The organism is Ulvibacterium sp. (assembly GCF_028285715.1).
GTDB lineage: Bacteria > Bacteroidota > Bacteroidia > Flavobacteriales > Flavobacteriaceae > Ulvibacterium.
In genome coordinates, this window is sequence record NZ_JANQOO010000020.1 from 57,672 (window position 1) to 288,357 (window position 230,686).

A 230,686-nucleotide genomic window follows, 5' to 3' on the forward strand; every position below is an offset into this window, starting at 1 on the left:
AAGATCCCGACGGACACACCGTAGAGCTGACTACCTTGGTAGTGGATGGGAATACATTTTATTCCCATCTCTCCAGTACGGATTAACGAACGGATTTCTGGCAAATCATCCTATTTCCAGGTGTTTTCTTCACAGTTTTACTATCCAAAAAATCTTTTTTGGGAGAGGGTGTCCAGTTTCGTCCTATCCGATCGTCTTAGAGTAAATGAACCGATTCAAATCGATGCGTTATGAGAGACTTGGCAATTAATATGGAAAATGGGACAGAAAAGTTCAAGTCCTTGCAAAAACAAATCTCCTTAAAATACTGGGTAGGATGGGCCGGTGGCTATGGCATATCGCAAAGAACAATCAACGTCTCAAAAGAAGAGGTGTGATAGTTTCTTCCTATTATTTCCCTATTTCCTCTCTTCTACTGTCTTTATTACACTTTATCCGCCACTACTTTATACGTAGGATCTTCCAAAACATTTACCTCGATAATATCATCCGCATTTTTGAGCAGACGGATACAGTCCTTGCTCAAATGCCGTAAATGTACCTTTTTACCCACTTTTTGATAGCGTTCCGTAATCTTGTTCAAGGCTTCAATAGCGGACATGTCCACTACCCGGCTCTCCTTAAAATCAATGATTATCTCATTGGGATCATTAAGTACATCAAATTTTGAGGCAAACAATGTAGTAGAACCAAAGAATAGCGGGCCATAGATTTCATAATGCTTTACCCCTTCATCGTCTAGATACTTTCGTGCACGAATACGTTTGGCATTGTCCCAGGCAAAGACCAAAGCGGAAATAATAACCCCTACCAATACGGCCAAGGCAAGATTGTGGAGAAAAACGGTAACTAAGGTAACCAGTACCATCACCAAGACGTCCGATTGTGGCATGCGACGAAAAGTACGTAGGCTGGCCCATTCAAAAGTACCTAGGGCAACCATGATCATAAGTCCCGTTAAAGCGGCCATGGGAACCCGTTCAATGAGTCCGGCACCGAACATAATAAATACCAAAAGCATTACAGCCGCGACAATCCCGGAAAGTCTTGCCCTGGCCCCGTTGGAGGTATTGATCAAACTTTGCCCGATCATGGCACACCCGCCCATCCCGGAAAAAAATCCGGAAAGGATATTGGCGGTTCCTTGTGCTACTGCCTCTTTGTTGCCCCGACCACGCGTTTCGGTTATCTCATCAACAATATTTAAGGTCAATAAACTCTCAATCAATCCCACTCCAGCTACAACAGCGGCATAAGGAAAAATGATTTGTAATGTCTCAAAGGAAAATGGAATTTCCGGAATATGGAAAGGAGGAAAGCCCCCCTTAATAGAGGCAATATCACCAATAGTACGGGTGTCGATATCAAAGAAGACCACAATACCAAAAATGGTAAGGATGGCTACCAAGGAGGATGGCACTACCTTACTTAACTTTGGAAGGCCCCAAATAATAAACATGGTCAAAAATACCAGTCCCAACAAAACATAGAGTTGCATACCGGAAAGCCAGTTGCCTTCCGTATCCTGAAACTGTACCAACTGTGACATGAAGATAATGATGGCCAAACCGTTTACAAAACCAAAAATAACGGGATGTGGTACTAATCGCATTAACTTGCCCAACCTAAGGAATCCCGCTGCCATTTGAAGAAGGCCCGCCAATATTACTGTGGCAAAAACATATTCTATACCAAAGTCTTTGGCTAAGGAAACAATAACTACGGCTACGGCCCCGGTAGCCCCTGAAATCATCCCTGGGCGACCTCCTAGAATTGAAGTGACCAAGCCCATTACAAAAGCAGCATACAAGCCTGTTAATGGGGAAAGACCGGCAATCAACGCAAAGGCAATGGCCTCGGGCACTAAGGCCAAGGCCACGGTAAGCCCCGAAAGGATTTCCGTCTTATAATCTACTTCCTGTGAAAAATCGAAAAGATTGAGATATTTCTTCAAACCTTATGAATTTAAGGCCGCAAAAATAGGGTTTATTGTACGCTCTCCATAGGTTTTACATTTTAATGTTGAGATTTTGATTTATTTTTAAAGGTCCGTTGCAAAACCGCTCCAAAAACTAGGAATACAACAACGTTCTCCTCAAAATATCCGTTATTATGAAAAAGGCTTTTATTATTCTGTCAGTATTCATCCTTCCGTTTTTAAACTATTCACAGGAGAAGGAAGACACTTATTTTGTAGCGCTATATACCTTGGGGGACCTCTGGGATTCCAACAAATCTCCTGGGGAACAAACTCATTTTAAGGAGCATTCGGCCCATCTCTCCAAATTAAGGTCGGACAGCATTATCGTTATAGGGGCCCGGTATAGCGATACCGGTATGCTTATCCTAAAAAGCAAAAATTTGGCCGAAGCCAAAAATTTGCTTTTGGAGGATATCGCCGTAAAGAATAATCTATTCCAAGTTGAAATCCATCCCTTTCAACCTTTTTATAAAGGCAAGTTAGAGTGATCCAAAATAGGGGATTACCAAGTTTTAAGTCCCAACAACCGCTCTCCAAGTGGTGATAGTTTAGCGGTTTCATATCTGGTCTGCTCCCAATTTCTTGGATCTCCCGGAAATGCATATCCTTCGGGGGCAACCCTGTTTTTCCAAGAATTGACGCGCCAGTCCCGTAGTTCCGGGTTATCTTCCTCTGCTGGCATCATGGAAATATATTGTGCGATCCGTACTTTGTCCTTTGATTTATTGGGTCGTATCCCATGGGGTTCGGTACTATTGAAAATCAATAAATCACCCGCTTCCATTTTTACCTTAACAATCTTATCTTCTAAATCAGAGATATCCGGTTGAAACCTGTCCCTGTCCTCTGGCTGGGTGAGTTTCCAACTATCGTAATTTCTATAGAGCCAAGGGATACATTGAAAACCTCCCATGTTTTCGTCCGTTTGATCGGCCAGTGCCAATACCCCTTGAACGTTCTGGGGTCTGGTTTCAGGGTCGTAATCCCAATGGATGAAGCCTTTTTTGTCTACACCCGGTGGTAAAGGAAAATTGAGATTGGCCCGATCTATGGTTACCCAAAGCTTTTCTGTGCCCCAAACATCTACAAAGGCATCATAAACCCGCTGTGCCTGACGGTTGTTCCATAGGTGTTGATGGTTATAAACTTCTACCATCCCGGTACCTGTCAATTCCTTCATTTGCATTTCGGCCCTAGCAGGAGCATACCAGGTTTCGGGGTCATTTGGATTTTTTTCATCGAATTCCCAAATGAAGTCGGCTGTAGCTTGAGCCTGTTCCCTAGGAATTGCATTTTTGATTACGATGTAACCATTGTGTATCCAAAACTGCCAATCCTCTTCGCTCAAAACGCGTAAAGGTTTCCCATTTGATCTGTCGTTCAAATTAATTTTACTACTGGTGGCCGTGGACGGATTCCCTGGAATTTCTTCATGGGCCTTGTTGGCCATTTCCAACTTTGTTTTTGTCTGTTGCATAATATAAATGTTTATTGATGTAATAGAATAGATAGGGTAAAACTACTCCGGTTCATTTCAAAAATCCACCTTCATATTGACCATTATTTGAACAATATTGATATTTTTCTATTTAAAATCATTTCTACATGACAATTTTGTTATATTTAATTATGAAAATCCAGCTGGAAAACATTCATTCAGACTCCAAAAGTCCCTTTCGGCTTTTACATGATCCCAAGTTAAACCATCTTTTTTACTGGCATTTTCATCCCGAATTTGAATTGGTTTATATTGAGGGGGCCAGTGCCACACGGCACGTTGGTGATCATATTTCGCAGTTTACCGACAGTGATTTGGTATTGATCGGTTCTAACATTCCCCATCTCAATTTTGACCATGGGGTCACTACTTCGTATAGAAAGGAGGTATTACATATTAAACCCACATTTAAGCAGTCGATTATAGCGCAAATGCCAGAGCTACAATCTTTGGATCGCCTCATGGAGCTTTCCAAGTATGGATTGGCTTTTACCGGTGCCACCAAGACAGAGATTGGTAAACGGATGAAGAAACTTCATACATTGCCCTCCTTTGAGTTTTTTTTGGAGATTCTTTCTATCCTCAGGTTTTTGGCAGGAAGCAAGGAATTTGAATTGCTTCATAGCAAACCCTTCGTCAATAAGTATAGCCATAAGGAGCAGGCACGAATCCGGGAAATCTACGCCCTGATCGACGAACGTTATCAAAATAAAATACCATTGGAAGAAGTCGCTGCCCTTTGTAGTTTAAGCAAACCGGCCTTTTGCCGCTATTTCAAGAAAACCACAGGAACCACTTTTACCAATTTTTTAAACCAATACCGTATTAGTCAGGCAAAACGCTTGCTACTCCTCGGCAAAAACATTAGCGAGACCTGTTATGAATGTGGGTTTGAAAGCCTTTCTTACTTTAATCGCATTTTTAAAAAAGTAACCCAAGAAAATCCCTCGGAATTTAAGCGAAGACACCTAATGCCATCCTGATAAAAAGAATCTATCTTCTTGTTGGGTTCAATACGAATATTTCATAAAAAATCGCCCCAAATCCACGAATTGGGACCAGGGCGATTCCTAACTAAATAACCAACCAAAAAATCTTTATCTATTTCTTTTGCGTTCTACCTTCATAATAGGATTTGAAGTCTTTGTTCTCTTTTTGGCTACGGAGCCCTTAACAGATTTTAAGTACTGCTGGTATCCTTTACCACGAAACTCGTATACCGTTCCGCTATTGGGGTGATACAATTCAATTGTACTATCATTGATAACGTATAGCTCAAAGTAATCATTGCCCATGAAGTCATAAGCGAGTGTTAAAGTTTTGAGCGTTTCATCGTTTTCTACGTCATAAACCTGATAATCACCCTCAAAATCCCACTGAAGATTTGAAATCGGTGTCCCTACAGCATCTATTGAAGACCGAAAGAAGTCCGGTAAAAACTGTAAAAAGTTTTCATTATCAAAATCATTGATAACCCCTTCCTCGCTAGTATATACTTTTTCCCAGGCATCATACTCCTGTATGAAGTAGTTGATATTGTCATAAAAGACCAGGTCATAGTCAAAATTGTTTCGCTGATATCCCCTTAAGACATAGGAGGTATTGGAACGACCATCATATAATTCAATCGAATTTCCGTTAATGGCAAATACTTCCAAGAGCCAAGGACCATCCACATCGTGGTCAATTTCCACCGCACCGCGTAAAGTGGAATAAAACCCAACGTCTATTCCCAAGCCATTTCCCGTTTTACCTATACCTACTATATTGTTGTTGGCATATACCACCCCGTCATCAAAAGAAATGGTAAAGGCCCGTTGTAGGAAGGGAACCTCGCCATTGCCACGGGTTTGGTTGATATCCACATACCAAAGGTCATAGGACTGTAATACCAAATCGGTGTTAATGGCTGAATCCTCGATAAACTCATCTTCTACAATTACTTCCGTGTAGCAAGAAGTCACTAAGGTTCCTAATAGAACCATCCCAAAAAGTAGTTTTGCCCTCATAACCTATGGTTTTATAATTTGATTGGTATAAAACAACCACTGTGCCAAATTTTTTAACCATTTGATAATCAAGGATTAAGCCCAAGGCGTTTATTTTAGGTATTTTTGGCCTGTAAATTAAAGATTGGCTTGGTCCAAAAAAGATTCATGGATAAAGACTTGAAATTCGCTGTGCTCGGTGGGGGAAGTTGGGCCACGGCCCTCATAAAAATGCTGACTGAAAATTTGGGCGACGTAATCTGGTACATGCGAAACCCGGATGCTATCGGATACATCAAAATCCAAGGACACAATCCTAATTATTTATCTTCTGTAGAATTGGATTTGGACAAGCTCCAATTGACCCATACTATCGATACGGCAATATCCAATGCAGATGTGTTGATTTTCGCTATTCCCTCGGCTTTCTTGGAGAGTGAACTCCAAAAGTCCACTCTTCCACTTGAAGACAAAATTGTTTTTTCGGCCATAAAGGGTATCGTACCCGAAACCGGATTGATCGTTGGGGAGCACTTTCATGAGAAATACAATATCCCATTTGAGAATATAGGGGTCATTACCGGTCCCTGCCATGCCGAAGAAGTGGCCTTGGAACGACTTTCTTATTTGACCATTGCCTGTGCGGATGATAAGAAAGCCAAATTAATGGCGAAAAATCTCAGTAGTCATTATATTAAAACAAAGATTACCAAGGACATCATCGGTACGGAATATGCAGCTATGCTTAAGAATATTTATGCCGTAGCAGCAGGAATTGCCCATGGACTTGGCTATGGTGATAATTTTCAAAGTGTCCTAATGAGCAACGCGATACGTGAAATGAAACGTTTTACGAAACGCATTCACAACATTGATCGTAACATCAACGAATCCGCCTATTTGGGCGACCTGTTGGTCACGGGCTATTCTATTTTTAGTCGTAATAGAATGTTCGGCAATATGATAGGTAAAGGTTATACCGTAAAAAGTGCCATGATGGAGATGAACATGGTGGCAGAGGGGTATTACGCGACTAAAAGCACTTATGAGATTAAATCCAAACTCAAAAAGAAAGTAAAGACCCCAATTATTGACGCCGTTTACGAAGTGCTATACGCTGGAAAAAACCCAAAAAAGTCCTTTAAGGCCTTGACCCATAAATTGAATTAATTCCACTGAAGGTCAGCCTAGAAGCAAATCGTCGTTTGCACTGCTTCCCCGAGGGATGAATTGATTCTGAACCTCAACCGAATTTAAATCGTAAGACTTTATATGGTCCTTGTTTACAATATAAGAGCGATGTATTCTCCGAAAATTTCCGGGAAGGGCAGATAGTGTACTTTTTATACTCCCATAGACTGTTATCTTGGAGTTGTCCAAAAGGTGATAGGTTACATAATTTCCCAAGCCCTCTATATACAGAACGTGCCCAGAAGACACTCTGTGAATCCTTCTGTTGGCCTTAAGCTCCAAGATTTTTTCATTATCCCTTTCATTTTTTTCCCGTTCCAGTATCCAGAGTTGAAAAAGTTTTACACCCATTACAAACAAAACCGTAGTATTGATCAATACCATAGCCCGTACCAGCATTCTGATGCTAAATAATCCAGTACTAAAATCATTGAGCAACAGTTCCTCATAAAAAAGGTGGATGAATACTCTTTGAAGTATCCCCGCGGATACCAGCATAATCATATATCCCACTAAAAACTGAACGTACTTTCGTTTTAATAGGAATTTGGGCATCAAAAAATAGAGGGTGGCGTATACAGCCAAAATACGGATGGGCAGTAAAACAAACTCCAAATAAAAGGATGCCATATATCCTTCTTGGCCCGCCCAAAGCAATCCGAATAGCGCGTAATATCCTACCCAAAAAATAATATGTGTCGCTATCCTAGAGTTGAACAGGTAGAAATCAGGTACACTTTTCATCTTGCTAAAAAATTAAAATCATGTACAGTACGCTTTTCACATAAAAAGAGCAAGGAACCACATAATTCCTCGGAATCTTAAAGTTAGGCAATCTAATTTTAAGGAAACCAAAAAATTGTACTACCATGAAAATTGAAGTTAAAAGCTCTGGGCCAATCCTCATAGTCTTTTTGTTGACCGCTTGTTTGTTAAGTGCACAAAATTTGGGAAGAAGGGCAGTTTGGCAAGCAAAAATAGCACCATCCAATGCAGCCCCAGGGGCTATTATACAATCTATTGAAAAAAATAGCCCTTTGGAAAAGGCTGGGTTTTTACCAGGAGATCGGCTTATCCGGGTAAATGGAGTTTCCATTTTGGACGAGGAAATCTGGAGCGACATTTTCTATGGACTAAGAGGGGATACCCCCATAACCATAGAGGCGGTGAGGGACAACTCGCTATATAAAAAGCAGCTTCGTTTTGAACCACTTGAAATGGAATCCCATACGAATCTGGAAACTTTTTACGAAGAGATTACCAGTGCTTACGGGATAACCCAAAGAATCATAATTACAAAACCTCGGAAAAAGGGAAGACAACCCGCCGTCGTATTGATAGGAGGTCTTAGTTGCTCCAGCATTGAAACGTATCCAGGACGAAAGGGAAATTGGGTACAGACCATCACCGATTTAGTGGAAAAATCAGGAATGGTGGTCATGCGCATAGAAAAACCTGGCGTTGGAGATAGCGATGGAGATTGTGGTCAATCCGATTTTCTCATGGATCTTGAGGGTTATCGAGCTGCCATACGAAACTTAAAATCAAAGTCTTATGTAGACCCTGATAAAATTGTGATCTATGGCTCCAGTATGGGAAGTGCGCTTGCTCCATTGTTGGCCAATGAGTTCAATTTGGCCGGAGTAATTTCTGATGGTACTTTCTTTAAGACATGGTATGAGCATATGCTGGAAATAGAACGTCGTATTCTACAGTTTCAAGGGAATACGGAAGCAGAAATTGTGGAGAAGATGAACAACTATTTCATTCCATTATATTACGGGATGCTCATTGAAAAGAAGACCTATCAAGAAGTGGTCAATACCTATCCGGCCTTGGCCCAATTCAATTATCACGGTCCGGCCCATATGTACGGGAGACCGGTACGTTATTATCAACAATTGCAGGATTTCAACTTGGCCGGTCAATGGGAAAAACTCAAGGTTCCCGTAAGAATCCTAAGGGGCTCAAACGATTGGATCATGTCTGCCTTTGACAACAAAATGATATTACAGGTCCTAAAAAGAAATGGGCATTCCGACCACGCATTATTGGAATATCCCGGATTAGATCACTGGAACACCATTCACAAAACGTCAAAAGATTCCTTTGAGGGCAAAGCCGGAAAATGGGACGAAGGGACTGTACTCGTTATCATAGAATGGGCACAGGAAATGGCAGGCATACAACCTTAGACCCGCTCCAGGCTAAAATTTGAATGCTCTTCAATTTCGTGCAAAAGCTCCTCCTTCCATGCCAGAATCTGGGAATCACCAACGTTAAAAATTGACTTGAACTCATCCAACACGGAATCCATGTAATTACGTACCCCATCAATATCAAAATACAATCTACCGGTCCTACGGATGAAAAAATCCATGGGATTTTGGACCATTTCATACTGGATACCAAATCGGAGCTCGGCCTTAATCATTTTGATACGATTATCTATATCCTTTAATTCGGCATAGGTCTCTAAAATAGTCTCGGTCTGTTTCCCATAATTGGTCACCAGGAACCAGGCATCGTAGGCCGTAAACCCATCTTCTTTTAGACGATTATGGATCTCCGAAATATATCGCTTTACGTGCTTGAACTTTTTAAAGCCCACATTACCGCACAGGGGAATGGCATCCGTGGTACATTCCTCAACTTCGGTAGCATGATCTTCCTCCAGTTTTTTGGTGATGCGATCGACGACACGTTCGGCCATTTTTCGATATCCCGTAAGCTTTCCACCGGCAATACTGAGCAAGCCGGTATCCGAGGTAAATATCTCATCCTTTCTGGAAAGTTCCGAGGCCGATTTGCCTTCTTCATGAATCAAGGGCCGCAGTCCAGCCCAGGAGGAGACAATATCATCCATTTCCAGGTTAATACTGGGGAACATATTATTGACCGCAGATATCAGATAAATGGCATCGGCCAGATCTGTTCGAACGTTGTCCTTATCCTTATTAAAATTGGTATCGGTAGTTCCTATATAGGTTATTTTTCCACGTGGGATGGCAAACATCATGCGCCCGTCCGGTATATCAAAATACACGGATTGTTTTACGGGGAGTTTCTCATGGGGAAACACTAAATGAACTCCTTTGGTCAAGTGTAATTGTTTTCCTTTCTTGGAATTGTTCATCCCGCGAAGTTCATCGACCCAAGGGCCAGCGGCATTGATTACATATTTTGATTTAATATCGAATTCCTTCCCCGAAATCCCATCTGCAATTTTTACCCCCGCAACTTGATTATCGGTATACAGAAAGTCAGTGACCTTGGCATAATTCAAGGCCAGTGCACCAAATTGAAGACTTGTCTTTATGTTTTCAATGGTAAGGCGGGCATCATCGGTTCTATATTCGGCATAATAGCCTGCCCCGTTCAATATTTTTTTAGGTAACAGAGGCTCCAGTTTCAGGGCTTCCTTTTTCTCCAGCATCTTCCGTTTGTCATCCCCTGAGACCTGTGCCAAAATATCGTAGACCTTTAATCCAATGGAAGTCAACCATTTTCCATAGGAGCCGTTCTCAATAAGAGGTAGCAACATCTTTTCGGGCAGTACCAGATGTGGCGCCAGTTTATGTACAATGGCCCGTTCCGAACCTACTTCTTTTACCAGCCAAAAATCGAACTGCTTTAAATAACGTAACCCGCCATGAATCAATTTTGTGGATTTGCTACTAGTCCCCGAGGCAAAATCCCCCTTTTCCACTAAAGCTACCTTTAAGCCCCTTGATGCTGCGTCCAAGGCAATGCCCCCTCCCGTGATACCTCCTCCAATAACGACAAGATCAAATTCGTCCTTGGACAGATTTCCAATCATCTTTGTTCTATCTAGATTTGAGAATTTTAGGTTCATGTTGAACGTATTAGAGTATCTTTTTATTGATTTTTCATTCCTAATCTAAAAGTAGGTACAAATCCTATTTCATCATAAGGTTTTCCCTCCATCAAACGACAAATCCAGAAATGGTCACGATTCTTCCCAACCCTTGGTGCGCTCTACGGCTTTTTGCCAGTTTTTATACAGACGCTTTCGTTTTACACGGTCAAAAGTAGGCTGAAAAACACGGTCCATCGGCCGGTTTTGATCAATATCTTCCTGTGTCCAAAGCCCTACCTGGATTCCTGCTAAAAATGCAGCGCCCATGGCGGTGGATTCAATGACTTCGGGACGATGTACCTCGGTATCTAAAATATCGGCTTGGAATTGCATCAGATAGTTATTGGCGCAAGCCCCGCCATCTACCCTAAGGTTTTCCAATTGAATTCCAGAATCGTCCTCCATAGCCTTGAGTATATCCTTGGTTTGATAGGCCAAAGACTCCAGGGTCGCTTTTGCCAAATGGGCCTTTCCCGTATCGCGGGTTAATCCAAAAATTGCACCACGGGCATACATGTCCCAATAAGGTGCACCGAGACCCGCGAAGGCCGGTACCACATATACTGAGCTTTCCCCTTCAATGGAGTTTGCCAATGCCTCCGTTTCCTTGGCGTCCTCAATAACTTCCAATCCATCACGTAGCCATTGTATGGCCGCACCAGCTATAAAGATGCTTCCTTCCAAAGCATAGTTCACCTTGCCGTCCAACCCGTAGGCAATGGTAGTCAAAAGTCCATTCTTGGAAAATTGAGGGTCTTCTCCGGTGTTCATCAACATAAAACAACCGGTGCCGTAGGTGTTTTTTGCGGTTCCTTCTTTAAAACATCCTTGGCCAAAAAGTGCGGCTTGTTGATCTCCTGCAATTCCTGCAATAGGAATTTGTACCCCGTCAATTTCATAGTCCCCAAAATGGTGTGCCGAAGGTTGAACCGTAGGTAACATGCTTTTCGGAATCCCCAAGGCATTCAATAGTTTATCGTCCCATTTTAAATTTACAATGTCGTAAATCATAGTCCTGGACGCATTGGTATAATCCGTTACATGATTCTTTTTGTCCGTCATGTTCCATATCAACCAAGTATCCACGGTACCCATGAGCAAATCTCCATTATCCGCTTTTGCCTTGGCTCCGGCAACATTGTCCAAAATCCATTTTACCTTGGTTCCCGAAAAATAGGAGTCGATGACCAGACCTGTAGTCTTCCGAACGTGTTCGGTGTATCCTTCATTTTTTAAATCCTCACAGATGTCCGCTGTTCGCTTATCTTGCCATACAATGGCATTGTACACTGGTTCCCCGGTATTCTTGTCCCAAACCATAGTTGTCTCCCGTTGATTGGTTATTCCTATGGCCCTAATATCCACTGGCGCTACCTTTTCTTTCTGTATTAATTCGTTGAGTACTTCCATCTGCGATTCCAGAATTTCCATGGGGTCATGTTCTACCCATCCCGATTTCGGAAAAATCTGTTTGAACTCTTTTTGTACCATGCCCTTTATTTTACCTTCCTTATCAACAAGAAGGGCTCTAGAACTTGTGGTCCCTTGATCTAATGCAATGATGTAGTCCATAATGTGGTGGTTTTATTGCCCAATACACCCCAAATTGGCATAAAAGAAGCAACGCAATGATATAAATATACTTGATTAAAGAGGAACGGCAAAGGGTTGGAAATACTCTATCGTTGTAGTTAGGGAAAGTTTAAAATATAGGAATCCGCATCTTCTAAAATTAACTGTATCCAAAACTAAAATCTTATTTGATGGCAAAAGCTTTCTTAGAGAAATCATACTCCCACCCAACCTTGCAAACCTGTGCTTTATACCAATTGTACCAATCCCCTATTCCCTTTTCCTGTGCAAATTGGTGATTGGCCTATCTTTCAAATCTAATAACGGATTTTAAGGTTTTCCAATAAACCACTGAGATACCAACCTCCCTCCTTGCGCTTTCAAATCTTAAAAATCCAGGTTGTTTTGAGACGAGGTTTTCCATTTCCTTGCCATTTCCAAATAACCGTGGTCATTGTTGCTAAGGGCCGATACAAAGATTACGGCATAGTAGGAAATGTCTTTGCACATTTGATATGATATGTTTGGATTTCCCTTTTTCCTTGGCCGTTAATTCGTTTGGTTTGCGGGTTTGTCAATTTATATAGGCCTTCTCTACAAAATAGTTGACTATGGCCTCCTTCATCAACACCGATTGCTCGCCGGCCTTTAAATGTGGCAGGGCTTCCTTCATCGTGTAATGGGGCCAACCGTCCTCATCAAAAAAATCGAATTCATAATAACCATAGGGTTCCAATAGCCTACAGATGGCGATATGCATTAAATTGAGTTTTTCGTCCTTTTTGTAGGTCTTGTGATATTGTCCCAACTCCTGCACACCGATCAAGTAGATAATGGCATCCAGCTCCAAAAGATCTCCATCGGCAAATTGGGCAGATAACTTCTCCACCAAAACGTCCCAACGTTCCTTAAGTTGTAAATCCCTGGACATGCTTTTTTTGAATTCTTTCTTTATAGTCAGCGGGATAAAGGTACAAATCAAAAATGTTACTTTTGCTAAAACACTGCCAGTATGAATTTCTTGGATATTGTTCTGGGATTATTATTGCTTTGGGGACTTTGGAAAGGCCTTAAAAATGGACTTTTCCTAGAGATAGCCTCTATTATTGCACTTGTAGCCGGAATTTTTGGAGCCATTCACTTCTCCTACTACGCCGGTGATTACCTTTCCCAAAATATGGACTGGGACGAACGTTATATCAACATTGCCGCTTTTATAATAACCTTTTTCGCAATTGTGCTTATCGTGCATATAGCGGGAAAATTCCTGACCAAAATTGCGGATTTTGCCATGTTGGGTCTATTGAATAAAATTGCCGGTGCCATTTTTGGGGCGTTAAAGGTAGCAGTAATACTGGGAGCACTTCTTATTTTTTTTGAACGGGTAAATTCTTCTACAGGCTTTATCCAAAACGATACTCTAAAAAATTCTGTACTTTATGAGCCCATTAAGGAAATAGGGGCCTTTGTCTTCTCAAAGGTTTTAAAGGGAAATTCAGGAAGTGAACCCGAGCTACAGCAACATCAGGTGGTTTGCAATACCTTTTCATTAATGACTTGAATTTCATTTTTGCATGTAATAGCGATGCCTATAAAATTACCGATGTGGATTAAAAAGTGCCTTTTATCGAAAAAAGGAATTTTTTAAAAGTTGAATTGGATAATTTTCTCTATTATTATCCCGTTGAATCTCTCCCCGTTCAACTTTTATTTCCACTTTTCATCGGGAATAATCCCCCCACTTATCCAGACCTACTTGCGTGAACACCTGCTTACAATTTAGAACATTGTATGAAGCTGAAGTTAAACTCTGTGAATAGAAGAGTTGGCTATACTTTTTTGGTGTGCTTGGCATTATTGTCCACAGCCTGTACCAAGGAGTCCGATGCCCTTGCCGAAATCCCTAATATTCCCGAGGCCGAAAATGTGGTCGAAGTGGAACAGGAACTTATTACCGTAGTTAATAATCATAGAATATCTATTGGCTATGCCGCCTTACAATATAGCCCCATAGCCCATGAATATGCCAATAAGCACAATGATTACATGATAGCCCAGGGCGATTTGAGCCATGATAATTTCAGCGCACGTGCCTCAGGTATCGCAGCCGAGGTCAATGCTGAATATGTAGGTGAAAATGTGGCCAAGGATTATGACACCGCTTCCGAAGCATTCCAGGGTTGGTTAAATAGTACTAGTCACAAAAAAACCATGGAAGACGAGTTTACGCATACTGCCGTAAGTGTAAAAAAAGACGCCAGCGGTAACTTTTATTTTACCCAACTCTTCTACCGCTAGCTTTCCGATAAAGCCAATTTCTTTTCTTAAATTTGATAAAATCGGTTGACGGTTATTTGTTCCCGATATGGAAACAATTGTTGGACAACCAAAAACTATCAACAAAGAAATATGGCAATTTCACCCCCCTTTAACCTCAATAAATGGCTCGAGGAAAATAGAGATACCCTAAAACCTCCCGTAGGCAACAAAAATTTATACAAAGATGCCGGAGACTATATCGTTATGATAGTTGCGGGGCCCAATGCCCGAAAGGATTATCATTACAATGAGACCGAAGAGCTTTTTTATCAATTGGAGGGAAATATCGAAGTTCACATTCAGGAGGACGGGAAGAAGAAAACATTCAAGTTAGGACCAGGGGATATGTATCTGCATCCCGCCAAAATACCCCATTCCCCGGTTCGGCACGAGGGGTCGATTGGTTTAGTGGTAGAACGTAAACGAGCGGATATGAATGTGGATGATGGACTCCTTTGGTTTTGTGATAATTGCAATCACAAGCTCTATGAGGCCTATTTTACATTAGAGGATATCGAAAAGGACTTCTTGGCCCATTTTAAACATTTTTATAGCTCCAAAGAATTACGTACCTGTTCCAATTGCGGAACTGTGATGCCGGTAGATGAACGTTTTATTGCCAAGGATTAACTATGGAAATAGCGATTAGGATACTAATAGGATTGGTTGCCCTTTTCCATCTTTATTTTTTATGGTTCGAGATGTTTGCCTGGACCACACGGGGCAGAAAAATATTTCGCAGTTTTCCCCCTGAGCTTTTTGAACCCACCAAACCTTTGGCTGCAAACCAAGGTCTTTACAATGGTTTTTTGGCCGCTGGACTGATATGGACATTCTTTATTAAGGATAAAATTTGGGTGGATTCTATTTCCCTTTTCTTTTTGGGGTGTGTTTCCATAGCCGGAATCTATGGAGCACTGACTGCCGATAAGAAAATATTCTTTGTACAGGCCCTTCCTGCGCTGGTTGCCATTCTTCTCATCTTTTTAAAATAAAAGAGGGCTTCAACATTAATACTTTCCAAGACAGGAAAACGGTTAATATTCGTAGCTTTGTCAAAATTCTAACAATTCATTCTTAAAAAGTTATAAAAATGTCTGTAGTTGCAACCGATTTTGGGATACAAAAAGCCTTGGACCAGTTAGGTGTCCGAGATATCAATATGGGAACCTCAACAGGTTCGGAAAATTTCGGCTCAGGCGATACTATTACGTCTCATTCCCCTGTTGATGGCGTGTTAATCGGAAGTGTTACGAGCACTACACCAGAGGATTATGAAAAGGTAATACGTACTGCCGAAGCAGCCTTTACATCCTGGCGCAAAACCCCGGCCCCACAACGCGGAGAAATCGTTCGCCAATTCGGTGAAAAACTAAGACATCTCAAAGAACCTCTGGGAAAACTGGTTTCCTATGAAATGGGCAAAAGTTATCAGGAAGGTCTGGGAGAGGTTCAAGAAATGATTGACATCTGCGATTTTGCGGTTGGTCTTTCCAGACAATTACATGGCCTTACGATGCATTCGGAACGTCCGGGGCATCGCATGTATGAACAATATCATCCATTAGGGGTGGTTGGTATTATTTCGGCCTTTAATTTCCCGGTCGCCGTTTGGGCATGGAATACGGCCTTGGCCTGGGTCTGTGGTGATGTATGTATTTGGAAGCCTTCGGAAAAAACGCCTCTATGCGGTGTCGCCTGCCAAAATATCTCCGCAGAAGTCCTAAAGGAAAATGACTTGCCCGAAGGGATTTCCTGTTTGATCAATGGGGATTACAAAGTGGGAGAGTTCATCACAACCGATAAGAGGGTCCCCTTGATTTCTGCTACTGGGTCCATTCGTATGGGGAAAATAGTAGCACAGGCGGTTGCTGCGAGGTTGGGAAAATCGCTCCTAGAACTCGGAGGAAACAATGCCATAGTTGTTACGCCGGATGCCGATATAAAAATGACAGTCATCGGAGCGGTATTTGGAGCTGTAGGAACCTGTGGACAACGATGTACTTCCACCCGAAGATTAATTGTTCATGAATCCATTTATGATCAGGTAAAAAATGCGGTAGTCGATGCCTACAAGCAATTGCGTATCGGTAATCCTTTGGACCAGAGCAATCACGTGGGCCCGTTAATCGATACGGATGCTGTGGGAATGTATAAAAGGGCTTTGGAACAAGTTGTTGCGGAAGGTGGAAAGCTAGTAGTAAGCGGTGGTGTTCTTGAAGGTGAAGGTTATGAAAGTGGTTGTTATGTAAAGCCTGCCATTGCAGAAGCCAAGAACGATTTTGAAATCGTTCAACATGAAACTTTCGCTCCAATTTTGTACTTGCTGAAGTATTCCGGCAATGTGGAAAATGCCATAGCCATTCAAAACGGCGTGGTACAAGGGCTTTCATCCGCAATAATGACCACCAACTTAAGGGAAGCTGAAAAGTTTCTTTCCGCATGGGGAAGCGATTGTGGTATTGCCAATGTAAATATTGGTACTTCAGGTGCCGAAATCGGGGGTGCTTTTGGCGGCGAGAAAGAGACAGGCGGCGGTCGGGAAAGCGGTTCGGATGCCTGGAAAGTTTATATGCGGAGGCAGACGAATACCATTAATTTCTCTGATCAGTTGCCATTGGCCCAAGGAATATCATTTAAATTATAGGAGTGCAATCCTTCCGTTCCATTTTTCATGTATCGGTTGCAGAGCCGCATAAAAATCTACCGTTTGATGTATAGAACGACAGACCCATCGACCCCTTAACTCCTTGATTTGCCATCGGCGAACCGGTTTAAAGATTGGCGGGCCTTGAGACACATCTTAAACTAATGTAAGCATCCGTTTTTAATCGAATGGGCATACCAAATCAACAGGTCAAGATAAAGCTATCTATTTGTTTTTGGTTTCTACCGGTTTCGGTTCCTTTGCGGTCCAACTTCCATGTAACAAGGACTGCAGGCCCAAGACCAGGAACATACATAGAAAAGTGACTGCTTTTATGATTTCTGTTTTCATATTCATGGGGTGTATTGGTTCGTTGTATTCAAAATTATGTTCCAAACTGCCATATTCCGCATAGTAATGTACTTCTTACCTAACTCTCTGTATAATTTTCACATTATCCATTAAGGTTGACAGATTCCCGATATCGTAAATTACTAGATATTCGATTCATACGTAACGGTAAACCCGCTAGGTCCAAGTCTGGAACCATAGCGGGTTTAAAACCAACCAAACTAACTAACTCAAAGTATTCTTAAAACCCTACCTCAATGCCAGAACCTTGTTGGGAGAGGTAGGGTTGCATTGCAAATATTTGTGGCAATTTCCTAAATATTTCCACAACTGGAACTGTACTTTTTATAAGTGGTTATGAAAATTGTATGACTTGACCTAAAAAGCCTATGCCTTGTAATCCTTACCGCACCGGTTTCTAGGATTTACTATATCATTTTAACATTTTTTAAGATTTTTTTAATACATTGTAGTCCAAACACTTAAATGAATACCGACCGTGACACGTAGAATTACAAACCTGCTTGGAATCATTATCACCATTCTAGCCGGTATTTGGTATTTTATGATGCTCTGTAGCGAATGCAGTCCTGTATTTTAATCGAAAGCTTAAAAAGGATAGAAATAAGTACCACAACCAAAATATTTTGTCATCCCCCGATAACCGCTGAGATTATTTAAGGAGAGGTAAAGTTGTAAGGCGGTAATGACCTTAAATTAAGTCATTAACTATAAACTACTAAGAAAATGGATTTTTCAACTATGAACATCTGGTGCTTCTTGATTCCTCTACTAGTGGGAATATTATGTGCTTATTTTGGTTATCTCATTGGAAAAGGAAAGGATAATTCAAAGGAAATCCAAACTTTGCAGGGAAGCAATGCAAAATTACAGGCCGAACTAAACGATTGCAACAACAAATTAAAGGAAGCGACCATGCCCGCACTGATTCCCTTTGATGCGGCGAAGGCAAAGGCCGCTTTTGGAAAGACGATCAAACAGGACGACCTTAAAGTAGTAGAGGGTATTGGCCCCAAAATACAACAAATGTTCCAAGACGCCGGGATAAAGACTTGGAAGGATCTATCCGAAACAGCAGTGGCCCGTTGCAAGGAAATTCTTGAAACGGGTGGCGAACGCTATAAGGTCCATGACCCTGCTTCTTGGCCCATGCAGGCGAAGATGGCCTACGAAGGCAAGTGGAAGGAGCTTTTTAAGTGGCAGGAAGAACACGACCATGGAAAGCTATAGTCTCTTCCAAGAAGAGCATAAAAAATCCCGCTTTAAGCGGGATTTTTTTTAAAGTGTTCCATTGGCCTCTACCCACTTAAATCGGTATTGATCCTCTGGAAATTTCATACGCTCCTGAATACGCTGTAATCTTTCAGGTAACTTCATGAGATAGTCCCGGGCTCGTTGGGCATCATCGGAAAGTCCTCGAATAGCACCAATTTCCCAATATGTATTCAATTTTTTAAGAATTTCTATGTAATCCAATGCGGTGTATACACCCATGCGTTGGGCACAGTTCGAAAAATTTTCAAAAGCTTCACCTATCACCCCTCCCGATTCCCTTAAAAAATGGGCCGGCATTACTATTTTCTTCTTCATCATATCTGTAAAGGCCAACATCATTCCACTGGGGTCCTCCCCGAAAATGGTCTTTACAAACTCGCGGTAGGCCAAATGGTGTCGCATTTCATCCCCGGCAATGATGGTACACATCTTTCCCAATAGCGCATTGCCTTTTTTCTTGGCCAGTTGCCCCACTCTCTTATGGGAAATATTGGTGGCCAATTCTTGAAAGGTAGTATACACAAAATTCTTGTAGGGATCTCGGTCCGTACCAATATCAAACCCGTCATTGATCAAATGTTGTGTCGTAATCTCCACCTCGCGCATATTTACCCTACCCGAGAGATATAGGTATTTGTTCAAAACGTCCCCATGACGGTTTTCCTCAGCGGTCCATGCCCGTACCCATTTAGACCAGCCGCTTCCTCCTTCAACGTGTTGATTTATGCCTTCAACATCCATTAGCCAGGATTCATACGTGGGCAACGCTTCTTCTGTTATGGTATCGGCTACCATGGTCACCCAAAAATCATACCCCAATTCCTTGGATTCTTCACGTACCTGTTCAATATCATCGGAAAAACTTTCGCTTTGGGAATCGGGTAAGAAGTCCGAAGGTTGCCATATCTCCTCTATAGGGATCAAAAAAGAGTCCATAAATCCCTCAACTTGCGGCTCAATGGCCTGCATTACCTCCAATCTAATATTCTTCTCGGGCATATTCTATTTTTTTGTAAAGATCGTTATAAAATACGGAACTAGGCGGTTTAAGAGGGATTTTCAATTGCGTCCGTTTTCATTTGGGTATAATTCATACACGGGATCGCTTTGCCAAAATCTCTTGGTATCTACATCCAAGGCCGTAAGTGGGCCCTTAAATGCCGCTCCCGTATCAATATTCCAGACAATGGCGGCCTTTTGCGGCTCAACCGCCTTGACTTTAGAGATAGGGGTATGGCCGATGTATATCTCACTGTAGTGCGTCAATCGTTTGGGATAGGTCGAGTCATCCCTTGTTAGCTTAGGATTTAAAGATTTTGCCAATTCCCATAAGGTACGGTCCCAATAAAAGGTCTGTTTGAAATATTCATATGCAATACCCCTTAAATTTGTGAAACCTGCATGCAAAAACAATCTGTTTTTTTCGTCCAGATGGTAATTCCTTAAATCCTGATAGAATAGCATATGAACATTTTTGGTTTCGGTGTCCGTTTTTTGATATGATTCCATAGTGGCACTTCCCCCGTGTTGCAGCCAAAGAGGGTTATCTTCCCCGCCCACAAGCCAATCATAACAAAGTTCGTCATGGTTGCCCCTTAAAAAAACGCAATCGTGGGTCTTTGAAAGCTTTATCAAAAAATTCACGGTTTCCACGGCGGTACTCCATCCGTCCACATAGTCTCCCAAAAAAATCAATCTATCCTCAGGGGTTACCACCGCTCTCTCCAATACCTGCTGCAGAGCCTTTAATCCTGAGTGTATGTCACCGATGACCAAAGTTCTTTTTCTATTCATTGTGCAAAAATCGCAATAATGGCCATGATGACAAGGATAAAAAGCACCAAAAAGAAAATTTGCAAGAATGAATACGGTTTCGGCATTTTCCAAATACCAAAGGGCACTGGAAAAGAAAACCAATGATTTATCATTTAATTTGAAAATCCCATAAAAATTTTGGGCCAAGCGATCGTTTGTGATTACCTTGGGTCTTCCAAGTAATCCATGATGAAATCCATATACTGTATCGGGGAGCTCTTAATAGACTTTGTGGCAGAAGCTCAGGGAAATGATCTTTCCAAAGCAAATACCTTTACCAAAAAACCTGGGGGGGCACCCGCAAATGTGGCTTGTGCCATCTCCAAATTGGGCGGAAAAAGCAAGTTTATCGGCAGTGTGGGCTTAGATCCCTTTGGAACATTTTTACTACAGGTGCTCAAGGAGAATAATGTAGATGTTTCCTTGGCACAACGTTGCAAAACTTTCACCACACTAGCCTTTGTTTCCTTGGCAAAAGATGGGGAACGCGACTTTGTTTTTAGTCGTGGGGCCGATAAAAAACTGAAATACGACTCTTCGGCGAAAAGAAATTTCAAAGGGAATATGGTCCATCTCGGAGCCGCAACAGCCTTACTTGGAGGTGGTCTTGAAGAGGCATATGGCCGTTATTTTTTTGACGCACTTACTCAGGACTCCTTTATCAGTTTTGATCCTAATTATCGTGCAGATCTATGGCGAGATGCAGAAGAAACCTTCGTAAAAAAGTGTATGCCTTTCATAGAAAAATCGCAATTATGTAAATTTAGCCTGGAAGAGGCCCAATTGCTGTCCGGAAAAGAAGATTTGGAAGCTTGTTGCGATTTTCTACACGACGTCGGCACCCAAATCATTACGATAACCCTAGGAGGTGAGGGCACCCTCTTAAGTACCAAAGGTATGCGGAAAACTATCCCCAGTATTCCCGTAAGCCCATTGGATACGACAGGGGCCGGTGATGCATTTATTGGCTGTCTTTTATACCAAATCTCCGCTTTAGACAACCCTTCAAGGGTTTTGGATGATTTTGAAATCCTGACAAAAATGATTGAAAAGGCGAATGTGGCCGGAGCAATTACTACTACTGGCTTCGGGGCCATTCCTTCATTACCAAGCTACAAGGAGGTTTTTGGCTAGAACCGGACCTCTACTTCACTGCTATCTCCTATTTTTTTTCAGGTAATGGCTTTGGCTTGTCATATTTTTAAGGGACCGGTAACTAATGTATTGGAGACCGGTCACACCTATGGACAAAGACCTTAAAGACATCTTTTTGAATGCGTTGGAAGAGCACCAACAGAAGCTGTTGCGCATCTGTTCCGTCTATGCCAGGGATGACGATGATACCCAGGATCTGTTTCAAGAGGTACTGATAAATGTTTGGAGGGCTATGCCCTCTTTTAAAGGAAACGCTTCAATAGGGACATGGATGTACAGGATTACCCTTAATGTTTGTCTTCGTATTCGATCCAAGGAAATCAAAAAGCAAAGGAAGATGCTACGGCTGGACAGTATTCGCGTAATCAGCCTCCAAAACGAAAGTAGGGACAATGGTATGGATGCAAAGTTGATGAAGCTCAGGAGCTGTATCAAAACGCTGAACGATGCGGACAAGGCGGTGATTACCCTGTATTTGGAAGAGCTTCCTTATAAACAGATTTCGGTCATAACTGGTCTCAGGGAGAATACCGTGGCCGTTAAGATAAAACGGATCAAGACCAAATTGTTGAACTGCATAAACGAAATGTCGTGATGGAAGATGAATTGATAAAAATCTGGCAGTCCTCCCCAAAAGTGGAGCAGGTAAAATTTGAAAAATCCAGGTTGATACTGGATTTGCAATCAAGTTTGCTCAGTCTTAGTCGACTTGCGAAGTACGGCATCTTGGTAGAGCAAATAGCGGTCATCATCATTGTACCGGTGTTTTTGTATTCTATTTATTGGGTACCTCACCTCCTTTCAAAAATTGGCTCCCTTTGGATTGTTGCCTGGAGTATCTGGTATATGTCCCTTTTGAGAAGGATAAAACGGGATAAACCCCAAGAGCAAGACCAAACCTATCTGGACTACCTAAATCAATGGAAAAGCTATTTAGGGCAAAACAAAAAATTAACGGGTTCCGCGTTATACTGGTACATATTGCCGCCCATAACTGGATGTATCCTCTTTGCCCTAGGGTTTTACTTGGGGAATGCTATGGGATTTCAAAGATTTGCAGTACATATTGGTATATTCCTGATTTTAGCAATCATTATTCATTTCTATTTTAAATGGATCATTAGAACCGTATATAATCCAAGGCTTTCAAAAATTGATAAACTTATTCAGGTAATGGGGGAAGATTAACTCATTTTTTTGGATTAGCTATACCTCACTTTTCTCAAAATCCGCAGGGACTCCTTAAGGGAACGATAAATCCTTCCATCTTGTTTTTTTAGTAAGGGTCGGGCGGCCTCCATTCTTTCCTTGGCCTCTTCAAATCCATTTAGGTAACAGATCAAATAGGTGTCCGGCAGATGTTTTAAATCGATTTCCTCGGATGGTTTTAAGGTACTGTTCCTTTCTATTTTCTGAAGTAGCGCATTATTGGTGTTATAGATATGGAATAGTGTCTTTTTATCATACTGGGGCGGTTCAAAAACAAGGTCGCTTTGAATTTGGTAGGTGCCATTTTCCTCAAAGTTGATGACCACTTTCTCCAAGGGGTAGTATGTTTGTTTTGTACCTAGCCCCAGTTGTACGTACTCCATCGTGGTAAATGAACTTTCGTCATAAGTGAGCGTAACCTCATCGAAAATGGAGTAGAACAACTTTACTTGTTCGTTGATCAACTCAATGTCCACCCTGGAATAGTATGTTTTGTTTCGCACTTTTTTTTTCTTCCCGGCCCAGCAAACCACAAACTGTTCCTTAAAAACCTTATAGTCACTTTCAAGGTCTTTATGCCTGTAATTTATAAAATCAATGACCCCGTCCAAAGTAAGCTCAATATTATTCCGGGCGTGCTGTTCTATAGTGGCCACGGCAGCGGAATTGATATTCTTCAGCTCAATATCAAAGGCTTTGGGAAGGCTTATGCTTCCTTCCCTAAAAAAAACCGCTCCACCATAGTATTTCCAAATATTCCGGCGAAGTGCACACACCTTGCCGTTGGATTTGATTGTTACCAATCCCACCACTTTGTCTTCGGGCAAGTGTGGAAAGGGAATGTTTTCATAGGAAATTAGAGGCGGGTTATCCAAATAGGCATTAACCAAGTTTTGAATCTTACTATCATCAAAAAAATCGACCCCAATAATTTTGTTATCCTCATCTTCTACCCCAATGACGATAAAGGAATTATTCTTGGGGTTACTATTGGCCAGAGCACAAACATGCTTTAAAAACTTGGCCTTGCCTTCTCTTTGACCAATATCGATAACACGCTTTTTGTCATAAAAACTGTTCTCGTCATTATGGGCGAGAAGGTTTTTTACAAGAAGACGTTTGTTGATCATTTTCCCATATTGAAGCTATCGTATTGTAAGGACATATATTGACTTACAAACTTTTATTCCAAATAGTGGCAGAAGCCTGTGCCGTTGGGGTAACCACAAGATCCGCGATGTTTACATGGGGCGGTCTGGTGACTAGAAAAAGTATGGTCTCGGCGATATCCATAGGGTTCAGGGGCTCAAACCCCTTATACACATTATCGGCCCTTTCATCGTCTCCCTTAAAACGTACATTGCTAAACTCCGTTTCCGCCGCTCCCGGATTTACCGCACCTACCCGTATTCCATAGGGATTTAAGTCGATTCGCATACTCTGATTTAAAGCGTCCACTGCATATTTGCTGGCACAATACACATTCCCCTTGGGATATACTTCCTTTCCGGCAATAGATCCAATATTTATGATATGGCCTGATTTTCTTTCAACCATTTGTGGTATAACCGCTTTGGATACATAAAGCAATCCCTTGACATTAATGTCTAGCATAGCATCCCAATCGTCCATGTTTCCCTTATCTATGGGATCCAGACCATAGGCATTCCCCGCATTATTGATTAGAATATCGATTTTTGAAAAATCGCTTGGTATGGACCCTATAGCATCGAAAACAGCCTTTCTATCCCTTACATCAAAACTTAGGATATGTATTTGTGTGTCGCCACCTAATTCCTCCTTTAGTTTCTGCAATCGTTCTGTACGTCTTCCACACAGGATAAGACGAAATCCTTTTTCTGCAAAAAGTTCTGCCGTAGCTTTTCCAATACCACTTGTGGCGCCTGTTATCAATGCTGTTTTAACCATACTATAAATTATTAAGGTACCTTATGTCCTTGACTTGCTTCCAAAAGTATAAACCAATCTTCTAAATCCAGTTGTATTTCCTTGGCCTTAATGGCAGCTTCCAATCTGGATTTTGTTGTTGTACCCACTACGGGATGTATATGAACAGGATGGTTCATTATCCAAGCCAATAATAATTGATCCGGTGTGGCATCATATTTCTTTTGCATTGAGGTCATGGCCTTTTTTATACGTTCCGTTTGTTCGTTTGCCTCTTTAAAATAACTTCCAAGTGGACTCCATGACATGGCCGTCCTTGTATGAATCAAACAATCATCCAAGGTGCCATCGTACATTACACCTTCGGAAGTCAGTGAAAATTCGACTTGATTTGTCGAAACCGGAACCCTGGTCTCCAAAATGGCGATTTGAGAAGGTGTGAAGTTCGATACACCAAATTCCCTGATTTTGCCTTCTTTTTTAAGTTTTCCAATGGCCTCCGCTATCTCGTCCGGCCGCATCAATGGGCTAGGCCGATGTAGTAAAAAAAGGTCCACGTAATCCGTTTGTAGATTCCTTAAGGATTGTTCTGCAGACCATATGATATATTCCGAGGAATAGTCATAATGTTTTATGCGGTTCCTTCTTGCCTCACAAACATATTGGATGCCAGATTTGGTGATAAGTTGTATCTTTTCTCGTGGAATCCCACTGCTTGAAAAGCCTTCCCCAAAATCCGTTTCATTGGTATATCCTCCGTAAATATCCGCATGATCAAAGGTAGTTATTCCCAGTTCCAGACAATGGTTCATTAAATTGGCCATTCCCTTTTTTGAAAGCTGTTTTCCCCACTGGCCCCAGGTCATGGCTCCGGCTATAATACGGGAATACTCGATCGTATTTTTCATAAGCATTGAAATTAAAAAGAAATCCCTAAATACTTTATAAAACTTGGGGGTTTCCGTAATTTTTAACCAATCGTTAACAGGCAATGAATAAATAAATTTTCAATTTGCGCCATGCTTTAAAACCAACCTATTGATAAACAATTACTAATAAAGCTTTATGGAAGAAAATGCTACCGTAGATATCGGCGCTGTGAATGAGAAAATTGCCCAGGAAAGTGCCTTTATTGACCTACTGCTGTTAGAAATGAACAAGGTAATCGTTGGCCAAAAACATATGGTAGAACGATTGCTTATCGGACTTTTGGGACAGGGCCATATTCTTTTGGAAGGCGTTCCCGGACTGGCAAAGACTTTGGCCATAAATACTTTGGCCAAAGCTGTGAAGGGAAGTTTTAGCCGTATACAATTTACTCCCGATCTTTTACCCGCGGATGTTGTGGGAACCTTGATATACAATATTAAGGAGAATGACTTCTCGATTAAAAAAGGGCCTATTTTTGCAAATTTTGTGCTAGCGGATGAAATAAACCGTGCTCCGGCCAAAGTACAATCGGCACTGTTGGAAGCGATGCAGGAAAAGCAGGTTACCATCGGCGATGAGACATTTGTGCTGGACAAACCTTTTTTGGTGATGGCCACACAAAACCCTGTTGAACAGGAGGGTACCTATCCGTTGCCCGAAGCGCAAGTGGACCGTTTTATGCTAAAGACCGTAATCGATTATCCAAAAATGAACGAGGAACAATTGATAATGCGTCAAAATCTGGCAGGAGCCTACGATGCCGTAAACTCTGTAGTGACCTTAAAACAAATCCTAAGCGCTCAAAAAGCGGTACGTGAGGTCTACATGGACGAAAAAATCGAAAAATATATCCTAGATCTTGTATTCGCTACCCGATATCCCGAAAAGTATGGTTTGGAAAACCTAAAACCGTTGATCAGCTTCGGGGCTTCACCAAGGGGAAGTATCAATCTGGGCAACGCCGCCAAATGTTTCGCCTTTATAAAGCGTAGGGGATATGTAGTTCCTGAGGACGTACGGGCCGTGGTACATGATGTTTTGCGACATCGTATCGGTATTACCTACGAGGCCGAGGCCGAGAATATCACTTCCGAGGAAATCATCAATAAGATCGTAAACGAGATCGAAGTCCCCTAAACCAGCGGACAGCTCGCAGTTGTAGTTGGTAGTATTTTTCAAGACTTCCCTGATAGCAACTGCTTTCTGCCACTTATCATTGCTAACTGGAGAAATGGATACCAAGGAATTACTTAAAAAGGTTCGCAAGATAGAGATAAAGACCCGTCGTCTCTCCGATCACATCTTTGGTGGGGAGTACCACTCTACCTTTAAAGGCCGTGGTATGACTTTTAGTGAAGTACGGCAATATCAATTTGGTGACGATGTTCGGAGTATCGATTGGAACGTAACTGCAAGATACAATGAACCCTTTGTAAAGGTATTTGAGGAGGAGCGGGAATTGACCATGATGCTCATGGTAGATGTAAGTGGATCAGAACTGTTTGGAACTACCAATCAGTTCAAAAAGGGAATTATTACGGAGATTTCGGCAACTTTAGCCTTTTCGGCCCTTCAGAACAATGATAAAGTGGGCTTGATACTCTTTTCCGATGAAGTAGAACTCTTTATTCCTCCTAAAAAAGGAAAAAGCCACGTGCTCCGGATTATAAGGGAACTCTTGGAATTTAAACCCGTCAGCAATCGGACCAATATTGCCGAGGCCTTGAAATACCTCTCTAACGTACTAAAGAAAAAAGCCATTGTATTTGTATTATCGGATTTTATGGCGGACGATTATGAAAGGACCTTAAAGATTACGGGCAACAAACATGATGTAACCGGTATTCGTGTCTACGATGAACGCGAGGCACATATTCCAAATTTGGGAGTAGTACAAATGCAGGATGCGGAAACAGGTGCCGTAACCTTGATCAATACCCAATCCAAAAAAGTACGGGCGGCGTATGGAGCCTATCACAAAGAACGGGTGACGTATTTTGAGGAGACCTTTACTAAATCAGGTTGCGGTATTCTAAGTTGTCGGGTGGACGAAAGCTATGTAAAGAAACTATTGGGCTACTTCAAACGTAGGGGATAATGGCAATGAAAAATGAAAAATCACAACTGAGGAATCATACATCGCATCTGTTGCGATGCCTCTTTCTGTGGTTTGTTTTTACTTTCTCCTTTAACGGTCTTTCCCAGACCGACCCGAAGATCACTTCTACAGTGGATACCACTTCAATTAAAATCGGGGAACAGATTCGATTTATGGTAATGGTAGAAGCCGATACCACGGCCCAGGTAATTTTTCCCGAAGGACAGACCTTCTCGCCCTTGGAGACGGTAGAGGCCTTTATGACCGACACCACCCGAAAAAAAAATCGATTTACCCTACAAAAGACCTATGCCCTCACCCAATTCGATTCGGGTTCCTACAAACTTCCGGCCCAACGCATAGAGATTGACGGCAAAGGTTATTTCACGGATTCCCTTCGCATTGAAGTCGCTACAATTCCTGTGGATACCATAGCCCAGAAAATGTACGATATCAAAGAATTGATGGTCGTTGAAAAAAGTAATGCCCGATTCTGGAAAATACTTCTAATCGTACTCCTGATACTAGCCATAATCAGCGGGCTTATTTATTGGTTTGTATTTCGAAAAAAGCCCTTGACCGAAGCCGAGAAAGAAGCCTTATTACCTCCTTACGATAGGGCGCTTTTGGAGTTAAAACGCTTGGAAAATTCAAAATATCTGATCCAGGACGAATACAAACAATACTACTCGGAATTGACTAACATTGTAAGATCTTATTTGGAAGAGGACGTTCATGTGAGCGCCCTGGAAAGTACAACGGACGAGCTCATTTCAAAGTTGGAAATGTTAAAGGATGCCGGGGAGCTGAAAATCGATAATGAGACCTTGGGACATTTCAAAAAAATACTCCAGACAGCCGATCTGGTCAAATTTGCGCGCTCCAAACCTCCTACATCGGTAGCCGAACAAGATAGGAAATCCATTGAGCAAATTGTCATTAAGACCCATGAAGCACTACCTGAACCTACAGAGGAAGAGCTTATGGAACAAGCGGAATATCAAGAAGAACTTGCCCGTAAGGCGTATCATAAAAAATGGATTTTGACGGGTAGTATAGCTTTGGGGGCACTATTGATTTCCATGGCTTCGTTGTCCGCCTATTATGGTCCAAAATATGTCTGGGATACAATTACCGGACATCCTTCAAAAAGACTTTTGGAAGGTGAATGGATATCCAGTTCATATGGGTACCCTCCAATAAATTTGGAAGCCCCAAGGGTTTTGGTCCGTCAAAAAACTAAAATCCCACCGGAGGCCAAGGACAAAGTAAAAGAATTACAAACCTTTGCCTATCGGGATGAGGATGCACTATTTACCGTAGCTGCCACTTCTACCACTTTTACGCAACCTGCTGAACCAGAGTTTGAGCAGACCATTGAGCAGCTGATCCAAAACTTTGAACGAAATGGCGCAAAAAATATAATCACCAAACAAGAGGAGTTCACAACTATTAGTGGAGTTAAGGGAATCAAGACCTACGGAAGTGGGAAGTTCAAGGTTCCGGAATCCAAAGAACTGGTAAAAGGCGAATATGTAATCCTAAGTTTTGGAGGGAAAGGTTTTCAACAGCAGATTCTCCTAACTTGGCTGGATGACGACATCTATGCCCAAGAAATTGTGGATAGGGTGCTAAAAACACTGGAAGTAAAAACAGAGGTATAAATGTTGGACAATGTGTCTTTTGCGAATCCTGAGTTTTTTTGGTTGCTACTTTTGCTTCCATTGGCCCTTCTATGGTACTTTTTTAGGCGAAAGGAACAAGTGGCTTCGCTCAAAATTTCGAGCACCAAAGGTTTTACGGTAAATAGCCTACTCACAAAATTGAAACCGTTACTCTTTGCCCTTCGTTTACTTGCTCTGGCCGCCGTCATAATTGCCATGGCACGTCCCCAAACCGAGGAAGTATCTACACGAACCAAGACAACAAAAGGGATAGACATCGTTATGGCCATTGATGTTTCTTCTAGTATGCTCGCCAGGGATTTAAAACCCAATCGGCTTTCTGCCCTCAAGGAAGTAGCCGCGGATTTTATTCGGGAGCGCCCCAATGACCGTATAGGACTGGTGGCCTATGCGGGAGAAGGATATACCAAGACTCCTATAACCAGTGATAAATCCATAGTTCTTAGTGCTTTACGTGAAATTACCTATGGACAATTGAATGATGGTACGGCCATTGGAATGGGTCTGGCCACCGCAGTTAACCGGTTAAAGGAAAGCAAGGCCATAAGTAAAGTCATTATACTGCTAACGGACGGAGTGAACAATTCCGGATTTATCGAGCCCCAGACGGCTGCCGAACTTGCCATTGAATTTGGTATAAAGGCATACACCATAGGTTTGGGAACCAATGGCAATGCCCTGTCTCCTATCTCCTATAATTCGGATGGTTCATATCGATATGGTATGCGTCAGGTGGAAATCGATGAGGATTTGCTGAAGAATATTGCCGAGACCACCGGAGGAAAGTATTTTAGGGCCACCGACAATGAAAAGCTAGAGGCCATTTATGATGAAATAAATAAGTTGGAAAAAACCGAAATAGAAGAGTTCAAGTATTATAGGTATGAAGAAAAATTTAGGCCGTGGGTCCTTTTGGCAGGGGCTTTACTTGTAATGGAATGGATTCTACGAAATACTCTTTTTAGAAGTTTTATTTAATTGCAGGACATCTTAGGCTTAAACGACCCAATGTCCTTAAGCGGAGAACTTAAAATGATTCAGCTAGACGAAAAAATATACTTTTATCTCCTGTTCATCATTCCGGTGATGATCGTGCTTTTCCTTATGCTGCAATTCTGGAAAAAAAGAACCCAGAAAAAATTTGCGGATCTGTCCTTGTTAAAACGATTGACGCCGGACAAGTCAGATTTTAAGTCTTACTTAAAATTATTGCTGTTTACCTTAGGTATCGCCTTTTTGGCTTTGGGGTTGGTGAACCCTAAAATTGGTTCAAAATTAGAGACCGTAAAACGGGAAGGGGTGGATATTGTTTTTGCCGTGGATGTATCCAAAAGTATGTTGGCCGAAGATATTGCCCCAAATCGGTTGGAAAAATCCAAGCGATTGGTATCCGAGATCATAAACCAATTGGCAAGTGATCGGATAGGCATCATAGCCTACGCAGGGCAGGCCTTTCCGCAATTGCCCATTACCACGGACTACGGTGCTGCAAAAATGTTCCTGCAAAGTATGAATACGGATATGCTTACCTCCCAAGGAACCGCCATTAATGAAGCCATAGAGCTTGCTACCACTTATTACAATGATGATGAACAGACCAACAGGGTGCTGTTCATTATTTCCGATGGAGAAGACCATTCCGAAAATTCTACTTTGGAAGCCGTTGAGGAAGCGGTTGAAGAGGGCATCCGTATTTTTACGATCGGGGTAGGCAGAAGTAAGGGAGCCCCTATACCCCTTAAACGAAATGGGGTTGTGGAAAGTCTAAAAAAAGACGCTCAGGGAGAGGTGGTCATCACCAAGTTAAACGAAGAGATTTTGGAAGAGATTTCGGATGAGGGTAACGGTGAATATATTAATGGCTCCAATACTGAGGAAGCCGTGGAATTTATTAGGGAACAATTGAACCAAATGGACAAGACCGAATTCGAGGCAAAACAGTTTGCAGAGTTCAAGGACCAATTTCAATGGTTTTTAGGTGCCGGATTGTTATTTTTATTTTTGGACATCTTTGTTTTGGATAGAAAAACAAGATGGCTTAAAAAATTAGATTTGTTCAATGAGCATAAGGAATAGGCAAGACAAAAATGGTTTAGCGGTACTATTAAAGTTTTCTAAATCATAGGTTCTATGTTCTTTTTTCTGTTTTCTTTTATTTAATGAAAGTGAATACAAGAGTTATTATGAAAAACATTCTCGTATATCCATTCTTGATTTTGGGGGTATTTTCTATTGCCCAAGAGGACAAGCAAATTGATGAAAGTGCCTTGACCGAATCCAAAAACCTCACTTGGGAAGCCAATAAAGAGCTTTCCGAAAATAATTTCATTACAGCCGAAGTCGATTATAGAAAAGCCATCTCCAAAAGTGGCAAAAATGTAGCGGCACCCTATAACCTAGGGAATGCATACTATAACAAAGAAACGTATAGTGAAGCTTTTGGGCGCTTTAAACAGGCCGGTGAAATCGCAGAAAGCAAACCGGACAAACATAGGGCCTACCACAATATGGGGAATGTGTTCATGAAACGTAAGGACTACCAAAAAGCCGTGGAAGCCTACAAAGAGGCTTTGCGCAATGTACCTACAGACGAAGAGACCCGTTATAATTTAGCCCTGGCCAAAGAACTTTTGAAAAAAGAGCAGGAGCAGAACGATCAAAACGAGGAGAACAAAGATCAACAAGACCAAAATCAGGATAACAAGGACGAAGGGGACAACAAAGAGGAAAATAAAGATCAGCAAAAAAAAGATAAAGAGGATAAGGGAGACCAGGGTAATGAGAAAAAGGAGGATAACAAAGAAGGTGATGGGGAGCAAAAAGAGGAACAAAAAAAACAACCCAATCAAGGAGATCAACCCGAGGAACAAAAACAACCACGCCCCAGTCAGTTGAGCAAACAACAAATACAAAACTTGTTGGAGGCCATGCAGAACGAGGAGAAAAAAGTACAGGAAAAAATTGACGCCGAAAAAGTAAAAGGTGCCAAGGTAAAAAATGAAAAGGATTGGTAATGCCCAAAAACTTCAAATACATTCCATTTTTACTTTTTTTAAGTGTAGTCTTTACGTCACGTGGGCAGGACAAGGACGCGGTTACCTTTGCGATGAATCTCAGTAAGGAAAAATTGGGAATCAACGAACGCCTACGTGTGGATTTTACCATGAACAAGGATGGGGATAACTTCAACCCACCGGATTTTGAAGGTTTTAGGGTCCTTATGGGGCCATCCCAATCCATAAGTTCCTCTTGGATCAATGGAAAGCGGAGTTATTCCAAGACTTATTCCTATACCCTGGCTCCCACCGCGCGGGGAAAAGTCACCATAAAACAAGCAACCATTACGATTAGTGGTAAAATCTATAAGTCACTTCCAAAACAAGTTGAAGTAACCGCTGCGGTTGACAAACCTAGCGATCAGATGACCGTTGATGATATTGCTGATGAAAGCTTGTTTTTGGTGGCCGAGGTTTCCAAGATAAGTCCATACCTCAATGAGCCTTTAAGCGTTGTCTACAAATTATATTTTAGTTCTACCATCGGTATTACCAATTATAGGCCTTTGGACAATCCAAAGTACAATAACTTCTGGAGCCAGGATATTCCAGTTTCCAGGCCTGTACCACAAAATGGAACCTATAAGGGAAAAGCTTTTAGATATGTAGTACTCAAAAGGGTAGTGCTTTACCCCCAAAAAGCTGGAAAATTAGAGATAGAACCGCTATCCTTGGAAGTCTCCTTGGAGGTGCCAACAAACAAAAAGGGCTTTTTTGGGGACCGCATTTACGCCCAAACCAATAAGACTGTCTCGGCAGGAAGACGCACCATAACCGCAAAGGAGCTACCTATTGCGGGAAGACCTGCCGACTTTAGCGGTGCCGTAGGAAGCTTCGATTTTTCGGTGTCCACAAGTAAGACCCAACTAAACGCTTCTGAATCCTTGCAGGCCACCGTAGAAGTCAGTGGGAAGGGAAATCTAAAACTGTTCCAGTTACCGGAACCCGATTTACCCAGTTCATTGGAAGTATACGAGCCCGAATTTGACGAAAAGGTCCGCACTACATTGTCCGGTATGCAAGGAAAAGTTAGTAACAACTATACCATAGTGCCCTCATTTAAGGGCAAATATCCTATACCAAGTATTTCCTTCAGCTACTTTGACCCCAAAACTGAAAAATACAAAAGATTGGATTCGGATGAAATCCTTATCGATGTAATTCAAGGTCCGACCAATAGTGCAATAGCAAACAACAACGCCGTTGGCACAAATAAACAAAGTGTAGTTGTTACAGGTAGTCAATTCAATTTTATAAAGCTTAAACCAAACCTTAAGGCAATTGGCGCGGACTACTTTTTTGGGTCTACCCGTTTTTACCTTTGGTTACTTTTGCCCCTTTTGTTAATTCCCTCGGCTGTCGTATTTGGAAAAAAACGCGAAGCTATCGCCAGTGATGTTGTTGGAAATAGAATTAAAAGAAGAAACAAATTGGCAAAAAAATACCTTTCCAAAGCCAAAAAGGAGTTAGGGAACAAAGATGATTTTTATATTGCCTTGGAAAAGGCCCTGCACCATTATTTAAAGGCTAAGCTCAAAATAGAGACGTCTGAATTTAGTAAGGATAAGATAGAGGCGCTATTGGCTCAAAAAAGTGTTGACGAAACTACCAAAGACGGCTTTATTGGACTACTCAAAAATTGTGAAATGGCCCGCTATAGCCCTTTCTCGGACGTGCAAATGCACCAGGATTATGATAAGGCGAGTGAAGTAATCTCATATTTGGACAAACAACTATGACGCGGATGAAGGGATTGGCAGGCTTCGTGCTATTTTGGATAGGTTTTTGGACATATGCCCAAAATGAAGCCATCTTTGAGCAGGCCACATCTGCCTATAACGAGGGAGATTACGAAACTGCCATCACTTATTATTTGGAAATTTTGGGTAATGGGGAACACTCTGCCGCACTTTATTTTAATTTGGGCAATTCCTATTACAAAATCAATCAAATTGCCCCCAGCATCTATTATTATGAAAAAGCGTTGCTTTTAAAGCCCAATGACCTGGAGATAAGGAATAATCTGGCCTATGCCCAAAATATGACTTTGGACGCTATCGATAAAATGCCGGAAACGGGATTCTCAAAAATTTATAATAGAATAACGGGGATTTTATCCTTTGATCAATGGGCCATCGCTGCCGTGGTTTTCACTATCCTCTTCGTACTCCTCTATATTGCATTTTTCTATTTTAGATATTCGTCCCGTAAGCGTATTGCCTTTATTTCAGGTATGATCTCCCTGATCATGGCCCTAATTTCCATGACTTTTGCCTTTATTCAACACAATGATTTCAAAAGTGATAGACCAGCCATCATATTTTCAGAAGAAGTGACCGTAAAATCAGAACCAAACGACAGAAGTCAAGAAGTTTTCACTTTACATGAAGGAACTAAAATTCATGTTTTGGACTCCCTCAACCAGTGGAAAAAGATACGTATAGGAGACGGTAAAACGGGGTGGCTAATGGATACGGACATTAAGATGCTCAAGGATTTTTAAACTTTCCTTAACAATCTGGCAATAGCATTACTATTATATTTGTTTTAATGGCTTCCAATATGAAGATGATTGCCCGTAAACTAATGCTTTCCGTTTGGCTATTCGGTGTCCTTGTGCCAAGTGCGGTTACCTTAACTGGTGATGATCAGGTAATCGTCATTAATATAAATGAGGAAGAGCAACAAGAAGGTGCCAAAAAAGTACAGGCCGAAGAAGATCTTATCAATGACAATTCCTATGGCCTGTTTTCGTTGATAGTACAATCCAAAACATGGACGACCAAAATTCATGAGTCCTTGGTTCATAACGATTTTAACTTGGAAATTTTACTTCCCCCTCCTGAAGGCAAGAGCTAGTATTCCTGTTTTCAACCTATTGCGTTTTTCTGCCTAACCAGTCTTCAAAACAAATTGAAGACACAACCTCTTAAAAACATGTTCAATCATTTAAAAAATGACCTGCCTGCAAGTATTGTAGTATTTTTTGTGGCCATACCTCTTTGTCTTGGTATTGCATTAGCGAGTGGAGCGCCCTTATTTTCCGGTCTTATCGCTGGTATTATAGGCGGTATAGTGGTGGGGGCGTTGAGTGGTTCCCATATTGGTGTCAGTGGTCCGGCAGCTGGTCTGGCCGCCATAGTATTAACTGCCATTGGTGCTTTGGGTAGCTTCGAAAATTTCTTACTTGCCGTGGTTCTTGGCGGGGTAATTCAATTGGTCTTCGGATTTTTGAAGGCAGGTGTTATAGGTTATTATTTTCCATCTTCGGTTATTAAAGGTATGCTTACGGGCATCGGAATCATCATAATATTAAAGCAAATTCCACACTTTTTTGGATATGACCCCGATCCGGAGGGCGATTTCGCATTTTTCCAGGTGGATGGGAAAAATACTTTTTCCGAAATTATCGATACTTTCAACAATATAAGCCCCGGAGCGACATTGATCGCCATTATCGGTCTTTCTATTTTGATTCTTTGGGACAGCGTCCTTTCGAAAAAAGGCAGATTTTTTCGGTTAGTACAGGGCCCCCTTGTTGCGGTTATAGTGGGAATAGTTTTCTACATTTTGACCAGGGACAGCGAAATTTTTGGAATAGCTGCGAATCACTTGGTAAGTGTTCCGGTCCCCGAAGATGCCTCATCATTTTTGGCGCAGTTTAGCTTCCCGAATTTTGGTGAAATTGGAAATACCGAGATTTGGATAACCGCATTCACCATTGCACTGGTCGCCAGTCTTGAAACATTGCTTTGTGTGGAAGCTACGGATAGGCTAGATCCTGACAAAAGGGTTACACCTACCAATAGGGAGTTGTTGGCCCAGGGAACGGGAAACATCCTTTCTGGAATGATTGGCGGTTTACCCATTACACAAGTAATCGTACGAAGTTCCGCAAACATACAATCCGGAGGAAAAACAAAAATGTCGGCAATAATACATGGCCTTTTGTTATTGATTTCGGTAATTCTGATTCCTAGATTGCTTAATATGATTCCATTATCGGTGTTGGCCGCTATTCTGTTCATTGTAGGTTACAAACTAGCAAAGCCTTCCCTGTTTAAAAAAATGTACAATCTAGGTTGGAAACAATCCATCCCATTCTTTGTCACCATTTTTGGTATCATATTTACGGACCTGCTCGTTGGAATTGGCCTTGGGTTGGGTGTAGGTATCGTGGTCATTTTGTTGAAAAGTTATCAAAATTCCCATTTTCTGCATATTGAGGATAAGAGTAACGGAAAGCACAAGATTAAAATGACCCTTGCCGAGGAAGTGACATTCTTTAACAAAGGGGCTATTCTAAAAGAATTGGACAGTCTACCAAGAGATACCTATTTAGAAATAAACCTTCTTAACACCAGGTATTTGGATAACGATATCATTGAAATTTTGGAAGATTTTGCATTCAAGGCCAAAGAACGGAATATTGACATAAAGTTGGTCTCAAAACGTGGTACCGTAGAAAACCCTTCCAGTTTTATTGCATTTTTTGAAAAGAGACCAAAATCAAACTTAAGTTTGAATTAAATGTCATGCAAAAAAAGCAATACAAAATTGTTGTTCTTTCAGATTTATCCAAATCCTCAGCTGCAATACTAAGGAATGCCGTTACTATTGCCAAAATAATTAATGGCCGAATAGAAATATTCTCTGTAAAAAAGCCTACGGATATTGTGAAGATTGACAATCAATTATCGGCCATGCGAACTATTAATAGCGAACACAAGGCCATTAACAAAAAAATGCGTAATCTGGCCACCTCTATTTCCGAGGAATACGATATTGGTATCACCTATTCGTTTGCGTTTGGCAATGTAAAAAGTGAAATAGAGGAATATCTAGCAGATCAAATGCCGGATGTGGTGGTACTAGGTAAAAGGAAATCCAAAACGTTTAACCTTATGGGCGATGGCATTACGGATTTTATCTTGAATCGTTATAGCGGCACTATAATGATTGCCGTCCATAATAACAAACTGGAGCCTAATAAAGAAGTAACCTTAGGGATGTTGAATAACCCAAAACCATCCACTAATCTGGCGTTTGCCGAAGATTTGATGCAACATGCCCAAAAACCCTTAAAGTCGTTTAAAATCGTAAAGAATACAGCGTTATCACAAAAGCAACCTTTCCCGGAAGGTAGAAAAACAATAGAATACGTTTTTGAGTATAGCGATAATATCATTAAGAACTTTTCCACTTATCTTTCCAAAAACAATATTAACCTGTTATGCATGGATCGGATAAACAAACAATCCAGGGCAACAAGACATTTAACGGCTTCCGATGTTAAGGAGGTAATGGGAAAGTTGAATGTTTCCCTCCTAATACCCGGCACATTACAATCTTAGGATAACCATTGAAAATACGCTCAGTATGGCCCTGTTCTCAAAGAAATGGAGGAAAACGTAAGGGCAATGCATAATGTTAGAGATGGAAAGGTGACCGTCATGACCTAAAAAGCAAAATTTGTAAAGGCACGTCGGCAAAGGGATTTCGGTTTTTTATTTACAAAAAAATTCTACCTTGGCCGTTCTAAAGGCAAGGTGCGTTTATGAAAAAACTATCCATCGATCTTAAAGGCGACCTTTTTGGTGGAATTACCGCGGGAATAGTTGCCCTACCCTTGGCCCTGGCCTTTGGCGTGAGTTCAGGTCTTGGTCCAAGTGCCGGGCTCTACGGAGCCATTTTCATTAGTTTTTTTGCTGCTCTTTTTGGAGGTACAAACACCCAAATATCGGGTCCTACTGCACCCATGACTGCTGTAAGTATGGTCATAATCGCAAATATAATTGCGGTTTATGATGGCAGTGCAGAAAAAGCGTTGCCTGCAATTTTAACGGTATTCCTACTAGCGGGACTTATGCAGATCGGGCTGGGATTATTGGGAATAGGCCGGTATATTAGGTATATCCCCTATCCCGTGGTATCAGGATTTATGACGGCCATAGGGGTAATCATTATTCTTACGCAGATACTTCCCACCTTAGGGTATTACCCTAGGGAGGATATGGATTGGGTAACCCCTTTTAAACCTGAGGCCGAGGAACTGATTTTGGAAAATATACTAAAAGAAGAAGCCGGTGAGGGTATTTTGGTATTAGAGGATTTCAAGGAAACCATTGCACGATCGGGCGAAGTGACCGAAGAAACTATCTTGGAAGAGGCAAAAACATTGGCGGCAAAGGAGGCCTCTGGGGTTATTGGCGCCATCAAAGTAATCCCTAAGGCACTAAAAAACCTAAATTGGTTAGAGTTGTCCTTAGCGTTGATAACTATAATCATTATTTACGGCTTTAAACGTATAACAACTGCCATACCCAGTACCCTGGTTGCCTTGTTATTGGTTTCAGGAGTGGCCTATGCACTTAATTTGGACTATAGACCAATAGAAAAGATACCAGAAGGATTTCCCGTTCCAAATTTGGAAATTTTCACAGGTTTTAAATTAGGGGCCATAAGTCCGTACATTTTTACCGCACTGACCCTTGCCCTTTTGGGAGCAATAGACTCTTTATTGACCTCCGTGGTCGCGGACAATATGACCAAGACCAAACACAAGCCCAACAAAGAGTTGGTCGGGCAGGGTATAGGAAATTCCATAGCAGCAATTTTTGGGGGGCTTCCGGGGGCCGGGGCCACAATTCGCACCGTTGTAAATATCAACTCTGGTGGAAAGACTAGACTTTCCGGGATGGTCTCTGCAGTGTTGTTGTTAATTGTTTTATTGGCCATGGGGCCTATTGCCTCTCAGATTCCGGCAGCGGTTTTGGCCGGAATTTTAATCACCGTAGGTATTGCTGTAATGGATTACAAAGGTTTAAGAGCTATTCCAAACCTGCCCAAGGATATTAAAATAGGACCTTTGAAATTAAGTTCGGAAGTGGTCATAATGCTTGTGGTACTGGTTTTATCTACCTTTTGGAATCTGGTATATGCCGTTGGAATAGGCTTGGTCATTGCATCCCTTACTTTCATGAAAAAGATAGGAGATCTTACCGCAGAACGTTCTGACATAAAATCCTTGGAAAAAGAGAAAGCTTGGGCCGATGAGAGTAGTTTTCCCAAAAACCTTCAAGAGGAAGTGTTTATAAAACATATTAAAGGGCCTTTGTTTTTTGGTTCTACCAATGATTTTCAACTACTGGCCAATCAAATCCCGGATACGGCATCTTGTGTGATTATCCGATTGGACAGAATGCAATATATGGATCAATCCGGTCTCTATGCCATGGAAGATGTTCTTCAGGAGCTTAACAAGAATAAGATTACCGTTCTTTTTGTGGATTTACAGCAACAGCCCAGATATATGATGGAGCGTATCGATATAATCCCAGATTTCATCCCGGAAGAACAAATATTTGACAGCTTTAAGGAATGTAACACTTGGATAAAACAGCACGTAGAAGACATCTATTAATCCATAGTCCATTTTAAATTACGATTCGCCAAGAGCATGGTTTTTATTCATCCCGTATCCCTTTTGCTATCCATAAAATCTTAATTTTGCATCTCTAGTTCAAAAAAATGATAGATAAAGTCAAGGAACAGATTGCGGAGGTCGAAAAGTTTACTGCGGATTCAAAAGAGGCCATTGAAGCTTTTAGAATAAAATATTTGAGTAAAAAAGGATTGTTGAACGATTTTTTTGCCGAATTCAAAAATGTCCCCGGTGAGCAAAAAAAGGAATTTGGGCAAACCATAAATGCGCTTAAACAGGCCGCGACCGAAAAAGTTAATGCCTTAAAGGAAGCCCTTGAAAATAAACATGAGGAAAAAGGTATCTACGGTGACCTTACACGGCCGGGGGAGCCCATTCCTCTTGGCACACGCCACCCTATATCCATTGTCAAAAATCAAATTATAGAGATTTTTTCAAGAATAGGTTTTAATGTTTCGGAAGGTCCGGAAATCGAAGATGACTGGCATAATTTTACGGCACTGAACTTACCGGAATACCACCCAGCGCGGGATATGCAGGACACCTTCTTCATTCAGACCGATCCAGATATCCTTTTACGAACCCATACCTCTTCGGTACAGGTCCGCTATATGGAAAACAACAAACCTCCCATTCGGACTATTTCCCCGGGAAGAGTATATCGGAACGAAGCTATCTCGGCCAGATCGCATTGCTTTTTCCACCAAGTGGAAGGCCTATATATCGATAAGGATGTGTCCTTCGCCGATTTGAAGCAAACCTTGCAATTCTTTACCACAGAACTCTTCGGGAAGTCCAAAATACGACTACGCCCCTCCTATTTCCCATTTACAGAGCCCAGTGCAGAGGTAGACGTTTATTGGGGCCTGGAAACTGAAACCGATTATAGGATGACCAAAGGAACGGGTTGGTTGGAAATTATGGGATGTGGGATGGTAGACCCCAATGTGCTGGACAACTGTGGCATCGATTCCAAGGAATACTCAGGTTTTGCCTTTGGAATGGGAATTGACAGAATTGCCCTTTTACTTTATCAAATTTCCGACATACGGTTGTTAAGCGAAAATGATCTCCGGTTTTTGGAGCAATTTAAGAGTGCCCTTTGACCCATTTTCCGAGGTAATGGTTAATTTGCGCAAACAGCGGCCTTCTCATAGAGGAGGTATTCGATAAGGGGTGTGGGGAATGGGAGGCAGTATGGTCTATTTTCTTTGATACTTCTTATCGTTTTCATTTTTTAACCGGTTAACTTTACTACAATGATAGCATCAATATACGATACCAAATACTTGAAAGGCGACATTATGGGCGGTCTGGTGGCCGGTGTGGTAGCTTTGCCTTTGGCCTTGGCTTTTGGGGTCCAATCCGGTCTGGGTGCCATAGCCGGCCTTTACGGAGCCATCGGGGTAGGAATTTTAGCTGCACTTTTTGGAGGTACTCCCACACAGGCCAGTGGTCCAACAGGCCCAATGACAGTGGTTTCGGCGGCCTTGGTGGCCAATGCCATTGAGATTGCGGGAAGTCTACAGGATGCCATGGGCATAATTATTCTCAGTTTTTTAATTGGCGGGGCCTTACAGGTGGTTTTTGGCCTTATTAATATTGCCGGATATATCAAATACTTTCCATATCCCGTGATTTCGGGATTTATGAGTGGGGTTGGATTAATTATAGTAATCCTCCAAATCTTTCCTTTCGTGGGTTTGGATTCCCCAAAATCCACGCTAAAGGTCATTATGGATTTACCGCGACTTTTTGCCGATTTCAGTTGGCAAGCACTGGCGTTAGGTGTACTTACGGTTATTATTTATTACCTCTTCCCCAAGGTGACCAAGGCCGTTCCCAGTGCCCTTGTAGCGTTGATTACCGTATCGATTTTTGCATATTTCATTAAATGGGATGTTCCTATTATAGGAGAAATCCCATCCGGACTCCCATCACTACGGCTGGAAGGTCTTTTAAATATTGAAAGTAGTTCTTATTTCATGGTGTTGGAATATGGTATGGTGCTTGCCGTGCTAGGATCCATAGACTCTTTACTTACTTCGGTCATTGCGGACAATATGACCAAGACCAAGCATAACAGCAACCGTGAATTGATCGGGCAAGGTATTGGAAATATGGCCGCGGCATTGATTGGGGGCATTCCCGGAGCCGGGGCCACAAAAGGGACAGTGGTAAATATTAATTCGGGAGGGCGTACCCGACTGTCAGGAGCATTACATGGGGCATTTTTATTGGCCGTTCTTTTGGGACTAAGCTCATTGGCCGCCTATATTCCTCTCGCCGTTTTGGCAGGAATCTTGATTCCCATTGGTTTTAAGATTATCGACAAAAAAGGCCTGAAACATTTAAAAATAGTTCCCCGTGCCGATGCCGCGGTCCTGTTGGTCGTACTTCTATGGACCACTTTTGGAAGCTTGATACAGGCGGTGGGCATAGGGGTTACCTTGGCAGCGCTTTTATTTATGAAAAGGGCCAGTGATATTGGGGAAAAAGGAATGCAGGTGGGAACATTGGCCGGTTTTGGTGGTGAGAAGCCCTGGCAGGATGAAACCGAGTTTTATCAAAAATTCAAGGATAAAATCTATATAAAGCACCTATATGGACCTCTTTTCTTTGGATTTACTTCCCATTTTCAGGAACAGGTAAAGAACATTGGGGAAGAAATACAAGTTTTGGTCATCCGAATGGATAGGGTGCCCTATGTGGACCAATCGGGAATCTATGCTATGGAAAATGCCATCTTGGACTTGACTTTGAAAGGAGTCAAGGTCATTATTACCGGCTTACAGGAACAACCCAAGGATTTATTGACCTCTATAGACATTATACCGGACTTGGTTCCTGAGGAACAAGTATTTGAAAAGGTCGGGAAAAGCTTTGATTGGATGACAAAAACGTTGAGCCCGTAACTCGAAAGGGGTTATCGTAAAGGGAATCCTTTAGCCGCCCACCATGGATGCATTTCAATAATCAACCGGCCCGATTTTACCATGGGATCCATATTGGCCAAGCTATCGGCAATCTCCAAGGTAGGGGTGTTATAGATGGTAATTCCCCGAATTTCCCCATCGTCACCAAAAGGGCCGGAGATATCTGCATATCCTTCTTCATACATCCTTCCTAAATGAGCCAAATGTAGTATCTGCAAGCTGTCTACCTCCTTTTTATTGGATGACCTATTGGGCCCACTTTTCAAAAAAGCGATAAAATATTGTTGCATTATCACCGTGTCCTTGGTCTTTTCATCCACATAATCAAAAATTTTAAAGCCCCTATCCGTCAAATCTTCCTTAGTCTCCTTTACTGACTTTTTTGCCATTTCCACCACCGGTGCAGTTGCTTCCTTTGGAGCTTTGTTTTTCTCCGTACATGCCTCAAAAGCTACAACGACCAGAAGTGGTAAAACATATCTTTTCATTTTTTCCAAGTGTTAAAGGGTTGTTTGCTTAATTGTGAATTATAATACTTTATGTCTCCGGTAACCTCCTTTCCGAGCCAATTCGGTATTTCAAAAACTTCCTCTTCATGTAGCAGTTCAATCTCGGCTATTATTAGTCCTCCATTCTCACCATGAAATTCATCAACCTCAAAATAATGATTTCCGACAGGAATCTTGTACCGGGTTTTTTCCAGTATTTTCGGTTCACATAAAAGTAGTAATTCCTCGGCTTCCTTCAATGAAATCTCCTTTTCCCATTCAAATCGAGAGGTTCCTGTTTCATTGGATAGGCCTTTTACGGTTAAGTATCCAAAATCACCATCGATTCGAACTCGTACCGTACGTTCCGGATGGGTATTCAAAAAGCCCTGGATTATTCTTGTCGATATCATTGCCTCCACCTTGAATGCAATTGAGTCTACCAAGAATTTTCGTTCTATTTCTAGCGCCATGGAACATCTGTAGTTTCCTAAAAATAATCAAATCAAACGTGCTATGAAAAAGATGCCCTGCATTCTTGCGCTTACCCAAATTTAAAGTGATCTCCAGCTGATTCTAGAGGTTGGGCAAGTCATTTTTTACCTGATTCCAGAAATGGGAATCGAACAATTGGGCACTACCGAGTATTGCGGCTTCTTCCATAAGCAGGGATACCTCAAAACGAATATCCAATCCTGCATCCAGTATTCCCGATTTCAATGAAGGTAGAAAAAACTCACTGGCACGGGAAACATTGCCACCAAGAACCACTAATTCTGGACGGAATCTTTGAAGGAAAGGTATCATAAACTCGGCCATATTGGTGCCGAATTCTTTAAATACCATTTGGCTATGGTCGTTGTTTGCCTGCGCAATTTCCTTTACTCCCTTTACGCTTTGCAACGAAAGTTCATGATATCTCTTTATACACCACCGGGTAGAAAAATAATCATCCCCGATACCTTGTCTAAATGGCTTATCCCATAAACATCCATCTTTGGGGACTTCGGCATGGTTCACTTGTGGAATTCCCTCCTTAACAAAGGCCGAACCAAAACCGGTACCCAAGGTTACCACGATGATTTTGCGATATTGTTTTGCATCTCCTTGGGTAGCCACTCCTACGCCGAACGAAGTGGCATCGTTGTGAAATCTAAAATTCACGTTTTCGCCATTGAGATACCCGGCTAATTCCTTGGGAATGGATACCCCATACATGTTTGAATATTTGTCATTTTCCCCTTCATAGAGGGCGATACCTCCTGCATAGTCAAAGGGTCCGGGAATGGCGAAACCGATGTTGATATTCTTTTTATCCGGAATATGGGCAATAGTCTTGTTGATAGCCGTACTCCAAGTCTCCAGCACTATCTCTTTTTTGGCCTTATTGTCCACTTTAACACTAGAAGTCGTTCCGGGCAGAATCCTTAATTCCCTTAAGTTTACGGCAGCACTTACAATATGGCTTCCTCCGACATCTATCCCAATGGCAATTTCATTTTTCATCATCTATTCTTTGGCAATTTCTTCCTCCTGCTATTTCCCGTACCGCATAAATCCTTCTTACCCACAAAATCTTTCGTAGAAAGAAAATAAGATAGGGATTATTGGTTATTGGGCGTCCATGACCCACCGGTTTTTGATTTTTCTGCAGAAGTTCATTGGGTTCAACTTTGCAAGGTTACCTAGAACTTCCTACTTTCTTCCAAGGATTTCGTGGTCTCATTCGAAATGAAAATCGGCAACCAGATATCGTAAAAGTTTAGGGCCTTTAAAAATTCTTGATCTCAAAAACAAGCATCTTACTACACTTGCCCTTGGCAAGCTCTTTTATTTGTTTGCGAAATGTTCCCCTTTTTGGGCTTAATTATTCAAAATTACCTTTTCTTTTTGTCCCACTGGGTTTTTTAGAAAGTTAAACCACCTAAAAAAGCACAGGCTTGGATACATTAATTTGATTTTTACAACTAGAACAGCTTTTCAGTAACGTCCCTATTCCCAATACTGACTTTAACACAGAGACCCTTATTTTTGTGATATGTCCAATGAGATTTCTTTGCGAAAAATAATCCACGTGGATATGGATGCCTTCTATGCATCGGTAGAACAGTTGGATAATCCAGAGCTCAAGGGAAAACCTATTGCCGTAGGGGGAAGTTCCAAAAGAGGTGTAGTGGCCGCTGCCAGTTATGAGGCTCGTAAATTTGGTGTCCGCAGTGCCATGAGCAGTGTTTTGGCCAAACGGAAATGTCCTGAACTCATCTTTGTAAAGGCCCGATTTGATCGGTACAAGGAAATCTCGAACATAATACGAACCATTTTTTTTGAGTATACAGACTTGGTAGAGCCGCTATCCTTAGATGAGGCCTATTTGGATGTAACCCAGAACAAGAAGGGAAATCCTTCGGCCACCCTAATAGCCCGTGAAATTCGGCACCGGATTTTTGAAGAGACCGGATTGACCGCCTCGGCAGGTATCTCAATCAATAAATTCATTGCAAAGGTCGCTAGCGATATAAACAAACCCAATGGGCAAAAGACCATTAACCCTGAGGAGGTCATTCAATTTTTAGAGGATTTGGAGATTCGTAAGTTTTACGGGGTGGGCAAGGTTACCGCTGAGAAGATGTACAAATTGGGAATTTTTACGGGCAAGGACCTCAAGCAAAGGACATTGGAGTTTTTAGATTCAAATTTTGGGAAAAGTGGTAGTCATTATTACCATGTGGTACGTGGTGTCCATACCAGTGAGGTTAAGCCTCACCGTATTCCTAAGTCCGTTGGCGCGGAACGAACTTTTAGTGAAAACTTAAGTAGCGAAATCTTTATGTTACAGCGCTTGGAACATATCGCGGAAGAACTGGAAAGACGTTTAAAAAAGTCCAATATAGCCGGAAAGACCATAACATTGAAAATAAAATATAGCGATTTTACCCTACAGACCCGAAGCAAAACACTTCCCTATTTCATAGCGGATAAGGTCCTGATTCTTGAAATGGCCAAGGAATTACTGTATCAAGAACAGTTACAGAATTCAGTACGCCTACTGGGCATCTCCCTTGCAAACCTCAATACGGAAGACAAAAAGACCGAGCCTAAGGAAGACGCGGTTTATGTGCAATTAAAGTTTGATTTTTAGTTGATACTGAACTTCGATCAAATTTTAACACAGCCCAAAAACAGACAGACTTGTTCATTTTCATTATATTTGCGTCGTGAAGCATTCGGAAATAAGACAGCACATTATCAATACCGCTTCCGATTTGTTCTATGCCAATGGGTATAACAACACGGGCATAAATGAAATCATTGCCAAAGCGGGCATTGCCAAAGCGACCTTGTATAACCATTTTAGAACCAAGGATGATATTTGTATCGCCTATTTAAAACACAAGCACTCTAATTTTATCCTGGCCTTACGTAGCTATATTGAAGAGAAGCCCAAAGGGAGACTTCAACTTTTGGGAATCTTCGACTTCCTAAAGGAGTTTTACCGGGAACCTTCTTTTAATGGCTGTTGGTGTATTCGAACCATAGCTGAAATTCCAGGGGACAACGTAGAGATTCGAAATGAAATCCAAAATCAAAAAAAGGAACTAGTATTTTTTTTAAAGGAAGTTGTTAACGACAATATCAAAAATCTTTCCAATGCAGAGGCAGAAAAAATTACCAATGGACTGTATCTACTGTATGAAGGTGCTGTTGGTGAAAGTCATTTACATCAAAGCGATTGGCCTATTTATTCGGCAAGGGATGTCGGGGCCCAATTGATACCGTAAAAAATTTAATTTTAAACAGACAGACTTGTCTGTCTATCTCATTTAACATAAATACCATGACACTAAATTTTCAAGACAAAACAGCAATTGTAATAGGTGGTACCAGCGGCATAGGCAAAGTGACCACAAAGAATCTAATCCATGCAGGGGCCACCGTCCATGTAGTTGGTCGCAGCGTGGACAAACTAAGGAATACCCTTGCTATTGTTCCCCACAAAGTTGACATCACCTGTGAAAAAGAAATGGATGCATTGGTTTCTGAAATAGGCAAATTACCTAACCTAGACTATTTGGTAAATGCCTCAGGGGTCTTTGGGCCCAAACCTTTCTTGGAACATACCCTTGCCGACTACAATTCCTATCTTGATTTAAACAGAGGATTCTTCTTTATCACCCAAGCTGCCGCCAAGAAAATGAAGGCCACTGGAGGAGGGTCAATCGTTAATATAGGTTCCATGTGGGCCAAACAAGCCGTTAAGTCAACACCCTCATCGGCCTATTCCATGCAAAAGGCCGGTCTTCATAGTCTTACCCAGCATTTGGCCATGGAACTGGCGGATGATAATATCCGGGTGAACGCAGTTTCCCCGGCTGTAGTGCAAACGCCGGTGTATGATTCGGTTTTCGGGAGCCGTGAAAAGGCAAATAAGGCCTTAGTGGAATTTAATGGTTTCCATCCTATAGGAAGAAACGGCCGCGCTGAAGACGTAGCCAAAGTGATTTCTTTTTTGTTATCGGATGATGCCTCATGGATTACCGGAGCCATTTGGGACACGGATGGTGGCGTAATGGCCGGTAGAAATTGATTCAAGAAAAAGGCCCGGTAGATCTTAAACCTATCGGGCCCAAACCACTTAAACCTAACCTAAATTATTGCACAATCAAGGTATTATCCGTGGCTGTTGGATTCATCGGACAGAAATACACGTACTCTCCTTTTCCCAACACTGTAGGATTGGACCGTTGACTTTCTCCAGTTTTGACTACCTCGGTCACATAAGCCGTTTGGATATGATTTTCCGGTTTGCTGATGTCTTTCCCTTTCTTGACCAAAACAAATCCCACATCATGTCCTACCCCATTATTGGCTATTTCAAAAACATAGGTGCCCGCCGGAACGGACAATTGTTTTTGGGTAAACTCACCCGGCGTTTGTTCCAAGACAATTGTTTTTGTGGACTTTTTCATCATTTTGTCCTGGGCGGTCATGGAAAATACCAAGCCGATTGCAAATACTAGTGTTGTGATTACTTTTTTCATGATTTTTAAATTATTTGTTATTGTTTCTATGTACTTTATTCCTAATGGATTATGCTTCAATGGATTCCAAGGGTTGTGCCACAGGGAAATCCACGGGTACTTGAGTGGTTTTATGTAAATAGTTGCTTATCGTTTTATCACCGACCAAGACTATGGTGTCGATTAAATTTTCTTTGGTCCAACCTGCATTCAAGAAATTTTCGACGACTTCTTCGTCCGCACCACCCCTATTTTCGGTGATGTTCTTGGCCAAACGGGCCAAAGCATCAAGCTTATTATCGAATGAGGAATAGCCTGCCCTCAATTCAAGAATCTGCTCATCGGTGAAACCATTCATTTTTCCAATGGCCGTATGGGCGGATAAACAATAGATACAGTTATTTACTTCACTAACTGCTAGGTTTACCACTTCTTTTTCTTTGGATTTTAAGGATGTTTTTGCGTTTTGTAATGCCAAATAGTTGCCCAATGCATTTTCTGAATGTGCATAGGTGGCATACAGGTTAGGTACAAAGCCTACCGCCTTTTCCAGGTTGTCGAAAATCGCCTGATTATTGGCGCTAACTTCTTCTCTTTTAGGTACATTGAATGTGCTCATGATTTTACATTTTTAGGTCATTCCCGAAGAATGACGATTATTACTTATTTATCTACTATATATTGAATTCATTTATGGAATTTCTCCGTCTCGCAATAGAAATCGTGAAGCTGCTTTTGCTCGCAGTGCGTTTTTGCATTTATCATATGCAGCACTTTCCTTTTAGGTTGACGGAATATTTCAATGAGATTGAAAATTGAGATTTGCTTACTATTCATCTTTCCCTGTCTTTTAATTACGATACAAAGATGGGATGGAAAAAGAGGGTAGCGTTAGGAAGGATTGCCCGACTACTTGTAGAAATTTCCCTTTACACGGAAATCGTATTTGTTTCCCTATACTTTGTTGGGGATTGGCCTATCATTTTTTTGAAGAAACGGCTGAAATGGGCAGGGTCGTTAAACCCAAGTTCATAGGCAATCTCTTGATTTTGCTTATCCGTAAAATTGATGAGTCGTTTGGCCTCCAGGGCCAAACGATCCAAGATAATCTGCTGGGGCGATTTTTGGTTATAGATCGCAAATAGGTTGGACAATGTTTTTGGCGATTTGTAGAGCATGTCCGCATAATCGCTTACCTTTCTTTTAGTCTTGTAATGGATGTCTACCAATACATTGAATTTGCGAATGACATCGATCTGTTCGTTGTCCAACTTTTTCACTATATGTTGTTCCTTGGCCAAACGTGTACAAATAATGATCAAACGTTTTAACAACATCTGTAGCATATCACCTTGTATGTTATCCGGTGTAGAAAATTCCTCAACAAATACCTGGTACAACAAATTGAATTTAGGCCTCTGATCTTTAGGTATGGAAACTATGGGAATATCCTGGGTGCCAAAGAATAAAATTCCATTACAGGAAACCTCTTCATCATGATCACGTATGCAGTAGAACTCCCTGTTAAAAACAAAAGCCGTAATCGGGATTTCCGCTTTTTCATAAGAAACGTGTTGAAGGTAGGTGGTTGTCATTAGTTGATCGGGAAGGAGTTCAAAGGGAATCCCGTCCACTATGATAGTAACAGCTTCTTCGTTTTTGTTCCATAGAATATTAATGTTTCCCGCATGGACCGAAAACTGATCTCTTGTGTTTTTGATATCCGTTGTAAGTCCAAAAAGTGAACCTAATTTGGGGTCGTGAAACTCAAACTTCATGCTTTAATTTTGTCCGATAATGCCCAATTAGTCTCTAATTTTTGTTCATCCTTACGACACCTAAAGTGCTTTAATAGAAGTATTTATTAAACAAAAATGTTAATGGAGGTTATAAATTTCTGGCCCTTAAAGGGTTTTTGTAGTATTGAAGGAAAATTGTTCTTTGAAGGTTTTTGAAGAAGGCCCTTAAAAATAACATGATCATGAACGAAATCAAGAACTACGATACAGCGGCACATAAATTCTATAGCTCTCAAAATATATCTGGCCTACCGATAGTATCATGGGATTTTCATGCTACACATTTTCAAAAAGTCTGTAACGACAGTGCTGATCTGTTCCTTCTTAACAAATTGGCCCAAACAAATAAGTGGTCCTCAACACCGGAGTTCAATGAGAAGTTAGCGCATGATAAATACGTTATTGTAGTCACGGATAGCCATCTAAAAATTGTTCATGCTACTCATAATATTTTGGAAATGAACGGTTATTTACCCAATGAAATTATTGGGAAAGAACCGAAAATGTTTCAAGGCAGGGAAACCTGTAAACAAACCTCCAGAAAAATTGGACAAGCCATAAGACAAAGAAAGCCATTTGAGACGGTAGTACTAAACTATAGAAAGGATGGCTCTATCTACAAATGTTGGATAAAAGGCGAACCCATTTACGACATATATGGTGAAGTCGTAAACTTCATTGCCTATGAAAAAGAAGTTGCCTAAGTGTGATTCTGTTCAAATAAAAACCCTGGAAATTGTTGTTTCTGGGGTTTTTTCTTTCTTATGCCCTTGTATATCTTACTTAAAAACTACAAGTTTCGATTTCGGTAACCCGTAGTGTATTTACCATTCCTTTGTCCTTAATGGGCATGGCCGCCAAACTTATGAGCATATCTCCTGTATCCAAAAATCCTTTTTGGCAGGCTATTTTGTTTACATCCTCTATGGTCTCGTCCGTGGATACGTACTTGTCATAATAGAATGCTTTTACCCCCCAAAGTAAATTTAGCTGGGTCAGGATTCGCTTATTGGAGGTAAATACCAATATGTGCGCGCTAGGCCTCCAGGCAGAAATCTGAAAAGCCGTGTATCCGCTATTCGTCAAGGTAGAAATGGCTTTGGCCTTTATCTCATTGGCCATAATCGCCGCATGATAACAGACGGACTTGGTAATATACCGTTTTGTGCGTATATGGGGAGGCTCTTGTGGAACTTGTATGAGTTCGGATCCTTCTACGCTTTTCAGTATTCCGGACATTTTTTGAATTACCTGAACGGGGTAATTGCCTACGGAGGTTTCACCGGAGAGCATCACCGCATCTGCCCCGTCCATAACCGAGTTGGCCACGTCGTTTACTTCAGCCCTTGTCGGGGTAAGGCTGGTTATCATAGTCTCCATCATCTGTGTGGCAATGATAACTGGAATCCGTGCCCGCTTTGCCCGTAAGACTAGTTGTTTCTGTATCAAAGGCACTTCCTGGGCCGGTACTTCTACCCCTAGATCACCCCTAGCCACCATAAGCCCGTCACAGTACGAAACAATTTTATCAATATTTTCTACAGCCTCGGGTTTTTCGATTTTCGCAATTATTGGAATCTTATGTTCAGAATGCTCCTTGATCAAGTTTTGCAAATCGATTAAATCCTGACTAAAGCGTACAAATGAAAGTGCTATCCAATCTACCTGCTGCGATATGGCAAATATGGCATCGTTTACGTCTTTTTCGGTAAGCGCCGGCAAAGAGATGTTCGTATTCGGCAAATTCACCCCTTTCTTCGATTTCAATGGCCCACCTTGCACCACTTTTGCCTTAACCTCATTTTTCCTATTTGAGGACAGAACTTCAAAAATCAATTTTCCATCATCCAGCAGGACACGTTCTCCAGGATTTACATCTTTTGGAAAAGTCTCATAATTCATATAAACTTTTTCCGCGGTACCTTCGAACGGTTTTCCTGTAACGAAGGTAATTTCGTCTCCCGGGGCCACTACTACCTCACCGGCCATTACACCTACACGAAGTTTGGGGCCTTGTAAATCTGCCAATATGGATATGTTGGTATGAAGTTCTGTATTCAATTCCCTTATTATTCGAATACGTTCCTCGACATCCTCATAATTGGCATGGGAAAAGTTTATTCTGAAGACATCTACCCCGGCTTCGATCATATCTTGGAGCACTTCTTTTTTGCTCGTCGCAGGACCTAGTGTGGCGACTATCTTTGTCTTTTTCTTTCCTGGCATTCCTTTAAAAGATTAAGTTCTTTTTAGATTTTAATTTATCAGTCTCTATGGTGTAGGCTGCCATAATCTGCGGTATTGTATTCAAAATCCGAATAACATCGGTTTCCAAATCAATATTTTCCTGTTCAATTTTAAGAAAGTAATCCACTTCCTTGAATTCTGGTAAAAAGTGATAGGCAACAACCGAGGTTTCGTCTTCAAAAAGATTATCCCTTGTCATACTTTCTTCTTTTAGACTACTGTTATTGATCAGATTCCAATACCCATCGTTAACTTTATCCTTCCACTCAAAAACCGGAAAAGAAATACATTCCATGGTTTCCAGGTCCCTAGAGGTCCTTCTTAAATTAGACTTTAAATGAAAATTTAATGCATACACTAGTGCATAGTCTTCCAGACTGCTATGGAGGGCAATAAGACCATAGGAATCCTCACATAAATCTTCTGTAATTCTATGTACTGCTATCATAGGTGTACAAAGCGTAAATATAGGATTAATAACGAATACAGCCCAAGTTGGGGCAAGCAAAGAATTTCTTGAAAAAAGATTTTGATTTTTGAATGGGTTACGGTTTTTTCATTTTATCCTGCAATGCGTAATATGCCCTTTTTGAAGCTCTTTCCTCAGCCTTCTTTTTTGAGGTAGCCCTTGCCTTTGCCATTACCCTTCCATCTATGGATAGTTTAACCGCAAAGTGTTTCAATGTGTCATTTCCCGTATCCTCATAGACATTATAGGTAAAAGTCTTTTTCTGCTTTTGGCACCACTCGATAATAAGACTTTTATAGCTGATTACCTTACCTTCCAGTTGTTCTATATCAACATAGGGTTCAATGACCCTGTCATTGATAAATTTCTCACAATATTTATAGCCTCTATCCAAATAAATGGCGCCCACCAAAGCTTCGAAAACATTTCCATGAATATTGTCTCCGAAATGGGATTTTGGAATTCTGCTTTCAACAAATTTTATAAGATTCAAATCTTTCCCCAATTCGTTAAGGTGTTTTCTACTTACAATTTTTGAACGCATTTTTGTGAGATACCCTTCGTCTCCTCCTGGAACCTCATTATATAGATGCTTCGAAATTATTGTACCCAACATGGCATCTCCCAAGAACTCCAAGCGTTCATAATTTAATGGGTTCCCATTTTCATCCTTCCTGTTGATGGACCGATGAAGGAAAGCCTTTTTGTATACGTTCAATGTTTTGGGCCTAAATCCCAGAATTTTCGTTATTCCCAAAAAAAAATCCCCATCCTCTTTAGAATGGGAATTGAATATATTGGAACGAAAATTCATCTCGGAATTTAGCTGATTTTTTTGAAGACTACACAGGCATTATGCCCTCCAAATCCGAAGGTATTGCTCATGGCAACATTTACCTCCCTTTTTTGGGCTTTGTTCAATGTTAAATTTAGTTTCGGGTCAATATTTTCGTCCACTTCCCTATGATTTATGGTAGGGGGCACCGTACCATTCTCCATGGCCAATATGGATGCAATGGCCTCAATGGCACCGGCCGCACCGAGCAGATGTCCTGTCATGGACTTTGTCGAATTGATATTTATGTTTGGCGCATGTTCCCCGAATACCTCCGAAATGGCTTTGAGTTCGGCCACATCACCCAATGGCGTGGATGTTCCATGTGTATTTATAGCGTCTATTTCGCTGATCTCAAGTCCTGCATCTTTAAGACAATTCTGCATCACCTTAACAACCCCTATGCCATCGGGGTGCGGAGCGGTCATATGATAGGCGTCACTGGAAAGCCCTCCTCCTGCAACTTCAGCATATATTTTCGCTCCCCGGGCCTTGGCGTGTTCATATTCCTCAAGAATCAGCGATCCGGCCCCTTCCCCTAGGACGAACCCATCCCTGGTGGCATCAAAAGGTCTAGAAGCCGTTTCCGGACTATCGTTCCTGGTAGATAAGGCATGCATGGCCCCAAAACCGCCCATACCGGCAATGGTAACGGCAGCTTCACTCCCACCCGTAACGATTACATCACAGTGGCCTAAGCGAATATAGTTCAGGGCATCTATCATAGCATTGGCCGAGGAGGCACATGCAGATACTGTAGTATAATTAGGACCCATAAACCCATGTTTTATGGATATATTCCCCGGTGCAATGTCCGCAATCATTTTTGGGATGAAAAAGGGATTGAACCTTGGGGTACCATCCCCTGCCGCAAAGTTCATTACTTCATTTTGGAAGGTCTCCAACCCGCCTATTCCTGCTCCCCATACTACACCGACCCGAAATTTATCGACTACCTCCAAGTCCAATTTGGAATCGTTTATGGCCTCGTCCGAGGAAACCATGGCATACTGTGAAAAACGGTCTAGCTTACGCGCCTCTTTCCTATCGAAAAAGTCTTCCGGCTTATATCCTTTAAGTTCGCAGGCAAATTTGGTCTTGAATTTTTCGGTATCGTAATAGGTAATCGGTGCTGAACCGCTCTTGCCATTGACCAAGCCATCCCAATATTCTTCTATATTGTTTCCGATGGGTGTCAAAGCACCCAATCCGGTAACTACAACTCGCTTTAATTGCATTGAACCAAATTTTTGTTTTTTGGGAAATGGTCTGGATTTCCCCCAATCTGAAAGCTAATCGTAAATTAAAAAAATTATCCATGCGATAGGTTTACCACATGGATAATTTCAAATCTTGTTCAAAAAATCATACGATTACTTCGCTTCTTCTATATAGCTTATAGCCTGACCGACTGTTGCAATATTTTCCGCTTGATCGTCAGGGATTTGAATGTCAAATTCTTTTTCGAATTCCATAATCAACTCAACAGTATCCAATGAATCCGCCCCTAAGTCGTTGGTAAAGCTAGCCTCTGATACCACTTCATTTTCATCAACCCCCAATTTATCGACGATAATAGCTTTTACTCTTGATGCAATGTCTGACATAATAATATCGGTTTTAAAAATTTAAATTGTTGGCAAAAATAAAAAACTTTGGTGTAATAATGTCATTTGTGTCCAAAATGTCTTGTAATTTAAGAAATTTAGGTACAAGAATGGTATTTTAGCCGGGAAATAAACACAGCACTTTTTAAGGCCTATTCAGCCCATGAAAAATATAGTTCTATTTGCTTCGGGTTCCGGTTCAAATGTTGAGAATATTGCGCATTATTTTAAATCCAATCCAGACGTTACCATATCCGCAGTACTTTCCAACAAAAAGGACGCCATGGTTCTAGAAAGATGTAACAGACTAAATATTAGTTCATTATATTTTAATAGGAGTTCTTTTTATGAAAAAGACCTAGTTCGGAAAATACTAAGGACCTTAAATCCGGACCTTATTGTATTGGCAGGGTTTTTATGGAAAATGCCTCGTAATCTAATTCAAGATTTCCCAGATAAAATCATCAACATTCACCCTGCGCTATTGCCCAAATATGGAGGAAAAGGCATGTACGGAAATCGAGTACATCAGGCAGTCAAGGAAAACAGGGAGGTCGAAACCGGGATAACTATTCATTTTGTTAACGAGAACTACGATGAAGGAGCGATTATATATCAGGCCAAGACTACCATATCCCCGGAAGATACAGTGCAGTCCATTGCTAGTAGAGTACAAGCACTAGAGTATAAGTACTTTCCAAAAATAATCGAGAAACTACTTAATGAGGGGTAATGGCCAAAAAAAAGAAATTCTATACGGTCTGGAAAGGGAAAAGACCAGGTATCTATACCACATGGGAAGAGTGCAAAGAGGCCATTTCAGGCTTTAAGGGGGCGCAATATAAATCCTTCGCCAGTTTAAAGGCCGCCCAAGATGCCTATAATGATTCTTATGAGATACATAAAGGCAAAAAGAAGGATAGCCAAGGGCTTACCCCGCAACAACTCCTTAAAATAGGAAGTCCAAATTATCACTCCATTTCCGTTGATGCCGCCTCTAGTGGTAATCCAGGAATCATGGAGTACCAGGGCGTGGATACCAAAACAGGGAAAAAACTTTTTAAACAAGGCCCTTTTGAGGAAGGCACCAACAATATTGGAGAATTTTTGGCCATTGTACACGGACTTGCATTTTTAAAGGAACGAAAGAGCAATCGCCTTATTTACTCGGATTCCAGAACCGCGATCAGTTGGGTACGGAAGAAAAGCTGTAACACCCAATTGGAGGAAACGGAAAGGAACAAACCTCTTTTTAACCTTATCCGTCGAGCGGTCTCTTGGCTAAACAACAATTCGTATGTTACCCCTATTGCAAAATGGGAGACCAAGGCATGGGGTGAAATCCCAGCAGATTTTGGCAGGAAGTAAGACCCTTCGTACATTCCAAAAGGCCCATACCGTTTAGTTGAAGGCTTTTCATAACTTGATTCATGACATCTTCGCTATTAGTGTTACAAAACCGTATATTTGCAGCAAATTTCAAATCTTAAATGGGTAAACTCCTAATAGTAGGTACGGTCGCCTTTGATGCCATTGAAACACCTTTTGGAAAAACGGACAAAATCTTAGGCGGGGCCGCGACCTTCATAGGCCTAGCAGCATCACAATTTAATGTGGACTCGGCCATTGTTTCGGTGGTGGGCGATGATATGCCACAAGAATATCTTGATATCCTTTCCCGTAAAGGCATTGACCTTTCGGGACTGGAAATTGTTAAGGGCGGTAAGACCTTTTATTGGAAAGGAAAATATCACAATGACCTCAATGCCCGAGATACCCTGATTACCGAATTGAATACATTGGCCGATTTTAATCCCGTCGTTCCGGACAATTACAAAGACTCTGATGTAGTAATGCTGGGCAATTTGCATCCAAACATTCAGATAAGCGTAATTAACCAAATGGCCAAACGCCCAAACCTTATCGTTTTGGATACAATGAATTTTTGGATGGACAATACGTTGGAGGAGTTAATGGATGCCATTAAAATGATCGATGTCCTTACCATAAACGACGAGGAGGCCCGGCAGCTGACAAACGAATACTCCTTGGTTAAGGCGGCAGAGGAAATACAGAAAATGGGACCAAAATATGTAGTCATCAAAAAGGGGGAGCATGGAGCGCTGTTGTTCCATGAGGATAATGTATTTTATGCCCCCGCTCTCCCGTTGGAGGCGGTCTTTGATCCCACTGGAGCTGGAGACACCTTTGCTGGAGGATTTTCCGGATACCTCGCCGCAACAGGAAATACTTCCTTTAATAGTATAAAAAATGCGGTTATCCACGGGTCTAATCTAGCCTCTTTCTGTGTGGAACGTTTTGGAACGGAACGCATGCAGGACCTAGAAAAGGTTGAAGTGAGCAAAAGGCTGCATCAATTTAAGGCCCTGACACAATTTGAGATTGAATTGCAATGAGAACACGCCCTGATAAATCAGGGCTTTTTTAATTTGGAGGTAACATGAGCGACGCCATCAAACATGAATGTGGGATTTCCGTAATACGCCTGCTGAAACCGTTGGAATACTATCATAAAAAATATGGTACGGCCTTTTATGGCGTAAACAAAATGTACCTAATGATGGAGAAGCAACATAACCGAGGTCAAGATGGGGCAGGTTTTGCCAGTATTAAATTGGATATGGCGCCCGGCGAAAGGTATATGAGTAGGGTACGCTCTATACAACAACAGCCGATACAGGATATTTTTGCACAAATCACAGATCGCATAAACACTGCTTTTAAAGCGAATCCCAAAGAGGTAGACAATGTCGCTTGGCAAAAAAAGAATATTCCATACGTTGGTGAGCTATTATTGGGCCATGTACGCTATGGTACTTTTGGCAAGAACAGTATCGAAAGCGTGCATCCCTTTTTAAGACAAAATAACTGGATGCACCGCAATCTTATAGTGGCTGGGAATTTCAATATGACCAATGTACATGAACTTTTTGATAATTTGGTGCAATTGGGACAGCATCCCAAGGAAATGGCGGACACGGTCACCGTTATGGAAAAGATTGGCCATTTTTTAGACGATGCTGTCGCCAAACTCTATAAACAGATTAAAAAAGAAGGGTATACCAAACAAGAAGCTTCCCCGTTAATCGCTGAACGATTGCGGGTTTCGAAAATTCTAAAACGTGCAGCCAAAAATTGGGATGGGGGTTATGCTATGGCTGGATTATTAGGCCATGGTGATGCGTTTGTATTAAGAGATCCAGCGGGTATCCGCCCAGCCTATTATTACAAGGACGACGAGATTGTTGTGGTCGCATCGGAGAGGCCGGCCATACAGACCGTTTTCAATGTACGATACGAAGATGTCAAGGAACTTGACCCGGGACATGCTATTATTGTAAAAAAGAATGGGATCTCGGCCATAAAGGAAATATTGGCACCAACGGAACGAAAAGCCTGTTCCTTTGAACGTATCTATTTTTCAAGGGGAAGCGATAAGGAGATATATCAGGAACGCAAGGAACTGGGGAAAAAGATTTTCCCCCAAATCCTGAAATCCATCGATGGGAACATCAAAAAAACAGTATTCTCCTATATCCCCAATACTGCGGAAACCTCATTTCTAGGAATGATACGAGAGGCTCAAAATTACCTTAACAAAAAAAAGGAGGAACAGATTTTATCCATAGGTAGTAAAATAACTAGCGAGCAACTACATGAAATTTTGGAAGTACGTCCAAGAATTGAAAAAGTGGCCATCAAGGACGCAAAGCTAAGAACCTTTATAACTCAAGATAGCAGCCGCGATGACTTGGTGACCCATGTTTATGATATCACATACGGTTCGGTTGAAAAAGGGGATAACTTGGTTATTATAGACGATAGCATCGTCAGGGGAACAACGCTAAAAAAGAGTATCCTAAGAATTTTAGATAGACTGTCCCCTAAAAAAATAATAGTAGTTTCCTCCGCCCCTCAGATTAGGTACCCCGATTGCTATGGCATTGATATGGCAAAATTAGAGGATTTCATAGCGTTTAGGGCGGCATTGGCATTACATAAAGAAAAGGGGAGCTATTCCATCGTGGAAGAAATTTACAAGAAGTGTGTCGACCAACTGCAAACAAAGGATCAGGAGGTGGTCAATTACGTAAAAGAATTTTACGCTCCTTTCACCGCTGTCGAAATATCCCAGAAAATTGGAGAATTACTAAGTCCCAAGGGCATTGGTTCCGAGGTACAAATTATTTATCAAACCATAGAAAGTCTCCATGAGGCATGTCCCAAAAATCTAGGCGATTGGTACTTCACCGGAAATTATCCCACTCCAGGGGGAAACAGGGTTGTAAATAAAGCATTTATCAACTTTTTTGAAGGCAAAAACCAAAGGGCCTACTAATTACATTATCGATTAAATGCACATAATTATGTATTTCATCGATCATTGTTGCCTTTCGTCGGGTTTATGTACAACAAGGAGTAGAGCCAACCTATTTTAGGTTCGCCATAGCATAAGTAGGTTAAGTTCATGGTAAGATTTGGGGCAAAAAAGGTGGAGGCTACTCCACCTTTTTTATTTTTTTGGACCCCTCACTATTACAAATTGCTGTACACTCATGTATCTTGACCGACTTAGTGGTCGTTCATCCAAAACCTTTTTTAGAATAGATTCCATACGTTATGTTTGGGGCACCATAGCATAAGTAGGTTAAGTTCATGGTAAGATTTGGGGAAAAAGGCGGGGCAATGCTCCGCCTTTTTATTTGAACCATGTATACCATCCATTTCCGCCCCCTATGTTTTTTTGGGACAATGGCCCTTAGGAGGTATTTCAACCATAAGATAAGGGCGTTCGTCCAAAAGCTTTTTCAAAATAGATTCCATACATTATGTTTGGGACACCATAGCATAAGTAGGTTAAGTTCATGGTAAGATTTGGGGAAAAAGGCGGGGCAATGCTCCGCCTTTTTATATGGACCATGTATGCCATCCATTTCCGCCCCCTATGTTTTTCTGGGACAATGGACCTTAGGAGGTATTTCAACCATAGATAAGGGCGTTCGTCCAAAACCTTTTTCAAAATAGATTCCATACGCTATGTTTGGGGCACCATAGCATAAGTAGGTTAAGTTCATGGTAAGATTTGGGGAAAAAGGCGGGGCGATGCTCCGCCTTTTTATTGCTGAAAGTCAAGTAATTAACAAGGTTTAACCCACTTTTCTCCCATCCTAGTCCATTTTCTTTTGGTTTAAAACCCTTAAAATTTCTCAAAATTTCTTTTTTATTTCCCACAATACCAGTAATTTAGTAATGCCATAGCATAAGTAGGTTAAGTTTATGGTAAGATTTGGGACGAAAAGGGTGGGGGCTTCCCCACCCTTTTCTATTTCAATACATTTGGAAAAAATGCACAAAAAAATCCCGCAAAATGCGGGATTCCTATAGCTTGAATAATCTCCTACTAAAACAAGTAGAAAGTCATCACTAACTACTTATTGGAAGCATAGAGCTCACTTACTTTTTCCCAATTGATTACATTAAAAAATGCATTTATATAATCCGGTCTTCTATTTTGATAGTTCAAATAATAGGCATGTTCCCAAACATCTAATCCCAAAATAGGATAGCCGTTACAACCTGTATCCGGCATCAACGGATTATCTTGATTGGGGGTGGAACAAACCTCCAAAGCCCCTCCCGGGTGTACGCAAAGCCATGCCCAACCCGATCCGAACCTAGATCCCGCAGCACTGCTAAATTTTTCCTTAAAGCCATCTAGGGAACCAAAAGTACTGGTTATCGCATCGGCTAATTCCCCAGATGGGTTTCCTCCTCCGTTGGGCGACATGACTTCCCAGAACAAGGAATGGTTATAGTATCCACCACCATTATTTCGAACAGCGGAATTGGACATATCCAGATTTTTCAGAATATCCTCTATGTCCTTATTTGCAAGATCACTCCCCTCGATCGCTCCGTTCAATTTTGTAGTGTAGCCATTGTGATGTTTTGTATGATGAATTTCCATGGTCCTGGCGTCAATATGTGGTTCCAATGCGTCGTAGGCATAGGGTAATTTAGGTAGTTCAAAAGCCATTTTTATAGTGTTTTTAGTTAATAAATATTGAACGTCAAATTTACATTTTTTAACAAACATATTCCCATAATTATTTGTTAAGAACCATTCCATATTCCGTATTTTGCAAATGGTATGTTGGGTGCTTCCTTTAAAATATATAATGCGTCTGCGGGGTCTGGCAAGACTTACACCCTTACAAGGGAGTATTTGAAAATTGCTCTTTCCCCTTCAAAAAGCTTCAAGAGGATTTTGGCCATAACATTTACCAACAAAGCGGTAAGCGAAATGAAAAATCGTATTTTGGAAAGCCTGCTTAATTTTAGTCGCACAAAGGATTTAAAACAGGCTTCCCCATTGTTTTTGGATGTTATGTCCGATTTGCAATTGGAAGTGGAGAATTTGAGGAATCTTTCAAAGCTTACCCTTAAGGAAATACTCCACAATTATGCTTTTTTTGACATTTCCACCATAGATAAATTCACGCACCGTTTAATTCGAACTTTTGCCCGCGATTTAAAATTGCCCCAGAATTTTGAAGTGGTTTTGGACAACGACATTCTTTTGGATGAAGCGGTAAATCGTCTTATTGGCAAAACTGGGGAGGATGTACAGTTAACCGAGGTACTAATTGAATTTGCACTTGAAAAAACCGATGATAACAAGAGCTGGGATATAGCCTTCGATCTCAAAAGAATGGGAGCTCTCTTGTTTAATGAAACCGACAATACCCACATAAAAAATCTGGAAAACAAAACATTGGAAGATTTTGGCGCACTGAAAAAACATATTCGTTCCGAAATTAAATCCCTTGGGAGAAAGGCAGTGCTCTTGGCAAACGAAACCTTGGATATGATAAAGGTGTATGGATTGGAAGACCATGCCTTTCCCAGAGAGACATTGCCCAATCATTTTAAAAAAATCAGTGCTTCGGAATTCGACCCCTACAAACTGTACCATAACAGATTGGAAGACCATCTTTTAGAAGGAAAAATACTAAAGTCTGGTTTTCAACTTCCCTCTAACGAAATCCCCACGAAACTTCTTATCTCATATCGTGGTATAAAAGAAATCGTATACCAAAGGGCATTTCTAAAGAATGTTTACCTAAATATAGTTCCTCTCACGGTTCTAAACGCTATTGACCGAGAAGTTAGAAGTATCCAAATAGAGCGCGACCAATTGTCCATTTCCGAGTTTAATTCCATAATATCCAGGGAGATTAAAAATCAGCCCGCCCCATTTATCTATGAACGTTTGGGCGAAAAGTACCGCCACTACTTTATTGACGAATTCCAAGATACCTCAGAAATGCAATGGAACAACCTTATTCCTCTCATAGACAGTGCTTTATCCAGCGAAGGTGGCTCTTTGTTTTTAGTAGGGGATGCCAAACAAGCCATATACAGATGGCGCGGGGGTAAGGCGGAACAGTTTCTCAACCTTGCAAACTTAACGGCCAACCCATTTGTAATTACCCCAACCATAGAAAGCCTTCCTAAGAATTACCGCAGTTTCCAGGAAATTGTAAAGTTCAACAATTCCTTTTTTAAGAGTACCAGCCCATTCCTTAATAAAGAAAAATATAACGCCTTATTTGAGGAGGGCAATAAACAGCAGTGTAATTCCCAAATTGGTGGATTGGTAAAAATTACATTTTTGGAAAAGCACGAAAGCCAGGGAATTGACGAGTTGTACTGCCATAAGGTTTTGGAACACCTTGAGGAATTGTTGGAAAAAAAATACCGATTTGCCGATATCTGTATCCTTACCCGCAAAAGAAAACATGGAATCCTTTTAGCAGATTTTTTGATGCGACAAAACATTCCCATTGTATCTTCGGAAACCCTATTGCTCGCTAAAAACCGCAAAGTGGACTTTCTTGTTAATCTCCTTAGCTATGCTAATCAACCTAAGGATTTGGAAACGGGTTATCAGATCCTGTATTTTCTAGCTGGCGATGGAGTTGGAGCGCATTCCTTTATCTCCGAACATCTGGAAAACCCTACATCCCTATTGCGAGAAGCATACGATTTTAATTGGGAAGAACTGAATCGATTGTCGGTCTATGATGGTATGGAGTATGCCATAAGACAATTTCGTTTGGCGGAAAAATCGGATGCCTATATCGTGAATTTATTGGATTTTGCACTAGAGACGGAGCTTAGGGAAGGGGGTGGGATTTCTGCTTTTTTGTCACATTGGGAAAAGAAAAAAGAAAAATTGAGTATAACGGCACCCGCTACCTACAATGCCGTACAAATAATGACCGTCCATAAGGCCAAGGGTTTGGAATTTCCCATAGTTATTTTTCCCTATGCCAATACCTATATATATGAGGAAATAGATCCCAAGATCTGGTTTCCTGTTAAAAAGGATTCCTTTAATGGGTTTTCCGAATTTTTGATCGGTAAGAAAAAGGAAATGACCGAATACGGTGAAATGGGAACTACCTTGTTCCATGAGGAACAACATAAATTGGAACTCGATGCCTTTAACATTTTATATGTAGCCTTAACCCGTGCTATAAAAGGTCTTTACATTATTTCGGAGAAAGACATTAACTCAAAAGGTGATCATAGAACGGATAGGTATTCTGGCCTTTTCATTCATTACTTAAAGGAAAAGGGAGCATGGCAGGAAAATGGCCTCCAATACCTTTTTGGTTCCCTCCCATTGCCCACTTCTAAAGATAGGTCGGAACATATGACAGAGAATGTCCCTTATTTCTATTCCCACAAAGATCGGAAGGGTTTTAGGGTTTTGGCCAAATCTGGTATGCTATGGGATACGGAAAGGGAAGCGGCCATTTTGCGAGGAAATCTTATACATTATATATTGGGTAACATTGAAACCCAGGAGGATCTAGAGGTCACTTTTGATCATTTAATACAAAATGGGGATATTGAAAGGGACGAGACCAAGTTTTTAAGGGAGATGGTCCAGAAAATCATCAATCACCCACAATTGATTAGCTATTATGGCCAAGGAAACGTCGTAATGAACGAGAAGGATATTGTCTCAAAAGATGGTACCATCTTGAGACCGGATAGAGTGGTACTAAAAGATAACAAAGCCACTATAATCGATTATAAAACCGGGAAAAAGAATTCCAAGTACCATGAACAGTTATATAGGTATGCAGATTCCCTAGAGCTTATGGGTTATGTAATCGAAAACAAAATCATTGTATATCTTGAAAAGGAAGTAACTCTAGAATTCATATAGAAATCAAAATCTATGTACGGAAAAATAAAAGAACATTTAAGGGAAGAATTGAACGCTATAAAAAAGGCAGGGCTTTTTAAGCAAGAACGCATCATTACCACACCACAAGATGCGGTAATTAAAATTTCTTCCGGGGAGGAAGTCATTAATTTTTGTGCCAATAATTATCTTGGGCTATCATCACATCCAGAGGTAATTAGGGCCGCTAAGGAAACTTTGGATTCCCATGGTTTTGGCATGTCTTCGGTACGCTTTATTTGTGGCACACAAGACATTCACAAAGAATTAGAGCATAAAATAGCCCAATTTTATGGCACTGAGGATACCATCTTATACGCAGCGGCTTTTGATGCCAATGGAGGGGTCTTTGAACCGTTGCTCACCGCAGAGGACGCCATTATCTCCGATTCCCTTAACCACGCCTCAATAATAGATGGGGTTCGCCTCTGCAAGGCAAAGCGATATAGGTACGCCAATAACGATATGGGCGACTTGGAAAGACAATTAAAGCAAGCCAATACAGATGGTGCCCGGTTTAAAATTATAGTAAGCGATGGTGTCTTTTCTATGGACGGCCTATTAGCCCCATTGGATAAAATATGTGACTTAGCGGATGAATACGACGCTTTGGTCATGATAGATGAATGCCACGCGGCAGGTTTTATCGGTGAGAAAGGTAGGGGAACTTTGGAAGAAAAGGGGGTAATGGGCCGTATAGATATTATTACGGGAACCTTGGGAAAGGCTCTTGGAGGAGCCATGGGTGGGTACACCACGGGGAAGAAGGAAATAATTGAAATATTGCGGCAGCGTTCCCGGCCCTATCTATTTTCAAATTCCTTGGCACCTGCTATCGTTGGAGCCTCCATAAAGGTCTTTGAGATGTTGGATAAGGACACCGCCCTGCGGGATAAACTCCAAAGGAATACGGAATATTTCAAAAAAGGGATGAAAAATGCAGGTTTTGATATTATCGAAGGGGATTCTGCAATAGTTCCGGTAATGCTCTATGATGCCAAATTATCACAAAAAATGGCAAACATGCTTTTAGAGAAAGGAATCTACGTAATCGGCTTCTTTTACCCTGTGGTTCCGAAGGGACGCGCAAGAATTAGGGTGCAGTTATCCGCGGCTCACGAATTGGAACATTTGGACCGGGCACTTACCGCTTTTAAGGAGGTAGGACAGGTATTAAAAATCGTTTAACGGTGTTATTTTTTCCATAAACTGCGTTAAAAAAAATAGAAAATTGATTTTGTTAATAATATTTAACAACTTACATTTGCAGCTAATAAACACTTAAACTTAAAATTTTGAACATGAAACATCTTAGCAAATTATTGGTTGTTGCCCTACTTGTTGTAGGATTCAACAGCATACAAGCGCAAGACGAGAATAACCCTTGGCAGGTTCAGTTTGGGGTAAATGCCATAGACGTATATCCAACCGGTGATGTAAGTTCCTTTGGCAATGAGTTCTTCAATGCGAACGACCACTGGAATGTCCTTCCATCTATTTCCTTCGTAGGTGTATCCAAGTCAGTGGGTAGTGGATTTTCTGTTGGGGTTAGAGGTTCCTTGAACAAGATAAGCAAGTTTGGTGACACGAGGGTAAATGATCTCTCCCATTATGCCATAGATGGTACTATTAAATATGCATTCCTTCCAGATAGATTTATAGATCCTTTTGTAGAAGTAGGTGGTGGTTATACCTGGGTTGACGAAATAGGTGCCGGTACCGCAAATGGTGGTGTAGGTATCAATTTCTGGTTTACCGAAAATTTAGGTCTAACCGTTCAGACTTCATACAAGCACGCATTTGAGGATTATGGGGTAACCCACTGGCAGCACTTGGCCGGTATTTCCGTTAAATTCGGGGGAACCGACACGGATGGTGATGGTATATATGACAAAGACGATGCTTGTCCGGAAGTTGCAGGTCTTGAGGCTTTCAATGGTTGTCCAGATGCTGACGGCGATGGTATAGAAGATAGCAAGGATAGCTGTCCAAACGAAGCTGGATCTAAGGAAATGAACGGATGTCCCGACGCAGATGGCGACGGTATTGCCGATAAAGATGATGCCTGTCCTAACGAAGCTGGTCTTGCAGCCTTGGCAGGATGTCCTGATGCAGATGGTGATGGTGTTGCCGATAAAGATGATGAGTGTCCAAATGAGGCAGGTCCCGCAGAAAACAAAGGATGCCCATGGCCAGACAAAGACGGTGACGGTGTTTTGGATAAGGATGACCAATGTCCTGATGTTGCCGGTACTGTAGCAAACCAAGGTTGCCCTGAAGTAACTGAGGAAGTTCAAAAACAATTGAACGACTACGCAAGGACCATTTTGTTCGATACAGGTAAAGCTAGCATCAAAGCAGAATCTACTTCTGTGATGGTAGACATCATTCAAATTTTGAACGAGTATCCTACAGCCAAGTTTACGGTTGAAGGACATACCGATAGCGTTGGTAGTGCTAAACTTAACCAAGGCCTATCCGAGAAAAGAGCACTTTCCGTAAAAGAGTTCTTGGTAGACAAAGGTATAGATGAGTTCAGATTATCGGCCATAGGTTATGGTGAGGAAAAACCAATAGCCACAAACAATACAAGAGCTGGTAGAAAGCAAAACAGAAGGGTAGAGATTAACTTGGTAAAGTAAACTCTAACCAATAATACTGGGATAATTTAAGTTTAAAGCCCTGACAATTATGTCAGGGCTTTTTATATTTTTAGCCATGCAAAGTTTTTTGGAAGAAATCATTCACAAGACATGGCAGAAGTATGATTCCCTCGAGGGTTTGGTTTTTATTCTCCCCAGTATTCGGGCCGGGACTTTTCTAAAGCACACAATAGCAAAAACAAGTGAAAAACCTATCTTCCTTCCGGAAATCTATAGTATTGAGGGGTTTATTGAAAAAGTTTCCGGGCTCAATTTGGTCAAGCCCGTACAACAACTCTTTGAACTTTACGGTGCTTACCAAAAAACCTCGTACCCCAATAAAGATGATTTTCTTACCTTTTCAAAGTGGGGGAGGACTTTGCTCCAAGATATTAACGAAATTGACCGCTATGTAATTGATGCCAAAGAACTTTTTTCCAGCTTATCCAGCATTCAGCAATTAAACCATTGGTCATTGGATACGGGAAAAACCCAAATCATGAAGGAGCATCTGAAATTTTGGGATGGGCTACATGAGCTTTACAACCTATTCAACTCAGCTCTATTGGAAAAAGGATTGGGTCACCAAGGTCTACTATACAGGACGGCCTATTTATGTTTGGATGAATATATTGACGCTATTGGAAGCCAAACTCACATTTTTATAGGTTTTAATGCTTTAAATACCGCTGAAAGCCAAATCATCCAAAAAATTCTTTCAGCAACAAAATCCGAAATTTATTGGGATTTGGACAGCTATTTTCTAGAAGATTCCATGCATGACGCCAGTCATTTCATTAGGTATCATCTTCGTAAATGGCCGTATTTTCAAAAGAATTCTCCAAAAGGCATTGGTTCCAATTACAATTCCAAAAAGAAAATTCAAATTATCGGGGCTCCCAAAAATGTGGCACAGGCCAAATACGTAGGACGCATTTTACGGGAATTGCATGAAACCGATTTAAAAGGATTAAAGAATACAGCTGTTATACTTTCGGATGAAACACTCCTAAATCCCTTGTTGAATTCCATTCCGAAAGAAATCGAGCGCGTAAATATTACCATGGGCTATCCCCTACAAAAAACATCGGTAGCGTCCCTTTTTTTGCAACTTCTGAACCTCAATATCCGTAAAACCCAAAAAGGTTGGTATTATCAGGATATCTTGGATTTACTTTCCCATCCTTATGTTCAAAAAGCGCTGGAACATCATTTAGACGACCCGGCCATTTCCTTACCAGAAGAAATCAAGAAAAAAAACTGGATATATCTAGATTCAGATAAAATGGCATCCATATTGGATACGAGAAAAACGATCATTTCCTACTCGTTTTCAGACAAGGCGGCTTCCCCAAAAGGGTTTGTCAAAAGCTGCTTACACATTATCGAACTGTTAAAGGACAACTTACAGGATTCCAATGACCTACTATCCCTGGAATACCTCTATCGGTTCTACAATCTTTTTAACCAGATATCGGAGCTGCTTGCCAAATATGATTTCATAAAGGATTTAAAATCGCTTCAAGGTCTCTATCAGGACCTATTATCCGTTGAGAATTTGGATTTTAAGGGGGAGCCCTTGGAAGGGCTTCAAGTAATGGGTATGTTGGAAAGTCGGAATTTGGATTTTGAGAACGTAATTATTACTTCCGTCAACGAAGGTATCCTACCTTCGGGAAAATCCAACAATTCCTTTATTCCCTTCGATCTTAAACTATATCATGGCCTACCTACCTACAAAGAAAAGGACGCCGTGTATACGTATCATTTTTATCGCTTGCTCCAGCGGGCAAAGCAAATTTTTATATTATACAATACGGAACCGGATGTCTTGGAAGGTGGGGAGCGAAGTAGATTAATTGCGCAACTTTTAACGGATGAACATAAGAAGGGTGATATTCTTAAAAAGACCGCTACACCATTGGTGATAGCCCCTTCAAAGAAGGTGAATGCCATCGAAAAGGATGAAAACCTATTAAATCTCATAAGGGACCATGCCGGCAGGGGATTCTCACCTACATCATTAAGTAATTACATCAGAAATCCGCTGGACTTTTACAAAAGAAATTTACTCGGCATTGATGATAGAGCCGAAGTTGAAGAAACCGTAGCCGTCAACACATTTGGAACGATTATCCATGATACTCTGGAACAAATTTACGCGCCTTGTATTGGCCAATATCTTTCCAAGGAATATCTCAGATCCGCATTATTGGATGTAGAAAGTTCCGTAAGGCTCAATTTTGCAAATAGCTATCCGGGCAGTGATATTAACACGGGAAAGAATCTTATCGCCTTTAATGTAATGGTAAGGTACATTAACAACTTCATAAACCTGGAAATTGAACAACTTAAGCATCATCAAGTTAAAATTGTCGCTTTGGAAACCAAACTGGAAGCCCAATTGGATATCGTTGAGACAGGCTTTCCTATAGTGCTAAAAGGAAAGATCGATCGTATTGACGAAGTGGATGGCACCACTCGAATCATTGACTACAAGACCGGAACGGTATCACCATCACAGGTAGAAATAATCAATTGGGACGAGCTGATCGAAGACTATAAATATAGCAAGGCCTTTCAGTTATTGTGCTATACCTTGTTGTATCAGCAAAAAAAACCGTTAAATTCTTTCCAAGCCGGTATCATTTCCTTTAAAAATCTGGGTGCCGGACTTCTTCAATTTGCTGTTAAGGATACAAGGAACAGCAGAAAAAAGGAAAGGGAAATCACGGAAAAAACAATGGAGGCCTTTACGGTCCAATTGAAAAAATTGGTAATGGAAATCTGCAATCCTGATGTGCCTTTTACAGAAAAAGAAGTTTAGCGCTACTTTTTATCCGGTCTACTAGGTCTTACCTCAACCTTGCTGGGCAAAGTCCTTGGGTGCATTTTAAGCAAGTCAAGAACCAGTTCTCCTATATCTTCGGGTTGTATTTTCCAGGCATCCTTTTGATCGGGTTCATTACCGTTAAAATGAGTTGCCACGGATCCGGGCATAATAGTAGACACCTTGATATCATACTTCCGTAAATCCAACATAGCGGCCTGGGTAAAACCGACCACCCCAAACTTGGTGGCGTTGTAGCCTGCACCTGAAGCAAAAAAATTGGTGCCAGCCAGACTAGCAAGTGTCATATAATACCCTTTCGTCGCCTTCAAGGCTTCTACAGATGCCTTCAAGGTGTGGAAGACCCCATTTAGGTTGGTATTTATCATCTGATGCCATTGTTCTTCGGACATTTCATCCACAGGAGCAAAATGACCTACTCCAGCGTTCGCCAGAACAACATCCAAGTGCCCCCAACGATTCAAAATACTACGTATGGCGGCTTCTTCGTTACCATGTTTGGTTACATCGGACTGTAGGGCCAAGACATTTTCCTCGCTGCCCAAACCTTGGGCTGCCTTTTGAACGGTTTCCAAGGTTCTACCGCTAATGGCAACTTTTAAACCTGCCGCTATCAACCTTTCGGCCACTCCGTATCCTATTCCTTTTGACCCTCCGGTTATATAGGCCACTTTATTTTTTAAGTCCATTATTTAATTTTCTCAAAAAATACTATACCGCAAATTAAATTTAAAAGAGAAAGCGTTATTGTTTTCTTAAAAAAACAAACCACCGCCTTCGCGGTGGTTTTGGTGAAGAATACCGGAGTCGAACCGGTGACCTTCCCGAAACATCTCGGGACGCTCTATCCGGCTTGATTTTCGGAAATCAGCCATTAGATATACTTTCTGCTTTTTTCCTTTTGATGGCCCATTCCAGTTCAGCTGCTTCACCCCTTGTTTCAAAACCCTTGCTGTATTTCACCCGCCAATCCTTTGTTCTTTTTGTGTAGGAAGCACCATTGCCCTGGTTGTGCCGGCGAAGTCTTTCCTCCATATCCTGGCAATGGCCGATATAATATCTGTCCAGGGACGGACTATAGATAATGTAGGCATAGTATTCCATATCCCTTGAAAACAAAAAAAGCACCGAACACTTCGGTGCTTTGGTGGAGAATACCGGAGTCGAACCGGTGACCTCTTGCCTGCCAGGCAAGCGCTCTAGCCAGCTGAGCTAATCCCCCAAAAAATTAGGCAGCAAAGGAACTACTTTTTAAGAAAGTATCAAAATGCAAATCAATCTTTCTTAACGCTTAGAACCAATACTGGGATAGGAACTGAAAATTCAGATTTCAATATGGTATTCTTCTCCCATAGTTTCTTAAAGAAGCCTCGCTTTCTTCTAAAAACGCATAGCAAATCAGGTTTTATGGATTGAAAATGCTCCAGTACGCCATGATATGTGGTTGCATTTTCCGTAATGGTCAAATTGGAGCAAATGTCCATCAAAGCCGTGTTTACCTGTAAGTCTTCATCCGAATATCCCGGAGTCTTCACCAGTAACAAATTTACCTTAGCCCTGTGTCTCTTCTTTATGGCGATAAGCGGATCTAAAATACGGTTTCTTTTCAGAACCCCGGATTTAAATGCAGTCAATATATTTTTAAAGGCCTTGTATTGGGTTCCTTTGGGAATAATCAAAGTGGGTATATCAGTTCTTTTAATTATTCGCCCAGAAACGTTTCCTAAATATAATTCTTCCTTAATATCCGAACTGCGGGGTGCAATAATAATAAAGTCTATCCCCAATTCAGCGTCGATTTCCTTGATGCCATCAATGATATCGCCGTTATAGGTCACTATCTTTATGGAAATTCCCTTGGCATCTACCTTTGCCACTACTTCCTTTAGACGTTCCTTGCCGCTTTCGGCCAACTTTTCCTTAACATTTCCTAAATTGCCCGTTTTGGTCGTTGCGCTAAACGCCTCCATAACGCAAATATCGAAAGAAAACTTTACGGCAAAATCCACTGCATATTGCAATGTTTCATGAGAATCAGGAGAGGTACCAATGGGTACCAGAATTTTGTCCATGTTCCTACTATTATGATTATTCCTCTAAATTTACAACAAATAAAGTAACTGTGATAAAACGTGCAAAAATAGAGGAAATACCTGAAATCCTCGCAATAACCAAAGCCTGCGCCGCTCATATGATCAAGAAGGGAATCTTCCAATGGAACGAGCACTATCCCTCACAAAATGCTTTTGAAAAGGATATTGAAAGAGAGGAGCTCTATATACTGGAATCTGACAATTCCATACTGGGTACTGTGGTAATCTCTACCTTCATGGACGAAGAATATCTACCCATAACATGGTTGACCCCTAGTGGGAACAATGTCTATATCCATAGACTATCCGTACATCCACGATACCAGGGAAAGGGGTATGCACAACAACTAATGGATTTTGCCGAAAAACATGCCAAGGAAAATGGGTTTATCTCCGTACGCCTTGATACATTTAGCCAAAATACACGCAATCAAAAATTCTACGAAACAAGAGGCTATCAGAAATTAGGAGATATTTACTTTCCCAAACAAAGTAAGTATCCTTTTCATTGTTATGAACTTCTTCTATAACTTCGAAACCTATCTTGAAAACCACCATTAGCTTTAAGACCATTAACAAACTGGCAATCCCAGCAACCATCGCCGGAATTGCAGAGCCCATTTTATCGATTACAGATACTGCCATTGTCGGGAACATCCCCGTAGACGGACTGGAATCTCTGGCCGCGGCTGGAATAGTAGGCTCGTTTCTTTCTATGCTGATTTGGGTACTGGGACAGACCCGTAGCGCAATTTCGGCCCTTATTGCCCAATATCTGGGAGCAGAACGATTGGACGAGATAAAAACATTGCCAGCACAGGTCATTTACTTGAACATTGCGCTTAGTATCCTTATTTTGTTATCAACAGTTTTTTTCGTCGATGATATTTTTCGTTTAATGAACGCTTCGGGGAAGATACTGCAGTACTGCATCTCCTACTACTCCATTCGGGTATGGGGATTTCCTTTAACGCTCTTCGTCTTTGCGGTAATTGGCATTTTCACGGGGCTGCAAAACACCTTCTGGCCCATGCTTATTGCTATAACAGGGGCAATGCTCAATATTGTTCTTGATTTTATCCTGGTCTTTGGTGTAGACGGTATCTTGGAACCTCTTTATTTGGAAGGAGCAGCATGGGCCAGCCTTATCGCCCAAAGTATAATGGCCCTAATGGCATTTGTTCTCCTGCTAATGAAGACCGATATTCGATTAAGGCTTCAATTCCCGGTACATCAGGAACTGCGAAGGATCATTGGAATGAGCCTTAACCTTTTTGTTCGGGCAATAGCCCTTAATGTTGCCCTAATTTTGGCGGTACGTGAGGCCACCGATTTGGGTGACAAATATATTGGGGCTCATACCATAGCAATCAATCTTTGGCTGTTTTCCGCCTTTTTTATCGATGGGTACGCAGCAGCAGGAAACATTATGGGAGGACGACTTTTAGGAGCAAAGGATTATCACGGCTTGTGGCGATTGACCAAAAAAATAACGCAATACGGCCTAATGGTTTCTTTAATTTTGGTCTTGATCGGTTGTCTTTTTTATAAGCCTTTGGGCGATATTTTTTCCAATGATACGGTCGTCCTAGAGACTTTTTATAGCATCTTTTTTATCTTGATCATCGGATTACCGATAAATTCTACAGCGTTTGTATTGGATGGCCTTTTTAAAGGTCTAGGCGAAATGGAGTATTTAAGAAATGTGTTGTTGTACGCTACCTTTTTAGGCTTTATTCCTATGCTCTATTTTGGCAAATATTTAGGTTGGGGGTTGTACGGTATTTGGATTGCCCTTACCGTTTGGATGATTATTCGCGGAGGGGCCCTTATTATCAAGTTTCGGCAAAAGTTTCGGCCCCTGACCCAAAACGACTAATTTTGGGTAAAATCAAGAAATATGGGCACAAAAAGGGAAAACGGGAGTCTATATACCAAAATAGATGGTAAGGTAGCCATCGTGGAATTTGGGCATCCTGCCGGAAATTCCTTTGTGGCCGAGCTTTTGGACCGGCTAGCCGATGCGTTTCATACCCTTTCCGAAAATCAAAATATCGCTATCATTGTATTAAAATCGGAAGGTGACAGGGTCTTTTGTGGAGGAGCTTCCTTTAACGAATTGACCGCTATCACAACCTTAGAGGAGGGAAAACTTTTTTTTAGCGGTTTTGCCCATGTCATCAACGCCATGCGTAGCTGTAAAAAGCCAATTATCGGTCGTGTACAAGGCAAGATCGTAGGTGGAGGTGTAGGCCTTGCAGCCGCGTGTGATTATGTTTTTGCTTCGGTAAATGCATCCATACGACTTTCTGAAATCTCCATCGGTATTGCGCCTCTAGTCATTGGCCCGGCACTGGAGCGAAAGATGGGAAAGGCCGCAATTTCAGAACTGTCCTTTTCCCCTACCGAATGGAAAAATGCCTACTGGGCCAACGAAAAAGGACTTTTCTCCAAAGTCTTTGATACCATTGGGGAAATGGACAAGGAACTGGAGTTTTTTACAAGTGAACTTGCCAGGTATAATCCAAAAGCCCTTCAGGATTGGAAAAAAGTACTCTGGGAAGGCACCTCACACTGGGATACATTATTATTGGAGCGGGCAGCCATAACCGGAAAATTAGTCCTCTCCGAATTTACTAAAAACGCTTTATCAAAATTCAAAAAATGAGCGGTGGACAATTCCATTGGGAATGTCATACATGCAATGGCAAAGACCGAGCCGATGCTTAAATCCGATGACTTCAAAAAACATCTAAGGAAAGGTAGTCGATTAAACCGTACCGTACAATTGAAGGAATTAAATTCCAATAATACCTGAAGGAACGCGTTTCCTTATTTAAAATACTTCCTATGAATCTCTTTAATTTTCTGAATAGTGATTTGATTTTTCCTATACTGGCACTTTTTGTGGTAATCCTTTATTTTATTAATCGGATAAGAATGCGGAGAAAGTATAAGCGCTAGCATTGCCCATTAGAAACGGCGTCATTTACGGGGTAAACTAAAAAATTTTCTCTCCGGATAGCGCAACTTTTTTCAAAATGCCTATCTATGCTATAAAAGATGCTATGAAAACAATACGTATAATTCCGGTATTATTTGCAATTGTCACATGTTTGTCGGGTTGTTCTGACGATGATGATAATGGATTAGAAAGAAGCGATTGTAACGAAGTGGTTTGTACTTTGCAATTTGTGACCCTAAACGTAACCATAAGGGACGCCTCTGGTGTAGTTATTCCCCTGGATGCTTTCGAAGTGACCATAGTCAAAAGCGGTGAAGACATCACCCGAGAGGTTTCCGGTCAGGAATTTGAAAATTTAAGGCAAAATGGCATTTATCCACTTTTTGGTGATGAATTTGCAGACAGATATAGAAACAATACGGAAATAATTAATTTTAAGGGTTTTATAGAGGGTAAAGAAGTGGTAAACAACAATTATGAAGTAGGCGCGGATTGCTGTCATGTGCTATTGGTCCACGGGGACCTCAACATTATAATAGATTAACCTATTCCCTAGGACTATTCTCTTTTTTAGAATCCCTACCTTTGTCCAATTAATTTAGGAGATGGGTAAAATACGTATCACAAAACAATTTACTTTTGAGATGGGCCATGCCCTTTACGGGCACGATGGCAAATGCCGAAACATTCATGGGCATAGTTATAAATTGTCGGTAACCGTTATCGGCGAGCCTATTACGGATACTTCCCATGCAAAATTGGGAATGGTGATAGATTTTGGGGATCTAAAAGAAATCGTGAAGGAAGAGATCGTAGACCCTTTTGACCATGCTTCGGTTTTCAACAAAAACACGCCTCACGGGGATTTGGCCAATGTACTTCAAAAAGAGGGGCATAAAGTGATACTGACCGATTACCAACCCACCAGTGAGAACATGGTCATTGATTTTGCCCAAAAAATAAGGTCAAGACTCCCGAAAGGTTTAACACTTTATTCCTTAAAGCTACGGGAAACCGAAACCGCATTTGCCGAATGGTACGCAGAGGATAACCCCTCTCCAACAGAATGAAGGCCCGTAGGGGCTTTTTCCTATCTTTACGACCTAATGACTATCATAAACATTCCACAAGGCAAAAAGGTCTATTTTGCCAGTGATAACCATTTAGGTGCACCGACACGGGAGCAAAGCCTCCCTCGTGAAAAAAAATTTGTCGCGTGGTTGGAAGGCGTAAAAAAAGATGCAGCCGCCATTTTTCTTTTGGGAGATTTGTTCGATTTTTGGATGGAATACAAAACGGTCGTTCCCAAAGGTTTTACACGAACCTTGGGAAAATTGGCCGAAATATCCGATGCCGGAATCCCCATTTACTATTTTGTGGGCAATCACGACCTTTGGATGAACGGTTATTTTGAGGAAGAGCTCAATATTCCCGTCTTTCACAAACCCCAAAAGTTTAAGCTAAACGATACATCATTTTTTATTGGCCATGGCGATGGTCTGGGTCCTGGGGACAAGGGCTACAAACGTATGAAAAAAGTGTTTACCAACCCTTTGGCCAAATGGCTCTATCGTTGGTTACATCCAGATTGGGGGGTTCGGCTTGCCCAGTACTTTTCAGTAAAGAACAAGTTGATTTCGGGTGACGAAGATATCAAATTCTTGGGTGAGGATAAGGAATGGTTGGTGCAATATGCCAAACGAAAGCTGGAACAGGAGCATTATGACCATTTTGTTTTTGGCCATCGTCATCTCCCTTTGGAAATCGATTTAAATGGGAAATCCACCTATACCAATTTGGGAGATTGGATTTCATACTTTACCTATGCGGTTTTTGACGGTAAAAAGCTTGCATTGGAGAAGTTTGAGCCAAAGACCTAAGTCATCTCAAATCCCTTAGTTTCAATTGCAAGCTCACCGTACCCTGCCACTCGTTTTCATCCAACGAAAAAACGGCATCAAAGGAATTTCTATTGGCAGCAACAGACATTTTTTTACCAAGATTAAATCCAATAGCCCCTATAGGACCTATACCATTTTGGACGATGGATAACTTTAGATGCTTTTCATCTTCCCCCACGCCTTTTACATAACCTGTGTCCCGAAGGTTTTCCGCCATAAAAATCGGGGTCATATTGCCCGGTCCAAAAGGTGCAAACTGTTTGATAATCCGCAATAGTTTAGGTGTAATATCCGTGAAATCTATCTGGGCATCCACTTTAATTTCCGGGGTGAGCAGATTAGGGTCTATGGTTTCTGAGACCACCCTCTCAAATTGTTCCTTAAAAGCTTCGTATTGTCCTTCCAAAAGTGTAAGTCCGGCAGCATATTTGTGCCCGCCAAATTGCTCGATATACTTGGAGCATCCCTCCAAAGCGTTGTATACATCAAATCCCTTTACGGAACGCGCAGAAGCGGCCAACCGATTACCACTTTTGGTAAAGACCAAGGTTGGGCGGTAGTAGGTTTCGGTTAGTCGGGAAGCCACGATTCCGATTACCCCTTTATGCCAGGTATCTTTATAGACTACTGAAGTGAACTTTTCTTCTTCCTTGTTTTCCCGAATCTGTAGAAGCGCTTCCTGTGTAATTTCTTGATCCAGATTTCTTCGATCCAAGTTAAACTGCTCAATTTCTGACGCAAATTTCCGTGCTTGTCCCAGATCGGTCTCTGTCAATAGGCTTACCGCATGTTGGCCATGCTTCATGCGCCCCGCAGCATTAATTCGGGGGGCAATGATAAAGACCACATCGGTAATAGTCAATTCCTTTTTTTTGATGTGCTCGATAATCGCCTTAAAACCGATCCGTGGATCTGAATTAATGACTTGTAATCCGTAATAGGCCAACACCCGATTTTCACCCGTTATGGGTACAATATCCGCCCCAATGGCTGTAGCCACTAAATCAAGATGAGGGAACAAATCCTCTACTTTACTTTCCCTATTGGATGCCAAGGCCTGAATTAGTTTAAACCCTATGCCGCAACCGCAAAGTTCGTCATACGGATAATTGCAGTCATCACGTTTAGGGTCAAGAATGGCAATGGCTTCCGGTAATTCGTTCCCGGGTCTATGATGGTCACAAATAATAAAATCAATTCCCTTTTCCTTGGCATAGGCCACCTTATCAATAGCCTTTACCCCGCAATCCAAGGCAATAATCAATGAAAAGCCGTTGTCCTCCGCAAAATCGATACCTTGAAAGGATACTCCATAACCCTCGGTATATCTATCCGGTATATAGGTGGCTATATTAGGATAGAATTCCAATATATACGAAGAGACCAATGCAACGGCCGTGGTACCATCTACGTCATAATCCCCGAAAACCAAAATGTTTTCGTTATCGGTTATCGCCTTTTCGATTCGGTTTACGGCCACATCCATATCTTTCATAAGAAAGGGATCGTGCAGATCGGAAGGTAGGGGCCTAAAAAATTGTTTGGCCTCCTCATAACTGGTAATTCCACGTTGCAACAAAAGTTGGGCCACTAGACCGTTTACCCCTAAGGCATCTGAAAGCCTATGGATATCCTCTTGCTTAGGTTTGGGTTTTAATGTCCAGCGCATGACAGAAATTCAAATACAAAAATCAAATATTGACGGAAAGTTGGAACTTGGTCGAAAGGGAAGTTAAGACGTTTATTTTAAATTATCGACTATATTCTATAAATTTTTTGATTGTTTGGCCTGGACTCTAATTTTTGTGAAAGACCGTTTTAATCTCCAACTTCGCAAACTGTCGGAACATTTCCATAACGCCACAGTACTTTTCAACGGAGAGCTCTACGGCACGGTCCAATTTTTTCTCGTTGAGATTACTCCCGTAAAAATGGTATTCTATGGTAACCTGATCATAGTATTTAGGATGCTCGTCCGTGAGGTTGGCAATGGTCTCTATATGAAAATTATCTACTTCCAATTTCATCTTTTTAAAAAGTCCCGCTACATCCAGTCCGGAGCATCCTGCCAAACTGGAAAGCATTAAGGCCTTGGGGCGCAATCCGTCCCCTTCTCCACCGTCATCGGGACTTGCATCGATTTTTATATTATGCCCGGAAAGGTTGTTGCTTTCAAAGGCCATTTTGCCCAGCCATTTGGTCGTGATATGATTTGTTGTGCCCATAAATTTTTGTTTCTTGTAAACTATAAATGTACGATAAAAGATACCTTTCAAAACATTAGATGTTTAGGATTCTCTCATTTTGCAATTCATATTCCGTAATTCAATATTCAGCATATGCCCTTAGTAACCCCTCTTGATCCCAATCACGATATCGAAACCAAAAAATTAGCCGAATTCTTTAACGAGACGCTCGGTTTTTGTCCCAATTCCGTGTTGACAATGCAACATAGGCCAGCCATCTCTAAAGCCTTCATCAACCTGAACAAGGCCGTAATGGCCAATGAAGGCAGGGTGACCTCGTCCCTAAAACGGATGATCGCTTGGGTCAGCAGCAATGCCACGGGATGCCGTTATTGCCAGGCCCATGCCATACGTGCCGCGGAGCGTTATGGAGCGGAACAGGGACAATTGGACAATATTTGGGACTACCGTACACACGCTTCCTTTTCCGAAGCGGAACGGGCAGCCTTGGATTTTTCCTTGGCCGCATCCCAAGTACCCAATGCGGTAAACGCTGAAATCAAGGCACGTTTGTACGAGTATTGGAACGAAGGGGAAATTGTGGAGATGCTGGGTGTTATTTCCCTGTTCGGGTACCTTAACCGTTGGAATGATTCTATGGGCACCTCCATTGAGGACGGGGCAGTGGAAAGTGCCAAACAGTATTTGGGAAAACACGGCTGGGAAAAAGGGAAACATGGGGGAGAAGTGTATTAAAGATTTCCTGGAGATTTAAAAATGCGACACATTAGAGAACATCTGGAATCCTTTGCTCCCCTTTCGGATCATGATTGGTTTGTCTTTAAATCAAAACTGGTCTTCCAAGATTATCCCAAAAACAGTGTAATCCTCAAGCAAGGAACTACCGAGAACTATTTGTCTTTCATCGAATCAGGAGTAGTCCGGTTGTACATTCCAAAAATTGATAACGATCTTACTTTTGGTTTTGTCTTTGCCCAGAGCTTTGTGAGCGCTTATGACTCTTTTTTAACACAGACCCCTTGTGTCTACCAAATCCAGTCCATAACCCAAACTAAACTTTGGAGGATAAGTTATCCCGATTTGCAAACGATATATAGGGAAACGGCAATTGGCAACGAGATTGGCCGAAAAAATGCTGAAAACCTATTTCTTATCAAATCCAAACGCGAACTGGCCCTTTTGAACAAATCGGCGAAAGAACGCTATTTGGAATTGTTTACGGAACGGCCCGAACTGATTCGGGAAATTCCTTTGAAACATATCGCCTCATATATTGGTATTACCCCACAGGCCTTGAGCCGAATACGTCGGCAAATTTCTTAACCTAGGTTCATTGCAAGGCATCATTTTAATGGGAATCTTTGCCCTATGAAACCATTACTAGTCTTACTGATAACTTTTCTTCTTTCTTTAATCCTGCTCAGGTTTATAAAAGGGCAGTTATCCCTGTCCTTAGCAGCACAAATTGCCATGGCCGCTATGCTGTTGTTTACGGCAATCGGTCACTTTGTCTTTACCGATGGAATGGCACAAATGCTGCCCAATTTCGTTCCTGCAAAAAAAGAATTGGTCTACCTTACCGGTGTCATGGAGATACTTTTCGCCATAGGCCTGCTTATTCCCAAGTATAGGGTTACCGTGGCCTGGCTACTAATCGTTTTCCTTATCCTGATTATTCCGGCGAACATTAAAGCGTCTTTGGAGAACATCAATTACCAGACCGGGCAGCTTGATGGAAAAGGAATATCCTACTTGTGGTTTAGAATTCCACTGCAGTTGTTTTTTATCCTCTGGGTTTATTTCTCAACGTTGAAGCAATAGTTGGTCAAGTGTTTTTTTAACTCGGGATCGCAACTCGGTGATGACTTCCTCTGCAAACCAGGGGTTTTTACTCAACCAAAATCGATTTCTGGGTGAAGGGTGTGGCAATACGAAATAACGTGGCAAGTAGTTTTTATAGGCCCTGACCGTTTCGGTCAGATTCTTTTCCATTTTTTCGCCCAAATAATAGCGTTGTGCATATTGCCCGATCAGGATAATCAATTGTAGGTTGGGCATTTGATCAAAAAGCGGTGTATGCCATAAAGGGGCGCACTCAGCTCGTGGTGGCAAATCACCACCTTTCCCCTTTCCTGGATAGCAGAAACCCATGGGAATCAGCGCAATTTTCTTTTCGTCATAAAAAACAGCATCCGTGACGCCGAGCCATTTCCGCAATTGCTTTCCACTGGGGTCGTCCCAAGGGATACCTGTCTTATGTACTTTGGTCCCCGGGGCCTGTCCGACTATAGCAATCCTGGATTGCGGATTTGCTGCAACAATGGGCCTTGGGCCCATGGGCAAATGAGCTTTGCATACTTCACAGTTTCGTATTTCAGCAAGTAAATTTTCCATGAATACTGAAGAAATTGTCGAAAACCATAAGATAAACTAACAGGGATCCTTCATCTTCCATTTTGTTTTTCTTGATACAAATCAATATTTCCAAAGGACAAAAGTCGGACTTTTGTTTCGAACAAAATCAGTTATGTATGCCTCCCTTATTGATTACGTCCGAAAATCAAATTCAACGTTTGAATCTCTTGATGAAGACCATAGGGCAACTTCAGGAATTGGATATCTCAAAGTTGACCACCCCTCCAAAACCCAAGGCTTGGAGTGTTTTGGAAATTATAGAACACCTAAGCATTGCATATACATTTTATGTTGAAAAAATAGATGCAGCCCTGGCAAAATCACCGGAACGTACTACTGAAAATGAAGTCCTAAAGGCGCGGGCATGGCAAAAACTAATAATTAAGGGGCAACGTCCCAAAGAGGGCAAACGCCAATGGAAAATGAAGACCCTACAGAAATTTGAACCTATCTTTTCCAATAACCTAAGCCAAGAACAAATCAATGAGGCATTCGAGAAATTTAACCATTTATATGATCATTTAAAACAGTCCATTCTTAACGGTCGGCAAAAAGAAGTCTCAAAGACCAAAGTCTCTTCTGCCATAGGCCCTATAGTAACCTTCTATTTACCCGAATGTTTTGAGTTTTTGTTGAGCCATGCTGAGCGACACCTTGTTCAAATTCAAGAAACTTTGGATTCACTATCTTAAAAGGGGTTATAGGTTACTTTTACTTGAGTAAACCTTATTTTTATGACCCATACGCCAAATAGTTTCCATGGAAGACGTTACTTATCAAAAACTGAAAGCCTTTTTTCCACAGGTTCATTTGGGTGCCGTAGAAGAATCAAAATTCCGTTCACTCTGGGTTCTCAAATCTTTTAATCGATCAGAGCTCATTACCGAAGCGGGTACTACCGAGCGCTACTTTTATTTTGTTCTGGAGGGTGTACAGGCCCTATATATACTCAATGAAAAAGGGGAAAAAGTGGTTTTGGGGTTTTCCTATTCAGGAAGTCCTTCGGGAGTATTCGATTCCTTTATGTATAAGACTCCATCATTTACTTTTTTGGAAGCCCTAAAACCCTCCAAAATGTTGGCCATTAATTGGGAAAACTATCAGAGCCTTTTTGAGCTTTATCCGGATTTCCAGACTTGGGGACATCATTTTTTTAGGGACATCCTTATCGGACGCTTATATCGTGAGGTGGAGTTGCTTACCCTATCGGCAGAAGAACGTTATATACAATTTATGCAGCGTTGTCCCAAAGAACTGCGAGTAATTCCCCAAAAATATTTAGCCTCCTATTTGAATATGCAACCGGAAACCTTTAGCCGTCTTCGAAAATCGACCCACTATTAAAATGCTATTTTTTCCCGGCGACCACGATAACAATTTCACCTTTAGGCGGCTTATCGGAATAATACGCCAAAACCTCGGCAACCGTTCCTCGTATTATTTCCTCGTACACTTTTGTCAGTTCCCGGGAAACAGAAACGGCCCGATCTTCCCCGAAATACACTACGAACTGGGCCAAGGTCCTTACTAGTTTATGGGGTGACTCATAGAATACCATGGTACGGGTCTCCGTAGCCAAAAACTCCAATCGGGTTTGGCGACCCTTTTTTAAGGGAAGAAATCCCTCAAAAACAAATTTATCATTGGGGAGCCCACTATTCACCAATGCCGGTATCAAGGCGGTCGCTCCTGGAAGACATTCCACAGCGATGTCATTTTCAATGCACGCCCGTGTCAACAAAAATCCGGGATCGGAAATCGCGGGGGTACCTGCGTCGGAAATAAGGGCAATGGTTTCTCCGGACACCATTCTCTTAACGATGGCATCTACCGTTTTGTGCTCATTATGCATGTGATGGGATTGCATTGGGGTAACAATGTTGTAATGCTGTAACAACTTCCCACTGGTTCTGGTATCTTCAGCTAGAATGGTGTCCGCTTTTTTTAAAATGCTAATGGCCCTTAAGGTAATATCCTCAAGATTTCCTATAGGTGTAGGTACAATATAAAGCTTTCCCATTTCTGAAAAAATCAAAAGCCGGAAATTGATTCCACAACTTCCGGCATCCTGTTTTGATAATTATGTAAGGATTTTATAAAAATCTTCGTTGGATCAAAGCCATAAATCGATCCTCATATTCTTCTTTTCCCTCCCAATGGTCATAATCTGGTTTTACCATGTTGGTGATAAAAGAAATGGAACGTTCCTCGGAGTCTATGGTATTCAGTTGGGAAATGACCCTGTTGAAATCCTCCGTGCTTTCGTTAAAAAGATGTTTCACGAAGGCCAATCGGTCATTGAGATCCACTTTGATATCGGTATTCCCAAATTTGTCATTTAAGGATTTTGGTCTTATCTCCCGTTTTGCCCCGTTCTCCTTGGAAGGCATAAAGAGTTCCTTGTCGTTCTTCACATATTCCGGCTTCGTCATAAACTCGGCCAAAACCTCATCTACCGGTGTTTCATTGGGCATTTCGGAAACCATGTCCTTTATGGTATCTATTCCCGGCGTCATGATATCCTCACTATGGGGATTGCTCTCCGGAACTGATGAGTTGGCATTCAGCACGGCGTTTGCCATTTTCTCAAACTTGGTAGCCATAGCGCTTTTGGAAACGTCCACTTCTACATCGTTCAACTCGTTTTCTATAAACTTCAATACAGCCAGTTTCTCGTAAAGGCCTTTGGCTGCTTCATAGAGGTCGGTGATTTCATTTAAGTTCCTGGAGGTAATGATATCTGTAGATAGCTTTCGCAGTTCCTCCTTTAATTTTCGTTTCATTGCTTTTATTTTATCCTTTCGGAAAAGGTGTCCCTTTTTTAGTAATTTTAATGCTCCCTAGAATTAGGAACGAAGAAACCCCTTATTTTCGTCTAAAATTACAAAATGTTTCTCGAAAATACCGTTAATAACAAAGAACAATTCGGCTGGATAGAGGTCATCTGCGGCTCCATGTTTTCTGGTAAAACCGAGGAACTTATCCGTAGATTGAAGCGAGCACAGTTCGCAAAGCTCAAGGTAGAAATATTTAAGCCTATTGTGGACAATCGGTATCATGAGGATAAGGTAATCTCCCATGATGCCAACGAAATCCGTTCCACCCCGGTACCGGCAGCAGCGAATATTCGTATTTTGGCAGACACATGTGATGTCGTGGGTATAGATGAGGCCCAGTTCTTTGATGATGAAATAGTGACCGTTTGCAATGATTTGGCCAACAAAGGTGTTCGGGTGGTGGTAGCCGGGCTGGATATGGACTTCAAAGGAAATCCCTTCGGGCCAATGCCTGCGTTAATGGCCACTGCGGAATATGTGACTAAAGTACATGCTATATGTACCCGTACGGGAAACCTCGCGAATTATAGTTTTCGAAAATCGAACAACAATGATTTGGTAATGCTTGGAGAGGTTGAAGAATATGAACCTTTGAGCAGGGCCGCTTTTTTTAAGGCAATGCTACGGGAAAAGATAAAAAAGATGGACGTGGAAGCCGAAGAGCTCCGATCAAATGCTAAAAGTCCCGATGCTTAAAACCAACGAAACCGTTCTTGAAATCGATTTAGATGCCCTAGAGCACAACTACACCTATCTAAAATCCAAATTACGACCTACCACAAAATTCCTGGCCGTGGTAAAAGCATTTGCCTATGGTAGTGACGCAACAAAAATTGCACGAAAGTTGGAAGGCCTGGGAGTGGACTATTTTGCAGTGGCCTATGTAAAAGAAGGCGCAGTCTTGCGGGATGGAGGCATAAAAACCCCTATTTTGGTATTACATCCCCAGCCCTCAAATTTTGATGCCCTCATACAAAAAGGCCTGGAACCCAGCTTATATTCCCCAAAAATTCTTAGGGAGTTTCTTGAAATGGCCAAAAAAAACAAGCAAAAGGATTATCCAGTACATATTAAATTCAATACAGGTCTAAATCGCCTGGGGTTCTGGGAGAATGATGTGGATTATATTATAGAGCAATTGGTTGGGCGGAACGAGATTAAGATAGTTTCTATTTTCTCCCATTTGGCGGCGTCCGAGGATTTGAAGGAAGCTACTTTTACAAATGGTCAAATCAATACGTTTCAAAAAATTGCAGCTCAGGTGGACAAAAAACTGGATCCTGCCCCTTTTCGGCATTTATTGAATACCTCAGGCATCATCAATTATTCAGAATCCCAATTCGATATGGTCCGAAGTGGGATAGGTCTGTACGGTTATGGAAACGAAAAGAATATCGATGCTAGGTTAAGACCCGTTGCCCGCCTTAAGACCATTATTTCACAAATCCATAAAATTGAACCCAATGAAACTGTGGGATACAACAGGGCCTACGTATCCGATGGGTATCGGGTTACCGCCACACTTCCTCTAGGACATGCTGATGGGATTGGCAGGCAGTACGGCAATGGAAATACGTATGTAATGGTACACGGTAAAAAGGCACCTATCATTGGAAATGTCTGTATGGATATGATTATGATAGACATTACAGGAATTGATTGTCGAGAAGGAGATGAAGTTGTCATCTTTGGGGAAGACCCAACTGCAGAAGAATTTGCATCCACTGCAAATACCATCTCCTATGAGCTTCTAACGGGTATTTCACAAAGAGTAAAGCGCGTTTTTGTTGGAGATTGTTTTGATAATTAACGTTTCATTAACAGTGTTTTTTTGGCTATATTGCGTGCAAACACGAACAAATAGTAACTAAAAGCACTAAAACCATGTGGAAAGAATTTAAGAACTTTATCATGACGGGGAACGTCATTGATTTGGCGGTAGCCGTTATACTTGCAGGAGCCGTTGGGCTTGTGGTAAACGGATTTGTAAACGATATAATGATGCCCATTGTCGGGCATTTTGCCGGTGGAATGGATTTTGCCGATATGAAAGTTATACTTTCCGAAGCCGTAATCGCTGCTGATGGAACTGTAGAAAAACCTGAAAGTGCCATTAGATATGGTGCCTGGATAAACACAATCATCAATTTGATCATTGTAGGTTTTGTCCTTTTCATGATTGTACGATCCTACAACAAGGTTCGGGCACCGAAACCAAAGCCTGCCCCATCAGGACCTACCCAAGAGGAACTCTTGGCCGAAATCCGGGACTTATTAAAAAAGCAATAACGATATCCGGTCTTGTAAAAGACCCCGCTACATCACAATCAAAAACCATTAGCCCCTGCATAAACAGGGGTTTTTCTTTTTTAAAACTAATTGTATTTTTATAACATTTTGTTATATTTTTTTAATTTGGTCTTCTTTACTTGTACAGTCCAGGTTCATGGAGTACATTTGCCCTTCCAAATTCATTGGTAATGAAAGTAGCTGTAGTAGGCGCCACAGGTATGGTAGGCGAAGTGATGTTAAAGGTATTGGCGGAACGTAATTTTCCTATAACCGAATTGTTATTGGTAGCATCGGAACGTTCCGTAGGTAAAAAATTGACCTTTAAGGGAGAGGAACATACAGTTGTAGGTCTTAACGAAGCAGTAGCCGCAAAACCCGATATTGCCATTTTCTCGGCAGGAGGGGATACTTCCTTGGAATGGGCTCCCAAGTTTGCAGAGGCCGGTACTACGGTCGTTGACAATTCCTCTGCCTGGCGTATGGATCCAACCAAAAAGTTGGTCGTTCCTGAAATCAATGCCCATGAATTAAAGGCGACGGACAAAATCATTGCCAACCCTAATTGTTCTACCATACAAATGGTTATGGCACTGGCACCGCTGCATCAGAAGTATCGGATGAAGCGTGTGGTGGTCTCTACCTATCAATCCGTGTCTGGAACGGGTGTAAAAGCCGTAAAACAACTCGAAAACGAAATGGCCGGCGTTCCGGGTGAAATGGCCTATCCCTATCCCATTAATAGAAATGCATTACCACATTGCGATGTCTTTATGGAAAACGGATATACCAAGGAAGAAATGAAACTAGCCCGTGAGCCACAAAAGATATTGGACGACCGTACTTTTTCGGTAAGTGCCACGGCAGTGCGTATTCCCACAGCTGGAGGGCATTCAGAATCTGTAAATGTGGAATTCGAAAACGATTTTGAGCTCAATGAAGTTCGAAAATTATTAAACGAAACCCCTGGGGTAACAGTACAGGACAATCCGGATACCAATACCTATCCCATGCCCATTTATGCTCATGACAAGGACGAAGTTTTTGTTGGTCGTATCCGTAGGGACGAAACCCAGCGCAACACATTGAATATGTGGATAGTTTCCGACAATCTTAGAAAAGGAGCGGCAACCAATGCCGTTCAAATTGCGGAGTATTTAGTGGAAAACCAGTTGGTGTAGGCATCTGGAAGTAATCAAAGTTCTAACTTTTGTAAAGCCCTGCTTAAAGGGTACAAGCGGACCAGTGGCTACCCAATTCCGAACATCTCTCCCGCAGCTTCCTTAAATAAAGTTAAATCTTTCCAAATCCATTGATTTCACATGCTTTTGGGATATTTTTATCAGATTTAATTCCAATTGAAATGAGAAAAATCGTCGTCTTTTTCCTAGTGCCTATCTTTACTGCTTGTAACATCAAAAAAGAGAGAAATCCTATCATAGTGAACTATCCTAATACAAAAAAGGTAGATACCATAGATACCTACTTTGGAACCGAAGTAAAAGATTCTTACCGCTGGTTGGAAGACGACCGAAGTGCGGAAACTGAAGATTGGGTAAAGGCACAGAACAAAACTACCTTTGGTTATTTGGACAGTATCCCGTTTCGGGACGACCTTAGAAATCGTCTTGAGAAGCTTTGGAATTATGAAAAGTTGGGCTCCCCCTTTAAAGAAGGTGAATATACCTATTTCTATAAGAACGACGGGTTACAAAATCAATATGTGGTTTATCGCAAAAAAGATGAAGGAGAGGAAGAGGTTTTCCTAGACCCAAATACTTTTTCCAAAGATGGAACTACTTCATTAATGGGCCTTAGCTTTACCAAAGACGGTTCAATGGCCGCATACCTCATATCCGAAGGAGGGAGCGACTGGCGTAAAGGGATAGTTATCGATACAGAGACCAGGGAAATTGTGGAGGATACTTTGGTTGATATCAAATTCAGCAGTATTTCATGGAAGGGCAATGAAGGTTTCTTCTATTCCAGCTATGACAAACCCAAAGGCAGCGAACTTTCCGCCAAAACTGACCAACATAAATTATACTATCACAGATTGGGTACCTCCCAAGTTGAGGACAAAATTGTTTTTGGCGGAACATTGGCCCAAAAACATCGTTATGTAAGCGGTTATGTTTCCGAAGATGAACGCTACCTTTTTATTTCCGCATCGACCTCGACCTCGGGCAACAAATTGTATTTGAAAGATTTAACGGATCCCTATTCCAAATTGGTAACCGTATTGGATGATACGGAATCGGATACCAATGTTATAGAAAATGTAGGAACTCAATTGTACTTGGTCACTAACCGGAATGCCCCCAATAAGAAAATTGTTGTGACGGATGCAGCCGACCCGGTTCCAAACAATTGGAAAGACTTTATTCCGGAAACAGAAAATGTACTGACCGCGGGTACCGGAGGTGGGTATTTTTTTACCGAATATATGGTAGATGCGATTTCCAAGGTCTTACAATACGATTATGAAGGAAATTTGATTCGGGAAGTAGGACTCCCAGGTGTTGGTAGTGCCGGTGGATTTGGGGGCAAGAAGGAAGATAGGGAATTTTATTTTTCTTTTACGAACTATAACACTCCAGGTTCATCCTACAAGTATAATGTGGATACTGGAAAATATGACCAATACTGGAAGCCGGAAATTGATTTCAATCCTTCTGATTACGAATCCAAACAAGTATTCTATAATTCGAAGGATGGTACAGAAGTACCCATGATCATTACTCATAAAAAAGGAATTGAATACAACGGAAAAAACCCCACTATCCTATACGGTTATGGAGGGTTCAACATTAGCCTCACTCCCTCGTTCAGCATTGTCAACGCAATTTGGATGGAACAGGGAGGCATTTATGCCGTTCCCAACCTTCGCGGTGGTGGCGAATATGGTAAAGCGTGGCATATTGCCGGAACGAAACTAAAAAAACAAAATGTTTTTGATGATTTTATAGCTGCAGCGGAATATCTCATCAACAACAACTACACTTCCAAAGAATACCTTGCCGTTAGAGGCGGCTCCAATGGAGGGCTTTTGGTGGGGGCTACCATGACCCAACGACCGGATTTAATGCAGGTAGCCTTGCCAGCAGTAGGGGTCTTGGACATGTTGCGCTATCATACATTTACAGCTGGTGCCGGATGGGCCTATGATTATGGAACCGCTGAGGAGAGTAAGGAAATGTTTGCTTATTTAAAGGGTTATTCTCCACTACATAACGTAAAGACAGGAACGGAATATCCCGCTACCTTAATAACCACCGGAGACCATGATGACCGTGTGGTTCCTGCCCATAGCTTTAAATTTGCAGCGGAGCTACAGGAAAAGCAGATCGGGGAAAATCCCACATTGATTCGTATAGAGACCAAGGCAGGGCACGGAGCGGGTACCCCGGTAAGCAAAATTATTGAGCAGTACGCGGATATTTTTGGATTTACCCTTTACAATATGGGCTTTAAGGAATTGCCCAACCAAAGCGTGCTTAAAGAATTTAAGGATTAATCCCGGAGACTATCAATATTTCATAGGAAAATCCGTTTCTTAATTTGGGAACGGATTTTATTTTCCCTTGAACGACACTTCATATGCTTCAAGTAGATCACGTATCATTTGCCTATGACGAAACATCGGTGTTGGAGGACATAAACCTAAAGGTCTCCAAAGGTGAACACGTTTCCATTATTGGGGAAAGCGGTTGTGGAAAAAGCACCTTGCTAAAGATTATCTACGGCCTTCTGCATATTAAGGTAGGCGAAATCTATTGGGATGAAAACCAAATAAAGGGGCCTTTGTACAATTTGGTTCCAGGTGAACCCTATATGAAATATCTGGCTCAGGATTTTGATCTGATGCCTTATACAACCGTTTTTGAAAATATAAGCCAATACCTTTCCGTTTTTGAACCCAAGGAACTCAAGGCCCGTACTTGGGAGCTTATGGAAATGATAGAAATGACCCATTTGGCCCAGACCAAGGTACGCTACCTAAGCGGTGGGCAGCAACAACGGGTTGCCTTGGCCAGGGTACTTGCCCAGCAACCCCAAATTCTTTTGTTGGACGAGCCGTTTAGCCATATCGATAATTTTAGGAAAAACACCTTGAGAAGGAATTTGTTCACCTTTCTAAAAAAAGAGGGCATAACCGTTTTAACGGCAACCCATGATCATAATGATATGCTTCCCTTTGCCGATCGGGTAATCGTTTTGAAGGACCGAAAGATTATTGCCAAGGATACCCCCAAAAACTTATACGAACATCCCAAGGACCTATACATCGCCTCGTTGTTCGGTGAGGCCAATAGAATCCCCATAAATGTTATTAAATCATATGCGGATACCAAACGTCGCATTATCGTGTATGCCCATGAGTTTAAGGTCTCGGAAAAATCGGGTTTGGAAGTCCTTGTAAAAGAATCATATTATATGGGGGGACATTATATGATATTAGGAACCTATGAAGACCAAAACATTTACTTTAATCATCATTCGGCTCTGGAGGACGGGAAGAACGTTTTTCTGAACATTTCCTTAGAAACCATAAATCAGCGATTAAACAGCTAGTCTTCATGGATAAGGGGCAACTGATAAGGGAACTTCGATTTAAGGCCATTCGCAGTAGTGGTGCTGGCGGACAGCATGTGAACAAGGTATCCACTAAAATTGAATTGACTTTTGATCTTATGCGCTCCGCCGCCTTTATGGATTCGGAAAAGGAGCGTCTGTTACACAAATTAAAATCTAGATTAACGAACAATGGCCTATTGCTTTTACATTGCGACGCCACACGGAGTCAACATAAAAACAAGGAACTTGTAATCCATCGTTTTTTGGATATTATGGCATCTGCATTAAAGGTTCCAAAAAAAAGAAAAAGAACAAAGCCTTCCCAAGCCGCAAAAGAAAAAAGATTAAAGACCAAAAAAATGACCTCCCAGAAAAAAGCAAGTCGCGGGAAACCCATTTTGGACTAATCCTTTAACCCATATCGGGTACGTCATAAAAGAATTGCGCTTTTTTAATTTTACCATTTTCAACTTGGTACAAACACAGTTCTTCCATTTTCCACCTGCCCTGCCCTTTGAAAGTGGCATCACTCATCATTGGGAGCATAAAGTGATTCCCGGCAACCACAGGTTCTCCCACTGAACCTCCATGAACCTCTTCAATACTATTGGCCCATTGATAATATCCGTCAATAATTTTTTCCTTGCCCTGGGTCACTTCATCCCCTGGCATACCCGGCATTTCAATACTTACCGCATCATCTGCATAAAGCTCGTAGGCTTCATCATATTTTCCCTCCTTGCAAAGGCTTACTAACTTGTCAGCAACTTCTTGTGTAGACATTCCTTAAATTTTAATTGGTTAATAGTTTTAAATTTATAAAGAATACCGGTTCCTTTTCTTAATTTATGGTTAATTATAGATGGAGTAGTCGTTTGGATATTCCGATATTCGTTATCACTTATGACCGATTGTTTGCGTATTACGTCCAATTTATCGTTGCATTTCAAAATGAAAAAGCTATTACTAATTTTAGTAGCCTTACTAGTAGGACAAGGTCATGCACAGAAACCCAATAAGACCGAGATCGTAAACGTAAATGGTATTGAGTTGTACTATGAACAATACGGCAAAGGTGAACCGTTGCTTCTTCTTCATGGCTGGACACAATCTTCCCAATTTTGGTCGGAATACATTTCCACCTATGCCCAAAGTTATGAAGTATACGTCGTAGACTTAAGGGGACATGGTAAAACCACGCCATTGACCAAGGATTTTTCCATACAAAAATCGGCCAATGATATCATAGCCCTAACTGATTATTTAAGCTTAAAAGGGGTCAAGGCCATTGGTCTGAGTTATGGCGGACTGGTTTTGCTTCAAATTGGCGGTTTACTTCCGGATCGGCTGGAATCCGTAATACTTATTGGTGCTTCCCATAATTATAGCGGCGGGGATAACAAAGCGCTTGATAATCAATTCACCTTTGACGACCTCCCTCCCTCCTTTGTGGAGCAACTTCGGGAACTACATCCTCAGGGAGACCAACAAATCAGGGCCTTGTTCAATCCTAACTTGAATTACGAAATTAGACTTGAGGAAGAAGATTTAATGGCAATGCGCACCCGAACATTGGTTATTAATGGTGACCGTGATGAGATATTGGGCGTGGACGCGGCGCTTGCACTTCATAAGAATTTGCCCGATTCGGAATTGTGGATCATTCCCAATTCCGGGCATATCCCAATTGACGGTACAAATAAATCCCAATTTCTGGATATCTCCATTGAATTTCTGAATCGGAAAAAAGCGAAGTAAGCTATTCCATCCAAGTACAAATGTGACACATCTTGGAAATGTTTTAAAAGGCAATAAAATCAAACCGTATTTTGTCGGCTATTCAATTGCCAAAATTTCGATTTTTTGCCCATTGAAAACAACGGTATCCCCAACAGTCTTCCCTAACAACAACCTTCCAATAGGTGTCCCAATAGAGATACAAAAAACGGATAAATCCTTTTTTGTAAAAGCCCCTGCGGAAATAGCCAAAAAGTAGTTCCCCTTTGAGGTAGTAATACAGCTACCAAGACCTATGGTTTCCATGCTGTCCTTTAAATTTATCCTGGCCACCACATATTTCATTTCCTCTGCTTTCGCCAATTGGCGGCCTAGTTTTTCGCGTTCTAGCTGTAACATGGACCTGGCAGTTTCATGTTTGTCGCCTGCACTGCTTTTAGTTTCCGAGTCCAACGCTTCTCGAATATTTAACATATTCTTCCGGATACGGGTAATGCGATCTACTACAAAAGCCTCGCAAAACGCCAATAGCTCCTCTTTGGTAATTCCTTTCATTAAAAAACTAATTGGAAAATAGTAAAGAAATGGGTATTTAAATCCTTAACTCGATTTCAGATAAGTATATATGGCACTAAAGATAAAGTAAAGCCTATTCCTCAAAATGATACAGGTCTGCCAACCGATATATCAAAAGGTTTACAATTGCACTATCTTCTTTGCCTGTATTGAACATTTGCTTTACCTCATCCCTATTTTCATTTTTAAAGAACCGCAGGTCGTCCGATCTATATTCGCTTAAAATATTCCAGGATTTAAGACCTTTGAGCATCTTTTGGTGTGCGGAATATCGTCGATTTATCAAGTTGAGTTGCTTCCTGAACGCAACGTTCCCTTTATTGCCCGCTTCAAATTTCTTGGCATTCCATTCCTCATATTCTTTCTTGAGACGATGATCCGCCTTTTCAGCTTCGGCAATAATTTTGAAATACGCCCGGGAAACTAGAGTGTTATATTTTTCCTCAAACGCCACTTCTTCCTCCATCAATGGGTTGTAGGAATCTTCCCTCCCTATTCCCGCATCTAAAATACTTGTATAAAAATCCATTTCCTCCTTCGGTTTTACCGTTCGATCGGCCAATAGAGAATTCTTCCATGCCTCGGATTTCACCATTTCCTTCCATACTTTGTTGTACTCCCTTTTAAAATTCATTTTCGATGAGGAACATCCAACACAAAAAGACACCATGAGGACTGTTATACAAACTAAACCAAATTTTCTCGGGACACCGTTTTTCATAAATCATAGTTTTAGTATACTCCCTAATCGTTACCCATCCGATTGTCTAAAAATGGACGACATGGATATCTACCAAAGCAAATAGTTCATATCCCCTAAGGTGAAGGATATGGGGTTCAGTTCATAAAAAAGGTGGATTAAGCTCTGGGGAAGCTAATGAAAAAGTTAAGGTCTCAATATAAGAAGAAAATATTACTTGTACAGTAAAACCAACGGCTTTATTCAGCTGAATGGAACGTATTAATACTAGCCTTGACCTAGTAAATGCGACCTGGTCTTTAGACAAGATCAGCCAACTCCTTTCCTACCAAACTACCTATAGCAATCCCCATGCCACCCAAACGAACGGCTCCGTACACATTTTTGGAAACCTGTTTTACAATAGGTCTTTTTTCCTTGCCTACCCCCATAATTCCGCTCCATCTCTGGTCAACTTCAAAGGTGGTATTGGGAAGTATGACCTGTTCCAGTAGTTCTTCCAATCGATTTTGAATCAATTCGGTTTGGCCGAAAAAAAATGTTTCCTCTCCTTCAATATCAAGGTTTCTGCCCCCTCCTAGTAGTATGCGATTATCAATATTCCGAAAATAATAATACCCTTCATCCAGGTGGAATGTACCTTTAATTTCCAAGTTTTGAATAGGTTTGGTAATTACTACCTGAGAGCGGGCGGGTCTTACATTTTCGTTTAATAGTTGGGATGCAAACCCATTGGTGGCTATGAACAACTTTTGGCTATCGCATTCAAAAGCGTTGGTTTGAAGTGATACGCTTCCCTGATTTTCCACAAAATCATTGACGGTTATCGAGTTTAAAACAATAATCCCTTTTTGTTGTGCCAGTTGCAAAAGGGCCATCATCATTTTACCCGTGTCCAATTGTCCCTCGAAGGAGTGCGCAATATAGCTTTCCTTTATTTTTTTGAAATTAAGGGAATTGGCATTTAGGCTAAAGGGTTTGGCACCAAATATCGGTTTTAATAGGGCATTGATCTTCGCCATATGGTCTAGACAATTCTCGTAAAGTGCTGTCTGTTCCTCCAAAAAAAGTTCGTATCCCCCATTTTGTTGGAACCCGATTTGCCTATCCCCTAAAATGCTACGAAGTAATTGTATCCCTTTCCATCTTTGCCTTACAAGACGAAATACTTGTTCATCGGAATGGGCTTGTAAATCGGCCAAAATTTCGGAAATACTACCAAAGCAGGCAAACCCGGCATTTTTAGTACTGGCTCCCTGCGGCAGAACACCTCTTTCTAGAACTACTATTTTGGATTTGGGGTGGGCATGCTTTAGCCTAAGCGCACAATTAAGCCCAACTATCCCACTTCCTATAATCGCAAAGTCTATATTGGACAGCCACGTTTTATATTCCCAATAGCTGAGGTTCATCTTACTGAATTCGTATGACCGACGAGTTTAGAAGAACTGTCAGGACCCGTCAGTTCATCCTTCGGGCTGCGCTTCCATCCTAAAATCTTCCATAAACTTGGTGGTATAATTCCCTGCCAAATAATCAGGGTGCTCCATAAGCTGTCTATGGAAAGGAATTGTGGTTTTGATGCCTTCTATCACAAATTCATCCAATGCACGTTTCATTTTGTTTATGGCTTCTTCACGCGTCTGCGCCGTGGTAATCAACTTGGCAATCATGGAATCGTAGTTTGGCGGAATCACATAACCACTATATACATGGGTGTCCATTCTTACCCCATGCCCTCCCGGAGTGTGCAAAGTGGTTATCCTACCGGGTGAAGGTCTAAAATCATTATAAGGGTCTTCCGCATTGATACGGCATTCTATGGAATGCAGTTTTGGAATATAGTTCTTGCCTGAGATAGGTACACCTCCTGCAACCAAAATCTGTTCCCGAATTAGATCATAATCCACTACCTGTTCGGTTATGGGATGCTCTACCTGTATACGGGTATTCATTTCCATAAAATAGAAGTTGCGATGTTTGTCCACTAAAAACTCTATGGTACCGGCTCCCTCATATTTAATAAATTCTGCTGCCTTTATGGCGGCCTTCCCCATTTCATCCCTTAGCTTATCGGTCATAAAGGGAGAGGGGGTTTCTTCGGTCAATTTTTGATGACGCCGTTGGACGGAGCAATCCCTTTCAGAAAGGTGGCATGCCTTCCCATATTGATCTCCCACTACCTGTATCTCAATGTGGCGGGGCTCTTCGATGAGTTTCTCCATGTACATACCCCCATTGCCAAAAGCCGCAGTAGCTTCCTTAACGGCACTTTCAAAGTTACTCTCCATTTGATCTTCGGACCAGATAGCGCGCATTCCCTTGCCTCCACCCCCGGCAGTAGCCTTGATCATAACCGGATAACCCATCTTCTTTGCAGTTTTTTTGGCATCGGCAACATCCTTTAAAAGTCCATCTGATCCTGGAATGGTAGGTACCCCAGCTCTTTTCATGGTGGCCTTGGCCGTAGCCTTGTCCCCCATTTGATCAATTTGTTCTCCAGAAGCACCTATAAATTTTATCTCATGTTCGGCACAAATCTTAGAAAATTTTGAATTCTCGGACAGAAATCCATATCCGGGGTGAATGGCATCCGCATTGGTAATCTCCGCGGCAGCTATGATATTGGGGATTTTTAAATAGGATTCGTTACTGGGAGCGGGACCTATACAGACTGCCTCGTCGGCAAATCTAACATGTAGACTTTCCTCATCTGCCTTAGAATAGACAGCAACGGTTTTGATACCCATTTCCTTACACGTCCGGATAATCCTAAGGGCGATTTCCCCCCTATTTGCAATCAATACTTTTTTGAACATAATACCTTAAAATTTCAAATCTCACATTCCAATACGATTTTGGCGTTTGGAGTTTGGGTATTGTAATTTAACCTAGGATGGATCTACCAAAAACAGAGGTTGATCAAATTCTACCGGTGAGGAGTCCTCCACCAAAACCTTTACGATTTTACCGGACACCTCGGATTCTATGTCATTAAAAAGTTTCATAGCCTCTATGACACAGAGAACATCCCCTTTAGCGATGTTACTACCTACCTCTACAAATGCCGGTTTATCCGGTGAAGGTTTCCTATAAAAAGTTCCTATAATGGGCGATTTTATAGTGATATATTTGGCATCCTCTTCCGGAGTCTCCTTAGTGTTCGCTTCCGTAGACGGAGTAGGGGTTTCCGCAGGGGTTTGGGGAATTGGTGCAATTGGAGCTTGCGGAACAGGAATTTGCTGTACATACGTTGTATCAGGTACAGATCCTACAGTTCCGGTCCGAATGGTGATTTTAATATCGTCCGTCTCAAGTTTTACTTCGCTGGCACCGGATTTTGCCACGAATTTGATTAGGCTTTGAATTTCCTTGATATCCATTACATTTCAGTTTTATAGTTTTAGTTATAGGCCCACTTTAAATAAATGGATCCCCATGTAAAGCCTCCGCCAAAAGCAGCAAAAATCAGGTTGTCACCCTTTTTTAGTTGGTCCTCATAATCCCTCAACAGAAGTGGAAGAGTAGCAGCGGTGGTATTGCCATAACGGTGTATATTTATCATCACCTTGGAATCCTCCAGGCCCATTCTTTTGGCTGTTGCATTAATGATTCGTTTATTGGCCTGATGGGGTACAAGCCATGACACATCTTCATTATTCAAATTATTCCGTTCCATAATCCTTACCGCCACATCCGCCATATTAGAGACGGCAAATTTAAATACCGTTTTGCCATCTTGATAAATAAAATGCTTTCGGTCCCTTACCGTTTCCTCCGAGGCGGGAAGCAATGAACCTCCGGCATCCATCCCTAAAAACTGTCTTCCTGAGCCATCCGCCCTAAGATACTCATCCTGTATTCCAAGGTTTTCCGTATTTGGTTCAAAAAGAACGGCCCCGGCCCCATCACCGAAAATAATACAGGTAGTTCTATCCGTATAATCAATAATCGACGACATTTTATCCGCCCCTATTAATAAAACCTTTTTATAACGGCCAGATTGGATATAGCTCGCCGCCGTGGACATCCCGAACAGAAAACTGGAACAGGCCGCCAGTAAATCATAGGCAAAGGCATTGGTAGCCCCAATTTCCGAGGCAACAAAGGCCGCCGTAGAAGCGACCAAACTATCCGGAGTGGCGGTGGCAACCATAACCAAGTCGATTTCCTCGGGGTCTATTTTTCTTTTTTCCAGAAGATTTTTTGCTGCTTTAATGGCCAAATAGGATGATCCTTCACCTTCCTCAGGTTTTAGTATTCTCCTTTCCTTGATGCCGGTTCTGGTAACAATCCATTCATCGTTGGTATCCACCATGCCTTCCAGCATTTTATTGGTCAACACAAAGTTTGGAACGTAAGCTCCTACAGCTGTAATGGCTGCCGTTAATTTACCCATCCTAAAGTTGATTTTACATCAAAAAAACTTCTAAAATGCATCAAAATTCGTGAAAAATACTGATTTTCTGCGACTTTTTTGAAAATTAAAGGGATTTAGAGAATTTGAAGATTATATGTTTCGGTTTTAATCCTACCCATTCCCTGGTAGTAGGGCATTTGAAGTAATCCTTGAAGTTGTTATTTGCTCTTGACCAAATGCCATTTTCATGTTTAAAAAATAGGCGCCTACAAAAAAACCTGCCCATTAAGGACAGGAATTCAAGAATAGTGTAGATATCGTTTTTAAGCCTCTGTTTCCTCGGTCTTGTCCATAAGAACCTGACCTTTATAATACAATTTGCCTTCATGCCAATGTGCCCTATGGTACAGATGCATTTCCCCTGTCGTGGGATCCGTGGCCAAGGTAGGAGCAACGGCCTTGTAATGGGTTCTTCTCTTATCCCTTCTAGTTCGGGATATTTTTCTTTTAGGATGTGCCATTTTTATATATTATTTATCCGTTAAAAACTGTTTTAATGCATCCCACCGCGGGTCATTTTTTTCAGAATTCTCTTTAATCTCCTTAGGTTGCAACTCCTTAAGCTTATCCAGCGTGTCGGATTTTAGGGTTCCATCCAAGACGCCTGGATGTATACGCTTTTGCGGGACAGCTAGCACCAACATTTCGTAGGCGTATTGTGCTATATTAATTTGGTGTTCCCCATGGGGAATAATCAATATCTCATCGTCCTCATTATTGAAATCTTCTCCAAACTTGACCACTAATTCCAATTGGGCAGAAATAGGTTGGTCATAAGGTTCACTTGTTAAGTCGCAATCCACATTTACTATGCCGTTGCCCTTTAACCGCAATTCGAGCATAGTACTCATCTTGTTCAGTTCCGCCGAGAAATCTATTTGGGCTTCATTGAACTCCTCGTACCCAAAGGAATCAAAGAACGTATTGTTAATAGTATAGGTAAACTCATGCTTTCCCTGCTTCAATCCCGAGAAAGGAATAGTAAATTCCTTATGCTTCATCGTACCAATACTTTTTGACCAATGCCCTTGAGGGGGACCAAACGTTTCCGTTATGGCGGGTGCAAAGATACTATTATTTTAATAAAAGCCAATAGTTGCCGGTCAAATGTTCAGGGCACCAACAGACTGTAAAACTTGCTGTTAAATTGTGTCGGTCTATCGCCTAACCTTTTGTTTTTGTAGAGGATTCTCGTTCAGTTCCTTGAATTCCAATCTGTTCCTAAAAATGTGCAGGGCGGTAAATACCGCCTCCTTAAAAGAGCTATGGTCCGCCTTACCCTTTCCGGCAATTTCATAGGCCGTACCATGATCCGGGGACGTACGGACTTTTGAAAGACCTGCGGTATAATTGACCCCTTTACCAAAGGAAAGCGTCTTGAAGGGAATTAAGCCTTGGTCGTGATAGGCCGCCAAAACCGCATCAAAGTTCTTATAGGAATCCGAGCCGAAAAAACTATCTGCGGAATATGGGCCAAAGACCAGATGTCCGGCATCTGACATTTCCTTGATAACAGGCTTTAACACTTCATCGTCTTCCTTTCCAATAACTCCATTATCCCCACTATGGGGATTAATGCCCAAAAGGGCAATTTTTGGCCTTCGAATCCCAAAATCCATCTGTAAGGATTTTTCAATTGTACGCACCTTGGTCCTAACCAAGATGGGATTTATGGTAGCCGGTGCGTCCTTCACGGCAACGTGATCAGTAAGCAATCCTACTTTTAAGGTATCCGTAACCATAAACATAAGACTCTCTCCTTCCAATTCTTGCGTCAGATAATCCGTATGTCCCGGAAATTTAAAATCCTCGGACTGAATATTGGTTTTGTTGATCGGAGCGGTGACCAAGACATCAATAGCATCCTCTTTAAGAGATTTTACAGCCGCCCGCAACGATCTTAGGGCATATTTACCCGCTTCTTGGGTCTCCTTTCCAAATTCTACCTGCGGTATTTCTTTCCAGACATTCACCACATTAATCTTGTCGTCAATAGTTTTGGAGGCATCATGGATGCCATGATACTTAATAGCAATCCCTAATTCATTTTTCTGGAAGGAAACGGTTTTATTGGAGGCAAAAATTACAGGTGTACAGAAATCCAACATACGGGAATCCTCAAAGGTTTTAAGAATCACCTCACATCCAATTCCGTTGAGGTCCCCTATTGAAATCCCTAGCCGTATTTTTCGATTTTCCTGCATATTTTCTTTGGCTTTATCCCTAAATTTATCGCACAAAATTACTTAATTTAAGCGGAACATGTTTACAGGAATAATCGAATCCTTAGGGGAGGTATCGCACTTGGAAAAGGAGGGCGGAAATTTACATATTACCATAGCTTCACCTGTTGCGAAAGAGCTACAAATAGATCAGAGTATGGCCCATAACGGTGTTTGCCTCACCGTAGTTTCCCTGGATGAGAATGAATATACGGTTACCGCTATAGAAGAGACCCTTCAAAAAACCAATCTTGGTGGACTAAAATTAAGGGATACTGTAAATCTGGAGCGTGCCATGATTCTAGGATCACGTTTGGATGGCCATATTGTTCAAGGTCATGTAGATCAAACAGGGACCTGTACATCTGTTGAAGAAAAGGATGGCAGTTGGATGTTTTCATTCGAGTATGATGTTTCGCTCAACAATCCGACCATTGAAAAGGGATCTATAACTATTGATGGGGTAAGTTTAACCGTGGTCGATTCTGGTACAAATACGTTTAGTGTGGCCATCATACCGTACACCTATGAAAACACCCGATTTCATTCCTATGAGGTTGGGTCAAAAGTGAACCTGGAATTTGATGTTATCGGGAAATACGTGGCCAAACTACTACATTGGGGTTCACACGGCACTAATGACGAATGACTGTCCGTAGTTAATTAACCGATTTTCAGTATGTTATCTGGGTTAAACAATGCGCCTATTGTCTTTTATATGTACAAAAAAGCTGGTGCGCCATCAAAATTAGAGGAATGGTCAAAAGTCTTTATTCCAAAAACTTGTACTTGGCCAAAAGCTCTATATCCGTATACTCCAAAGCCTTTTCATTGGTAGAGCCAAAAATGATGGGAGGGGCCATGCCCGCACTTTCCGCCTCTAACCATCGCAAAATACAAAGGCACCACTTGTCGCCGGCTTTTAGCCCAGGAAATTGCCATTCTGGCCTCGGTGTACTTAAATCGTTACCCTTGGATCTGGTGAATTTTAAGAATTCATCGGTCATTACGGCACATACGATATGGGTACCCACATCTTCTCGACCAGTCGCACAGAAACCATCCCTATAGAATCCGGTCAGGGGATCAAAACAACAAGATTCCAAGGTTGTGCCTAAAAGGTTTTTAGGAGCAGTTTCCATGGATACAAAGCTATGATTTACAACATGGATACAAAACAATATATAGAAAAATGGAAACCATGTCACTAAATATATGTTTTAAAAAATCCCCAAGGATTTCCATTTTTCCAATCATCATAAAATTGGGGCATTAGCAGGAAAAAAGAGAGATAAAGGGGAAAAGAGCAATAATCAACTACTTAGCGAAATCGCTACTAAACCTTAATAAAGATTTTCCTTTGATATAAAACATAGGCCAGAAGGCAATAAAATGCAACTACCGAAAGACCATAAAGCAAGGAGGACATTTGCATGGACATGAAATCATGGACATAGATGGTATCAAAGAGCCATGCATGAAGTGAGCTGTCCTCGCCCACTTTAATCGAATAAAAAATCTTGGAAATAAAACTGGATAAAAAATACACGATTATGGCATTGGCACCGGCATAGCGAAAAATACTTCCGAATTCAATACCTTTAACATCCGTCATGTAGTAAATCAATGCCAAGAGCATATTGGCCCAGCCTGCCGTAACCACTACAAAACTACTGGTCCAAAGCGCTTTGTTTATCGGGAAGATTAAATCCCATAAATGTCCAAGTATTAGCAACGACCCCCCTATACCGACCATAAGGGTCACTTTTTTGGGCTGTTTTGATGTTAAGACCAATCCGGTAAAGATGCCCAGCAAAGAACTGCAAATAGCGGGTATAGTACTCAAAAGACCTTCCGGATCATAATCCTCCTTCCACATATGGGTCCCTAAAATGTTTAAATCTACGTAATTGGCCAGATTGTTCGGAGCCCTTTCAAAGGTGGATTCCATACCATTTACGGGCACAAAACCCATTAACAGCCAATAGCCGATCAAAAGAAAGGCACATATACCGACCAGCGTCCTCCACTTAAGGTTGAGAAATAAAATCGCAGCAAAAAAGAATACTACCCCAATACGCTGTAAAACACCGGGAAACCGAATCTCTGCAAAATCCTTTATAAAGGGAAAGCTAATGGTAAACGCTCCAAGAAAAAGCCCAAGGCCAATCAGCTTCAAGGCACGTACAGTAATCTTTTTATAAGTCTTTGCATTAACGGGCTTGTTTTTATAGGCAAACACGATTGAGGTTCCCACGATAAAGAGGAAAAATGGGAATACTAAATCCGTAGGTGTATAGCCATGCCAATCTGCATGTAAAAAAGGCGCATATACGGCTGACCATGTTCCCGGAGTATTTACCAAAATCATAAGGACTATGGTCAATCCCCTAAAAATATCCACTGAAATAATCCTGTCCTTCATGGTAAAACTATAGTATATTGTCTTTCATACGGTTCCATGCTTTAATGAGCATAACACCGGAAATAGCAGCAACACCTGTTAAAATCAATGCTAAAGTGGTCTTTCCATAAATCCAATAGCCCGTAGCGAACATTGTGGAATAGACCAATACAACGCCCAATAGCATGGCCGATACACCGGAAGGTACACTCCACTTTTCATTTTCCAAGACTACCTCATCATTATCCTCCTGGGCCTCTTTGACAACTTTTGACCAGCCCGGACCTCCTGGTTGGATCTTTTTATAAAAATCGCGTAGCACTTGTTTTGATTCCGGTTGGGTCATGTACGTGGCCGACAGCCAAATTACCGAAGTCACCAGCATAATAAATGGTAGTTCACCCCATTCCGGCAATACCCCGGTATCCGAATCGAACAAGATGGGCCGTAATGAAGTTGTTTCCAGTAAAATAGCCAGAATACCGGAAGAGAACATGGCCGAAATTTCACTCCATGAGTTAATACGCCACCAAAACCATCGGAGAATGAAAATAAGCCCGGTACCGGCTCCAAACGACAGCAAAAGATTGAAAATACCCATAGCATTTTGCATGGCCAAGGCCAAAAAGGCACTTAAAATCATCAAAACGACTGTAGACAAACGCCCCACGGCTACCATCTGTTTTTCAGTGGCATTTGGATTTATTTGCTGTTTATAAAAGTCAAAGACCATATAGGAGGATCCCCAGTTCAATTGGGTAGAGATGGTACTCATATAGGCCGCTATCAAAGATGCCAATACAACGCCCAATAGGCCACTAGGCAGTTTGGTCAACATGGCGGAATAGGCCAAATCGTGCCCCAATTTATCCGCGGGCACATTTGGGAAAGCCTCTGAAATGCTCGCCACATCGGGATAAACGACCAATGAGGCCAAGGCTACCAAAATCCAGGGCCAAGGTCGCAAGGCGTAATGCATAATATTAAAGAAAAAAGTTGCGCCAATAGCATGATTTTCATTTTTCGCAGCCAGCATTCGTTGTGCGATATAGCCTCCACCGCCGGGTTCACCACCTGGGTACCAGGAACTCCACCACTGTACCGCCAAAGGAATTACCAAAATGGTCACTACCGCCTTGGTATCGCTTAAGTCTGGGAGGATATTAAGCTTGTCCTTGACATTTTCACTTTCAATAATGGCCTGTATCCCTCCAACCTCCGGAATGTTTACTAAGTAATAGGCCGCCCCAATAGCCCCCGCCATTGCTACAAAAAACAGTAAAAAATCAGTATAGACCACACCCTTAAATCCCCCCAACGCACTAAAGATTACCGTTATCAGACCGGCACCTATTACCGTTTCCCAAGGTTCCAGTCCCAACATAATTCCCCCTATCTTGATGGCCGCCAATGTTACCGCTGACATAGTGATAACATTGAACAAAATGCCCAAATATACGGCCCGGAACTTTCTTAGGAAACTGGCCGGGGCACCACCGTAGCGCAGCTCGTAAAATTCAAGATCGGTCTTTACGTTCGATTTTCTCCATAATTTGGCATAGACAAAAACCGTGAGCATCCCCGTAAGCAAAAAGCACCACCAACCCCAGTTGCCCGATACACCATTGGTACGAACGAGGTCCGTCACCAAATTGGGCGTGTCCGTGGAAAAGGTAGTAGCTACCATAGAAAGGCCCAACAACCACCAAGGCATCGTTCTACCTGACAAAAAATATTCTGAGGAGTTTTTTCCCGATTTTTTCGAAACATAAATCCCAATTCCTAGGACTATCGAGAAGAAAACAACAATAAAACTATAATCCAGTGTACTGAGTTCCATAGATTGGTTTTGGTTAATGGATAAAGATATTATTTTTTAGGATACTTTTGTGGTTCCACTGTTAATCTACCTTAGTGCTACCGACCCTAGTATCCGAAATTCCAATTACTTCCTGGACCTTGGCTTATATTGCAGCCTTCGTCATCGGTGTCTCCAAAAGTGGCATTAAGGGAATAGCCATCATCATCGTAACATTTATGGCTTTGGCCTTTGGTGCTAAGGAGTCTACAGGTCTTATCGTGCCCCTTCTGATAGTTGGGGATATTTTTGCCGTAATCTATTACAATAGACATACCCAATGGAAATACATTGCCCGCTTTCTACCATGGATGATGGCCGGTGTGCTTATCGGGGTCTTGATAGGTAAGGATTTGGATGAAGATACCTTTAAGATCGGAATGGCCTTCATTATCTTGGGAAGTGTGATTATGATGTATTGGTGGGATCGAAGAAAGTCCAAAACGGTTCCTGATCACTGGGCATTTGCTGGATTCATGGGTGTTATGGCCGGGATTACCACGATGATAGGAAATTTGGCTGGGGCCTTCGCCAATATCTTTTTCTTGGCCATGCGTTTACCCAAAAACGAGTTTATCGGGACCGCTGCCTGGTTGTTCCTGATCATCAACGTGTTTAAGCTTCCCTTTCATATATGGTCTTGGGGAACCATTACTTGGGAATCCGTACTCATAGATTTAAGGTTAGTCCCTGGGATTTTTATAGGCTTATACGTTGGGGTACGCCTAGTAAAAATAATACGGGAGGGTTTTTATAGAAAGATGATATTGATACTGACTGCCCTTGGGGCCGTATTGATTCTATTCCGTTAATTGCTATCCATTTATCAAGAAATATAAGTAGCTTTATGTCTCTTAGAACGAAGCTAATGTTTAGCCCGATTTCCAACAAGTACATAAGTCTAAAGCCGGCATTCCTTTTATCCGTAATGCTCTTGGTTTCTTGTGGAACGGAGAAGGCCAAACCAGTGCCGGATAGAGGACTATTATCTGAAATTGAGGTTTCCTTGGATACACTGGTTGAGATCTGGTACCCCAAAACCGTGGACAATAGTAATGGCGGGTTTTGGTCCGATTTCGATTACAAATGGGAAAAAGAAGGTCCGCAGAACAAAATGCTGGTAAGCCAGGCACGTCATATCTGGACAGCCTCGACCTTGGCTCTTTTTTATAAGGATAAAAAGTACGAAGAAATCGCAGCGCATGGATATCGCTTCCTAAGAGATGTAATGTGGGACGGAACCAATGGTGGCTTCCACACCCTGCTACATGTAAAGAACGATTCTTCAAGAATCTTGTCCAAAACCAAGAGCACCTATGGTAACTCCTTTGCCATCTATGGGCTCGCCACCTATTACAAAGCTTCCAAGGATACAGCTGCCCTAAATCTGGCAAAAAAAACCTTTTTATGGTTAGAGGAACATGCACATGACCCCATACACAAAGGCTATTTCGATGTCCTTCAGCTCGATGGCTCTTGGTTTTTGGATGTCAAAACAAATGATGCCGATTATGACAATTTTGTACGAAAGGATTGGAAGGATCAAAACTCCTCCATTCACCTTTTGGAGAGTTTTACCGCCCTGTACGAGGTATGGCGGAATCCCCTATTGAAAGAACGCTTGGAAGAAATGCTAGGATTAATACGGGATACCATTACTACCCCAAAGGGTCACCTTAATTTGTACCTGGAACGTGACTGGAAGCCAATATCACTACAGGATTCAACAGATGCCTATAGAAAGCAAAATTTGTGGATGGATCATGTTTCCTTTGGTCATGATGTGGAAACCGCCTTCCTTATGTTGGAGGCCTCCCATATACTTGGAAGGAAAAAAGATTCCATCACCTTGGGAAAAGCAAAAAATATGGTAGATCATGCCTTGGAATGGGGCTGGGATCGAGAGAGCGGAGGATTTTATTACGAGGGCGCTTATTGGGATAAAGTGGGCAGGCGTACTATTGAAAACGAGGCAAAAGTATGGTGGACGCAAGCGGAGGGGCTTAATTCCCTTTTGCTATTTTCCAAATTGTTTCCGGATGAATCGAGGTATCTCGAATTGTTTGAAAAACAATGGGACCATATAATTACACATATGATCGATTACGAATACGGCGGTTGGTTCCACGAAGGATTGGACACCAATCCGGAGGCCAAATATGACGCAAAGGCCCACAATTGGAAAGTAAACTATCATAATATCCGGGCTTTGGTGAACACTATACAAATGCTAAAGGGTGAATTCCCTTTGACCGATACGAAACATTGAAAGTAGTAATTTGTCGTTTTCCTAACGGGTATACTTTTCCATGGTGTACAACTCCGGTTCCCCTCCTCGATTTCCACAACCAGAGGCAACATACAAATTCCCTTCATATTCCAACACCCCGGTACCATGCCTTCCTTCAATCATTGAGGGGAGAGATCGCCAAGTATTGCTACCAAAAGCAAGTGCTTCTACATGGGCATGCGCCTTTTCCTGGTTGCTGGACTCTCCTCCCAACACCAAAATCTCATTCCCCTGCAAAATTGCCATGTTACCTGCACGTTGGGTAGGTATATCATTAGGAAGGGTATTCCAACTATTACTGGCAATGTCATATACATCAACCTTTCCTAAAGTACTTCCAAAAGGCTCATCGGATGCTCCGGTATTTCGTCCGGCCAGCACGTAAATCTTTCCGTTGGCTTCAACGGACTGAAAGTGATCCCTTGGTCTCGGGGCATCGGCCAGAACCTTCCATTCACCTGTATTCAGGTCATAGCTATCCATCCAATTCTTATGATCTCCGATATGGCCGTTCTTTATTCCGCAGGAGACATATATTTTTCCATCATAAATAACATTTCCTGTGGAACCCCTTAACCGTTCCGAAGGAATTTCATCTCCTTTGGACCAGTTATCGGCCAGAGGGTCGTAAATGTAAATCGTCCTTACAGGTGTTTCATTAGGCCATGCTCCAGTAAATGCCCCAACGATATATATCCGATTTTTGTGGACAACAGGTTGAAAATGATGGATCTCTATGGGTGGCTCCATACCTTGGGTCCATTTTTGAGTTTGCGTATCGTAGATACTTACAGGACGTATGCCCCGTCCTCCAAGCAGATAAAATTTGTCCTCAACCTTTACAAAAGCCGCCTCATGGCGTTGTACCGGTTTACTTCCATCCTTGGAAACAACTGATCCCCATGAGGATTCCACTACCTGTTTTTGATTGGTCATCCCTTCAGTACTTTTTGGCGCTTCCCTGCATGCCCCAATAATCAATAGAAAGCAGGTGAGAGCAAATGTATTTTTCATGTGTTTAAAATTTTTAAATGCCTATAAATAAACTATATAAAAATTTAAGAACCCATGCAACCACTCGTTGCAGTCGTTCTCTCATGAATTTATTTTAATCATTTCACTGTGTGTAGTTTTTGATTAAAAAATTCATGTTCGTTTCATCTGATGTTGAATTAATTTCTTGAGATGATCAAATGTACTAAAACTAAAAATTCATCTTTGGCGATTTCCGTTGGCTGAATTCTGTGCGATTTCAGGTACAAGTTTAAAATTCCATAAATACTTGGTAAGCATTTCTTAACTTCAAAAAATTTACATATGGTAAAAAATTACAGAATATTGTCCTTAAAAAATTTACCATTTGTAAACCCATCCCAAGTTTTTGAAACTTAGCAAAAAAGATAGCCGCGTTTTGTTTTTTGGAGCGTTCGCCTCTTTTGGGGTGTACTTTTGCATGTATGCATTTCGAAAACCATTTACAGTAGCGACCTATGAAAACTATTTTCTCTGGGGGGTGAATTACAAAATAATGCTAATCATCCTGCAGGTGCTTGGGTATATGCTTTCCAAGTTTGTTGGCATCAAAGTGATTTCAGGTCTACGGGTAAAAAGCAGGTTCGGATACCTCATTGGAATGATCGTGATGGCAGAGTTAAGTCTTATTTTATTCGGACTCGTTCCCAACCCCTATAACTCGGTTTTTATGTTCACAAACGGTTTGTCGCTTGGCATGATATGGGGTGTAGTATTTTCATATTTGGAAGGGCGCCGGTTTACGGAAATTCTTGGGGTAGCCCTATGTTCCAGTTTTATAGTTTCCAGCGGAGCCGTAAAGTCGGCAGGGCTTTTGGTCATAAAGTATTTTGGTGTTTCCGAATTTTGGATGCCGGCAGTGACAGGGCTTATATTTATGCCTCCCTTCCTCGTTTTTGCCATGCTTCTGGAAAAAATCCCCAGGCCTGATGCAGAAGACAGGTTGTTGCGAAAGGAAAGAAAGCCTATGAATACCGAAGATCGCCTAAAAACAGTTCGGAATTTTTTTCTCCCTTTGGTCATTTTGGTTTTTTTCTATATCTGTTTGACGGCGTTGCGGGATTTCCGCGATAATTTTTCCCGAGAAATTTGGGACTCCGTAGGTTTCGAAGATAACGCCTCCATCTATACCTTAACCGAAGTTCCTGTGGCCTTATTGGTACTGCTATTGATAGGACTTTTCTTTTTTATTAAAAAGAATTATAGAGCCTTTGTTTCCTATCATTACTTACTTATCGGTGGTAGTTTATTCATTGGCTTGTCCTCCTTGCTTTATCAGACCAATGTGGTCGGCCCAGTTTTTTGGATGATAAGCATAGGGCTGGGATTATACGCATGTTACGTCCCCTTCAATTGTTTGTTTTTTGATAGAATGATCGCGACCTTTCGCATAAACGGTAATGCCGGATTTCTTATTTACATTGCCGATGCCTTTGGTTACCTGGGCAGTGTGGCGGTGTTACTTTATAAGAATTTTGGAAGGACGGATATATCTTGGTTGGAATTTTTTGTAGAGGGCACTTACGTTGTTGCCATCATAGGTTTTGTCGTCTCGGTTTTGTCCTTGGCCTACTTTAAGAAAAAATACAATAGCGGGGTCTATGATCCCCCACAGAAAATCTCCATTGTTGAATTATGAGAAATGTTTATGACTTAATTGTAATAGGCGGAGGGGTATTGGGAACATTTCACGCCTACCACGCCATAAAAAAAGGGTTGGCGGTGGCCCTCATCGAAAAAAATGAGACTCCCCAAGGGGCCACGGTACGCAATTTTGGTCAGGTAGTCCCTTCGGGAATGAATGGCAAATGGCAAAAGTTTGGGAGGGAAAGCCTTAAAATCTATAAAGACATCCAATCAAAATTTGATGTTTCGGTAAGACAAGAAGGCACGGTCTATCTGGCTTCAAATGAAGACGAGATTCGATTACTTGAAGAACTTTCCGAAATAAATAAAAAAAACGACTATTCCTCCCGGTTATTGACCAAAAAGGAATGCTTGCAAAATTATCCAACCCTAAGGGAAGATTATGTAAAAGCCGGACTGTTCTTTCCTGAGGAGGTAATCGTTGAACCGAGGTTGATGATCAATCGTTTACACGCCTATTTAGTGGAGCTCGGTTTGGAACTATACACGAATACGGAAGCTATTGAATGTCATAGTCTAGTTGACTATGTTAGTGTCCATACTGCCAAAGGGGACACTTTTTCCGCAGGTGAAGTGATTATTTGCAATGGTAGTGATTTCAAGACCTTATATCCATTGCTGTTCAACGAAAGTGATTTGGAAATTTCAAAATTGCAGATGATGCAGACCAAATCCCAAGGAACTTCTTGTGTAAAAGGCTCTGTTTTGACCGGACTTTCCATTAGACGTTATGAGGCATTCGCCGAATGTCCTTCATTCAAAGCAGTAAAGGCCAAGGAGGAGCCAAATTCATTTGAGAAAAAGTGGGGTGTCCATATTCTTTTTAAGCAGGCTGTCGATGGTTCTATCATTTTAGGAGATTCCCATGAATATGCCCCTGCGGAACATATGGACGACCTTGGATTCGATATCAACATGGATATAGATCGTTTTATTTTGAACGAGGCCCAAAAAATAATGGATCTCCCAACCTATGAAATTCAGAACCGCTGGACAGGGCGGTATTCCCAATGCAAAAATTCCGATATTTATCAAAGAACAATAGACAACAACATCCACATTGTAACCGGAATCGGAGGCAAAGGAATGACGGGCAGTGCCGGTTTCGCAAAGGAAAATATAAATTCAATATTTCATTTTAAGCATGCATAAGATAGAATTGGCCGTTTTTGATATGGCGGGAACTGTGGTAGATGAGGACAACGTAGTATACAAAACATTACAAAAGGCCATTAACAAAAAAGGATACCTTTTAACCTTAGACTTTGTACTGGAACATGGGGCAGGAAAGGAAAAACATCAGGCCATAAAGGACATCCTTCGTATTGAGGAAGGTTATGATCAAGATGAGACTGCGAAGGAAATTTTTAAGGACTTCAAAAAAATGTTGGGAAAGGCCTATCAGGATTTGAGTGTAACCACCTATGCGGGAGTCGAAGATTTACTCGATACCTTAAAAAAGCTAAATATTAAAGTGGCCTTAAACACAGGTTACGACAAGAACACGGCACAATTGCTCCTGGACAAAATGAATTGGACCATGGGAATTCACTATGATATATTGATTACGGCGGACGATGTAAAAAGAGGAAGACCAAATCCCGATATGATTTTTGAGGCCATGGACATTCTTCAAATCAACAATCCTTCCAAAGTCTTAAAAGCCGGTGACTCGATCATTGACATCCAAGAAGGTAAAAATGCAAGATGTGGTATGACTATTGGCGTTACCACAGGAGCCCACACCAGGGAACAGTTAAGTTCCGCAAAGCCCACCTATGTTTTGGATTCGTTGATAGAACTGGAAGAAATCCTGACTTCGAACTAAAACCAGACGGGCACTACGTCATATAAAAAAATAAAGCACCAGCATTGTAGTGGAAATATTTCCGCGATTTACGGGAACATGGGGAATTCGCCCATCAAAGAAGATGGAGTCCCCAGCCCTAAGACCAATCTCGTCCTCTCCAATAACGTAATTGCATTCCCCGGATAAAACGTATTTAAATTCAAAAGCGTCCGTGGTTACCTTTCCTCTTTTGGAATTAGGCTCTATTTCCAAAAGGACCGTCTCAAAACCTAAAGAAGATAGTTGCTTTCCAAAAATATGGGTATAGGTAAAGCCCAAGGCATCATCCTCTTTTTCAATTACGCTGTTCTCCTCTTTTCTAGAAATTATATACCCAGCGCCATTCGTTTGTGGCATCCCCTTGAAAAAATCGGTTACCTCAATTTCAAGTGAACTTATAATCTTCAAAAGCACTGGTAGGGAAGGTATGGTACGTCCGTTTTCAATACGGGAAATCAACCCGCCGGTAACACCTGCTTTTTCGGCAATCTCACTTATAGTGCTATTCCCGTTCTTGCGTATCTCCTTTATTCGTTTTCCGATTCCGATAAGATAATCTTCCATACCTTGAATTAACCTTGCAAACATAGTACTAATATCGTTTTCCAACATCGCAAATGTTAAAAACAACCCAGTATCCCCATCTATATCGGCCCTCTAAAAGTCTTGAACCAATTAACTAACAATTTGAATATTTGTAAATAATACAGATGTAACCTTTTCGTAATACTTTTAATCTAAACCTAGTAATCATTTAACTTTAAAAGGAAGTTAGCCTAACCTCTCCTCGTGATATTTGTTTCGTAATAATTAACCAAAGTTTACAAATACGAAAAAAATGGAGAGAACACGATTTTTAGTACTACTTACTTTCTTAGTAAGTTTTGTAGGCTATTCCCAAACTATTTTTTCGGGAACCGTCTTGGATGAGAACAACGTTCCCCTGCCTGGGGCATCGGTTTTAGTACAGGGAAGCAACATCGGGGTGGCAACCGATTTTGATGGTAATTTTGAAATTGAATTGCCCGACGGAAACCCTTTATAACGAAGGGGTTCGTTTATCCTTTGAATACTGGGAAGTATCGCAAGACGTAACTGCGTATTTAGCCCAGGATGGAGTAACTTATGATGGGGAGTTGGAAACCATAATCACCCAGAAATGGCTGGCTTCCTTCTTGGTGGGCTTTGAAGGTTGGTACGACTTTAGAAGGACCGGACTACCAACGGTAATCGTTCCTGGACCTGACAATGTAAACGATGATCGCGTTCCCGTACGGTTCCTATACCCAGATTCGGAACAAACTTTGAACAGTGAGAATTTTGACGCCGCGGTTTCTGAAATCGGGGCAAATGATATTAATATAAAGGGTTGGTGGGAAGAATAAGACTCAAACGATTTAAGTATCTTGGGATGACGACATGGTAAGGCGAAATCTATACTAAAAAAGGAGACTTGGATCAGATACAAGAGAAGCATACTACTGGTTTGGACCATGGGGCTATCTGTCCTGTGGTCCTATCCGGTTAAGGGAAGGGCAAAGGTAGCCCACATATTGCCTACGTTGTGGTCGTGGGTTGCAATGATCTAAGTCTTGATGACATACCGACTTAATAACGCCGATATCATGGTTGAAAAGGAATTAATATGATTTTCACAAGACGTCCATCTTTTGAACTATACCAAAATACGGGCGGATATCTCAAAACACGGACCTTATGCATCCAAATAATCCGGACAACATAAACGTCAACAAACGTACCGAAGGCGATATCAATAGTACACCAGCACGTAACCATTGGTTGAAAAATGAAGTGGACGATGCCACCAAGGAATTATTGACCAAGGATGCCCGGTACTTTCTGCATCAGGCACTTTCTACACCTTGTTTGGATGTCCTGAAAAATTGTTCGGGCCCACATATTGAAAATATTTCCGGCAAAAAATATCTCGATTTTCATGGCAACAACGTGCACCAAATCGGTTTCTCCCATCCAAAACTGACACAAAGGCTAACAGAACAATTAAATTCCCTGACCTTTTCCACGCGGCGCTACACAAACGAGATCGCGATCAACTTTGCCGAAAAATTGGCTTCTCTTTTGCCTTCGGACCTAAATCGTGTGTTATTGACCCCGAACGGTAGTTCGTCCATTGGCATTGCATTGAAATTGGCGCGTGCGGTAACTGGACGACATAAAGTGGTTTCCTTTTGGGATTCCTTTCATGGTGCCTCCTTGGATGCCATTAGCGTGGGTGGCGAATCCGTATTTCGGGAACATATGGGTCCCTTAATGCCCGGTGTGGAACGCATACCGCCACCTGTCTCCTATCGCGGTATCTTTGAAGGGGATGAATCCAAATGTCTGCAGCATTTGGAATATGTGTTTGCCAAAGAGGGTGACATTGGGGCGTTTTTAGCGGAGACCGTCCGTAACACGGACGTTCAGATTCCCTCAAAGGAATTCTGGAAAGAGGCACGCAATTTATGTGACAAGTATCGTGTGGTACTGATTTTGGATGAAATCCCTATAGCACTGGGAAGGACAGGAAAACTTTTCGCCTTTGAACATTATGGTATTGAACCGGATATTTTGTGTTTGGGTAAAGGACTTGGAGGAGGTGTTATTCCACAAGCGGCAATCGTGACTCGGGACGAATACAACCGTTTCGGTGCGATTTCCCTAGGGCATTATACCCATGAAAAGAGTCCCATGGGGGCTATGGCCGGACTGACTACCTTGGAAATTTTGGAGGAAGAAAAGATTCTGGAAAAAGTAAGGGAAGATGAGGTCTTTATGTGCAAGGCCATGAGCAAATTGCAAAATGAACATCATTGCATTGGAGATGTCCGTGGTTTGGGACTCCTATGGGGCATTGAACTGGTAAAGGATAGAAAAACCAAGGAAAAAGCCATTCTTGAAGCGGAAAGAGTAATGTACGAATGCCTTAAAAATGGCCTGAGTTTTAAGGTATCTGCGGGTAACGTACTGCAATTGGCCCCAGCACTCACCATTTCCAAAACCGAACTGGAAAAGGCGGTACAAATACTAAATGACGCAATCTTAAAAGTAAATAGCATAGCACCATGAGAAAAGTGAATTTAATATGGATTTGTTGCCTTGTATGGAGTGGTATCGAGGCACAAGATAAAATCCAATTTGTGGTGCAACCTTACATTCAGGATGCCGAACCGAATTCCATTAAAATAATGTGGGAAACCAATGAAGGCGATGAAAGTATCGTGGAATGGGGTACCACACCCAGATTGGGCAAAAAATCCAGGGGAAGGGCTTTTGATGTCAACTTTGGTCCTTCGCGGCTACATGAGGTACAATTGACAGGTTTAAAACGCTTTACCGCCTATTACTATCGGGTACGGACCCAGAATTTACGCTCCGATATTTTTCAGTTCAAAACACCCCCTTTTGCCAACGATGACGAATCCTTTAGCATGGTGGCTATGAGCGATATGCAATACGACCACAACTACCCCAATAAGTTTCAAGAAATTGTCAATGATGGGCTTTTGACCTATTTGCAAAATGAGCACGGAGGAGAGCTTTCAGATAACTTGGCGTTGGTGATGATTCCGGGTGATTTGGTCGAAAACGGGGGTAAGTATTACCAATGGAAGGAGCATTTCTTTAATCCCGCACAGAAATTGTTTGCCGAGGTGCCGGTGTATCCTGTATTGGGCAATCATGAAAGGAATTCGACTTTTTATTTCAAATATTTTAGCCTGCCCAAGAATGGCACCCCCGCCTATGCCGAACATTGGTGGTACAAGGATTATGGCAATACCCGGATTATCGGGCTCAATTCCAACGAGGGCTACGAGGATATCAAAGAGCAGTTTACTTGGTTGAAAGACCTCCTGGAGGACACGGCCAAAAACCCGGATATTGACTTTGTCTTTGCGCAACTGCACCATCCCCACAAATCCGAGCTCTGGATTCCCGGGGAACGGGAGTCCACGGGAAAGGTGGTACAACTGTTAGAAGAGTTCTCCACCAAGACAGGAAAGCCCAGTCTCCACTTTTTTGGGCACACGCATGGATATTCCCGAGGACAATCCAAAGACCATAAACATCTCTGGATCAATGTGGCCTCCGCAGGTGGGGCCATTGATAATTGGGGCGAATTTGAAGGTAGGGATTATGATGAGTTCAGCGTTACCCAGGACGAATACGGATTTGTAATGGTGGAGGTTGATGGAAATCCTGAAAATCCAAAGTTCACCATTAAACGGATAAGTAGAGGAAATGAAGAGAGATTTAGGGCCAATGAACTTCGCGATAGTATTACTATATGGAAGAACGATAAAAAACCAAAACCGCCAAAACCCATTTCGCCCATAGGGAATGAGCCAAGGGCATTTACCAATGTGGGCCTCAAAGCCAGTGAATTTACAAGTCGATTTAAGGGCGCCTTCCATGCCGCATCCCAATGGCAGGTGGCCACCTCCTCGGATTTTGAAAAACCCATAGTAGATCGTTGGAAACAACATGAAAATTGGTATTATCAAGAGAATCGGCAAAAGGATGATGACCTCACCGATGAAAAAACAGGCCGATTGAAACCCAATACCACCTATTATTGGCGGGTACGTTATAGAGATCAAAACTTGAATTGGAGCGATTGGTCCGAAACCGCATCGTTCAAAACCGGACAAAAATAAAAAACCCAAGAGGGGCAACAAGGCCCAAAAAACAAGGCCACAGTTCCCAAATAGCTTCTGCCATATTGAAATTATAAGAGATAGGGGAAAAACCACAAACGGAAATCCTCTTCAAATTATGGAGAATTAAGAAATGGATTATTATGATGTTTCCTTCATATTATTTTAACCCTCAATACAAGTTGAACCACGAGTTTTGCAATGTGATTATTTGAGTTAGTCTAGTTTGAGTTAGTTTGTTGAAACCGGTGTGTCTCGCGCACCGGTTTTTTTAACGCCTGTTTTGATAGTATCAAAAATAGACTCTTAGATAAAACTACTTGATCATCCTTCCGTCCAGTAGGTTAATGATCCGTGATCCATAGGCCGCATTTTTTTCGGAATGCGTCACTTGGATAATGGTTACGCCCTCGGAATTCAATTGCTTAAAGAGTTCCATAATTTCCTCGCTTTGCGAGGAGTTCAGGTTGCCTGTAGGCTCATCGGCCAAAATCAGTTTGGGGTTGGCAATCAATGCTCGGGCCACCCCGACCAGTTGTTGTTGGCCCCCGCTTAATTGCGTAGGGAAAAGATCTTTCTTTCCAACAATATTAAAACGGTCTAACATATCCGCAACCATAGCCTTACGCTCCGTTCCTTTGAATTTTTTGTACAATAAGGGCATTTCCAGATTTTCCTTAACGGTGAGCTCATCCAACAAATGATAGGATTGAAACACAAAACCAATGTATTCCTTATATAGATTGGCCCGATGCTTTTCCTTTAGGGTATGAACGGATTCATGGAGAAACTCATACTCTCCCTCATCAAAATTATCCAACATTCCAATGACGTTGAGCAAGGTAGATTTTCCGGAACCCGATGGACCCATGACCGAGATAAATTCCCCTTCCTCCACATCGAGATTGATATCCTTTAACAGGAAAAGACGTTGTCCGCCTGAGTTTACCCATTTAAAGATGTTCTTTAGTTGTAACAGCATAGTATTCGTTTTTATTTAAGATTTATTCTATTCTTCTTTTAAGGCATATATCGGATTGGCCAATGCCGCTTTTATGGATTGGAAGCTACAAGTCAATATAGCGATAATTAGGGTTATTGACCCTCCACTTAAAAACATCCAAAAAGACAATTCTATACGATAGGTAAAACCTTCCAGCCATTGATTCATGAAATAATACACCAAAGGTGCCGCAATTACAAAGGCCAAGGCAACCAAGCCTATGTATTCTTTCGTAAAAAGGGAAAGGTTTTCGAACAGTGTTGCCCCTAGGACTTTTCGTATCCCGATTTCCTTTGCCTTCTTTGAAATCATAAAGGACATTAATCCAAAAAGACCCAAACATCCAATGCTGATGGCCAAAATGGAAAAAATTCCAAAGCCCCTGAACATTAAATTCTCAACCATGTACTCCTTTTCGATGGAATCCTCCAAAAAATGATAATCATAGATTGAATTGCTAAAAGTCTGTTCCCAAACATTTTTGATCGTTCCCAATGACCCATAGTTGCCATCCGATAATTTTATAAACGCATTGTTTTGATAGTAGGTCCAATTTAATAGGATACATGGTGAAATTTCATACTGTAATGAATTATTGTTGAAGTCTCTTACCACACCAACGATCGTCGCCTGTCCTTCATTTATCTGGATTCTTTTCCCAATAGCCTCATCGGCATTCCAACCATAGGATTTTAGGAGCGTCTCGTTTACAATGAATTCGTCAAAAGCTTCCTTATTGCCCAAAAAGTTGCGTCCGGCAATCAACTCCATGTCATAAAAATCCAAATAGTGGATATCCGCAATTTTCATTTCGGCGTCCATAGCTTCTTCCTGGGATTGCTCTGGTAAACGATATGTAGTACCCAGTTGAAAACCATCCACGGCCATAGGAGGAGTGGAACCAAAGGCAACCTTGTCGATTCCCGTGTCCGCTAAAAGCCTTTCCCTATAGACTTCCAATTTCTCAAAGTCCGGGGTTTCCGTAATGACCACGGCATCCGAAGAAAAACCGGGATCCACCTTCCTAAAATGGTCCATTTGTATGGCCAAAACAATCGCTGCAATAATAAAAAGCTGTACAATTCCAAATTGAAAAGTAACCAATGATTTCCTAAGACTAAATCCATTCCCTCCCAAGAACCGCTTGCTGTTCCTCAAGGCTTGTATCGGTCTAAACGCCGAAACCACAAAAGCCGGATAAACCGCTGCCAATATTAGGGTAAGGCCTCCTATCAACAGAAGCATGCCTATATGGCTCCAACCCAATTCAAGTTGCAGGTCGATAATGGATAAATTTGTATTGAGAAGATTCAACAAAATACGGACGATAAATACAGAAAGCAGCAAAACACCGATGATGACAAGGCTATTTTCAAAGATGAACTGAACGATCAGATCAAAACGCCCGCCTCCCATTACTTTTCGCATACCTACCTCCTTTGATCGTGAATTGGACTGTGCCGTTAATAGGTTTACAAAGTTGATGATGGCAATAAGAAGAATAAATAATGCCACTGCAGAGGCCGTGTAAAGAATATTGGCCGGCATAATATAGCCCCCCGGACTATTGCCATACAAGGTTTCATTATGGATTTCCTTTAAAGGTTGAAGCACATATGAGATTCGCTTATCGTCCTGTGGGTTTAGGTATTTTTTCTTCCAACCGGCAATCTTCTTCTCCAAGGACCCTTTAATTTTGGTATCCCCTAAAACAATAAAAGTAGTCCCCTGATAATTGCCGGACCAATTTGTAGAAAAATATTCGTTATTGATCTTATAGAACTCGTAGGGAATAAGCATGGAATATTGATGGTCGGAATTCCCTGGAGGACTTGCCACCACTCCTGTTACTGTTAGAGGGTCTTTATTCTGTAAAAAAAGGGTCCTCCCCAAAATTGAATTATAGTTATCCTTTTCCAGTCCAAAAAACTTTTTCGCTATTTCCGCTGTCAGCACCACAGAATTTGTCCCGGAAAGCGCGGAATTTGAATCACCGGCCAACCACCGTACATCGAATACCCTGGGATATTCCGCATCTGCAAACAATACCTGTGATTCTTCAAACCGCTGGATATTCCCAAAGTTATCGGTTACCTGAAACTCTCGGCTAACGGGTCCGGAGATTTGGGTAACAACATCAATTTCGGGAAAATCATTACGCAATGCTTCCGCCAAAGGATAGGCCGTAGTATTCCAATACGTTGTCTGATCGGGCAAGGTATTGTGTTGCACCACTCGATAGGTCAAGTCCACATTGGAATGATGTGCATCAAAGGTAGATTCGTACCGCACAAAAATTAGGATTACCATACAGGCGCTGATTCCCAGGGTCAACCCCACGACATTGATAAAAGAACTCAGCTTGTTTTTCAACAAGTTTCTCCAGGCAATTTTAAAATAGTTTCTTAGCATAATCCGTTCCTTTTTATTCCTCTCTTAAACCTTTTATGGGATTGTTCATAGCTGCCCAGACCGTTTGTGATAAAACACTCCCCGAGCCCAGGAAAAACATAATCCCAATTCCAACAATTAGTATCCAGAGACTGAAATTTACATGATATGAAAATTCCTGTAACCAAAGCATATTTACAAAATAGGCTATTGGTGCCGTCACCAAAATTGCCAGGACGAACAACCATAGATACCCATTGGATAACCAAAAGGCTATTTGTTTGACCCCGGCGCCATGTACTTTTCGTATTCCAATTTCCTTTTTCTTTGACTCAGCGGTAAAGGCCGACATTCCCAAAAGGCCCAGTGATGCAATGGTAATGGCCAAAAAGGAAATAAACCCTAGAACATACATCATATCGGCAAATATGGAGTTTGTCGTTTTCAGTTCCTCTTCATAGAGTTCATACTTGAAAGAGTGCACCTTATCCAACTTCTTCCATTGCTCCTCCATGGACAAAAGCATTGGACCAATATCCGTGGTGGGATGGTAACGTACGTTCATATAAGCAAATTCATCAGGAAGGTACCGCATCAAAAGGGGCTCATCTTGATCTGCCTCGGTCAGCAAATCGAATATATAGTTCTTGGTCAGGCCAATGACTTGCACCGCAGTTTGGTCCTCACCGATTATTAGGAACTCTCCCACAATGTTCTTGGGTTCCTTGTATCCCAATAATTGGGCTAGGGCTTCATTAACAATGACCACAGTTTCCTCCTTTTTAGGTATAGATTCAGGAAAATTAGCCCCGGCGATCAATGGTAGTTTTAAATTGGGAATAAAATGCTGATCTATACCGATGTAACTGGATGATAAATCGGCTTCCGGCATTTGAGGGATCCTAATCTTTGTACTTCCACTATAGCCTCCCGTACCGGGAACGAACGAACTGGCGGATATGGTCTGAACGGCGGGATTTTGACCCAACTCATAGGCCAGGGTCCCATACGAGATCCCCTGAAGCTTTATGTTGACCACATTACCCTGATCAAAACCATATTCCTTTTCCAATAGATAATTCAACTGTGCGAAAATCAAGAGCGTGGTGATGATAAAAAACAAGGAGGCACAAAACTGTGCCAAAACCAAGCCTTTTCTTAACATAATACGTTTGCCATTGCCCAACGATATTCCTGAAAAACTCCGTAACGCCCTGATGGGGGAGAAGGAGGAAAGAAAAGAAGCAGGTAGCAATCCGGCTAGGCCACCGACCAAAACACTAAATCCAATAAATAGTACAAAGAGCATCAGGTCCGGAGTGAAATCCAAAATCAAAAACTGATTGATCCAAAGGCCCAAAAAGACTATGCTAAGTCCCTGAAGTATCCCAATGGCGACCGCCGAGGATAGGAGTGCAATTAGGACGGATTCAATGATGAACTGCACAAACACCTGGTAACGGGCAGCTCCCATGGTCTTTCTTACACCAACTTCCTTGGAACGGGTCAAAGATCTTGCAAAGGAGAGGTTTACGTAATTAAAACATGCGGAAAATAGGACCACCAATCCCAAAAACGACAGGAAATAAATGACCTCGATCGGCATGCGAAGGCTAATGGGATTTTGACGAAATGCGCCCGGGGTAATCTGTGAAAGGCGTTCCGGCTCAAAGGAAATGTTCACATTATCAAGAGCCTCATATTTTTCTTTGGAAATGTCCGCTAAAATAGGGGTCAAATCCATATCGGTCTTACCTTCCTGCAACAGGACATAGAGATAACCGTCAGAATAATTCTCCCAGTTATCAAAAGTCGCCTGGCTTTTGCCTTGTTTTACTAAAGAGGGAATAGTAGACATGGAGATCAAAAACTCAAATTGGATGTGGGAGGACAAGGTATTGTCCACAACACCGGTTACCACTAAATCGTTGATCAAGGTCTCTGTATTCTCTGTGGGAATCAAAGCAATGTCCATTGTATTTAGACCAATATCATTGAGTTTGACCGATTTTCCGATAGGATCTTCCTTCCCAAAAATTTTTTCGGAAGATTCTTTTGTCAATACTAGGGAGAAGGGTGCTTCCAATACTGTGGCAGGGTCTCCTTTTATTAGCTCAAAACTGAATATTTTGAAAAAACTGTCATCCGCATAGCGACCCGCCAAGGGGATTCGCTTGGTATCGTAAATCATATCCCCTCCCACAAAACTGGATTTAATGCGTACGGCATCTTCTATTATATGGGGATACCCCTCCAACAAAGTTGAAGCAAGGGGTAAGGGGGTGGAGGCAAAGGAGCCATTGTCCGTCTCGCTCAGAACACGAACGATGCGATCTCCTTTTTCGTGAAAATTGTCTATCCTTTTTTGCCCATATACCAACAGGATAATGAGTAGACAGGTAGCGATGCTTACGGATAGACCAAAAATATTGATCAAGGAAAACATTTTATGTTTCATTATGTTCCGTAACGCAACTTTTAAATAATTCCTTAGCATGGTATCACTATCTTAGTTATTCCGTTCGCAAACTCTTCACTGGGTTTTGCCTTGCGGCCTTAACCGTGCGTGTACCCACAGTCAAAAAGGCAATGACCATGGCCAACATTCCCGCACCTATAAAAAACCATATGTTCAATTCTATCCGGAACGCATACCCTTTAAGCCATTCGTTCATGGACCACCAGGCAATAGGGGAAGCAATTAAAAAAGCTATCACCACCAATTTTAGAAAATCCTTGGTCAGCATAAACGTTATGGACGAGATACTGGCACCTATCACCTTTCGGATACCGATCTCCTTGGTACGCTGATTGACCACGAGCAATGAAATGGCAAAAAGGCCGATACAACTCAACACTATGGCAATGACCGAGCCACTGGTGATCAAAGTAGCCATAACTTTTTCCCTACGAAACGTCCTATCCACATTTTCATCCAAAAAAGAGCCCAAGAATTCAGCGTTGGCCTCAATACGAGCCCAAGCTTGCTGTACGGCATCCATGGTTTCTACCACATCTCCAGGAGCGACCTTTACATAGGCGTAATAAAGATCCCAATTGCTATTGATGAACATGGTTAAGGGCTCGATTGTTTTATCCAATCGCTCAAAGTTGTAATCCTTTACCACTCCGATAACGGGATATTGAATGCTATCATTCATCATCACGTATCCGGTCAGTGGGTTGTCCTCACCGAGTTCCCTTGCCATTGCCTCGTTAATCACTACGCTCAAACTATCATTTGCAAAACCTCGCTGAAAACTTCTTCCGGCAACCATTTGGAGGCCCAAAGTCTCTACGTAATCGTAATCCACAGTTAAAAAATTGGTCCCTACAGTGCGGCCCTTATACTCAAACCCGTACAAACTTTTGGATGCGCTACCGTCCAGACCAAATCCCAAATTGTTATCGGCCGCCGTTACACTTAGGACGTCTGGATTGCCCCTTAATTCATGGCGTAACAATTGGACGGCCTCATAACTGTTCTTTTTCCCGTCCAAAGGAAAGGAAATTACCTGTTCCTTGTTAAAGCCTAGGTTTTTATTGCGCATAAAATCCAATTGACCCCATAGTACCAAAGTACCGCTTATTAATAGAATGGCGATGCTAAACTGAACTACCATTAGAATATCCCGGACCCTATTTTTTCCAGAAGCATCCAGCTTACCCTTTAAGGATTGTATGGTGCCCAATTTGCTCATCAACAGTGCGGGATACCCTCCCACAATAAACGTAATGAGAAGTACAACACTTAAAAAACCTGATATCATCCATGGCGAAGTAACCATGTCCAATGATACATCGGTACGGAAAATAGTCCTAAAATCATTGAGCAACAGCATGCTCATAACAATCCCTATGCCCGCGGAAGCCATAAACACAAAGAAACTCTCACTGCAAAATTGAAAGAAAAGTTGCGGTTTCTGAGCACCTAGGGTCTTTCGCATTCCAATTTCACGTAAGCGCTGTGTACTCTTGGCTATACTCATGTTGATGAAATTGACACAGGCGATAAAGAGAATGAGGAAGGCAATTCCTAAAACAACGTAGGGCTCCATTCGGCTTACTTTTAAAAATCCGTCGGGAAAACTCGCAAAATGCACATCCACCATAGGTAGCAGCCCAATTTGCCAATACAATCCATCTGCATTGGCCCGTGCGCCATCACGTTTTGCATTCTCTATCTGTTCTTGGTGGTGAAGTGCAATTAAGGGTCGACTACTTTTCTCAAATTGTTCTGGTGCAACGCCACTTTGCAATTGTACATAAATATCGTGATACCGATTATCCCAAGACTCCCGGTTTCCATTATATTCATAGTGTTTTTCAAAACGAACGGCCACATCAAACTCCAACGTGCTCTGAGAAGGATTATCTGCTACCACACTTGACACCGTAAAAGGTTGTTCCTCACCACTGATAAGGATGTTTACGGTTTGCCCAATCGCTTCCATTTGCCCGAACAATTTCTTCGCCGTGCTTTCCGTAATCACAATTGAAGATTGATTTTCCAAGGGATCATCCATACTACCCTTCAAGGCTGGGAAAGAGAACATGGCAAAAAAGTCCTTATCGACCCAAACGGCGTCCAAATTCAATTCGGTATCGCCATAAATGGTCAGAGCATCGTCTTGAACGCAACGTGAAATCCTTTCCACCCCTGGCACTTCAGCTTTTAGGGCTTCTGCAAAAGGAGCAGGGTGACTTACGCTTGCCGCGGTCCCCTTAGCGGTTTGTTCGGAAGAATATATCCTGTAAATATTGTCTGCATTCACATGAAATTTGTCATAGGTCAAATCAAAAAAGGCGGCCATCGACAACAAAATAGCCACGCCAAAGGCCACTGAAAGACCCAGTACATTCAAAAAGGTGAACGTCTTATCCTTCATTAAGTTCCTCCAACCGATTGTTAGATAGTTTTTAAGCATATTCTATACATTTAATTCTCTATTTTCTACTTTCTTTAGTTATACTTTCCATTCTTTTTTGCCGACTAAAGAGCCCTAAAAAGCATAAGAAAAGTGACAACAATTTTTTTTGATATTCATTTTTTAATTTGTTCTACTGATCCCTAAGGGCATTTACCGGATTTCTATTCGCCGCCTGAATGGCCTGTGAACCTACAGTAAGTAAAGCCACAACTAGGGCCGCCAACCCCGCCCCCAAAAAATACCATGCCCGCAAAGGAATACGGTAGGCAAATCCGGATAACCAGTTGTTGGTCAAAATGTAGGCCATAGGCAGCGCAACACAAACAGAAACCAAAACAAGTTTCGCAAATTGGCCGGAGAGCATCATCGTTACCTGTGCGGTACTTTGCCCCAATACCTTTCGGATACCAATTTCTTTTCTACGTCGTTCGGCATTGAAGGTGGCCAACCCAAAGAGGCCCAGGCAGGAAATCAGTATGGCAAGGCCCGCAAAATATTTGGATAGGACGGCGACCCTGCTCTCGGATTCGTAAAGGGTCTGGTAATCATCGTCCATAAAGGTAAATTCAAAGGGATATTCCGCTAGAAAACCTTGATAGAACTTTTCCAGACGCTCAAGAGTGGCCCTTTCCGTTCCGGCCTTGATTTTGACCATGATGTTCCTCCCGTGCGGATCCAACCTGAATATGAGCGGTTCCACTTGATTATGAAGTGACCCATAATGAAAATCTCCGACGACCCCTATAATCTGACTGCCACCGTTCATATCGATAGTTTGGCCCACGGGATCTTGCAGTCCCATTTTTTTTACTGCGGCCTCGTTCAATATAATCTTCGAGTAATCGTCATGGTAATCCCCAGAAAAAGTCCTTCCCTCCTTTAACGCAATGCCCAAGGTCTCGATAAAGTCGTAGCCGACCACTGGGGACTGAAAAAGGAAATCCCTATCCGAATCCTCTCCCCTCCAGGAAATACCACTTTGCCCATAAATCTCGTTTAGGATGTTCCCCGTCATGTTTGTGGCGTGTACGACTCCAGGCACTTCCCTTAACTCCGACATAAAGACATAGAATCTTTCATTGGATTTACCTTCCAATAGCCCGTTCCATTGATCGTATAACGCACCCTTCCATTGGAAACTAATAATATGGTCACGGTCATAGCCCATATTCTTGGTCTGGGTGTATTTGATCTGGTCATCTATCACCAATAAGCCAATGATAAAAATAATCGATAGGGCAAATTGAAAAATGACCAGTCCTTTTCTCGCCCATACCTCTTCTAAAGAGGTTTTGAATTTCCCCTTTAAGACCGTGACGGTCTTGAAGCCGGAAAGGTAAAATGCCGGGTAGATACCCGAAACAAGTCCGGTAAGCAATACAATACCGACGATAAACAATACCTGGTAAAAATCCATATTTAAATGAAGTTGTTTTCCTGCAATTTCATTGAACTGGGGAAGGAACAGGACTACAAAAAGGATAGCGACTACTAAGGACAGAACCACCATGAGCATGGATTCTCCCAAAAACTGAACTATCAACGTCCCCTTATTCGCCCCTACGGTCTTTTTTATCCCGATCTCCTTCATTTTACGGGATGCCAATGCCGTGGACAAGTTGATAAAATTAATACAGGCTATTAGGAGTATGAACAGGGCAATAATTGAAAACAACCGCACATAGGCTATTCTGCCGCCAACCGGCACACCGTTTTCATATTGTCCATAAAGATACTTTTTGGAGTATTGTTGGACGAACAGGGTGGCGTTGTCGTCCGAGTTATCCTTGGTATTTAGGAAACCTTCTATCTTCTTGTTGAACTGTTCGACGTCTGTACCTTTTTTTAGGGTCAAAAAAGTCTCTGCATAGCTACTGCCCCATCCTTTGGCCCACCGATCTTTTTCCAACAAGATTTCCATACTGATCAAGAAATCGAACTGAGCGGTAGCGTTGGCAGGTGGATTCTCAAAAACACCGGTGACCTGATATGCGCCCTCAAAGGAGGGATGTTTCCACTCAAGGGTTTTCCCGATGATGTTGTCTTGAGTACCGAAAACTCTCTTTGCCAAACTTTGTGATAGGACGATACCATTCTTCCCGGCCAGTACCTCATCCTTATCCCCTTGGAGAAGTTTATGGGAAAAGACGTCGAAAAAATCGGAACCCGCATGCCACCCAACAGCCTTTATATGATTGTCCCCGTCCGAAAGGATTCCTTCCCTGCTACGCCAAGAAAAAAAATCGTTAATGGCAACTGCATGTTCTACCTCCGGCATTTCCGCCAATAGGGCTTCCCCCAAAGGAACGGGTGTTCTGCCCTCTGTCTCGATGTCATCATCAAATTGGAAATTCTGCATGACCTGGTACAGTTGGGCATCTTTCTTATGGAACTTATCCACACGGAGCTCATCAAAAACCCATAAGCCAATCAACAACGTACAGGCTAATCCTGTGGACAGCCCAATCGTATTGATTAAAAAGGAGCTTTGGTTCTTTTTGATGTTCCTAAAAAAAAGTACGATGTTGTGTCTTAGCATTGTTTTTATTTTTTTGATAATGATATTTATCAGACCTGTCAGGTTTCAGAAACCTGACAGGTCTAAGAAGAACGGGTCATTCTTCCCGTAGTCCTTCCACAGGATTTTTATTCGCCGCCCCAATAGCCTGGCTACCTACCGTAAGCATTGCAATACCCAAGGCTACCAATCCTGCTGCCAGGAAATACCAAACATCTAGTGAAATGCGATAGGCAAATCCGGATAACCAATTTTTGACCAATAGGTAAGCCAAAGGCAGTGCAACCAATATGGAGACCAAAACTAGCTTTGCAAACTCGCTGGACAGCATAACCGTAACCTGGGTAGCACTTTGTCCCAATACCTTTCGGATACTGATTTCCTTCCGCCTACGCTCCGCGGTAAAAATGGCCAGCCCGAACAGTCCCAAACAGGAAATCAAAATGGCCATCCCGGCAAAGTATTTAGATAGCGTGGCCACGCGCTGTTCGGATTCATAAAGGGCTTTATAATTGTCATCCAAGAATTCAAACTCAAAGGGAAAGCCGGGATTAAACGTACCATAAAAATCCTGGAGCGCTGCTATCGCCTCCTTTTCCCTCCCGGCTTCTATACGCACCATGGCCTTGTTTAAAGCATCTGGCATCATGACCAGGAACAAAGGTTCTACCTTATCATGCAAGGACTTAAAATGGAAATCCTCTATGACACCTATTATCGTTCTTGGCCCAATGGCCTTACCAATGGGATTTTCAAACCCCATGGCCTTAATGGCAGTCTCGTTAAATATAATCCCTGTACTATCCGTTCCAAATTCACGACTAAAACCACGGCCTGTTTTCATTTTCATACCCATGGTCTCGATAAAATCAAAGTCCACGCCTACGATTTGAAACGAGATTTGGTCATTGGGATCCTTTCCTTCCCAATTGAGGCCTGTGGACCAGTTATGCCCGATCATACTATGGGTTGTCCCCGCAGCGTTCTTTACCCCAGGCAGTTGTTCAACTTCGGACATAAAGGTTTGCAGTTGATCTTTAACCTTACCTTCCAACTTAAAATACACCACATTGTCCCGTTCATATCCCAAATTCCGACTTTGGGTAAATTCTATTTGTTGATAGATGACCAATACGGAAACAATCAATATGATAGAGAGGGCAAACTGCACGACCACCAATCCCTTCCGGGTCCATAACTCTCCCAAGGAGCGGTTCAATTTTCCTCGAAGTACCGTAATGGCCTTAAATCCAGAAAGGTACAATGCGGGGTAGCTTCCAGCCAACAGTCCGGCCGTAATAGTTACCACCAACATAATCAGGATAAAACCAGGGTCCAAATCAAGAATCAATTGTTTTCCTATGATTGTATTGAACCTAGGAAGAAAAAGAATCACTAGCAATAGGGCAAGGGACAGTGCCATAAAGGCCATTAAAACGGATTCACTCAGAAACTGAAGGACAAATGCATCCCGCTTTGCGCCCACTGCTTTTTTTACACCAATTTCCTTTAAACGTTTGGAAGCCCTTGCCGTAGATAGGTTCATGAAATTGATACAGGCAATGACCAGGATTATACAGGCGATGATAGAGAATAACCGGACGTACTCAATCCTTCCCCCGACTTGTTTTCCATTTTCGTAGGTTCCATGCAGATAGTGTTCCGAATAGGGTACCAGGGTAGCGGTTCTAATAGTATTCTCGTTCCTATTTTTCCGAATCATGCGGACTTTGGCATCCAGGGCGGCCACATCGGCTCCCTCTTTGACCAACACATACACCTTTGGACCACTGCTGTTCCAGGTATGTAAGGAATTCCATGGGGACTCCACCCTTGAGGCCTCGGAAGATAGGGCAAAATCGAACTGTATGGTGGAATTGGAAGGTGTTCCCTCAAAAACCCCAGATACCCGGAACTGCCGGTCCTTTTCAAATTCTACCATCCTTCCGATAATATTTTCGGTTGTGTTGAACAGGTTCATGGCAAGCTTTTTGGAGAGTACAATCGAATTTGGATCGGACATAGCCTGGGCCCTGTCCCCTTGGAGCCATCCGTAGGAAAAAATGGAAAAGTAATCCTCCCCTACCAGTTGTCCCACAGCCTTAAGGTTTTTTTCACCTACGGAAAGCGTATGTTTCCCGAACCAGTCCGGTTGAATCGTTGCCGTGGCGTGCTCCACCTCAGGCATCTCCTCGACCAAAAGCTCGGCCATAGGTCCCGATGTCTCCATAAAGGTTTGAATGCCATCGCTAAATTCCAAATGTTCAATGACCTGGTAGATACGGTCGTGATTCTCGTGAAATTTGTCCACGTTCAATTCGTCCATGACCCAGAGGGCGATCAACAGTACACAGGCCAACCCCGTGGAAAGCCCAATGATATTGATCATGAAGGTGCTCTTGTTCTTTTTGATATTCCTAAAAAAAAGTAAGATATTCTGTTTTAACATGACATTATTGTTTTTTGATGAATCCTTCAATAACTCCTCTTCCATAGGGGTTTACTCCTCCCGTAACCCCTCAACGGGATTATGATTCGCGGCCCGTATGGCCTGCGAGCCAACGGTAAGCATGGCTATGGCAATTGCAGCGATTCCGGCCACCAAGAAATACGATACTTGCAACGGAATGCGATATGCAAAGCCGGACAACCAGTTTTGGGCCAATACATAGGCTATCGGAAGGCCAATGAGAACGGATATCAGAACCAATTTGGTGAATTCGCTGGAAAGCATTACTGCTACTTGTGCGGCACTTTGCCCCAACACCTTACGGATACTGATTTCCTTCTTTCTTCGTTCCGAGGTAAAAATTGCCAGCCCAAAGAGACCCAAACAAGAGATTAATATGGCCAGACCTGCAAAATATTTGGATAGCGCGGCCACACGCTTTTCCGATTCATATAACGACTGATAATTCTGATCCAGAAAACTGAACTCAAAAGGCATTTCCGAAATAAAATAGTCCCGATATACCTGCTTTATGCGCTCTAGGGTTGCGGTCGTTGTTCCTGGTTCCATTCGTACCACAATTTTGGAAGCAAATCCTGTATCGCTCAAGGTCATAAATACAGGCAAGATTTTTTTATACAGTTTGTCAATATGAAAATTCTTCACTACTCCGATAATCTCTCGATCCTCTCCCCAAAGATTAATGACTTTTCCTATCGGATCTTCTATGCCCATTTGGGCGATGGCCGCCTCGTTGAAAATGATTTTTTCCTTTTCTGTTTTAAAATTTCTGGAATACGTTCTTCCCTCCTTCAATTCCATTTGTAACGTCTCTATAAAATCGTACCCTCCGGCAATTTGGGCAAAAAGTGCATCTCTCTCCGTATCCTTTCCGGGCCAATCGATTCCAGTAGTGGTTCCAAAATCGGCCATCATCGTATGCCTAAAATTCGAGGCGTTAAGGACACCAGGGGTATTTCTTAATAGTTGTACAAAGCCTTCAATATGGACGGTGGACATCTCCTTAACATCTTCAGCCTTGCCGGTATCGGCGCCAAGAACACCCGATGAGAACCAGATGACATTGTTCCGATTAAATCCTAAATTTTTGTCTTGGATAAAATCCATTTGTTTATAAACGATGATTACGGATACTATGAGGATTACCGATGTTACAAACTGGAATATTACAAGGCCTTTTCGGGCAAAATTGCCGCTAAAACTTTTGAGCAACTGCCCTTTTAGTCCATTGAGTGCAGAAAGACCCGATAGGTATAGGGCAGGATACGCCCCGGCAGCAATACCCGTTGCCAAGGTAATAATCACCATGCCCAATATCAGGCCGGTATTAAAGGATAGGGTTAGTTCTTTTCCGGAAATACCATTAAACTGAGGCAATACTAATTTAACGACCACCAATGCCATTAGAATGGAAACGGTTACCATCATAATCGATTCCATTACAAATTGAAGCATCAAACTTTTTCGTTTGGCCCCTACCGATTTTTTAACGCCAATTTCCTTCATTCGTGTCGAAGCCGTTGCCGTTGCCATATTGATGAAGTTGACGCAGGCAATAATCAATATTAAAAGGGCAATTAAGGAAAACAGTCGAACATATTGGATTCTTCCCCCTGCTACCGTCCCATTTTCATAATTACCATATAAATACCTTTCGGAATAGCGCTGTACCAGATAGGTTTCCGGAAAATTTTCGTTCCTGGTCTTTAGAAAATTCTTGATTTTCGCATTGAATGCGGGGAGATCGGTGTTTGACTCCAGCAGAACATACGTCTTTGCATCACTATCACGCCAGTCCCGTAAATCTTCGTTCTGCGCAATAAAGACTTCCATATTGAACACAGCATCAAACTGTGCCGTGGAGTTCTTAGGTAATTTCTTAAAAACCCCAGAAACTGTGTAGGAGCCTCCATATTCATCATGCAACCATTCCAATGTCTTGCCTACCGCATTTTTAGTTAGGAATAACTTCTCTGCCATTTCCTCCGAAATGACTACAGAGTTGGTGTGGGCAAGTACCTCATCTGGATTTCCATGGCGCAAGGGAAAGGTAAACATGTTGAAATAGTCTTTGCCAGCAAATTGATTTATTGCCTTGAAAAATCTATTTCCTCCATCGGACAACAAAAACTTTTCACCCTCAAACCATGAATTATCCAGTACAGTAGTCGATTGTACCACCTCCGGGAATTCATCAAGAAGCGCCTTGGCCAATGGCCCTTGGGTTGCCTCGTCTGTTTCTATACCATTAGGCGTGGGCAGATTTTGCAGTATTTGGACCAAGCTGTCCCTATTTTCATGGAAACGGTCCACGCTCAATTCGTCCACTACCCATATGGCGATAAGCAAGGTGCAGGCCAATCCCGAAGACATACCTATAACATTGATCAAAAAGGTGTTTCTATGTTTCCTTATATTTCGGAGAAACAGTTTTAGATTGTGCTTTAGCATAATTTGTTGTTTTCTTGGTTGACCCAAATGACCACCGGGGCGGTTTCAACATGTATTCAACATTTGGTTTTGCTCCTTTTTACCCCAATGGTCATTGGATTTTTCTTCCCTAAGCCACAAATTGGGCACATGTTATGGAGCATGCCGATTGCATCATTCCCAAGGGAAGTAAACATATCCTTACTTCTTGGATACTGATCCCGAGCCGGAAATCTGATTAAGCACTTTACTGGGATTACCCCGATATTGGATATTCCCGGAGCCGGACACTCTTGATGTCAGGGATTCGTTTACCGTCACCTCAACATCGGAGGAGCCGGAGAGCTCCAATGTAGCCTCATCGACTACCAGTTCATAGGCCCTCACATTGGAAGATCCTGAAGACCGTATCCTAAGCTCTTCGCTGTTGCCTTTTAAATCGATGTCGCTGGAACCTGAGGTCGCCACCGTAATATTCGCTGCATCTATCGTTAAATCAATATGTTTTGCGCCCGATACTTGGATGTCCATATCATCGGTTCTAAGTGTCTTCGTTCCAATAAAATCACCAGATCCCGAAAGGCGGATCTTATCGATTTCGTCGACGGAAACCGTTATGAAAACGCCTTCGCCACGGGAAGGAATAAGTTGCTTATTATCCCTTGATTTTATATGCAACGTACCTCTCCTGACCTCTGTTTCGATATTGTCCAAGATATTCTCCTCCCCCTTGAGCGTTAGTTCCCCTTCCTTACCATCGATTAGCTGAATATCATAAAATCCACTTGCAGAAATACCATTATAGGTATCCGTAGTTCTCTCTACGGTCACTACATGGCCATTTCCTTTGATTTTTTTGCCACGCTGGGCATGGGTTATGGTTATACAAACGATTAAGGCAATAAGTGTGATTACATTTTTCATTTTCTATGTTTTTTCATTTTTTAATTAAATTGATTATTTGGCAATCACTCTTCCCGCAACGCCTCTACCGGGTTCATACTTGCCGCTTTAAAACTCTGCCAACTTACTGTAAACAAGGCAATGGTAAATGTGGTGAGACCGGCCAAGGCAAATATCCACCAGCTAATGCTCGTTTTATAGGCAAACCCTTCCAACCACTTCTCCAAACCGTACCATGCCAAGGGAACAGCGATTAAAAATGCTAGTACTACCCACTTTAAAAAGTCCTTGTTCAAGAGTGAAAGAATTTGTGCGATAGTCGCACCATTTACCTTTCGGATACCAATTTCCTTGGTTCTCTGGGCCATGGCATATGACGAAAGTGCAAAGAGACCGATGCAGGAGAGGATAATGGCCAAGATGGAAAACCAGGTAATGAGCGTGTTTACCCTTTCGTATTCCTTATAATATTCATTAAGCTTGCTATCCGCAAAGTAATGGTTCAGGACACCATCGGGTAGCATCTGCTTCCATTTTTCCTGCAACAGCCTTATTACTTGGAGACCAGAACCTTTTTTTGCCCGTATCGTCAAGTAGTCCCAGTCCATAAAATTCTCCCGCTCCGAGTAAAAATGAGCCAAGGGTTGATTTTCATGTTGAGATCCCTGATAGCTAAAATCATCTATTACGCCTATTATGCGGTAAGATCGACCACTTTCGGAACCCTCGCGCAAAATCTGTCCCTCCGCTTTTTCAAATCCGAGTTCTTTCATGGCGGTCTTGTTTAGGACAACGGTATTCCCCAAGGATGTTGGAGGTTGGTCAAAACCATGGCCGCTTACTACAGGAATGCCCATGGTCTTAAAATAGTTCTCTCCTACGTAGGACTTTCTGAGATATATATTGGGCACCGTGCTTTTGGCTTCGGGGTAAAATGTATTGTAGTTTTCATCATAATCCCCAGGGACACTCCCGGTAAAGCCAACGGATAGCACATAAGGACTGGCACTAAGTTCCTTGGAAATTACCTCGAGGTTTTGTGATGCAACGGCCAAATCCTGATGTTGCCAATAATCCGTCTGGGCAACAATGACATTTTCATTATCAAATTTTGGGTCTTTTTCAATCATGTAATCGATCTGCTTGCGAATTAAAAGTGTGCCTGAAATCAATACAATGGCAATGGCGAATTGCACAACAATTGAGGAGTATTTTGAAAATACGGGCCTATTTCCTGAAAAAACCTTTCCTTTGAGACTATCTATCAACTTCCCTTTGGCCCATAAAAGGGACGGTACCGTTCCTGAAACCAGACCTACAACAATCCAGATTCCAAGTAGAGTGCCTCCCAAATAGATGGGTTGTACCGATTGAAATTTTAAGCTTGAGTCGAATAAGGTATTGAACATAGGAAGTAAAAAAGTAATCGCAAGTACTACGCCCAATGCCAAGGCCATTAGACCAACAAAAAACGATTCGACCATAATCTGGTACATTAAATGGCCTTTGGCAGCTCCATGTACTTTTTTAATCCCGATTTCCTTAGTACGGGAGAGGGCTTGGGTAATAGTAAGGTTAATGAAGTTTACGATGGCAATTCCAAGAATCCCCAAAGCCACCAAGGCCAAAATTATGATCAATGCCTTGTTGGATTCTATTTCGGAATGGTAATCACCAAGGGGCAAAAGATTAAGGATGGTCTTGTTCTGACCTACTGGAAGAAAGTTTTCCCTAACGATGTCCTGTAACTTGGATTGGATGCTCTTTGGTGAAATACCATCCTGAAGAACCAGGTAGGTTTCGGAAAAGGTATTGTACCAATCATGTACGTCCTTGATCCATGGCGAGATTTCCTCTCCTGTTTCGTATGAGGTTACAATATCAAATGTTACGGACGAATTTTCGGGAATGTCCACCACACCGGTTACGGTAAGGAACATGTCCTCAAAACCTATCTGCAACTTTTTTCCAAAGGCCGGAGTATCTCCAAAATACTTTTTAGCGAAGGGCTTGCTAATGACCGCGCTATATTTTTCATGAAGTACGTAGGGTGATGTGCCTTGGATAAAAGGAAAGGTAAATACCGAGAAAAAATCTTTGTCCACATAAAGGACATTTTCCTGAAATGCCACATCCCCATTACTTAATCTGTATGCATCCCAATCAAAAATTCGAGTCCCTTTTTCCACTTCCGGGACATCTTCCAATAGTTTGGGCAGCAAAGGTCCCTTGGTCTGGATACTTTCTCCTTCGCGGACCCTATAAATATTGGCCAAATTTTCATTGAATTGATTGTATGTAAAATCATTGTAAACATATAGGGCCAAGACCAAAAACGAAGCGATTCCTATACCCAGCCCTGTTGTATTGATTAAAAAAGTGCCTTTGTTCCTTTTGATATTTCGAAGAAATAATAATACGTTCTGTTTTAGCATGCGTCGTTATTTTAGAGGTCTATCCAATACATTTTGTTCTCCTGAACATAACCGTTTTTTGAAGGTCCAGAACCAAGGCTGCAACTACGTTTGAAGCCAAATCGATTTTTATGCCAAAAACATAAATTTCTTACAATCAATATTTTACGATTAAAAATCGAAATTTTCGATGTGTAGTATGTAAAATATTTGGACAGTCTTTGTCCAAATATTTTACGGTCGGAGCTTTACGATCTTTATCCGAATATCCTGGAATATTGTTTTGGGAAAGTGCCTTATTCGTCCTTTAAGGTATCCACGGGATTCGCCACGGCAGCCTGAAAACTTTGCCAGCTTACGGTAAGCAACGCAATAGTAAGGGCAGTGAGCCCGGCTAGGGCAAAAATCCACCAACTGATGTTCGTCTTATAGGCAAAGCCTGCTAACCATTGGTTCATGGTATACCAGGAAATGGGTATGGCCATTACAAAGGCCAAACCAACCCATTTTACAAAGTCTTTGTTCAGCAACGATAAAATTTGTGCTATGGTTGCACCATTTACTTTTCGGATACCTATCTCCTTTTTTCTTTGGATACAGGTGTAGGAAGTCAATCCAAAAAGGCCCAAGGACGCTATCAGTATGGCCAAAATAGTAAAAATTTGGAAGGCGGAACCAAAGGCCCTGTCCTCGTTATATTGTGCCTCATATTTCTGGTCCAAAAAAGTATAGTTAAAGGTACTTTGGGGAAACAATTCGGTCCACTTGGCCTCAATTTGGGCAATTGCAGCTCTCATGCCCGAAGTTGTCGAAACATTATCATTAAATCGTACAAGGAGATTATCCCCATTGGACCTGTGCATCAGCATCATTGGTTCAATTCCAGTCTTTAACCCAAAATGATGATAGTCCTCTATCACCCCGGAGATCACCCAGTCCAGTCCTCCAAACTTTACAGTTTTGTTAACGGCATCTTCCATTTTGGAAATCCCCATATGTCTTACAAACTTTTCATTCAGGACAATTTGTTGGCTTTCGCCTTTAGCCGTTTTTTTGAAGGGTTCCCCAGCGACAAATTCCAGTTGCATCAATTCAAAATAATCAGGGGCCACACTGTAGTTGTACGTTATTCTTTTGTCATCACGTGTTCCATCCGGGAATGTAATTCCAACACTTGAGTTTAAAGCATCATAACCTCCTCCCGGATAGGTCCTTGCCCCAGCCGTCCGCTGTACAAAGGGGAAGTTTTCCAATTCATTCTTAAAAGTCCGTAACTTATTTACAAATAGGGAATCTGGCATGGTATTTAGTACTTGCCCACTAAAAGCTACTACTTGGTCCAAGTTTGCACCAATGGGTTGATTCTGCAAAAACTTGATTTGTTGCGTTACCACAATGGTGCCCATAAGCAAAATAATGGTGGCCAAAAACTGGCCCGTAATCAAGGCCTTTCTTATGGTCAAACCATTTTTGGAAGTCCTGATCTTTCCTTTTAGGGCCTTAGCGGGAGTATAATTACTTAACATAAAAGCTGGGTAGAGGCCGGATACCAAAGTCCCCATAACAATAAATCCGATTATTGGTAGAAATGCTTTAACCGTTGAAAAATCCAAGGTCAATTCCATTCCGATGTAGCTATTGAAAAGGGGCAGCACGATCAATATGATGACTGTTGCTATGGTTATGGCAATGAAGTTCAATAAAAACGATTCCAAAAGCGACTGCAGGACAATTTGTGGCTTTTGGGCCCCGGCTACCTTTCGTATTCCCATTTCCTTTGCTCTCTCCAAGGATTTGGCCGTTGAAAGATTTACATAATTCAACCAAGAAAGAATAATGATAATCAAGGCGATGGCCATTAAAAACCGTACCCTGCTTACACTTCCATTAGCCTCTGCTTCATAGGGTTTGTCCGAATAGAGATGAATATCCTCCAGAGGTTCAATATTATGCCTTTCATAGGGAAGGGCTTCTACTTTAAAATCCTTGATCTTTTCCTTTAGCTGACTTGCATCTGCCATGGGATCCAGTTTCAGGTAAGTGAAATACATATTCTGGTTCCAGGTATAGTCCCAATCACCTTTAAACGATTCCCAACTATAAAAAGACGTGAAGGAAATCAAAAAGTCGTTTTTTATATGTGTATTTCGAGTATCGTCCCCAAGGATTCCGGTAACGGAAAAACTTGGACTTCTTCCGTCAAATACCTTTAAGGTCTTACCTATGGCATCCTCATTGCCAAATATTTTTTCGGCCAATGATTGGGTCAACACTATGGAGTAAGGTTCGCTCAATGCCTTTTCTACATCTCCCTTGCTGAGACTTCGATTAAAAATCTCAAAGTAGGAAGGGTCGGCGAGAGATCCGACATTTTCACCATAGATGGAATTGCCTTGTAGGAGTACAACCTCACTCATCCGCCTAAGTCGTACAAAATCCAATATTTCAGGAAATTCCTCCTTTAGTGTAGGGCCACTTACGATATAGGCATTTGCGTCCCCGGGAACCCACTCACCCCCTTCCAAGTAGTCCATAAACAAACGCTGCACATTTTCAGAACCTTTGAATTTATCATAACTACGCTCATGATTTACATACAGCATGATTAAAACGAAAGAGGCAATGCCAATAGCCAGACCAAAAATGTTGATGAAGGAATACAGCTTGTTTTTAAACAGGTAACGGGTTGCAATTTTTAGGAATAGTTTGTACATAGCTCTGATTCTTAACAGGACCTGCCGGTCTATTTTTTATTCGGTTCTTAAACTCTTCACAGGATCGGCATTGGCTGATTTTAGCGATTGCCAACCTACGGTCAGTAAGGTAATCAATATGGCACAGCCTCCGGTTATTACAAATACGCTCCAGTGGATTTGGATTTTATAGGCAAAACCTTGTAGCCAGTTATTCATAAAGTAATAAGCAACTGGTGATGCTATCAATACCGCCAACAAAACCAGTTTCATTAAATCCTTGGAAATAAGTGTTATAATACTTCCCACACTTGCGCCAAGCACTTTTCGGATGCCGATCTCCTTGGTCCTTTGTTTGGCCATAAACGTAGCGAGGCCAAAAAGACCTAAACATGAAATAAGTATGGAAATAATGGCGAAATAGTAGGCCAAAATCCCAGTCAGGGTCTCACTTCTATAGGCGGCCGCGTATTTCTCATCCACAAATTCATAGTGTAAGGGCAAATCCGGTAAGGTTTCTGTAAATACGGTTTGCAACGAAGCCAAGGCCTCCTTGGTCTTTCCGGCTTGCAACTTTACAAACATATTCCCGGCATTGTCAGGATCTAAAAGAAAAACCGCTGGTTGTATAGGTTCGTACAACGATCGGTTATGAAAATCCGTGAGTACCCCGATTATCTGCCGGGGTTTACGCCATAGCTGAATGCTTTTTCCTATAGGATCTTCAATCCCCATAATCTCAATGGCCTTTTCGTTAAGAACAATATTCAAAGTATCCGTACTACCCTCCTGATAATAACTACCCTCTTTTAACGGAATATCGAATACATCTGCAAAATTATGCGCTGTCCATAACAGGGAAAATTCAATGTTTTCCTGTTCCAAAGTCTTGCCCGGCCAACTGACCCCACTGGAAGAAGCCACCATATTTAAGGGGGAGGGACCGGCCAAGGTAACATCCTCAATGGCATTGGAAGTAAGCAGTTCATTACGTACCACCTCATACTTTGCGGTCAGAGCTTTATCCTGATGGATCGATACCAATTGTTCCTTCGCAATTCCCAAATCCTTTTGATCGATATACTCGATCTGCAATCGTACCACCAGGGCTGCCACGATGAGAATTGAGGCCAATCCGAATTGTAGTACAACCAAAGCCTTTCTTAAGGATATGGTATTTTTCTGTTCCTGGCCCTGACCCTTTAATGCGGTGATAGGCCTAAAGGACGAAATGACCAGGGCCGGATAGATTCCGGAAAGCAAGGTGGCACCTACAAAAACCACAAAAACACCCAACCAAATGAGCGGTTCCGCAAAGTTCAATGAAAGTTGTTTTTCTGCCAAACCATTAACGCTTGGTAAAAGCAACAGGGTGAACATATAGGCAATCAAAAACGATATCCCGGTAATCAGGGACGTTTCGGTAAGGAATTGCCCCATAAGGTTGTTTCTTTTTGCCCCTATTACCTTGCGCACCCCTATTTCACCTGCTCTTTTGGTGGCATGGGCCGTGGATAGGTTTACAAAATTAATACATGAAATAATCAAAAGAAAAATAGCGGCCAGGGTAAATATCCTTACATATTCTACACGGCCCCCACTCACCTGAGCCTTTTCATCAAACTGATTATAGAGGTAATTGTCCGAGAATTTTTGAAGAAAACAACCCTCTTTGAATTCTCCCTTTATGTTGGCTTGAAAGAGTTTGTTCAATTTTACGGAGACTTCCCCTGGATCAGCATCGGGTCGCAATAAAAAGGCGCCTTGCATTCCGTTGTTGCCCCACTCCAGCATCCAATCATTATCATTTAGGTATTTATCAAAGCTGTAATAAAAATCATTTTGAATGGAGGATTGTTTCGGAAAATCTTGGTATACAGCCTCGACGGTAAAGTCGCCATTATCTAAAATGGTTATGCTGCTTCCTATAGCTTTTTTGCGCCAACTAGAACCCCAAAATCGTTTTGCCAGATTTTCTGAAATGGCCAGGGCCTCAGGTTTTTTATCCAATTGGGTAATATCCCCCAATAGTATCGGAAAAGAGAAACTAGAAAAGAAATCGGCATTGGCAAAGGTGCCCGAAGCCCTAAAATCAACATTATCCAACTTTAGGTTATCCTCAAAACTACGGCCTAGGGTAATGTACTTCTCAATTTCGGGCAATTGTTCCTTGGCCGTCCTAAGAAGGGGGTAGGATATTCCGGCGTATACATCCAAAATTCCTTCTTCCAAGGGAATAGTGCGTTTTACCCGGTATAGTTGATCGTCATTGGCATGAAACTTATCCATACTGAATTCATCCTGTACCCAAAGCAACATAAGAAAGGATACTGTTAAGGCAATGGAAAGCCCCAATACATTAATCGAGAAATAACCTTTATTTTTAAGGAGACTTCTCCACGCTATTTTTAGATAGTTTTTAAACATAATGCACCTTTATTCTTCTTTTAAATTATCGACAGGATTGGTCCAGACCAATTTCAACGTTTGTGTGCCCACGGAAAACCATACTAGTGCCAAAAGAAGCGCCATAGGCAAGGCAAAGAAGTACCAGTTTAAGTCAAAACGATAGGCAAATTCCTGTAGCCATTGTCCTCCTAAGTAGTAAGAAACAGGAATAGCGATGCCAAAACCAATCAATACCGGAATACTAAAGCTTTTTAAGAGCTTCCATACAAGCAGCAAGGCACTGGCCCCTAAAACCTTGCGTATGGATATTTCCTTTTTGCGTCTCTCGCACCAAAATCTGACGTAGGCGATCAACCCTAAAATCCCTATGCAGATGGAAATCATCGTAAACATATTGATGATAGCAGCAAATTGTCGGTCCTTATCATATTGGGCCTTAAAGTTGTCATCTACAAAATAGTGGTTGAAGGGGATACTGGGATACAATGTAGCCCATTTGCTTTCCAGTTTTCCCAATGTTTCTTTTACGCTGTTGGGGGCAATGGTAAGCGTAATTTTCATAAACTGTTCCGGCCATATTTTTAAGGATAATAACCCTACTTCCTCATGAAGGGATAAATAGTTAAAATCGTTCACTACCCCGATTACCGTACCATTGCCGCCCCATTGTTCAAAGGAGGCCCCCAAGATATCTTCGGGATTTTCATATCCAAAGGCCTTGACGGCAGCCTCGTTTAGGATAAGTGCCGAGGTCTCGTCCCCAGGTCCCTTTCTAAAATCCCTACCTGCTACAAGCTGCAGCCCATAGTTCTCGACAAAGCTGTAGTCTACGAGATTTAAATTTATTTCACCGTTGCTGCTCCGTCCGTTTACATCCAAAAGTTGTGTTGCTACCCCATTTGGTGTCTGTCCTGGGACATGGGAACTAAAGGTTACTGCCTCCACTCCAGGAATAGCCCCAAGTTCTTGTTTTAGAGACTCAAAGGCTGTTCCTACTGTCGAATTAGGGCCATAATCCAGCACGATTTTATGGTCGGTATCCATGCCTAAATCTTGATTTTGGATATAATTCAACTGATAATAAATGATACATGACCCTATAACCAGGGCACTGGTTATGGTAAATTGAAATACCAGTAAAGATGTCCTTGTATTCAAGATGCTGTTGTACTTACCATCCGGCTTGGGTTTATGGATGGTTGAAATCCTGGCAAACTTTATTGCTGGATAAATGCCTCCGAGTAAGGTCAATGCCAAAGGAATCAAGGGAAGTGCGGAAATAAAAAAGGGGTTCAAAAGGAAATCCGTGTCAAAATGGCCTCCCATAAGTTCTTCAAAAAATGGAAATGTCAGGAAGGCCAAAACCAGGGAAAGTACCGTAGCTAATGCCGTAAGTAACAGCGATTCTACAAAAAATTGCTTGAAAATATCGGGTTTGGAGGCCCCAATGGTCTTCTTCACGGAAACGTCCTTTGCCTCCACAGTAAGTTGTGCGGTCGTGAGATTTATAAAATTGGAGACCGCCAATAAAAGTATCATAATGCCAATGGCAAATAGGATATACAGGTTAGAACGCTTTCCTTTTGGTCCAAGTTCACCCAGCTTTGGGGAACTAAAATGTAATCCATCCAGAGGTTCGAATGAAAGTGTGTAACGATCATTGGTATTGCTCTCCTCAAGATACTGGGGAACGGTCCGTAATACTTGCTCCAAATTGGTGTTCCCTTCGTTTAACAATAGGTATGTGTTCATTGGAAACCACTCCCAATTCTCATTTACATTGGGCCTATTTTTGAGGAACGTTGCCATTGAAATCAAAAAATCAAACTGTAAGTGCGAATTAGAGGGAAGATTGCGGATTACGCCCGAAACCGTAAATGGCACATCGTCATAAAGCAAAACCTTATTCAGGGCGTTTACACTTCCAAAGTATTTTTCGGCTGTACCTTCCGTAAGAATTATTTTATCCGGACCATCCAAGGCAGCTGATGGGTTTCCTGCAACCCAATCAAAATCGAACACCTCAAAAAATGAAGGGTCTGCATAGTAAATGTTCTCGCTCTCTGAGAAGAGTTTGTTCCCATATTTAATGGCATGACTTCCATATTCCTTGTTGATACGGACAAATTCCTCCACCGTCGGGGATTGAGCCTTCACATAAGGGCCTACCGGAACGGCGCTAAGACCCAACGAAAGGTTTCCGGTCGGAGAATCAATAGTGGTATTGATCTTAACTATTTTTGCGTAATTCGCGTGAAAAGTATCATAATTCAACTCCTGATAAAGATAGATGGCAATATAAAAAAGGCTTACTATTCCTATGGCTAGGCTAAACAGTTTGGTAAAAGTGCTTCCTTTTTTGTTCCATAATTTGCGACGTGCGATTTTAATGAAGTTGAACAACATAATTTCCGTTTTTTGATGATTTTCCTTTTAGGAGATTCGTACTATGACTTTGCCAATTTGTCTAATATTTAATTGTATTTATAGTACCGATGAGGGGGCCAAGATGGCCCCCGTCTCAAGACACGCTATAAAGTGATGGAATCGAAGCCCTTAACTTTTCCTTCGATCTTCATGCCACATCCACAACATACTAACAATCAGTCTATTGCAAAATAGATTAAAAGAAAAAAGCGGCTATATGTAAAATATTTGGACAAAAGGTGTATAATATATTTACAAGGTTTGGGCGATACAATTGAGACTATGTTCTTAAAGGCAATAGGAATGGTTGGATTAATGACCCCAAAAGCAATAGTCCCATGATATGGGACTATGTTCATCATAAGATTTGGAAAAGGGATAGGAAACGAGTTTATGTTCTTCGCGAAAAATGGAATTTCAGTACCAACCTGGTTATCGGGAACCGTTTGCCCATGCTCGAGAGGTTGGAATACTTAAAAATCCTGTCAAATTATCTTTTCAAACCAACTGGTTCTTGAGAAGAAAGGGCCAAAGATGGAGACTGTACAATAAGGTTGAAAGCTACTTCCTTATAACAACCTGGATCTTTTGGACGGGCCACCCGGGCCGTAATGGTTTCTGTGCCAACATCAAGATTACTCATGTGGCTAGGGAGTGGATTACCCTTCTCATCAAAATAGGAAACAACTAGACCGCTCTGTCCGCCAAGAATGGTGGATTCAACTAAGGAGGTATCAAAAGCATAGGAGGTACCCGTATCGGTAGTGGTTTCAAAGGCAAATAGATCGTCCACAGGGTATACCGTAATACTGTCCGTAACGCTTAAGGTTGTTGTGACCTTTACTTCGCGCCATGCCTTCGTTGTAATTTTGGCCGTAATGGTATAGGTGCCTCCCGATGAAAATTCATGGTCCGGGTTGAGATCAGTAGAGTTGTTGTCTTCCGCAGAATCAGGATCTCCAAAATCCCAGGCTACAGTGGCGATTTGCTGACTATCGGTAAGATCAAAACTTGCCGATAGATCGGAGCAGGCGGAAATATAGTTGATTCGATAGTCGGAAATTCTATTGAGGGTGCCGAAAGCCTTTAAATAGTAATTGGGGGAAATTTCGCGCTGTGATACTGCCATGGTATATTCAGAAGTGGCATAATCCTTAAAGTAGGCCGAATCGGTTTCTCCCTTGGTAAAAGCCGCTTGAAGGAAATGCCCCTCTGACACAAGGGGAGTAACTTCAATAAATACTTTTTTAATTAGGGAAGGGATAATCACGGGGGCATCGAAATTGATTTGTAATTTTTGTAGGGGTGTGGGCTTTGTAAAAGGTGAGGGCATCTCGGTGAGAGTGACATCCTGACTCGATCCTATCAATTTGGCAGGGTCAAAGGACTTTGGAAAATCCCCATCAATTTCGTAAACGTTGATACGGATCATTCCTAGGGCATTCTGACCATACCATTGTCTGAATGCAATTTCTACCGAATCAAGTATAAGTTGGTCGTTTTCAGTGATGCCAAAATCTTCTAGCACAAAGGCCCTTCCGTAAGAAATACCAGGCTCATTGGACGGAGAACATTCTCCCGTTGTTTCCCCAATATTTTGGTTCAAGGTGATTTGCGCTTGGATTGAACAAGAAGTAAGTGCTAGAGTCAATGCGAAGATGAAGCAAAAGTAGTTTTGAGTTTTCATAACAGCTTGTATTTTTTGAAGTTAGTTCAAGTGAAGCCCATCTAGGGCACCACTTGTTGCTTATGGTATTGCAAGGTCTAAATTAGGGGCAAGGTCTCCGTTCTCCATGTTTCGTCATGTAAACGGCGTATGTCATCTTTTAACCGGTTAGAATACTTTCCCTGAGGTAGGGGTATTTAAGACCGCTATTTAGCACAGGGGTGATAAAAGGAATGTTCGGTAAGTTCTATCGGATAAATATTCCGGATTATTTTCGAAGCCCAATATTTTCCCTATCAATGGTTTTTTCGTAGTCATAGACATCCTTTACCTGGTCTTCGTTATTGGCAGTCTCCAGCCAATTGGACCATATCATGAACCAGGACCATTGGGGTTGTGCCTTCAGGACGTTGATTTTGGGAAGTGTCCCTACCTCCCCCAGAGCGATAGGTTTGCCCTCTGCCAAGGTCAATAATTGCTCGTAATCCTTCTGTTCATAGTCGGAATGGTATACGTCCGTGGCCAGAATATCAACATATTCATGTCCGGGATAGTAGTCCTTATAATCAAAGGCCTCATCTTCAGGAATGTCCCTAGGGCCATTGGCATTCCATACCCATATAAGATTGTTCAACTTATGGTGCTCTACCAAGCGCATAAACAGTTGTTTCCAAAGCTTGGAGAACCCTTCCGGGCCTTTTTTATCGCCCCACCAAAACCAAACCCCGTTCATTTCATGATAAGGTCGCCACAATACTGGGATATTGGCCTCTTGCAGCTTTTTAAGACTATGGGCCACATGATCCACCTGTGCCAACCATCTCTTGTGCAAGTTAGTTCCAGGGGTGGTCAAGTCTTTCCATTCGATATCTGAAATTTCGCCCTGCACGCTTTTTTTCCATGGAAATGGGGCATCGTCCGTAGGTTTGCCCACGTGCCACATTAGCGTAATTATAGCGCCTTCCTTATACTTTCGTATCGCTTCCTGGACTACCCCTTCCCCCGGGTCCTCAGAACCGCTCCAATAGAAATCGGTTCCCCACACGGCCGGGTATTTTCCACTGATCTCCCGGGCCCGATCATAATACCGCTTCGGTTCGTGATTGTAACTATGTTGTCCGGATAGGATCTTCCCATCCAGGGTGTGGATATACTGCAAAAGGGCCTTGGCTTCCTTAGTGGCATTTTTATTTACCGGTGGTATTTGCCCAAGGGCCGTGAAAGTAGATAAAACCAATATTTCGAAAACTATTTTTTGTATAAATCGCGTACACATCCTCGTTCACTTTTTAACCGGACAGGTTCATAGGATTAACGCAACTAATTTCGGCATTTCTGTCTAGAGCTACAAGGTGTCCCGCTATGTTTTTATGGCTTTATTCGGCCTTCAAACTCTTTACAGGGCTTGTACTGGCCGCCTTTATAGCTTGAAAACTTACGGTTACCGTACCAATACATATCGATATTGCTCCTGCCAAGACCAACAACCCAAATGACAACTCTATACGATATGCGAAATTTTGAAGCCATGAATCGGCCATTAACCAAGCGATAGGAGCCGCAATTACAAAAGCAATACCAATCAATCTCAGGAAATTGGTCGTTTGAAGCCCCACGATTTGTGAAACCGTTGCCCCTAAAACTTTTCTAATCCCAATTTCCTTAATACGTTGATTTATTGACAAGCGGGCCATACCCAACAATCCAATGCAACAAATGATCAGGGACAGAACGGTGGCTATATTGACCAGTTTTTGCCATTGCTGCTCCCTTTTGTACTGTTCTGCGTTCAAATCACTCAAAAAATCATAGGTAAAGACGGCATCCGGCATAATGGTCTTGTACCCCTTTTCCAATGCCTGAATAGCCTCCTGTTGCCTTGACTGTTGAAATTTGACCAAAATTTTCCCATATGGGGCTTGCAGCATGGACATAACCATTGGTTTGATAGGCTCCCTGAGCGAACCAAAATGAAAGTCCTTCACCACCCCGATTATGGTTTTCCTCTGTTGACCTTCATCATTCTCAATTAAGCTTATCGATTTTCCCACTGGATCGGATAAATTGCTCTCCTGTACAAATGTCTCGTTTACAATAACTGATTTTGTCGGGTCGGTCGTGAAATCAGGAGAGAAATTCCGCCCCAAGAGAATTGGAATTTCAACATCCGGCAAATAGTTTTCATCGACCCTCCTAAACTGAGTTTCCAATTGTCTATTATTTACAAGTACACCCCCAGAAAAATAATTATGACGATACGAGATTGATTGTATTGCCGATTCTTTGGACAATTCTTGTTTCAATACCTTGCCGATAGCGGCATGATCCCTGTTCCCTGAAATGGAAGTGGTAACGATTTGGTTGGGATTATAGCCCAAATCCTTGGTTCGTATATAATCCATTTGGTCATGGAATACAATGGCCGCAATGAGCAAAAATATACCCAATGAGAATTGAAAAACAACCAATCCACGTCCGGCTAAATTCCTGCTGCTCCATTTCAATTTGTTATAAAGCACCTCCGAAGGATTTAATTTGGAAAGGACAAAAGCCGGATAGAGTCCGGTAAGTAAAACAATCGATCCAAAAATTAAAATTAAAAAGATCCCCGCGTGGAGATTCAGTATTTCCGCAAATACAAACTGCTTATCCGTAAGCGTGTTAAAAAATGGGGTCAACACTTTTAGGACACATAGGGAAAGTAGCAATGACATTCCACAAAGCAGGCCCGATTCCATAAGGAACTGTGTAATAATTTGAGTCTTGTTGCCACCGGTTATTTTTCTAACCCCAATTTCTTTGGCCCTGTTTATGGCCGAAGCAATGTTTATATTTATAAAATTAATGGCCGCCATGAATACGATCAACAAGGCAATGGCAATAAAAACAATGGAATATAAGGGGTTGCTTGTATTAACAATCCCGGATTCACCATTGAAATCATTGTCGCTCAGGAGCGGGGTCAGGTGAACGTCCAGCATATTCTGCAAGCCATAATTGATTTTGGAATCGAAGCCATAGCGCGCAATGTTCTGTTCCACCTGATCCTTGGCGTGGATGGCAAATACACGATTAAATTTTTGTTGTATCGCTTTGAAATCCGCCGAAGGTTCCAAAACAACAAAGGTTCCCAAATACGCATTTAGCCAGTTTGTGTCTACAAAAGCAAGTTCAAGAAAGCTGAATGGCAGTAAAATATCAAATTGAATGGAAGAGTTTTTGGGAGGATTCCTTGCTACTGCCGAAATAACCAACGGTTTTTTTAATCGCTGATAGGAAGGGTTTGATTTCATATGTAGCACTTTGCCCACTACATCCGTAGTATTGAAAAGTCGCAATGCCGTAGTTTCAGAAAGTACAACAGCGTTTACCTCGTTCAACGCGGTTTGCATGTCTCCATCTAATAAGGGAAAAGTAAAGACCTCAAAAAAATTGGTGTCAACAAAAAGTGTGTTAAGGCCAAGGGTTTTCTCCCCTGCAGAAACTTCACTGCTAATTTGACCCCCCATGACACGGGCATACTTTTTGATTTCAGGTATGGCCTCCTTGAATGCCCGTCCCTGTACTTGACCCGTTGTACCTACGGTTTGGGCAATGGCCCCTTTATGTTCGACTAAGTTTGTGGTGATTCGATATAAGTTTGGATTATGGGTATGAAAATCATCGAAACTACGCTCATCGTTCCAGTAAATCAATGCAAAAAGTAAACAGGTAATAGCGACCGTAATCCCCACAATATTTATAGCGGAATAGAACCTGTTTTTCCAAAGGTTACGCCAAGCGATTTTTAGATAGTTTCTAAACATAATCCTTAATTCTATTGCCTAGGTTTTCCTGGTATACTTTGTCCCTACTCTCAAAATACGGGCCCCTGGTTTTATATCTTAAATCTTGTTTATTCCGTCCTCAAACTCTTTATGGGGTCAGCATTGGCAGCGGCAATCGTACGAATTCTGATAATTGCCATAGCAATGAACAGCATAGTGATTCCGCCCAGAAAAAAGACCCACCAACTTAGGGCCGTCTTATAGGCAAAACCCTGTAACCAATAGTCCAGGCCCCACCAAGCTATGGGTGTGGCTATGGCGAAGGCAATACCTACCAAGACTAAAAATTCCTTACAAAGCAACAGGTTTAACTGCGCCAATGAGGCACCCAATACTTTCCGAATTCCTATTTCCTTTGTCCGGCGCTCCGTTGTGTGGATGACAAGGCCCAAGAGGCCTAAACAACTGATTAGGATAGTAAGGCCGGTGGCCCATTTTAATAAGGCTGAGGTTTTGCGTTCCTGTTCATAGAACCTTGAAACGGTATCATCTATAAACCTAGGATCAAAATCGTAATCGGGATAAATGGATTTCCAAGCCTTTTCGACTAAGGCGATGTCACTGGTCAAGTCTGATGACTTGTTCCCTCCAATGGAAAAATGAATCGTGTTGAACTGTGAATGTCTGCTCCGTTCCCAATCACCGATCAAGGCCATGGGTTTAATGGCGGTTCGTAAGGAACGTTGGTAAAAGTCTTTCATCACCCCAACTATAGGATATGGCTCTCTTCCCAATATCAAGGATTGGCCTATTGCCTCCATAGGTTTCTTAAAGCCTAAAAGCTTCATATAGGTTTCATTGATGACATACTCCTTAATGGTATCGTTCAACACATCCCTCCCTGCCAATAAAGGTATTTCATAGAGTCGTCTGTAGTCGCTGTCTCCATAAAGCAATTGTATACTGGCCTGCACTTCATTTTCCCTATCCCGATAAACAATCGAGGAAGAAAAAGTGCTTCCAGAGGCCGGTGGATTTCCAGCCAAGACAACGTCCTGTATATGAGGGTCTGTTTTTAGCTTTTCCAAAAGGCGGATTCTTTTGTCGATTGAAGGCTCATTGTAAGGCGTCCTCAAATATGCAATGGCCTCGGTCTTAAATCCCATGTCCTTGGTCATCAAATAGTGGATCTGTTTACCGACCAATGCCGTAGCAATGATAAAGACTTGTGCAATAACGAATTGAAAGACGGTAAGATACTTTCGGAGGGAAGTTTTATCGCTACTTGGTAAAACTTGATTTTTAAGCACTGACACCGGTTTAAAACGGGAAAGCACCAAGGCAGGATAAAATCCGGATAACAAGGTTAATACGAACATTAAAAGGATCGCCGAAACAATCAATACCGGACTTTTAAAAAGTCCAAAGCTCACCCCTTCGGGAATAAAGTCGGAAAATACCCGTATTAACCAAGATGAAAAAAACAAGGACACAACGGCGGCGGTAACGGTCAATAGAAAAGTCTCTCCCAAAAACTGGAAAACCAGTTGTTTTTTAGAACCTCCAAGGGTTTTGCGAATACCGATTTCCTTGGCACGTTGTGTGGCTTGGGCCGTATTCAAATTAATGAAATTGATACAGCCTAAAAGAAGTAGGAACAAAGCAACAAAGGCTAAACTAATCAAAACGGGCTTACTGGCCTGGCTTCTGGTATAGTCATATGTTCCATAATTGGGGTTAAAATGGATATCGGCCAAAGGTTGTAGATAAAATCTCCTTTTCTGGCCGAATGCCACCATTTCTTCATCAAGATGTTCCGCAGCCAAAAGATCTAGCTGTCTTTGAACAGATACCACATCTGCATTTTTGTTTAGTTTTACAAATAGCTGTGATGCGCTGTTCGTACTGTTCCAGTTTGTGCTCCCCAATCTATTCTTCAGTCCATTGTCCCCTATCGTCTTGTACGAAATAAACTCCTCAAAAATGAGGTCGCTCCGGTCCTTAAAATTCTCAACAATACCACTGACATTTAAAGGTATGGTGTCATTATATATCAATACTTTACCCACAATTTCATTGGGTGATAGGTCTGGGAAATACTTTTTGGCCCTGTTTTTTGTCAACACTACTTCATTTGGGTTTGACAGGATTTTGTTTACATCTCCTGCCAACCACTTATACTGAAACAACTGAAAGTAATTGCTGTCTGTATGAATTACATTTTCAGGGTCTTTAAATAGTGTTTCGGTTTCGACATTCTCCACCTGATGCATGGAAATTGTATACAAGGGGCTTACGGTTTCTATACCGGTCAGCTCCTCCTTGAGGGCCTGCCCCAGCGGCACGGATACACCCGGATTGTAAAAATTGCCATCCGGCGAAGTGAACTCAGTGGTAACCCGATAAATACGATTACCATCCGGATGGAATTTATCAAAGGTTAAATCGAAATAGATGATTGTCCCAATAACAAAAGCGGCACTTAACCCAATGGAAAGTCCTACAATATTGATCAAGGAAAATACTTTGTTTTTCCAAAGGTTACGCCAAGCTATTTTTAAATAGTTTCTAAACATGGCTCTCGTTCTCTTAATAAATCCAATCTTTAGTTTTTAGTACAATCCCCTTTTCCCTTCGACTGCGCTCAGGGTGATACGGGGTTTATTCCGTCCGCAGACTTTTTATGGGATTGGCATTTGCCGCTTTTAGGGCCTGTAAACTAACGGTCAATAGGGCAATACAAATGGCAATGCAACCGGCAATCAAAAACACCCATCCATTAATTTCAATGCGATAAGCAAACCCTTCCAGCCACTTTTGCATCATCCACCAGGCGAATGGTCCGGAGATAAGCAGGGCTATAAATACCAGCCCTATGAAATCCTTTGATAACAATTTGACGATTCCAGCCACACTACTTCCCAAGACCTTGCGTACTCCAATTTCCTTTCGTCGCTGTTCAGCCGTATAGGACGACAATCCAAAAAGGCCCAAACAGGAAATGATGATAGCAAGAAGAGCGAACGATCGTGAAAGATTGCCTACAAGTTGTTCACTAGTGAAGATAGCATTAAAGGTGTCTTCCACAAATTCATATTCAAAGGGAAAGGCCGGGTTCTGTCTTTTCATTACGTCTTCCATTGCTGCAAGGGCCTTGGCCATAGGAACACCGGACTTGATTCTCACGTACATATTCCCGGTATATTCGGGATTGTTATAGAACATGACCGGATCGCTCGACCCGTACATATCCCCATATAAATAATCCTTTACTACCCCAATCACGGTGTATTCGGTATCGTTCCTACGTATTCGCTTGCCAATGGCACTTCCCGTGCCCATTAGTTTTGAAAAGGATTGGGTAATCAAGACGTTTTCACTATCCGTTCCAATATCGTTAGTAAAACCACGACCTTCCAAAATTTCCATCCCCGCGGTATCGAAAAAGTGAGCACTTATATATCTTTGGGAAATAAGTACGTCCCCGGTATCCTTGCCGCCCTCCCATTGAAGGCCGGAGCTGTTATTACCCCCAAAAAGTATGTTACTATTCATCAAGGCTACGTTTTCAACAGCACCAGTGGATATCATTTCCTGTCTAATGGGTCCAAAATTCATTAGTACATCCCCATTTACCGGAAGTTGAACAAGATTCTCCAGTTCATACCCCATTTCCCTACTTTTTACGTGTCGTACTTGTTGGTAGACCACAATGGTGCCAATAATAAATACTATGGAAGCCGTAAATTGGGCAATGACTAGTCCTTTACGTAGCAGGGGAGCGCTTCCTTCCTGGGCTTTCACTCCTTTCATGGTTTCAACAGGCTTAAAAGAGGATAGATAAAATGCCGGGTACCAGCCCGAAGTGAGACCACAAATAAAGGTAATGCCCAAAAGTGGAAGTAAATGGGCTACATCAAACAGAGGAAGTTGAAGTTGTTTTCCAATGAGAGTGTTGAACTCGGGCAGCAGGATCCAAATGAACAGGATGCTGGCCAGGGCCGCCAAGGATGTGGTAATCAGTGCCTCGGCCATAAATTGGACCATTAGCTTCCTCCTACCAGAACCCAAAACTTTGCGAACCCCTACCTCTTTGGCTCTTTTCTCACTTCTTGCCGTGGAAAGGTTCATAAAATTGATACAGGCAATCAATAAAATAATCAGGGCGATAAAGGAAAACAACCGGACATAGACAATTTGACCACCTACTTTTTTCCCATTCTCAAAATTAGATCTTAAACGCCAATCCTTCATGGGATGGAGAAAGGCATATCTGTCCTCTTCCCCTATTTTTGAGGGAATTAATTCGCGTACTTTGGCATCTACCATTTCAAAATCGGCTTTCGGCGAAAGCTCTACAAAAGTGTCGGCAAAACCGTTCCGGTATTCCTTCATCCACTCCTTGCCCAGCGCATACCTTTCAAAAGGAGCCGCCCATTGAAAACCAAAGGACACGTTATTGGGCAAATTTTCGTAAACCCCTGTAATACGGTAATTTGTATCGTTGTTCACCCGGACCACTCTGCCCAGGGCAGTAGTATTCCGTCCATAAAGTTGCTCGGCCGTCTCCCTGGAAATCACAATGGCATCAAAATCATCAAAGGCGGTGGCGGCATCCCCCTCAATAAAGGAAAGGCTGAACATGTCCAAAAAATCGGGGTCCACAAATCTACCGAACCTGTTAATGCCCTTTTCGCCAACCGTGAACAAAAGATTTTCCCCAGTTGTCCTAGCACTACCTACTATTCCGGGAATCTCATCTTTCATTGCCTGTGCCAAAGGTCCGGGGGTGGATTGATAAAATGTACGCCACTGACCTTCAAACCGATTGTTTGTGGGCACGTAGTACACAAGTTCCTGTTTGGGGAAAACACTATCGAAGTTTATTTCGTCCTCCACCCAAAGCAATATCAAGCCGGCACAGGTGATTCCAATGGCCAAACCAAAAATATTCAATGCACTATACCCTCTGTTTTTCCAAAGGTTGCGCCAAGCAATTTTTAGATAATTTCTATACATACTCCTTGTTTTTATTTCCTAGGTCCCCCAATTGTACTTTACCTTTGTTCCCAAATGACAAACCTGCGATCTTACGTCTTAAATCTATGATCTTACGTCCGTATTTATTCCGTCCGTAAACTTTTCACAGGATTGGCATTTGCCGCCTTTATGGCCTGAAAGCTTACAGTCAATAAGGTAATCAGCAGCGCTCCAAATATGGCAAGACCAAATACCTCCCAAGAAAGATTTACCCGGTATTCGTAGCCCTGTAGCCATCTTCCCATAAAATGATACGCAACAGGTATGGCAATGAAACAGGAAATAAGTACCAAGGCCACAAAATCCTTGGAAAGCATATGCCATAGATTGTATACAGAAGCCCCCAGCACTTTCCGTACCCCGATTTCCTTGGTCCGTTGTTCGGCCATAAACGAAGCCAAACCAAAAAGGCCCAAACCACTGATGAAAATGGCCAAAAGGGTAAAGACACCGGCCAGATTGCCCAACCGTTGTTCGGATTCGAATTTGCGCCCATATTCCTGGTCTACAAATTTGTAGTCAAAGTTTGCCGAGGGAACTATCTGGCCAAATACCGATGCGATCCGAGCGATGGCAGATTGGGTTCCTACATCAGGTTTTATTTTGATATGGACAAAATTGGTATTCGTATAATTGAGGAAAAATACGGCCTGTTTTACAGGGTTATAGGGAGAATCCGTAATCATATTCTTGGTAACGCCAATAATCTGTAGAGGTTGGCCCTGCCTAGAAATGTAGGTGCCGACAGGATTTTCCAGATCCATATACTCCACCGCACGTTCATTGATGACAATGGCAGTGGAATCCGAGGCGAATTCCCTTGAAAAATCCCGGCCCTCCACAAATTCCCATCCTATGGTTTCCCCATAATCATGGGTCACTTGAAAGACATTGAAATTTGTATCCCTGTCTGGATCTTTGCCTTGCCAATCAAATCCACCCCAGCTTGTATACGATGCAGAAAGCGGGGAGGAACATTGTGCCATTTCCTCTACTACTCCTGTATTTTTTAGTTCGGTACGTAGTAAATTGTATTTTCCGTCGTAATCCGGATTGTTCATATCCACGGTAATTAAATGGCTATGATCATAACCAATGGGCCTATCCTGAGTAAATTGAATTTGGCCAAAAACAATTATAGTCCCAATGGCCAGGACAATGGATACCGAAAGCTGAAATACTACCAAAACCTTGCGTGGCACAAAGGTGTACGAGCCAGCCTTAAATGCTCCCCTAAATGCCTTTAACGGAGTAAATGAGGATAAATACAAGGCAGGGTAACTTCCAGCCAATAAGCCTGTTAAAAGTGTAAAGGCCAAGACTATAGACCAAAACCAAGGACTACCCCATAGAATCCCCACGTTCTTATCCGCAATTTCATTGAACCAGGGAAGGGAAATCGATACAAATACGACGGCACATAGCAGGGCCATTGCGGAAACCAAAAGGGATTCTCCCAAAAATTGCCATATCAAATGTTTTCTCCCAGACCCTACTGCTTTTCTGACCCCTATTTCCTTGGCTCGTTTTTCGGACCGAGCTGTGCTGAGATTCATAAAATTGATGCAGGCCAAAAAAAGTACAAATACAGCTATCCCGATAAAAAGCCAAACAAAGGTAATGCGACCCTTGGTGGCCTTACCTTGTTCAAATTCCGCGTAGAGGTGCCACTTGTCCATGGTATGCATGAACAATTTAGGATGATACTTCTCCAACCTGGTAAATTCCTTTGGGGCATAATCGATAAAGAAATGATTAAGAGCTTTGTCCACTACTTCAAAATTGGACTCGGGTTTCAGTTCAACATACAGATTATAGGAATAATTGTCCCAGGTATCCCTGGAAGTTGCTATGCCTTGATCCTGAGCCTCAAATAAATCCCAATTCGCAAAGAACTGTACATTTTCAAAACTGGTGTTTTTGGGTAGGTCCTCATAGATGCCGGTCACTACAGCATCCATGCTGTTGTTTATTTTTATGGGCTTCCCCATAGGGTCCTCTTTCCCAAAAAGGGTCAAGGCCGCGGATTCGGATAAGACCAGTGCATTGGTTTTCTCCAAACTGGTGTGTGTACCTTCGACCATGGTAAGGGAAAGCATTTCCAAGGCCCCATCTTCTATAAATTCCCCGGTTTGGGTAAATGTCATGCCATCGGTGCCCAGTGTATAATCAAGAACCCAAAAAGCTCTTAAAATATGTTTGAAGTGGTCCTGGTAATTCTCCTTTAAAACGGTTCCGGTTACATGCATCATGGCATTACTTACCTGGATTTCACCGTTATCCTGATTTTCGGCACGTTCATAAATTTGGGCAATTCGATCATTGTTTTTATGGTAGCTATTAAAGGTAAATTCATCATGGACCCATAATCCTATTAGCATAACCACAGCCATGCCCATGGCCAAGCCGCCAATGTTTATAGCCGAATACCCTTTGTTGCGCAAAAGGTTCCTCCAAGCCATTTTTATGTGATGTTTTAACATGTAGCTCCCGTCTATTTAAAAATTTCGTTGCCTTGATTGATGTCCTTGACCAGGCCTTCGATATAGGATAGGAACATCTGATTCGTGGTTTTTCCCCGTGCCGATTTACAAAATTTCAAGGCCTTCTTTTTATCGCCCAGATGATAGTGGGCACTCACCATCCCCAAATGGGCATACACATCCTCGGGGTTTTGATCATAATTTGTTTTGGAAATTTCTAAGGCCTTTTCATGTTGTTCCATTTTATTTAGACCAATGCCGTACGAAAACAAATCCTGGGCCGTACCCATGGGCAAGGCTTTTTGCATGATTGAATCCGCCTCCTGTTCCCGGCCCAGCTTTCCAAGCAAGCCGGCATAGGTGGACAAAGTCTTAAAATTGGATTCCCCAAAATAGGAGTTTATGGAGCGATCGGCCCAATCCAGGGCCTCTTCCAAATTGATATTGTTTACGAGACAATAATTGGCCGCCATGTGTAGGTTTTGCCAATAGCGATAAAAAATACCGGAATCCACCTCTCTTCTAAAAGTCTCTACTTGCACTTCATTCAAGTCAACGGAGACCTTAAAGGGAATCTTTACCTTTTCCCATTGCAAGGAAACCACGGCACTATTCTTGGTCTGGTCGTTAAATTCGTACTTTAACCATTCCACGCTTTCATCCAGCTTTTGCACCGGAACCTCAACGCGAAGGGCATCGTCCTTTTCCTTATAATAAAAACTACCCCAAGCGGTATTGAATTTTGAAAAGATCAGAGTGCCTTTTTCCTGGCCCATAGCGATAAAAAATCCATATTTGCCTTTTGCCAAGGGCTGGTCCTCTATGAACACGTCCGAGGAAAATTCAATGGTGGTATTTTCGTTGGCCCCTGCACGCCAAGGTGCCGCCTTACTGGTACCATATCCCAAATCTGCAAATCCGTAATGGACCAGAGTGCCCCAAATCTTACCTTCCCGGCCTTTTACCCCGGGCCGGGAATACGTGATTTTGACTTCGGTAATCCCAATAAACTCCGAGACGGAGGCTTTCTTGTTCCCATCTGCGGGAAAGGTTATTTGGGCCTTCAGTCCAATCGTACAAAAGACCAATACAAGGGCGGCTAGTTGTTTTGTTTTCATTTTCTATTATTTTGTGTTTTCCAATTGTTTGGTTTCAATGTATACACTATCTATTCGGTACGCAAACTTTTAACGGGGTTTGCATTGGCCGCTTTAATCGCTTGAAAGCTTATGGTAAGCATTGCTATGGATATGGCCAAAATGCCGGATACCGCAAAGGCCCACCAACCCACCGTAATCCTATAGGCAAACTGTAACAACCAATCATTCATAGCGTACCATGCAATGGGTATTGCGAGGACAATGGCCCATATAATCAATTTCATAAAATCAGTGGACAGCAGTTTTAAAATTCCGAGCGAAGAAGATCCCAATACTTTACGAATTCCGATTTCCTTAGTCCTTAATTCCGTATTGAATGCGGCAAGGCCAAACAAGCCCAGACAGGAAATAAAAATAGCCAAAAAGGCAAAATATCTGGAGAGGCTTAAAATACGTTGTTCCGTAAGATATTGTGCATTTACCGATTGGTCTTGAAAGCCAAAGCTAAAATTGAAACCGGGGTTAAAGCTAGTGTAGATTTGCTTAAGGCTTTCAATGGTCTTTGCCGCAGTGCCCGGCCGTATTCTGACCATGGCCAAATCGAGATTGGAACCGTACCTAAATACCACAGGGGAAATGGGCTGCATTACCGAAGCCGTATGGAAGTTTTTCATTACCCCTAAAATGGTCTTATCCTCGCCCCATAGCTGTATTTTTTTGCCCACGGGATCTTTTAGGCCCATTAATCGTATGGCTTCCTCGTTAAGTACAAGATAGGTTTCAGGAGATCCCAATTCAGCCGTAAATGCACCCCCTTCCAACATTTCAATGTTCATGGTCTGTATCAGATTTTCATCTATCCGGCGAAGTACAAAATCAATTTCCAGGTTTTCCGCTTTCCCGGGCCAATCAATACCATACGTAGAAGAGCCGCCATCCTCACTAATAAGGGATTCGCTTAGGCCACCTATACTTTCTACCCCCTCAATTTTTTCAATCTCATCAAACAATACCGGTGCATTCTCATAGGCTTTTCCTTCAAGATCGAAATGAATCAAATTATCCTTTTGATACCCCATGGGTTTGCTAAGGGCAAAATTTATTTGGTCGTTAATGATCAATACCGATATGATCAATACCAAGGATGCCATAAATTGAAAGACCACCAAGCCCTTACGGGCAAATAGTTCCGTGCCTTTCCCCTGAAATTTACCCTTTAAGGTTGCCAACGGACTAAAACCGGACAAATAAAATGCAGGGTAGCTACCGGATATAAATCCTGTTGCTAGTGTACCCAAAAGAAGGATGGACATATGTTGGAAAATCAAATTCATGCCAAGCTCTTTTCCCGTAATAAAGTTAAAGACCGGTATAAGTAAAATGACCAATAACAGAGCCAATACCAATGAAAGAAAGGTAATGAAGATGGACTCCGCCAAAAACTGAATGACCAAATTTCTTTGGGTACTCCCCAAGGTCTTCTTGATCCCTATTTCCTTAAACCTACGGGAGACCCTTGCCGTGGAAAGGTTCATAAAATTGATACAGGCAATGAGCAAAACCAACATGGCAACAAAGGAAAATAGCTTTACGTAGGTAATCCTCCCTCCGCTTTGAACCCCATTCTCATAGTTCCCTTTAAGATATGTATCGGAGAACTTTCTAGAAAAAAGACTGAACGTGTTATATTCATCATATTTGTCTATGAATCTTTCGATTTTTAAATTAAAGGTGGTAATATCAACATTTGGTTTCAAAAATACATAGGTGTCCGGTCCGGTATTGGTCCATACCTGGCCATTGGTCCAAATGTCCTCCAGCAGTTTTTTACGGGTGGCCACAAAATTGAATTGCAAAGTTGAATTGTTGGGAACATTTTTAAATACACCGGTTACCTTAGCAGAATGTCCATTCCCAAAAATATTATATTCCATTGGGCGATTCATAGCGTTTTCGACCGATCCGAATAGTTTTATGGCAAAATTCTCGGAAATGACAACCGCATCTTTGTCGGATAGTACCTGAGAGGCAGTGCCACGGATCAGCGGAAAAGTAAAGGCGTCAAAAAAAGTTTTACTGGCAAAGAGCCCCTCGGTTTTAAACAGATTTTCTTCGTTTTTAAAGCTAATACTCATCCCCAACTTTCCACCATCCATAACGGTTAGGGCGTGCTCCACTTCGGGCAAATCTTTTTCCAAGGCCTCAGCAAGAGGTCCCTGTGTTCCGTCCAATACCCTGACAATACCGTTCTCTTCGCTCCTCATCATGATTTGATAAAGGTTGGGCTCGTTTGCATGAAACCTATCCACCATAGTTTCGTCCGTGACCCAAAAATAGATGAGGAAAGCGCTGGCCATTCCCGTAGAAAGTCCCAGGATATTGATTAATGAGAACAGGGGATTTCTTTTTAGGTTCCGCCATGCGATTTTTAGTTGATTTCTGAACATTACTGTTTTTTAAAAAAGGGTTCAACGACGGCCCAAACGGCGTTCCAATTGCAATAGAAAACTACATGGCCACATCCAGGGACGATGGACAAGGACGATTCCTTTATGAATCCATGTGCCTTTAACAGGGTTTCCGGATTTGAGTATTGATCTTTATCCCCTGCCATAAGCAATACGGGACATTCAATTTTTTTGAAAATCTTTTCGCTCACCACTTCATTTTCATAAAGTGCATTGAGCCATTGTAGGCTTTCGTTCCATCGTTCCGGTTCCGGCATGGCGGCTAGGCGTTTTTTGAAATATCCTCCGGCCTCCTTCATTAATTTCTCTTCGGAATATCCATAATTTACCCCGGATCCCTCTGGGCTATCTCCTGCTCCTATTACGACCATCCTTTCAACCGATTCAGGATAATCGGCCGCCATTCTGTAGGCCGTGAAGCCTCCGTCCGAAAACCCAATGACCTTTGCTTTTTCGATTTTCAAATGTTCCATAAGTTTTTTGGCATCCCTGGCGCGCTGCTCATAGGTAAATGGCTCATGTCCAATATCGGATTTTACATGTCCCCTGGTAGCCAGACAAATAACTTGATAGTTCTTTGAAAGTGAGTCGATAAAAAATTCAAACTCATTAATATAACCATAGACCCCTCCATGAAGCATAAGGATCGGTTCGCCCTCCCCGTAAATTTCATAATACAGTTTGGTATCCGTGGCGACTTCAAAATATTGGCCAACACTCTCATTGTAACCGTAGGGCACTTTAGTCCCATCCTGAGCAATTACGATAGAAAAACAGATGCCAAATAAGGCTGTAAACAGTATATTCTTCATAGGATGATCTTTATTCGGTTCGCAAACTTTTTACAGGGTTGGCAATTGCGGATTTTATGGATTGGAAACCGACGGTAAGCAATGTAATGAATAGGGCAAAACCCCCAGCCAGGATAAATACCCAGAACTCAATCTCGATTTTATAGGTAAAGCCCTCCAGCCAGCGTTGCATAAAATAATAGGCAATAGGTGAGCCTATCAGAAAAGCAATCCCGACCAGCTTTAGAAAATCCCTGGTCAAGAGCTGTACCACGGATTTCACACTGGCCCCCAGTACTTTTCGTATACCGATTTCCTTCTTTTTCTGTTCGGCAACATAGGATACTAGACCAAAAAGGCCCAAGCAGCTGATCACTATGGCCAACAGCGTAAATACAAAGGAAATTTGACCCAACCGTTTCTCCTCGGCGAACAATTTTTCAACTTCCTTATCGATAAAGGTATAGACGAAAGGGGTATTGGGCGTAATAGATCTCCAAGCCTGCTCCAAATGAGCCAACGTGGTTTTAAAATCCTTGGTTTCCGTTTTTAGGACCAACCAATCTGGGCTGGTGTCATTGTACAATAGAATAGGATCAATAGCCGATTTCAAGGTAGCGAAATGATAATTTTCGACAACGCCAACAATTTCATAGGTGGAACTTATCCCCTCGTAGGTTTGTACCAGTTTTGATGCCAAGGCATCCTCCAACTTGATGTTGAACTCATCCAAAGTGGCCTTGTTTACGACCACTTGGCTGCTGTCATTTTTCCGAAGAGGTCTACCGGACAACAGTTTTGTACCTACCGTATTGAAATAGTTCGGGGTAATACCACTGTAGAACACAGCGGTCTGATTGGTATCGTCCTGTCCAGGCAGGTGTATGCCCAGATCACGCATTATTATGGCCGAAGGATAATCATTGGTACCCGCTACCTGAGAAACTCCGGAAATGGATGCCACTTGGGATTGGATGGCATCAAATTTGGTCTGTGCATCTTCAGTACCCAGACGTATGGCCAACAAGTTTTCCCTATCAAAGCCCATATCCTTGGTCTGGGCATATTTTAATTGTTGGGTTACAATAATTACAGCCGTAACCAAGGTTATGGAAACCACAAACTGAAACACCACCAAGGCCCTTCTAAAATTCCCATTTCCGGATTTGATGTCGATAATTCCCTTAAGGACCTTTACCGGTTTTATGGCCGAAAGCACTAGGGCGGGGTAAAATCCGGCTAAAAGGCCTGTTACAAGACCAACCCCAAAGAGGAGGATTAGTATCCTTAAGTTCAGGACATCTGAAAAAACCAAGTTACCCTCGGTCAAGGCATTCATAAAGGGCAACAAGAAAATAGTTATGGGGATACAAATAAACACGGCAATAAAAGACAACAGTACAGACTCCCCCAAAAACTGTTTGATAAGGGATCCCTTTTCGGCACCAACCGTTTTCCGTACGCCTATTTCCTTGGCCCGTTTTCCTGCCCTGGCCGTGCTAAGATTCACAAAATTAATGCAAGCGACCAACTGGATGATTCCAGCCAACAACAGAAGAGCATACAAATATTCAATGTTGGAAACGGTATGAATCTGCATTTCAATACCCTTGGAATATAAATGAATGTCCTTTACGGGCTGTAACAACAAGGTTTTGTCAAAGCCTGCCGCAGCCAAATCATTAGAGCCCCTGTCCTGTAAAAAATCCGGGAGCTTTTTCTCCAAGGCTACGGCATCTGATCCGGGAGCGAGTTTTACATAACTATGTACAAAATTCTGTGTCGCATAGTTCTCCACACTTCTTACATAGGCCCCTAATCCGGGAGAGGTCATGCTTAGGATATAATTGGGATCAAGGTGCGTCTTATGGATGCCTTCTTGGAAGACTCCGGTCACGGTAATATTCATTTGCCCCTCTCCTGCTCCCAAAACCAATGTTTTATTCAATGCGCTTTCGGTCCCAAAGAGCTTTTGGGCCAAGCTAGAGGAAAGTACCATACTGCTCGGCGCTTTTAAGGCCTCGTTCCCATTGCCTTCCAAAAGAGGATATTTAAATAATTTAAAAAAAGTAGAATCGGCCACATATCCCCTAGGTTCAAAATACCCTTCTTCGCTGTCCGAAACCCGCAACAATTGCTCATTGCCTTCTCCAAAATAAACGATGCGGCATACTTCGGATACTTCCGGGAAATCCTCTTTTAGGGCGAACGCTATTGGGGGACTGGCCGTACCAAAATCAGAATCTATGCTATTGTTCTGTATGCTTTTGGTCTTTGTTCTTACCCGATACAGATCGGAAGCGTTTTCATGATGGGTATCGTACCCGAATTGTGCATTTACATGGGCCAAGATACTGAGGCAACACACCGTACCCACGGTTAGGCCTAAAAGATTTATAATCGTTTGAAGCCTATTTTTAATGAGACTTCTCCAAGCTGTCTTTAGATAATTTCGAAACATGGTCGTATTGTTTTTTAATCCGCCAAAGGGGGACAAATTGATGATTTATTCCGTACGCAAACTCTTTACAGGATTGGCAACGGCCGATTTTATGGATTGAAAGCCTACCGTTAGCAAAGTGATGATAAGGGCAAAACATCCGGCCAGGACAAATACCCATACATTAATTTGGATCTTATACGTAAAATCCTCAAGCCAGCGTTGCATACAATAATAGGCTATGGGAGAGGCGATCAAAAAGGCAATCCCTACCAATTTTAGGAAGTCCTTGGTCAACAGTTGTACCACTGAATTGATACTAGCTCCTAATACCTTTCGAATACCGATTTCCTTTTTCTTTTGTTCCGCTATATAGGAAACCAGGCCAAAGAGACCCAGGCAACTAATGATTATGGCCAGGATGGTAAACAAAGCGGCGATTTGGCCTACACGCTTTTCCTCATCGTATAGTTTCTCCACTTCCTTATCTATAAATGCCGGGACAAACGGTGAATCCTTGACATTTGCCTTCCAAATGCCCTCCAAATTGGCCATCAGTTCCCCATAATTGGATGTCTCGAAACGCAGCAACAACCGATGTGGGTCACCATCCCTAAAAAGTACCAAAGGCTGAATGGCTTCTTTGAGAGAGGAAAAATGAAAATCACTCATTACCCCTACAATTTCAAATTCATTCTCTCCTCCTGTTAGCAGTCTTGAGGTCAGTGCATCTTCCGGTTCAATATTAAAGGCCCTTAGCGTAGCCTCGTTCACGATTATTTGTGTACTATCCGATTCCCGGAAATCCCGACCTTTGGAAAGAATGATCCCCATGGTATTTATATAGTTCTTCCCTACAAGATTCACTTGTACCTGGGTACGATCTTCAGGATTCCGTCCCGGCATATAAAAACTAGCCCCGTTAATGATGTCCTCCGAGGGTGAAACCCTACTCCCGGAAATTTCGGTAACCCCGGGGACCTTTAGAAATTCAGATTTTAATCCTTCAAATTTATCGCGCGCGTTACGTGTATTCAATTGAATGCCGATCAGATTGTTCTTTTCGTACCCGAGATTCTTTTGTTGGGTATAATTAAACTGCTGGATAACTATGATGACCGTGCTTATCAGGGTAATTGATATCACAAATTGAAAAACCACCAACCCTTTTCGTAGCCCACTATTTCCAGACTGTAGATTTATGGTACTCTTAATGGCTGATACAGGTTTTATGGAAGATAGCACCAATGCCGGATAAATACCGGCCGTGAACCCTGTTAAAAATCCTATCCCCAAAAGGGAGTACACGATTTCTGGACGAAATAAGTCTATATAGGTAAGGTCGCTTTGTGCCAATTCGTTTATAAAGGGCAACAATACCAACGTAATCGGAATACTTATCAAAATAGAGAAAAAGGACAATAAGAGTGATTCTCCTAAAAATTGCGAGACCAAGGATTTCCTATTCGCCCCAACCACCTTTCGTACCCCAATTTCCTTAGCTCTCTTGTTGGCCCGGGCTGTACTTAGATTAATGAAGTTGATGCAGGCCACAAGCTGAATGAAAAATGCCAAGGTCAACAACAGATACAGGTATTGAATATCCGATACCCTATCAATCTGTCCGTTGATGCCTTGGGAATACAAGTGTATGTCCGTTACTTTTTGAAGTAACAGTTCCTTCTTCATATTTATGTCCGCAAGATCGCTCCCTCCCCGTTCCTGTAAGAAATTTGGGAATTTTTGTTCCAACTCCTTTGCACTGGTACCTGGCTTCAATTTCAAATAGGTGTAGGCAAAGTTATTCTGCGCGTAATTGTCGTTACCCTTTACCCACTCGCCCAGGCCCGGAGTGTTCATACTAATGATATAATTGGGTTTCAAATGTGATTTTCCAAAAGTCTCATCAAAAACCCCCTTTACAGTAAGCTTCAAAGGGTCGCCGTCATAACCAGAAATCTCGACCGTTTTGTCCAAGGCCTTTTGATTTCCAAACAATTTTTTCGCCAAAGACGAGGAAAGAATCAAAGTACTTGGTTCGTTTAGGGCAGTAGGGCCCCCTTCCAATAACCTATAATTGAATACCTTGAACAAGGTAGAATCGGCCAAATAGGCCTTGGACTCGTAAAACCCACTCTCCTCACCTGCCGCTCGTATGATATCAACATTGAAGAGATCTACCAAAACCACTCTAGTGACCTCCTCTATTTCCGGAAAGTCCTCCTTGGCCGCAAAGGCAATGGGAGGTGATGATCCTGCAACACGCGCTCCATCCGAGCCTGTACCTGCCCCCTCTATGTTGGTCTGTATCCTATAAATGGAATCTGCATTTTCATGATGTACATCGTAACCCGTTTGGTCAAAAACGTATAATAAAATAGTTAGGCAACTTACAGTACCAATGGTTAGTCCCAATAGGTTAATAATGGTCTGTTGTTTATTCTTGGTCAGATTCCGCCAAGCAATTTTTAGATAATTCTTTAACATGATTCTCGTTTTTTGATGTAGACCTTTCAGGCCTTCCGCCCCGACTTCATCCTCTGGTCTGGGCATGCTTGGAAAACCTTACCGATCCAAGTTGTTCTATTCTGTACGTAAACTGTTGACCGGATTTGCATTTGCTGCCCTAATGGCTATAAAGCTCACCGTTAGAATTGTAATGGCCAGGGCCCCGATAACCGCCAAGGCAAAAATCCACCACTCCAGGATTACGCGATATGGATATTCCTGCAACCATCCATTCATTACATAGTAGGAAATGGGAATGGCAATAAAACTGGAGATGGACACTAGTTTTAAAAAGTCCTTTGAAAGCATATTCCAAACATTGAACACTGATGCTCCAAGCACTTTCCTCACCCCAATTTCCTTGGTACGCTGTTCGGCGACAAAGGAGGTAAGCCCAAATAGTCCTAGACAGCTTATGAGTATGGCCAGAGCGGTAAAAATGGCCGACAGGCTTCCTATCCGCTCCTCCGCAGCAAATTTTTCGCCGTATTCGTCGTCCACAAAATCATACTGAAAAGGGATATTGGGAAAATGTGTTCGGAAGACTCTTTCAATTGTGGCTATACTTTGATTTGCACTTTGATTGGGATTTAACCTAAGATTGTAATAACTGCCATTGCCATGCTTGTCGAAAACATAAACCCCTTGTTTTACGGGTTCATAAGGTGATTGTGCGATCATGTCCTCCACCACTCCTATGATCTTCAAGGGCGGGTCTGGATCCTCGTCATCGTTATCCTTTAGGAATTTACCGATAGGGTCGGTCAATCCCATATACTTTACAGCAGTTTGGTTCAGCAACACGGCATTGGAATCCGAAGGAAATTCCCTGGAAAAATCGCGCCCTTGTACAATTTTCAAATTCAGGGATTTGGCATACTCCCAGGACACCTCTGTCCAGGCCAAATCCTCCTGAAATCCTTCGGGCTTGCCCTCCCAGTCAAATCCATTACGATTGGACCAAATTCGGGTAGTAGGGCTACTGGACGATGACATTTCCACAACGGCACCGGAAGCCAGGAATTCATTTCGCATCAAGTCATATTTCCCGGAAAAATCTTGACTAAATGTCGGTATTTGGACCAGCCCCTCCTTGTCATAGCCGATAGGGCGATTCTTGGCGTGGTTTATCTGCTGCATTACAATGACCGTCCCAATAATAAAGGCCACGGAAACCGTAAATTGCAGTACCACCAAAATCTTCCGCGGTAATCCTGCATATTTTCCGGCTTTAAAGGTTCCTTTCAGTACATCTACCGGTCTAAAGGAGGAGAGGTAAAGCGCCGGATAGCTTCCCGCCAGAAGCGCGGTAAATGCAATAAAAATTATAGAAATACCCCAAAAACTGGTACTTGTCCAAGGAAACTCGATTTCCTTTCTGGCCAATTCATTGAAACCGTTCAAGGACAACAACACAATTATGATAGATAGAAAAAATGCAAACAAAACTACCAGGAACGATTCGCTCAAAAATTGGTTGATCAACTGATTTCGCTGAGAGCCTATCGATTTTCGGATGCCTACTTCTTTGCTTCTTTTTTCGGAACGGGCGGTACTAAGGTTCATAAAGTTGATACATGCTAAAAGCAGAACAAAGGCCCCAATGATGCCAAAAAGCCAGACGTACTTTATGCGCCCGCCAACTTGCTTTCCATTTTCAAAATTCCCCCGCAAATACCATTCGGTCATAGGAAAAAGAAAAAGTTGCGGGTTAAATTCGGCATTGTCCTCGTCCGCATTCTTTTTTACATCCCTAATGTTAGCGGTCACTTTCTCCATAGAGGTATTATCCGCAATTTGAACAAACATCTGAAAGGAGTTATTGCCCCAAAAGTTAATGGCATTCTTCACCCATTCCTGGGTAGTGATATATTTTTCCCAAGGCATCACGAACTGGGTATCATGAAACGAATTATTTGCCGGGATATCCTCATAAACACTCGTAACCATCATATCATACTGGCTATTGACCTCAATAATTTTCCCTATGGGATCCTCCTCGCCAAAAAGGGCTTCCGCCGCGGACTGGGACAACATAATGGAGTTAATCTCCCGCAGACCATCCTTTTCTCCTTTTAGAATGGTAAGATCTAGCATTTCAGGAGCATCGGCCTGCATGAAATTACCGGAACGGGAAAGACTGGTCTCCTTATATTTCAGATATTGGCTAGTGGTCCAGGACGACATGACCAAATACTTGAAGTTATCCGCGTAACCGTCCCTAAAAGCCATTTCCAAGGGTCTGGGTATGGCCGGACCTGTACCTATTTGTCCATTAAAGGTCTGTGATTGGAATACCTGCGCTATCCTGTTCTTGTTCTTAAAATAATCGTTATGGGTAAGCTCGTCCTGTATCCATAATCCAATTGTTAGGGTAACGGCCATTCCCAAGGCGAGGCCACCAATGTTTATGGTAGAATACCCTTTGTTCTTTTTTAAATTGCGCCAAGCGATTTTTAAATAGTTTCTAAACATTATGTTCTTTTTTATACTGAAACAGCTTCAGTGTGGATTGATGAATTACTCTGTTCGCAAACTTTTTACTGGATTGGCCAGAGAGGCTTTGATCGATTGAAAACTTACGGTAACCAAAGCGATGACCACTATGGCCACAAAGGGCCATGCAAAAAATGTCCAATGAATTGATATGTGGAATGCATATCCCTGCAACCAATTGCTAGCCATATACCAAGCCAGAGGAATGGAAATTAAAAAAGCAATGGCCAACAAAAGCGCATATTCTCGGTACAACAGTTTTAAAATACCCTGTACCGACGCACCCAAAACTTTTCGTATCCCTATTTCCTTGGTGCGTTGTAACGTGGTGAACGAAGCTAGGCCAAAAAGACCCAGACAGGCCACGAAGATGGCCAATACCGTAAAAAGCCCAAACACTTGGCCAAATCTGTGATCTGCCTTGTACTGCTTATCAAATTGTTCATCCAGGAAAAAATACTCGAAAGTATTTCCCGGAAAAAAAGTATCCCATTCCGTTTGTACTTGGGCAAGGGTTTGGGATATTTGGGCCATATCCGTTTTTATGGAAAAATATCCATATACCCCGGGGTTCAGGGTGAGAATAAGCGGCTCATAAGCATCTCGAAGCGATTGTTGATGGAAGTTCTCTACAACACCGACAATGGTACATTGATCGCCCCAAAACTCAATTTGCTTTCCAATAGCTTCCTCTGGGTCATCAAAGCCTAATTGCTCGATTCCCTTTCGGTTAAAAACAACATTGACGGCATCGGCCCCAAAATCTTCCGAAAACGTTCGGCCGGCAATCAACTTGGTATCGTACAGGTCCAAAAAATCATAGTCCACCCGAATAAACCGGTATTGCTTTTGTTCCGAGTCGTCTTGGGTCACCAACCGTATTCCCCCGGCATTGTCCCCTGTCCCCTCACCGGGAACTACAGAGGAAACCGCTACATTTTTTATGGCAGGGTACTGCAAAAGTGTTTCCTTTAGGGCTTGTTTTTGTGCCGCAAAGGTGGAATCTGTTGCAATAGGAGGTCGTAGCACTACGGTTTGGTCAATGTCTATACCCAAAGACTGATCTCGCATAAACTGTATTTGTTGATATACCACCAGGGAACCAATCAATAAAAACAGGGAGGCCGTAAACTGAAGTACAACAAGCCCTTTGCGTAATAATGCTCCTTGTTGGGCACCTCCCATATTTCCCTTAAGTACTTCAACAGGTCTAAATTTGGAAAGCACAATAGCCGGGTATAATCCGGATAATAGCACCCCGGAAATGAACAGGGCGGTGAGGCCCATCCAAAAATTGGTTCTAGTTAATAGCTCATAGGATACTGGCTGGCCAGAGATTTGATTAAAGGCGGGAAGGGCAATGATCATGATAATCAATGCCAATAACAGGGCCAAACCATTGAACAATCCGGATTCAAAAAAGAATTGGGTAATCAACTGTTTACGATTGGATCCTACGGTCTTACGCACACCAACCTCCTTGGCCCGCCCCACGGCCCGGGCCGTAGCCAGATTGATATAATTGACCCACGCAATCACGATGATAAAGAAAGCAATTCCCAATAAGAGAAGCACAGTTTTGGCATCTCCGTTGGGAGCAGGTTCGTCTATATAATTTGCCTCCAAATGTATGTCGGTTAAGGGCTGGAGCCTGTAGGTTACCGAAGCGTTAAAGCGCCGCAAGAGCTCGCCCACCCCTGCTTCGACCACGGGAGCAAATTTTGCCTCGACCTGACTCGGGTTCACCCCTTTTTGAAGCAAAACATAGGTTAGGCAACCGTCCCATGCCCATGCCTCGTCAGGATCGTTCGTCCCATTTGAATTTGTTTTTACCTGTTCCACAAAACTGGCATAGGATGCCAAAAAGTTAGGTTGCAGTTGGGTGTTCACCGGCATATCCTTAAAGACACCGGTAATCCGATAGTTTTTATTTCCACTAATGGGCAGGATTTTATCTACCACATCCGTAGTGCCAAATATTTTACGTGCCGTACTTTCCGAAATAGCGGCTGTATACGGTTCATCCAAAAGATTATCCTTTTTACCATGGAGCAACGGGTAGGAAAAAACAGTAAAAAAGGAACTGGTGGCAAAGTACACTTCTTCAATTTTTAGTGGCCGATTATCTACCTCAACAATAATATCCCCGGTTTTGGAGACTTTTACATACTCCTCTATTTCCGGTATGGCCTCCTTAAAGGAATTTCCAACGGCATATGCCCCTGCCGCCCACTGGGTGGAAAGTTTCCCATTGTCATACCGGTCTTGTTGTACCCGATAAATCCGGTCTTCCTTTTCATGAAAATTCTCGTAGCTGTATTCAAAGGCTACGTATTGCAGAATAAGCAAGCAGGCCACGATGCCGATGGCCAACCCTCCGATATTGATCCAAGAATAGATTTTGTTCTTGATCAAGTTTCGCCAAGCGATTTTTAAATAGTTTTTAAACATAGCGTATGTGATTGATGATTTTAATTTTTCATTCTGTCCGTAAACTCTTTACGGGATTGGCATTTGCGGCCCTCAAACTTTGAAAGCTTACCGTGGATAAGGCAATGAACAAAACTGAAAGTCCTGCCAGACCAAACATCCACCACCGGATTTCGATGCGAAAGGCGAATTCCCGCAACCATTCATGCATGGCGTACCATGATATAGGTATGGCAAGAACAAAAGCTATAAAGACCAATCTTATAAAATCCTGTGAAAGCATGTTGACCAAGCGAAGGGCACTGGCCCCCAAAACTTTGCGAATACCAATCTCCTTGAAGCGTTGCTCGGTCATAAAAGCGGAGAGACCATATAGCCCCAAACAGGAAATAAAAATGGCCAATAGGGCAAAAATATTGAATATGGCCCCCATCTGTTGTTCTCCTTTATATTGTGCATCCAAATTGGTATCCACAAAGTTGTATGTCAAGGGATAGGCCGGATTTAAGGCCCCGTAAATCCCTTCCAATGCAGCTATGGTATTTTCAGTACGCCCCGGAGCAGTCCTGACCACAGCCAGGGACCCTCTTTTTCTGTGCTGTAGGATCAGAGGTTCAATGGCATATTGAAGCGGCTTGTAGTTAAAGTCCTTTACCACACCGATAATAGTCCCTTTGTTGCCCCTAAAGGTTAAGCTATTACCTACGGCATTTTCCACATCCATTTTCATTACTTTGGCGGCGGTCTCGTTAATTAGGTAGTCGTGATTGTCCGATGAGGTCCTGGAAAACCCTCTACCCTCCAAAAGTGTCATCTGAAAGACATTCAAGAAATTTTCATCTGCGTCAATATGTGGAAAAAGCACTTGGGAGTTGGGATCTTTACCTTCCCAATAAATATCAAAATCCCCAGTTACCAGATTGGCGGGCAAGTCGGAAATTATGGAAAAATCACGGGTCAATACATTTTGTTCCAAGGCCGTTTTCAAAGCTTCCTGTTTATCCCACAGCTCACCTTCCATGGGAATATAAATCAAGTTAGACTTGTCATATCCCAAATTCTTATTCCGGATGAAATTCAGTTGGGTATAGATTACGGTGGTACCGATGAGTAATAAAATGGAAACTACAAATTGGGAAATTACCAATCCGTTTCTAAAAAAAAGGTTGGAACCGGAAAGCTTTATTTTCCCTTTCAACACTTTTATGGGCTTAAATCCGGATAGAAAGAGTGCCGGGTAACTTCCTGAAACGAGGCCGGTAATCAAAGCTATAGCCAATAACCCGATCCAGATGTTGGCATCCCCTAAATGCAATTGAAGTTGCTTTTGTGCCAAATCATTAAAGGCCGGCAAAGCCAGATACACCAACCCTATAGCAAGAATCAGGGAAAAGAAGGCTATCATCAACGATTCCCCAAAAAACTGGAATATCAGTTGGTTTCTGCCTGCCCCGATTACTTTTCGTAAACCTACCTCTTTGGCTCTCCGGGAAGAGCGCGCCGTAGCCAAGTTCATATAATTGATGCAGGCTACAATTAAAATGATAAAGGCCACTATAAAAAAGATGTTTACATATTGAATGTTTCCATGGCCTGGGACATCGATCTGTAAATTTGAATGCAGGTGGATGTCCGTTAAAGGTTGTAGGTTAAACGTAATTTCAAACTCGGTCATTCTAGTGGCATAAATCTGGTTGATTTTTTCAACAGCCGCTAAAAGATCTTTCTCCGAGGTAATCGCTCCCTTTTTAAATTGGAAATAGCCATAAAAATTGAAAGAATCCCATACCCTGTTCATCAAATCGTAGTTGGTTTTAGCATGATAGGTCATGGGAAGAATGGCGTTGAACTGCAGATGCGAGTTTGAAGGGACATCCGCCATTACCCCGCTTACGGTAAACGTATCGGTATTGTTGATTTTGATGGTTTTACCCAATGCCTTTTCGGTACCAAAGAACTTCCGGGCCGTAGTCTCGGTTAGCAAGATTCCGTCCGGTCGGGAAAGTGCGGTCTTGCGATTCCCTTCGCTTAAGGGAAAAGTGAATACATCCAAAAAGTTAGTGTCGGCAAAAAAGATGAAATCCTCCTTGAATTTTTGGCCGTCCACTTCGAACAGTTCTTCAAAGGGATGGCCTAGTCTAAGGCTGGATTCTATTTCAGGCATTAATTGCGGAAGTTCCTCAACCATTCCAGCAGGGCTCACCGCTGCTTTGAAATCTTCATTGGCCTTGGCCGTCAGTCGATAAATTTGGTCCGCATTGGCATGGAAGGTATCATAACTCGATTCATGCCGTACCCAAAGAAGAATTAGGATACTACAGGCCATTCCAATTGCGAGACCGCCCATATTTAAAAGGGAGTACCATTTCTGTAGTATGAAATTCCTCCACGCAATCTTTAGATAGTTTTTAAACATGACTCTTACTTTTTATACCGCCCTTGATCAACATCAAGTTTTTCACGGAATTTGATACTACTTATTCATTCTGTCCGCAAACTTTTTATGGGGTTCTGTCTTGCGGCCCTCATGGATTGGAAACTCACTGTAAAAAGTGTTATCAACAAGGCACCAAAGACGACGACTAAAAAAATCCAATATGGCATTTTTGCCCGATATTCATAGTTTTCCAACCATCGGCCCATAAAATAAACCGCAATGGGTACCGCAACCAAACAGGCGAAAGACACCAGTACCAAAAATTCCTTGGAAAGCATTTTCCAAAGTTCCAGTATTGACGCGCCCAATACCTTGCGGATTCCTATTTCCTTTGTACGTCTTTCGGCCATAAACGAAGCCAGACCAAATAGGCCCAAACAACTGATGAAAATGGCCAAAACGGAGAACATTCCGGATAACTTCCCAATACGTTCCTCGGCCCTGAATTTTTTGGCAAACGCGTCGTCCACAAAATGATAATCAAAAGGGACATTGGGGACGTGTCTTTTGAATATCGAAGCAATCCCGGCCAAGGATTCCGAAACGCTTCTTTTAGGTAATAATGAAAGTACCATCCAATTGGTATTGTCATAATTTATGGTGTACACTGCTGGTTTAACCGCCTCAAAAGGAGACTCCGTTACTATATTCCCAACTATCCCTATTACCTCATGGTCTTGATCTCCCCAACGAATGGTTTTCCCAACGGGGTTATCCAATCCCATGTAGGCCAACGCCGCCTCGTTTAAGATAAATGCGGTTGAGTCCGAGGCAAAACTTCTGGAAAAATCCCGTCCTTCCAGTATGTCCCAGCCCACGGCTTTCCCGTAATCGTGGGAAACAAAAAAAGTGACTAGATTGATGGAAAGATCTGGGTCCTTTCCTTCCCAATCAAATCCTCCATTACTATTCCATACCTCGGTCAATGGGCTTGAAGACTCAGCCACCTCTGCGACAATTTTGTTGGTTTTTAATTGCTGCCGAAGTAGATTGTATTTACCTTCGTAATCCTCAGTCTTCTTTTCCATCATTACCAATTGCTCCTTATCATAGCCTATCGGGCGATCTTTGGTATGTTGAATTTGTTGCACTATGACCAAGGTGCCCAGAACAAGGAGTACCGAAATCGTAAATTGTAGCACTACTAATCCTTTTCTTATCGTTAAGGTAGACTTTGCGGATAGTTGCTTTCCCTTCAGCACTTTCACTGGTCTAAAAGCGGATAAATAAAGTGCTGGATAGCTCCCTGCTAGGATACTGGTAATCATAATAAAAAGTAGGCAAAGGGACCAAAACGATAGGCTTAACATCGGAAAGACTATTTGCTTATTGGCCAGTTGATTAAAGGAGGACAAGCCCAAAAGGACTAAAACAACCGCCAAAAGGAACGCAAAAAAGGTGGTCAATAAGGACTCCGTTAAAAACTGGCCGATTAACTGCCTTTTATTGGACCCCACCACCTTGCGCACTCCTACTTCCTTTGCTCGCTTCAAGGACCGTGCAGTGGATAGATTCATGAAATTAATGCATGCCAGGAGCAATACAAAAATCCCAATAAGGCCAAACAGCCATACGTATAGGATGGGGCCGTTGGTCTGGACACCATTTTTCCAGCTTGATTTCAAATGCCAGTCCTTCATGGGATGTAAGAATAGCTCCGGACGACTACGTCTCGATCTTTTGGGTAAATTATCGTAAACGGCATTGCGGATCCTTAGACTTACTTGATCCATTACGGATTTAGGAGAAATCTGCGCAAACAATTGATACGAATTGTTGTCCCATAAATTTTCATCCCTAGCCCTTCTTACCCAATCCGTGGACGAGACATAGAGTTCCCAAGGTGCAATAAATTTAAGATCCCTTAGTTCGGAGTTGAACGGTAAATCCTCAAAAACCCCGGTAACCAAGACGTCCAGAGCGTTATTTATCCTTATTTGTTGCCCTATGGGATTATCGTTGCCCAAAAGCATCCGTGCTGTGGCCCGCGATAGTACGATGGAGTTGGGCTCCATTAAACCATTCCAATTTCCACTTACCATGGGCAAGGAAAACATTCGCATCGCATCCTCCTCCATGAAGGCACCATTACGGATCAATTGTTTTTCATCCTTGGATAATACATAGTTACTAGGGGAAGAACTCATAACCACATGTTCAAAATGGTCTCCATATATATTTCTAAGCTCATCTCCCAAGGGATAAGGTATAATGTGCCGGGTTCTTTTTTCTCCATTAATGGTTTTGTTCATGAGGACTTTTGCTACATGGTCATAGTTCTTGTGAACAGTATTAAATGTCAGCTCATCATGCACCCAAAGACCAATGAGCAAAACCACGGCGATCCCAACCCCTAGCCCACCTATGTGTATGGCCGAGTAACCCTTGTTCTTCCACAAATTCCTCCACGCAATCTTTAGATAGTTTTTAAACATGACTCTTACTTTTTATACCGCCCCTGATCGACATCAAATTTTTCTGGCCATTTGATACTACTCTTTTATTCTGTCCGCAAGCTTTTTACCGGAGGTGTCAGAGCGGCTCCCACGGATTGATAACTAATGGTGACCAAGGCAATAATCAAGGCAATAATCGTAGCCCCTAAAAACACTTCCCAACCCAAGTTGATCTTATAGCTAAAATCCTCCAACCAACGGCTCATCATATACCACCCAATAGGTAGGGCCAACAAAATGGAAATCCCGACCAGTTTTAAATAATTAATGCTCAATAACTTGTAAATACTCTGAAAAGACGCCCCCAGCACCATACGGATACTAATCTCCTTCTTTCGTTGTTCTACCATGAAGGCGGAAAGCGCAAAAAGACCCAAGCAGGCTACAAAAATGGCCAGAATGGCAAAGACTAGGAAAATAGTCCGAATACGACTTACATTATTGTACATTTTGGCGAAGGAGTCATTCATAAAGGCATAGCGAAAGGCCATATTGGGCATAAATTCCCGCCACTTGCCTTCAATGGAAGACAAAAGCGCGGGCATATCTCCGGTATCCGCCTTTACCGAAACAATAGATGGACTGATTCCCCTGAAAAAGCACAAGGGTTGTATCTCTTGTTTCATAGTATTGAAATTGAAGTTTTCCACTACCCCAATAACCTCATACAATTGGCCAAACCTGGATATTCGTTTCCCAACAGGATCTTCCAAATTCAATTTCTCCACCATGGCCTGATTGATAATCGTTGCTTCATCGTCCGAGCTGCGTTCTTCCGAAAAATTACGTCCTTCCACCAACTTCATTCCCAAGGTCTCCAAATAGTTTTCGTCAATAACCCAGGCCTGTCCACCAACCGTTTGGTCAATATTTTCCCTTCCTTCATTCACAAAGCTATTGCCGTTCCGTTTGGTACCTTCAATAGGTAGGTAGTCACTGATACTGACGCTGCTTACCCCGTTCAAGTTTTCCAGTTCATCCTTAAAGGTTGCTACCCTATCGTCCAGCATGTTGGTCCCATACAGTTGTATTACCTGTTCTTTTTCGAATCCAATCTTTGAGTTTAGGATAAAATCCATTTGTTGGTTTACAATAAGCGTCCCTACTATGAGGATAATGGAGATCGTAAACTGGAACACAACCAATCCGCTACGCAATCCACTGGTTTTTTTGCTTTGGCCCATCATCCCTTTAAGTACCTTGGCCGGATTGAACCTGGACAAATAGAAAGAGGGGTAGAGACCGGCCAAGGTGCCCACTAAAAAGGCCGCCACCAAAACTAGTGGGATAAAGACCGGACTGTCCCAGGGAAAGGTCAAGGCCTTTCCGGACATTTCCCTAAAAAGAGGCATCAACAACCCCGACAATACAATACCAATAACAAATGCAATGATCGTAATGAGAATGGATTCCGTTAAAAATTGCCCTACCAGATACATACGGGAAGAGCCTACAGCTTTCCGTACTCCTACTTCCTTGGCCCGGTTAACGGATTTGGCTGTTGAAAGATTTACAAAATTGATACTGGCTATTATAAGAATGAAAAGGGCGATAATGCCAAAAATCCAGATAATCTTGATGTCGTTGCGGTAACTTGATTCAAAATCAATTTGGGCAGAATATAGGTTGATGTCCGTCAACTTTTGCAAGGACATACTCAGTTGATCCTCCAGGGTTTCTCCCTGCACGAATCCCGCAGCCAAAAAGGCAGGCTTCATATAGGTATGAATGAGCGTATTGGACATCTTTTCTTCAAAAGCGGCCACATCCGTATCCGGTCGCAAAACCAAGTAGGTGAAATAATTGTTCTGGAACCATCGGGTTTGCTCCCCTTCACCAAATTCAACTCCCTCCAGGGTAATAAAGAAGTCATAATCCAGGTGGGAATCGCTTGGAAAATCTTTCATGACCCCGTTAATCCTAAAGGGGTCTTCATTGTTTCCATTCAAATACATGACCTTGCCCACGGGATTTCCCGTATTGAAGTGTTTTTGGGCCATAGTCTCGGAAATCACGATGGTTTTGGGTTCCGAAAGGGCCGTAGATGCATCACCGTGTACCATAGGAATACCCATAATGTCCAATATGGATTGATCCGCATAGGCAAAGCCTTCCTCATGATGCTGCATGGATCTACCTTCAAAACGGATTTCATTGCTTCCAGCCCCATAGAACAACCCATTGGCCATAAGCCGTCCCGAATTCTCCACCTCGGCAAAATCTTCCAGAACGGTAGGTGCCGTATTGGCGGAAAAATGAATTCCGGTCTCTAGCCGACCATCATCGATATAGGTTCCTATCATTCGATATACATTTGCCGAATTGGGCACCTGTTTATCATAACTCACCTCGTGAAGAATGTAGATGGAAATCAGGATACAGGCCGCAACGCCTATACTAAGTCCAACAATATTAATAAAGGTAAACCCTTTGTTCTTCAACAGGTTTCGCCAAGCGATTTTTAAATAATTCTTTATCATGATTTCCGTTTTCTTAATTCATTACTATTTAAAGACCTTCCCTTTGATTCCGCTACGGGTCACAAGAGAGGCTTTTATTCCATACGTAAACTCTTTACCGGATTTACTATGGCTGCTTTTATGGCCTGAAAACTTACCGTGAGTAAAGTAATGGCCAAGGCACCTAGTATTGCAGCGGCAAAAATCCACCAACTTATTTCAGCCCTATAAGCGTATTTCTCTATCCACCCGTTCATATAATAATAGCCGATGGGAATAGCGATACAGCAGGATATAAAGACCAACACTACAAAATCCTTGGATAACAATTTCCATAAGCTATAGACTGATGCTCCCAGAACTTTACGTATGCCTATTTCCTTGGTTCGCTGTTCCGCTACAAAGGCAGAAAGCCCAAAGATTCCCAGAGAACTTATGCAAATGGCCAATAGTGCAAAAAAGCCGGCCAGTTTGCCCGTACGCTCCTCATCAATAAAATTGCGGGCATATTCATCATCTAAAAAATTGTAGGTGAACAAACTCTTGGGGTCGTGCTTGTTAAATACCTTTTCAATATGGGCAAGTGCAGTTTTGGTATTACCCCCCTTACCAATTTTTACGTTGATGAAACTTAGAAACTCCCCATAATGTAGCGTGAAAATTGTGGGTCTAACTTGTTCATAGGGTGACCGCGTTACCATATCCTTGGCCACACCAACAATTTTAAAAGAACCATTTTCGCCCCATTTTACAAATTCTCCCACAGGATTTTCCAATCCCATATAACGTACAGCCGTTTCATTGATGATAAAGGCCAGGGAATCACTCTTAAAGTCACGCGAAAAGTTGCGTCCCTCCTTGATTTCCCAATTGATCATTTCCCCAAAGCCGTGCGTTGCCCTCAAGGTATTGAACTCCTCGCTCATTGCAGGGTCCTTGCCCTTCCAATCGAAACCGCTATTGGTCACAAAGGTCCCCGTAACCAACACATCGGAAGCCGCTACTTCCTTAATATCATTGGATTGTAAAATTTCGCTGCGTATTGCTTCAAAACTGTTACGGACTTGGGGATCATTGATGGGCACATAAAGCAATCGCTCCTTGTCATATCCTGCCGGTCTTTCCTTTGCATATTGTATTTGATTATAAATAACGATGGTGCCAATAATAAGGACCACGGAAATGGTAAACTGGAATACGACCAAGGCCCTGCGCAGGCCAGAAGCACCTTTTCCACTGTTAAAGGTTCCTTTTAGCACGTTAACGGGATTAAAGGACGAGAGGTAAAAGGCCGGATAACTTCCCGCAATAAATGCGGTACAGAACATAAAGAAAAGGCACGATACCCAAAACCAAAGGTTGTTATACGGCATTGACATGGCCTTATCCGTAAGGTCGTTAAAAAACGGTAAGGCCAACAAAACCAAGACCAAAGAAATTACAAAGGCCAGGGAAACCACTAAGAAAGATTCGTTCAGAAATTGAAAAATCAATTGGTTTTTGACCGAGCCAATTGTCTTTCGGATACCTACTTCCTTGGCCCTCTTGACCGATTTGGCCGTACTGAGGTTCATAAAGTTGATACAGGCCAACAGTACTATAAAAATGCCAATAACACCAAACAACCAGACACGTTCAATGGCACCACCTGTATTTATGCCGTTTTCAAAACGGGAATACAGATGCCATTTTTTCATGGGATGCAAATGAATCACAGGCTTGGTTTTTGCGCCTCCATCCGCATTCTTTTCATGATTGTACTTTACATCCTTGATCAAAGTGGAAACCGCGGCGATATCCGCTCCCTCCGTTAACTGTACATAGGTTTGGAACCAATTGTTGCCCCATCCCACACGTTCCTCAAAATTAGCCGTGGTCTTTAATAGTTCCCAAGGAGCTATAAAGCTCAGGTCGGCAAAATCCGAATTCCGGGGAAGATCCTGATAAATCCCGGCCACCTGGGCTTCCATCATGGTGCCGATCTTTACATTTTGGCCCATCGGGTTTAAATTTCCGAACAAGGCCATGGCCGTGGACTCTGATAGCAGCATGGAGGTCGGGTCTTTTAAGGCATCTCTTTTTCCCCTTAACATCTTTAGGGATAGCATATGTGCAATACCCGGTTCCATAAAATTTCCTGTGCGGGTAACTTTGGTTTCATCTTTTTCGCCTACGGTCAAGAGTTCATTATTTGTAAACGAACTGGTTATCACATGTTTAAAATGATCTCGATACATTGTTCGGAGCACCGGGGCCAGTTGCATAGGTTGATTGACCCCTGTCTTTATCCCATCGCTGAAGTTTTGGGTTTGCATTACCTGTGCAATGGAATTATAATTTTCAAAGCCTTTGTTATAGGAAAGCTCATCATAGACCCAAATACCGATAAGCAGTGTAGCGGCCATGCCCAGTGCCAGGCCACCAATATTTAAAAATGAATGGCCTTTTTTCTTAAGTAGACTCCGCCAAGCGATCTTTAGATAGTTTTTAAACATGATTTTTCTTTTTTAATCGACAACTATTTTTACTCAGAGCGTAATGAATTTGCAGGATTGGCCCGGGCCACCCTAAACGATTGTGAACTGATGGTCAAAAAAGCCACACCAAATGCTATGACACCTGTTAAGGCGAAAATCCACCAAGAAAGGTTTATTTTATAGGCAAAGCCCTCCAACCAGCCGTCCATCACCAGCCATCCTACAGGGGCGGCAATCAAAAAAGAAAAACCTACAAGCCTTAAAATATCCTTGGAAAACAAATTGATAATCGCAGTGGTCGAGGCACCCAATACTTTCCGTACGGCTATCTCCTTAACACGTTGTTGTGCCGAGAACATGGCAAGCCCCAATAGTCCCAAACAGGAAATAATGATGGCAAAAACGGAAAAGATATTGGACAACTTGGCAACCACCTGCTCATTTTTGTAGAGTGCTTGATATTCACTATCAGCAAACTGATAATCAAAGGGACGCAAAGGGTTTAGTTTTGCGTACAGGGTCTTTAATTGGGCCAAGGCCTCCTTGGTCTTACCTGCCTCGGTCCGAATTAGGATAAACCCAAAGTTGAGATTTTCCTTCACATCTACGATAACCGGTTTTATCCTTTGGTGCAGGGAAGCGGTATGATAATCTTCCAAAATACCTATAATACGCCCTTTTTTATCCCAGGCGGAGACCCATTTCCCCAAAGGATCGGTGATTCCCATTTGTCGGACAGCCTCTCGATTCACCATAAAGGCATCCGTGGAATCCGAAGCGATTTTTTTTGAAAACCCTCTGCCATCGGCAATTTTTAAGTCCATAATCCTTAAAAAATCAAACCCTACGGACTTGGGCATAAATCCTATGGAAACTCCCTCTCCCTTGCCTTCCCAATTGATGGGGTTGGCCACTTCAAATTCCATGGCGTGTGGAGCTTCACTACTGCGATCTACCAGGGCAACCCCTGGCAATCTAGAGGCCTCATCTTTGAATACCGCATATCTTTCGGCATTGGCCAAGGTTCCTTCAATACGGATGTATATCAAGTTCTCCCTGTTGTATCCCAAATTGGAATGCTGAACAAAATCCGTTTGCCGTGAAACGACCATCGCGGCTATCAACAGCAAAATGGAGAGCCCGAATTGGAAAATTGTCAATCCCCTCCTTAGCCATTCCGAAGAACCCGTAAACCTAAAAGTTCCTTTTAAAACTTGAACTGGTTTTAGTGAAGACAGAAAAAGAGCGGGATAGCTACCGGCAAAAAAACCAGTAAAGACGATCAGGCCAAGGACCACCATCCAATAGTAAACATTGTCGAACGGCAAGGCAATTTCCTTCCCGGTAAAGGAATTTACCGCAGGAAGAAGTAGTCCCGTTAATAGCACCGAAACAAAAACGGCGAAGAACGCAAGCAAAATCGATTCCAATATAAACTGATTTATCAAATGCCCCTTTAAAGAGCCTACGGCTTTCCTCACCCCGACTTCCTTGGCCCTTTTTACCGATCTGGCCGTGGAAAGGTTCATATAATTGATGCAGGCAATCACCAAAATGAAGATGGCCACACCGGCAAAAAGTTTGGTATATTCCATACGCCCATCGACCGGCTTGCCATTTTCAAAACGCCCTTTGAGATATTTATCCGTAAAGGGCTGTAAATGGGCCTCCATTCGAATGGGGTTATTGGGATCCAATCGGGTTTGTAGATACGTATTGATATTTTGTTCAACCTGAAAAGGGTCTGCCGTAGTAGAAATTTGTACCGTTGAAAGTACATTATGGGAGGCTATAAGTATTCTTGATTTGGCATAGGACTCCCAATCGACCAAAAAGTCAAAGGAAAGAGAGCTATTTGTCGTTAAGTCCTCAAAAACAGCGGTAACCCTAAGATCTAGGTTGTTTTCATACCGTATCGTCTTACCTACTGCATTTTGCGGGCCATCAAAAAATAGTTCCGCCATTTTTCTAGAAATGGCAATGGTGTTTATTTCACTTAGGGGCATAGAGGTATCACCTGCAATAATGGGATAATCGAACATTTCAAAAAAGTCCTTACCGGCCCTTGCCCCTTCCATTTTGTACATTCTATCCCCGACCTCAAATGTTTCCGGATATCCCCAGGGAAGCTCATAGCCCGTTACATAGAAATTGGAACGTTCTATGCCATCTATGCTTTGCTGCATTCCCTCCAAGAGTGGGAAATAGCGTTGTTGTTCTGCATCGTAATTTGTAGGTGTTGTATAGGTTCCATCGGTTTTACCCTCGGAAACTACTGTATAATAGACATTATAGAGCGTATCAGAATTTCCATGAAACGCATCCACTGCTTTTTCGTCCTGTATCCATAAAAAAATCAGAAGAAAGCTTACCATTCCCAATACCAAGCCCGAGAGGTTAATGATTGAAAACGCCTTGTTCCTTATAATGTTCCTAAACCCAACTATCAAATAATTCCTTAACATAAATGTTCATTTTCGATGATATAATGTGTCATTTGTCTCACTCCGTGCGCAAACTTCTTACAGGATTTGCGTTGGCAGCCTTTATAATCCGATAACCAATTGTGGCCAATGTTATCAAAACAACTCCGCCAATGGCGGCTGCAAAAACCCACCAGCTTAATACTGTCTTATACAAGAAGCCTTCCAGCCAATTGTTCATAAAATACCAGGTGAGGGGGGACGCAATAAGGCCGGCTATCAGGATGAGTTTGAAAAAATCAATGGTAAACAGGCCGAGAATATGCCCTATTGTTCCCCCCAACACTCTACGTATTCCTATTTCCCTTGTTCGCTGTGCCACGAAAAATGATATGATACCATATAACCCTAAGCAGCATATGAAAATGGCCAGAACGGAAAATACTTTGGACAAAGCCAGCAAACGTTGTTCGGATTCATACTGTTCGGCAACACGATCATCCATAAAACGATAGTCATAGATGTATTTGGGAAATACGGCCTGCCAACGTTCCGTAATGGCATCCAAGGTGCTTTTTACATTTTGGCCATTTATTTTAATCGCCAATTCGCTGTAAGCATCTTTGTTGGGCGCAATAAAAATTGGACTAATGGCTTCATGAAAGTTTTTGTCATGAAAATCGGCTACTACCCCCACTATGGAAGCATTTGTCCCTGATACCGTCAACTTTTTACCCAAAAGTTCCTCAACCGAAGCCAAGCCCAACTTTTTGGCCAAGGTCTGGTTCACTACTACTTCCTGAATGGAATCCGAAGCGTAAAAATTTCGCCCTGCTATAAGTTCAAGGCCAAATACATTTAGATAATCTTTATCGGCCAGTTTGGCCTGAATGGAAAATTCTTCATTTTCGGCCCTATTGTGATAGCGAATAGAAGTACCCCAGTCATTTTTGGCCGCCCCTGGGCTGGACAAACAAGCTGTTATCTTGGTAACCCCCGAAATTCCCAAAATCCGTTCTTTTAATCCATTGAGCCTTTCCGTTTCCAATTCCTCAGGAATATCCACCATGAGTATTGCCTCTTTATCAAAGCCCAAGTCGGCATTTACCGCGTAGTTAATTTGTTTGGCAATGACCAATGTGGCCACAATAAGCGCAATGGAAATTGCAAACTGTACCGTAACCAATACTTTTCTTGTTACCTGACCGCCAGCGTCCCTCTGGTCGAGCTTTCCTTTTAGGGCCAAAACGGGTACGATCCGGGCCAATAAAACCCCAGGATAGCTTCCGGAAACAAATGAAACCGCGAGCAACAGGAACAATAGGAACGCCATTGTCCTAAAATCAAGTAGACTATCCAAAGACAGCTGTAAATCAAAAAGATCATTTAGATAGGGCAAGGTCATTATGGCAATGACCACCCCAACCAACATGGCAAAAAGCCCGATAAGGAATGTTTCTGAAATAAATTGCCAGAAAAGATGCCTCTTATGACTTCCCAAAACCCTTCTGATTCCGATTTCCTTAGAACGTATAAGCGATTGTGCCGAGGAGATATTGATAAAGTTGATACAGGCTATTCCTATCAAAAAGAATCCGATCATTACAAAAATCCACAACAGATTCGAATCGATACTTCCCGGGTAGTTGGCATTAAAATGGATATCCGCCAAGGGTTGTAGTTTATAATGGTGTACATTTTTCCTACCAGATCTATGCTTTTCGACCAATTCTGGCAATACCGCCTCGATATCAGCAGGGTTTTGACCTGGATGTAACAACGCAAAACACTGCAAACTTGACATGATACCACCCCAAGTACCACTGGCCAAAAAATCGTTGTAGCCGGCCACGGTCTTATACGACAGAAATATGTCGGTGTTGATTACCGTATTCTTGGGAAGGTCTTTCAGTACCCCGATTACCTGAATAGTTTCCAAATTATTAAAAACAAAGGTCTCACCCAACGGGCTTTTATCGCCATACAGTCTTTGGGCAGCACTTTGTGTTATAAATGCGGTATTGGGCTCTAATAGGCTTCTTTCCGTGAGTCGCTCTTGTAGGGGGAAATTCAAAATATCAAAAAAATGCGGTTCGGTAAAAGCAATGTTTTCTTGGAACCGTCCTTCGCCGGACTGTGATACATCGCTTATTAGCTGATCTTCCCAACTCACAATGTTTGCCACTTTCTCCGCATAGTCGTAGTCGGTTCTAAATGCTTCGGCAAACCCTGGAGGAACACTGGCCCTATAACCGATATTGTCCCTATGAAGTTCCGTAACAACCCGATAAACACGATCTGGGTTTTTGTGAAAATTATCATATTGAAGATGGTGGGATACAAAAAGGAAAATTAGAATACTAGAGCTAAAGCCAATTGCTAATCCTATGACATTAATCAATGTAGAGCCTTTTCTTTTTCTTAGACTCCGCCAAGCGATTTTTAAATAGTTCCTAAACATGGTTCCCGTTCTCTTAATTCATTTAATATTTAATTCTTCCTATAACCTCCTTTCCCTTTTGACCACCTGCCCGACAACGTCATTCAGGCAGATACTTCGGGCTACATCAGGGATTCACTCCATCCGTAAACTCTTTATAGGATTGGTGTTGGCGGCCTTTATGGCCTGAAAACTTACCGTAATGACCGTGATGAACAAGGCCCCAAAAATTGCTGCGGCAAATAGCATCCAGGACAGGTCTATCCTATAGGTATAATTTTGCAACCATCCTCGCATTACATAAAAGGCTATAGGTACAGCGACTGCGCATGCTATGAGGACCAGCACCAAAAAATCCTTGGAAAGCATTTTCCAAAGGCCAAATACGGAAGCACCGAGAACCTTACGTACCCCTATTTCCTTGGTACGCCGTTCGGCCACAAAAGCAGTAAGTCCAAAGAGTCCCAAACAACTTATGAAGATGGCCAAGACTGTGAAGATGCCGGCCAAACTGGCCACACGTTCCTCCGATTGGAACTTGATGGCATATTGATTGTCAACAAACTGATAGTCGAAAGGAGTTTTGGGGAAGTGCTCCTTAAATACACCCTCTATCCTGGCAAGATTTTCTTCCGTACTTTTTTGTGGATTTAACCGAAGATTGTAGAAATTGGTTATACCAAACTTATCGAATGCGTACACCCCTTGTCTTACCGGTTCAAAAGGAGATTGCACAATCATATCCTCGATGACCCCGATAATTTGTAAGGGAGGACCAGGGTTTTCACTATCCGATTCCCTTAGGAATTTGCCGATCGGATCAGTAAGGCCCATATATTTCATAGCTGCCCTATTGATGAGGACGGCATTGGAATCCGTAGGAAACTCCTTGGAGAAATCCCTTCCCATGATTATCTGCAATCCCAGGGATTTGGCATATTGAGGGGATACGAAAGTCCAAGCCAAACTTACTTGAAAATCGTCCGGTTTTCCATCCCAGGTATAATTGCCCGTATTGGACCAAATTTCCGTAGTGGGGGCACTGGAGGTCGACATTTCGGTTACGGCACCCGACGCCAGGAATTCATTGCGGACAAGATCTCTTTTTTCCGAAAACTCCCGCCCGGCCGCGGGAATTTGTATAAGCCCTTCCTTAGTATAACCAGCCGGCCTGTCCTTTACAAAACGAATCTGTTGCAGTACTACAAGGGTGCCGATGATAAATGCCGCCGAGGCCGTAAATTGTACTACCACCAAAACCTTTCTGGGCAGCACTGAAAGCTTTCCGGTCTTGAGCGTACCCTTTAAAGCCTCTACAGGCTTAAAAGAAGATAGATATAGTGCAGGGTAACTCCCCGATAGCAGTGATGTTATGCCTATGAACAATATTGAGGCTATCCAGAATAAAGGGCTATTCCATGGGAAATGTACCTCTTTTCCGGACAGCTGGTTAAAACCGTCCAAGAAGATTAACACCAAGATAACCGCCAAAAAGAAAGCCAATAAAGTTACCATAAAGGATTCCCCAAGAAACTGATGTATCAAATGGCGTTTATTGGAGCCGATCGTTTTTCGAAGTCCAACCTCCTTGGCCCTCTTTTCGGATCGCGCCGTACTAAGGTTCATAAAATTGATGCATGCCAGCACTAATACCAAAATACCGATAAACCCAAATAGTTTAACATAGGTAATCCGACCGCCTACTTGGCGACCTTCTTCAAAATCGCCACGCAAATACCAATCTTTCATAGGTAAAAGGAGGAGTTGGGGATTGCTTTCGGTCTCGGGAAGTTGATCTTTTTTGGCATCTTTAATTACGGCGGTAACCTCGTCCATATTCATATTGTCTGCAATTTGAACCAACATCTGGAAGGAGTTATTATTCCAACTATCCCTAGCCTCGGCGACCCATTCGCGCCATGAAACGTATCGTTCCCAAGGCAGTAAAAATTGGAGGCCATGGAACGAATTGTTGAAAGGTATATCTTCAAACACCCCGGTAACCGTTGCCTCAATTTCATTATTGATCCTAACAACCTTTCCTATGGGGTCTTCCAATCCAAAAAGAGCCTGGGAAGTGGATTCGTCCAACATGATACCATCAATGTCCTGAAGGCCATTTTTCTGGCCGTTCACCATTTTCAGGTCCAACATATCCGCGATACCGGCCTGCATGTAATTCCCCATGCGGGATATAATGTTGTTATTGTACTCCAAGCTTTGTTTCCATTGCCAAGACGCCATTACGATATGTTTAAAATAGTCTCCATATTGTTCCCGGAGAACAAACTCCAAGGGCCTGGGAATGGCATTTCCGGTATCGATACTTCCGTTTCTAGTCCGGTTTTGATAAACTTGGGCAATTTGGTCTTTCTTGCCAAAATAATTGTCTCGGCTCAATTCGTCCGCCACCCAAAGTCCTATCATCAGGGCAACAGCCATTCCAATGGCCAATCCGCCCACATTGATGACCGAATAAATCTTATGCTTCCATAAATTCCGCCAAGCGATTTTTAGATAGTTCCTAAACATAATCTTTTGTTTTTAACCCTTCTTTTTACTTCGACCTCGCTCCGTAAAATCCACAGGGCCAATTGATGATTTATTATTCATTTCGCAACACCTCAACAGGGTTCGTCGTTGCGGCTTTAAAGCTTTGCCACCCTACAGTGATAAAAGCTATAACTAAGGCAGAACTTCCTGCCAAGACAAACACCCACCAGCCAATAGTTGTTTTATAGGCAAAGCCTTCCAACCACTTGGTCATCATCCACCACCCTATGGGCGTAGCGATTCCAACGGCAATTAATACAAGTTTTATGAAGCCGGATGTGAGCAAGCCCACTATTCCTGTCACAGAGGAACCCAATACTTTACGTATGCCAATTTCATTAAGCCTTTGTGTTGCCGTAAACGCAGTTATTCCCAGCAACCCAAGACAAGCGATAACAATGGCGATGATCGAAAAATATTGGAAAAGCGCACCGATCAGTGCCTCTCTTTCATACAATTGTTCAAATGCCTCATCCAGAAAGAAAAACTCAAAGGGCCTGCCCGGGGCATACGCTTTCAATTGTGCCTCAACCTCCCTAATCGTGGAAGATAGATTTGCACCCGACAATTGGATTACGATATTATCCAGAAAATAGCTTTCCGGTGCAACGGTAAGAATTAGGGGTTGGATCTTTTCATGCAAGGACTGTAGATGAAAGTTTTTTACGATACCTATTAAACCTCCTTCCTTGGTGGCCGAAGAGGAAACGCCTTTCATGGCCAATTTAACGTTTTCCAAATCCTCAATTCCAAACTTTAGGGCTGCCGCCTCATTCATAACATAAGCCATAGTGGAATCGGTACCGTATTCCCTTGAAAAGCCCCTTCCCTTAACAAGGGTCATATCCAGTGTATTTATGATACTCTCGTCCACTAGGAGGGTGTTTGCATTGGCTTTGGTGACCTGACCCTTATTGTTTACCGTAGTCTCAAAGTCGTAAAAGCCCTTTTCCCATGGAAAGTTAGAAATAGCGGAAACTTCCTTTACCCCGTTCAACCGGAGGATTTGGTTTTTCAAAGCATTGAATCTATTTTGAATAGCGGCATCACGAACGGGAACCACCAAAACTTGATCCTGTTGAATTCCCAAGTTCTTGTCCCGTATGTAATGCATCTGGGATTGCATGATAACCGTGGAAATAATAAGCGTTATGGCAACTACAAATTGAAAGACCAACAAGGAAGATTGAATGTAAGAGGACTTTTTCCCTTTGAACAGGGATGTTCCCCTTCCTTTCAGAAAGGCCATAAGCCTATATTTGGAAATAACCCATAGTGGTGTAAAAGAGACCAATACACTTATTAGCAACAATAGTCCACATAAGTAAAGGATTACTCCGTTGTTGAAAACCGAAAATAGGCTTAATTGGGTTTTCATTAGCGAATTGAACCCAGGAAGAAACAACACTCCCCAAACAAATGCCAATACCAGTGAGACAAAGAGAAAAGCAAGGCTTTCCAACAATAAATGCTTCCCAATACTGCCATTATCCGCTCCAAGAACCTTCCGGATTCCCAAGGTTTTCAGGTGTAGTACTATTTTAGTGAGAAAAAGATTTACAAAATTGAATGCGGCCACCAGCAGTATAACAATACCCACCGCTATGAACAGGTAAAGCACGTTTTTGTCTATGGAAGGCTGCAACTCATTTTCCAAACTGGAAAAGTGCACATCGGTCACATTCTGAAGAGAATGGGAACGTTTGTCCGCAACATGGTTCGGAAGGAATTGTTTTTCAACACTTTTAACGTACTGGGTAGCTTCTTCAACGGCAACTTGCGTATTGAGTTTTGCAAAACTATATACAGGAGGATAGTACCATGTGCGGTTTGGGTCGGCTATCCAGGGGCCCCATATTTCTTCAGCTGCCGCCATAGGGACTATAAAGTCAACCTTTACGCTGGATTGTTCGGGTATGTCGGCAAGTATGCCAGCTACCTTAAACGCATAGTCTTGTTCCACATGAAGCACTTTTCCCAATGCTTCCTCTTCACCGAAGTACTTTTTTGCGACAGATTGCGTAATCAATATGTTATCCGGTGCTTCTAGTGCAGTTGTCCTGTTCCCTTGGACAAGAGGAAAGGAAAAGACTTCCAGAAAAGTAGGGTCTGCATAAAAAAACCGCGGTTCTTGGAAAACATTCAATTTTTTGTCATCGCTTACGCTAACGCTTTGTGGCAGCAAGCGCGCCGTTTTCGCAATGGAGGAAAACTTGGATTCCAACAAGGGGGCATACGGCATAAAAGAGTTTGCATAGTTTCTGACTGTCCCATTTTCCGTAGTCTCATGGGTGGTAATTCTGTAGATTTTATCGGCATCCTTATGGAACCCATCGTAGTTGAGTTCGTTATCAACAAATAAAAAAATAATCAAACAGCTGGCTATAGCCACAGAAAGCCCAAAAAGGTTGATCGATGTGTTTAATCGGTCCCTGATGGCCCTGCGAAAAATAGTTTTCAGATAGTTCTTGAACATGGTCGTATGTTTTGGTTTCCTAATCGGACATTGTCCGAATGATGAAATGAAAAACCTCTAGTCTTTTTTTATCCATCATCCTACATCGCTGTTTATTCTGTTCGCAAGCTTTTTATCGGATTAACCACCGCAGCCTTGATGCTTTGATAACTAACCGTTACTATGGCAATTCCCAGGGCCAAAAAGGCTGCAAATGCCAGTATCCACCAATTGACTTCTATGCGATACGAAAAATCCTGAAGCCACTGATCCATGGCATACCAACCAATGGGCAAAGAGATAAGTATGCCTATGCCCACGAGCTTGATGAAATCCAAAGTGAGTCGATATGAAATTTGTCCCACACTGGCACCCAACACCTTTCTCACACCGATTTCCTTAGTTCTTTTTTCAGCGTTAAAAGCCGCCAATCCAAATAAGCCAAGGCAAGCGATTAAAATGGATAGTGTGGTAAATATGATGAAAATGCGACCCAAGCGTTGTTCGGACTTATAGGTATCGTTAAATGATTCTTCCATGAAGTAGTAATCAAAGGGTTGGCCAGGAGCCACTTTGTTCCAAATCCCCTCTATACCTGCAATTGCATTTGAAAAATTATCGGTTTCGAGCTTTACGGCCATGGAACCCGCCCAGTCGCTCAAATGAAGGCTCAAGGCCTCTATTTCTTCCCTAAAAGGGGAGAAATGGAAGTTCTTTACCACGCCGATAATTGTAAAATATTTTGGGTTTTCTTGACCCAGACCCTGAGTAAAGCGCATGCCAATGACATCTTCGGGAGAAACCCCGATGGTGGCCACTGCGGATTCATTGATAATTATACTTGTTGAATCATTTTTGAACGCCCGGTCAAAATTTCTCCCGGCAACAACCTCAAGACCCATGGTAGATACATAATCATGGTCCACGCCCCACGTCTGCATACTTACGGCATTTTCCTGATCTGTAGCCCCTTCCTCTGGGGCAAAAACAGTATCAGATCTACCCGAGGGGGTTGGAAAAAAACTGCTAAGGGTAGCGTTCTCGACAAACGCCAATTTTTTCACTTCTTCCTTAAAAGAAGCCACTTGATTTTCAGCGGTAAAGACATCGTCGACGATGAGCACTTGGTCCTTGGAAAAACCAAGATCTTTATTCTGAATATATTGTAATTGCTGATACACGACCAATGTACCGATTATCAAAAAAACGGAAATTGCAAATTGAAATATCACCAACCCGTTTCGTATTCCTCCTCCTCCTAAATTATTGCCCGTTATGCCTTTGAGCACTTTTACCGGGACAAATTTCGAGATAAAAAATGCTGGATAGCTCCCTGAAAAAAGTGCCAGCACCGCTCCCGAAACCAACAAAACCAACCAAAAGAAAGGATTTGCATAGGGCATGGAAATATCCTTATCCGCCAAGGTATTGAAATAGGGCAAAACCAGGATGGCCAGTATAAAAGCGACCAAAAGAGAACCGAAAGAAACCAGACCCGACTCGATTAAAAATTGACGGATAAGCTCTCTTCTATTGGAACCCAGTGTTTTTCGTATACCCACTTCCTTGGCTCTTTTTAAGGAGTGGGCGGTGCTTAGATTCATGAAGTTTACACTGGCCAGAACAATCAGGAATATGGCAATAAAAGATAGGATGTATATACTTTGAATATCGTTGTTACCGCTTATTTCCGCTACCCTATCGGATTTTAAATGTATATCGGTAAGTGGAATGGTGCTATAGATCAAATGGTTGCCGGCGGCCTTGAACTGTTCCTCGGTAATGCCCGGCATAAATTGTTGCACCCCCGGAATTACATATTTACCCAAAAAGTCCCGTAAGGGCGCTTGTAAATTCTCGATGTTGGCCGATGGAATTAACTTAATGAACGTTTGATAGTTGTTACTGCCCCAGTTCACTACACGGGAATCATCGTAACCGGCCATAGCCATAAAAATCGAATGGTCCCTTAGGAATGAGTTTTTGGGGAAATCGTCAATTACTCCGGTAACCGTATAGGTTTCCGTATTGTTCAAAAGCAGGTTTTGACCCAAGGCATCTTGGATGCCAAAGTGTTTTTCCGCCGCCGATTTGGTCATTACCAAGGTATTGGGAGATTTTAAGGCTGTTTTTATATCGCCCGCCAAAAGCGCTACATCGAACATTTCAAAAAAGGTGGAATCCACAAAAGTGGACTGTAGTTCCTTAACATTGACCTCGGTACCCGATTTTCTGATCAACATACTACCCCTTGTACGAAATCTGGTGCTCAGCTCCACTTCAGAAAAGTCCCTGTCCAGTGCCTCTGCCATGGGGGCAGGAGTAACGGCAAACTTGCGGTCCTCACCTCCAAACTTTATATCCGCATTAACCCGGTGGATACGATCGGCATCGGGGAACATGGTATCATAGCTCAATTCGTCATGGATGTACAGGGCGATAAGAAGTCCGCCTGCCATACCAATGGCCAGTCCAAATGTGTTGAGAAAGGTGAAAAAAGGTTGCTTCTTAAGGCTCCTCCATCCGATTTTTAAATAGTTTTTAAGCATAACAGTTCTTTTATGATAAATACAGTTTATTCGTCCCGCAGGATTTGTGCGGGGTCCATATTCGCCGCTTTTAGAGTCTGCGAACCAATCATCACCAAAGCTAAAAGCAACACCCCAAGGAAACCTAAGGTAAGCTCACCAAATGCAATGGCCTTGTGATAGGCAAAATGGACCAAAATGAGCTTGTCGAACAATAAATAAGTAATTGGCAGCGCAATAAGAGCGGCTATGGTAAGCAAAGACAGGTAACTCTTGCCCAATACATACACAAGGTTTGTTTTGGCCGCACCCAGGACTTTGCGGATACTTATCTCCCTTAACCTTGTTTCGGTGGTAAATACCACCATTCCCAATAGCCCCAAGGAAGAAATACAAATGGCCAGGAATGATAGAAAACCTATGACCTTAACAATCATCGAAATGGGACTGAACGCCCTTTCTATGGCATCTACATAGAGCTTGGCTTCTAACGGGCGTACTGCGTCAACCTCTTTCCAGGCACTTTCAATAGCCGCCAAGGTCTCCGGCCAATCCTTGGTCGTTACCTTTGCATTGATAAACCCTCCCGGTGCCGCGGAATAGGTAAGCGCAGTAGGCTTTATGGCACTTTCTACTCTTTCATAATGAAAATCCTTAAGCACTCCCGTAATTGTTCGGTGCTTGCCATCTACTAAAATACGCTCCCCTATGGCCTCATTAGGGTCTCCCTTTGCAATATTGAACCTTTTCAACACCTTTTCATTGACAATTACCTCATCGGTAGCCGTTGCCCTAAAATTGCTACCAGACAAGAACTCATGCCCGTGCAAGGGCAAATACTTTTCATCCACCCTATTGGCCAAAGCCGAAACCGAATCATTTGGGTCTTTGTATTTTAATAGCATTCTGTTGTTCTGCCCAAGACTGGTAACTATACGTGATTGGGATATCTCGCCAATTGCGGGTATCTTGGAAAGTTTTTCGGCCAAAATATCGGCCTTATGCCCCTGAAGGTGTATGTTAACGATGTTCTCTGTATGAAACCCAAGATCAAAAGACACAAAACTCCTGTATTGGGCGTATCCTATTATTGTAGTAGTAATAAAAATGAGTGAAAAGGTATATTGCACCACTACAAGGGTCTTTCTAAGATTCACTCTTTTAAAAAGTCTTAGGGAGGATGCTCCTTTTAAAACCTTATACGCTTTGATCTTTGAAAAGAAAAAGGCGGGGAACAGCCCGGCAAAGGTGCCTATACCCATGGCAAGTAAAACAAAACCGATCATTAATTTGGGAGATACCTCCATAACCGCCAGATGGTCTATATAAGAGTGCAGGGAAATAAATTCTTCTCTTAAGAAAAGAAACAGTAGAACTGCCAAAGGAAGTGAAACCAATGCTATGGCGATCGACTCCACCATAAATTGTGTGATTAGCTGCCCTTTATTGGCCCCGACCACCTTTCTGACGCCCACTTCCCTAGACCGTTTTAACGCCCGTGCAATGGACAAATTGGTATAATTAAAACATGCCGAGGCAATTACGATCAATGCCAATGCCACCAATACCCAAATGGCAACATTGTTAATGGTAGGACCTATTTCATTGGCAATGGATTTTCCTATTGAAATTTCGGTGAGTGGCTGCAAGGCCAGGGTAATTTCCCTGTTCTTAAGTTTGGAGTTTTCCAACTGGGCCAGTTGATCAAGATTTTGTTGTAAGGCCTCCAAATCATGCTTGGGAGGAAGGAGGATATAGGTATAATTCTGGTAGATATTGTCCCAGTCCGCAAAACCGCTTTCCGGATTTTCAAATTGAAGTTCCGCAGTGGAAAAAGAAATCAACGCCTCAAAACTGAGGTGCGACAGTTTTGGAATATCCTTCATAACCCCAGTAACCTTATATATATGGGTATCCAATGTGAGGGTATTACCAAGAACATCAGCTGTACCGAACATTTTTTCGGCCCATTTTTCGGTCAAAACCAAAGAATACGGATCTTCCAAAGCCGATCCGAAATCCCCATCTAAAAGGGGGTAGGTAAACATCTTTAGAAATGAATTGTCCGCCCAATACGCTTGTAAAGGCAAGGCTTTATCCTCTGTTGAGGCTACACCGTTAAATCCGTTGTGTAATACCGTAACATCCCCTACCTGGGAAAGTGTTTCTTTAATACTACGCCCGGTTTGCAGAGAGGAAGAGGCAAGATACTCTGAGGGCGCATTGGCTTTTTGATCTAGGGTAAGCACCCTAAATATGTTGTCCTTGTTTTTGTGGAAGCTGTCATAGGACATCAAATCGGTAACAAAGGTCATGATTAAAAGACCGACGGACATGCTAACGGCAAGGCCAATAAGATTGATTCCCGTAAAGAGCTTGCTACGGGCCATACCTCGTATTGCTATTTTAATATAGTTTTTTAACATCATTCACCGTTTTAAGTCATATCCGCAAAAGTGGAAATCTATATATTATTCTCAATGGCTCACCTGTCTCTCGATTTCTGTCAATATCCCGCCACTTGTGGTTGTTCAAATCGTTACTCCTTCGATATAGGTAGAGTCTCGTAAATCTGGTTTCAACTTTCCGTTCTAGAACTAGAAGGCCCTTGGCTTGCCTTCAACTTCCTACCCTTTCGGTTCAATATCTTTTGCCCATTGTCTATCATCTATTTCATTCCGTGCGCAAGCTTGTTACCGGATTGGAAAGCGCAGTTTTTACACTTTGATACATTATGGTCATCAGTGCAATTAAAATGGCTATGCATCCTGCCATGAAAAATATGGACCACTTTAAATTTATGCGGTAAGCAAAATCTTCCAACCACCTATTCATAATATATCCGCCTATTGGGACCGCTATTGTAATAGCAATTAAAACGAGCCCAAGAAATTCCTTTGAGATTAGGGCTGTAACGCTCGTTACGGAAGCACCTAAAACCTTTCTTATACCAATTTCTTTCCTACGTCGTTCCGCGATAAACGTGGTTAGGCTAAATAAGCCAAGGCATGCTATGGCTATGGCAAGTATCGCAAAAGCATTGAATAGTTTTCCCGTGCCTTCAATCTCCTTATGCATTGCTACAAAGCGCTCATCCAAAAAATCATAGCGAAATTGAAATGTTGGGTTCATAACATCCCATACTTCTTTTATTGAAGATAGTGCCGACTCTAGGTTGCTAGCCTCCATTTTGACGGAAATCATCGAGTTGGATTGGCCTAGAATCAATGCAGATGAAGAGATTTGATGCTTTAAGGATTCAAAGTGAAAATCCTCAAAAACGCCAATAACTTTCCAAGATTTTTCCTTGTTCGTAATCCTCGTACCAATGACATTGTCCACACCTAATTTCTCTGAAAATGTCTTGCTAACGAGTATTGCCGTTGAATCCGAAACCAGTTTCTCATTGAAATTTCGTCCTTCGACCATGGTAATTCCCAAGGTGGGAACGTAATCATGATCAACACTCCATATTTGCGAGTTTATGCCCTGCTCCATACTTTGTCTTCCTTGTTTCCAAAAAGAATCCGAATAGCGCCTTGCACCTTCCACAGGTAAGTAATCACTTATGGAAGCATTGTTTACTTCATTTAATCGCAAAATCCTTTCTTTAAAAGTGGAAATTCTTGGTCCAAGACCATCAGTACCTTTTATGGCCAAAACCTGTTCCTTATCAAATCCCAGATTCTTGTCGGAAACAAATTTCATTTGCCGGTACACCACTATGGTACAAATAATCAGGACTATGGAAACCACAAATTGAAAGACCACCAGGGAATTCCTAAAAGAGATGTTTACTTTTACCCCGGTGGAATTTGATTTTCCGCTTGAACCCATTTTAAGTTTTGACAAATACAAGGATGGATACAGGCCGGTAATAATCCCAAGGAAAATAGCACTTGCAAAAAGAATAGAGATTCCCCCAATTGTCCAATTGGGAAATTCCAATGATTTTGCCATAATCCCGTTAACAAAGGGAAGAAGCGCATAGGCCAGCAAAACCCCTATGAGCAGTGACAGTATGCTAAACAATATAGATTCTACCAAAAATTGTGAAACCACCTGTTTTTTACTTGCTCCGATTACTCTTCTTAATCCAATTTCCTTGGATCTTATAGTATAGCGGGCTGTGGATAGGTTGATAAAATTTATGCAGGCAATTAAGATTATCAACAGGCCGGAAAAAGCAAAAAGCCACAACATTTGCTTATTGCCATGGGGAAGATTATCCCTAATCGCTTCAGAACCCAAATAAATCTCCTCTATAGGCTGTAGTTCATGCTTTATGTTATTGGCGATATCTTGTGGATTTGAGAAATCCCTCTCGATCCAACTTGGCAGAAAGTACTTTGTGGTGATATTGGATAATTTGTCATTGAACCCGTTAACATTTGCCCTTGGGTCCAACTTTAGGTAAACGTCATACATATTGGCTCCCCAATATTCCTGTTCACCGGGCCAAAATTCAACTCCGCCCAAAGAAACCAAAAAATCAGCATCAAGATGGGAATTGGTGGGGAAGTCCTTAAACACGCCCGCTATATTATACAGTATTTCTTCATTGTTGTTTATGACAAGCTTTTGTCCTACGGGATTTGTATTTGAAAAGTATTTGTGGGCCTTACTTTCGGATATTAAGATAGTATTGGGCTCGCCCATGGTATTTTCATACGTGCCCCTTACAATGGGAATATCCAATATGCTTAGAAGGTCCAGATCTACATAGGCAAACCCTTCTTCAAAATAGTTTTCTTGTTGATTGCTCGGTCTTATTTGGTTAAACCAACTTATGGGCATAAACCTTCCCGTTGCTTCAACCTCGGGAAAGTTGTTCACCAATACCTTGGAAAAAGGTGCCGGATAATCGACCCCATAGAAACCTTCTTCCAAATATTTTGTGGTTACCCTGTAGATTCTATCCTTATCAGGATAAAAGTTATCATAACTGAGCTCATGTTTTAGATATAGGGCAAGCAATAGGAACGCCGATATTCCCATTGCCAAACCAACAATTTTGATGAGGGACAACCCTTTATGCTTCCAGATATGCCTCAACGAAATTTTCAAATAGTTTTTAAACATGGCCCTTTCGCCTTTTGATACTGACCCTCCTCTGGGGTTCCAGTATCCGATGATTGATGAATAAACTCCTTAATCCTCAGCTGTTAAGCCTTGGACAAGTCTAGACCGTGGCCCCGATAGCCCTATTTTGGCTTTCGGTTACGATCTGCCCGTCAAAGAGGTTTACGATACGATGGGCATAATGCGAATCGCGATTAGAGTGGGTTACCATTACTATGGTAGTACCCTCTTGGTTGAGTTCCGTGAGCAGGTTCATGACCTCGAGTCCATTTTTGGAATCGAGATTCCCTGTGGGCTCATCCGCCAATATCAATTTGGGGGTAGTTACCACGGCTCGTGCAATGGCCACACGTTGCTGCTGCCCTCCAGATAATTGATGTGGGAAATGCTTTTCGCGGTGCGCAATCTTCATTCGTTCCAATACCTTCATTACCTTTTCTCGGCGTTCGCTTTTTCCCATTTTAAGATAGATTAACGGAAGCTCTACATTTTCGAAGACCGTAAGCTCATCGATAAGGTTAAAGCTTTGGAATACAAACCCAAGATTTCCCTTTCGTAGTTGGGTCCGCTGGCTTTCCCGCAGTCCGGCTACTTCATGGCCTGCAAATTGGTAACTGCCCTCTGTAGGGTTATCCAGCATGCCGATGATGTTCAGCAAGGTGGATTTCCCACAACCGGAAGGCCCCATTACGGCTACGAATTCGCCTTCCTCCACTTTGAGGTCTACCTTGTTTAAGGCCAGGGTCTCCACTTCCTCGGTTCTAAAACTCTTTTTTAATTCTTTAATCTGTATCATCATTTCCTGATTGGGTTTTACGCGTTATAATTAATGACTTCAATATTTCGTTTTGGTGACAGTATTTCTTTATTTTTTCTGTTCATAATTCTAAACTGGTTTTGTCCAATGCGGGCTCTGGAAATTATTTCAATACAATCCGTTCCGCTTCCCCAAAGCTGTCATAATTACTGGTTATGACACTCTCACCATCCTGTAACCCTTCCAACACCTCATAGAATCTTGAATTCTGTTTCCCGATTCGAATGTTACGCTTTATAGCCTCGCCCCCATTGGATCCTACGACAAAAATCCATTGACCTCCGGTGCTTTGGAAAAAGCTTCCCTTAGGCAACAACAGGGCGTCCGATGATTCTCCTAACTGCAATTTGATGTTATAGCTCTGCCCGGTCCGTATAGTTTCCGGTTTTTCTTCCGTAAATACCAGATCCACCTTGAATTTTCCATTTCGTACCTCGGGATAGACCTTGCGCAGGCGCAATGGATATTCCTTGCCGGTCCTTTCCAAAATGGCTGTCAAATCGCGTTGTACCCGATCTATATAGTGCTCATCAATAGAGGCCTCGATTTTGTAATCCGTCAATACATTGATCTGGCCAATACGCTCTCCTTGGGCGATGCTCTGTCCTATCTCTGCATCCAAAAAGCCCAATTGCCCATCTGCAGGTGCACGAACATTCAAATGATCCAAGCGTTCATACACCATGGAAAGGGTTTTCTTCATCCGCTCCAAATCGGTATCCAGGCCGGCAAGGGAGGTCTTTCTGAGTTCATCGTCCTGTTCGGTCTGGAGCTTTACGATGTCATACTGCTTTTGGGAGAGTTCGTAGTTCTCCTTGGAGACCAGGTATGCCTCTTGCGAGATAAGCTCTTCTTCATAAAGGGCCTTGTTCTGTTCATAATTCCGTTTTGTCCGAGTCAGGTCGTTTTGGGCTGTGGCTAAATTTCTTCGCCCATCGACCTGACGCGAATCAAAATTCAAACGGGTAGAGCGGAGGTCATTCTGCTTTAAGGCCAAATTACTCTCACTCTGCAATATCTGCTCATATAGCCCCATGTTTTCCAACTTCAAAATAATCTCCCCTTTTTTTACCATGGCACCTTCCTCTATCAATTTTTCGGATACCCTACCTCCTTCATAGGCATCCATATAAATTGTGGTGATCGGGGCCACAAAGCCATTAATGGTGATGTAGTCATCAAATTTTCCTTGGGTGACCTGGGCTATGGAAAGTTTATCCTTTTCGGTACGGAAGGTGGAAACGGAACTGGCAAACAGTAGTTGATACGCCGTAAAAAGTAACAATACCCCTAGGGCAATATAGCCGTAATGTTTTGGTCGTAGTCCCTTTTTCTTTTCGAGTTGTATGTCCATAAATCGTATTTCCTTTAGTTAATATCGAATACCGGCAGGCCCCTATAAAAATCCAATGTGCTTTTATTGACTTCCAAACGTAGCCTCACCTGTAAGTTTGTATTTTGGGCGCTGGCAAACAGGTTTTTTGCCGTAAATAGTTCCAATGCATTGATCAATCCTTTTTCGAATCGTTTTTGGGCAATGGTAAAGGCCAGGTTCTGCGCCTCCACATTTTGGCCGCTTTGCTCATACTCTGCCTGAAGGGCCTTATATTCCTGGACCAATTGTTGAATGGTTTGAAAAAGCACCTGTTTTTGTACGTCCAAATTGTTCTCCGCCCTAAGACGTTCAATCTTATTTTGTTTTACCCTGGACCGGTTGGACCATCTATTGCTAATGGGTATATTAAGGCCAACCCCAACAAATTGAAACGTATTATCCCTGAATTGTTGACGAAATGGAATGGTGTTTTCTAAGGAGTCCCGGGTAGTTTCAAAATATCCGGTACCTATGCCCCAAAATAAGTTCAGTGAAGGAGATAAAGCCCCCCTGGCCACCGCAACTTGCTTTTTTGCAGCTTTTGCCCGAAGTTCCTGCGCCTTGATCAAAGGCAAAAAGCTTTGGGCCGTGGCAAAAATGGAATCGGACTGGATTTGTACTGATTTATTGGAAGTCTCTTTTTTTGCCATTACGGGTTGTATGCTGATATCATCCGTATCTTCCAGGTTCATTTCCTGAATCAGTTGCAGTTTTGCCGTCACCAGCTGATTTTCACTTTGGGTAAGGTTCAGTTTATCTGCCAATAAAAGGGATTCCGCTTCATAGAGGTCGGCACCCGCCATAAGGCCTAATTCTATCTGTTTCTTTACCAAGTCCAAATTGGATTGGGATACGGCCACCTGTTCCTTGGAAATGGCGACCAATCCTTCAAAAAACTGAATGTCATAAAATGCCTGCATTACTCGGAATGCCAAAAGATATTTTTGCTGTAGGGCTTCCTCTTGAGTGGCCTTATACAAAAATTTGGAAGCCTTTATGGAGTTCAACTTTTGAAAGCCTTGAAATAAATCTATGGAAGCGTCCAAATTATAACTGTTGGAGAAGAATTCCGTAGTGACCACATCATTGGTAAAGGGATCTGTACTTCGTCCAAAATTGATGACGTAGTTTGTCCGTGCGCTAATGTCGGGCAACAGATTACGAATGGATTGCCTATAGGTTTCCTTATTGGATTGGGCGGTATATTCAAAATCATTAAGGGGTAAGTTGTGCTCCAAGGCATAAGATACACATTCATCCAACGACCACTTCTGTTGGGCCGATAGATGTATGGAAATAAAGCCTATAAGGAACATGATGATTTTTACTTTCAAATTCATACGATATTCATTGTGCCAAAATGTACACTATTGTTGTGCCAAATATGTATGGTGTTGAAAATCAATATGTTATAGTTCTTTTTTGTATCAATGTATTTTCTAACTGTAAAAAAGTTATACAGATAGTGTCCAAAAAATTGACACTAATTTACGCTACTGAATTTCAAATTGTAGCTTTATAAAGTCTTTTCTCGGTTTGGGTTGATCCGCGCTGCCTTGTATACAAGTATTGTTGGTTGGCTTTCCCGAACCCAAGAGGTTTTTGAATCTAAATTGTAATTTATGCCCTGCCATAGGGCTCTTTATTTTTTCCCATGCTGGACGCCAATATTTTAGTAATCGATGACAATAAAAGTGTTTTGAGCGCCTTGGAAATATTGCTTCAATTTGAATACAAGAACGTAGCGACCATTTCCAATCCCAATCAGATTTCCTCCTTTCCGGGGTTTCGGGATTTGGATATTGTACTATTGGACATGAATTTTTCCGCTGGGGTAAACACCGGAAACGAGGGCCTGTTTTGGCTCAAGGAAATTAAAAAGAAAGCGCCCCATATTTCCGTAATCATGATGACTGCCTACGGAGCGGTAGATTTGGCCGTAAAGGCCATAAAGGAGGGAGCTTCGGATTTTATTTTAAAGCCTTGGAACAATGAACGATTGTTGACCACCGTAAAATCCGCCTATGCACTGCGAAAATCCCAAAAGCAAGTCAAGGAGCTAAAGCAAAGACAGGATAATCTAAAGCAGGTCATCAACCAAAAGAAGCATTACATTATTGGAAATTCTAAGGCCTTGCATTCCGTTCTCAACTTGACCCGAAAGGTTGCCAAAACCGATGTAAACGTTTTAATTACCGGTGAAAACGGAACCGGTAAGGAATTGATCGCCCGTGAACTACATCGAATGTCCCTTCGCAATCAAGAGGTATTTATTTCCGTGGATATGGGCTCCATATCCGAGTCCCTTTTTGAAAGTGAGCTTTTTGGACATCTTAAGGGGGCGTTTACGGATGCCAAGGAAGACCGCGCGGGAAAGTTCGAGGCTGCCAACGGAGGCACCCTTTTTCTGGATGAAATTGGAAACCTATCCCTACAGACCCAGGCCAAATTGTTATCCGCTATTCAACATAAGACCATAGTACGGGTAGGGTCCAACAAATCCATTCCGGTGGATATCCGTCTTATATGTGCCACCAATAGTGATTTGGAGAAAATGGTCGCCGATGGTCTTTTTAGGGAGGATTTGCTCTACCGCATCAATACCATTCAAATCAATGTCCCACCCCTACGGGAAAGGGAAGGCGATATTTTGGTTTTGGCCGATTTTTATCTCAATAGATTTATGTCCAAGTATGGGAAACAGGGCTTACGTATCAATCAGGCTGCACAGGAAAAACTAATGGCCTATAATTGGCCGGGGAATGTGCGTGAGCTACAACACACCATGGAACGCGCGGTCATCCTTTCGGAGGGTAGCGTATTAAAACCTGAGGATTTTTTATTGACCGCCGCCACACCCATTTCCATGGAAACCGGTCCAAACACCTTGGAGGAAATGGAGCTTCTTATGATCAATAACGCCTTAAAACAAAACAATGGAAATTACAGTGCGGCAGCGGATCAATTGGGAATTTCCAGGCAGACCCTTTATAATAAACTGAAAAAACTGGGCAAATAAATGGCAAGTCGTAATTTTTACTTTCAGCTTATCCTGCGGGTGCTGCTTATTACCTTTACCTCCATTGCTTTGGCTATTTCATTCGTGAACCAATGGTACTTGGCCACCGGTATTCTGGGCATACTCTTGGTATCCCAGACCTATTTTTTAATTACATTCATCAACTCGACCAACCGAAAAATCGCTTATTTTTTTGATGCTATAAAAAATGAGGATTTTACCCTACGCTTCCCTGAAAAGGTTTCCATTAAATCCTTCAAGGAACTTAACCGAAGCCTAAACCGAGTAAATGGACTTATTCAGGAAGTGCATCTTCAATTGCAAATCCGGGAACAGTATTATCAGCAGATTTTGAAACAGGCCAATATTGGTATCATGACCTTCAACAAGAAGGGCCACATTCTATTTTCCAACCCTACCTTGGAAAAACTGTTGAACTATAAACCCTTGAACCATATTAAACAATTGGCCCAGGTAGACCAAGGTCTTTATGAAATTTTTGAAAGGTTGGAACCATTTGATCGAGAGCTCGTTCAATTGACCAACGAACGGGAAAAGACCCATTTGGCGGTAAAAGCGACTTCAATGTCCTTGGACAGGCAATCCCTTTTGTTGGTTACCGTTCAGGATATCCATAAGGAACTGGACGAAAAGGAAACCGATTCATGGATACGCCTTATTCGGGTATTGAACCATGAAATTATGAACACCATTACTCCCATAACCTCCATTTCAGAGTCCATCCTTAAGTACTATCAGATTAAAGATGGCTTGGCACCTTCCGAATATATTACCGAGGATTTGGTGAAAAATACCGCCAAAGGTTTGGGAGTAATCCAAGAGCAAGGTAGAAACCTCATGGATTTTGTACATTCCTATCGTAGTTTTTTGAGTTTACCGCCGCCGGACAAAACTTTGGTTCCGGCACAAAAGTTATTGGACAATGTAAAAACCTTAATGGACCAACAGAGCCAAAGCAATGCCGTTTACTTTGAAGCAAAGGCAGACCCTGAAGATCTGGAGCTTTTTATTGATGAAAAACAGATTTCCCAAATACTGATCAATCTTTGCAAGAATGCCCTGCAATCGTTGGAAGGCAAGGAAAAAGGAACCATTAAAATCTTATCCGGGACCAACGAAATTGGTAAAAAGTTTATCGAAGTATGGGATAACGGCCCCGGAATTCCGGAAGATCTTATTGACGAAATCTTTGTGCCCTTCTTTACCACCAAGAATGCGGGAACCGGTATTGGCCTTAGTCTATCCAAACAGATTATGCATTTGCATGGCGGAAATATCAAGGTACGTTCCGTGCCAAATAGGGAAACGTCCTTTCAGCTTACTTTTTAGGGTTTCCCATGGATGCAGATTCAGGTGCCTTGGTGTAATTCTAAAGTGAAGTATCCTTGCAATTCAATACGCTTTTCTTAAAAATCATAACGTTAAGTTAACAATGGCATATCCTAGGGCTGATTATCTTTCGACTATCTCCCGATTTTTTAGATTGCACCACAGAATTCAAATGCATAATCTAGGCAATGATAAAAACCTATTTTGCCGTTGTATTTTTCTTCATTTCCTTGGTGTCAATAGGCCAAGAAAGCGGAATGCCATTTTATCGCGTATACGAGCCTCAGGAATACAGGGGCCATCGGCAAAATTGGGCCGCTGCGCAAGATAAACAGGGCATAATGTACTTTGCCAACGAAGGGCTATTAAGCTTCAATGGTGAGGAGTGGAATTTGAATATGGTTCCCAATCAAAGGGCCCTTAGGTCATTGGCCACAGGGCATGATAGAATCTATGTGGGTGGGAACAACGAACTAGGTTTTTTTAAAAATCGGGCGGGCTACTTTGAATTTACCTCTTATTTGCAACATGTCCCCGATAGCTTGAAGAATTTTGACAGGGTTTGGACCACACTGGTCCATAAAGAACATGTATATTATCAAACGGATGTTTTTGTGCTTCGCATTTCTTTAGATGGGGAATTCAAATTATGGGAGTTCACCGATAACAATGTCTGGAAACTGTTGCTTCTCGATGGAACTTTATACATAGATGTCCCTAAGGAAGGGCTCATGGCACTAAACGACAAAGACGAGTTTGAACTTGTTCCGAACGGTGAAAAATTAAAGTTCGTCGGAATGGAGTTTTTGCTCCCTATTGACAGAGGATGGATAATTGAGAAAAGAGATACGCTTCGGTTGTTTGATGGCAAGGAGCTCGTAGAGTTTAAAAATGAAGCTTCAGAGATTCTTCAGGAATACGGCGTGGACAACGGTCTGAAAACGGTTTCGGGTGATTTAATTTTCACGACCCGGAAAAAGGGTGGAGTAGTTATCTTGGACGAGGAAGGAAAACTAAAAAAGCACTTGACCTCGGATAATGGCTTCAGCAATGAAATAGTCCGAAATCTTTTTGAGGACAGTTCTGGTTCGATATGGTTTGCGCTAAATACCGGAATATCGCGATTGGATTTGTCAGCCCCTCTGCGCTACTATGATTCGGATATGGGTCTAAACGGTACCACTACGGCCGTTCAAAGATTCAACAATAAATTATATGTGGGAACTACCGACGGCTTAAAGGTTTTGGAACAGAAGGGCTTTGAGTATGTAGGTTCCATAACTTCCCTTATACAGGATTTGGACACCATTCAAAACCATCTTATCGTCGCAACGAGCAGGGACAGTTTATACGCTATTGATTTTCGGAAAAGAATAACTACAATAAATCATTCAAAAACCAAGTCCCGGGGGATATTCTTGGAAATTCTTAGACCGGCAGAAGATGATGATTCTTTTATTTGCCTGTATGAAGAGGGCCTTTTTCAGGTTAGGTATGAGGGAGACAAATGGATTTTAAAGCAGGAGTTGACCGGTTTTTTCCAAGATGCCGAGCATCTGATCCAGGAAAGGCCCGGTAAAATTTGGGTAGACACCGGGGTAAATGGATTTTATGCCATAACCTATACGCTTGCCGATTCAGGTATTTTCGATTTTGAAAATGCCAAGGTCAAAAAGTACTTTCTGGAGGAGGGCATTCCAAACGGCAGGACCACAATGTTTCCAATGCATGGAGAACTGATCGTTACGAAGGACCAGGAATTCTTCTTACGTTACAATTCTGAAAAAGATAGGTTCGAGAAAACGGCCAATATCTGGCAATTTATGGATTATGAAAGAAAAAATGATTCCATTACCGATTTTTGGAAGGATGGACGGAAGTCCGATACTTGGATGGAAATCGAGAAAAACGGCCGCCCGTTTCTATTGAATTCCAAAAAAGAAGAAAACAAATACGAACACTATTCTTATCCGTTGAACACCTATACGACCCGGTTTGGCGATATAAGGGGAGCGAGAACCTTTCAGGTGGAAAAAGGAAAGGTATATTACGGTGGTATCAAAGGTCTCGTAGAATACAACATTGAAAACGCGGATGAAATTGCCCAAACGGTCAATGTTCATATAACCAAAATGTCAACTTCCGATACCACCTATTTCAATCCTCCGGTATCAGGGCGACTCGAAAATATTGGATACAATAATCGGGCCTTGGTTTTCGAGTTTTCCTCCACAAGCTATAAGGATACTGAAAATAAAAGATACCAATATCTGCTAGAAGGTTTTGATACGGATTGGTCTGAACCCTCCCGCAGCCATACAAAGGAGTATACAAGCCTGCCCCCTGGCGATTACACCTTTAAGGTCAAGGCATTGAACGATTATTTCATCCAGAGCCCCGTGGCATCCATAGGTTTTACGGTAAACCGTCCTTGGTATTGGAATATGGTTTCAATAGCAACCTATATGCTATTGATAGGGGTTATGACCTACCTCTTCAGTCAATGGCGTACCAAAAACTTGAAAAGAAAAAATCTTCGGTTACAAGAAACCATCAATAATGCCGTAGCCGAAACCCAAAGACAAGCAGATGAAATAGCAGAGCTTTATGAGGTGAAGAATCGTTTCTTTGCCAATATTTCCCATGAACTCCGTACCCCTTTAACTCTAATTTTAGGCCCATCATCAGATTTAATGGAGGATGATAGCCTTAGGCCCCTACAAAAAAATAAGCTCGCTTTTATAAACAATAATGCCAAACGATTACTTCGGTTGATCAATCAATTGCTAGATCTATCCAAATTGGAAGCCGGCAAACTGGATTTGAAGGTGAGTCAGCAAAACATTATCAAAACGGTCTCCATGTTGACCGAGTCCTTTGATTCCATGGCCGTTTCAAGAAAAATCAAATTGGAATTTTCATCGGATTTAAAGGAGCTCCATGTTTTTTATGATATGGATAAAATGGAACAGGTATTAATAAATCTGCTTTCAAATGCAATGAAATTCACGAAAGAAGGCGGTAAAGTTCAGGTTTCAGTTGAAAAGCAGGAAGGTAAATGCTTGATAGAAGTGAAGGATTCAGGAATCGGTATCAATGAGGAACAATTACCATACATCTTTGATCGTTTTTACCAAGCCGACAATAGTGAATCCAGAGAGCATGAAGGTACAGGTATTGGTCTTTCGCTTACCAAGGAATTGGTAGAAGCACATGGCGGCAAAATATATGTTGAAAGCAAGACCGGCCAAGGAACCATTTTTCAAATTGTTCTGCTTCTGGGCAAGGCTCATTTTGAAGAATATCAACTGACCAAATTGACCCCCGTCCCTCCGGAATCAAAAACGAATATTGCCAAAACTTTGTTGGTAGAAGAAGTTTTAGATGGAGAAAGTAGAGATTTTGAAGAAGTAGTACTTGTAGTGGAGGATAATTCCGAAATGCGGGCATACATCAAAGGCCAGATGCAAAAACATTACAAAATACTTGAGGCCGAGAATGGGCAAATAGGCTTTGAAATTGCTCAAAGTAAAGTCCCGGACCTTATTATTTCTGATGTAATGATGCCAAAAATGGATGGTACCCAGTTGTGCCAAAAAATAAAAAATACTGAGGTCACTTCACATATCCCGGTAATTCTCCTTACCGCAAAAGCTTCCGAAGAGGATAAAATCAAAGGATTGAGCATTGAGGCAGATGCCTATTTGGCCAAACCCTTCAACAAAGAAGAGTTGAACGTGAGGGTAAAAAATTTGATCCTAAATCGAAAAAAATTACAAAAACGATTTGCCCAAAGTACTTTAATCAGTCCTAAAGAGATTGCAGTTACCTCAATGGAAGAGGCTTTTTTGGAAAAATTGGTCAATCAAATTGAGGAAAACTTGGGTGACGAAACTTTTGGTGTTGAGCAATTGGCCAATGCCATTAACCTTAGTCGTTCACAACTACATCGCAAAATGCTTTCCATCCTAGACCAAACCCCAAGTCTTTTTATCCGTAAATATCGTTTGGAACGTGCTAAGCAACTACTCAAAAAGCATTCCGGAAGGGTTTCTGATATTGCCTTTCAAGTTGGTTTCTCCAGTCCTTCATATTTCACCAAATGTTTCGTTGAGGAATTTGGCTATCCTCCAAAGGACATCCATAAAAATAAGGCCTAAGACATCATTGATAGTTTTTGCGACATCATTTGCATTTTTCCTCTTTTAGACTTTCCCAAGCGACAAGAGTCATTGTTTTTGCTCAAATCCTTATAGTAAAAAAATAGTACCTGCCATTCCTTTGTACCCGAAAAATAAATAAGCCTTTGTGCTTTAAAACACTCATCCAGTAAATACATACTAAAAAAGCAAAGACATGAAAACAACATTCAGGAAAATGCCAACACGCAAAAAGAGAATCTCAACGTTATCCAAGTTGTCCGAAAGTAAAAGGGTCCATTGGGTGGCACAAAGGAGGTATGACTGTTCATCTTTCTTTAACTAGAAAGCATTACAAGTAAATTAGAATCAAAACTATTATTAAAAAAACAAAAATGAGACTTTTAAACACAATGGTAGGACTGGTATTCCTATCTATGACAGTTGCAAATGCCCAAAAAAAGGAGCCAAAATTTGAAGTTTTAAGCGATACCATGGTAAAAGCAATCTATTATCATAGTAATGGGGAAATCTCCCAAATAGGTTGTTTTAAAAACGGAAGACTTCAAGGGGAGTGGATTATGTTCGATGAAAATGGGAAGAAAATTGCTTTAGGCGAGTATAAGGAAGGTAAAAGAATAGGGGAATGGTTCTACTGGAACCCTAACGGGGAAGCCTTAAGGGAAGTTACGTATTCCAACGGAAAGCTGATCAATGTTATTGAATGGAAAAATTCCAGGGCGCTTTTTTAGGCCAACATTTTACTTGATAAAAAAAGGAGGCGATACTCGCCTCCTTTTTAAATTCATAATAGAGCGAATGACTTTGTAGTCAACAGATACTCCTTTCTTTATTGTTTTTATTCCGGCCTGTGGAACTACGATACCCTCCTAGCAAGTGGAGGGTGGGATTCCCTATAGCTTGGACGCTTAATTTTCTTAGCTTTCCCTTTTAAAGAAGGTTGTGCCAGGCTTTCACGGACTCTGGCCAAGAAAACGATGCTCAGGATAAAACTACAAGCTAGGAGCTTATCTAGGAAAAGAGCCCCATTTATAAAGGAAATCAAGTTTAAAAGTACCAGAAATACCATGCCTAAAAGAGGCAAAAAAATAGATTTTGTCTGCTGTTGCATTTTAAATTATTTTAAGTTTAATTTACTGATATTCAAATAAAACCGTTTAAAAGGGAGCTCTAAATTTGGTATTTGGAATTGATTGGATTTTTGGGTTCACCATCTCTTTCGAACATATCCCCAAGGCTGGATATTTTTTAAATAGAAACTCCCTTGTTATTCTTTTTTCTTTTTCATATTTCTTATCGCGGCCATCGAGCTCACTGGTCTCCCTACCATAATCTTCTTTTCGGATTCGAAGCTTTTGGTCATTGAGAAAATCAATATTTTCATCTACACAAACATTCATAAAAAAAGGAGTCCCGAACCTAGTACGCTCTCCTTTGACCCCTAGAATGTTTTGTTCTGTTTTGCGAACTTTTCCCAATTCTTTTAATTCTATTGTATTTTTTCGGCAGGTTTTTATAACCTTGATACAAAGGTTATGCTTTTTTCCTATTTATTTATATTTATATTTATTATGGAATACATTATTATTTTTTATGATAATTGGTTCAACTCACCGTAAAATTCGAAGAGAGTTTAATAAGGGTATCATTACCTCCTGAAGGATCAAGGTGTGAATTTCGCTTTTCGATGCAATCTCAAAACGAACGGGTACATGGCTCATTTCACTTATAAAAGTTGTGTGTATCCCAATCTCTCCCTTTTTTGAATTTAAGATACTTTGGTGCTTCCAAACGAACTCTCCCTTCCGTAGACTAAACCATTGACTTTGATTGGATTCAGCGTCCGAAATAACATTGGACCGAGTATCGATGTCCCCACTTTTGCTCGTGTCTTTTACATATCCCTGTATTCGGGTACTGGCATTTTCCGGATCATTGACCACAAAACCATAGGGGGTTTCTTGCAGTTCCCAGGTATTGGGTATGGAGAGGTTTATAGAGTCCTTTATGTTTACGCTTTTAAAATGCTGCCTACGTTGTTCATTAATTCGACTATACTCCGTTCCTGAACAGAAAAGACCTTTGACCTTCCCATTAGGCGTCAACTTAAATTGTAACCTCTGAGGAATGGCCATATTGCGCCCTATTGCGGCGGATGGTGAGGCAAAATCCAATTCAAAATGAGTTATGGTGTCCTTACCTCGCGTCACTATAGCCTCTAGACCCTGGCCACTTTGGCGCTTGATATGCAGTGAAAGTCCAAAATTCACCCAGAAATCCCCTCCCGCAATCTGAACAAAATCACCTAGGTATTTCTCCACTTCAGCCGGCTCAAGCTCAAAATCATTTTGTGAAGGGTCGGCTATAGTTGGCCGTCCAAAGGATGTAGCGGAGCCTCCCGTGGTAATATGCAGTATGTTGTTTGCAATATGGTATATGGTAGGATACTGATATTGGTCAATGAAAGTTAGGTCAAGGTTGGCCAATACCGTCACGGCAATTTGGTTTGTTAAATCGATCATGGTCATTGAGGACATTTTGCCCGTGCTTCCCCCATGATGCACAATTTTTCTGCTTTCAATTTCGGATAGCATCCACCCAAGACCATAGTGTATTGGTTGATCATCCCCACCTTCTTCCAAGGTCAGTCCTGGGAACGAAATGTTTGGGGACCATATTTCGTTAATACTTTCGCTGGACAGTACCTGAATATTTCCATATCTCCCTTCATTAAGTAGGGCAATCAGGTACTTTCCAATATCCTCGGCGGTCGAGCGGGTAAATGAACCCGCAGGAATATATTCCCCGGACTCAAACTGTCTTTCCCTGGATGCCGGATAAGCATGCTCAATTCCATGATAGTGGCCTTCCAATGCTCCCATGGCATCAAACCTTGCCGGGTCGGTAGACGTATTCTTCATTCCAAGAGGACTAAATATTCGCTTATCGAGATATTCCGCATAAGGAAGCCCGGACACTTCACTCAACAGATAACCCGCAATACTAAACCCTAGGTTGCTGTATTCATATGCCATTCCAGGTTCTTTTGTGATAAAGGTACTTTGTAGGTCCTGCACCAATTTTTCCAACGCTCTATCCGAAACGTCATAAATAGGTTCTGGGCTTGCCTTAAGTCCACTGGTATTGTTAAGCAGCATACGAACGGTGATTTTATCGCTCATACTTTTATTGGCCGTTCTAAACCAAGGGAGGTACTGGACCACCGGAACATCCAACTCCAGATCTCCTTGTTCCACCAACTGCATGATGCCCAATGCAGTCAATGACTTTGTAAGCGACCCTATGGCGTTCACGGACGTCTTGGTAAAAGGAGTTGCTAAATTTAATCGCTCCTTGCCGAACCCCTTTGCATACAAGTATCCCTCCGAGTTGACCACGACCACGGAAAACCCGGGAATTACATGGTTGTGATAGACTTCGTTCAAGTAATGGTCCAACGCCCGAAGTTCCTGGGCGCTTCCATTTTTGGTTGTCCAGAAAAAAAACGTTATAAAAAAGATAAGTTTTAATAACAGTGAACTTTTTAACATCTTAAGATAATTTATACATTCGAGATTATTCTAAAATCTAGTTTTCGAAAGGCGTTAGCGGCAAACCATACTGATAATGACCCTAACACGAAAAGGACTACTATAGAAACTATCATTCCTATTGGGTAAGGGATAAAAGGGAAACGGACCAGACCAATGTCAGCTGTGAGGATATTCATTATCGAAGGGCCTAACCAAAGGGATAGAGGAATACCTATGAACATCCCAATAACTAAATTCAAGGCTGTCTTCCAAAGCAATACCATTCTTAAGTCCCTCATAGTAAATCCTAGGGATTTAAGCTTTACAAAGGATATTTTCTTTTGCCGGATATAAATGTTCTGATCATTGTAAATGATCAAGACCAGGACTAGAACAAAAAATAGGGAAATGGTAAAAACAGCTATACGCACATTCGAAATCATGGATACTATGGCCTTTCTATCTTCTATGCCCAGCTCTGTTCGGATGGTTTCACCAAATTGATTCTCCAACCGTGATCTAAATACGTCCCGCTCTACATTAGGGTATAGTTCAAGACCATAAAATTGGGGTTCAAATAGTGGATTCAGGGCTAATAGTGCCTTCTCTTGTAAACGAAAGCCCTGTCCAAAATTTCCAACATCCTGATAGATACCCGTTATAGTAAAGACTTTATTTTGCCCCTCGATAAAAACTGGAATCTTATCCCCAACTTTCCTGTGAAATTCCTGGGCGGTGCCTATGCAGAGTGAAATCTCATCTGCGGAGGCAGGATGATGCCCTGTTATATTTTCCAGTCCTGTTTTGGAAATAGCATCGGAATAGACCTTACCCTGTATTTCCTTTACCGCTTTGTTCTCGCGGGATAGCAGAAAAAGATTGGCGTAATTATACGGGGTTATAGTGCGAATTTCATCATCGTAGTTCTGGAGCATTTCCATCAGTTGGCCGTGTTTCAGAGGTAGGACGATGAAGCTATTGCGATTGACTACCACATCGGCCTTATCAAAACCCCAGGCAGTCCGGTCCGCATGTATGTTGTCAAAGGAATTGGCAATATTCACACAAAAAATGACCACAAATACAATTCCGGCCATGTTGATTCCCATGAAAGCCAGGTTCTTTCTTTGACCGCTTAAAAAACGCTCGCCCAATAACAGGGACAGCGGGAGCCATAAGGAAGAAAAGGCTTTGGGTACTTTTCTTGAGCGACGCCCCTTTCGCTGAAAAGAGTTCCGAATAGCCTCCACGGGCTTTACAAGACCCGCTTTTCTAGCAGAAAAAAAAGAAACTGCAAAAATTAAGAAGAGCGTAATCCCAAAAGAGATCAAGACCGGTGTAGTTAAATCGTAGGTAAAGTCCGGTATTCCCATAGGTTCGGTTATCCAGTTGACCACAGCTCGAACCACAAACCATGAAACGAACAAACCCACTGGAAGAGCTAACAGGGCAAGAAAGCACATTTGCAGGAGGTATAGGGTAACCATGTTCCCAGGGGTAAATCCTAAACCTTTTAATACCCCGATTTGCTTGTAATCTGAAAAAACATGGCTTGAGATCGTATGATTGATTATTAAAAGGGATATCAAAAGGCCCATAACCGAAAAAATTAACAGTACGGAACTCAACAAGGTATAAAAGCTTGTAAAAGCCCTTTTGAAAATGGGGTATTGCAAGCTTTTGCCGGCATACTCGAAACTTTCGTTGAAGCGCTTCCAAAAAGCATCCAACCGATCTCTGTCCTTAAGCCTGATTCCCATCACATTGTTGTTCAATTCGGAAAGGGGGGCCAAAAAAGGGAGTTCGCCCGGAGCGACCCAAGCTCGGGTGGGATTAAAAATAGCGCTCAAATAGTGGGGGTCAACCACAAATGCCGAAACCCTCAACTCTCGTAACGTTCCATTTATGTTTAACCCGAGGGTATCGCCTAAATGTAGATCAAAGCTTCTTTCAAAATGACTTGGAAGCCATATTTCCCCATGATTTGGATGTTCCGTGAGCGTTCCCTTTAAAATTCGGGTCTGGTCCTGGGTCAATTGGCCCATATGGTGTTCCGTTAACTGAACACTAAGGTCTATTTCGCTTTCCCCATAAATTAGCGGGGCATTTACCATAATGTAAGGACTAGGAGCCGATACATCCAAAACCTCATCCTGTTTGGAAAACCATCGGGTAATTTCATCCTTGTCATCGTTTCGATGATCGAATAGCAAAAGAATTTCAGAGGCCCTAAGGTTGTTGAACGTAATATCAAAAGGTTCCCCAATAATACGCAGTAGGCTTAGGGCAATGCTTAGTAAAAGAATGGTCAAGATCAGACTGAATCCTACTAAAAGGAACTCCCTCTTGCGTTTGATGAGGTAGCTTAGCTGTATGAGTAATAGACTTTTCATATCGATTTCTTTTTATAGGTTAAGCTTACCACCCCAATGACCTTAACCACTGTATTAAGGTTTCATTACGTTCTTCCAAATCGTCATTTATTCCAAATTTGCAGGAGTCTACCACCATTCCATCCCGAATAAAAAGGACCCTGTCGCCGTAACAGGCCGACTTTGGATTATGCGTGACCATAAGTATGGTTTGCCTCTCTTCATGAACCTTTTTAAAACAAGAAAGCACTTTTTTGGAGGCCGAGGAATTCAAGCTGCCTGTAGGTTCATCCGCCATAAGAATCTTCGGATTATTGACCAGGGCCCTTGCAATGGCGCAACGCTGGCGTTCCCCACCCGAGACTTGGGAGGGCATTCTATCTGCAAGATCATCCAATTCCAGTTCCTTTAGAAGAAGGGATGTCCTTGTTTGAACTACCTTCCTGTCTTGCTTGGACAAGTACCCTACAATAAGAATGTTCTCCCTTAAGCTAAGCTCGGAAATAAGATTATAGTCTTGAAAAACAAACCCGATATGATTTCTCCTAAAAAGGGCCATGGCCTTTTCACCAAGCTTATGAATTGGGGTATTGTTCAGGAAAATCTGTCCTTTGGAGGGTTGGTCAAGTCCACTCAGCAAATACAGGAGTGTTGATTTCCCCGATCCGGAATTTCCCATGATAACGGTAAATTCCCCTTCATTGATTTCAATACTTATATTGGTGATTCCGGTATGATTTTTTGCCCCTTCATCAAATGATTTGCTCAAGGCTTCAGTCTTTACAATGGGAACGGCATTCATGCTATGGAGTTTTTTAATTTTATCGGCAAAGCAAGAATGATCGGGGACGTTAAGCGCTGCACCGTGAAGGTTGGTACCCTTTCCCTGGGACATGAGACGAAATCCTGTAAAGTGATCCGTCGTTCTTTTTACAAATCTCTACCTTTAATAAAAAAACAATGCAGTACCTCTTTGTGGCCAGTGGCAGCTTGACCCTTTTTATCATAGCATTGATTCTTGGAAAGCAGAACAAATACTTGGCGAACCGAATTCTTGTGGTTTGGCTCATCCTGTTCGTGGCCAACCTGATTTCCCTTTTCGTGCTATATGAGGCAACTCTTCCCTTTTCATTGGGTCAGCATTTAATCCTGGAGTTTAGTGAAGTTTCCATTTTTGCCCATGGACCGTTACTTTGGCTGTACACTAAATCCCTGACCGAGGAAAGTTTTTACCTAAAGTGGGAACACTCCTATCATTTTGTTCCCTTCGGCATTGGGTATACCCTTTTTTTGATCCAAATATTTTCCGGTACTGAAATGGCCTCAATACTGAGAAATTCAATAACCATCTTAAAAATGGGGAGTCTCTTGGTCTATCTGGTATTGGTACTGGTTAAGTTGAAGGGCCACAGGGCCCGTGTGGCCCATATTTTTTCCAATGTAGAACACAAGAATTTAGGTTGGATCAGCTTTTTAAGTTGGGGTATCCTTATGATATGGTTTATCGCAGGGTCCGGTTTATTGTTAGATCGGTTTACGGCAATAGTTATCCCACAATACGGTGGGATGATCGCCCATATTGCCATATGCCTGTTCATTTTCCTGATGGGGTATTTCGGTCTCCACCAGCCTTCCGTATTCATGGAGCATACATATCCTGATTCTGATTCCGCCAATGTGTCGAAAAGGGAAACAACGGTGGCCAATTCCTCGAAGTACCGGAATTCTGGCTTGGATGCCAAGGGGTCAAAACAGATACAGCAAGCCCTGTTGGAGTTGATTAAAACCACAAGGCCCTATTTGGACAAGGAGCTCACTTTGTACAATCTGGCCGAAAGGTTAAAAGTACAACCCAATCATTTGTCCCAAGTAATCAATAGTCTTGAGGGGAAAAACTTTTTCGATTTTATAAATATGTATCGCGTGGAGGCCGCAAAGGAAAAAATACAACTGGGGGACCACAGGAATCTTACCCTTTTAGGGATAGCGTTTGAAAGTGGGTTTAACTCCAAAGCCTCGTTCAACAGGGCCTTTAAGAAGTTTACGGGCCAAACTCCTACGGAATTTAAAAAGCATACATCTTAGCCCGGGAAGCCATTGGTACAAAAGGATTCCACTATACCAATTTTGGATTCGGGTAATTATCGGATTGGTCCTCTATGGTATTGTCCAAACACGTAAAGTCCTTTTCCACCAAAAGCGAAAGTGCGCTGCTATCGTTCCATTCCACCGAATTGGCATAGCCAACACGGTCGTTGTTGGCCCAAGTTAAGAGTTCCTCTTGGGGAAGATAAAGGGTAATCGTGTCCTCCGTAAAATCAGCCTCCAATTCTTTAATTCCCGTTTTACCTTCAAGGGCGTAGATCAGGGTTTTTGTGCCAAAGTTTGTTGTTTCCTCATAGCGGCCATTTTGGCAAAATGCCGCTACTTCCGGTTTGGTCAATCGATAACGTACCGAGTTTCCTTTAATACGTATTTTCATGTGTTCAAAATTTTTAAATGCCCGAAAAAAAGCCGTATAAAATTTAAGGCCCCGTACCACCATGCCCGTGGCGGGCAGGTAATCCTTGCACTCGTTCTCTTATGAATTTATTTCAATCATTCCGCTGTGTGCCGTTTTGATCAAAAAAATCAGTTTACTCCATTCAAGACAGCTTCCCGTGCATTGTTTTGCAAATTGATACGGCTGACTGCACACCGAAAAACACAACAAAATTATGCTGGATTTTAAATGAACATATTGACGTTTAAATATAGTCATATCAAATTCCAATTTAAATTAAGAGCTAAGAATGCCTTTATAATTAACTAGTGCATTTATCAATGATTAAAAATAAGCATGTTCCCCTAAAAGCAAGAGGCATCATGATTTCTCGCCTCCCCAATCGTATTCCATATAGGTAGCGGTTCGATTTGCTGACTCTTCTCCTAGAAGTTTTGCCACAATATGAAAGGACAAATCGATTCCGGCGGAAATACCGCCCGAAGTATAGATGTTTCCGGTGCTTACAAACCGTTTTTCTTGCTGTGGATCGCCCGTTGGCACAAGCTCTTGCATATGTTCATATACCTGATGGTGCGTACAATACGGCTTATCGTCCAACAGCCCCAATACACCCAATAAACGGGATCCTGAGCAAATGCTCAGGGTCAATTCCGTTTTTTGGTAAACTTGACTGATCCAATTCAAAACAGCATTATTTTTCATCAATTTTCGGGTTCCTGAGCCTCCGGCAATTATGAGGATATCAATAGTAGGGCAATTCTTGAAATCATATTTTGGGTTTACCGACAGCCCATTAACAGCGCTTATCGATTCTAAACTCTCACCTACGGTGAATACGTCAAATGGTTCAAAATTATTCAGTTCGGAAGTGACGGAAAACACTTCAAACGGACCCGCAAAATCTAGAACTTCCGCGTGGTCAAAAATTAGAATGCCAATATTTCTTTTTTTATTCATTTATGTTGATTTACACTGTTGTCCCTTCGCGGTTATTGCTTATACAATCCCCTTTGCGTACAATACTTTCTTAAGTCTTCATTCTTATGGCGCTCCTACAGTTCTTCCAAAACGGAATTCCCTTTGGATTTGTCACCTGAGGTCCACACCCAATTCTCATACAAACGGATTTTACCATTTTCCATAAGTTCCGGGGATGAAGTACAGATGCCGGTCATCAATTTACCTTGAGTATTGACTTGATGATAGCGCATGTCTATATTGCCTTCCGAATCGACCAACCCCAAGAGATGACCAATCACTATAGTACTGTTTTGATACCGACAGGTCACTACATTTCCTTTCTGTTGGTATTCAAAAACGAGGTCTTCGGACACCTCCCCATTGGACGTATTTGTTATAGGCCTAAATTTTTTGTTATGGTAATTCAATTAGGTATCCATTATTTGAATTCTTTAAAATAACTGATTTTCAATTCTTCCCAATCTTCTCGAATGATGCTGTAGTATACATCGTGTTTGCTTTTGCCATTGGAGTCAATATAATTGTTCCTGAAGATGCCCTCCTTTTTCGCCCCTAACTTTTCAATGGCCTTTTGTGATCGTATGTTTTCTAGGTCGGCACTAAACTGAATGCGCCTAAATCCGATGGCTTCAAACCCATATTTTAAGAGTTCATACTTGCAGGCTTTGTTTAAGCCAGTGCCCTGAAAATGAGTGCCGTACCATGTCCATCCGATTTCACATTTCTCGCTGGTCCAGTCTATATTTCCAAAACGAGTGCAGCCCGCAACAGCATCTTTCATTTTATCAATAATGATAAATGGGTAACTAATACCGTCTTCTTTTGATTTTATTGTGCTCTTTTTGTACGCCTTAAAATCTTTTTCGTTTCGGATATACAAACCCATGTATTTCCAAATGTCATCATTAAAAATAATTTGTTTGAGCTCCTTGTTTCGGATATCCTCAAAGGGTACCAAAAGAGCTTGGTTATTCTCCAACTTTATTGGAGCGTCTAGCAGTTCCTTGTTTAGTTTTTGATGCGACATCATTACGCTCTTTCCCAATTTTGTAATTCAATAAGATTTCCTTCCGGGTCTCTGGCATAGACAAAGGTGAGTTTTCCAACACCTTCCACTTCTTTTTCAGTGACTTCCCCGGCCGTTTTGCCGCCATTAGTAATTAGGGTTTTAAGCAATTCTTCCACATCTTCAACTTCAAAGGCTATGTGCCCATATCCCCTAGTATTCGGAGTTTTAACTCCCCCGTTATCCATGAGTCCATACTCATAAATTTCTAATGTGGGCCCATTTTCACCATATCCTGGAAGTAACAGGTGAGCACCCTGCAAATGTGCATCCTTTAATCCTGTCCCCTTATCCAACCATAAGCCTGACTGTTTCCGAATAGGTGGGACAAGCTTACAATTAAACGTTTTAATGTAAAAGTCCGAGAGCCTCCTCCAATCAGTGCTGGCTATATTGATATGTGCAAATCTCACAGGTGACTATTAGATTTTGTTTAAATCTGAGACGGTCAGATGGTTATCCACATTTCCCGTGTTAAGGGTAGAGGAAGGTTCAAATAACATTACATGAGCTTCTTTGGGCGCATAAGGTTTATGGTCAATTCCCTTTGGAATAATTACAAATTCCCCTGAATTTAAATACAAGGTTTTATGCTTCAACTCAATATAGAGCTCACCAGAAATCACATAAAAAAATTCATCCTCTTCTTTGTGATGATGCATGACAAATTCGCCTTTGAATTTTGCAATTTTCACTTGTTGATGATTCAGTTCACCTAAGACCTTTGGGGACCAATAATCCCTGAATTCTTGGAATTTCTGATTAATGTTTACTTTTTCTATTTCCATGTATTTTGGTTAAGCGTTCAATTACGCAGCAAGCGATATGTCAAAATTGCATCAACTCTTATAGTTCTGTTATTTGGTTCAATGAGCTCTTTAAATAGGTTTCAATTAAGCACCTCGGTTTTGGGTTGATGTTTGATTGTAAAATTGCAGGAGTTCGCGATGAAGCAAAGGCGATTTGCTCTTTCATGCAAGGTATTGGCTTTCTCTATCATGCTTGAATCTTTAACCTTTACATACGGGTGAAGTGTGACTTCCGTGAAGCGTCCACCGCCGTTTTTATCTTCCTCCATAACCCCGGTAGCATGATCCAAGTACTCCAAAACAATGATGTGATTGGTCGCGCATAGATGTAAATACCACAACATATGACAGTTAGCGATAGAAGCGAGGAATAATTCTTCGGGATTATAGCGCGAAGGATCACCTCGAAAAGAGGAATCCGAGGAACCCAAAATGGAATGCTGCTTTCCTTCAATGGTGACGCTATGGTCTCTACTGTAGGATGTATAGTCTTGGGTTCCGTTATTTCGGCTTCCCGTCCACTCTAACAACGTTTGATAATAATGTTTTTTCATAACGGATTCTTTTTAAGTTCTTCAGCAATGCGTTCACCAAAAGACGCTTTATGAAGATTGGCTTCTAAGCGCTCTAGATGCTCCATAATCTCAATGTTTTGGTCCAGGAGCTCTAGCATGACTTTCTTTCCTATCTCCCATATTTTGGTAAATAGAGGCAAATTATTTTCGGCTTTTTCGGTCAACTTAAAAATGGTTTTTCTCTTATCAATTTTGTCTTTTTCGCTTTTGAGATACCCTTTGTCAATCATCTTGTTCGTTATGGTCATAACGGATTGATGGGTAAATTTTAGTCTTTCAGCGATTTCCATTACAGAAACATTGGGCTGTTCCCTGACTATGAATAATACCAAATACCAATTGGGCTCGGTATCCATTTGTAAGTTTCGATACATGGCCCGGAGACTATGGGACATATGGTCGCTAATTCGTTTTAACCGAGTATCCAGGTTGGCGTAACCCAGCTGTCGGACCAAATCTTTGTGCATAGAAACAAGTTTGAGCAAATATATAAAAAATACGCAGTTAACTGCGTATTTTTTATGGTTGATTAGCTGCACAGCTTGCTGTTGACTTTGGAAGTATGCTTAGGCCTAAAATCCTCACACGCTGTAGAAGTCGCCGAGAAGCAGGCTGTTGTCTTAAAGCCATTCCAGTACCCAGCCTACTTTTTGGTCTCTTTTAGGATCCAATGCACTAGCTCAATTTTATTTATTCTATCCCAAGTTGATTGTGTGTTCTTTTCTTCTGATGGATTGTCCTCGGATTGTAAGATGATTAATTCTGTATTTTTATTCCCTTGTAGTTCTAATTCGGCCAAAAAACCAACCACATCGGTTGAATTGTTTTCATACATTGTCCTGAGATACTTTTTAAGCCTATATTTTATGGCGGGCTCTATGTAAGCTCTGACAACAAAGTTTTTGTAAATCCCGATATTTCTATTCTTTTCATCATAGTAGCTATAGGATGAAAAACTGTGATAATTCTCCGGTGCAGTTTTAGGAGTTCCTTTCAAATTCGTCTCCAACATATAATTTATGAATGTCGGTTCCCAAAGGTCAATATGGTTGATTCTAATATCACGTGTGTGCTGATGCCATTTCCTTGTCCAGTCCAATGTGAAGTTGCAGATAACGATCCCTTTAATATTCAGCCAAAACCCGTCACTTCCCCTTTTCATGGATTCGATGTATTTAAGCGCCCTATGCCCTACTAGACCTGCACCTAAAAAGAATATATTTTCATTGGGTAAATTATACTTGGAAAAGGCTTTTTGAATTAGCTCATTTGTTGAGCGTATAGATATTTCGGAAAAGTAAAAGTCGAAAGGGATTTCGGTAGAAACCGATAATACCGCAAAGCCTTTTTTGGAAGCCTCATCATACATCTGCCTTGCGCTTCGATTCTTTTTGTCATATCCAGAATCCTCTAGAAAAACAAGTACCCCTTTAACAGCTTTATCCTCCGGAAGTGTTAGCGTATAGCCCCTCTGAATATAGGGTAAAAAGTCCTTTTCCCCTTTTCCGATTTTGAGGCTATCCCTTTTCACTGGTTCGTAATATTCTACCGTTTCCTGTGCAAAAGATGTTGTGCTGAAAACAGTAAGAAAGAATAAAAAAAATAACTTAAAAGGCATTTTGAATATTATTAGTTTTAAATGTCACGGTAAGTACCCCTTAATTAGCTACGATTGTATTTGTACAATTTAAGTTTATTTTCATTGAACAACGTGTTCTCCTCTAGAGAGACTTTTCCTAAATAATTCCCATAAACTATTCTGTCTTCTTTGATAACCGCCAAAGCCAATTCAGTAATATTATTCAATGTTTCGTTTGAGCATTCCCTGTTTTATTCATCTGAATCCAGGCTTTTTGCCTTATCAAATAGAGACTTGGCTTTCTCATGTTCCCCAGCTTTTAAATAAGCATCGGCTAAGTTTCTCCATGCACTGGCAGAAGTTGGAAACAACCGGGTAACAAAAGAAAAAACGCCAATCCCGGTTTGTATGGCGGGCGGTCTACCACTCCTCACCAAATGCTGCCCCGCCTTACTAATTTCTGCTTCAAAATCAAAAAAATCATATCTAGAATCCTTAATCATTTGAGGGACCTCTTCATCCAATTGTTGTATTTCGCCCCTTACAAACAAATCCGTAATGAATCTCATGGGGTTCGGTTTAAAATGGGTGTCGGAAAAAGCTAGGGCAGCATCAAGCACAGGATCCCTATTTGTTGAATATTCCGAAAAACTCATATCCACAGGAATAGCGGGTATAAGCCATTCCGCATTTTGCCATGCAGGTTTGTCCTGCCACCATGCAAACGATAAATAGACTGGGTGATGGGTGTTTGGTAAAATTACGGGGCGACTATCTCCATAAAAATTCACATTCTCGGCGGTAGGCTCTCCTAGGAATATCACATTGGTATAGTTATCCAGCTCGTTTACGAGATTTTGACATGCAGAAAATGTTCTTCTACCAATGATAACAAAAAGACTGCCAACGGTATTTATCTTCTTGTTCTCAATAATTTTTGTGACTAACGTCCTATTCTTAAAGTTATTTCCTCCTCCATTTAATCTAACATCAATGATCAACTTCTCAACCTTATTTTTTTGAATAAAATCAAATAATCGGGAATAAAAGGTTTCCATTCTTTCATTAGGGTCATCCTCTATTTGACTGAGTCTAACGAATACTGCTTTTTCCTTTGGCAGATATCTGAAGAAATATATTTTGTCCAATTGCTCTAGATAAAGGGGAATAATATCTTGTTCCCTTGCCTCGGACCAGTTTTCATCTTGAAACACATAACCATATTTACGGGGTACTTCTTGGCCCACAGGCAAGGCAGAAAATTCTTTTTTGATGATTTTCCCACCCCTTTCAAGAGTGAACTCAACCGAACTCTCAAGATTTTCAGTAATTCTTTGGGCATGAAGCACTTCCATTACTGTTAGAAAATTTATGCCATGGCTTTTAAAGAATTGCGTGTTCTCCGCGCTAACTACAGGATAAACCATATCTAGCGCATCCCTAATGGGTATTCCATTGACTTCAATCACTTTTGCGCCAACAACATCTTGGTAATCCTTATGCACTCCTTGTAGGTAAATGCCATCGGAAAACTGATATAGGTTTAGGGGCAGATAATGGAACTTAAAGGGTTCTATATTAAATCCAACAGCCATATGGCCATATTTAAAAAGTCCAATAATTCGGGATAGCCCCACAATTATTTCATGAGGTTCTAAAGACGGGATACGGTTATACAACTTTTCTACCTCAGCATCAAAAGTTGCCTTAGTCGTTTTGACAAATAAAAAGGAGTACTCTTCATGTACTGTTTTTTGCAAAAATCTTAGGTCTTTTTGCCAATCTTTTGCAGTCGGTATTTCCTGAGCGGATACCACTAAGGATAATAAGATAAAATATAGGATACTTAGCTTTTTCATGATTTGTTCAATTGCTTGTTGTAGATCGCGTTCGCATTCAGTTCGTTTTTAGTTGACTCTATTTTTCAAAAAAGACGAAAAATAGTTTACGCCATATTTTATAACTTCTTCATCTACTTCGAACTCCGAAGTATGTGGTAACGCCTTTATTCCTTTGTCTTTGTTTGAAGCTCCCAAAAGAAACATAACCCCAGGCACTTCATATTGATAGTAAATAAAGTCCTCATTGAAATAAGGTGCTTGCCCATAAAAGTGTTTGACATTTTCTGTACCATGCATGTCCTTCAACACGGATAGGCATTCTTCGGTCAACTTTGGGTCATTGATAACGGTAGGCCTCTCCGCTGTAAATGATGTCTCGATATAAAACTCACCATATTTTGATTGGATGACACGATCCGTAATTTGTTTTGAAATGGTATTTAACCTTGTAAAGTCAGTTTCGTAATAGGTATATTCAAAAGAAGTGGTTTCATTTTCGTGACGGATAGCAGTACTGGATTCCAATATGAAATAATCGTCATACATCGTGTTCGGATTCATCAGGCCATATTCAGGATGGGTCAAATAATCCAGAGACCAGGGTTCGCCGTTAGGTTTATGGCGAACCAGTTGTTGCATGACTTCTTGGAAAAAATCCCTGAAGCCCTCTTCGTCAATAGTACGGTCAAAAGTTAACTTTATTCTCCTCTGATAAGCGAACAGTTCATTGGGTTTGGAACTGATGGTCCCTATTTCTGTTGGAAAAACGTGAAGACCAAAAATTTCATCTGGTTGGATTTCTTCGAACAGTCCATCTTCAATCATTGATTTTGCCCCTTTGAAAGACTCCTCAGCGGGTTGGAAAATGAAATATACTGTGCCTTCAATACTATCTTTTAATTTTGAAAGCACATTTGCCATGCCAAGACCTATTGTGGTATGCACATCATGTCCACAAATGTGGGCAACTTGAGGTTTAAAGTTGAGTTTATTGTCAAATACATGTAGGGCGGCGTCCATATCGGCCCGCCAAGCAACTTTTTTGCCTTTTTTGTCCCCTCTTAAAATCCCGACCACGCCATATCCTCCAAAACCCGTTTTTACTTCCAAGCCCAAATCCAATAAATAGTCTTCCACTATTTGGGAAGTTCTCTTTTCATTTCCCGCAAGTTCTGGATGTTTGTGCAGGTCATTTCGTATGGCTACGAGTTCATCAAAAATCTCATCGGAGAGATAGATCAAGTTCTCCTGGTCCAAGTTGTGTTTCGTCGCGCCTTTTGGAACAAGGGACAAGAGTAAAGAAAAAGTAACGACCAGTTTAAGTTTCATCTTTATTGATTTAAATTGCCGGCCGACGGTCCGCTTTTTCTTCGGTTAAGGATCAGACAGAAAAGCCCGCGTTTAGAAAATACCTTCCAAAGAGAATTCAAAAATTCAAACGCCATGAAAAAGAGTGACGAGTAGGTATTTTTGTTGATGAAACGATACGCAATGGGCCCAAATGGTAGATTTTAGGGCTAAACGGATAAGGAGGATTTTACCTTCTTGTAGTAGGTCTTTGATAATGGAATCTGTAGATTATGGCGAAATTCAATTTTTGCATTTTGTGAATTTCCTCTTATTTGTTTTATGCTAGAGGTGTTGACGAGATACGATCGATGACAATAACTTAAAAATGGGGCCTGTTCGTTAATGGCGGTCAGTGTATTTCTAAAAATAGCATGATGTACGCTATTTTCCTTTTCATAAAAAATCTCAACGTAATTCTCCGATGATTTGACAAACAATAGCTTATGTTTTTGAATGTTGATTTTTTCTCCCCTATTGGTGCCAAATAACTCAATTTCCTTTAAGGAATCTGACGTATCTAGTTGTCCAAACGTATTCCTGAAATAAATAAAAAAGGGCAACAGGGCCAACATTATGGGAATCATGGAACTTCTAAAAAACCATAGTCCATGGCGAATGTATTCATTGGCCCCATAGCCCTGACTAAAGAAATCATTAAGAAAAATCTGGTTGTAAAAATGAATGGGGATACTTGTAATGATCACCAAAGAAATGAATGCTATAATTTCAAACTTAATTGTCCATTTTCTATTTTGGTAATGATACCACCAAGTCTCAATCCTTGAATTGACCAAATAAAATATCGACAACAAAACTCCGAATCCCCCTAAAATTAAGTGCTTATAACTTGATTGGAACCGATCCGTGTCGAAAGGTCCTAAAAAGATCATAATCAGGGCGAGTATGCACCCTAGAACAAGGGCAATCACCAATTGATTGGTAAAGCCGAAGTTAAAGGGAATCTTTTTATTTAAAAATGTTAGCATTACTACCTACTCTAAACTGCCCATGGATTGTTAGACCATCACTTTTACGAAATGATGAATATAACCTTTTATCAAAATATGGTGAAAATGGCGTGTTAGGTGAAGCATTTTATGCATCGTTAATCATTTGAAATAGGACTTCATTCTATTATAGATTATGTGCTTTCCCTAATTTCCATTTCAACATAGTCCCGATTTTGGTAGTGAATGCACAAAATGTCGGTTTCGATTTTTGAGCTATAATCACAAGTTAAAAGATGTTACATTTGGTGGGGTCTTAATCGCTTTACTTCATCAGTACCCAAAATAATTTTCCAGCCCTTTGGTGAATTCACTTCGTTTATTACAGTTGATAAAATAAACATATCCTATATTTCAATCAATATAAAATTCAATCCCCACAGCGAGGCAATAACGAAGGAATAAAAGGCTTTATGTACTTTCATGTCCGTACTAGTTATTAAAGATTAGGGGTGATTGCCTTCAACTTTCATTAATTTGCCTTCAAATTCATCCAGGGTGTACCAAATATCATAAAATTCGGCCACGCCTTTTTCCGAGCCACGGACAGAAGTATTGATCATTATAAGTTTCCCCGTTTTTGTCGTAGGCTTAAAAAACATAAAGGTGGCGATACCTGGGTCTCCTCCGGTATGTCCAATATACCCTTTGGGTGAAAAGCCCATAAAAATTCCAGTATTGTACTCGTCATCATATTCGTTGTCCGTATCCCTTTCCTCTTGGAAGTGATGGGCTTGTAGTTGTTCACGAAACAGTTCCCGGTAGCTCTCCGGGTTGAGTAAAGTGCCTTCTCCTGTATATCCCTTGATCAATTCCGATAGATACTTGGCCAGGTCTGAGCTGCTCGTGATCAAGCCACCATCCGGATAGGTGATAAGCGAATAAAATGGCAGTTTGGCCTTGGGCCCTATATATAAGGTGGAATGCTTTGAAAATTCGATATCGTCGAACGACCATCCAGAAGATGCCATTTCCAATGGTTTCAAGATATGCTCCGTAGCAAACTGATTGAAAGATGCACCGGTGGCCCTCTCCAAAACCGCCGCAGCCAGGGTAGCTCCCACATTGCTGTATTCATAGAATTCGCCAGGTTTCGCTTTTAGAAACCCTTCCTCTTCATACCATTCCCCGTTTTCCTTCAATATCTTCTCCAGGAATTCGATGACACTAATGGACGAACTTGGTGGATTGAACACCTCAGAAGCTGCCATTAGGGAGTCAGAAACTACAACATCCTCTTTAAGGATATAGCATTGTTCATCAAACGTATCCGTATCCAATAGTGTGGATGTATGCGTGGCCAAGTGTCGGATGGTAATTGGTACTTCTGGAAATTGCGGATTTCTGACCGCAAAGGGAAGGTACTTGGATATCGGGTCGTCCAAATGCAATTGTTTAAGCTCTTGGGCCTTGAGCAAGGCAACCCCAATAAAGGTTTTGGAAACCGAACCGATATTATGGATACTATTCTCGGTATATTCCTTTTTTGCAGCTGCATCGGCGTAACCTATTCCGTTAGAATACAATGTGCCATGCTCATTGACTATAGCGACACCGAATCCGTTAATAGCGCCCTTGGAATGAATAGTTTGGAGTTTGTGCGTTAGCGAGTCCTTCGTTTGATTGATCGCAACATTTTCTTTGGGTTTGGTTTTAGGTTGACAGGAGCAAAGGGCAATAATAAATAGTACAAAAAATTGGTTTTTCATTTTTAAGAAATTAAACGTTTGTTGGTTATTTTTCTGTTCTGTGCATGAAGTATGTATACTATTGTGCCAATCTGTATTTATTTGAATAACAATGGATTAAAATAAAATCTATTTTTTATAGTGTAAAATTATTTGACGTTTTTTGTCAATATTTTTTACACCTTACTATTGTCCTAGGTTTTGGCTTAGAGTGTCCCTATGGTACTTTTAAGCAGATACCGTCAGTGGTCCCAGTCCGCCTTCATTTCATTTCGGACGGGCAGGCTGGGTTAAACTGCTACACTCTTAAGCCATAAAAGTCCCGCTACGGCAAATATAAAACCTGTACTGAAGAATATTCGGCAAGTAGTGTATAAGCCTTTCCTTTATTCATACCCTTAATTAGGCTACAACTTAATTTGTTTCGGTAAAAAATTACGTAACCCTTGATTCTGGACATAAATTCTAAACAAGACCCTATTCCCATATTCCTGTGGGGTCGTATAGAAAAGAATTATATCAAGGAAGAAATATGTCCAAGATTGTTAATATCTTGTTGGAGTGATTGCTCAATCTTTTTTTGCCGGAATTTTGGCCTCCGTACTACATGTGGTATCTGGGCCGGACCATCTCGCCGCGATAACTCCTTTGGCCATTGAAACCCGAAAAAAGGTATGGCGTATTGGCCTGTTTTGGGGATTTGGCCATCTTACAGGAATGTTAGTCATTGGGCTACTCTTTTTGGCATTTAAAGAAGTAATTCCGGTAGAGCTGATATCCAAATACAGTGAGCAGCTAGTGGGTATTGTACTTATTGGGGTTGGGATATGGGCTATTTTCAGACTTTTCTTCAAAGTACAGGGACACAATCATCCTCATATCCATGGCGGAGAAAAACCTTATATCCATGTGCATGACCACAATCATGATAACAATACCCTTAACCATGAACACATGCACTCCAAAGCATTGCAACAAAATAGTTGGTCTTCATTTGTTATAGGGGTTTTACATGGATTGGCGGGGATAGCGCACTTTTTACTGCTACTTCCTGTATTGGGGTTCCAAAACCAATTTGAAGGAGTGCTCTATATCATTGGATTTGCCTTAGGTACGGTACTTGCAATGGTCGTTTACGCTTATATTTTGGGACGAATCTCCAATGGCTCCCAAAAACTTCAAAGTCCAAACACCTTTCAAAGTATTCGATTGGCAGGAGGGCTTTTTGCCATTGTCATTGGGGTATATTGGATTTATCTGGGTTTCTAAAACAACAGGTCCATAATCGCCAAACGGTGGTTCCCCGTGTCTGCGACTACCAGTTTTTCTTCTTGCGTGCAAATAGAAAAAGGCCAATATAAAGAACTTTCTGTTCCGACGATGGTATCCTTATTCTCACTTCCTGTCTTGAAATCGCGCTTGCCAATAACAGTATCAGCAGTTTTATTGTTGGTTTTGGGGATTTTTTCAAAATAGAGCAGTCGGCTATTTCCAGTATCATTGACCAACAATCCCTTTTTATAAAAACAGACATCATAGGTCCAGTTTAAGGTGTGGGCATCTGGGAAAAGTCCAAATTGATTTTGTCCGCATGCATCAAAATCAGGTTGACCAATAATGATGTCCGCGGAAGTATTGAGCGCGGCTTCCCAATTGTTCCATAGTAAAGTTCGATAAAACTGGGTGTCGGCCACGGCCAACACCCCATCAGCATTGATTTTTAGGGAATACGGCCAAATAGGCTGATTGCTTTCGTAGTCCCGAGTAAAAAAGTCAGGTTTTCCAATCACCTTATCCGCCGGGATATAATTTTCCAGAGGTAGGGTTTTGTAATATAAAATTCTTCGATTTCCCGTATCTGCCACCCATAGTTGCCTTCCGTTGGAAAAAACGCCGTAGGGCCAATGCATACTTCTTGCCGAAGGATTTTTGGAGATCCCTTCCACGTTCACATTATTCGATTCAAAATCTGGCTGTCCTAGAACCACGTCGGCAGCTTGTCCATGTTTAGATGGCAAATGATGCCAAATAAGCACGCGATGGTTCCATGCATCCGCGACAATCAATCGTTGTCCGTCACTCCAAATTCCTGAGGGATAATGTAGGCTTTGAGAGGTCACGGTTCCCCCAGAATTTCTTTCCGAACCTCCCACATCTTGTTGGCCCAAAACAACATCTGGTTCTTGGTGTAATGACGTAGGCAATTGATACCAAATGAACACTCGATTTTGACCTGTATCGGAAACAAAAAGCATATTGTTGAACAGGTGAACACCTCTAGGAGCCAAAAATGGTTTTTGTTCGGAGCCTTTAAAAATGTGCGGATTGGAAACCTGCGTGCCCAGTGTAGTAAAATCCATACTAACAGATTCGTGGTAATTGTTCCCCTGGCAACATGCTCACCACTCGTTTTCCACCAATTGCGCTTTCCAGAATCACCTGTCTAGGATGTTCTTCCGTCACCGTACCTATTATTTGGGCATGTAATCCATTCTCATCCTTTTGCAATTCTAACAGGAAGTCCTCTGCAACTTCTTCTGCAACAAAGGCAATAAAAAGACCTTCATTGGCCACATACAATGGATCAAGTCCCAATAGTTCACACGCACTAGCCACTTGATCGTTTAGAGGAAGGTCTTTTTGAAAAATATCGATTCCCAGATCGATAGACTG

General features: G+C 41.9%; 182 protein-coding genes, 2 tRNA genes and 1 pseudogene (2 of these 185 only partly in view). 77 read left to right on the top strand and 108 right to left on the bottom strand.

Going from position 1 to position 230,686, the window contains the following annotated elements; all coding sequences use genetic code 11:
• Positions 1-86, top strand: the 3' end of a protein-coding gene (locus tag Q0993_RS11795; RefSeq protein ID WP_299533221.1) for a VOC family protein. 340 nt of this gene lie to the left of the window's left edge; only the last 86 of its 426 coding nucleotides appear in the window; its start codon lies beyond the left edge, outside the window; its stop codon occupies positions 84-86.
• A gap of 144 nt (positions 87-230) precedes the next feature.
• Positions 231-377 (top strand): hypothetical protein, encoded by a 147-nt coding sequence (locus Q0993_RS11800; protein ID WP_299533223.1) that lies wholly within the window; start codon positions 231-233, stop codon positions 375-377.
• 47 nt (positions 378-424) lie between these two features.
• Here the strand turns inward: Q0993_RS11800 and Q0993_RS11805 are convergent, their stop codons facing one another.
• On the bottom strand, positions 425-1,954 hold the full coding sequence (locus Q0993_RS11805) for a SulP family inorganic anion transporter (RefSeq protein ID WP_299533225.1): 1,530 nt from the start codon (positions 1,952-1,954) through the stop codon (positions 425-427).
• 158 nt (positions 1,955-2,112) lie between these two features.
• Here Q0993_RS11805 and Q0993_RS11810 point away from each other — a divergent pair, with 158 nt between their 5' ends.
• Positions 2,113-2,469: a hypothetical protein gene (locus Q0993_RS11810; RefSeq protein WP_299533227.1), complete on the top strand. Its 357-nt coding sequence runs from the start codon at positions 2,113-2,115 to the stop codon at positions 2,467-2,469.
• A gap of 14 nt (positions 2,470-2,483) precedes the next feature.
• Here the strand turns inward: Q0993_RS11810 and Q0993_RS11815 are convergent, their stop codons facing one another.
• Entirely contained in the window at positions 2,484-3,458 is a 975-nt protein-coding gene (locus Q0993_RS11815; protein WP_299533229.1) for a phytanoyl-CoA dioxygenase family protein, read from the bottom strand.
• 152 nt (positions 3,459-3,610) lie between these two features.
• Between Q0993_RS11815 and Q0993_RS11820 the strand changes: the two genes are divergently transcribed.
• On the top strand, positions 3,611-4,462 hold the full coding sequence (locus Q0993_RS11820; protein WP_299533232.1) for an AraC family transcriptional regulator: 852 nt from the start codon (positions 3,611-3,613) through the stop codon (positions 4,460-4,462).
• A 114-nt stretch (positions 4,463-4,576) separates the two neighbouring features.
• Here the strand turns inward: Q0993_RS11820 and Q0993_RS11825 are convergent, their stop codons facing one another.
• Positions 4,577-5,488, bottom strand: a complete 912-nt coding sequence (locus Q0993_RS11825; protein WP_299533235.1) for a nicotinic acid mononucleotide adenyltransferase — start codon at positions 5,486-5,488, stop codon at positions 4,577-4,579.
• A 147-nt stretch (positions 5,489-5,635) separates the two neighbouring features.
• Between Q0993_RS11825 and Q0993_RS11830 the strand changes: the two genes are divergently transcribed.
• Complete coding sequence (locus Q0993_RS11830; RefSeq protein WP_299533238.1) at positions 5,636-6,637, top strand: NAD(P)H-dependent glycerol-3-phosphate dehydrogenase; 1,002 nt, start codon at positions 5,636-5,638, stop codon at positions 6,635-6,637.
• A gap of 12 nt (positions 6,638-6,649) precedes the next feature.
• On the opposite strand, the gene Q0993_RS11835 is transcribed toward Q0993_RS11830, so the two are convergent.
• A complete protein-coding gene (locus Q0993_RS11835; RefSeq protein ID WP_299533240.1) occupies positions 6,650-7,402 on the bottom strand; it encodes a LytTR family DNA-binding domain-containing protein in 753 nt (250 codons plus the stop codon).
• A 125-nt stretch (positions 7,403-7,527) separates the two neighbouring features.
• Between Q0993_RS11835 and Q0993_RS11840 the strand changes: the two genes are divergently transcribed.
• A complete protein-coding gene (locus Q0993_RS11840; protein WP_299533243.1) occupies positions 7,528-8,853 on the top strand; it encodes an alpha/beta hydrolase in 1,326 nt (441 codons plus the stop codon).
• On the opposite strand, the gene Q0993_RS11845 is transcribed toward Q0993_RS11840, so the two are convergent.
• The 4 genes from Q0993_RS11845 to Q0993_RS11860 all read right to left on the bottom strand — a co-directional run bounded on the left by Q0993_RS11845 (position 8,850) and on the right by Q0993_RS11860 (position 13,041).
• The gene (locus Q0993_RS11845) at positions 8,850-10,514 is read right to left on the bottom strand and encodes a glycerol-3-phosphate dehydrogenase/oxidase (RefSeq protein WP_299533246.1); all 1,665 of its coding nucleotides are present in this window, start codon (positions 10,512-10,514) and stop codon (positions 8,850-8,852) included. The two genes, Q0993_RS11840 and Q0993_RS11845, sit on opposite strands and share 4 nt — an antisense overlap.
• A gap of 114 nt (positions 10,515-10,628) precedes the next feature.
• Positions 10,629-12,110: a glycerol kinase GlpK gene (gene glpK, locus Q0993_RS11850; RefSeq protein WP_299533249.1), complete on the bottom strand. Its 1,482-nt coding sequence runs from the start codon at positions 12,108-12,110 to the stop codon at positions 10,629-10,631.
• A 387-nt stretch (positions 12,111-12,497) separates the two neighbouring features.
• The gene (locus tag Q0993_RS11855; protein ID WP_299533252.1) at positions 12,498-12,620 is read right to left on the bottom strand and encodes a hypothetical protein; all 123 of its coding nucleotides are present in this window, start codon (positions 12,618-12,620) and stop codon (positions 12,498-12,500) included.
• 64 nt (positions 12,621-12,684) lie between these two features.
• Entirely contained in the window at positions 12,685-13,041 is a 357-nt protein-coding gene (locus tag Q0993_RS11860) for a hypothetical protein (protein ID WP_299533255.1), read from the bottom strand.
• A gap of 81 nt (positions 13,042-13,122) precedes the next feature.
• Between Q0993_RS11860 and Q0993_RS11865 the strand changes: the two genes are divergently transcribed.
• The 5 genes from Q0993_RS11865 to Q0993_RS11885 all read left to right on the top strand — a co-directional run bounded on the left by Q0993_RS11865 (position 13,123) and on the right by Q0993_RS11885 (position 17,076).
• Positions 13,123-13,671, top strand: a complete 549-nt coding sequence (locus tag Q0993_RS11865; RefSeq protein ID WP_299533258.1) for a CvpA family protein — start codon at positions 13,123-13,125, stop codon at positions 13,669-13,671.
• Between the two features lie 251 nt (positions 13,672-13,922).
• Complete coding sequence (locus Q0993_RS11870; RefSeq protein ID WP_299533261.1) at positions 13,923-14,408, top strand: CAP domain-containing protein; 486 nt, start codon at positions 13,923-13,925, stop codon at positions 14,406-14,408.
• Positions 14,409-14,519: 111 nt separating this feature from the next.
• Positions 14,520-15,059 carry a 3-hydroxyanthranilate 3,4-dioxygenase gene (locus tag Q0993_RS11875; protein ID WP_299533263.1) on the top strand — a complete coding sequence of 180 codons (540 nt, stop codon included), beginning with the start codon at positions 14,520-14,522 and terminating at the stop codon, positions 15,057-15,059.
• Positions 15,060-15,061: 2 nt separating this feature from the next.
• On the top strand, positions 15,062-15,424 hold the full coding sequence (locus Q0993_RS11880; protein WP_299533265.1) for a DUF1304 domain-containing protein: 363 nt from the start codon (positions 15,062-15,064) through the stop codon (positions 15,422-15,424).
• 98 nt (positions 15,425-15,522) lie between these two features.
• Positions 15,523-17,076 (top strand): aldehyde dehydrogenase family protein, encoded by a 1,554-nt coding sequence (locus Q0993_RS11885; protein ID WP_299533268.1) that lies wholly within the window; start codon positions 15,523-15,525, stop codon positions 17,074-17,076.
• Between the two features lie 225 nt (positions 17,077-17,301).
• On the opposite strand, the gene Q0993_RS11890 is transcribed toward Q0993_RS11885, so the two are convergent.
• Complete coding sequence (locus Q0993_RS11890) at positions 17,302-17,427, bottom strand: hypothetical protein (protein ID WP_299533271.1); 126 nt, start codon at positions 17,425-17,427, stop codon at positions 17,302-17,304.
• Between the two features lie 747 nt (positions 17,428-18,174).
• Between Q0993_RS11890 and Q0993_RS11895 the strand changes: the two genes are divergently transcribed.
• Positions 18,175-18,678: a hypothetical protein gene (locus tag Q0993_RS11895; RefSeq protein WP_299533274.1), complete on the top strand. Its 504-nt coding sequence runs from the start codon at positions 18,175-18,177 to the stop codon at positions 18,676-18,678.
• 48 nt (positions 18,679-18,726) lie between these two features.
• Here the strand turns inward: Q0993_RS11895 and Q0993_RS11900 are convergent, their stop codons facing one another.
• Together Q0993_RS11900 and Q0993_RS11905 are read right to left on the bottom strand one after the other, a co-directional pair.
• Positions 18,727-19,722, bottom strand: a complete 996-nt coding sequence (locus Q0993_RS11900; RefSeq protein ID WP_299533276.1) for an acyl-ACP desaturase — start codon at positions 19,720-19,722, stop codon at positions 18,727-18,729.
• Between the two features lie 60 nt (positions 19,723-19,782).
• On the bottom strand, positions 19,783-20,517 hold the full coding sequence (locus tag Q0993_RS11905) for a metallophosphoesterase (RefSeq protein ID WP_299533278.1): 735 nt from the start codon (positions 20,515-20,517) through the stop codon (positions 19,783-19,785).
• A 207-nt stretch (positions 20,518-20,724) separates the two neighbouring features.
• Between Q0993_RS11905 and Q0993_RS11910 the strand changes: the two genes are divergently transcribed.
• From Q0993_RS11910 to Q0993_RS11920, 3 genes are all read left to right on the top strand, one after another.
• A complete protein-coding gene (locus Q0993_RS11910; RefSeq protein ID WP_367279605.1) occupies positions 20,725-21,672 on the top strand; it encodes a carbohydrate kinase in 948 nt (315 codons plus the stop codon).
• A 109-nt stretch (positions 21,673-21,781) separates the two neighbouring features.
• Positions 21,782-22,288, top strand: coding sequence for an RNA polymerase sigma factor (locus Q0993_RS11915; protein ID WP_299533280.1), 507 nt, complete (start codon positions 21,782-21,784; stop codon positions 22,286-22,288).
• Positions 22,285-22,881 (top strand): hypothetical protein, encoded by a 597-nt coding sequence (locus tag Q0993_RS11920; protein ID WP_299533282.1) that lies wholly within the window; start codon positions 22,285-22,287, stop codon positions 22,879-22,881. Before Q0993_RS11915 ends, Q0993_RS11920 begins: the two co-directional genes overlap by 4 nt.
• Positions 22,882-22,895: 14 nt before the next feature.
• On the opposite strand, the gene Q0993_RS11925 is transcribed toward Q0993_RS11920, so the two are convergent.
• The 3 genes from Q0993_RS11925 to Q0993_RS11935 are packed head-to-tail and all read right to left on the bottom strand — an operon-like array spanning position 22,896 to position 25,718.
• The gene (locus Q0993_RS11925) at positions 22,896-24,032 is read right to left on the bottom strand and encodes an ATP-binding protein (RefSeq protein WP_299533284.1); all 1,137 of its coding nucleotides are present in this window, start codon (positions 24,030-24,032) and stop codon (positions 22,896-22,898) included.
• Between the two features lie 43 nt (positions 24,033-24,075).
• Positions 24,076-24,831 (bottom strand): SDR family NAD(P)-dependent oxidoreductase, encoded by a 756-nt coding sequence (locus Q0993_RS11930; protein WP_299533286.1) that lies wholly within the window; start codon positions 24,829-24,831, stop codon positions 24,076-24,078.
• 11 nt (positions 24,832-24,842) lie between these two features.
• Positions 24,843-25,718: an aldo/keto reductase family oxidoreductase gene (locus tag Q0993_RS11935; protein ID WP_299533288.1), complete on the bottom strand. Its 876-nt coding sequence runs from the start codon at positions 25,716-25,718 to the stop codon at positions 24,843-24,845.
• A 157-nt stretch (positions 25,719-25,875) separates the two neighbouring features.
• Between Q0993_RS11935 and Q0993_RS11940 the strand changes: the two genes are divergently transcribed.
• The 14 genes from Q0993_RS11940 to Q0993_RS12005 all read left to right on the top strand — a co-directional run bounded on the left by Q0993_RS11940 (position 25,876) and on the right by Q0993_RS12005 (position 42,938).
• A complete protein-coding gene (locus Q0993_RS11940; protein WP_299533291.1) occupies positions 25,876-26,877 on the top strand; it encodes a MoxR family ATPase in 1,002 nt (333 codons plus the stop codon).
• Between the two features lie 94 nt (positions 26,878-26,971).
• Positions 26,972-27,838 (top strand): DUF58 domain-containing protein, encoded by an 867-nt coding sequence (locus tag Q0993_RS11945; RefSeq protein WP_299533293.1) that lies wholly within the window; start codon positions 26,972-26,974, stop codon positions 27,836-27,838.
• Positions 27,838-29,502 (top strand): BatD family protein, encoded by a 1,665-nt coding sequence (locus Q0993_RS11950; protein ID WP_299533295.1) that lies wholly within the window; start codon positions 27,838-27,840, stop codon positions 29,500-29,502. Before Q0993_RS11945 ends, Q0993_RS11950 begins: the two co-directional genes overlap by 1 nt.
• The gene (locus Q0993_RS11955) at positions 29,503-30,501 is read left to right on the top strand and encodes a VWA domain-containing protein (RefSeq protein ID WP_299533297.1); all 999 of its coding nucleotides are present in this window, start codon (positions 29,503-29,505) and stop codon (positions 30,499-30,501) included.
• A gap of 54 nt (positions 30,502-30,555) precedes the next feature.
• Complete coding sequence (locus Q0993_RS11960) at positions 30,556-31,599, top strand: VWA domain-containing protein (RefSeq protein WP_299534009.1); 1,044 nt, start codon at positions 30,556-30,558, stop codon at positions 31,597-31,599.
• 107 nt (positions 31,600-31,706) lie between these two features.
• Entirely contained in the window at positions 31,707-32,537 is an 831-nt protein-coding gene (locus Q0993_RS11965; protein ID WP_299533300.1) for a tetratricopeptide repeat protein, read from the top strand.
• Entirely contained in the window at positions 32,537-34,318 is a 1,782-nt protein-coding gene (locus Q0993_RS11970; protein WP_299533303.1) for a BatD family protein, read from the top strand. Before Q0993_RS11965 ends, Q0993_RS11970 begins: the two co-directional genes overlap by 1 nt.
• 5 nt (positions 34,319-34,323) lie before the next feature.
• Positions 34,324-35,082 (top strand): tetratricopeptide repeat protein, encoded by a 759-nt coding sequence (locus tag Q0993_RS11975; protein WP_299533305.1) that lies wholly within the window; start codon positions 34,324-34,326, stop codon positions 35,080-35,082.
• 47 nt (positions 35,083-35,129) lie between these two features.
• Positions 35,130-35,438, top strand: coding sequence for a hypothetical protein (locus Q0993_RS11980; RefSeq protein ID WP_299533307.1), 309 nt, complete (start codon positions 35,130-35,132; stop codon positions 35,436-35,438).
• 78 nt (positions 35,439-35,516) lie between these two features.
• Positions 35,517-37,109, top strand: a complete 1,593-nt coding sequence (locus Q0993_RS11985) for a SulP family inorganic anion transporter (protein ID WP_299533309.1) — start codon at positions 35,517-35,519, stop codon at positions 37,107-37,109.
• A 5-nt stretch (positions 37,110-37,114) separates the two neighbouring features.
• Entirely contained in the window at positions 37,115-37,933 is an 819-nt protein-coding gene (locus Q0993_RS11990) for a universal stress protein (protein WP_299533311.1), read from the top strand.
• Between the two features lie 203 nt (positions 37,934-38,136).
• Entirely contained in the window at positions 38,137-40,002 is a 1,866-nt protein-coding gene (locus tag Q0993_RS11995; protein WP_299533314.1) for a SulP family inorganic anion transporter, read from the top strand.
• Positions 40,003-40,109: 107 nt separating this feature from the next.
• Positions 40,110-41,129 carry a phenylalanine--tRNA ligase subunit alpha gene (pheS, locus tag Q0993_RS12000; protein ID WP_299533315.1) on the top strand — a complete coding sequence of 340 codons (1,020 nt, stop codon included), beginning with the start codon at positions 40,110-40,112 and terminating at the stop codon, positions 41,127-41,129.
• Positions 41,130-41,282: 153 nt separating this feature from the next.
• A complete protein-coding gene (locus Q0993_RS12005) occupies positions 41,283-42,938 on the top strand; it encodes a SulP family inorganic anion transporter (protein WP_299533316.1) in 1,656 nt (551 codons plus the stop codon).
• Between the two features lie 11 nt (positions 42,939-42,949).
• Here Q0993_RS12005 and Q0993_RS12010 read toward each other — a convergent pair whose 3' ends face one another.
• The 3 genes from Q0993_RS12010 to Q0993_RS12020 form a co-directional block, all read right to left on the bottom strand.
• Complete coding sequence (locus Q0993_RS12010; RefSeq protein WP_299533318.1) at positions 42,950-43,447, bottom strand: hypothetical protein; 498 nt, start codon at positions 43,445-43,447, stop codon at positions 42,950-42,952.
• A complete protein-coding gene (locus Q0993_RS12015) occupies positions 43,444-43,920 on the bottom strand; it encodes a CYTH domain-containing protein (protein WP_299533319.1) in 477 nt (158 codons plus the stop codon). The genes Q0993_RS12010 and Q0993_RS12015 overlap by 4 nt, the downstream gene beginning before the upstream one ends.
• A gap of 103 nt (positions 43,921-44,023) precedes the next feature.
• A complete protein-coding gene (locus Q0993_RS12020; RefSeq protein WP_299533320.1) occupies positions 44,024-44,956 on the bottom strand; it encodes an ROK family protein in 933 nt (310 codons plus the stop codon).
• A gap of 529 nt (positions 44,957-45,485) precedes the next feature.
• Between Q0993_RS12020 and dinB the strand changes: the two genes are divergently transcribed.
• The 3 genes from dinB (at position 45,486) to Q0993_RS12035 (ending at position 48,032) form a co-directional block, all read left to right on the top strand.
• Positions 45,486-46,586: a DNA polymerase IV gene (dinB, locus tag Q0993_RS12025; RefSeq protein ID WP_299533321.1), complete on the top strand. Its 1,101-nt coding sequence runs from the start codon at positions 45,486-45,488 to the stop codon at positions 46,584-46,586.
• A gap of 76 nt (positions 46,587-46,662) precedes the next feature.
• Entirely contained in the window at positions 46,663-47,226 is a 564-nt protein-coding gene (locus tag Q0993_RS12030; RefSeq protein ID WP_299533322.1) for a TetR/AcrR family transcriptional regulator, read from the top strand.
• A gap of 56 nt (positions 47,227-47,282) precedes the next feature.
• Complete coding sequence (locus Q0993_RS12035; protein ID WP_299533323.1) at positions 47,283-48,032, top strand: SDR family NAD(P)-dependent oxidoreductase; 750 nt, start codon at positions 47,283-47,285, stop codon at positions 48,030-48,032.
• A 64-nt stretch (positions 48,033-48,096) separates the two neighbouring features.
• On the opposite strand, the gene Q0993_RS12040 is transcribed toward Q0993_RS12035, so the two are convergent.
• From Q0993_RS12040 to Q0993_RS12050, 3 genes are all read right to left on the bottom strand, one after another.
• Complete coding sequence (locus Q0993_RS12040; protein ID WP_299533324.1) at positions 48,097-48,486, bottom strand: cupredoxin domain-containing protein; 390 nt, start codon at positions 48,484-48,486, stop codon at positions 48,097-48,099.
• Positions 48,487-48,535: 49 nt separating this feature from the next.
• Positions 48,536-49,084 carry a carboxymuconolactone decarboxylase family protein gene (locus Q0993_RS12045; RefSeq protein WP_299533325.1) on the bottom strand — a complete coding sequence of 183 codons (549 nt, stop codon included), beginning with the start codon at positions 49,082-49,084 and terminating at the stop codon, positions 48,536-48,538.
• A 310-nt stretch (positions 49,085-49,394) separates the two neighbouring features.
• On the bottom strand, positions 49,395-50,243 hold the full coding sequence (locus tag Q0993_RS12050; RefSeq protein WP_299533326.1) for a helix-turn-helix domain-containing protein: 849 nt from the start codon (positions 50,241-50,243) through the stop codon (positions 49,395-49,397).
• 203 nt (positions 50,244-50,446) lie between these two features.
• Here Q0993_RS12050 and Q0993_RS12055 point away from each other — a divergent pair, with 203 nt between their 5' ends.
• Positions 50,447-50,968 carry a PAS domain-containing protein gene (locus tag Q0993_RS12055; protein WP_299533327.1) on the top strand — a complete coding sequence of 174 codons (522 nt, stop codon included), beginning with the start codon at positions 50,447-50,449 and terminating at the stop codon, positions 50,966-50,968.
• A gap of 79 nt (positions 50,969-51,047) precedes the next feature.
• Here the strand turns inward: Q0993_RS12055 and pyk are convergent, their stop codons facing one another.
• The 5 genes from pyk to Q0993_RS12080 form a co-directional block, all read right to left on the bottom strand.
• Positions 51,048-52,490, bottom strand: a complete 1,443-nt coding sequence (gene pyk, locus Q0993_RS12060) for a pyruvate kinase (RefSeq protein WP_299533328.1) — start codon at positions 52,488-52,490, stop codon at positions 51,048-51,050.
• Between the two features lie 4 nt (positions 52,491-52,494).
• Positions 52,495-52,959, bottom strand: coding sequence for an IPExxxVDY family protein (locus Q0993_RS12065; RefSeq protein ID WP_299533329.1), 465 nt, complete (start codon positions 52,957-52,959; stop codon positions 52,495-52,497).
• A 97-nt stretch (positions 52,960-53,056) separates the two neighbouring features.
• The gene (gene rnc / locus Q0993_RS12070) at positions 53,057-53,794 is read right to left on the bottom strand and encodes a ribonuclease III (protein WP_299533330.1); all 738 of its coding nucleotides are present in this window, start codon (positions 53,792-53,794) and stop codon (positions 53,057-53,059) included.
• 8 nt (positions 53,795-53,802) lie between these two features.
• Positions 53,803-55,053 carry a beta-ketoacyl-ACP synthase II gene (fabF, locus tag Q0993_RS12075; protein ID WP_299533332.1) on the bottom strand — a complete coding sequence of 417 codons (1,251 nt, stop codon included), beginning with the start codon at positions 55,051-55,053 and terminating at the stop codon, positions 53,803-53,805.
• Between the two features lie 135 nt (positions 55,054-55,188).
• A complete protein-coding gene (locus Q0993_RS12080) occupies positions 55,189-55,422 on the bottom strand; it encodes an acyl carrier protein (protein ID WP_047247024.1) in 234 nt (77 codons plus the stop codon).
• 163 nt (positions 55,423-55,585) lie between these two features.
• Between Q0993_RS12080 and purN the strand changes: the two genes are divergently transcribed.
• The 4 genes from purN to Q0993_RS12100 all read left to right on the top strand — a co-directional run bounded on the left by purN (position 55,586) and on the right by Q0993_RS12100 (position 59,782).
• Positions 55,586-56,155 (top strand): phosphoribosylglycinamide formyltransferase, encoded by a 570-nt coding sequence (purN, locus tag Q0993_RS12085; protein WP_299533338.1) that lies wholly within the window; start codon positions 55,586-55,588, stop codon positions 56,153-56,155.
• Positions 56,155-56,790 carry a ribonuclease H family protein gene (locus tag Q0993_RS12090; RefSeq protein WP_299533341.1) on the top strand — a complete coding sequence of 212 codons (636 nt, stop codon included), beginning with the start codon at positions 56,155-56,157 and terminating at the stop codon, positions 56,788-56,790. The genes purN and Q0993_RS12090 overlap by 1 nt, the downstream gene beginning before the upstream one ends.
• 122 nt (positions 56,791-56,912) lie before the next feature.
• A complete protein-coding gene (locus Q0993_RS12095) occupies positions 56,913-57,839 on the top strand; it encodes a PfkB family carbohydrate kinase (protein WP_299533343.1) in 927 nt (308 codons plus the stop codon).
• Positions 57,840-57,883: 44 nt separating this feature from the next.
• Positions 57,884-59,782 (top strand): amidophosphoribosyltransferase, encoded by a 1,899-nt coding sequence (locus Q0993_RS12100; protein ID WP_299533345.1) that lies wholly within the window; start codon positions 57,884-57,886, stop codon positions 59,780-59,782.
• A 1,089-nt stretch (positions 59,783-60,871) separates the two neighbouring features.
• On the opposite strand, the gene Q0993_RS12105 is transcribed toward Q0993_RS12100, so the two are convergent.
• Positions 60,872-61,480 (bottom strand): superoxide dismutase, encoded by a 609-nt coding sequence (locus Q0993_RS12105; protein ID WP_299533346.1) that lies wholly within the window; start codon positions 61,478-61,480, stop codon positions 60,872-60,874.
• A gap of 114 nt (positions 61,481-61,594) precedes the next feature.
• Here Q0993_RS12105 and Q0993_RS12110 point away from each other — a divergent pair, with 114 nt between their 5' ends.
• The 4 genes from Q0993_RS12110 (at position 61,595) to Q0993_RS12125 (ending at position 70,174) form a co-directional block, all read left to right on the top strand.
• Complete coding sequence (locus tag Q0993_RS12110) at positions 61,595-64,687, top strand: exodeoxyribonuclease V subunit beta (protein WP_299533347.1); 3,093 nt, start codon at positions 61,595-61,597, stop codon at positions 64,685-64,687.
• 12 nt (positions 64,688-64,699) lie between these two features.
• Positions 64,700-65,893: a glycine C-acetyltransferase gene (gene kbl / locus Q0993_RS12115; protein ID WP_299533348.1), complete on the top strand. Its 1,194-nt coding sequence runs from the start codon at positions 64,700-64,702 to the stop codon at positions 65,891-65,893.
• A gap of 113 nt (positions 65,894-66,006) precedes the next feature.
• Positions 66,007-67,347 (top strand): OmpA family protein, encoded by a 1,341-nt coding sequence (locus Q0993_RS12120; RefSeq protein WP_299533350.1) that lies wholly within the window; start codon positions 66,007-66,009, stop codon positions 67,345-67,347.
• Positions 67,348-67,423: 76 nt separating this feature from the next.
• On the top strand, positions 67,424-70,174 hold the full coding sequence (locus tag Q0993_RS12125) for a PD-(D/E)XK nuclease family protein (RefSeq protein WP_299533352.1): 2,751 nt from the start codon (positions 67,424-67,426) through the stop codon (positions 70,172-70,174).
• Between the two features lie 2 nt (positions 70,175-70,176).
• Here the strand turns inward: Q0993_RS12125 and Q0993_RS12130 are convergent, their stop codons facing one another.
• The 5 genes and pseudogenes from Q0993_RS12130 to Q0993_RS12145 form a co-directional block, all read right to left on the bottom strand.
• The gene (locus Q0993_RS12130) at positions 70,177-70,887 is read right to left on the bottom strand and encodes an SDR family oxidoreductase (protein ID WP_299533353.1); all 711 of its coding nucleotides are present in this window, start codon (positions 70,885-70,887) and stop codon (positions 70,177-70,179) included.
• Between the two features lie 100 nt (positions 70,888-70,987).
• A tRNA-OTHER gene (locus tag Q0993_RS12135) sits at positions 70,988-71,131 on the bottom strand.
• A 15-nt stretch (positions 71,132-71,146) separates the two neighbouring features.
• Positions 71,147-71,302: pseudogene (locus Q0993_RS21890) on the bottom strand (GIY-YIG nuclease family protein); the annotation flags it as partial.
• 41 nt (positions 71,303-71,343) lie between these two features.
• Positions 71,344-71,420, bottom strand: a tRNA-Ala gene (locus Q0993_RS12140).
• Positions 71,421-71,472: 52 nt separating this feature from the next.
• Positions 71,473-72,270, bottom strand: a complete 798-nt coding sequence (locus Q0993_RS12145; RefSeq protein ID WP_299533354.1) for a universal stress protein — start codon at positions 72,268-72,270, stop codon at positions 71,473-71,475.
• Between the two features lie 50 nt (positions 72,271-72,320).
• On the opposite strand from Q0993_RS12145, the gene Q0993_RS12150 reads away from it, so the two are divergent.
• The 7 genes from Q0993_RS12150 to Q0993_RS12180 all read left to right on the top strand — a co-directional run bounded on the left by Q0993_RS12150 (position 72,321) and on the right by Q0993_RS12180 (position 77,136).
• A complete protein-coding gene (locus Q0993_RS12150; protein ID WP_299533355.1) occupies positions 72,321-72,821 on the top strand; it encodes a GNAT family N-acetyltransferase in 501 nt (166 codons plus the stop codon).
• Positions 72,822-72,835: 14 nt separating this feature from the next.
• A complete protein-coding gene (locus Q0993_RS12155) occupies positions 72,836-74,170 on the top strand; it encodes an MATE family efflux transporter (protein ID WP_299533356.1) in 1,335 nt (444 codons plus the stop codon).
• Positions 74,171-74,191: 21 nt separating this feature from the next.
• Positions 74,192-74,959 (top strand): enoyl-CoA hydratase/isomerase family protein, encoded by a 768-nt coding sequence (locus Q0993_RS12160; RefSeq protein WP_299533357.1) that lies wholly within the window; start codon positions 74,192-74,194, stop codon positions 74,957-74,959.
• 3 nt (positions 74,960-74,962) lie between these two features.
• Positions 74,963-75,109 carry a hypothetical protein gene (locus tag Q0993_RS12165; RefSeq protein ID WP_299533358.1) on the top strand — a complete coding sequence of 49 codons (147 nt, stop codon included), beginning with the start codon at positions 74,963-74,965 and terminating at the stop codon, positions 75,107-75,109.
• Between the two features lie 250 nt (positions 75,110-75,359).
• Positions 75,360-75,800, top strand: a complete 441-nt coding sequence (locus Q0993_RS12170; RefSeq protein WP_299533360.1) for a hypothetical protein — start codon at positions 75,360-75,362, stop codon at positions 75,798-75,800.
• 61 nt (positions 75,801-75,861) lie between these two features.
• The gene (locus Q0993_RS12175; protein ID WP_299533361.1) at positions 75,862-76,326 is read left to right on the top strand and encodes a 6-carboxytetrahydropterin synthase; all 465 of its coding nucleotides are present in this window, start codon (positions 75,862-75,864) and stop codon (positions 76,324-76,326) included.
• A 36-nt stretch (positions 76,327-76,362) separates the two neighbouring features.
• A complete protein-coding gene (locus Q0993_RS12180; RefSeq protein WP_299533363.1) occupies positions 76,363-77,136 on the top strand; it encodes a UDP-2,3-diacylglucosamine diphosphatase in 774 nt (257 codons plus the stop codon).
• 1 nt (position 77,137) lies between these two features.
• On the opposite strand, the gene recJ is transcribed toward Q0993_RS12180, so the two are convergent.
• Together recJ and Q0993_RS12190 are read right to left on the bottom strand one after the other, a co-directional pair.
• Positions 77,138-78,826, bottom strand: a complete 1,689-nt coding sequence (gene recJ, locus Q0993_RS12185; RefSeq protein WP_299533365.1) for a single-stranded-DNA-specific exonuclease RecJ — start codon at positions 78,824-78,826, stop codon at positions 77,138-77,140.
• Between the two features lie 127 nt (positions 78,827-78,953).
• Positions 78,954-79,382 (bottom strand): OsmC family protein, encoded by a 429-nt coding sequence (locus tag Q0993_RS12190; RefSeq protein WP_299533368.1) that lies wholly within the window; start codon positions 79,380-79,382, stop codon positions 78,954-78,956.
• A gap of 114 nt (positions 79,383-79,496) precedes the next feature.
• Between Q0993_RS12190 and Q0993_RS12195 the strand changes: the two genes are divergently transcribed.
• From Q0993_RS12195 to Q0993_RS12205, 3 genes are read left to right on the top strand one after another with little or no spacing between them, the layout of a single operon-like run.
• Entirely contained in the window at positions 79,497-80,099 is a 603-nt protein-coding gene (locus Q0993_RS12195) for a carboxymuconolactone decarboxylase family protein (protein WP_299533370.1), read from the top strand.
• 21 nt (positions 80,100-80,120) lie between these two features.
• On the top strand, positions 80,121-80,687 hold the full coding sequence (locus Q0993_RS12200; protein WP_299533372.1) for a Crp/Fnr family transcriptional regulator: 567 nt from the start codon (positions 80,121-80,123) through the stop codon (positions 80,685-80,687).
• A 45-nt stretch (positions 80,688-80,732) separates the two neighbouring features.
• Positions 80,733-81,185 carry a hypothetical protein gene (locus tag Q0993_RS12205; protein WP_299533374.1) on the top strand — a complete coding sequence of 151 codons (453 nt, stop codon included), beginning with the start codon at positions 80,733-80,735 and terminating at the stop codon, positions 81,183-81,185.
• Here the strand turns inward: Q0993_RS12205 and Q0993_RS12210 are convergent.
• Positions 81,168-81,758, bottom strand: a complete 591-nt coding sequence (locus Q0993_RS12210; protein ID WP_299533376.1) for a uracil-DNA glycosylase family protein — start codon at positions 81,756-81,758, stop codon at positions 81,168-81,170. The genes Q0993_RS12205 and Q0993_RS12210 overlap by 18 nt on opposite strands.
• A gap of 137 nt (positions 81,759-81,895) precedes the next feature.
• Between Q0993_RS12210 and Q0993_RS12215 the strand changes: the two genes are divergently transcribed.
• Positions 81,896-82,471, top strand: coding sequence for a DinB family protein (locus Q0993_RS12215; protein WP_299533378.1), 576 nt, complete (start codon positions 81,896-81,898; stop codon positions 82,469-82,471).
• Between the two features lie 67 nt (positions 82,472-82,538).
• Entirely contained in the window at positions 82,539-83,123 is a 585-nt protein-coding gene (locus Q0993_RS12220) for a Crp/Fnr family transcriptional regulator (protein WP_299533380.1), read from the top strand.
• Between the two features lie 4 nt (positions 83,124-83,127).
• Here the strand turns inward: Q0993_RS12220 and rsmI are convergent, their stop codons facing one another.
• Complete coding sequence (gene rsmI, locus Q0993_RS12225) at positions 83,128-83,799, bottom strand: 16S rRNA (cytidine(1402)-2'-O)-methyltransferase (RefSeq protein WP_299533382.1); 672 nt, start codon at positions 83,797-83,799, stop codon at positions 83,128-83,130.
• A 73-nt stretch (positions 83,800-83,872) separates the two neighbouring features.
• Positions 83,873-84,562 carry a hypothetical protein gene (locus Q0993_RS12230; protein ID WP_299533384.1) on the bottom strand — a complete coding sequence of 230 codons (690 nt, stop codon included), beginning with the start codon at positions 84,560-84,562 and terminating at the stop codon, positions 83,873-83,875.
• A 105-nt stretch (positions 84,563-84,667) separates the two neighbouring features.
• On the opposite strand from Q0993_RS12230, the gene Q0993_RS12235 reads away from it, so the two are divergent.
• The 7 genes from Q0993_RS12235 to arfB all read left to right on the top strand — a co-directional run bounded on the left by Q0993_RS12235 (position 84,668) and on the right by arfB (position 91,890).
• Positions 84,668-85,312, top strand: coding sequence for a thymidine kinase (locus tag Q0993_RS12235; RefSeq protein WP_299533386.1), 645 nt, complete (start codon positions 84,668-84,670; stop codon positions 85,310-85,312).
• Positions 85,305-86,426 (top strand): alanine racemase, encoded by a 1,122-nt coding sequence (gene alr, locus Q0993_RS12240; protein ID WP_299533388.1) that lies wholly within the window; start codon positions 85,305-85,307, stop codon positions 86,424-86,426. Before Q0993_RS12235 ends, alr begins: the two co-directional genes overlap by 8 nt.
• A 74-nt stretch (positions 86,427-86,500) precedes the next feature.
• Entirely contained in the window at positions 86,501-86,905 is a 405-nt protein-coding gene (gene mscL, locus Q0993_RS12245; protein ID WP_299533390.1) for a large conductance mechanosensitive channel protein MscL, read from the top strand.
• 191 nt (positions 86,906-87,096) lie between these two features.
• Positions 87,097-88,086, top strand: a complete 990-nt coding sequence (locus tag Q0993_RS12250; RefSeq protein WP_299533392.1) for an aspartate-semialdehyde dehydrogenase — start codon at positions 87,097-87,099, stop codon at positions 88,084-88,086.
• A 182-nt stretch (positions 88,087-88,268) separates the two neighbouring features.
• A complete protein-coding gene (locus Q0993_RS12255) occupies positions 88,269-90,422 on the top strand; it encodes a prolyl oligopeptidase family serine peptidase (protein WP_299533394.1) in 2,154 nt (717 codons plus the stop codon).
• A gap of 83 nt (positions 90,423-90,505) precedes the next feature.
• Positions 90,506-91,480, top strand: a complete 975-nt coding sequence (locus Q0993_RS12260; protein ID WP_299533396.1) for an ABC transporter ATP-binding protein — start codon at positions 90,506-90,508, stop codon at positions 91,478-91,480.
• Between the two features lie 5 nt (positions 91,481-91,485).
• The gene (gene arfB / locus Q0993_RS12265) at positions 91,486-91,890 is read left to right on the top strand and encodes an alternative ribosome rescue aminoacyl-tRNA hydrolase ArfB (RefSeq protein ID WP_299533398.1); all 405 of its coding nucleotides are present in this window, start codon (positions 91,486-91,488) and stop codon (positions 91,888-91,890) included.
• Positions 91,891-91,894: 4 nt separating this feature from the next.
• On the opposite strand, the gene Q0993_RS12270 is transcribed toward arfB, so the two are convergent.
• Positions 91,895-92,266 carry a SnoaL-like domain-containing protein gene (locus Q0993_RS12270; RefSeq protein ID WP_299533400.1) on the bottom strand — a complete coding sequence of 124 codons (372 nt, stop codon included), beginning with the start codon at positions 92,264-92,266 and terminating at the stop codon, positions 91,895-91,897.
• 168 nt (positions 92,267-92,434) lie between these two features.
• Here Q0993_RS12270 and Q0993_RS12275 point away from each other — a divergent pair, with 168 nt between their 5' ends.
• Positions 92,435-93,241: an alpha/beta hydrolase gene (locus tag Q0993_RS12275; protein ID WP_299533402.1), complete on the top strand. Its 807-nt coding sequence runs from the start codon at positions 92,435-92,437 to the stop codon at positions 93,239-93,241.
• A gap of 78 nt (positions 93,242-93,319) precedes the next feature.
• Here Q0993_RS12275 and Q0993_RS12280 read toward each other — a convergent pair whose 3' ends face one another.
• The 9 genes from Q0993_RS12280 to pdxA form a co-directional block, all read right to left on the bottom strand.
• A complete protein-coding gene (locus Q0993_RS12280) occupies positions 93,320-93,775 on the bottom strand; it encodes a GreA/GreB family elongation factor (RefSeq protein ID WP_299533404.1) in 456 nt (151 codons plus the stop codon).
• 94 nt (positions 93,776-93,869) lie between these two features.
• Positions 93,870-94,430, bottom strand: a complete 561-nt coding sequence (locus Q0993_RS12285) for a hypothetical protein (protein ID WP_299533406.1) — start codon at positions 94,428-94,430, stop codon at positions 93,870-93,872.
• A 365-nt stretch (positions 94,431-94,795) separates the two neighbouring features.
• Positions 94,796-95,908, bottom strand: coding sequence for an FAD-binding oxidoreductase (locus tag Q0993_RS12290; RefSeq protein ID WP_299533408.1), 1,113 nt, complete (start codon positions 95,906-95,908; stop codon positions 94,796-94,798).
• Between the two features lie 54 nt (positions 95,909-95,962).
• A complete protein-coding gene (gene accC / locus Q0993_RS12295) occupies positions 95,963-97,315 on the bottom strand; it encodes an acetyl-CoA carboxylase biotin carboxylase subunit (RefSeq protein WP_299533410.1) in 1,353 nt (450 codons plus the stop codon).
• Positions 97,316-97,387: 72 nt separating this feature from the next.
• On the bottom strand, positions 97,388-97,879 hold the full coding sequence (gene accB, locus Q0993_RS12300; protein WP_299533412.1) for an acetyl-CoA carboxylase biotin carboxyl carrier protein: 492 nt from the start codon (positions 97,877-97,879) through the stop codon (positions 97,388-97,390).
• 20 nt (positions 97,880-97,899) lie between these two features.
• Complete coding sequence (locus tag Q0993_RS12305) at positions 97,900-98,895, bottom strand: beta-ketoacyl-ACP synthase III (protein ID WP_299533414.1); 996 nt, start codon at positions 98,893-98,895, stop codon at positions 97,900-97,902.
• A gap of 284 nt (positions 98,896-99,179) precedes the next feature.
• On the bottom strand, positions 99,180-99,377 hold the full coding sequence (rpmF, locus tag Q0993_RS12310; RefSeq protein WP_299533416.1) for a 50S ribosomal protein L32: 198 nt from the start codon (positions 99,375-99,377) through the stop codon (positions 99,180-99,182).
• 9 nt (positions 99,378-99,386) lie between these two features.
• Positions 99,387-99,917, bottom strand: coding sequence for a DUF177 domain-containing protein (locus Q0993_RS12315; protein WP_299533418.1), 531 nt, complete (start codon positions 99,915-99,917; stop codon positions 99,387-99,389).
• A gap of 156 nt (positions 99,918-100,073) precedes the next feature.
• On the bottom strand, positions 100,074-101,120 hold the full coding sequence (pdxA, locus tag Q0993_RS12320) for a 4-hydroxythreonine-4-phosphate dehydrogenase PdxA (protein ID WP_299533420.1): 1,047 nt from the start codon (positions 101,118-101,120) through the stop codon (positions 100,074-100,076).
• Positions 101,121-101,178: 58 nt separating this feature from the next.
• Here pdxA and Q0993_RS12325 point away from each other — a divergent pair, with 58 nt between their 5' ends.
• A complete protein-coding gene (locus Q0993_RS12325; RefSeq protein ID WP_299533422.1) occupies positions 101,179-101,787 on the top strand; it encodes a riboflavin synthase in 609 nt (202 codons plus the stop codon).
• Positions 101,788-101,908: 121 nt separating this feature from the next.
• Here Q0993_RS12325 and Q0993_RS12330 read toward each other — a convergent pair whose 3' ends face one another.
• The 3 genes from Q0993_RS12330 to Q0993_RS12340 form a co-directional block, all read right to left on the bottom strand.
• Positions 101,909-102,280: a DUF2237 domain-containing protein gene (locus Q0993_RS12330; RefSeq protein WP_299533424.1), complete on the bottom strand. Its 372-nt coding sequence runs from the start codon at positions 102,278-102,280 to the stop codon at positions 101,909-101,911.
• 194 nt (positions 102,281-102,474) lie between these two features.
• The gene (locus Q0993_RS12335; RefSeq protein WP_299533426.1) at positions 102,475-103,563 is read right to left on the bottom strand and encodes an acyltransferase family protein; all 1,089 of its coding nucleotides are present in this window, start codon (positions 103,561-103,563) and stop codon (positions 102,475-102,477) included.
• A gap of 7 nt (positions 103,564-103,570) precedes the next feature.
• Positions 103,571-105,382: a sodium:solute symporter family protein gene (locus tag Q0993_RS12340; RefSeq protein ID WP_299533428.1), complete on the bottom strand. Its 1,812-nt coding sequence runs from the start codon at positions 105,380-105,382 to the stop codon at positions 103,571-103,573.
• A gap of 74 nt (positions 105,383-105,456) precedes the next feature.
• Here Q0993_RS12340 and Q0993_RS12345 point away from each other — a divergent pair, with 74 nt between their 5' ends.
• A complete protein-coding gene (locus Q0993_RS12345) occupies positions 105,457-106,212 on the top strand; it encodes a sulfite exporter TauE/SafE family protein (protein WP_299533430.1) in 756 nt (251 codons plus the stop codon).
• A gap of 56 nt (positions 106,213-106,268) precedes the next feature.
• Positions 106,269-107,669, top strand: coding sequence for an AGE family epimerase/isomerase (locus Q0993_RS12350; RefSeq protein ID WP_299533432.1), 1,401 nt, complete (start codon positions 106,269-106,271; stop codon positions 107,667-107,669).
• Positions 107,670-107,690: 21 nt separating this feature from the next.
• Here Q0993_RS12350 and Q0993_RS12355 read toward each other — a convergent pair whose 3' ends face one another.
• Positions 107,691-108,704, bottom strand: a complete 1,014-nt coding sequence (locus Q0993_RS12355) for a kelch repeat-containing protein (RefSeq protein WP_299533434.1) — start codon at positions 108,702-108,704, stop codon at positions 107,691-107,693.
• A 439-nt stretch (positions 108,705-109,143) separates the two neighbouring features.
• On the opposite strand from Q0993_RS12355, the gene Q0993_RS12360 reads away from it, so the two are divergent.
• Genes Q0993_RS12360 through Q0993_RS12370 form a run of 3 tightly spaced genes read left to right on the top strand, consistent with a single transcriptional unit; the run spans position 109,144 to position 112,197 of the window.
• On the top strand, positions 109,144-110,361 hold the full coding sequence (locus tag Q0993_RS12360; protein ID WP_299534011.1) for a DUF5690 family protein: 1,218 nt from the start codon (positions 109,144-109,146) through the stop codon (positions 110,359-110,361).
• A complete protein-coding gene (locus Q0993_RS12365) occupies positions 110,358-111,521 on the top strand; it encodes a TIGR03364 family FAD-dependent oxidoreductase (protein ID WP_299533436.1) in 1,164 nt (387 codons plus the stop codon). The genes Q0993_RS12360 and Q0993_RS12365 overlap by 4 nt, the downstream gene beginning before the upstream one ends.
• Entirely contained in the window at positions 111,514-112,197 is a 684-nt protein-coding gene (locus Q0993_RS12370) for a phosphonatase-like hydrolase (protein ID WP_299533438.1), read from the top strand. Before Q0993_RS12365 ends, Q0993_RS12370 begins: the two co-directional genes overlap by 8 nt.
• 18 nt (positions 112,198-112,215) lie before the next feature.
• Here the strand turns inward: Q0993_RS12370 and Q0993_RS12375 are convergent, their stop codons facing one another.
• Complete coding sequence (locus Q0993_RS12375) at positions 112,216-112,782, bottom strand: XRE family transcriptional regulator (RefSeq protein ID WP_299534013.1); 567 nt, start codon at positions 112,780-112,782, stop codon at positions 112,216-112,218.
• Positions 112,783-113,056: 274 nt separating this feature from the next.
• Here Q0993_RS12375 and Q0993_RS12380 point away from each other — a divergent pair, with 274 nt between their 5' ends.
• The 4 genes from Q0993_RS12380 to Q0993_RS12395 all read left to right on the top strand — a co-directional run bounded on the left by Q0993_RS12380 (position 113,057) and on the right by Q0993_RS12395 (position 116,897).
• On the top strand, positions 113,057-113,263 hold the full coding sequence (locus tag Q0993_RS12380; protein ID WP_299533441.1) for a carboxypeptidase-like regulatory domain-containing protein: 207 nt from the start codon (positions 113,057-113,059) through the stop codon (positions 113,261-113,263).
• Entirely contained in the window at positions 113,235-113,603 is a 369-nt protein-coding gene (locus Q0993_RS12385) for a SusD/RagB family nutrient-binding outer membrane lipoprotein (protein WP_299533443.1), read from the top strand. The genes Q0993_RS12380 and Q0993_RS12385 overlap by 29 nt, the downstream gene beginning before the upstream one ends.
• Positions 113,604-113,934: 331 nt before the next feature.
• Positions 113,935-115,308, top strand: coding sequence for an aspartate aminotransferase family protein (locus Q0993_RS12390; RefSeq protein WP_299533445.1), 1,374 nt, complete (start codon positions 113,935-113,937; stop codon positions 115,306-115,308).
• A complete protein-coding gene (locus Q0993_RS12395; RefSeq protein WP_299533447.1) occupies positions 115,305-116,897 on the top strand; it encodes a fibronectin type III domain-containing protein in 1,593 nt (530 codons plus the stop codon). The genes Q0993_RS12390 and Q0993_RS12395 overlap by 4 nt, the downstream gene beginning before the upstream one ends.
• 316 nt (positions 116,898-117,213) lie before the next feature.
• On the opposite strand, the gene Q0993_RS12400 is transcribed toward Q0993_RS12395, so the two are convergent.
• From Q0993_RS12400 to Q0993_RS12590, 39 genes are all read right to left on the bottom strand, one after another.
• A complete protein-coding gene (locus Q0993_RS12400) occupies positions 117,214-117,879 on the bottom strand; it encodes an ABC transporter ATP-binding protein (protein WP_299533449.1) in 666 nt (221 codons plus the stop codon).
• Between the two features lie 27 nt (positions 117,880-117,906).
• Positions 117,907-120,312, bottom strand: a complete 2,406-nt coding sequence (locus tag Q0993_RS12405) for an ABC transporter permease (RefSeq protein WP_299533451.1) — start codon at positions 120,310-120,312, stop codon at positions 117,907-117,909.
• 13 nt (positions 120,313-120,325) lie between these two features.
• On the bottom strand, positions 120,326-122,749 hold the full coding sequence (locus Q0993_RS12410) for an ABC transporter permease (protein WP_299533453.1): 2,424 nt from the start codon (positions 122,747-122,749) through the stop codon (positions 120,326-120,328).
• A 55-nt stretch (positions 122,750-122,804) separates the two neighbouring features.
• Entirely contained in the window at positions 122,805-125,219 is a 2,415-nt protein-coding gene (locus tag Q0993_RS12415) for an ABC transporter permease (RefSeq protein WP_299533455.1), read from the bottom strand.
• Positions 125,220-125,352: 133 nt separating this feature from the next.
• Positions 125,353-127,761, bottom strand: a complete 2,409-nt coding sequence (locus Q0993_RS12420; protein WP_299533457.1) for an ABC transporter permease — start codon at positions 127,759-127,761, stop codon at positions 125,353-125,355.
• Between the two features lie 76 nt (positions 127,762-127,837).
• Positions 127,838-130,189 carry an ABC transporter permease gene (locus Q0993_RS12425; RefSeq protein ID WP_299533458.1) on the bottom strand — a complete coding sequence of 784 codons (2,352 nt, stop codon included), beginning with the start codon at positions 130,187-130,189 and terminating at the stop codon, positions 127,838-127,840.
• Between the two features lie 51 nt (positions 130,190-130,240).
• Positions 130,241-132,661, bottom strand: a complete 2,421-nt coding sequence (locus Q0993_RS12430; protein ID WP_299533460.1) for an ABC transporter permease — start codon at positions 132,659-132,661, stop codon at positions 130,241-130,243.
• A 180-nt stretch (positions 132,662-132,841) separates the two neighbouring features.
• Positions 132,842-133,564, bottom strand: a complete 723-nt coding sequence (locus tag Q0993_RS12435; RefSeq protein WP_299533462.1) for a head GIN domain-containing protein — start codon at positions 133,562-133,564, stop codon at positions 132,842-132,844.
• Positions 133,565-133,608: 44 nt separating this feature from the next.
• Positions 133,609-135,978 (bottom strand): ABC transporter permease, encoded by a 2,370-nt coding sequence (locus tag Q0993_RS12440; RefSeq protein ID WP_299533464.1) that lies wholly within the window; start codon positions 135,976-135,978, stop codon positions 133,609-133,611.
• A gap of 275 nt (positions 135,979-136,253) precedes the next feature.
• Positions 136,254-138,671, bottom strand: coding sequence for an ABC transporter permease (locus Q0993_RS12445; protein WP_299533467.1), 2,418 nt, complete (start codon positions 138,669-138,671; stop codon positions 136,254-136,256).
• A gap of 36 nt (positions 138,672-138,707) precedes the next feature.
• Positions 138,708-141,077 (bottom strand): ABC transporter permease, encoded by a 2,370-nt coding sequence (locus tag Q0993_RS12450; protein ID WP_299533468.1) that lies wholly within the window; start codon positions 141,075-141,077, stop codon positions 138,708-138,710.
• A 9-nt stretch (positions 141,078-141,086) separates the two neighbouring features.
• Positions 141,087-143,465 (bottom strand): FtsX-like permease family protein, encoded by a 2,379-nt coding sequence (locus Q0993_RS12455; RefSeq protein ID WP_299533469.1) that lies wholly within the window; start codon positions 143,463-143,465, stop codon positions 141,087-141,089.
• Positions 143,466-143,976: 511 nt separating this feature from the next.
• Complete coding sequence (locus Q0993_RS12460; RefSeq protein WP_299533470.1) at positions 143,977-145,173, bottom strand: PKD domain-containing protein; 1,197 nt, start codon at positions 145,171-145,173, stop codon at positions 143,977-143,979.
• Positions 145,174-145,420: 247 nt separating this feature from the next.
• Positions 145,421-146,428 carry a glycosyl hydrolase gene (locus tag Q0993_RS12465; RefSeq protein WP_299533471.1) on the bottom strand — a complete coding sequence of 336 codons (1,008 nt, stop codon included), beginning with the start codon at positions 146,426-146,428 and terminating at the stop codon, positions 145,421-145,423.
• 100 nt (positions 146,429-146,528) lie between these two features.
• Entirely contained in the window at positions 146,529-148,958 is a 2,430-nt protein-coding gene (locus Q0993_RS12470) for an ABC transporter permease (protein ID WP_299533472.1), read from the bottom strand.
• Positions 148,959-149,047: 89 nt separating this feature from the next.
• Positions 149,048-151,495 carry an ABC transporter permease gene (locus Q0993_RS12475; protein ID WP_299533473.1) on the bottom strand — a complete coding sequence of 816 codons (2,448 nt, stop codon included), beginning with the start codon at positions 151,493-151,495 and terminating at the stop codon, positions 149,048-149,050.
• An 85-nt stretch (positions 151,496-151,580) separates the two neighbouring features.
• Positions 151,581-153,938 (bottom strand): ABC transporter permease, encoded by a 2,358-nt coding sequence (locus tag Q0993_RS12480; RefSeq protein WP_299533474.1) that lies wholly within the window; start codon positions 153,936-153,938, stop codon positions 151,581-151,583.
• Positions 153,939-154,042: 104 nt separating this feature from the next.
• Positions 154,043-156,421, bottom strand: coding sequence for an ABC transporter permease (locus Q0993_RS12485; protein ID WP_299533475.1), 2,379 nt, complete (start codon positions 156,419-156,421; stop codon positions 154,043-154,045).
• Positions 156,422-156,453: 32 nt separating this feature from the next.
• The gene (locus tag Q0993_RS12490; RefSeq protein WP_299533476.1) at positions 156,454-157,560 is read right to left on the bottom strand and encodes a DUF2911 domain-containing protein; all 1,107 of its coding nucleotides are present in this window, start codon (positions 157,558-157,560) and stop codon (positions 156,454-156,456) included.
• Between the two features lie 50 nt (positions 157,561-157,610).
• The gene (locus Q0993_RS12495; protein WP_299533477.1) at positions 157,611-159,989 is read right to left on the bottom strand and encodes an ABC transporter permease; all 2,379 of its coding nucleotides are present in this window, start codon (positions 159,987-159,989) and stop codon (positions 157,611-157,613) included.
• Positions 159,989-160,822 carry an alpha/beta hydrolase gene (locus Q0993_RS12500; protein ID WP_299533478.1) on the bottom strand — a complete coding sequence of 278 codons (834 nt, stop codon included), beginning with the start codon at positions 160,820-160,822 and terminating at the stop codon, positions 159,989-159,991. The genes Q0993_RS12495 and Q0993_RS12500 overlap by 1 nt, the downstream gene beginning before the upstream one ends.
• Positions 160,823-160,832: 10 nt before the next feature.
• Entirely contained in the window at positions 160,833-163,262 is a 2,430-nt protein-coding gene (locus Q0993_RS12505) for an ABC transporter permease (RefSeq protein WP_299533479.1), read from the bottom strand.
• A gap of 45 nt (positions 163,263-163,307) precedes the next feature.
• Positions 163,308-165,794 carry an ABC transporter permease gene (locus tag Q0993_RS12510; RefSeq protein WP_299533480.1) on the bottom strand — a complete coding sequence of 829 codons (2,487 nt, stop codon included), beginning with the start codon at positions 165,792-165,794 and terminating at the stop codon, positions 163,308-163,310.
• Between the two features lie 30 nt (positions 165,795-165,824).
• Positions 165,825-168,224 carry an ABC transporter permease gene (locus Q0993_RS12515; RefSeq protein WP_299533482.1) on the bottom strand — a complete coding sequence of 800 codons (2,400 nt, stop codon included), beginning with the start codon at positions 168,222-168,224 and terminating at the stop codon, positions 165,825-165,827.
• Positions 168,225-168,269: 45 nt separating this feature from the next.
• A complete protein-coding gene (locus tag Q0993_RS12520) occupies positions 168,270-170,696 on the bottom strand; it encodes an ABC transporter permease (protein ID WP_299533484.1) in 2,427 nt (808 codons plus the stop codon).
• Between the two features lie 28 nt (positions 170,697-170,724).
• A complete protein-coding gene (locus Q0993_RS12525; protein WP_299533485.1) occupies positions 170,725-173,091 on the bottom strand; it encodes an ABC transporter permease in 2,367 nt (788 codons plus the stop codon).
• Between the two features lie 65 nt (positions 173,092-173,156).
• Entirely contained in the window at positions 173,157-175,547 is a 2,391-nt protein-coding gene (locus Q0993_RS12530; protein ID WP_299533486.1) for an ABC transporter permease, read from the bottom strand.
• A gap of 65 nt (positions 175,548-175,612) precedes the next feature.
• Complete coding sequence (locus tag Q0993_RS12535; protein WP_299533487.1) at positions 175,613-178,048, bottom strand: ABC transporter permease; 2,436 nt, start codon at positions 178,046-178,048, stop codon at positions 175,613-175,615.
• A 74-nt stretch (positions 178,049-178,122) separates the two neighbouring features.
• Positions 178,123-180,522: an ABC transporter permease gene (locus tag Q0993_RS12540; RefSeq protein ID WP_299533488.1), complete on the bottom strand. Its 2,400-nt coding sequence runs from the start codon at positions 180,520-180,522 to the stop codon at positions 178,123-178,125.
• Positions 180,523-180,551: 29 nt separating this feature from the next.
• The gene (locus Q0993_RS12545) at positions 180,552-182,969 is read right to left on the bottom strand and encodes an ABC transporter permease (RefSeq protein ID WP_299533490.1); all 2,418 of its coding nucleotides are present in this window, start codon (positions 182,967-182,969) and stop codon (positions 180,552-180,554) included.
• 37 nt (positions 182,970-183,006) lie between these two features.
• Positions 183,007-185,388, bottom strand: coding sequence for an ABC transporter permease (locus tag Q0993_RS12550; protein WP_299533491.1), 2,382 nt, complete (start codon positions 185,386-185,388; stop codon positions 183,007-183,009).
• 114 nt (positions 185,389-185,502) lie between these two features.
• On the bottom strand, positions 185,503-187,899 hold the full coding sequence (locus tag Q0993_RS12555) for an ABC transporter permease (RefSeq protein ID WP_299533493.1): 2,397 nt from the start codon (positions 187,897-187,899) through the stop codon (positions 185,503-185,505).
• Between the two features lie 73 nt (positions 187,900-187,972).
• Positions 187,973-190,396 (bottom strand): ABC transporter permease, encoded by a 2,424-nt coding sequence (locus Q0993_RS12560; RefSeq protein ID WP_299533495.1) that lies wholly within the window; start codon positions 190,394-190,396, stop codon positions 187,973-187,975.
• A gap of 92 nt (positions 190,397-190,488) precedes the next feature.
• A complete protein-coding gene (locus Q0993_RS12565; RefSeq protein WP_299533497.1) occupies positions 190,489-192,924 on the bottom strand; it encodes an ABC transporter permease in 2,436 nt (811 codons plus the stop codon).
• A 26-nt stretch (positions 192,925-192,950) separates the two neighbouring features.
• Positions 192,951-195,332 carry an ABC transporter permease gene (locus Q0993_RS12570; protein WP_299533498.1) on the bottom strand — a complete coding sequence of 794 codons (2,382 nt, stop codon included), beginning with the start codon at positions 195,330-195,332 and terminating at the stop codon, positions 192,951-192,953.
• A gap of 244 nt (positions 195,333-195,576) precedes the next feature.
• Positions 195,577-197,985: an ABC transporter permease gene (locus tag Q0993_RS12575; RefSeq protein ID WP_299533500.1), complete on the bottom strand. Its 2,409-nt coding sequence runs from the start codon at positions 197,983-197,985 to the stop codon at positions 195,577-195,579.
• A 100-nt stretch (positions 197,986-198,085) separates the two neighbouring features.
• On the bottom strand, positions 198,086-198,781 hold the full coding sequence (locus Q0993_RS12580) for an ABC transporter ATP-binding protein (RefSeq protein ID WP_299534015.1): 696 nt from the start codon (positions 198,779-198,781) through the stop codon (positions 198,086-198,088).
• A 124-nt stretch (positions 198,782-198,905) separates the two neighbouring features.
• Positions 198,906-200,156, bottom strand: a complete 1,251-nt coding sequence (locus Q0993_RS12585) for an efflux RND transporter periplasmic adaptor subunit (protein WP_299533502.1) — start codon at positions 200,154-200,156, stop codon at positions 198,906-198,908.
• Between the two features lie 14 nt (positions 200,157-200,170).
• Positions 200,171-201,517 (bottom strand): TolC family protein, encoded by a 1,347-nt coding sequence (locus tag Q0993_RS12590; protein ID WP_299533505.1) that lies wholly within the window; start codon positions 201,515-201,517, stop codon positions 200,171-200,173.
• Positions 201,518-201,831: 314 nt separating this feature from the next.
• On the opposite strand from Q0993_RS12590, the gene Q0993_RS12595 reads away from it, so the two are divergent.
• From Q0993_RS12595 to Q0993_RS12610, 4 genes are all read left to right on the top strand, one after another.
• The gene (locus tag Q0993_RS12595) at positions 201,832-203,196 is read left to right on the top strand and encodes a sigma-54 dependent transcriptional regulator (protein ID WP_299533507.1); all 1,365 of its coding nucleotides are present in this window, start codon (positions 201,832-201,834) and stop codon (positions 203,194-203,196) included.
• The gene (locus Q0993_RS12600) at positions 203,197-204,546 is read left to right on the top strand and encodes an ATP-binding protein (protein WP_299533509.1); all 1,350 of its coding nucleotides are present in this window, start codon (positions 203,197-203,199) and stop codon (positions 204,544-204,546) included.
• A 188-nt stretch (positions 204,547-204,734) separates the two neighbouring features.
• On the top strand, positions 204,735-208,706 hold the full coding sequence (locus Q0993_RS12605; RefSeq protein ID WP_299533512.1) for an ATP-binding protein: 3,972 nt from the start codon (positions 204,735-204,737) through the stop codon (positions 208,704-208,706).
• Positions 208,707-209,080: 374 nt separating this feature from the next.
• Complete coding sequence (locus Q0993_RS12610; protein WP_299533513.1) at positions 209,081-209,437, top strand: nicotinic acid mononucleotide adenyltransferase; 357 nt, start codon at positions 209,081-209,083, stop codon at positions 209,435-209,437.
• Between the two features lie 879 nt (positions 209,438-210,316).
• Here the strand turns inward: Q0993_RS12610 and Q0993_RS12615 are convergent.
• From Q0993_RS12615 to Q0993_RS12625, 3 genes are read right to left on the bottom strand one after another with little or no spacing between them, the layout of a single operon-like run.
• Complete coding sequence (locus tag Q0993_RS12615) at positions 210,317-212,257, bottom strand: serine hydrolase (protein ID WP_299533515.1); 1,941 nt, start codon at positions 212,255-212,257, stop codon at positions 210,317-210,319.
• A gap of 11 nt (positions 212,258-212,268) precedes the next feature.
• On the bottom strand, positions 212,269-214,632 hold the full coding sequence (locus Q0993_RS12620; RefSeq protein ID WP_299533517.1) for an ABC transporter permease: 2,364 nt from the start codon (positions 214,630-214,632) through the stop codon (positions 212,269-212,271).
• A gap of 25 nt (positions 214,633-214,657) precedes the next feature.
• Entirely contained in the window at positions 214,658-215,506 is an 849-nt protein-coding gene (locus Q0993_RS12625; protein ID WP_299533520.1) for an ABC transporter ATP-binding protein, read from the bottom strand.
• Between the two features lie 65 nt (positions 215,507-215,571).
• On the opposite strand from Q0993_RS12625, the gene Q0993_RS12630 reads away from it, so the two are divergent.
• Complete coding sequence (locus Q0993_RS12630; RefSeq protein ID WP_299533522.1) at positions 215,572-216,696, top strand: AraC family transcriptional regulator; 1,125 nt, start codon at positions 215,572-215,574, stop codon at positions 216,694-216,696.
• 31 nt (positions 216,697-216,727) lie between these two features.
• On the opposite strand, the gene Q0993_RS12635 is transcribed toward Q0993_RS12630, so the two are convergent.
• The 13 genes from Q0993_RS12635 to Q0993_RS12695 all read right to left on the bottom strand — a co-directional run bounded on the left by Q0993_RS12635 (position 216,728) and on the right by Q0993_RS12695 (position 228,034).
• Positions 216,728-217,093 (bottom strand): hypothetical protein, encoded by a 366-nt coding sequence (locus tag Q0993_RS12635; protein ID WP_299533525.1) that lies wholly within the window; start codon positions 217,091-217,093, stop codon positions 216,728-216,730.
• Between the two features lie 381 nt (positions 217,094-217,474).
• A complete protein-coding gene (locus tag Q0993_RS12640; protein ID WP_299533528.1) occupies positions 217,475-218,074 on the bottom strand; it encodes a DJ-1/PfpI family protein in 600 nt (199 codons plus the stop codon).
• 95 nt (positions 218,075-218,169) lie between these two features.
• Positions 218,170-218,505 (bottom strand): n-acetylglutamate synthase, encoded by a 336-nt coding sequence (locus Q0993_RS12645; protein ID WP_299533530.1) that lies wholly within the window; start codon positions 218,503-218,505, stop codon positions 218,170-218,172.
• 11 nt (positions 218,506-218,516) lie between these two features.
• Complete coding sequence (locus Q0993_RS12650; protein WP_299533532.1) at positions 218,517-219,128, bottom strand: GNAT family protein; 612 nt, start codon at positions 219,126-219,128, stop codon at positions 218,517-218,519.
• On the bottom strand, positions 219,128-219,577 hold the full coding sequence (locus Q0993_RS12655; protein ID WP_299533534.1) for a VOC family protein: 450 nt from the start codon (positions 219,575-219,577) through the stop codon (positions 219,128-219,130). Before Q0993_RS12655 ends, Q0993_RS12650 begins: the two co-directional genes overlap by 1 nt.
• 9 nt (positions 219,578-219,586) lie before the next feature.
• A complete protein-coding gene (locus Q0993_RS12660; protein ID WP_299533536.1) occupies positions 219,587-219,952 on the bottom strand; it encodes a cupin domain-containing protein in 366 nt (121 codons plus the stop codon).
• A gap of 101 nt (positions 219,953-220,053) precedes the next feature.
• Complete coding sequence (locus Q0993_RS12665; RefSeq protein WP_299533538.1) at positions 220,054-220,527, bottom strand: OsmC family protein; 474 nt, start codon at positions 220,525-220,527, stop codon at positions 220,054-220,056.
• Positions 220,524-221,015, bottom strand: a complete 492-nt coding sequence (locus Q0993_RS12670; protein ID WP_299533540.1) for a MarR family transcriptional regulator — start codon at positions 221,013-221,015, stop codon at positions 220,524-220,526. Before Q0993_RS12670 ends, Q0993_RS12665 begins: the two co-directional genes overlap by 4 nt.
• A 176-nt stretch (positions 221,016-221,191) precedes the next feature.
• The gene (locus Q0993_RS12675; RefSeq protein ID WP_299533542.1) at positions 221,192-222,166 is read right to left on the bottom strand and encodes a hypothetical protein; all 975 of its coding nucleotides are present in this window, start codon (positions 222,164-222,166) and stop codon (positions 221,192-221,194) included.
• Between the two features lie 212 nt (positions 222,167-222,378).
• On the bottom strand, positions 222,379-223,986 hold the full coding sequence (locus Q0993_RS12680; RefSeq protein WP_299533544.1) for a S41 family peptidase: 1,608 nt from the start codon (positions 223,984-223,986) through the stop codon (positions 222,379-222,381).
• A gap of 48 nt (positions 223,987-224,034) precedes the next feature.
• Entirely contained in the window at positions 224,035-225,297 is a 1,263-nt protein-coding gene (locus Q0993_RS12685) for a M20 family metallopeptidase (RefSeq protein WP_299533546.1), read from the bottom strand.
• A 188-nt stretch (positions 225,298-225,485) separates the two neighbouring features.
• Positions 225,486-226,304 carry a LytTR family transcriptional regulator DNA-binding domain-containing protein gene (locus tag Q0993_RS12690; protein ID WP_299533549.1) on the bottom strand — a complete coding sequence of 273 codons (819 nt, stop codon included), beginning with the start codon at positions 226,302-226,304 and terminating at the stop codon, positions 225,486-225,488.
• Positions 226,305-226,771: 467 nt separating this feature from the next.
• The gene (locus tag Q0993_RS12695; protein ID WP_299533551.1) at positions 226,772-228,034 is read right to left on the bottom strand and encodes a serine hydrolase; all 1,263 of its coding nucleotides are present in this window, start codon (positions 228,032-228,034) and stop codon (positions 226,772-226,774) included.
• A gap of 540 nt (positions 228,035-228,574) precedes the next feature.
• Here Q0993_RS12695 and Q0993_RS12700 point away from each other — a divergent pair.
• Positions 228,575-229,282, top strand: coding sequence for a sulfite exporter TauE/SafE family protein (locus Q0993_RS12700; RefSeq protein WP_299533554.1), 708 nt, complete (start codon positions 228,575-228,577; stop codon positions 229,280-229,282).
• Here the strand turns inward: Q0993_RS12700 and Q0993_RS12705 are convergent.
• Both Q0993_RS12705 and hypE read right to left on the bottom strand, forming a co-directional pair.
• Positions 229,279-230,373: a hypothetical protein gene (locus tag Q0993_RS12705; protein WP_299533556.1), complete on the bottom strand. Its 1,095-nt coding sequence runs from the start codon at positions 230,371-230,373 to the stop codon at positions 229,279-229,281. The genes Q0993_RS12700 and Q0993_RS12705 overlap by 4 nt on opposite strands.
• A 1-nt stretch (position 230,374) precedes the next feature.
• On the bottom strand, positions 230,375-230,686 hold the 3' end of the coding sequence (hypE, locus tag Q0993_RS12710) for a hydrogenase expression/formation protein HypE (RefSeq protein WP_299533558.1). It continues 750 nt past the right edge of the window; only the last 312 of its 1,062 coding nucleotides appear in the window; its start codon lies beyond the right edge, outside the window; its stop codon occupies positions 230,375-230,377.

Coding starts and splice junctions, on each gene's coding strand:
- Q0993_RS11800 (WP_299533223.1), top strand. CDS start 231: ATGAGAGACTTGGCAATTAATATGGAAAATGGGACAGAAAAGTTCAAG.
- Q0993_RS11810 (WP_299533227.1), top strand. CDS start 2,113: ATGAAAAAGGCTTTTATTATTCTGTCAGTATTCATCCTTCCGTTTTTA.
- Q0993_RS11815 (WP_299533229.1), bottom strand. CDS start 3,458: ATGCAACAGACAAAAACAAAGTTGGAAATGGCCAACAAGGCCCATGAA.
- Q0993_RS11820 (WP_299533232.1), top strand. CDS start 3,611: ATGAAAATCCAGCTGGAAAACATTCATTCAGACTCCAAAAGTCCCTTT.
- Q0993_RS11825 (WP_299533235.1), bottom strand. CDS start 5,488: ATGAGGGCAAAACTACTTTTTGGGATGGTTCTATTAGGAACCTTAGTG.
- Q0993_RS11830 (WP_299533238.1), top strand. CDS start 5,636: ATGGATAAAGACTTGAAATTCGCTGTGCTCGGTGGGGGAAGTTGGGCC.
- Q0993_RS11835 (WP_299533240.1), bottom strand. CDS start 7,402: ATGAAAAGTGTACCTGATTTCTACCTGTTCAACTCTAGGATAGCGACA.
- Q0993_RS11840 (WP_299533243.1), top strand. CDS start 7,528: ATGAAAATTGAAGTTAAAAGCTCTGGGCCAATCCTCATAGTCTTTTTG.
- Q0993_RS11845 (WP_299533246.1), bottom strand. CDS start 10,514: ATGAACCTAAAATTCTCAAATCTAGATAGAACAAAGATGATTGGAAAT.
- glpK (WP_299533249.1), bottom strand. CDS start 12,110: ATGGACTACATCATTGCATTAGATCAAGGGACCACAAGTTCTAGAGCC.
- Q0993_RS11855 (WP_299533252.1), bottom strand. CDS start 12,620: ATGTGCAAAGACATTTCCTACTATGCCGTAATCTTTGTATCGGCCCTT.
- Q0993_RS11860 (WP_299533255.1), bottom strand. CDS start 13,041: ATGTCCAGGGATTTACAACTTAAGGAACGTTGGGACGTTTTGGTGGAG.
- Q0993_RS11865 (WP_299533258.1), top strand. CDS start 13,123: ATGAATTTCTTGGATATTGTTCTGGGATTATTATTGCTTTGGGGACTT.
- Q0993_RS11875 (WP_299533263.1), top strand. CDS start 14,520: ATGGCAATTTCACCCCCCTTTAACCTCAATAAATGGCTCGAGGAAAAT.
- Q0993_RS11880 (WP_299533265.1), top strand. CDS start 15,062: ATGGAAATAGCGATTAGGATACTAATAGGATTGGTTGCCCTTTTCCAT.
- Q0993_RS11885 (WP_299533268.1), top strand. CDS start 15,523: ATGTCTGTAGTTGCAACCGATTTTGGGATACAAAAAGCCTTGGACCAG.
- Q0993_RS11890 (WP_299533271.1), bottom strand. CDS start 17,427: ATGAAAACAGAAATCATAAAAGCAGTCACTTTTCTATGTATGTTCCTG.
- Q0993_RS11895 (WP_299533274.1), top strand. CDS start 18,175: ATGGATTTTTCAACTATGAACATCTGGTGCTTCTTGATTCCTCTACTA.
- Q0993_RS11900 (WP_299533276.1), bottom strand. CDS start 19,722: ATGCCCGAGAAGAATATTAGATTGGAGGTAATGCAGGCCATTGAGCCG.
- Q0993_RS11905 (WP_299533278.1), bottom strand. CDS start 20,517: ATGAATAGAAAAAGAACTTTGGTCATCGGTGACATACACTCAGGATTA.
- Q0993_RS11910 (WP_367279605.1), top strand. CDS start 20,725: ATGATGAAATCCATATACTGTATCGGGGAGCTCTTAATAGACTTTGTG.
- Q0993_RS11915 (WP_299533280.1), top strand. CDS start 21,782: ATGGACAAAGACCTTAAAGACATCTTTTTGAATGCGTTGGAAGAGCAC.
- Q0993_RS11925 (WP_299533284.1), bottom strand. CDS start 24,032: ATGATCAACAAACGTCTTCTTGTAAAAAACCTTCTCGCCCATAATGAC.
- Q0993_RS11930 (WP_299533286.1), bottom strand. CDS start 24,831: ATGGTTAAAACAGCATTGATAACAGGCGCCACAAGTGGTATTGGAAAA.
- Q0993_RS11935 (WP_299533288.1), bottom strand. CDS start 25,718: ATGAAAAATACGATCGAGTATTCCCGTATTATAGCCGGAGCCATGACC.
- Q0993_RS11940 (WP_299533291.1), top strand. CDS start 25,876: ATGGAAGAAAATGCTACCGTAGATATCGGCGCTGTGAATGAGAAAATT.
- Q0993_RS11945 (WP_299533293.1), top strand. CDS start 26,972: ATGGATACCAAGGAATTACTTAAAAAGGTTCGCAAGATAGAGATAAAG.
- Q0993_RS11950 (WP_299533295.1), top strand. CDS start 27,838: ATGGCAATGAAAAATGAAAAATCACAACTGAGGAATCATACATCGCAT.
- Q0993_RS11955 (WP_299533297.1), top strand. CDS start 29,503: ATGTTGGACAATGTGTCTTTTGCGAATCCTGAGTTTTTTTGGTTGCTA.
- Q0993_RS11960 (WP_299534009.1), top strand. CDS start 30,556: ATGATTCAGCTAGACGAAAAAATATACTTTTATCTCCTGTTCATCATT.
- Q0993_RS11965 (WP_299533300.1), top strand. CDS start 31,707: ATGAAAAACATTCTCGTATATCCATTCTTGATTTTGGGGGTATTTTCT.
- Q0993_RS11970 (WP_299533303.1), top strand. CDS start 32,537: ATGCCCAAAAACTTCAAATACATTCCATTTTTACTTTTTTTAAGTGTA.
- Q0993_RS11975 (WP_299533305.1), top strand. CDS start 34,324: ATGAAGGGATTGGCAGGCTTCGTGCTATTTTGGATAGGTTTTTGGACA.
- Q0993_RS11980 (WP_299533307.1), top strand. CDS start 35,130: ATGGCTTCCAATATGAAGATGATTGCCCGTAAACTAATGCTTTCCGTT.
- Q0993_RS11985 (WP_299533309.1), top strand. CDS start 35,517: ATGTTCAATCATTTAAAAAATGACCTGCCTGCAAGTATTGTAGTATTT.
- Q0993_RS11990 (WP_299533311.1), top strand. CDS start 37,115: ATGCAAAAAAAGCAATACAAAATTGTTGTTCTTTCAGATTTATCCAAA.
- Q0993_RS11995 (WP_299533314.1), top strand. CDS start 38,137: ATGAAAAAACTATCCATCGATCTTAAAGGCGACCTTTTTGGTGGAATT.
- pheS (WP_299533315.1), top strand. CDS start 40,110: ATGATAGATAAAGTCAAGGAACAGATTGCGGAGGTCGAAAAGTTTACT.
- Q0993_RS12005 (WP_299533316.1), top strand. CDS start 41,283: ATGATAGCATCAATATACGATACCAAATACTTGAAAGGCGACATTATG.
- Q0993_RS12010 (WP_299533318.1), bottom strand. CDS start 43,447: ATGAAAAGATATGTTTTACCACTTCTGGTCGTTGTAGCTTTTGAGGCA.
- Q0993_RS12015 (WP_299533319.1), bottom strand. CDS start 43,920: ATGGCGCTAGAAATAGAACGAAAATTCTTGGTAGACTCAATTGCATTC.
- Q0993_RS12020 (WP_299533320.1), bottom strand. CDS start 44,956: ATGATGAAAAATGAAATTGCCATTGGGATAGATGTCGGAGGAAGCCAT.
- dinB (WP_299533321.1), top strand. CDS start 45,486: ATGTCCAATGAGATTTCTTTGCGAAAAATAATCCACGTGGATATGGAT.
- Q0993_RS12035 (WP_299533323.1), top strand. CDS start 47,283: ATGACACTAAATTTTCAAGACAAAACAGCAATTGTAATAGGTGGTACC.
- Q0993_RS12040 (WP_299533324.1), bottom strand. CDS start 48,486: ATGAAAAAAGTAATCACAACACTAGTATTTGCAATCGGCTTGGTATTT.
- Q0993_RS12045 (WP_299533325.1), bottom strand. CDS start 49,084: ATGAGCACATTCAATGTACCTAAAAGAGAAGAAGTTAGCGCCAATAAT.
- Q0993_RS12050 (WP_299533326.1), bottom strand. CDS start 50,243: ATGAAGTTTGAGTTTCACGACCCCAAATTAGGTTCACTTTTTGGACTT.
- Q0993_RS12055 (WP_299533327.1), top strand. CDS start 50,447: ATGAACGAAATCAAGAACTACGATACAGCGGCACATAAATTCTATAGC.
- pyk (WP_299533328.1), bottom strand. CDS start 52,490: ATGCCAGGAAAGAAAAAGACAAAGATAGTCGCCACACTAGGTCCTGCG.
- Q0993_RS12065 (WP_299533329.1), bottom strand. CDS start 52,959: ATGATAGCAGTACATAGAATTACAGAAGATTTATGTGAGGATTCCTAT.
- rnc (WP_299533330.1), bottom strand. CDS start 53,794: ATGAATTTTCGTTCCAATATATTCAATTCCCATTCTAAAGAGGATGGG.
- fabF (WP_299533332.1), bottom strand. CDS start 55,053: ATGCAATTAAAGCGAGTTGTAGTTACCGGATTGGGTGCTTTGACACCC.
- Q0993_RS12080 (WP_047247024.1), bottom strand. CDS start 55,422: ATGTCAGACATTGCATCAAGAGTAAAAGCTATTATCGTCGATAAATTG.
- purN (WP_299533338.1), top strand. CDS start 55,586: ATGAAAAATATAGTTCTATTTGCTTCGGGTTCCGGTTCAAATGTTGAG.
- Q0993_RS12090 (WP_299533341.1), top strand. CDS start 56,155: ATGGCCAAAAAAAAGAAATTCTATACGGTCTGGAAAGGGAAAAGACCA.
- Q0993_RS12095 (WP_299533343.1), top strand. CDS start 56,913: ATGGGTAAACTCCTAATAGTAGGTACGGTCGCCTTTGATGCCATTGAA.
- Q0993_RS12100 (WP_299533345.1), top strand. CDS start 57,884: ATGAGCGACGCCATCAAACATGAATGTGGGATTTCCGTAATACGCCTG.
- Q0993_RS12105 (WP_299533346.1), bottom strand. CDS start 61,480: ATGGCTTTTGAACTACCTAAATTACCCTATGCCTACGACGCATTGGAA.
- Q0993_RS12110 (WP_299533347.1), top strand. CDS start 61,595: ATGTTGGGTGCTTCCTTTAAAATATATAATGCGTCTGCGGGGTCTGGC.
- kbl (WP_299533348.1), top strand. CDS start 64,700: ATGTACGGAAAAATAAAAGAACATTTAAGGGAAGAATTGAACGCTATA.
- Q0993_RS12120 (WP_299533350.1), top strand. CDS start 66,007: ATGAAACATCTTAGCAAATTATTGGTTGTTGCCCTACTTGTTGTAGGA.
- Q0993_RS12125 (WP_299533352.1), top strand. CDS start 67,424: ATGCAAAGTTTTTTGGAAGAAATCATTCACAAGACATGGCAGAAGTAT.
- Q0993_RS12130 (WP_299533353.1), bottom strand. CDS start 70,887: ATGGACTTAAAAAATAAAGTGGCCTATATAACCGGAGGGTCAAAAGGA.
- Q0993_RS12145 (WP_299533354.1), bottom strand. CDS start 72,270: ATGGACAAAATTCTGGTACCCATTGGTACCTCTCCTGATTCTCATGAA.
- Q0993_RS12160 (WP_299533357.1), top strand. CDS start 74,192: ATGGGCACAAAAAGGGAAAACGGGAGTCTATATACCAAAATAGATGGT.
- Q0993_RS12170 (WP_299533360.1), top strand. CDS start 75,360: ATGAAAACAATACGTATAATTCCGGTATTATTTGCAATTGTCACATGT.
- Q0993_RS12175 (WP_299533361.1), top strand. CDS start 75,862: ATGGGTAAAATACGTATCACAAAACAATTTACTTTTGAGATGGGCCAT.
- Q0993_RS12180 (WP_299533363.1), top strand. CDS start 76,363: ATGACTATCATAAACATTCCACAAGGCAAAAAGGTCTATTTTGCCAGT.
- recJ (WP_299533365.1), bottom strand. CDS start 78,826: ATGCGCTGGACATTAAAACCCAAACCTAAGCAAGAGGATATCCATAGG.
- Q0993_RS12190 (WP_299533368.1), bottom strand. CDS start 79,382: ATGGGCACAACAAATCATATCACGACCAAATGGCTGGGCAAAATGGCC.
- Q0993_RS12195 (WP_299533370.1), top strand. CDS start 79,497: ATGCCCTTAGTAACCCCTCTTGATCCCAATCACGATATCGAAACCAAA.
- Q0993_RS12200 (WP_299533372.1), top strand. CDS start 80,121: ATGCGACACATTAGAGAACATCTGGAATCCTTTGCTCCCCTTTCGGAT.
- Q0993_RS12205 (WP_299533374.1), top strand. CDS start 80,733: ATGAAACCATTACTAGTCTTACTGATAACTTTTCTTCTTTCTTTAATC.
- Q0993_RS12210 (WP_299533376.1), bottom strand. CDS start 81,758: ATGGAAAATTTACTTGCTGAAATACGAAACTGTGAAGTATGCAAAGCT.
- Q0993_RS12215 (WP_299533378.1), top strand. CDS start 81,896: ATGCCTCCCTTATTGATTACGTCCGAAAATCAAATTCAACGTTTGAAT.
- Q0993_RS12220 (WP_299533380.1), top strand. CDS start 82,539: ATGGAAGACGTTACTTATCAAAAACTGAAAGCCTTTTTTCCACAGGTT.
- rsmI (WP_299533382.1), bottom strand. CDS start 83,799: ATGGGAAAGCTTTATATTGTACCTACACCTATAGGAAATCTTGAGGAT.
- Q0993_RS12230 (WP_299533384.1), bottom strand. CDS start 84,562: ATGAAACGAAAATTAAAGGAGGAACTGCGAAAGCTATCTACAGATATC.
- Q0993_RS12235 (WP_299533386.1), top strand. CDS start 84,668: ATGTTTCTCGAAAATACCGTTAATAACAAAGAACAATTCGGCTGGATA.
- alr (WP_299533388.1), top strand. CDS start 85,305: ATGCTTAAAACCAACGAAACCGTTCTTGAAATCGATTTAGATGCCCTA.
- mscL (WP_299533390.1), top strand. CDS start 86,501: ATGTGGAAAGAATTTAAGAACTTTATCATGACGGGGAACGTCATTGAT.
- Q0993_RS12250 (WP_299533392.1), top strand. CDS start 87,097: ATGAAAGTAGCTGTAGTAGGCGCCACAGGTATGGTAGGCGAAGTGATG.
- Q0993_RS12255 (WP_299533394.1), top strand. CDS start 88,269: ATGAGAAAAATCGTCGTCTTTTTCCTAGTGCCTATCTTTACTGCTTGT.
- Q0993_RS12260 (WP_299533396.1), top strand. CDS start 90,506: ATGCTTCAAGTAGATCACGTATCATTTGCCTATGACGAAACATCGGTG.
- arfB (WP_299533398.1), top strand. CDS start 91,486: ATGGATAAGGGGCAACTGATAAGGGAACTTCGATTTAAGGCCATTCGC.
- Q0993_RS12270 (WP_299533400.1), bottom strand. CDS start 92,266: ATGTCTACACAAGAAGTTGCTGACAAGTTAGTAAGCCTTTGCAAGGAG.
- Q0993_RS12275 (WP_299533402.1), top strand. CDS start 92,435: ATGAAAAAGCTATTACTAATTTTAGTAGCCTTACTAGTAGGACAAGGT.
- Q0993_RS12280 (WP_299533404.1), bottom strand. CDS start 93,775: ATGAAAGGAATTACCAAAGAGGAGCTATTGGCGTTTTGCGAGGCTTTT.
- Q0993_RS12285 (WP_299533406.1), bottom strand. CDS start 94,430: ATGAATTTTAAAAGGGAGTACAACAAAGTATGGAAGGAAATGGTGAAA.
- Q0993_RS12290 (WP_299533408.1), bottom strand. CDS start 95,908: ATGAACCTCAGCTATTGGGAATATAAAACGTGGCTGTCCAATATAGAC.
- accC (WP_299533410.1), bottom strand. CDS start 97,315: ATGTTCAAAAAAGTATTGATTGCAAATAGGGGGGAAATCGCCCTTAGG.
- accB (WP_299533412.1), bottom strand. CDS start 97,879: ATGGATATCAAGGAAATTCAAAGCCTAATCAAATTCGTGGCAAAATCC.
- Q0993_RS12305 (WP_299533414.1), bottom strand. CDS start 98,895: ATGGGTAAATTAACGGCAGCCATTACAGCTGTAGGAGCTTACGTTCCA.
- rpmF (WP_299533416.1), bottom strand. CDS start 99,377: ATGGCACATCCTAAAAGAAAAATATCCCGAACTAGAAGGGATAAGAGA.
- Q0993_RS12315 (WP_299533418.1), bottom strand. CDS start 99,917: ATGAAGCATAAGGAATTTACTATTCCTTTCTCGGGATTGAAGCAGGGA.
- pdxA (WP_299533420.1), bottom strand. CDS start 101,120: ATGCAGGAAAATCGAAAAATACGGCTAGGGATTTCAATAGGGGACCTC.
- Q0993_RS12325 (WP_299533422.1), top strand. CDS start 101,179: ATGTTTACAGGAATAATCGAATCCTTAGGGGAGGTATCGCACTTGGAA.
- Q0993_RS12330 (WP_299533424.1), bottom strand. CDS start 102,280: ATGGAAACTGCTCCTAAAAACCTTTTAGGCACAACCTTGGAATCTTGT.
- Q0993_RS12335 (WP_299533426.1), bottom strand. CDS start 103,563: ATGAAGGACAGGATTATTTCAGTGGATATTTTTAGGGGATTGACCATA.
- Q0993_RS12340 (WP_299533428.1), bottom strand. CDS start 105,382: ATGGAACTCAGTACACTGGATTATAGTTTTATTGTTGTTTTCTTCTCG.
- Q0993_RS12350 (WP_299533432.1), top strand. CDS start 106,269: ATGTTTAGCCCGATTTCCAACAAGTACATAAGTCTAAAGCCGGCATTC.
- Q0993_RS12355 (WP_299533434.1), bottom strand. CDS start 108,704: ATGAAAAATACATTTGCTCTCACCTGCTTTCTATTGATTATTGGGGCA.
- Q0993_RS12360 (WP_299534011.1), top strand. CDS start 109,144: ATGTATGCATTTCGAAAACCATTTACAGTAGCGACCTATGAAAACTAT.
- Q0993_RS12365 (WP_299533436.1), top strand. CDS start 110,358: ATGAGAAATGTTTATGACTTAATTGTAATAGGCGGAGGGGTATTGGGA.
- Q0993_RS12370 (WP_299533438.1), top strand. CDS start 111,514: ATGCATAAGATAGAATTGGCCGTTTTTGATATGGCGGGAACTGTGGTA.
- Q0993_RS12375 (WP_299534013.1), bottom strand. CDS start 112,782: ATGGAAGATTATCTTATCGGAATCGGAAAACGAATAAAGGAGATACGC.
- Q0993_RS12380 (WP_299533441.1), top strand. CDS start 113,057: ATGGAGAGAACACGATTTTTAGTACTACTTACTTTCTTAGTAAGTTTT.
- Q0993_RS12390 (WP_299533445.1), top strand. CDS start 113,935: ATGCATCCAAATAATCCGGACAACATAAACGTCAACAAACGTACCGAA.
- Q0993_RS12395 (WP_299533447.1), top strand. CDS start 115,305: ATGAGAAAAGTGAATTTAATATGGATTTGTTGCCTTGTATGGAGTGGT.
- Q0993_RS12400 (WP_299533449.1), bottom strand. CDS start 117,879: ATGCTGTTACAACTAAAGAACATCTTTAAATGGGTAAACTCAGGCGGA.
- Q0993_RS12405 (WP_299533451.1), bottom strand. CDS start 120,312: ATGCTAAGAAACTATTTTAAAATTGCCTGGAGAAACTTGTTGAAAAAC.
- Q0993_RS12410 (WP_299533453.1), bottom strand. CDS start 122,749: ATGAAACATAAAATGTTTTCCTTGATCAATATTTTTGGTCTATCCGTA.
- Q0993_RS12415 (WP_299533455.1), bottom strand. CDS start 125,219: ATGCTTAAAAACTATCTAACAATCGGTTGGAGGAACTTAATGAAGGAT.
- Q0993_RS12420 (WP_299533457.1), bottom strand. CDS start 127,761: ATGCTAAGACACAACATCGTACTTTTTTTTAGGAACATCAAAAAGAAC.
- Q0993_RS12425 (WP_299533458.1), bottom strand. CDS start 130,189: ATGTTAAAACAGAATATCTTACTTTTTTTTAGGAATATCAAAAAGAAC.
- Q0993_RS12430 (WP_299533460.1), bottom strand. CDS start 132,661: ATGCTAAAGCACAATCTAAAACTGTTTCTCCGAAATATAAGGAAACAT.
- Q0993_RS12435 (WP_299533462.1), bottom strand. CDS start 133,564: ATGAAAAATGTAATCACACTTATTGCCTTAATCGTTTGTATAACCATA.
- Q0993_RS12440 (WP_299533464.1), bottom strand. CDS start 135,978: ATGCTAAAACAGAACGTATTATTATTTCTTCGAAATATCAAAAGGAAC.
- Q0993_RS12445 (WP_299533467.1), bottom strand. CDS start 138,671: ATGTACAAACTATTCCTAAAAATTGCAACCCGTTACCTGTTTAAAAAC.
- Q0993_RS12450 (WP_299533468.1), bottom strand. CDS start 141,077: ATGTTTAAAAACTATCTAAAAATAGCGTGGAGAAGTCTCCTTAAAAAT.
- Q0993_RS12455 (WP_299533469.1), bottom strand. CDS start 143,465: ATGTTGTTCAACTTCATTAAAATCGCACGTCGCAAATTATGGAACAAA.
- Q0993_RS12460 (WP_299533470.1), bottom strand. CDS start 145,173: ATGAAAACTCAAAACTACTTTTGCTTCATCTTCGCATTGACTCTAGCA.
- Q0993_RS12465 (WP_299533471.1), bottom strand. CDS start 146,428: ATGTGTACGCGATTTATACAAAAAATAGTTTTCGAAATATTGGTTTTA.
- Q0993_RS12470 (WP_299533472.1), bottom strand. CDS start 148,958: ATGTTTAGAAACTATCTAAAAATCGCTTGGCGTAACCTTTGGAAAAAC.
- Q0993_RS12475 (WP_299533473.1), bottom strand. CDS start 151,495: ATGTTTAGAAACTATTTAAAAATAGCTTGGCGTAACCTTTGGAAAAAC.
- Q0993_RS12480 (WP_299533474.1), bottom strand. CDS start 153,938: ATGTATAGAAATTATCTAAAAATTGCTTGGCGCAACCTTTGGAAAAAC.
- Q0993_RS12485 (WP_299533475.1), bottom strand. CDS start 156,421: ATGGCTTGGAGGAACCTTTTGCGCAACAAAGGGTATTCGGCTATAAAC.
- Q0993_RS12490 (WP_299533476.1), bottom strand. CDS start 157,560: ATGAAAACAAAACAACTAGCCGCCCTTGTATTGGTCTTTTGTACGATT.
- Q0993_RS12495 (WP_299533477.1), bottom strand. CDS start 159,989: ATGTTCAGAAATCAACTAAAAATCGCATGGCGGAACCTAAAAAGAAAT.
- Q0993_RS12500 (WP_299533478.1), bottom strand. CDS start 160,822: ATGAAGAATATACTGTTTACAGCCTTATTTGGCATCTGTTTTTCTATC.
- Q0993_RS12505 (WP_299533479.1), bottom strand. CDS start 163,262: ATGTTTCGAAATTATCTAAAGACAGCTTGGAGAAGTCTCATTAAAAAT.
- Q0993_RS12510 (WP_299533480.1), bottom strand. CDS start 165,794: ATGCCCAGACCAGAGGATGAAGTCGGGGCGGAAGGCCTGAAAGGTCTA.
- Q0993_RS12515 (WP_299533482.1), bottom strand. CDS start 168,224: ATGTTTAGAAACTATTTAAAAATCGCTTGGCGCAATTTAAAAAAGAAC.
- Q0993_RS12520 (WP_299533484.1), bottom strand. CDS start 170,696: ATGTTTAAAAACTATTTAAAAATCGCTTGGCGAAACTTGATCAAGAAC.
- Q0993_RS12525 (WP_299533485.1), bottom strand. CDS start 173,091: ATGTTTAAAAACTATCTAAAGATTGCGTGGAGGAATTTCATACTACAG.
- Q0993_RS12530 (WP_299533486.1), bottom strand. CDS start 175,547: ATGTTTAAAAACTATCTAAAGATTGCGTGGAGGAATTTGTGGAAGAAC.
- Q0993_RS12535 (WP_299533487.1), bottom strand. CDS start 178,048: ATGATAAAGAATTATTTAAAAATCGCTTGGCGAAACCTGTTGAAGAAC.
- Q0993_RS12540 (WP_299533488.1), bottom strand. CDS start 180,522: ATGTTTAAAAACTATCTAAAGATCGCTTGGCGGAGTCTACTTAAGAAA.
- Q0993_RS12545 (WP_299533490.1), bottom strand. CDS start 182,969: ATGTTAAGGAATTATTTGATAGTTGGGTTTAGGAACATTATAAGGAAC.
- Q0993_RS12550 (WP_299533491.1), bottom strand. CDS start 185,388: ATGTTTAGGAACTATTTAAAAATCGCTTGGCGGAGTCTAAGAAAAAGA.
- Q0993_RS12555 (WP_299533493.1), bottom strand. CDS start 187,899: ATGTTTAGGAACTATCTAAAAATCGCTTGGCGGAATTTATGGAAGCAT.
- Q0993_RS12560 (WP_299533495.1), bottom strand. CDS start 190,396: ATGTTCAAGAACTATCTGAAAACTATTTTTCGCAGGGCCATCAGGGAC.
- Q0993_RS12565 (WP_299533497.1), bottom strand. CDS start 192,924: ATGCTTAAAAACTATTTAAAAATCGGATGGAGGAGCCTTAAGAAGCAA.
- Q0993_RS12570 (WP_299533498.1), bottom strand. CDS start 195,332: ATGATGTTAAAAAACTATATTAAAATAGCAATACGAGGTATGGCCCGT.
- Q0993_RS12575 (WP_299533500.1), bottom strand. CDS start 197,985: ATGTTTAAAAACTATTTGAAAATTTCGTTGAGGCATATCTGGAAGCAT.
- Q0993_RS12580 (WP_299534015.1), bottom strand. CDS start 198,781: ATGATACAGATTAAAGAATTAAAAAAGAGTTTTAGAACCGAGGAAGTG.
- Q0993_RS12585 (WP_299533502.1), bottom strand. CDS start 200,156: ATGGACATACAACTCGAAAAGAAAAAGGGACTACGACCAAAACATTAC.
- Q0993_RS12590 (WP_299533505.1), bottom strand. CDS start 201,517: ATGAATTTGAAAGTAAAAATCATCATGTTCCTTATAGGCTTTATTTCC.
- Q0993_RS12595 (WP_299533507.1), top strand. CDS start 201,832: ATGCTGGACGCCAATATTTTAGTAATCGATGACAATAAAAGTGTTTTG.
- Q0993_RS12600 (WP_299533509.1), top strand. CDS start 203,197: ATGGCAAGTCGTAATTTTTACTTTCAGCTTATCCTGCGGGTGCTGCTT.
- Q0993_RS12605 (WP_299533512.1), top strand. CDS start 204,735: ATGATAAAAACCTATTTTGCCGTTGTATTTTTCTTCATTTCCTTGGTG.
- Q0993_RS12610 (WP_299533513.1), top strand. CDS start 209,081: ATGAGACTTTTAAACACAATGGTAGGACTGGTATTCCTATCTATGACA.
- Q0993_RS12615 (WP_299533515.1), bottom strand. CDS start 212,257: ATGTTAAAAAGTTCACTGTTATTAAAACTTATCTTTTTTATAACGTTT.
- Q0993_RS12620 (WP_299533517.1), bottom strand. CDS start 214,632: ATGAAAAGTCTATTACTCATACAGCTAAGCTACCTCATCAAACGCAAG.
- Q0993_RS12625 (WP_299533520.1), bottom strand. CDS start 215,506: ATGTCCCAGGGAAAGGGTACCAACCTTCACGGTGCAGCGCTTAACGTC.
- Q0993_RS12630 (WP_299533522.1), top strand. CDS start 215,572: ATGCAGTACCTCTTTGTGGCCAGTGGCAGCTTGACCCTTTTTATCATA.
- Q0993_RS12635 (WP_299533525.1), bottom strand. CDS start 217,093: ATGAAAATACGTATTAAAGGAAACTCGGTACGTTATCGATTGACCAAA.
- Q0993_RS12640 (WP_299533528.1), bottom strand. CDS start 218,074: ATGAATAAAAAAAGAAATATTGGCATTCTAATTTTTGACCACGCGGAA.
- Q0993_RS12650 (WP_299533532.1), bottom strand. CDS start 219,128: ATGATGTCGCATCAAAAACTAAACAAGGAACTGCTAGACGCTCCAATA.
- Q0993_RS12660 (WP_299533536.1), bottom strand. CDS start 219,952: ATGGAAATAGAAAAAGTAAACATTAATCAGAAATTCCAAGAATTCAGG.
- Q0993_RS12665 (WP_299533538.1), bottom strand. CDS start 220,527: ATGAAAAAACATTATTATCAAACGTTGTTAGAGTGGACGGGAAGCCGA.
- Q0993_RS12670 (WP_299533540.1), bottom strand. CDS start 221,015: ATGCACAAAGATTTGGTCCGACAGCTGGGTTACGCCAACCTGGATACT.
- Q0993_RS12675 (WP_299533542.1), bottom strand. CDS start 222,166: ATGCCTTTTAAGTTATTTTTTTTATTCTTTCTTACTGTTTTCAGCACA.
- Q0993_RS12680 (WP_299533544.1), bottom strand. CDS start 223,986: ATGAAAAAGCTAAGTATCCTATATTTTATCTTATTATCCTTAGTGGTA.
- Q0993_RS12685 (WP_299533546.1), bottom strand. CDS start 225,297: ATGAAACTTAAACTGGTCGTTACTTTTTCTTTACTCTTGTCCCTTGTT.
- Q0993_RS12690 (WP_299533549.1), bottom strand. CDS start 226,304: ATGCTAACATTTTTAAATAAAAAGATTCCCTTTAACTTCGGCTTTACC.
- Q0993_RS12695 (WP_299533551.1), bottom strand. CDS start 228,034: ATGAAAAACCAATTTTTTGTACTATTTATTATTGCCCTTTGCTCCTGT.
- Q0993_RS12705 (WP_299533556.1), bottom strand. CDS start 230,373: ATGGATTTTACTACACTGGGCACGCAGGTTTCCAATCCGCACATTTTT.